The organism is Pseudomonas guineae (assembly GCF_900113745.1).
Taxonomy (GTDB): domain Bacteria; phylum Pseudomonadota; class Gammaproteobacteria; order Pseudomonadales; family Pseudomonadaceae; genus Aquipseudomonas; species Aquipseudomonas guineae.
Genome location: NZ_FOQL01000001.1, coordinates 1 through 225112, shown reverse-complemented (window position 1 = coordinate 225112; position 225112 = coordinate 1). Strand labels below are relative to the sequence as shown.

The window sequence follows — 225112 nt, the reverse complement described above, 5'->3', positions numbered from 1 at the left end:
TGAGCATGATGCGCTGGTTGAACAAGGGTGTGCCGTTGCCTTTTGGTGCTATCCACAACCGCCGCAGCCTGGTTGCTCTGGACAACTTGGTCGATCTGATCGTGACCTGCATTGATCATCCCGCCGCCGCTAATCAGACCTTTCTGGTCAGCGATGATGAGGATCTTTCGACTACCGAGTTGTTGCGCCGAATGGGCACTGCCTTGGGCAAGCCTGCCCGACTTTTGCCGTTGCCGAGTCGACTGCTGGAGGTGGGGGCGGCGTCGATCGGCAAGCAGGCGCTCTCCCAACGATTGTGTGGCTCGCTGCAGGTCGATATCAGCAAAACACGTGAACTACTCAACTGGACACCGCCGGTGAGCGTCGATGACGCGTTGCGTAAAACGGCCAAGCACTTTCTGGAACAGCACGCAAAATGAGTATCTGGTTGTTATTGCCGGTGGTGGCCGGTGTTGCTCTTTTTTTGACTGGAGCGTTGCGCCGCTATGCTCTGGCCCGCAGCCTGATGGATATTCCCAATGCGCGTAGTTCGCACTCGGTGCCGACGCCGCGTGGTGGTGGGGTTGCTATCGTGGTCAGTTTTTTGTTGGCCTTACCGTTACTGGCGTGGATGAGCTTTATCGCTTGGCCGTTGGCTTGGGCGTTGCTGGGGACGGGAGCGGGGATTGCTGTACTGGGCTTTCTCGATGATCACGGGCATATCGCTGCGCGCTGGCGCTTGCTTGGGCATTTTGCCGCGGCTATCTGGGCGCTGTTCTGGCTGGGTGGTTTGCCGCCAGTGGTGATGCTCGGCTTCACCGTTGATCTGGGTTGGTTAGGCCATGTGCTGGCGGCGGTGTATCTGGTGTGGCTGCTCAACCTCTACAACTTTATGGACGGCATTGACGGTATTGCCAGTGTCGAGGCGATTTGTGTTTGTTTGGGTGGAGCCTTGTTGGGTATCGCTGGCTCAAGCCATTCTACGGATTTCGCTGCACCTTTGCTTTTGGCCTCAGCTGTTACGGGTTTTCTTTTTTGGAACTTTCCACCGGCACGAATCTTTATGGGCGATGCGGGTAGTGGGTTTCTAGGTATCACCCTGGGCGTGCTGTCGTTACAGGCGACTTGGGTCGCGCCGCAGTTTTTATGGAGTTGGTTGATCCTGCTTGGGGTGTTTATTGTCGATGCAACCTTCACCCTGCTACGTCGTCTGTTGCGGGGCGATAAGGTGTATGAGGCTCACCGCAGCCATGCTTACCAATACGCCTCACGCCAGTTTGGTCGGCATTTACCGGTTACGCTTGTCGTAAGCGGCATCAATGTTCTGTGGTTGTTGCCCATCGCGCTGTGGGTTGGCCTTGGCGGGATAGATGGTTTGCTAGGGTTGTTGATCGCTTATGTGCCGTTGTTGGGGCTGGCGGTGAAATACCATGCCGGTGAGTTGGAGAAGCAGGCATGAGCGAGCGGGTGTTAGTCATCATCGGCGCTGGTGGGCACGGCACAGCAAGGCAGTTGCAGAGGCCGCGCTGCTGAGTGGCGAATGGCAGAGGATTGCGTTTGTTGATGACCGCTGGCCTGAGCTGTGTGAGAGCTTTGGCTGGCCGGTTGTAACCAGTGTGGCAGGTTTGGCTGCGCTGAAGGTTGATGTAGCAGGAGCCATTGCCGCGGTTGGCAATAATGCAGTGCGTGAACAGTGCGTAAAGGCCATTTATGCTGCCGGGCTGCCTTTGGTAACGGTGGTGCATCCACGGGCTTGTGTAAGTGTCTCTGTTGTTATTGGCGCAGGTACGGCGATCATGGCGCTGGCGATGGTGGGTGTTGATGCAGTGATTGGTGAGGGCGCTATCGTCAATGCCAATGCCACAATTGATCACGATGCCAGCTTGGGTGCATTCGCCCACCTTGGCGTTGGTGTTCAGTTGGCCGGTGGAGTAGAGATTGCTGCCCGAGCCTGGCTGCAGGCTGGGTGTAGTGCAGGATATTAGTGGTGGTAGACGAAGGCGTGGTGTGTGCGCCCGGCACAGTATTGCGGGCTTATGTGGTCGTTGGTGTTTAGCTCGTGGCTCAGGGTGGTTGTGTGGCTGAATGCGGTGTTAGCTGCTGCTTATGATTTGGCGAATGTTGTACGCCATTGCAACTGAATCCGCTCTTTAAGGCAGCTAATTGCTTGGGGTTTTTAGGTGGCCGTGCATTCGCTACTGAGTTCTCCAACAATAGTTGTGATTGTTTAGCCACCAGGGGCTCCATCTCGCTGTGGTCATGCTCTAAGCATTGAGGAGTCATCGTGTTAAGACTTGCTGAAAATTTGCGTAGCCGTCTGGTGAGTTTGCCACGACGCCACAAACGGCTGATTCAGGTTGCCATGGATGTGGTGCTTGTCTGGAGTGCGCTTTGGTTGGCCTTTGTGGTGCGTTTGGGCGATAGCCGGGCCATCGAACCTTTTGCTGGGCATGCCTGGTTATTTGTGTTGGCGCCGGTCATCGCTATTCCGCTGTTTGTTCGCTTCGGTATGTACCGCGCCGTGATGCGTTATTTCGGTAACGATGCACTGCTGGCCATTGGCAAGGCCGTTACGCTGTCGGCGTTAGTACTGGCGCTGGCAGTTTATTGGTATCAGGGGGCACCCAAGCTCGTGCCGCGCTCGATGGTGCTCAATTACTGGTGGTTGAGCCTTGTATTGCTTGGTGGGCTGCGCTTGTTGATGCGCCAGTATTTTATGGGCGATTGGTTTACCGCCGAGCACCCCAGCAGGCTGCAAGGACGCGAGCGCGGTATGCCGAAAGTTGCTATTTATGGCGCTGGCGCGGCGGGCAACCAACTTAATGCGGCCTTGCGTCTTGGGCGTGCTATGCGCCCGGTGGCCTTTATTGATGATGATTCAAGTATTGCCAATCGCACTATTGCCGGGCTGCGGGTTTACACCTCCAAGCATATCCAGCAGATGATTGACGAAACGGGTACCAATGAAATTCTCTTGGCCATGCCGTCGGCTTCGCGCGGGCGGCGGCGGCAGATTCTTGAGGAGTTGGAGTGCTTTCCGCTGCATGTGCGCAGCATTCCCGGCTTTATGGATTTGGCCAGTGGCCGGGTCAAGGTCGAGGATGTTCAGGAAGTTGATATCGCCGATTTGCTGGGGCGCGATTCCGTCCCGCCGCAGCAGGTGTTGTTTGAACGCTGCATTCGTGGTCAGGTGGTGGCGGTCACTGGCGCTGGCGGCTCAATTGGCGCTGAGTTATGCCGGCAGATTATGCTTAACGAGCCCGCAACGCTGCTGTTGTTCGAGCACAGCGAGTTCAACCTTTACAGCATTCACAGCGAGTTGGAGGCGCGAATCAAGCGTGAGTCGTTGCCACTTTGCTTGGTGCCGATTCTGGGCTCGATTCGCAACGCCGATAGGCTGCTGGATGTGATGCAGACCTGGAAGGTGGACACCGTCTATCACGCGGCCGCCTATAAGCATGTGCCGATGGTGGAGCACAACATTGCCGAAGGCGTGCTGAATAACCTGCTCGGTACGCTGAACACCGCGCAGGCAGCGATCAGGGCAGGGGTGAGCAATTTTGTGTTGATCTCCACTGACAAAGCGGTACGCCCTACCAATGTTATGGGTAGTACAAAGCGCCTCGCCGAGATGGTGTTGCAGGCGCTTAGCCGTGAGGCTGCCCCCGTATTGTTCGACGATGACAAGGCGCTGCGTCAGTTAAATAAAACGCGCTTTACTATGGTGCGTTTTGGCAATGTGTTGGGCTCATCCGGCTCGGTGATTCCGCTGTTTCACGAGCAAATCCGCAAGGGCGGGCCGGTGACGGTCACGCACCCCAATATCACTCGCTACTTTATGACCATCCCCGAAGCGGCGCAGTTGGTGATCCAGGCCGGGGCCATGGGGGAAGGCGGCGATGTGTTTGTGTTGGACATGGGTGAGCCGGTGAAAATTGCTGAGCTGGCGGAAAAAATGATCCACCTCAGTGGCTTGAGCGTTCGGTCAGCAAAGAGCCTACAGGGCGATATTGCCATTGAGTTTTCCGGCTTGCGCCCTGGCGAGAAGCTTTACGAAGAGTTGCTGATCGGCGACAACGTCAGCCCGACTGAGCATCCAATGATCATGCGGGCCAATGAAGAACATCTGCCTTGGGAGGCGTTCAAGGTGCGTTTGAGTGAGTTGCTCGGAGCCGTTGAGCGCGATGACTATGATCGGGTGCGCCAGCTATTGCGCGAGACGGTGAGTGGCTACAAACCAGAAGGTGAAATTGTCGACTGGATTTATCAGCAGCGCCGAATAGAGCCATAAAGAAACGCTCACAGATACCTTTTGTTCAATTTGTAGGGACGGCCGTGGCCACGATTGATGACGGGTGCATCGTTGATTTTGGCGATGGAGGCTTACCTGAATTTCTTGGGCAAGCCCGCTCCTGCATATCGAGTTATGTGCCTGCCCCTGCAGCACGTGGATGCTGCTTCAAAGCGTCATGAGTCACAAAGGGAAAATTTTTGTCAGGGTAGTTTGACAGTTGTGTAACAGCGTCTAGTTTTGAGAAAGCGTGGAGCGGGATGTCCCACGCGCCTCGATAAAACTATTGAAAGGACGCACATATGCTTAACGCTAAACTCTCTTCTCTGTTGTTTGCCTTGCTGGCTTCTTTCTCGTTGATGGTATCAGCGGCGGAAGTGCCCAGCCCCTCTGGCGCAGAAGCACAGAGTGCTGAAGTTGCTGCAGTTACCACGGTTAATCTCAATACTGCCGATGCTGCCACGCTACAGCGTGAGTTGTTAGGCATTGGTGCGGTTAAAGCGCAAGCCATTGTTGCGTATCGTGATGAGCATGGCGACTTTGCCTCGGTGGATGAGTTGCTGGAAGTTAAAGGTATAGGCGAAGCAACCTTGGAAAAGAATCGCGGTAAGTTGAATGCCAACTGATGCGCTAAGTTGTTAGGGGAAAGAAAGCCGGTTATTTACCGGCTTTTTTATGCGTGTCACTTTTTTACTTTGGTTCTTTATCTACGGCCGTGAGTTGAGCTTAGGCTGCCTTATTCAGAGAAGTGATGGTGTGCAGGTTGGATAATTCCCCCGGCTACACTGGCCCCATCAACCACAGCAGCAAAGGCAGCTTTCCTATGCAAAATCGCATGATGATCACCGGCGCAGGTTCGGGTTTAGGGCGTGAGATTGCCCTGCGTTGGGCGCGTGAGGGTTGGCAGTTGGCGCTGTCGGATGTCAATGAACCGGGCCTCACAGAAACCCTGCAGATGGTTCGCGATGCAGGCGGTGATGGTTTCACCCAGCGCTGTGATGTGCGTGATTACAGCCAGTTAACGGCATTCGCCCAGGCTTGCGAAGAAAAGCTCGGCGGCATCGATGTCATCGTCAACAATGCAGGCGTTGCCTCGGGTGGCTTCTTCAGTGAGTTGTCGTTGGAGGATTGGGATTGGCAGATCGCGATCAACCTGATGGGCGTAGTCAAAGGCTGCAAGGCCTTCCTGCCGCTGCTGGAAAAGAGCAAAGGCAAGATCGTCAACATCGCCTCGATGGCGGCGTTGATGCAGGGGCCGGCTATGAGCAACTACAACGTGGCCAAGGCTGGCGTGGTGGCGTTGTCGGAAAGCCTGTTGATTGAGCTGAAGATGCACGAAGTTGGCGTCCATGTGGTGTGCCCCTCGTTCTTCCAGACCAATCTGCTGGACTCCTTCCGCGGTCCAACGCCGGCGATGAAGGCGCAGGTTGGCAAGCTGCTGGAAAGCTCGCCGATCAGTGCAGCGGATATTGCTGATTACATTTATCAAGAGATCGATAAAGGCGAGTTCATGATTCTGCCCCATGAGCAAGGTCGTATGGCTTGGGCGTTGAAAAAGCAGAATGCACAGTTGCTGTATGACGAAATGACCAAAATGGCCGACAAGATGCGCGCGCCACGGACTAAGTGATCATGCGCTGCTGATGTAACGGTTAGCTTTATCGCCGCTCGGGCTTGTTTGCGATGGGCTTGCGCTCTAAGGTTCGCGGTCATGCCGGCATGACCGCGAAATTGATGGATGTTCTGTGAAACCTTTCCCCCAGGGCTTGCTATTGCTGGCCCTCGTTCTGGCTGCAATAAATCTGCGGCCTGGCATTACCTCTTTGGCCCCGCTGATCGAGCGGATTGCCACTGAGTTGGCCTTGAGCCGCAGCCTGATCAGCCTGACCACTGCGCTACCTGTTTTGTGCATGGGCTTGTTAGCGCCTTTTGCGCCGCGTTTGGCGCTGCGGCTGGGGCTTGAGCGCACCATCGCTCTGTGTATGGCGCTGATTGCGCTGGCTTTGCTGCTGCGTGTAATGGCCCATGTCAGTGTGATTTTGATTGGCAGTGCGGTGCTCCTGGGCGCCGCTATTGCCGTCGCCGGGCCGTTGCTTTCGGGCTTTATCAAACGCCATTTTGCCGGGCGCATGGGCAGTGTGGTCGGTTGGTATTCCTTAAGTATGGCGATTGGCGGAGCAGGCGGTGCGGTGCTGACGGCGCCAGCTACGCAGTTACTGGGCGATGACTGGAGCCATGGTCTGGCTGTTTGGGCTTTACCAGCGTTAGTCGGGCTGTTGCTGTGGCTGTGCTTGCCTAATCGTATTGAGACCGACGGTGAGACGGCTGGAGGTTTGCCCTGGCGGCAGCCGCGTGCCTGGCTGATCAGTGCATTTTTCGCTCTGCAGGCCGGGTTGTTTTACGCCCTGGCCACCTGGGCGGTGGCGCGTTATCACGAAGCGGGGTTGAGTCTGATCCACAGCAACAGCCTATTCAGCGTGTCGATGTTGATGGGCTTGCCCAGTTCGTTCCTGTTGCCCTGGTTGGCACAGCGCTTCCAGAATCGCTATGCGTTGCTGATGGGCTGCGGCTTGTTGTCGTCGATCAGCCTGATGATGATCACCTTTCAGCCCACCGTGCTGCCCGAGTTGTGGGCGGTTACTGTCGGTTTCGGCCTGGGTGGCTCCTTTGCTCTGTCATTGGTGTTACCGCTGTATGAAGCGGCATCACCCATGGCGGTCAGCCGCTGGACCGCGATGATGCTGTGCATGGGCTACAGCCTGGCCTGTCTAACCCCAGTGTTGACCGGCCTGGCGCGCGATTTGGCCGGTAACTACCAGCTGCCATTTATGGTGCTGACGGCGCTGGCACTGGTGATGACGCTGCTGGCTTGGGTGTTGGGGCGTGGGCGAGTACGGGCGGCTGCATAACGTCAGTTGAGTGTCGATCTTCGCGGCAATAACGCTTATTTAGCCGCCGTTCCTTCCTTGGCCTTGGCGGCTGTGATAGAAGGCAGCCTTGATTTGCTGGAGTGCCTGCGTGGAGTCCGAATCCATTGTTTATGGTTGTATCCGTGACTGGCCGTCGGACAGTCCGGCGGAAAGCCGTTTGCGCCGTGAAATCAATCGGCAGGTGCTTGCCGACCTGCCAGTGGGTGATGCCTGGAGCTTGCTTGGCCGTGAGATGTTTGCTTTTAGCGAGCTGCCGGGCGATGGCGTGTATCAGACCCAGGTGATCCACTTCGGGGCCAGCTACCGTACCGTAGAGTACGAGTGGAGCCTGTGGATCAAGCAGTTCGAAGCCCTGCTCAAACGCCTGTACTGGGCCAGCGCGGTGGTGCACCTGGAAACCGAACTGAACGGTACGCACACGTTTCGCTGGGAATCAGACGACGGTTTTCACAGCCCGCAGGAAGGTGAGTTGCGCGTGCGCTGCGCGTGGGAGCGCGAGGGTGGTTTGCGCGGCTAATCCAAAGGTTTAACGCGACTATTGCTCTAGCGCATCCAGCCATTCTTTTGGCACATCGCGTTTCAACGCCAGCTGACATTGCTGGCTTTCAGCATCGAAAACAATCACTGCCTGGCCTTTGCTCAACGCATGGCGTACGCGTTCGATACGCGTGTGCAGCGGTGTTTCGTCGCCGTTGTCGGTGCCGTCGCGGGTGACGAAATCTTCGATCAGGCGGGTCAGGGTGTCAGCTTCGAGCAGGTCATAAGGAATCAGCACAGTTTGGTCTCCAGAACGCAGCGGCGATGCTAACGCGCGCAGGACTGCCTGGCCATGTTTGTGCTGTGTTTATCCCACTGGCTGCAGGTAGATTTCTAGGGTGTTGTAGAGCTTGTTGCTGTCCAGTGGTTTGCCGAGGAAGTCATTCATCCCGGATTCGACCCCGCGCTGGCGGTGCTCATCAAGGATGTGTGCGGTGAGGGCGATGATCGGCACTTCTGGCAGGTTGTATTGGCGCTCCAGACGGCGGATTTGCCGGGTGGCTTCGAAGCCATCCATCTCCGGCATTTCGCAGTCCATCAGGATCAACTGAGTGGCGCTTGGGTCGCGCTGGTATTCGTTAAGAGCTGCCAAGCCGTTGGTCACTAGGCGTACGTTGTAGCCGCGTTTCTTCAGAAAGCCCTGGACCACCAGTTGATTCACTGGGTTGTCTTCGGCCACCAGAATACATGGCGCTATACCGCTGTTGCAGTGGGGTTTGGCGGGCGCTTGCAACTCGTCAATGCGCGGTTCTTCATAGAGCTCTTGTAGCGCATTGCGCAGTGCATTGAGCGCCAGCGGCTGCGGCATACTCAGTAGGCGCAGGCCGGCGGCGCGGGGCAGTACTTGGCATTGCTCTGGGGCGCAAAGTATTAGTACGCGTTGCCCTGGTTGCAGCAGCGGGCGCAGCGAGTCCAGCCAATGCTGAGTGCTACCCGGCCAGGGCGTCATCACTATCAACAACGGCGGGGCGGTGAAGTCCTGCAGATAGCCAAGCAGCTTTTCAGGGTTCTGGCAGCGTTCGGTGCGCATCCCCCAGCGTCCTAGCAGGCGACTCACAGCGTCTAGACCGAGGCCGTCGAGTGAGGCGAGCAGGGCTGTACGACCCTTAAGCAATTCGTGCAGGGGGTCGAGGAACAGCGGGTCGCCGGCCTGCGGAATATCGAAGGCGAAGCGAGTGCCTTGACCAGGCGTGCTCTGCACCTCGATGCGGCCGCCCATCATTTCCACCAACTCCTTGCTAATCGACAGGCCCAGACCGCTGCCGCCGTAACGGCGGGTGGTGCTGGAGTCACCCTGGGCGAATGACTCGAACAACTGAGTCAGTGCTTGATCAGTGATGCCGATACCGCTATCACTGACAGCGAAGACCAGGTGCGGGTTGCCTTGGGAGTCATTACGCAGGCACACATTCAGCGCTACGTGGCCTTCGGCGGTGAATTTCAGGGCATTACTGAGCAGGTTCATCAGCACTTGCTTGAGGCGTGTCGGATCGCCTTGGATGCGCCGTGGTACGCCATTTTCCAGGCTGACGTAGAGGCGCAAGCGCTTCTCCAGCGCTTGCCCGGTGAATAAGCTGAGGGTGTCGGAAATCAACTCTTCCAGGTCGAACTCGATATGTTCCAGGCTGAGTTTGCCGGACTCGATTCGCGCGTAGTCAAGAATGTCGTTGATCACGGCCATCAGTGAACTGCCGGAGCTGGAAATGGTGTCGACATAGAAGCGCTGGCTGCGGTCCAGCGCGGTTTCCTTGAGCAGTTGCAGCATGCCCAGCACGCCGTTCAGTGGGGTGCGGATCTCGTGGCTCATCTTGGCCAGGAAGCGGCTCTTGGCCTGGTTTTCGATTTCTGCCTGCTCGGCGGCGCGGCGTGACTTGAAGCCTTCTTCCTTAAGCATATTGATGCGGTCTGCCAAGCCGATGGATAGGGTGATCAGCTCAATGGTTACGCCGATTTTTACCACCGTCGCGCCATACAGGCCAAACAGTTCGATACCGAGCGAGCCCGAAGTGGCGATGATGAACGAGGCCAGCAAGATGCCCCAGGCCAGTATGTAATAAGAGCCGTAGCGCAGCCCTTGGCGCCACACATACGTACCGCTAAGCAGCAGTACCAGCGACACTGCCAGTACGGTCAGGCTGGCCAGGATATTCCAGGCCTGCATGCCGATTAACGGCACCGACACCAGGCAGCCCCCCACCAGCATCATGAACAAACGTAGGCCAAGGTCCAGGCGTGGAAAGTATTGTGCGGTGTGCAGGAAGTGGCGACTGAACTGAGTAGCCGTTAGACAGTGGATATACATCAGCATGTAGATGCTCACCGACTGCAGGCCGACGTGCTCGGGTAACAGCTTGAACAGCATGCCGTCGAAGCTGGCGGCAAACAGGCCAATATTCAGGTTGTACACCAGGTACCAGAAATAGGCCGACTCGCGCAGCGAGAGAAACAGAAACAGGTTGTAGCAGAACATCGCAAACAGCACGCCGTAGAACGCACCGTTGATGCCCATGAGGTTTTCTTGGGCTGCGGCGCTGGCTTGGTAGGTGCTGAAGAGCAGCGGAATAAATATCGTGCTGGTGGTTTCGACGCGGACCAGCAGGGTGCTTTCGCCGGGTGCCAGCTCTAGCGGAAACCAAAAGTTGCGCACCTGCACCGGGCGCTGGGAGAAGGCATAGCGGTCACCGCTTTCCTGCATCTGCCACTGACCGTCGGTTGCGGCCATAAAAACTTGCAGGTGATCGAGCAGCGGGTAGTTAACTTCTAAATAGCCAGGCAGGTTATGGGTCAGGCGGTTGTCCAGCCGAACCTTGAACCACCAGACCGAAGCATTCTTGCCGAGGTTGGCGTGCGGGCCCTGCACCGGGGTAAAGCGCTCATCGGCCAGTGCGCTCACTTGTGCGATGCTCAGTTCGCCCCGAGGGTCTTCCAGGTAAGCCATGGAAGGCCCCAATGGCAGGCGTATGTCGCGGCTATCAAGCGTTGCAGGTAGCAGCGCCCACGCCGGACCACAGAGCCAGAGCAACATCACCGCTAGCCATATCCGCGGCATTCATCGACCTCATTATTATTATCTGAGGCCTGATCCGGCCCCGCGTCATGCCGTCACTTTGCCCGGATGCGCGTGGCCCTTCAAGCGTCCTGATCGCGTGGTCGCCACAGGCTGTCGACAGTCGGCAAGCGGGTATCACTTTCCATCTGCGCATCGTGCTCCAATTGGTGGCTAAAGCGCTCTAACGAGCCTTGCGCCGGCTGGGCATCGCTGGCGAATACCGGTGGGCTGAGCAGGTAGGCGGCGAGCAGACGGCTGAGGGCCTTGAGGCTGTCGATGTGCGTGCGCTCATAGCCATGGGTCGCGTCGCAGCCGAAGGCGAGCAGAGCGGTGCGGATATCGTGGCCGGCGGTAACCGCCGATTGCGCGTCGCTGTGGTAGTAGCGGAACAAGTCGCGGCGTACTGGCACCTCGTTCTCTTCGGCTAGGCGCAACAGTTGCCGCGACAGGTGATAGTCGTACGGCCCGCCGGAATCCTGCATGGCCACGCTGACGGTGTGTTCGCTGGACTGCTGGCCCGGCGCGACCGGGGCGATATCGATGCCGACGAACTCGCTGACATCCCAAGGCAGGGCGGCGGCTGCTCCAGAGCCGACTTCCTCGGTGATGGTGAACAGCGGATGGCAGTCGATTTCCGGCTCGATGCCACTTTCTTTAATGGCCTTGAGCGCGGTGAGCAGGGCGGCGACACCGGCTTTGTCATCCAGGTGGCGGGCGCTTATGTGGCCACTTTCAGTGAACTCCGGCAGTGGGTCGAAGGCGACGAAGTCACCGACTGAAATACCCAGCGACTCGCAGTCGGCGCGGGTGCTGCAGTAGGCGTCCAGACGCAGCTCGACATGGTCCCAACTGATGGGCAGTTGATCCACAGCGGTGTTGAAGGCGTGTCCGGAGGCCATCAGCGGTAACACGCTGCCACGAATCACACCGTGATCGGTAAACACGCTGACGCGGCTGCCTTCGGCAAAACGACTGGACCAGCAGCCAACGGCGGCCAGGCCTAGGCGCCCGTTGTCCTGCAGCTCGCGGACGATCGCGCCGATCGTGTCGAGGTGCGCTGATACCGCGCGGTCGGGGCTGCTCTGCTTGCCCTTGAGGGTGCCGCGAATGGTGCCGCGACGGGTCATTTCGAAGGGGATGCCGATCTCCTCCAAGCGTTCGGCGACGTAGCGCACAATGGTGTCGGTAAAGCCGGTGGGGCTGGGAATGGCGAGCATTTCCAGCAGCACCTTTTGCAGATAATCGAGATCGGGCTCGGGGAGCTGTTGCATACAAAGTCTCCTGTGAAATGGGTTTCAAGTTCAGCCGTGCGGTCTGAAAACGCCTGCTAACGAACCCCCGGATTGCGCTGCGCTACCCGAGGTTTCTCCCAACAAGCGCCGTGTGTCGCGGCTAATTCGGCCCTTCAACCCACCTGGCTGAGGGGGAATAACAGGTCGATAAAACGCTCGGCGGTAGGCTGTGGCTGATGATTGGCCAGGCCGGCGCGCTCGTTGGCTTCTATAAACACGTAGTCGGGTTGATCCGCTGCTGGCACCAGCAGGTCGAGACCCACCACAGGGATGTCCAGGGCGCGAGCTGCTCTTACCGCCGCATCGGCCAACACCGGATGAAGGATCTTGGTGACGTCCTCCAGGCTGCCGCCAGTGTGCAGGTTGGCGGTCTTGCGCACGGCCAGGCGCTGGCCCGCTGGTAGCACGCTGTCGTAGTCGACCCCGGCGGCATGCAAGGTGCGCAGGGTTTCGGCGTCCTTGGGGATGCGGCTTTCACCCTCGGTGGCGGCTTGGCGGCGGCGGCTTTGCGCGTCAATAAGCGCGCCTATGCTGTGCTGGCCATCGCCGACCACTTCGGCCGGGCGGCGAATCGCAGCGGCCACCACGGCAAAGCCGATCACCAGAATGCGCAGGTCGCAGCCTGGGTGAAAGCTTTCCAGCAACACGCGGCTGTCGAAGGTGCTGGCACGCTCGATCGCATCCTGCACATCCAGCGGGGTGTGCAAGTCCACCGCGACGCCCTGGCCTTGTTCGCCATCGACCGGCTTGACCACCACACTGCCGTGCTCGGCGAGAAATGCGGCGTTCTCTTCGGCGTTACCAGCCAGGCGTTGGGCTGGCAGGTGCAGGCCAGCTTGAGCCAGAGCGCGATGGGTCAGGCGTTTGTCCTGGCAGAGGGTCATGCTCACGGCGCTGGTGAGGTCGGTCAGTGACTCGCGGCAGCGGATACGTCGGCCGCCGTGGTTGAGGGTGAACAAGCCGGCGTCAGCGTCGTCGACCTGCACTTCGATACCGCGGCGCAGGGCTTCATCGACGATGATCCGCGCGTAGGGGTTCATTGGCGTATGCGGGCCCGGGCCGATAAACAGCGCTTCGTTGATGCCGTTCTTGCGCTTGATGCTGAAGGTCTGCAATTCACGAAAGCCCAGCTTGGCGTACAGCCCTTTGGCTTGGTCGTTGTCGTGCAGCACCGACAGGTCGAGGCTGCTCAGGCCACGGCTCATAAAATGCTCGATCAGGTGGCGCACCAGCACCTCACCGACGCCGGGCCGGCTGCAGCGCGGGTCGACGGCCAGGCACCACAGGCTGCTGCCGTTATCCGGGTCTTTGTAGGCCTTCTGGTGATTGAGGCCCATGACGCTGCCGATTACTGCACCGCTGTCCTCATCCTCAGCCAGCCAGTAAACCGGACCACCCAAGTGGCGCGGGGTGAGTTTGCTGGGGTCGATCGGCAGCATGCCGCGTAATTGGTACAGGGTGTTGATCGCCTGCCAATCTTGAGCATTTTGCGCACGGCGTATGCGAAAGCCTCGAAAGCTACGGCGTGCCTGGCGATAGTCGCTAAACCACAAGCGCAGGGTGTCTGAGGGATCGAGAAACAACTGTTGCGGCGCCTGCGCCAACACCTGATGAGGCGCGGCGACATACAGGGCGATATCACGCTCGCCAGGCTGCTCGGTCAGCAGGTCGCCAGCCAGGGCGGCGGCGTCTGGGTAGGTGTGGCCGATCAGCAGGCGGCCCCAGCCACAATGCACAGCTTTCGGTTGGCCCATCTCGCTGTCGGGTTCTTCGGCGAAACGCGCTTGCAGACGTTCGTAAGACGGCGTCTGGCCGCGTAACAGGCGTTGGTTAAAGGCAGTGGCACGCATTGGAAGGCATCCTTTGCTGTCTGAATACCCCGGCACAGGCCGGGGTATTCAGGGAAACGGGCGAACGAGCAGCCTTACAGGCCGTGTTCGTTCAGCCAGAGATTGAGCGCCGCCATCTGCCAAAGTTTGGAGCCGCGCAGCGGTGTCAGCTGGCCATGCGGGTCTGTCAGCAGGCGGTCGAGCATGGCCGGATTAAACAGGCCGCGATCCTGGCTTGGGTCCAGCAGCAGGTCGCGCACCCAACCTAAAGTTGCACCTTCAAGATGTTTGAGGCCCGGCACCGGGAAGTAGCCTTTAGGCCGATCAATCACTTCGCTGGGGATCACCTGGCGCGCGGCTTCCTTGAGTACATGTTTGCCGCCATCGGGCAGCTTGAAGCGCCCCGGAATCCGCGCGGACAGCTCGGCCAGGCGGTAATCGAGAAACGGCGTGCGCGCTTCCAGGCCCCAGGCCATGGTCATGTTGTCGACCCGTTTGACCGGGTCATCGACCAGCATCACCGTGCTGTCGAGGCGCAGTGCCTTGTCGACAGCCGCAACGGCACCGGGCTGAGCAAAGTGCTCACGGACGAAGTCCCCGGCGGCATCACCGGTGAGCCAGGCCGGCTGTACGCAGGCCGCGTATTCGTCGTAGTCACGGTCAAAGAACGCAGCGCGGTAGGCGGAAAAGGCATCGTCGGCGGCGTCCACTTGTGGGTACCAGTGGTAGCCGGCGAACAGTTCATCGGCACCCTGGCCGCTTTGCACCACCTTGCAGTGCTTGGCCACTTCGCGCGACAGTAGGTAGAAGGCGATGCAGTCGTGGCTGACCATCGGCTCGCTCATCGCACGGAAGGCCGCAGGTAGTTGCTCAAGAATCTCGTGCTCACCGATGCGTAGTTGGTGATGCTGAGTATTGAAGCGTTCGGCGATCAGGTCGGAGTACTGGAACTCGTCGCCGCGCTCGCCGCCGGCATCCTGAAAACCGATGGAAAAGGTCGAGAGGTTTTCCACTCCGGCTTCACGCAGCAGGCCGACCAGCATGCTCGAATCGACCCCGCCGGACAGCAGCACGCCGACATCCACGGCGGCGCGCTGACGGATCGACACCGCCTCACGCATGCCATCGAGCACACGCTCGCGCCACTCATCCAGACCAAAGCTGATTTCATCACGCTGCGGGCCGAACTCCAGGCTCCACCAAGTTTGCTGCTCGCAGTTGCCTTGGGCGTCGATGCGCATCCAGGTGGCCGGTGGCAGCTTCTCAACGCCTGCCAGCAGGGTGCGCGGTGCGGGCACTACGGCATGGAAGTTGAGGTAGTGATTGAGCGCAACGGGATCGAGCGTTTTGCCAATATCACCACCGGCCATCAGCGCCGGCAGACTGGAAGCAAAACGCAGGCGCTCACCGGTACGTGACAGGTACAGCGGCTTAACGCCGAGACGGTCGCGGGCAATAAACAGCTGCTGGGTGTCGCGCTCCCAGATGGCGAAGGCGAACATGCCATTGAGCTTAGGCAGCAGATCTTTGCCCCAGGCGTGATAGCCCTTGAGCAGCACCTCGGTGTCACCACCGGAGAAAAAGCGATAACCCAGCGCTTTCAGCTCGTCACGCAGTTCCGGGTAGTTATAGATGGCGCCGTTGAACACCATGGACAGGCCCAGATCGCTGTCTATCATTGGTTGGCCTGATGCTTCGGCGAGATCCATGATCTTCAGCCGACGATGGCCAAGGGCAATCGGCCCTTGACTGTGGAAGCCGTGCGCGTCGGGACCGCGCGGGGCTAGGTGATGGGTGATCCGCTCGACTGCAGCCAGGTCGGCTGGTCGTTGATCAAAGCGTAGTTCTCCAGCTATTCCGCACATAATTTTCCTTACCGGTATTGCCGTTGGGGAGTGGTTCGGTGCTGCCGAACCTTTTACAGGGGAACAAAAAAATGCTTTGATGTCAAAGTTTAATCATGCTTATAAAGGTCTATATGCCAGTTAAAAAGGTTTCTTCTGAAATAGAATTGTCATCTGTTTCTGCTTTTGAGTTGCCGCTTTTTCAGGCATTGCGGCGCTTGCAGCAAGCGGGGGAGGTACATGCCAAACGCGTTAGTAAGTTTGGTGGGCTGACGCCTGTGCAGCTGCTGATTTTGCAGGTGCTGGCAGGGGAGAGGCGACTAACAGCCAGTGACCTCAGTGGCCGCGTCAGCCTGACGGCGGCAACCTTATCGGGCATGCTCGATCGGCTGGAGGAGCGCGGGCTGTTGCAGCGTCAACGAGATGATCAGGACCGGCGCAAACAGTGGTTGCTGCTCAGCGAGCCAGGCTTGGCGCTGGTGCAGCAGGCACCGAGCCTACTGCCGCCGGAGTTCGTCGAACGCTTTGCCGGGCTGGATGAGTGGGAGCGCCACAGCCTGACGGCCGCGCTGTTACGCGCGGCGCAGCTGTGTGGGGAGATGGAGTAGAGCCGCCGCGCGGCAATGGCAATAGAGGTGTGCGGTGCAGCGTTAAGCGCTTCAGCGTTTAGCGGTTGGCTTGGGCTGCTTGTACAAATCCAACAGCACCTGATCGAGAATCGACGAGGCGCCCCACGGCCTTGGATCGTTGAGGATCGCCACCACGGCCCAGCTGTTACCGTTGCTGTCGCGGCTGAAACCGGCAATGGCACGCACGTTATTCAGCGTCCCGGTCTTGATCCGGGCTTCGCCTACCAGCGGGGTGCGGTGCAGGCGTTTGCGCATGGTGCCGTCCATCGCTACCAGCGGTAGCGAGGCCATGAATTCGGCGGCGTAGGGGCTCTTCCAAGCGGCCTGCAATAGGGCGGCCATCTCCCGCGCGCTGACCCGCTCGGCGCGTGATAAGCCGGAACCGTTCTCCATCACCAGGTGCGGTGCGGTGAGGCCTTTGCGCGCCAGCCAGCTGCGAATCACCCGTTGCGCCGCCTTGCTGTCGTCTAGGTCGGCGGAATTTCGAAACTGCGCGCCGATACTGAGAAACAGCTGCCGGGCCATGGTGTTGTTGCTGTACTTGTTGATGTCGCGAATGATTTCAGTCAGATCCGGTGAATAAGCGCGGGCCAGCAGGCGGGCTTTCTCCGGCACTGGGGCGAGGCGATCTTGGCCCATGATGCTGCCGCCCAGCTCTTGCCAGATGGCGCGGATCGCGCCGGCAGCGTAGCTCGGGTGGTCGAGCAACGACAGGTAGGTTTGCGAGCTGCAACCTTCGGCCAGCTTGCCGCTGACAATCACCGTGGTGCCGTCAAATTCGGTCACTGGGTTGTAGCGTACGTCCGGCCAGCCTGGGCATTTGGCCGCAGGCAGTGCTTTGACCCGGTTGTCGATGCGGATATCGGCAATCGGCGGCTCGGCGGCAATGTGCACTTTGCCGTCTTCAGTGCGGGCGATAAAACGCAGCGCTTTGAGGTTGACCAGCAGTGAGTCGGGCGTCACCAGGAAAGGCTTGTTGGAATCGCCGCCGTCGTCATTAAAGCTGGGCAGTTGCGGTTGCACGAAGTGGCTGCGGTCGAGCACCAGATCACCGTTAACCTGATGCACGCCGTTGGCACGTAGGTCGCGCAGCAGTAGCCAGAGTTTTTCCATGTTGAGCTTGGGATCGCCGCCGCCCTTGAGGTACAGGTTGCCGTTAAGCACGCCATTTTTCAGTTGGCCGTCGGTGAAGAATTCGGTTTTCCACTGATGGGTCGGGCCGAGCAGTTCGAGCGCTGCATAGGTGGTTACCAGCTTCATGGTCGAGGCTGGGTTGACGGAAATATCAGCATTAAAAAAAGTGCTGCTGCCGGGGCCATTGAGCGGGATGGTCACCACCGACAGCGACTGGCTGTTGATCTTGTTAACTTTTAACGATTGTTGGACCTTGTTCGACAATCCGTAGTTGGCGGCTGCAAGTGGCAGGCAAACAGGCAGTAGCAGGCCGACAATGGCCAGGCGATGCAGGGTTTTGATCATGGGCGACTACCCTCCAGCTGAGGGAAAAGAGGACGCGAGAGATGTAAAGAGGTCCCATCGCGGGTTGGGATAATGTTGGCAATTATGCCCCAAGAGCGGGCGTGCACAGTGGCAGTAATTGCTATGGGCGGGGCTTTTCTGCTGGCAGTTTGATGACCTGTCGTCTTTGAGGCGGGCGTGCTGGCAGCGAAACTGCTAAAGTGCCGCGCGATATCACTTTTGAGGATTGTTCCATGGCTACTAACCGTTCCCGCCGTCTGCGCAAAAAACTCTGCGTGGATGAATTCCAGGAGCTGGGTTTTGAGCTGAACCTGACTTTTAAGGAAGATCTGGCTGATGAAGCCATCGATACATTCCTTGAGCAGTTTTTGCGCGACGCCATGACCGCTAACGACCTTGGCTATGTAGGTGGCGATGACTTCGGTCTGGTATGCCTGGCCAAGCGTGGCTCGGTCAGCGAAGAGCAGCGCGCTGCCGTTGAAGCCTGGCTCAAAGGCCGTGACGAGCTGGTGGAGTTCACTGCCAGCCCGCTGCTTGATGTCTGGTACCCAGACAATCAGCTGAATCAGGCCTGATGCTCCAAGCGGGGCATGCACCGCGCATGCTCCGCTGCTGTTCCCTCTCTCCCGCAAGTCCCCTTTAGCCGTAAAACCAGCCTTAGTCAGTATCTTCGTCTCATCGACCTGGTCAATTTGTTCGCGCCGCACATGCTGGCCATGATGCTCGGTTATGTAGGCTGCAATTTGCCTATCGCGTAGATCGTCTGGCCGCCGTCAAGCTTCGAAAATATCGGCAATCTCCATCATTTGGGCCGGCAGGCTCATGCCTTCGCATCAGTGTTGTTACTGGCCTTTTGCAGCAGTTGCCGGTGCTCCAGCCAGCGCTCCAGGCCATACACCAGTAAGGCCACCAGTAACGCCAGCACCACGCCGATCAGGCTGTTGAATAAACGCACCTGCGGCAGTTGCCAGTCTTGCGCCAGGCTTTCCGCCAGCAACACAAAGCACACGCTGGTCTGCAGCACAAACAGCCCGTAGTGGTTGGCTTGCAAAGCGCGGCTGAGAGCAATTAACGGCAGCAGGGTGGCAACCATCAATGCCGGACTTTGCAGGCTGTGGCCGAGCAGTATCAGCAGTCCCGCGGCGCCCAGGCTGGCCAGAATCGATTGCACAGCACGGACCAGGCTGCCCTGAAAACTCAGCTGCAAGGTGGTGACTACGGTGAGCGTCAGCCAATAGCCACGGTGCAGTTGTGCCAGGTTGACGATCAGCCCAGACAAAGCAAATGCCAGGGTGCAGCCCAGCGCATGTAGCCGCCACTTTTGTTTCGGCAAGCGTTTGGCGTGACGTTTGAGTACTTTGAAAATGCTGATAAAGCGCGGCATATACGGCCACATACGCAAGCCATGCATGCCGCGCAGACCGAAGGCCAGGAGCATCACCCAGAGGCCGCCGAGGATAAACAGCATGGCGATGGCGTAGGGGTTATTCAGCGTGCCGAGGCCCTGTTGACCTTGCCCCAGGCATAAGCAGATGGCCAGGCCGATGCCCAGCTTGCCGGCCTCACTGCCAAAGCGTTGCATCCAGGCCAAGAGAAAACCGAACAGCGCGAAGATCAGAAAGCTGGTGTAAGGATGATCGGCCGACCAAAAACCTAATCCGGCACTGGCAGCACCCAGCCCGCAGAGCATCAACATGCGCAGCATACCGAGGCGATGCAGGGGGTTAGCCTGGGCGGCCTGAAACGCGCCTACCGAGGCCCAGAGAAACCCCGGGTGCGCGCTGAACAGCCCGAGCAGCAAGGGCAGCGCGCAGCCAAAACCGGCAACCATCGCCGGACCCCAAGCTGGCGGGCCGGCATGCCAGCTAAAGGTTTGTCGTAAAAGACTATTCATGACTTATACCGGGCTTGACCGGCCCGTCATCTCACGGGCCATTTCAGTAGCGTAGCTGTCAGTCATACCCGCGATAAAATCGATCATGCGCAGGAAGGACTTGTATAACGGCCAGTGCGGATCGGGTGCGTTATTGCCTAGCAGGTCGAGAATACGACGGTTCTTGAATGACGGCGTGCGCCCGCCATGCTGCTCAAGCGCTGCGCCACAGAAAGCGTTGAGAAGAATTTCCAGGGTGGTGTAGGCACCGATTTCATGCAGCGTCTTGCGTTTATCTTGGAAGATCTTCTGTCGCGCCATGTCCTTGGCGCTCTGTACGCAGTGCTTGGCGGTGCCGTGCATGTGCTCGACCAAATCTCCGTGCAGGGTCCCGGCCAGTAGGGCGTCCTGCTGCTCGACAAAGGCTTCGGCGGCAGCGTTGGTCAGGTGTTCGATGGCTTTGCCGCGCAGAATCGCCAGCTTGCGCCGCTTGGAATCATCGGGGCCAAGCTGGCGGTAGGTTTCCGGCAGGTCATCACCCACCAGATCGAGCAGCAACGCTTCAACTTCGCTGTACTCAAGCAACTCCATTTCCAGGCCATCTTCCAAGTCGATCAAGCCGTAGCAGATGTCGTCTGCTGCCTCCATCAGATAGACCAGCGGATGGCGTGCCCAGCGTTGTTCTTCCAGCTGTGGCAGGCCCAGTTTGCTAGCGATCTGCTCAAGCAGGGGCAGCTCGCTTTGGTAGCAGCCGAACTTGTGCTTTTTGTAGCCCAAGGCTTCGGCGTGGCGTGCTGTCCAGGGGTATTTCAGGTAGGTGCCAAGTGTCGCGTAGGTCAGCCGGGTGCCGCCGTCGAACTGGTGATATTCCAACTGGGTAAGCACGCGAAAGCCCTGAGCATTGCCCTCGAAGCTGAGAAAATCACCGCGTTCGGCTGCGCTCATATCGTCCAGCCAGCCGCGTCCGGCAGCCTGCTGAAACCAATGACGAATAGCGTCTTCACCGGAATGACCAAAGGGCGGATTACCGATGTCGTGGGCCAGGCAGGCCGATTGCACAACCATGCCCAGATCACTTGGCTCGCACCAACCGGGCAGTGCGCCACGGATCATTTCACCGACGCGCATACCCAAGGAGCGGCCCACGCAGCTGACTTCCAGGGAATGGGTCAGGCGAGTGTGAATGTGGTCATTGCTGGACACCGGGTGCACCTGGGTCTTGCGCCCCAAGCGGCGGAAGGCTCCCGAGAAGATGATGCGGTCATGGTCTTTGTGGAAGGGCGTGCGGCCCAATTCATCGGCACTGTGCGTCGGTTTGCCGAGTCGTTCGCGGTTGAGCAGGGTTGGCCAATCCAAAGCTAATCCTCACCATGACATCACTGAATAAGGGGTTAGCTTCGGTGTTAGTGCGGCGGCCTGCAAGTCTTGTGCTAAAAGCCTGCCGGTGACAGGCGTGGGCTGGCGCGCGGCACAGTGCGCTGGCGGGAATGGCGTATGTCGACATGCTCCATTTTGTATCGAGTATATTTTATTAATATTTATTTAAATCAATGGATTGGTGAGCTTAATTCCGTTTATCAGGTTGTTTGACGGTTAATTGACATTCGTCGTACTTGGTACTTTAGTTACAACAGTAAGAGCTTGAAAGTTGGTGGGCTCAGTGCGTGGGGGAGCGTTCTGAGTTCGGTTTAAGCGTTACCGCTAGGGAGAATATTATGTCTACTGGTTCAATGAGACGCCGAGCATCCCTGTTGTTTCCTCTGCTTAGTGCGTCGTTGCAGTCGCATGGTCCACCCTCCCGTTGAAACTAGCGCGGCGCTCTCGCTTGGAGGCCTGGCTGAGAAGTCTGTCTCGAGCATTCGCTATTGATGTTGTGCTCAACATACGGCGCACGTTTGTTACCCATCCTTTTTCTTGAGGTGGTTGATCGCGGATGGGTGGCGAGCAGGGAGCCGGGGAGGTAGATATTTATGAAGTCTTCATTCTTGGTGACACCCGCAGAGAATCAGCCAGGGGCGTCGATCGATGGCGATGCAGCGGAGCAGCCGTCGCGGCGTAATTTTCTCAAAGGCAGCGCCGCGTTGATGGTTGCGCCGTTACTGCCGGCGTCCGCAAAATCCAGGACAAGTGATGAGGATGCGGTTGCAGTTGCGGCAGTGCCGGCCAGTCCGCCGACTGTGCCTTGGCAGGAATTTCTTCCTGACGTTATTGGCGTGCTTGACGCCAACCCCTTAGATCCGTCACCCACCGGGACCGCGAACATCGCCGGCGGTGAAGCCGGGCGTCCGTCGCACCAGCGTTGGAATGAGTTCGCCGCCAGGGCCGAGCCCTATGAGTTGCATGCCGCACAGCGTGAAAACTGGGTGTTCAGCCCATCCTACCCGGCGCAACCTGTGTGGACCTATCAGGCTAAAGAGCCGGATTTGAGCATCCTTAGCCCCGTGGTGTTTGCCCATTACGGTCATCCGGTTCTGTGCCGGATATACAACGATTTACCGGCCAACCATGTCGGATTTGGTAGCCCGGAAATTTCCACCCACCTGCATAACCTGCACTGCGGCTCGGAAAGTGACGGCTTCCCCGGCGACTATTACAGCGCCACCAAGGCGGGGCCAACCCTGACCTCGCCCGGAGGCTTTAGGGATCACCTCTACTCGAACATCTATGCCGGCTATGACGAGCTGCAAAATGGCATTGGTGATTACCGCGAGGCCTTGGGCACGCTGTTCTATCATGACCACACCACCGACTTCACCGCGCCGAATATTGTCCGTGGGCTGGTCGGCTTCTATTGCCTGTTTGATGAGCTGGATTCAGGCGATGAGCGTGATCCCAATCCCAGTGCACTGCGCTTACCCAGCCACCCGTACGATTACCCGCTGAGCTTTTCCGATCGACGTTTTGATGCCGATGGCATGCTTTATTACGACCAGGTCAACCCGGACGGTGTGCTCGGCGACAAGGTCGTAGTCAACGGCAAGATCGAGCCGGTGTTGCGTGTGGCGCGGCGCAAGTATCGTTTGCGTCTGCTCAATGCCGGCCCGAGCCGCTTCTATCAGTTTTATTTGGTGCGGCCGAACAATGTGATTCAGCCCTTCACCTACATTGCCAATGACGGCAACCTGCTGGAAAGACCACTGCTCAACCAGACCTTTGTGCGTTTAGGCGTGGCTGAGCGTGGCGACATTGTGGTGGATTTTTCCCGCTACCCGCGGGGCACCGAGTTGTATCTGGTCAACCGCCTGACTCATGTTGCCGACGACACCCGGCGGCCTGATCGGGTGGTCGCTCCAGGCGTGCGTGTGCTGAAAATCGTGGTCGATCGCGAACCGCCCGAACAGGACCTAAGCCAGGTGCCAAGCTTTCTGCGGCCGCTGCGCCCCTTGCCGTCGACGGCAGAGTTGGCCGCGCTACCGGTACGGCGTTGGGTGTTTGAGCGCCGGCAAAACATGTGGGCGATCAACGGTCAGTTCCTCGATATCAATGTGCCGCGTGCACAAATCCCTCTTGGTGGCATGGAGATCTGGGAGTTGGCGAGCGTCGATAACGGCTGGGATCACCCGATCCACATCCACTTCGAGGAGGGCCGGATTTTAAGCAAGACCACCGATGGCCGAAACGTAGTGATCCCAGCACATGAGCGCGGACGTAAGGATGTATTTGTGGTCAACGGGCGCACGACCATCCGGGTGTTGCTGCGGTTTCGTGATTACAAGGGCAAGTACGTGATGCACTGCCACAACCTCATCCATGAGGATCACTCGATGATGCTGCGCTGGGACATTGTCTGATGGCCGCTGCGCAGGCGGTTAAAGAGATGCAGGAGGGTGTTCGATGAATACGCGAAGAAAATTACTGGCCGGTATGGGTGTGGGTGTGGCCGCCTTGGGTGTGGCTGCGTTGCAGCGGGGCAGTGATGCACCACAAGCCATCGTGCGCAGTTCGGCAGGGACTAAGAATTTCCCCAATGTCACCCTGTACACCCATGAAGGCCAGCCCGTGAAGTTCTATGACGACCTCATTCGCGGCAAGCTGGTGACCTTCAACATGATGTACGCCCAGTGTGAGCGCACTTGTCCGGTGAGTACGGCCAATTTGCGTCTGGTGCAGAAAATGCTCGGCGAGCGGGTGGGGCGCGATGTGTTTATGTACTCGATTTCGCTGCAGCCGGAGATGGATACCCCACAGCGGTTACGCGAGTACGTTGCGCGTCATCATATCGAGCCGGGTTGGCTGTTTTTGACTGGCGCTCGTGCGGATATCGACCTGGTGCGCTACCGCCTGGGGTTCTACGACCCCGACCCGTTGGTGGACTTCAACGACGCCAATCACACCGGCATGCTGCGGGTGGGCAATGATGCCCTGGACCGCTGGACGATGGCGCCGACCTTGACTGCGCCCGAGCAGATACTGAGCACTATCAACCATGTGGACATGGCCATGGCGCACACGGCACATCGTGAGCCATCAGTGGTTTAAGGCAACGACTGCCTGATTAGATGTGAGTGCTCAGCTCACAAATGCGGCCTTTTCAGCGTGGTCGGATACGCTCAATGCTGAGCGTGCCATCGTGCTGAATGCGGCCGCGCACTTGCACGTAGCCATCCGGCTGCGGCGCATTGTCCAAGCGTGTGGCAGGGGTGACCTGCAGCGGCAGTCCATCCAAGCTCCAGTTCGGCCCGAGCGTGCCATGCAGGCGCACTTTGCTGCCGGCGGGCAATTCGGCAGGAATGCCCTGTGCGTCCCTGGCACCTTGTTGAACCCAGGCCACGATCAACGCGATGTCTTCGTCATCAAGAAACGGCGGGCCGTCATGCGGCATACGCGGCCGCGCTTGGCCGCGTATGCGTCGTACTAGTTCGCTGGCCTCCGGTGCACCCGGAACCACGCGGGCGCGATCGGCAGTGCTGATAACCTCGGCGTAAGACGTCAGTATGTAACCTTCGGGTGCGGAACCGAGCAGTCCATTAGTTGAATGGCACTTGGCGCAACGTAAGGTGAGCAGGGGCTCAACATGGCTGTAGTTAACGGGCTCACCTGCTCCAGGGCGAGCTGGCTGGGCGGCTGGTGAGATTGTTGGGCCTGGTTGCAGGCCCTCGTTGACCCAGCGCTCGAATAGATTGATTTGTTCATCGCTGAGGTACGGCGGGCCGGTCATGGGCATGCGCGGCAGGCTGCTGCCTTTTAGGCGTTGGATCAGTTCACTGCCCTCAGCATCACCCGGCTTAACGATAGGGCCGCGGCGGCTGCCGCTCAGCAGGTGCTCCAAACTGTCGAGGGTCAGATCCAGCGGTGGTTGTGGGGCTGCATGACAGAGCACGCAGCGGCTGTGCAAGATCGGCGCAATATTCTGATAGGTCACAGGCGTTTGCCCATGGCTCTGATTGATCGCCAGCAACATCAGCCAACACAGCAAGCTATGCGGCAACAGCGCAGTGGGCATTCGGCCTGCCTCCCATTTGGGCTTCAGCCTGTTAAGCCTAGCTGCTGTGGAAGAGCCAGTGAGCCCGCTATCAGCTCAAACACATGGCGCGGCTTTAGTGCTAAAAACCAGCGGCATCAATATCAATCAGCAGCAGCCGTTTGCCGTTGTCGATGAATTGCCCGGCGGTCAGGCAGTACTGGTTGGTGGTGGCGTCGCGGTAGGTGCTGGAGAGAATCAGCCGACGCTCATCCCAGCCTTCGGCCAGCAGCTGATAGAAATACGGTCGCCATGACCAGTTATGCCCGACATAGCGTGCGTCGCTGCGCCAGTGCGGTTCGTGCCACTCCAGGTTGGCCGTGAGCTGGGTGCCGTGGCGGTCGCACTGGAAGATGCGCAGCAGCCACGGGTAGGCGTGCGGTTGCGGCAACTGATCAGGGGATGAACCGCCTTCGATCCAACTTTTGAAACTGTTCATCAGTTCGCCCAGTTGCTGGCGAAGGCTCATCAGGCGCGCACGCTCGGCGAGTTTCTGCTGCACATAATGGTCGCGCAATTGGGCAAAGCGCTTCACGAAGGCATTGCTGCTGAAAAAAGCCTCTTCGGGTTTGGCAAACAGATAACCCTGCACATAGCGCGCTCCGCACTCTAGGGCAAAGTCCAGCTCGGCTTCGGTTTCCACACCTTCGGCAATGATCCAGCAACCGGTTTTTTCCGCCATCTGCGCCAGCGCTTTAACCACTTCGCTGCTCGGCCCGCCACGGGCAGCCTGTTGGAACAGGCGCATGTCTAATTTGAGAATGTCGGGTTGCAGGGCCAGCACACGGTCGAGTTGTGAGTAGCCGGCGCCGAAGTCGTCAATGGCTATCCGTGCGCCGGCTTGCCGGTAGCGCTCGACCACGCCGGGTAGGCGTGCGCTGGCGCCGCCTAACTCAGTAATCTCGAAGACGATGCGCGCAGGGTCGATACCGCTGCGCTCCAGTTGTTTCAGGCTGGGCAAGGCTTGTTCGGGACGCAGCCGGCTGATCCAGCGCGGCGAGATATTCAGGCTGAGGAACCAGTCCTGCGGGGCTTCGTGGAAGCGTGTGAGCGCTTGTTGGCGAACCTCACGGTCGAGGCGGCGCAGGGCGGTGGGTGGGGTTTTAGGGTCGCTGAAAAGCGGGCCGGCCGAGTGCAGGCGACCATCCTCAGTGCGCAGGCGCGCTAAGGCTTCGACACCGGCAATGCGGCCGGTAGCGGTATCGATAAAAGGTTGGAAAACAGCGAGCGGTTGACCGTTGAACACTGTGCAGTTCCTTAGCCAGGCAGGACGCCCATATGGGCGCTAAGCCAGGTGACTAAGCAAGATTGTGGCCAGATCAATCCTCTGCTTGGCTATCTTTACTCGTGTTTGCAGAACCGTCTGGGTAACGCGGAGGATTGCGCCTGAGCAGCGGGAAGGCGATCAGGGCGATGCGCAGCCAGCGACGCCAATGACCTCGGCGGATGCCAACGGTGGCCATCAGCAGCGCACTGCCTGCGACCCAAAAGGGTGCATTGCTGTTGCCCATCTCTTCGCGCCAATGCTTGCGCAAATATTGTGCTTGGCGCAGCGGTTGCAGCATCACCAGGGTTTCATGGCGCAGTTCCTGGCGGTGCATTTCCAAGCGCATGCGCAGCAAGGTTTTGCGCAGTTCGCGGCGCGAGGCCTTGGCGGGTAACTCGTGGGTAATCATGGCAGAAGTTGCTCACGGTCGCGGGTCAGTTCTTCAAGGCTGGCGCTGAAGGGGGCGGGCGCATTGCGTATACGCTGCAACAGCGCGATCAAGGCGCTCAGCAGTGCTAGCGCATAAAAACTGCACAGGCCACTGATCACTAGCAAGCGATGGCTTTCCCAGAAGACAATCAGCAGCGCAGCCGACAGGCCTATGACCAGCAACAGGCCGAACAATAGGCTCATGCTGGCTAACACCAACAAGCTCAGGGTATGGCTTTGCTGCTCTTTGAACTCTTCAGCAAACAGCGCGATGTGGCCCTGCAATAACCCCAGCAGGGCGCTGGCAAATCGTTGTGGCGAAGTGCCGCGGCTTGGCGGGGTAGGGGGTATTGCATCCATTGAACTTCTCTTTAACGTCGGGAGATCAGCATGCCTAGGAGTAAGCCGATAGCGGCAGCAACGCCGATGGTTTGCCAAGGGTGAGTCTGCACATAGCCCTCGGTGGCTTCAAGTGCGGCTTTGCCGCGAGCCTGTATGGCGTCTTCGGCGCTGTGCAGGGTGCCGCGTGCACGGCCCAGGCTGCTACGGATTTGTTCGCGCAACTCTTCAGCCTGCTCACCCGCGAGGCTGGCGGAGTGTTGCAGCAAGCTTTCGGTGTCGCGTACCAATGCCTGGAACTCTTCGAGCAACTGATCTTGGTTGGACGATACGGGTGTCTTACGGGCCATGGTTTTTCTCCTTTTACCTACGGGCAGTGTAGGACGTTCGAGTTCTCTTCGGGGGAGTGGTTCCTTTTTTCTTCGGTACACAGCAGATGCTGTTGCAACCGTGGCTGGTACAGCGCTTGCATTGCGATGGTGCGCACTCTTGCACGTATGCGCTTTTATAGCGCTGAAAGAGGCTTGGCCAGGACGCCGTGGTGCACCAATAACTTATTAATAACTATGGAATAAGTACTTCGAGGTGAGGTCTGGGTGGCGCTTCTTTGGTGCTGAATAGGCCTGGCATCGGCAGGGTGGATAGGCATAAATGCCGCTATCTGGTGCGCTTTTTTCGCATTGTGATCCTCTTTGGTGCTTTTTCCCGCTACGGAGTTTTCTTCGCAGATGGACACTATCAACAGTGCTGTAGAAACCTTGATTCACGGCTCCAATACTCTGTTTATTCTGCTCGGTGCCGTGATGGTGCTGGCGATGCACGCCGGCTTTGCTTTTCTCGAAGTGGGTACGGTTCGGCAGAAGAACCAGGTTAACGCCTTGTCGAAGATCATCTCCGACTTTGCCGTGTCGGCCCTGGCTTATTTCTTCATCGGTTACTGGATCGCTTACGGCGTGACGTTTCTTGAGCCGGCCAGCGTACTGACTGAGGGTAATGGCTACGGCCTGGTTAAATTCTTCTTTCTGCTGACCTTCGCCGCAGCTATCCCGGCAATCATTTCCGGCGGCATCGCCGAGCGTGCCAAGTTCGGCCCACAACTGTGTGCCACGGTGCTAATTGTGGCGTTTATCTACCCCTTCTTCGAAGGGATGATTTGGAATGGCAACTACGGCGTTCAGGGCTGGCTGGAGTCGCAGTTTGGTGCCGCTTTCCATGACTTCGCTGGCTCGGTGGTGGTGCATGCGATGGGTGGCTGGCTGGCTTTTGGCGCGGTGATTCTGCTGGGGCAGCGTAATGGTCGTTACCGTGAGGGCCGTTTGGTAGCGTTTGCGCCGTCGAACATTCCATTTCTTGCGCTGGGTTCGTGGATTCTGATCATTGGTTGGTTTGGCTTTAACGTGATGAGTGCGCAAACCCTCGGTAGCGTCAGTGGTCTGGTGGCAGTCAACACGCTGATGGCGATGGTGGGTGGCACAGTGGCTGCGTTGTTTGTGGGGCGTAATGACCCAGGCTTTCTGCACAATGGCCCGCTGGCCGGTTTGGTGGCAGTGTGTGCGGGTTCTGACCTAATGCACCCGGTAGGTGCCCTGGCCACTGGTGCGATTGCGGGTGCTCTGTTTGTTTGGGCATTCACCGCTACCCAAGTGAAATGGAAGATCGACGATGTGCTCGGCGTATGGCCGTTGCACGGCCTGTGCGGCGTATGGGGCGGCATTGCCTGCGGTATCTTCGGTCAACAGGCGCTGGGCGGCTTGGGCGGCGTCAGCTTGATCAGCCAATTTATCGGCACCGGGTTGGGTGTGCTAGTGGCCTTAATTGGCGGCGTGCTGGTGTACGGTGTGTTGAAAGTCAGTGTCGGTATCCGCCTGAGCCAAGAGCAGGAGTACTACGGTGCAGACCTTTCGATACATAAGATTGGCTCGACCAGCCAGGACTGATGATTAAGCAGTAATGCAAAAGGCCCGGACAAATGCCCGGGCCTTTTTATTACAACAGCAGAAGAGACGCTTAGAACAGTGGCAGGGTGTAGCTCACGATCAGGCGGTTCTCGTCATAGGAATTGCCAAAGTTGGCGCGGGTTGTGGCGTTGCGCCACTTCACCCCTAGGTTTTTAAGCGGGCCTTCCTGAAACACGTAAGCAATGTCGGTGTCGCGTTCCCACTCCTTACCTTCGGAGGCCGCTGCGCCACGGTCGATATTGTCACCGGACAGATAGCGGGTCATGAAGGTCAAGCCAGGAATGCCAACAGAGGCGAAATTGAAGTCGTAACGTGCCTGCCAGGATTGTTCGTCCTTGTTGGCAAAGTCACCGATTTGTACATAGTTGACCAGGAATGGATCGGTACCACCTATATAGGCATAGCCAGTGTCACCGCTCATTTTCTGATAGCCGATACCGAAGGAGTGGCCGCTCAAAGCGTAGGTAAACATGGCACCGAAGGCTTTGTTGTCGACGTTGCTATCGCCGTCATCAGTGGAGCGGGCGAAGCGCAGGTCAGTCTTTAGGGTCTGCTTGTCGGCAATCGGCAGGACATGCACTAGATTGACGATGTGTTGTTTATAGAGCCCATCCAGTGCGCCGTAGTTGTAACCGGTGGTCAGCTGGTCGTTCCACTTGTAGCTCAGGCCAGCGAAATTGAATTCGTCACTGTCACCATTGGCAAGCGCAAAGCCGCGGGTGCCGGGCTTTGCGGTACCGCCATTCAGCACCATGGTTTGGTTATTGGAAGAGTCGCGGTTGTTAATCCTATTGAGCTGGCCGGCGTCGAAGGTAAGGCCGCCAATTTCTTGGGAGTTCAGCCAGCCGCCCTGGAAGCTCTGTGGCAGCAGGCGCGAGTCGTTGGCTGAAATAGACGGCAATTTCGGTAGTAGGGTGCCAATCTTGAGCGTGCTCTTGGAAATTCGCGCTTTTACGGTAGCGCCAAGCTCGCTGTAATCGTCTGGAGCCTTGCCGCTGTCGCCCACGGGCAAAAGGCCGGTGCCTGCACGGTCCGGGCTGGAGTCCAGCTTCAGACCCAGTGCGCCGATGGCATCCACGCCGAAGCCGACAGTGCCTTCGGTGTAGCCAGATTCGAATCGCAGCAGAAAACCCTGGGCCCATTCCTCGGCCTTATTCTTGGTAGCGGTATCCTGACGGAAGTCGCGGTTCATATAGAAATTACGCGCTTCAATGCTTGCTTTGCTGTCCTTGATAAATTCTGCCTGAGCCAGCGATGGCAGGGTGAGGCAGGAGCCCAGTGCGGCGAGTGCCACAGCGCGGGCGAGGGGGGTTGTGCTCATTATTATTAGCTCCTCGTGTGTGCGGGTCGGCGTGCGCCCGATCTGTTCCAGCGAGGCGCAATAAAGCATGGACGTTTGTCCTTAGCCTTTAGACTTTGGTCGGTTATGCATGATCGAATAGGACTAGGGAGCAGTGTGCGGTCGTTACAGACGCTCTAGCATGAGCGCGGTGCCGTTGATCGGATTGCCCAGCGTCAGGTTAAAGTTTCATCGAGTTGGGCCGCCAACTTGTTAATACACCGCTCAGGTACTTTGCCATGAACCCTCTGGCCGCAAACTTATCCTCTGCCTCGCGCTCGTCTTCCATCACCGCTCAGCCGGCTATACGCAATGCGGCTGATGCGCAGGCAACGCTGGCCAATCGTCTGGCCGAACGCCTAGGGCTTGAACCTGGCTCGCTGGCTGGTAAGGCCAACGACTTCAGTCCGGAGAAAGTCGCCGGGCGCATTCTTGGGTTTATCGAGCAGCGTCTGCAAAGTGAACAAGCGGCTGGTGCCGATACCGCCAAATTGCAAAAATTCCTCGACCAAGCCCGTGAAGGTGTGGAAAAAGGTTTTGCCGAAGCGCGCAAGATTCTCGACGGTATGGGGGGGCTGCAAGGCAAGGTGGCGAGCGATATTGACGACACTTACCAAAAGATTCAGGACGGCTTCAGTGGTCTGAGCCAGCGCTTCAACCCCGATGCCGCATTGGTTGAGGGCTCAAGCAGCATTGCGGCCTATAGCGAGCGCTTTGCCGCCCAGGCAGATACCTTCGAGATGTCGGTGACCACCCGCGATGGTGATCGCTTGCGCATTTCCATCGCCCAGGCATCGGCCAACTGGTCGCAGACTGGCGTGGTCGCCAGCAGCAATGGCCAAGGCAGCTCAGCGGTTGCCAGCAGTCAGTCAGGCAGCCTGCAGATTGGCGCGTGGCAAATCAGTGTTGAGGGTGAGCTGGATGACGAGGAACGCGGCGCGTTGGAGAAGCTCTTTGGCCAGGTGCAGGAACTGTCCAACAAGTTTTATGCCGGCGATCTGTCCGGCGCATTCGACCGGGCCATGGCGCTGGAGATGGATGGCGAGCAGTTGGCATCGATGTCCCTGCGCCTGACCCAAACTACTGTGCGTCAGGCCACCGATACCTACAGTTCAGTGGCGCAAGAAGGCGGGCAGGCCGCCAGCGCGGTCAATAAATCACTAATCGACTACGCCCAAGGCATGCTCGACGCTCTGCGCAACGTCAATCAGTTGGTTGCAGAAGGCACAGACAAGACCAGCTTGCTGGATCTGCTAAAAGGCGGTTTCTCGTTGGATGAGCGATTCGATAGTGCTCGTCTGGATAAAGCCGAGCGGCTTAATAGCCGCTTGCTTGAGAGCCTGCAAAACCTGCGCGACCCCGCCTTAGAAAGCAGCAAGACCACGAACGCCTGAAACTAGGGCAGTGCTAAACTGCTCGTCCATTGGTCTATGGAGGTGCGCAGATGCTCCCGGAATGCCAACTCTTCGGTACGCTCGGCTGTCACCTCTGTGAGGTGGCAGAAGGGTTGCTGATGCCATTTGTCGAGCATGGTCTGCTGGTCGAATTGATCGATATTGCTGAGCATGAACACATAGTCGAGGATTACGCGCTGCGTATTCCTGTGCTGCGCCGCTGCGATACTGGCGCCGAGTTGAACTGGCCATTTGAGGCCGATCAGATTGCCGAGTTCCTGCGTAGCGCCTGATGCCCATGCGCGCGTGGGTCAACGATTTATTGAAGGATGAAGATTAATGAGCATGGTGCATGGAGACGCCTTGTCGTTGCTGCTATTCCGGTTGCACAGCGGCCGCTTACTGGGGATCAACCTGCTCAAAGTTCAGGAAATCATTCCATGTCCGCCGCTGACCAAGCTGCCCAGTCGCCATCCGCATGTGCGTGGTGTTACCACGCTACGTGGCTCGGCATTGACGGTAATCGACCTAGGCAAAGCCATCGGTGAGCAGGGCGTTCCCGGCAGTAATGACGGCTGCCTGATCGTCACTGAGCTCAGCCGCTCACGTCAGGGCCTGCATGTGCAAAGCGTAGAGCGCATTGTGCAGTGCTCCACCCGCGATGTGCGTCCACCGCCGGCGGGCTCCGGTAGCAAGGCGTTTATCACCGGGGTTACCCAGATTGACGGGAAAATTGTGCAGATTCTCGATATCGAGAAAGTACTGCATGAACTCGCGCCGGCGATTATCGAAGAGCTCGACGAGCAACTGTTGTCCGATCGTCAGCGTGCGCTGCTCAAAGGGCGCCGCGTCCTGGTCGTGGATGACTCCCATGTGGCGCTGCAGCAAACCACAATTACCCTGCGCAAGTTGCAGCTGGATTGCCAGATGGTGCGCAGTGCTGCCGCAGCGCTTGAGTTGCTGCAAGCGCAATACGCTGCCGGGCAACCAATTGAAGTGTTGGTGTCGGATATCGAAATGCCGGAAATGGATGGCTATGAGCTCGTACGTACGTTGCGTAAAAAACCGGATATTGGTCAGGTTTATGTCTTGCTGCACACCTCGCTCGACAGCACCATGAACACTGAAAAAGCCAAGGCAGTTGGTGCCAACGATGTGCTGACTAAGTTCTCTATTGTGGACCTGAGTAAGGCATTGGTGCGCGCGTTCGAAAGCCTGCAATAGCGTTCAGCAGCCACAAAAAAGCCCGCGATTAGGCGGGCTTTTTTGTGGCTGCTGTGCGAAGCAGTTCAAAACAGAATTTGCTCGGAGACAGGATTGGTGTCTGCGATGTTCTGCTGCTGAACGGGACACGCTAACGAGCAGTGCTTAATGAAAGCTTTACCGTGCAAGGGGTAAGGCTTTATCAGGCTTTAATTGTTACTAACGTCCGAGTGCTTTTGCTCAGCATGTCAGCACCTAAGTGTCGTGAAGTAGATCCCCACGACACCTAGGCCATCGGCTTACAGCTCTTTGACGGTCCGCACTTGATCCTTGTTGATCTTGGCGCGCTTGCCATCGAGCTGTTCGAACTCGTAGAAGCCTGAATCCTCATCAAAATTCGGCTCGTCGATGGTCTGGATTTCACGGCCGTCGTTGAGGGTGATCACTGTGGGCGATGCGCAACCGGTCAGCGCGGCCAGGCCCAAGGTAAGCAGTAATGCTGGAATAATCCGCTGGGTCATGGGGTTCTCCTTGATTGATAGAGGTTTTTACCCAGCGTGTGACGAAGTATTGCCAAGCAAGTTCCCTACGTGATGGTTATTCTCGCGCCGACAGTAACGCTGGCGTATTGAAGTTGGCCAGGCGCTGGTCGCCTGCAGGGCACTCCACGGTCAATGGATTCAGGCTGCGTAACCAACGCTGTGGGCTGCGTTCACCCGCGTGCCACGCGCGCTCAAGGTCGGTGCAGAGCGTGCGTGGAATCACGCAGAAGAGCGGTTCGATAAACTCGCCCTGGCGCACCACCACAGCCCGTTCGCCGGCCTGACTCAGCAGCGCCAACAGCAGTGGCGTGTCGAGTTGTGGCGCATCGCACGGCAGGATCAACAGGTGAGTGTGGCGCGCTGCACGCAGGCCAACTTTGATGCCCGCGAGGGGACCTTGGAAGTCCGCTTCATCGTCGGCAACCAAATGGTCCGCGTAAGGCGCGTAATGCCCGGCGTTACGGTTGCAGGAAATAATCAGGTCGTCAGTCAACGGTCGCACCAACTCATGCAGCCAGGCAATCAGTGGGCGTCCTTGCCAGTCGAGCAGGCCTTTGTCAGCACCGCCCATACGTTGCCCTCGACCACCTGCTAGCAGCAGCACGGAACAGGTGGGAAGAACGGTAAGCGCGGGCATGTGCAGCCTCCTAAAGCGGGCCTGTGATATAACGGCGAGCATTATCACCCATAACTGGAAGCCTGCCATGAACCACAAGGCCGACGCACATTTCGTGCCCTTGAATATCGCGGTTTTGACCGTCAGCGACACCCGTAGCCTGGAAACCGACACTTCGGGTCAACTATTTGTTGACCGTTTACAGGCTGCCGGCCACCAGCTTGCTGCGCGGGTCTTGCTCAAGGACGATCTGTACAAAATTCGCGCTCAAGTGGCCACCTGGATTGCCGAGGATCAAGTGCAGGTGGTGTTGATCACCGGTGGCACTGGCTTTACTGGTCGCGACAGTACCCCTGAAGCGGTGAGCTGTTTGCTGGACAAACAGGTTGATGGTTTCGGCGAGTTGTTCCGGCAGATTTCCATGGTCGATATTGGTACCTCCACCGTGCAATCGCGTGCCTTGGCCGGTATGGCTAATGGCACGCTGGTCTGTTGCCTACCGGGTTCGACCAATGCCTGCCGTACTGCTTGGGATGGCATCCTCGGTGAGCAACTAGATAACCGCCACCGCCCGTGCAATTTCGTCCCGCATTTAAAAGCGCTGGCTGCCTGCGAGAGCCGTGGATGAGCAGCGCTGACAAGCCAGGGTTGATGCCAGTTGAGGTGGCACTGGCGCGTTTGCTGGCGCAGGCAGAGGCCTCGGAAATTGTTGAAACTGAACGCGTCAGCTTAAACGCAGCCGATGGCCGGGTGCTGGCTGAGCCGTTACTTGCCGAACTGGATCTGCCGCCTTGGGACAACAGTGCAATGGACGGTTATGCCTTGCGCCTTGCCGACTGGACGGGTGAGCCGCTGCTGGTAAGTCAGCGTATTCAGGCCGGCAGTGCACCCACGCCGCTGCAGCCAGGTACCTGTGCGCGCATCTTCACCGGCGCGCCGCTACCAGCGGGTGCCGATACCGTAGAGATGCAAGAGAATGCCGTGCTCGCCGAGGACGGGCGAGTCGCATTCAGCGCGCCGCTAAGCGTGCGCCAGAACGTGCGCGGGCAAGGTCAGGAAACCCGTATTGGCGACAGCGTACTGCCTGCGGGTACACGTTTAGGGCCGATCGAGTTGGGCCTAGCAGCATCCCTCGGTGCGGCTGAATTGGTGGTGCGTCGTCGGCCACGGGTCGCGGTGTTGTCTACCGGCGATGAGCTGGTGGAGCCGGGGCTGCCATTGGGCCCGGGGCAGATTTACAACAGCAATAGGCGTTTGCTGATGGCCTGGCTGCAACGCTTAGGCTGCGAGGTGGTGGACGGCGGTATCTTGGCCGATGACCTCGAGCTGACTCGCGCGGCGCTGGGCGCACTGAGTGACGTTGACCTGATTCTCTCAACTGGCGGCGTATCAGTCGGTGAGGCGGATTTCCTTGGCATCGCGCTACGTGAAGAGGGTGAACTGGCGCTATGGAAGCTGGCGATCAAGCCGGGTAAGCCGCTCACCTGCGGGCAGTTTCGTGGCGTACCGGTGATCGGCTTGCCAGGTAATCCGGCATCAACGCTGGTCACTTTCGGCCTGCTGGCGCGGCCCTATCTGCTGCGCCGCCTAGGTGTGCAGCGGGTCGAGCCGCTGGGCTTCCCGCTGCCGGCGGGCTTCACTTGGAACAAACCGGGCAAGCGCCGTGAATACCTGCGTGCGCGCTTGGAAAATGGCCGGGTGGTGCCTTATCCCAATCAGAGCTCCGGAGTGCTGCGCAGTGCTGCATGGGCCGAAGGTTTTGCCGAGGTGTTGGAAGATACGACGCTGGCCGAGGGCGACAGCCTGCGGTTTATCCCGCTGAGCGAAATACTCGGCTAATGCCGCGCAGGATGGGTTACGCCGCTACTCGCCTAATCTAGGCGGCTCCACCCATCCTAGGGTTTGCGCTGGCGCTCGCGGTATTCACCCGGCGTTTGTCCGGTCCAGCTCTTGAAACTGCGATGGAATGAACGCGACTCGGTAAAGCCCAGGTAGCTGGCGATATCTTGAATCGCCAGCTCGCTGCGCAGCAGGTAGTACTCGGCCAGCTCTTGGCGCAATTCATCGAGAATCTGTTGGTAGCTGGTGCCGGCCAGTTGCAGGTGGCGCTGCAGGGTGCGCACCGTCATGTTGAATTTCTCCGCGACCCGCTCCTTGCGCGGCAGCCCATCTTTGAGCAGCAGGCGCAGGGCATTCTTCACCCGTTGCGGCAGCGGCTCGCCGTCATCTAGTCCGGCCATCAAGGTTAGCGCGTGTTCTTCCAGGGTACGCAACAGGTTGGCATCGGCCTGACGCAGCGGCACGGCGAGGTATTCCAGCGGTACGATCAAAGCATTGCAGCTTTGCTCGAAGCGAATCGGACAGCCAAAAATCGCCTGGTATTCCTCAAGTTCTGCACCTTTCGGCTGTGCATGTTCGAACCAGACCTCTTTGGGCGAGCGCTGCATGTCGGCGATCCAGCGTGCATACAACAGCCAGGATGCCAGCACGTTTTCCACCATGTGGCGGCGGATCGGTTCGGCCTGATGGCGGCAGCTCCAGATCAATTTGACCTGATCACTGCCCGCCTCAACCCGGCTTACGCCCATATCACCGACCAGTTTTTCGTAAGGCACGATGCGGCTCATCGCCTCGCCCAGCGTGGCGCAATTCATGGTGATGTAACCCAGCACACTCCACGATCCAGGCTGCACAAAACGTGCGCAATGCAGGCCGAACAGCGGGTCATCAGAGACCTTGAGCAGGTGTGCGAGCAGGCGCTCGTGGGTTTCGCTGGGAATGCGCTTGCCATTGTCAGTCAGGTCTTCAGCTTGAAGCCCGGCCGCGTTCAAGGCTTGGTCGATATTCAGGCCCAGCTGTTCGGCGTGGCGTAAATACTTAAGCAGGGCTGGGACTGAGGTGTAGCCGAGGTTGTCGGTCATCGTCTTATTCTGAATGTCTTGATTGGCGATAGCGCCTGGCCCGATTCGACAGTGACGCTCCGGCGAGGCCGGCTAGTATAGGCAGCCATTGAGAGTGACTGAAATATCCGGGAGAAACAGATGCGACGTTGGAATGGCTGGGGTGATGAAGCAACAGTGGTGGAACTACCGGCCCATGGCGAGGCTTTTCTTGCAGGCTTAGTCGGCCCGGGCCAAGTGCTTGCCGATGCTAGCTTGGAACACGTACTGGCTCAGGTACCCGCTTCACGCCTGCAGGCCCATCCGCTGATCAGCTTTTCCGCAGAAGACCGTGTCCGCCATGCCCGTGGCCAGAGCCTGCCGGACTGGCTGGCCATGCGCTCCGGTGATTTTGGCGTGTTCCCTGACGGCGTGGCCTACCCGGAAAGTGCCGCGCAGATTGCCGAGTTACTGGCCTGGGCCAGTCAGCAAAATCTGATTGTGATCCCTTACGGTGGTGGTACCTCAGTAGCCGGGCATATCAACCCGCAAGCGGGCGACAAACCCGTGCTAACCCTGTCGCTGGAACGCATGGTCAAGCTGGTTGATATCGACCACGCTAGCCTGATCGCCACCTTCGAGCCCGGTGCCAATGGCCCGCAAGTAGAAAGCCAGCTACGCGCTCAAGGTTATACCTTGGGCCACTTCCCGCAATCCTGGGAGCTGTCGACGTTGGGCGGTTGGGTCGCCAGCCGTTCCAGCGGCCAGCAGTCGCTGCGCTACGGGCGGATCGAGCAGCTGTTTGCCGGTGGTAAGGTCGAAACCTTTGCTGGCACCTTGGATATTCCGACTTTCCCTGCCTCTGCTGGCGGCCCTGATTTGCGCGAAATACTGATGGGCTCCGAAGGGCGCTTCGGCATCATCTCCGAAGTCAAAGTACGCATCACCCGCTTGGCCGAGCAGGAAAGCTTCTACGCGGTGTTTTTGCCTAACTGGCAGCAGGCGTTGGAGGCCATTCGCAACCTGGCTCAGGCGCGGGTGCCGCTGTCGATGCTGCGCCTGTCCAACGCCATCGAAACCAAAACCCAGCTGGCGTTGGCCGGTCATCCGCAGCAGATCGCCTGGCTGGAAAAGTACCTGGCCCTGCGCGGTACCCGTGATGGCAAGTGCATGTTGACCTTCGGCGTCACCGGCAGCCGCACGCAGAACGCCGCTTCGCTGAAACAAGCGAAGAAGCTGCTCAAAGGCTTTGGCGGCATCTTCACCGGCACCCTGCTCGGCAAAAAGTGGGCAGAAAACCGTTTTCGTTTCCCTTATTTGCGTCATGGTTTGTGGGCAGCCGGTTATGCGGTGGACACCCTGGAAACTGCCACCGACTGGAGCAATGTCGATAGCTTGCTGAACAAGCTCGAAAACAGCCTGCGCAATGGTCTGGCTGAAGAGGGCGAGCAGGTGCATGTGTTTACTCACCTGTCGCATGTCTACAACCAAGGATCGAGCATTTACACCACCTACGTATTCCGTCCTGGCAGCAGCTATGCCGAGGCTATGGCGCGTTGGCAGAAACTCAAACATAACGCCTGCCAAACCATCGTCGAGAACCGCGGCACCATCAGCCATCAGCATGGCGTCGGCCGTGATCATGCACCGTATTTGGCGGTTGAAAAGGGTGAGCTGGGCATGGCTGCACTCAAGAGTCTGGCGGGGCACTTTGACCCCGAGCAGCGGTTGGCGCCTGGCGTGTTGTTGCAGGATTGATCATGACTAACTGGAACGCCGCCTGGCGCACCCAAGCATTGCCTGAACTGGCTGAACGCGACTGGGACCTGATTGTCGTCGGTGGCGGCATCAGCGGTGCCGGCATTCTGCGTGAAGCGGCGCGGCGTGGTTGGAAGTGCCTGCTGTTGGAACAGCGCGATTTCGCTTGGGGCACTTCGAGTCGCTCGTCGAAGATGGTCCATGGCGGTCTGCGCTATATCGCCAAGGGCCAATTTGGCCTGACCCGTGACTCTGTGCGCGAGCGTGAGCGCCTGCTGCAGGAAGCGCCGGGGTTGGTCGACCCCTTGAGTTTTATCATGGCGCATTACCAGGGTGGCTTTCCCGGCCCGCGCGTCTTCGGTGGCCTGCTGGCGGTGTATGACGCCCTGGCCGGCAAGCGCAACCATCTCTACTACCCGCTGCAGCAGCTGCGATACCTCGCGCCTGGGCTGAAAGAGGATGGGCTGCAAGGTGGCACACGGTTTTTTGATGCCGTGACCGATGACGCGCGTCTGGTGCAGCGAGTGCTGGGCGAGGCGCGCGCTGACGGTGGCGAAGCACTGAACGGCATGCGCGTGGTCGAGTTGTTGCGTGAGGACGATCGGGTGACCGGCCTGCTCGCTGAAGATATGGAAACCGGCCAGCAGCATAGCTTCACTGCCCGCGCCGTGGCCCAGGCCACAGGTGCTTGGGCCGATCAATTGCGACAGAAAACCGGGCTGGAACATATCCGTCCACTGCGTGGCAGTCACCTGCTGCTACCGGCCTGGCGTTTGCCCGTAGCGCATGCCTTCAGCTTTATGCACAGCGCCGACAAGCGTCCGGTGTTTGTATTCCCCTGGGAGGGCGCGACCGTGATCGGCACCACCGATCTCGATCACCCGGCACCACTGAGTGAAGAGGCGCGCATTAGCGCGGATGAAGTGGACTACTTGCTAGACGCCTGCGCCCAGCAGTTTCCAGCGGCCGCGATCAAAGCAGCGGATGTGCTCTCAACTTGGGCCGGGGTGCGCCCTGTGGTCAGCGATGGCGCTGAGGGGCGCAAGCCCTCTGATGAAAAACGTGAGCATGCGCTATGGGTTGAGCCCGGTTGCGTCACCCTGGCCGGTGGCAAGCTGACCACCTTCCGGTTGTTAGCGCTGGAGGTGCTGCAAGCTTGCGCGCCGATGATCGGGCGGACGCTGGACGATCATGGTGCATGCACCTTTGCCGCTGTGGCGAAGCCACCTATGCCGCTATTAAGTCCCGCCCAACAGAAGCGTCTAGCCGGTCGCTATGGCCGCGCGCTGACGCAGCTGCTGGCGCTGATCGAGCAACTTGGCCACGAATCTGTGGTGGGTACAGACACGCTTTGGGCTGAACTGGCTTGGGCAGCCGAGCAGGAGCTGGTGCTGCACCTGGATGATCTGTTGCTGCGGCGCACTCGCCTCGGTCTGCTGCTGGCTCGCGGCGCTGCGGCTGAGCTGCCGCGTATTCGCACGTTATGCCAGGCCCGTCTGGGTTGGGATGACGCGCGCTGGCAACAGGAAGAGCAGGCATATCTGCAACTCTGGCAGCATTGTTACAGCCTGCCGGTAGAAGAATGATGAATAAGAAGGACAGTGCATTGAGTGAGCAAAGCTACCTGTTAGCCATCGACAACGGCACCCAGAGCATTCGCGCGTTGCTGTTCGATCTTCAGGGCAATCTGCTCGCTAAGGGCAAGGTCGAGCTTGAGGCTTATTACTCTAAGCAACCCGGCTGGGCCGAGCAGGACCCTGAATATTATTGGGCCAGCCTCGGCCAGGCCTGCGCGCAACTCTGGGAACAGATTGACATCGACCGCCGCCTGATCAAAGGCGTGTCGCTGACCACGCAACGCGGCACAGTGATCAATGTCGATGAACAGGGTCAGCCGCTACGTCCGGCCATGCTTTGGCTGGATCAACGTCAAGCTGAGGTGCGTGGGCCGATTAAAGGGCCGTGGGGCTGGTTGTTCAAGCTGTTGAGGCTGCAAGACACGGTGAATCATTTTCGCGCGCAGGCTGAGGTCAATTGGGTCGCCCAGAACCAGCCGGAAATTTGGGCCAACACCCATAAAGTACTGTTGCTTTCTGGCTTTCTGACTCACCGTTTATGCGGACAGTTTGTTGATTCGCTGGCCAGTTGTGTGGCCTATCTACCGTTCGACTACAAGCGTCTGCAGTGGGCCAAACCCAACGACTGGAAATGGCAGGCCATTCCTGTTCGCCGCGAACAGTTGCCGAGGCTATGTAAGCCCGGCGAACTTCTCGGCCATATCAGTGCCATGGCCAGTCAACATACCGGCATCCCCGAAGGTTTGCCGCTGATCGCAGCGGGTGCCGATAAAGCCTGTGAAGTACTCGGTGCGGGCGGCGTAGAGCCCTCCACCGCGTGCTTGTCTTACGGTACCACTGCGACCATCAACACTACCCGCAGTCGCTATCTTGAAACTGTGCCACTGATACCGCCTTACCCCTCGGCGATTCCCGACCATTTCAACACCGAGGTGATGATTTACCGCGGTTTTTGGATGGTCAGCTGGTTTAAAAAAGAGTTTGGTCTGCGCGAAATGCAGCGGGCTAAGGCCCTAGGCGTGGAGCCTGAGGCACTGTTCGATGAGCTGGTCAACAGCGTGCCGGCCGGCTCCATGGGCCTGATGCTGCAGCCTTACTGGTCGCCGGGTATTCGTGAGCCGGGCCTGGAGGCCAAGGGCTCGATTATCGGTTTTGGCGATGTGCACACCCGCGCACATATCTACCGGGCAATTCTCGAAGGTTTGGCCTATGCCCTGCGCCAGGGCAAGGAGAAGATCGAGAAACGTTCTGGTACGCCCATCACCCGGCTACGCGTTTCCGGCGGCGGTTCGCAGAGCGATGCGGCGATGCAGCTCACTGCGGATATTTTCGGCTTGCCTGCTGAGCGCCCACACCTCTATGAAACCAGCGGCCTGGGCGCGGCAATCAACTGTGCTGTCGGCCTAGGTTTGCACCCGGATTACCCAACGGCCATCGCCGCTATGACCCGCATCGGTCAGGTGTTCGTACCGAATCCAGAAGCGCAGCGCGTGTATCAGCAGCTGTACATGCAGGTTTATCAACGCATGTACAAGCAGCTTAAGCCGTTGTATCAGAGCATTCGCAAGATCACCGGCTATCCGGCGTAGGCTGGGTTGGGCGCATTGATACCCATCGGGCATATCGATGGGTTACGCCTTCGGCTAACCCATCCTGCGCCTCGCGAGCCTTTACCCAGATTTGATAGGGGCGATCAGGCCACATCCACCAGGATGACTTCACTGTCTTCAATGGCCGTTACGCGGAGCACTTCGACATCGCTTACTGCGACACCATCACGGGCCTGCGCCGCAACGCCGTTAACCTCGATGCTGCCGCTGGCGGCGACTAGGTAAGCTTTGCGTGTCGCGCCGACCGGATATTCGGCGCTTTGTCCCGCCTGCAAGGTGGCAGCGGCCAGTCGCGCATGGGCGCGAATCGGCAGCGCGTCTTGGTCTTCGGCAAAGCCGCTGGCCAGGGTGACAAAGGCGCCGGCGCGTTCACCTTTGGGGAACGGCTTGGCACCCCAAGAGGGCGGCAACCCCGCTTGGTTAGGTTGAATCCAGATTTGGAAGATCTTGCTGGTGGTGTCTTCTAGGTTGTATTCGCTGTGGGCAATGCCGGTTCCGGCGCTCATCACCTGCACATCACCAGCTTCAGTGCGGCCCTGATTACCCAAGTTATCAGTGTGGGTAATGGCGCCTTGGCGCACATAGGTGATGATTTCCATGTCACGGTGCTGATGCGTTGGGAAGCCGCTGTGCGGCGCGATCTCATCATCATTCCATACCCGTAATGGTCCCCAGTTCATACGTGCACGGTCATAGTATTCGGCAAAGGAAAAGTGATGGCGGGCATTCAGCCAGCCATGATGGGCGCCGCCGAGTTCGGCAAAGGGGCGTACTTCGATCATCTGCGTATCCTCATTAAATAGCGCTGGGCCGGTCAGTTGCAGCGTTCGTGTGTCGTGTGAGGATGATCGAATAATCTATAGCGATTAAAAATGCGTAATTTTGAAGCTTAAGTATCTATTTATTTGATATTTGTTGGCGAAGACAGCCAGGTGAGCAACCAATATGCTGCCGCTACGGTCTCTACTTTTCATGTATGGGGTCCCCCGGGTCTTGGAGAAAAGGATGCCTGAAGTCCACGAACGTAAAGCGCTGTTGATCCTGCACGGCAAGCAAGCTCTCAATATTGAGGTGAGGGCGGCCGTTGAAGCGCGCCGCAAAGAGGGTTGGCAGCTGGATGTACGCGTCACTTGGGAGGCCGGCGATGCGCAGCGCTTGGCTAATGAAGCATTGCAGGCGGGATACCCGATACTGATCGCCGGTGGCGGCGATGGCACCCTGCGGGATGTGGCCGAAGCCATGGCGTTGGCTAAAACCAATGCCAGCCTGGTGCTGTTGCCGCTGGGCACCGCCAATGATTTTGCTTGTGCTGCAGGCGTGCCGCTGGCGCCCATGGCGGCGCTGGCCTTACTCGATGAGCCGGCGCAGCCAATTGATTTAGGCGAAGTCGACGGTCAGCTCTTCCTAAATATGGCCACGGGCGGTTTTGGCTGTAGCGTCACCGCCAACACCTCGGAAGAGCTCAAGCGTGTTCTCGGCGGCGCGGCGTACTTTCTGACTGGTCTGAGCCGATTTGCCGAAGTGCAGTCGTCGTTCGGTCGCTTTGTCGGGCCGGATTTTCAGTGGGAAGGCGAGTTTCTCGCCCTCGGTATAGGCAATGGGCGTCAGGCCGGCGGCGGGCACGTGCTGTGTCCACAGGCTCGGGTCAACGATGGTTTGCTGGATGTGTGTATTGTGCCGGCGGCGGCTGATGTGGTCGGTACCCTGGGCACGCTCTTGTCGGGGGGCATCAATGGCTTGCAGAGTGTGGCCCTCAGCGCGCGGCTGGCCTGGTTAGAAGTCGACGCACCGCAAGGCCTATCGCTCAATCTGGATGGCGAGCCGATGACCAGTCGTCAATTGCGCTTTGTTGCGCTGCCGGCCGCCTTGCGGGTGCATTTGCCGAATGGTTCGCCGCTACTGGTGGCTTAAGTCGCACTAGGCGAGTTTCTGCTGCGTACTTATTGCAGCGGGCGCCGCATCATCTGCCTTTAGATGCGTGGCCTATAGCCGATACACTAGAGCATGGCCATTTGAACTAGGCCAAATCGATCAGTGAACAGGAGCGCATGATGGCCGGTATTCTCGACTCAGTGAACCAACGTACCCAGCTGGTGGGCGAGAATCGCCTGGAAATTCTGATGTTCCGCCTGGCCGGCCGACAACTGTTTGCGATTAACGTGTTTAAAGTGCAAGAAGTGCTGCAGATGCCCAAGCTGACGCTGATGCCGCAGCGCCACCGGTTTGTCTGCGGAGTGGTAAACCTGCGTGGGAAAACCCTGCCGGTTATCGATTTGTCTCAGGCCATCGGCATGCGCCCCATCGTGCCAGATGAGCGCAGCACCATTATTGTTACGGAGTACAACCGTTCAGTGCAGGCATTCTTGGTTGGCGGGGTTGAGCGTATTCTCAACCTCAACTGGGAGTCCATCCTGCCGCCACCGGGCGGTGCCGGTCGGCAGCATTACCTGACGGCGATTACCAAGGTCGAAGAGCAGATTGTCGAAGTCATAGACGTAGAAAAGGTGCTGGCGGAAATCACCCCAATGAGCACCAAGGTGTCTCCGGAAAAACTGGCTGAGCCGCTGTTGGAGTTCGCCAGAGGCCGCGAAGTGTTGCTGGTGGATGACTCCACTGTTGCCATGAGTCAGCTCAAGGGCACCATGGCGCAACTGGATATTCGGTGCCACTGTGCCAGCGATGGCCTGCGTGCCTTGAACCTGCTTAAAGGCTGGGCGGATGAAGGCATTAATGTGCCCGAAAAGTTGCTGATGGTGATTACCGATGCGGAAATGCCGGAAATGGATGGTTACCGCCTGACCACCGAAATCCGTAACGACCCGCGCCTCAAGGATTTGTACGTGGCGTTGCATACCTCGCTGTCCGGCAGCTTCAACGAAGCCATGGTGAAGAAGGTCGGCTGCGACAACTTCCTCTCCAAATTCCAGCCGGACAAACTGGTGGATGTGGTGTGCGAGCGCCTGGCGCTGCTGCATCCGCCTGAGTAAGTAGCAGTGCGCCAGGCTCGGGTTATTCGCTTAGGCGCTGGCGCAGTTGCTCAATGCGCTCGCGGTTAACGTCAAAATCCGCATAGCCCAAGCGTGACGCCGAGCGCACCTGCACTGCGTTTGTGCCGATCATAAACTCCACATCATCGGTAAAACGCATCAGCGCGCTGCTGTACTCCGCGCGAAGATAGCCCGGCGCTTCCTCTACCAGTAATGCCCGCGGCTCATCGCTTATCAACGCCTTGAGGCGCGCTTGGGTTTGCTCGGCGGAGCCTTGCAGTGCCAGCGGCTCGATAGCATGTTGCGCGTCGCTAGCCTGGCTGTTTACGCAGTTCGGTGAGTCCGGGCAGGGGGCTAGGCCGCCGCCCTGAATGCCCAAGTTATCCGGTGGGCTGCCGCTGCAAGCGCTTAGCAATAGGACTAGCGGCAAGGCGAGAGCAGGCTTGTGAGCGCGGCGGGTTACTCGTATAAGTGCGTTTTGCCAAAGGGAAGCTGGGTTCATGTTGCATCTCTCCGGGTTGTACCGTTATCCACTGAAGTCAGCAGCGGGCGAGGCCTTGCATGAAGCGACCCTGGACGCCTTGGGCGTGCAGGGTGACCGACGCTGGATGGTAGTCGATACGCAAACAGGACGCTTCCTTACTCAGCGGTTGCTGGCGCAGATGACACAGTTGCAGGCGCGCTGGCTGGGCAGCACACAGCTGCAGCTGTGTGCGCCAGGCATGGTCGATCTAAAGGTTGCAGTGCCGGATGAGCATGCGCCGCTGCGTGCTGTGACGATCTGGCGCGACAGCCTGCAGGTGCCGGATGCCGGGGATGAAGCGGCGCAGTGGCTCAGTCAATGGCTTGGTCGCGCGTGCCGGTTGGTGCAGGTATCTGAGCCGCGCGCACGGCAGGTTGATATGGTCTATGCCGAGGTAGGCGACAAGGTGGCGTTTGCCGATGGCTTCCCCTTGTTGCTAATTGGCCAGGCGTCGCTGGATGACTTGTCATCACGTGTCGGGCAGGCGTTGCCGATGCTGCGTTTCCGGCCAAATCTAGTGGTCAGTGGCAGCGAGGCTTATGCCGAAGACAGTTGGAAGCGGATTCGCATTGGCGAGCTGGAGTTTCGCGTGGTCAAGGGCTGTTCACGCTGCATCATGACCACCCTCGACCCACAAACCGGCGAGCGCAGCGCAGACCGTGAGCCGCTGACGACGCTGAAAACCTACCGTGAGCGTGAGGGTGAGGTGTATTTCGGGCAGAACCTAATCGCCTGTGGCGAAGGCCATTTGCGCCTGGATATGCCGGTTCAGGTGCTGGAGTAGGGCGGGAATGCACGCTCAATCGATGCGGTTGAGCGTGCACGGGGCTTTACTGGTCGAAGTAACGCTCGTGCCAGGCCACCAAGGGCTGCGGTGCGTTGAGTTTATCGCCATAGATGACTGAATAGGACAGCACGTTCTGCACATATTGGCGGGTTTCATCAAACGGGATGTTCTCGATCCACACGTCATACGACAGATGGTCCGCTCCGCGCAGCCACTGGCGTACGCGACCCGGGCCGGCGTTATAAGCGGCAGAGGCGAGTACGCGATTGCCGTTGAACTGGCCATAGATCTGGCTCAGGTAGGCAGCGCCCAGTTGAATATTGACATCTGGTCGGTAAGCCAGCTGTGGCGATGACAGCGGAATACCGAAGCGTTTGGCGGTTTCCTTAGCCGTAGCCGGCATCAGCTGCATCAGGCCCATGGCGCCAACGCCGGACTTGGCGTCGGTCATAAAGCCGCTTTCTTGGCGGGTGATGGCAAAGATCCAACTGGAATGAATGTCGCGGTTACGCGCCTCGCGCACTAGTTGCTCGCGGTGCGCCATGGGGAAGCGCACATCCAGATCATCCCAATACTGCGCCTGGCTGATCGTGCGTATGGCGGGGAAGTACCAGCCCATCTCGAAGGCGAGGCGGGCCTGGGCGACCATTTCATCGCGGCTGAACAGGCGAGTGACGTTGTACCATTCACGCCGCCCATCGGCGACTTGGCCGCGGGCGTGGAATTCCAAGGCACGGCGAATGGCTGCCGAGTTACGCACTTTCTTGATGGTTTGCGGGCTCAGGGCCAACGGTTGGTTTTTCAGCTGATAGGGCGCCTGCACTTGGTCGGCGGCCATAAAGCCATAAAAGTCGCGCTCCTTGGCCAGCGATTGGTACAGCGCTTTCGGCTTTTGGCTGTTGGGTTGTGCCAGTTGCAGGCTGCGTGCCTGCCAGTAACGCCAGCGATTGGTGTTGCCAAGCTCGGCGGGCATCTTGCGGGTCAGCTGATTGACTTCCTCCCAGCGGCCCAAGCGCAGCAGCAGGCGTGCGCGCCATTCGCTCACAGTGTTATCGCGCAGTTCAGGGTCGTACTTGGCCATCACCTGCAAGGCGCGTGCATCGAAACGCTTGGCCAGGGTCAGGCCGATTTCTCGGGCGATAGCAACCTGTTCAACGCTTGAGAACTTCATGCGCTGGGCATAGTGATCAAGCAAGTTGAGCGCGTTTTCCGGGTCCTGGCGCGCCAGGCGGCGCAAGCCGAGGCCGATCACATCAGCCATTGCTGTATCGGTTTGGGTGAAGCGACTGGTTTGTTTTAGCAGCTCAGGTTTCTGTGCAACGTCCAGTAGGTTTTTACCCTGGCTGCCCAGGGTCGGCAGGCTCTTGATCAGATGGGTGACCAAGCCATAGTTACGCGCCTCAGCAGCCAGTTTGGCGCGCTGCCAGCGTTTCTGTTCCGTGAGTTGGCCTTCTGCGGACCAGCGCTCGAAGAGCGGGTCGCAGGCATTGGGCTGCGATTTACCCACCAGCCAGAGTTTTTCAGCAGTGGCGTTGCCCTCGGCGCGCATGCCGTGGCTCATTTGGTATTGGCCATACAGGCAGTCGAGCTCGGTAAAATTCAGTGCTGGGTCGTAATAGTTAATAAAGGTTTGCCATTCACCCCGCTCAGCCAACCAACGCAGCCAACGCAGCTTCATCCAGCTGATTTGCGGCAGGTCGCCGTGTTCGGCGAGGAATTTTTCAATCTCGTCATTGCTTGCCCATTTCAGCCGCGCCGTCAGCTCGTCATAGGCCAGGTAAGGCTCCAGCGGGTAGTCACGTAGGGCGTTGGCGTAGCGTTGGTAAGGTTCTTTGTCACCTTTAGCCAGTGCGGCTTTGGCTTGGTCGTAATACTGACGTTGTTGCGCCAGGGTAGCGGCCTGCGCCGCAGTTAACCCCAGGGAGAACACTAATAGGCAAGACAACAGGCTGAACAGGGGACCGCGCATGACACTTCCAGGCAAATAATGCGTATGGCTCTAGCTTAGTCGTTTGCCTAACGAGGGTGAAGGATCAATAAGGCGCAGCGCGCAATTGTCGACGTTCAAAATCGCTTATTGGTCGGTTAGGTATGCTAGCTAGAGCACTTGCCGCCAGGCTGTCACATGACTGGCGCGGGATTTACCATGGCCGCCGGCGAAATTGCCTGCTCGGCCTACGCGCTTCTCGGTTAGAATGCGCGCCCTGTTTTGCGGCTGCTTTGGGCATCTGCAGATGATTTTCTGGGTGTTCCAGGTTACCGCTGTACGTTTGGTGCAACGAAGCTCGTTGCTCAGCCCCGGTTTACCGGCTTTCACCCGTCGTTTTTTGTTGAGGCGTGCCATGACCCTGCTCAAGTTCACCGATATTTCCCTGGCCTATGGCGCAATGCCGCTGTTGGACAAGGTGTCTTGGCAGATCGCCCGTGGCGAGCGGGTGTGCATCATCGGCCGTAACGGCACCGGCAAGTCGAGCATGATGAAGTTGGTCAAGGGTGATCAGAAAGCTGATGACGGCGCAGTCTGGCGCGCACCTGGGTTGAAAATCGGCGAGTTACCGCAGGAGCTGCCGCTTGCAGACGACCGCACGGTGTTCGACGTGGTCGCCCAGGGCCTGGACGGTGTCGGTGAGCTGCTCGCGCAGTATCACCACCTGGCGCAGAACTGTGTCACTGAAGACGACCTGAATAAATTGATGCACGTCCAGCAGGACCTTGAAGCCCGCGACGGCTGGCGCTTGCAGCAACTGGTCGACAGCACCCTGAGCCGCTTGCAGTTGCCGGCTGACAAAACTCTGGCCGAGCTCTCGGGCGGCTGGCGTCGCCGCGTGCTGCTGGCCCAGGCGCTGGTCTCTGAACCTGACCTGCTGCTGCTCGACGAGCCCACCAACCACCTGGACATCGGTGCGATTGCTTGGCTGGAAGAAGCCCTGACTGATTTTCAGGGCGCGGTGCTGTTTATCACCCACGACCGTTCCTTCCTGCAGAATCTGGCCACGCGCATTCTCGAGTTGGATCGCGGTGGCTTGATCGACTGGAACGGTGACTACGCCAGTTTCTTGGTGCACAAAGAAGCCACGCTGGCCGCCGAGGAAACCGCTAACGCGTTGTTCGACAAACGTTTGGCTCAGGAAGAAGTGTGGATTCGTCAGGGCATCAAGGCACGCCGCACCCGTAACGAAGGCCGTGTACGAGCCCTTAAAGCCCTGCGCGTTGAGCGTAGCGAGCGCCGCGAGCGCACCGGCAAAGCCAATATTCTGCTGGAGACGGCTGATAAATCCGGCAAGCAGGTCATGGTCCTAGAGAACGTTAGTTTCGCCCATCCGGGCGGGCCGTTCCTGATCAAGGACTTCTCCATGGTGCTGCAACGCGGTGACCGTATTGGTCTGCTTGGTGCAAACGGTACTGGCAAGACCACCCTGCTCAAGTTGATGCTCGGCGGTTTGCAGCCTACCAGTGGTTCGGTGACTGAGGGTACGCGCATCGATGTGGCCTATTTTGATCAGTTACGCCACCAGCTCGATTTAGAAAAAACTGTGATCGATAACGTCGCCGAAGGCCGCGACTTTATCGAGATCGATGGGCAGAACCGCCATGTGCTGAGCTACCTAGGCGACTTCCTGTTTAGTCCGCAGCGTGCACGTACCCCGGTGAAGGCGCTGTCCGGTGGTGAGCGGGCACGCCTGTTGTTAGCCAAACTCTTCAGTAAACCGGCCAACCTGCTGGTGCTGGACGAACCAACCAACGACCTCGATGTGGAAACGCTGGAGCTGCTTGAAGAAGTGCTACTGACCTTCCCTGGCACTGTGTTGATGGTCAGCCACGACCGGGCCTTCCTCGATAACGTAGTCACCAGCACCCTGGTCTTCGAAGGCGAAGGCAAGGTGCGCGAATACGTCGGTGGTTATCAGGATTGGCTACGCCAGGGCGGTTCACCGCGCTTGCTTGGTGTCGGCGAAAGCAAGGCGGGTAAGCCTGAACTAGCCTCAGCTGTGGTTCCTGCACCGTTGGCGGCAGAGCCTGTGGCTGCTGAAGTGAGCAAGAAAAAGCTGAGTTACAAGCTGCAACGCGAGCTCGAAGCTATTCCTGGGCAGATCGATGCGTTGGAGACTCAGGTTGCCAGCTTGCAGGAGCAGATCGGCTCGCCGATCTTCTATCAGCAGCCAGCGGAAAAGACCGCTGAGGTTCTGGCGCAATTGCAGGCAGTGCAGCATCAACTGGAACAATTGGTTGAACGTTGGGCTGAGCTGGAAGGCTAATCTAGCGGGCAATAAATAGCCCACACGCTCAAGTAGGACCTTCAGGCTTCTGGCGGAGACAGTCATGGCCATCGAGTACAGCATTACTCTCGACGACGATCACCAGTTCAGCTACAGGATTGAGCTGGACCGGGTGTATGCGGCAGAAGCTGCGCAAGGCGCTCCGGGCTGGACGCGTCTTGAATATCAGCAGTGCAGTAACTGCCCGCTGAGCAAAGATAATTTCAGCCACTGCCCGGCAGCTGTTGATCTGCATCGAGTAATTGAGGACTTCCATGGCCTGCCGGCGTTCAAGCGGGCGGCTGTTTGGGTGCGTACGCCGGAGCGTGAGTACACCAAGCAGGTTGGCCTGGACGAAGGGCTACGGGCGTTGCTTGGGGTGATCATGGCGACCAGTGCTTGCCCGTTGCTGGGCAAGCTTAAGCCCATGGCGCAGCATCATTTGCCGTTCGCCAATAATCAGGAATTCATTCTGCGGGCCGTGTCGCTGTACCTGACTCAGCAGTATTTCAACCTGCGCGAGGGGCATGCCCCTGACTGGCAATTAAAGGGTTTGGTAGAGATTTTCCAGCAATTGCAGCTGGTTAATCAGGCGTTCTGGCAGCGCATTCATGCGACGTGTGATGGCGACTCCAACCTCAAGGCGTTTTTGACCTTCTTTTCCATGGCGTCGAGCATGACCTATTCGCTGGAGACCCAGCTGCAAAAGATTCGTCCGTTGGTCATGGGGTCGCGCGGCAACGAATAACGCAAGCACAGCTGCACTTGCGTTATTCGTGTGGGCCAATCAATCAGCTTTTTTCAGGCGCACGGCCAGGACGTCACAAGGCGCGCCGTGCAGTACGTCGTTAGCGGTCGAGCCGAGCAGTAACGCAAGGCCATGGCGGCCGTGGCTGCCGACGATGATCAGGTCGCACTGCTGTTCTTCAGCGAGGCGATGAATTTCCTGACGAGGCTGACCGTAAGCCAAGTGGCGTTGGTCGGCGCCTAGCTCGGGGTACTTGCCGGCAAATTTATCTAAGCGCTCGCGGGCTTGATCGAATTGCTGCTGTTGCAGCATCGACAAATCCATCGGCACGTCACCGCCAAAGGCCATAGCCATAGGCTCGACTATATGCACCACAGATAATTTGGCGCCGCTGCTAGCAGCTAACTTCTGCGCTCGGTGCATGACCGGATCGCATTCTTCGGTAAGGTCGACAGCGACAAGAATGTGCAGGTAGGGCATGGGTAGCTCCTTGCAAGTGGATCGATGGTTTTAGTATGGCCTTCTTGTATGCATATAACAGGCTTTTGCCTGCGAGATAACGATATGAATCCTTGGTTTATAGTTTTGCTCCTGGGCGTAATGTTAAGCCCTTTGGCCTGGTTGGCGCCTTCACGACGTCAGCGCGGGCAAATGGACGTGCGTTTACAGGCTCGACGCATGGGCGTTGCGATGCAGTTGTCGCCGCAGACCTGGCCGCATTGGCTGCTGCGTCAGCCGCCAGATTCGTGCCCGCAATATCATCAGCCGCGCCGACGCGGTCAGGCCGATAGCTGGTGCTATTGGCAGTTGGAACCGGGGCAGTGGGTCAATAAATGGCGCGAACCCTGCACTGATCAGGCGTTGTTGGCTCAATTGCAGGCATTGCCGGCTGATGCGTTCAAGGTCGAGGCGACTGATCAAATGCTGTCGATTTGCTGGGGCGAACGGGGTGCTAGCGCAGCGCTGGAAGAAATTGTCGGTTTTCTTAAGGCCATAGCCTGATCTTAACCAACGCCGGTGCAATATTGGGCGGTAAAAGGCCAGGCCGGCCGGTGGGGCGAGTGCAGATGGTCGCTGTAGTGCGATCAGAGATCAGTCGCCGCGTACTGAGTGGAAATCTGTTCGATGCCTTGAATGATGGTGTTTGAATACTTGTTCACCAGAAAGGGCACGCTGTTTTCGTTGTAGTTGATCAACGATTTTTCAATATAGCGCCACTTGGTGGCGACCTCGCCCCAGGATTGCTTGAGTTGTGGGGTGTTCAGCGGCTCTTTCTCCAGTGCCGCCATCTTGCTGGCGAACTCGCTGACCATATCCTCAATTGGTCGGGCATCGCCGCCGCCCATAAAGGTGGCACCCACCGAAGCGCTGCGTGATGCGTAATCCACAGCGATGCCCTGCATCAGCAGGCTTTGCTCACGGCTGTGTTGGGTCAGTGTGGGTACGCTGTAGCTGCCCTCTTGTTGAATCTTGGTGTACAGCTCTTGGCTGAGGCTCATGAGTTGCTGGTTGCGTGCCGCGAGATCAGCAACCGGCTGCAGATCGGTATAGCCCTGACTTTTTAGTGCGTTAACCAGGTTGTTTAGATCGATCTGGTAGCCTTTCCATTGTTGGTCCAGCTGTGAGCGTAAAGCGTTCGAACCTTCACCAGGCATTTCTCTCAGCGTATTGAGTTGAGTATTCACCTCGCTCAGCGACTCATTAATCATTCGCGAGTAGCGTTGATCGCCCTCCATGCCGTTAAACATATAAAAGTCGCCAAGTGTTTTTTGCGCGGCTAAGCGCAACTGATGCAGTTTTAGTAGGCTGGTGGCGGTGTCTGCAGCTTGGCTGGCGGCGCTGAACAGGGGGAGTGTGATTGCTAGCAGAGTGCTCAAGGCAATGGCAAGCATGCGGCTCGACATAAGGAAACTCCGTGCGCCCTTGGTCGGGCTTTAATTGTTTTTGTTTTAGCTACGGGCGCTACAAACGCGGCCGTATTGAAACGACTGTACCTGTAGCTAAATCAGATTGCTAGGCATGTGCCGGGTCGCTTTTTTACGCAAAGAATTGCGGGAATAGCTCTATATCGCCGCGAATGGCTACTTTTTCGCGACAAAGCTATCAAGGTGTCAGCGTCGGGCTGAGCGTAACTTTTTGTACGCTAATGCAGCCCTAACAGGCTAATTGACAAGTCATGGCTTTTCCTTGAAGGTGTGCACACCCAAATCAAACGGGCGTATGAATTGAGCGTTTGCCTAACTTAATACAGCGCCTTACAACCCGAATATCGCGTCGGTGGGTGTGCCAGGCTGATTGGGGTTACTCTGCTACGGCCATGCCGTGGAGTAGCTTGCTGGTTGGCGCCGATGTGTACTGTTCAGCTTCCATACCGTGGAGATCAGTTGATGATTTACGAAGGTAAAGCCATCACGGTTAAGGCCCTTGAGAGCGGCATCGTCGAATTGAAATTCGACCTCAAGGGTGAATCCGTCAACAAATTCAACCGTCTTACCCTCAATGAGCTGCGTCAATCCGTTGATGCGATTAAAGCTGATGGTTCGATCAAAGGTGTGATTGTTACCAGTGGCAAGGACGTATTTATCGTCGGCGCCGACATCACCGAGTTCGTCGACAACTTCAAGTTGCCGGATGCAGAACTGGTGGCTGGCAACCTCGAAGCCAATAAGATTTTCAGTGATTTTGAAGACCTCAATGTTCCGACTGTTGTCGCGATCAATGGCATCGCTCTGGGCGGTGGTTTTGAAATGTGCCTGGCTGCGGACTACCGCGTCATGGCCGAAAGCGCCAAAGTGGGCCTGCCGGAAGTCAAGCTGGGTATTTACCCAGGCTTCGGCGGTACTGTGCGTCTGCCACGTATCATCGGTACTGATAACGCGGTTGAGTGGATTGCCAGCGGTAAAGAAAACCGAGCCGCTGATGCCCTGAAAATGGGTGCAGTGGACGCTGTTGTAGCCGCTGACAAGCTGCAAGCTGCTGCTCTGGACCTTGTTCAGCGTGCCATCTCTGGTGAGTTGGACTACAAGGCTAAGCGTCAGCCGAAGCTTGAAAAGCTCAAGCTCAACGCTATCGAGCAAATGATGTGCTTTGAAACCGCCAAAGGTTTCGTTGCAGGCCAGGCTGGCCCGAACTACCCAGCGCCGGTTGAAGCCATTAAGACCATCCAGAAAGCGGCTAACATGGGCCGCGACAAGGCTCTTGAAGTCGAAGCTGCTGGTTTCGTTAAGCTGGCTAAAACGCCGGTTGCTGCAAGCTTGATTGGTCTGTTCCTGAATGACCAAGACCTGAAGAAGAAGTCCAAGCAGTACGACGAAATCGCTAAAGACGTGAAACTGGCTGCCGTTCTCGGTGCTGGCATCATGGGCGGTGGTATTGCCTATCAGTCCGCGTCCAAGGGCACTCCGATTCTGATGAAGGATATCCGAGAAGAGGGTATCCAAATGGGGCTGGCTGAGGCGTCCAAGCTGCTTGGCGGCCGCGTTGCTAAAGGTCGTATGACCCCGGCGAAGATGGCAGAAGCCCTCACTGCCATTCGCCCGACCATGTCCTACGGTGATTTCGGTGCGGTTGATATCGTGGTCGAAGCCGTGGTTGAAAACCCTAAGGTTAAGCAGATTGTGCTGGCTGAAGTGGAAGGCATGGTGCGCGAGGATGCAATTCTGGCCTCGAACACCTCGACCATCTCCATCAACTTGCTAGCCAAGGCTCTCAAGCGCCCGGAAAACTTCGTCGGCATGCACTTCTTCAACCCGGTACACATGATGCCGTTGGTTGAAGTGATTCGTGGTGAGAAGTCCAGCGAAGTAGCAGTTGCTACTACTGTTGCCTACGCCAAGAAGATGGGTAAAACCCCGGTTGTGGTCAACGATTGCCCAGGCTTCCTGGTCAACCGTGTGCTGTTCCCTTACTTCGGCGGTTTCGCCAAGCTGGTCAGCGCAGGCGTCGATTTTGTACGTATCGACAAGGTCATGGAAAAATTCGGCTGGCCAATGGGCCCAGCGTACCTGATGGACGTGGTCGGTATCGACACCGGTCACCACGGTCGCGACGTCATGGCTGAAGGCTTCCCGGATCGTATGAAAGACGATCGTCGCTCGGCAGTCGATGCACTGTACGAAGCCGATCGCCTGGGCCAGAAGAACGGTAAGGGCTTCTACTCCTACGAGATGGATAAGCGCGGCAAGCAGAAGAAAGTCGCCGATCCAGCTGTGCTCGAAGTGCTGAAACCAATCATCTTTGAGCAGCGTGAAGTCACCGACGAAGACATCATTAATTGGATGATGATCCCGCTGTGTATGGAAACTGTTCGTTGCTTGGAAGATGGCATCGTTGATACCGCTGCTGAGGCCGATATGGGTCTTATCTACGGTATTGGCTTCCCGCCCTTCCGCGGTGGTGCACTGCGTTACATCGATTCCATCGGTGTGGCTGAGTTCGTTGCCCTGGCCGACAAATATGCCGAGCTAGGCGCGCTGTACACCCCGACTGCCAAGCTTCGCGAAATGGCTGCTAACGGCCAGAAGTTTTTCGGTTAATCGCGCAACGACTAGAGCGAGAGTAAATTTATGAGCCTGAATCCTAGAGATGCAGTCATCGTTGACTTCGGCCGTACCCCGATGGGTCGTTCCAAGGGCGGCATGCATCGCAATACCCGTGCCGAAACCATGTCAGCCAATCTGATCAGTGGCGTGCTGACACGTAACACCAAGGTCGATCCGGCTGAAGTGGAAGACGTGATTTGGGGCTGCGTTAACCAGACCCTGGAGCAAGGCTGGAACATCGCGCGCATGGCGTCGCTGATGACCCAGATCCCGCACACTGCTGCTGGCCAGACTGTGAGCCGCTTGTGCGGTTCATCCATGAGCGCGTTGCATACTGCTGTGCAGGCGATTCAGACCGGTAACGGCGATGTCTTCGTCGTTGGTGGTGTGGAGCACATGGGCCACGTTGGCATGATGCATGGCGTTGATCCAAACCCGCACCTGTCGCTTTATGCGGCCAAGGCCTCGGGCATGATGGGTCTGACTGCTGAAATGCTTGGCAAGATGCATGGCATCAGCCGCGAGCAGCAGGATGCTTTCGGTGAGCGTTCGCACCGTCTTGCACAGAAAGCTACCGTTGAAGGCAAGTTCAAGGATGAAATCATCCCGATGCAAGGCTACGACGAGAATGGCTTCCTGAAGGTCTTCGACTACGACGAAACCATTCGTCCGGAAACCACTCTGGCAAGCCTGGCTGCATTGAAGCCTGCGTTCAACCCGAAAGGCGGCACTGTGACTGCAGGTACGTCCTCGCAGATCACTGACGGCGCTTCCTGCATGATCGTGATGAGTGCTCAACGCGCTCAAGACCTCGGTATTCAGCCAATGGCAGTGGTTCGCGCCATGGCTGTCGCCGGTGTCGATCCAGCGATCATGGGTTACGGTCCAGTACCGTCGACCCATAAAGCCCTCAAGCGTGCGGGTCTGACCATCAATGACATCGACTTCTTCGAGCTCAACGAAGCCTTCGCTGCCCAGGCTCTGCCTGTGCTGAAGGACTTGAAAGTGCTCGATAAGATGGAAGAGAAGGTCAACCTGCACGGCGGCGCAATCGCTCTGGGTCACCCCTTCGGTTGTTCCGGTGCGCGTATCTCCGGTACCCTGCTTAACGTGATGAAGCAGAATGGCGGCACCTTCGGTGTGTCGACCATGTGCGTAGGTCTCGGCCAAGGCATCACCACCGTCTTCGAACGCATCTAAGTTTTACTCGATGTAGAAGATGGAAAACCGGGGCCAAGTGCCCCGGTTTTTGTTTTTAGCGAAAAATCTTCAAGGAATTCATCCATGCAGTTACAGCCTGGCCTCTACCGTCACTACAAAGGCCCTGAGTACCGAGTGTTTGGCGTGGCCCAGCATTCCGAAACGCAGGAGCAGCAGGTGGTTTATCAAGCGCTGTACGGCGATTTTGGGCTATGGGTGAGACCGTTGGAGATGTTCTGCGAGCGCGTTGAGGTGGACGGCAAGAATGTGCCACGCTTTGCTTTGATTCAGGCTGAAAGCACGCTGTTTAATCGGCCTTGAGCTGACATCGGGCTATTGCTGCGCTTGACCTCGGCCGGACCGCCACTATATATAGCGGTGCCGCGCTAGCAGGCAGTACAGCGCCTCCCGCATTTATTTATCGAATTTCAGGAATTTTCCAATCCATGGGCAAATCGCTGGTCATCGTGGAATCCCCGGCCAAGGCCAAGACCATCAACAAGTACTTGGGCAACGAGTACGTGGTGAAGTCGAGCATCGGCCACATCCGTGACCTACCCACCAGTGGCTCGGCAAGTACCGCTAAGGAGCCTGTCAAGCGTGGTAAAGCCGCTACGGGTGAAGTGCCGGCGTTGTCGCCCAAGGAGAAAGCCAAGCGTCAGCTGATCGCACGCATGGGGGTTGATCCCGAGCACGGCTGGAAAGCCAAGTACGAGATCCTTCCGGGCAAAGAGAAGGTGGTCGAGGAATTGCGCCGTTTGGCCAAGGATGCTGACACCATCTATCTCGCAACCGACTTGGATCGCGAGGGGGAAGCCATTGCCTGGCACCTGCGCGAATCCATTGGTGGTGACGACAGCCGATATAAGCGCGTGGTGTTCAACGAAATCACCAAGAAGGCGATTCAAGAGGCGTTTTCTAAGCCGGGCGAGCTGGACATCAATCGTGTAAATGCTCAGCAGGCGCGGCGTTTCCTCGATCGCGTAGTGGGTTACATGGTCTCGCCGCTGCTATGGGCCAAGATCGCCCGCGGCCTGTCTGCCGGTCGTGTGCAGTCGGTCGCAGTCAAACTGGTGGTCGAGCGTGAGAAAGAGATTCGTGCATTTGTCCCCGAAGAATACTGGGAAGTGCACGCTGATTTGGGCTCCGCAAAAGGTGCCAATGTGCGCTTTGAAGTGGCGCGTGAGAATGGCAGCGCCTTCAAACCGCTGAATGAAGCCCAGGCTATGGCTGCTCTGGCCACGCTGAAAGCGTCGAGCTACATCATCAGTAAGCGTGAAGACAAACCGACTAGCAGCAAGCCGTCGGCGCCCTTTATTACTTCCACCCTGCAGCAGGCTGCTAGTAATCGCCTGGGTTTCGGGGTGAAGAAGACCATGATGATGGCTCAGCGTCTTTATGAGGCGGGTTACATCACCTACATGCGTACGGACTCGACTAACCTGTCGATCGACGCCGTGAGCATGGTGCGTGACTTTATTGAAGGTGAGTTCGGCAAGAAATACCTGCCCGCTAACCCAATTGCCTACAGCAGCAAGGAAGGTGCGCAAGAAGCGCACGAAGCCATTCGCCCCTCCGACGTTAACCTCAAACCAACTCAGTTGTCCGGTATGGAGCGCGATGCAGAGCGCTTGTATGAGTTGATCTGGCGTCAGTTTGTGGCCTGCCAGATGCCGCCGGCCGAATATCTGTCAACTACAGTGACCGTCACGGCTGCGCAGTTTGAACTGCGCGCCAAGGGCCGCATCCTCAAGTTCGACGGTTATACCCGTGCATTACCGCAAATAAGCAAGCCGGGCGATGACGATGTGTTGCCGGAAATGGATCAGGGCGAAGTGCTGAAACTGGTCAAGCTTGACCCCAGCCAGCACTTCACCAAGCCACCGGCGCGTTACTCGGAAGCCAGCCTGGTTAAAGAGATGGAAAAGCGCGGTATTGGCCGTCCATCAACTTACGCGGCGATCATCGGTACCATCCAGGATCGTGGTTACGTAGCGTTGCACAACCGCCGCTTCTACTCCGAAAAAATGGGTGATATTGTTACTGAGCGTCTATCTGAAAGTTTCTCCAATCTAATGGATTACGGTTTTACAGCCGGCATGGAAGAAAATCTGGACGATGTGGCCCAGGGCGAGCGCGAGTGGAAAAATGTACTCGACGAGTTCTATGGCGATTTCAAGAAGAAACTTGAAGTGGCAGGCGACAGTGAAAGCGGTATGCGTGCCAACACACCTACGCTGACTGATATAGCCTGCCGCGACTGCGCCCGGCCAATGACTATTCGTACTGCTTCCACCGGTGTATTCCTCGGTTGTTCGGGGTATGCGTTGCCGCCTAAAGAGCGCTGCAAGGCCACAGTCAATCTGGTACCAGGCGATGAAATAGCCGCTGACGATGAAGGTGAGTCTGAGTCGCGTGTGTTGCTCGGCAAGCATCGTTGCCCGATCTGCTCTACGGCCATGGATGCCTATCTGCTCGATGAAACCCGCAAGCTGCACATCTGCGGTAATAACCCAGATTGCGTAGGTTATGAGGTCGAGCAGGGGCAGTACCGGATCAAGGGCTATGAAGGGCCGAGCCTGGATTGCGATAAGTGCGGCAGCCAGATGCAATTGAAGACCGGGCGTTTCGGCAAGTTCTTTGGCTGCACCAATAGCGAGTGCAAGAACACCCGCAAGCTGCTGAAGAGCGGCGAGGCTGCTCCACCGAAAATGGATCCGGTGAAGATGCCGGAACTCAAGTGCGAGAAGGTCAACGATACGTACATCTTGCGTGATGGCGCCTCGGGCTTGTTCTTAGCCGCTAGCCAGTTCCCGAAGAACCGTGAAACGCGTGCTCCGCTGGTGATGGAAATAATTCCTCATCGTGATGAGATCGATCCTAAGTATCACTTCCTTTGTGATGCCCCGAAGAAAGATCCGCAAGGCCGCGCTTCGGTTATTCGCTATAGCCGTAAGACCCAAGAGCAGTACGTGCAGACGGAAGTCGACGGTAAGCCGACGGGCTGGCGTGCGTTCTTTGATGGCGGTAAGTGGAAGGTTGAAGATAAGAACAGCTGATCCTGCTGAGCGCGCCTATCGGTGTTAGGCGCGCGTTTGCTTATTCGATCCGTTATGGAGGGGGCCGCGATGGCTAATGAGCTCTATACCCGTACCAATCAGAAAATTTTCTATGCAGGTCTCGCGCTAGAGTCTTGGCGCAAGGCTGAGCAGGGTCAGAGTATGAATGCCCTGGCTTTGATTCAGGCCGAGCGTGAAGCTGCGCTGTTTCATCTGTACGGTGCCCTGTTGGGGCTGTGCCATGAAATTGCCGGCTATTATCGCTTGCCTGACAGTGCAGCTCCGCGTGCTGAAAGCTTTCTCACGTCAGTAGTGCTAAGCGCTGCGCCGAGTCAGGAATTGGGTGAGTTGGTTGAGTTGGCGCAGTCAAAAGAGAGTTGGGTGGCTCAGCTCCTTAGCGCCTATGCTGCGCTTTTTAAGCCGCCTCAGGCTGGCAAGAAAAGCAAGGTCGATCCGACGACACCATTAATTACAGCGGTCAGCCTGGACGAGGATGTCGAGCCCCTGGCGCATCAGTCTCTGGAAATCTGGCGCCAGGAATTGAAAGCTCTAGCGCAACGCTTTCGTGAAACGTTGAGTGAATGGTAACAAGCTGATTTGACCGGTGGGCTAGGGCGAGCCCGGGTCGGCTGTTACAATGCTGATCTTTCGTGGAGAGCTAATCAATGCCTACATCCTTCCTGGAAATTGTCGAACTGCCTGATGGGCGTATCGCTCTGCGCCGTGCAGAGGATGAGGAATCGTTGGTCGTGCTGGATTTTTCTGCCGACGCCAAAGCTTTTCTGCAGGGGCAGCATGTTGAAGTGGCCAAAGCCATGCTTAACGTCGGCGTGCAAATGGCCGGTCGTTTGGCTGAAAATAATTTTCAGCATGAAGAAGGGCCGCGGGTACTGCATTGACTGCAGGGCTATTCGGCTCTGATTCAGAGTGTTCTATTCGCCTCAGATAGCTGTCGCGCCAAGGTTGTACAGGCCCAAACGCACATTCCTTGTGCGTCACATTGGCTGATCATCCCAAGCTGATATTCAGGCTCTGCGCCTTGCCCTGGTGGGCGGCTTGTTCAAGCTGTTTGCGTGCCTGGCGCTTAAGAGGGTGCAGCCAGCTAACGACGGTATGACTCCGACCTAACAGCAAGGCCTGACGCGCCAACTCCAATGCACTTTGTTCTCCGCGTGGGTGAAGCAACAAGATGCGTTCGCGGTTCAGGCCCGCCTCACGAAGCCAGATTTGTGTCAGGCTCGATGGCGGGGCTATCAGGGTCAGCCAGCGTTCATCGTTGTTCTCGCTGAGTTCGCGCAATATAGGCGCGAGTAGATTCAGGCAGTGTCCTGCTGCGCCACGCAATGACAGCTCACTGAATGCTTCGCCCTCATCATCCTGCCAAAATTGCTCGTCGCTATCGGCAAACAATGGTGGTGCGGCCGAGGCTAGAAATGTATCGAACAGCGGCAGTTGTGTACGATTCAGTGATTGCGGGAACTGCATAGATCCTCCACTAGCAGGTGTTAGCAAGCTGCCTGCGTTGTCGGTACTGCGTTAGAAAGGCCGCGCCATCGAACTAGCGGCGGATGACTCCGACGCTCAGGCCTTCAATAATCAGATCCTGTTCTTCCAAGTTCACTTCGATTGGCGCGAACTCCGGGTTTTCGGCAATCAGCCAGACCTTATTACCTTCGCGTTTGAAGCGTTTGACCGTGACTTCATCATCGAGGCGCGCCACCACTACTTGCCCATTGCGCACTTCAGTGGTGGTGTGGACGGCCAGTAGGTCGCCGTCGATGATACCGATGTCTTTCATGCTCATGCCGCGCACACGCAGCAAGTAGTCGGCCTTGGGGTGGAAAAAATCTGGATTAATACGACACGATTCCTCGATATGTTGCTGCGCTAGGATTGGCGCACCTGCGGCGACCCTACCGATTACCGGCAAACCCTGTTCTTCCTCGGCGTTAGGCTCGAAGCCCGGGATGCGAATGCCGCGGGAGGCTCCTGGGGTCATTTCGATAGCGCCTTTCCGGGCCAGTGCTTTGAGATGTTCTTCCGCAGCGTTGGGTGACTTGAAACCCAGTTTCAAGGCAATTTCGGCACGGGTGGGTGGATAGCCGTTGTCTTCAAGGCTTTGCTTGATGAAGGCGAGAATTTCAGCTTGGCGCGGCGTTAGCTTTAGCATGGTGGGCTCTGTTTTTTTGTACAGTGACTGGGATTATATACAGTGTTCAAGGCTTGGCAATCCTTGTGTTCTGACCTGTACTCAGCCCCTCTTTATGTTCTGTGTCGAATTGCTCTGTTACTCGGACTGTTCGCTCGGCGTCTAGTCAGGGCAGGTGCATCAGTTTGGAGGGGGCGTGTGTGACCAGTCGGCCACAAGATGGTCAGCCCGGCTTGACAAGGCGGGCAGCTGAAACGTATGTTTCAAACAAGTGTTTGTTCAGATGATAAAAGTCATGGCCCAGTCGGAAACCGTTGAACGCATTCTCGATGCGGCAGAGCAGCTTTTTGCGGAGAAGGGTTTCGCAGAAACCTCTCTGCGTCTAATTACCAGCAAAGCTGGGGTGAACCTAGCTGCGGTGAATTATCACTTCGGCTCGAAGAAGGCCTTGATTCAGGCAGTTTTTTCGCGCTTCCTCGGGCCTTTCTGCATCAGTTTGGAACGTGAACTGGATCGCCGTCAGGCTAAGTCCGAAACCAAGGTGGACTTGGAAGAGTTGCTTGAGTTGCTGGTTGAGCAGGCACTGACAGTTAAACCCCGCAGCGGTAACGACCTTTCAATATTCATGCGCTTACTCGGCTTGGCGTTTAGCCAAAGCCAGGGGCATTTGCGTAAGTACTTGGAAGAGGTTTACGGCAAGGTCTTCCGTCGTTACATGCAGTTGGTGCATGAGGCGGCGCCGCGCATTCCTCCGCTGGAATTGTTCTGGCGTGTACATTTTATGCTGGGTGCTGCCGCATTCAGCATGTCCGGGATCAAGGCTTTGCGGGCCATGTCGGAAACCGATTTCGGGGTTAATACGTCGATTGAACAGGTGATGCGCTTGATGGTGCCGTTCTTGGCGGCTGGGATGCGCTCTGAAACGGGTTTGACCGATGCTGCCCAAGCAAGCGCCCAGCTTAAGCCGCGCAGTAAAAGCTCCGTTAGTACCAGCAAAGTTTAAACGCCGCGGGTGGGCTTGGTGGGTCTGATCCGCTAAGCTTACTGCCTATGGTTGCTCTCGATTTTCTGCATATTTCCCTCGCCGATCAGCGCTTGTATGGCTTTGCCAGCGGGCAGTTGACGCTGCGCTATAACATTTCCACTGCGCGTAATGGCGCAGGTGAGCGCAATGGTTCCGGCTGCACACCAAGAGGCTTGCATCAGGTGCGAGCGAAGATTGGTGATGGCTTGCCCAACGCTGCCGTGTTGCGCGGTCGGCGCTGGACGGGCGAAGTCTGGTCACCTGAGTTGCATGCGCAATTCCCAAGTCGTGATTGGGTTCTCTCGCGCATTCTCTGGCTTAGCGGCTGCGAGTCTGGACGCAACCGTTTAGGCGATGTCGACACCTTTCGTCGCTATATCTACATACACGGTACGCCGGACAGCGAGCCCATGGGCGTTGCGTTGTCCCATGGCTGTGTGCGCATGCGCAACAGTGACTTGCTCGCGCTGTTTGCGCGTGTGCCTGCCCACTGCGCTGTTCAGATCGACGAGGCGGCATGCCCTGCTTGGGCGGACGCGCCTCTTACTTAAGGATGATTTGTGAGTTCACTCATGCACGGTTCATTAATGCTGGATATTGCTGGCACCTGGCTGACGGCTGAGGATCGTCAGCTTCTGCGTCAGCCGCAGGTGGCCGGATTGATTCTGTTTTCCCGCAATATTGAGGACCCGCGTCAGGTGCGCGAACTTTCTGCAGCCATTCGCGCGGTGCGTCCTGATTTGCTCCTAGCAGTGGATCAGGAGGGCGGTCGCGTGCAGCGCCTGCGTCAGGGCTTTGTACGTTTGCCGGCCATGCGTGCACTGGCCGAGAATGCCAATGCCGAGCACTTGGCCGTGCAGTGTGGCTGGGTGATGGCCATTGAAGTACTGGCCGCTGGACTGGACCTTAGCTTTGCCCCGGTGCTGGATTTGGATCATCAGCGCAGTGCAGTGGTTGGCAGCCGTGCTTTTGAAGGCGATGTGCATCGCGCAACTTTGCTGGCCGGTGCGTTTGTCCGCGGTATGAATGCTGCCGGTATGGCTGCCTGCGGTAAACATTTTCCGGGGCACGGCTGGGCTGAGGCGGATTCTCACGTGGCCATCCCGGTAGATGAGCGAAGCCTGGATGAAATACGTGCCAATGATCTGCTGCCGTTTCGTCAGTTGAGTCAGCAGTTGGCAGCGGTAATGCCTGCTCATGTTATCTATCCGCAGGTGGATGCCAGCCCCGCCGGGTTCTCGCGGCGCTGGTTGCAGGAAATCCTGCGCGGTGAGTTGGGTTTTGATGGGGTGATTTTCAGCGACGATCTTTCCATGGCGGGTGCCCATGTAGTCGGTGACGCGGCATGCCGTATCGAGGCGGCACTCTCGGCGGGCTGTGACATGGGCCTGGTGTGCAATGACCGCGCTGCTGCAGAGCTTGCCTTAGTGGCTTTGCAGCGGCTTAACGTTCAGCCACCCAAGGGCCTTGCGCGTATGCGGCGCCAGGCTTTCCCGGGTGTTGAGTATCGGCAAGACCCACGTTGGCTGGCCGCAGTTGGCAGCTTACGTGAAGCGCAATTAATCGACTGAGGAGTAATGGATGACGGTTTACGCGATTATCGGTGGCACCGGCCTGACCAAGTTGGACGGGCTGACCATCAAGGCCGCGCTGCATATTGATACGCCATATGGTGCGCCCTCTGCAGCGGTGCTGAGGGGCGACTATGCCGGGCGTGAAGTGTTGTTTCTGGCGCGTCACGGGCACCCGCATCGCATCCCACCGCATCAGGTAAATTACCGCGCCAACTTGTGGGCGTTACGTGAGGCGGGTGCTAAAGCTGTTATCGCCGTGAATGCGGTGGGCGGTATCCATTCGGCCATGGGCACCGGGCACTTTTGTTTGCCGCACCAGGTCATCGATTACAGCTACGGCCGTGAGCACACCTATTTCGAGGGTGAGCTGGAGCATGTCACCCATGTCGACTTCAGCCATCCTTATGATGCAGGGCTGCGCCACAAACTGAGCAGTGCGCTGACCGCCGAGCACTGTGCCTTCAGCAACCATGGTATTTATGGCTGCACTCAGGGTCCGCGTCTGGAAACCGTTGCCGAGATCGCGCGGATGGAGCGTGATGGCTGCGACATCGTCGGCATGACCGGGATGCCCGAAGCCGTCTTGTCCCGTGAATTGGCATTGCCTTATGCCTGCCTGGCGCTGGTGGTAAACCCGGCTGCTGGCAAGTCACGCGCCTTGATCACCATGGCGGAAATTGAGCGTGCGCTGGACGAGGGCATGGACACGGTAAAGGCTGTGTTGGCGCGGGTTCTGGCCAGCTGAGGCAGCGTGAGTGCAATAAAAAGGGTCGCTTAGAGCGACCTTTTTTGTGCCTGATATTTCTTAAAGTGGGCTGACGCGAATCAGCAGACCCACGCTGCCGCTATCGACAAAGGTCAGTTCGCCGTTTTTTAGGCGGCTGCTTTGCTTGATGCGCTCGCTATCGCTGAGGCTGCCGTTGGCATCGAACTGGTTGATCCAGACATCGCTCTCCAGTTCGATCAGGCGGCCTGCCTTGAGGCTTAGGGTGCCTTCCACAGGGTAATGGCCGAACTGTTGGTTGCCGGTGCTGATGGCGACTTGGCTGCTCGATTCGCCCAGGCGCTGTGACCAGGCTTGGTGCAGCAGTACTTGATAGCCACTGGCGGGTCTGAGCTTGCCGGCTTCGGTATTCAGCGCCGTGCTGCGGCTGTTGTTGCTGTCCACCGGCAGTGCGTTCTGTGCCCAGTTATCGGGCGGCAGCTGACCGGCAGAAATCGGTTCGCCGGCTTGACGGAACACGATCACTTCAACCTGATACAGGCTTTCAGCCACGGCCGCCGTGCTGCTGAGCAGACACAGCAGGGCCAGCGGCAGCAGAGCTAGAGTGCGGAGTGCGCGCATGAGGTCATTCCTTTAGGTGGAGGGAGCCAGGCGCTCAAACAGCGCTTCCAAGGTGTTGAATCGTTCTTCCGGGCGCTCCATTGGCACCTGAAATTTAAACAGCGTCGCGCCTTCGAACTTGTACCGGTTAGGTGCACCCTGGATCAGCTTGATCAGGGTCAGTGGGTCGACGCAGGTGTCGGCGGCGAACTCAATACGTCCGCCTTGCGGGCCGGCGTCGACCTTTTTGATCCCGAGCTTTTCTGCCTGCAATTTCAGCAGGGTGATGCGCACCAGGTTCTTACTCGGCTCAGGCAGCAGGCCGAAGCGGTCGATCATTTCCACTTGCAGGTCTTTTAGGCCTTCCTCGTCGCTGGCGTTGGCGATGCGTTTGTACATGATCAGGCGTGCGTGCACGTCTGGCAGGTAATCGTTGGGGATTAGCGCCGGCACCCGCAGGTTGATCTCCGGGCCGCCGCCGAGCGGTTGGTCGAGGTTGGGCTGCTCGCCTTTGCGGATCGACTTCACCGCGCGTTCGAGCATTTCCATGTACAGGGTGAAGCCGACTGCCTGAATCTGCCCGCTCTGGCCGTCGCCAAGCAACTCGCCGGCGCCACGGATTTCCAAGTCGTGGGTGGCGAGCAAAAAGCCAGCTCCCAAATCTTGGGCATTGGAGATGGCTTCGAGGCGCTTTTGCGCGTCGTCGGTCATTTGCTTGCGCGGCGGCGTCAGCAGGTAAGCGTAAGCCTGGTGATGGCTGCGGCCGACGCGGCCACGCAGCTGGTGCAGTTGGGCCAAGCCGAACTTGTCGGCGCGCTCGATGATGATGGTGTTGGCGCTCGGCACGTCGATGCCGGTTTCGATGATGGTCGAGGCAATTAGCACGTTGAAGCGCTTGTGATAGAAATCGCCCATCACCTGTTCCAGTTCGCGCTCGCGCATCTGCCCGTGACCAATACCAATGCGCGCTTCCGGTACCAGTTCGGCAAGGTCAGCAGCGCATTTCTCGATGGTTTTCACATCGTTGTGCAGGTAGTACACCTGGCCGCCGCGCAGCAATTCACGCAACAGCGCTTCCTTGATGGTCGGGTTGTTCTGTTCCATGACGAAGGTGCGTACCGACAGGCGGCGCGCCGGCGGTGTGGCGATGATCGACAAGTCGCGCATGCCGGCAACGGCCATATTCAGCGTGCGCGGAATCGGCGTGGCGGTTAGGGTGAGGATATCGACCTCACTGCGCAGGGTTTTCAGCTGTTCCTTCTGACGCACGCCGAAGCGGTGTTCTTCGTCGATGATCACCAAGCCCAGGTTGTTGAACTTGACGTCATCTTGTAGCAGCTTGTGGGTGCCGATGACGATGTCGACCTTACCTTCAGCCAGTTGCAGCATGGCCTCGCTGACTTCTTTGGCGCTTTTGAAGCGGCTCATCACCTCGACCTTTACCGGCCAGTCAGCGAAGCGGTCGCGGAAGCTGTTGTAGTGCTGCTGGGCGAGCAGAGTGGTAGGCACCAATACCGCCACTTGCTTACCGCCATGTACGGCAATAAAGGCAGCGCGCATCGCCACTTCGGTTTTGCCGAAACCAACATCGCCGCACACCAAACGGTCCATCGGTTTGGCCGAGAGCATGTCGCTGTAGACGGCTTCGATAGCCGTTTGTTGATCCGGGGTTTCCTCGAACGGAAAGCCGGCGCTGAAGGTGCTGTAGTCGGCCTTTGGGTCAGCAAAGGCATAGCCCTCGCGCGCGGCGCGGCGAGCATAGACGTCTAGCAGTTCGGCGGCGACATCACGCACCTGTTCGGCGGCTTTACGTTTGGCTTTTTGCCAGATTTCCGAGCCGAGTCGGTGCAGCGGAGCCAGTGCATCATCGCTGCCGGTGTAACGCGCGATCAGGTGCAGGCTGGCCACGGGTACATACAGCTTGGCTTCTTCGGCGTACATCAGGGCGAGAAACTCGGCGGCCTGGCCGTCGAACTCCATGGTCACCAGGCCTAAATAACGGCCCACACCATGATCGATGTGCACCACTGGCGCGCCTTCACGCAGCTCGGTAAGGTTCTTGATGGCGTTGTCGCCACCGTCGCGGGATTTTTCTCGGCGCCGGCGTTGCATGACGCGTTGGCCGAATAGCGGGCTTTCTGCCACCAGCGCCAGATCTTCAAGCAGCAGGCCGTCATTCAACGGTGCGATGCAGATGCCCAAGCGCTTTTTGCTGGCAGTGAAGGCCGGCCAGCTGTCGAACTCACTTGGCTTGAGCTTGAGGCGGGCGAGCAGTTCCAGCAGCACTTCACGGCGGCCGGCGGATTCTGCGCAAAACAACACGCGCCCCGGATGTTCCTCGATAAAGCGCCGCAGCGCGGCCAGGGGGTCGCCGGCCTTGGCTTGAATCGCCAAATCCGGCAGCGGTTTGGCGTCCAAGCGGGTGCGGCCGACGCCCGTGTCGATGTCGTCTTGGCTGACGACGACGCGTGGCCAGTTCTTCAGGCGGGCGAAGCAGTCCTCCACCGGCAGGAAAATATCGGCGGGCGGCAGCAGTGGGCGTTCTGGGTCGACGCGACGGTCTTCATAGCGGCTGCGCGCATCCACCCAGAACTGCTCAGCTGCTTTCTCGATGCCGGGCAGGGAAAATACCTGGGTATCAGCGGGCAGGTAGTCGAACAGTGTGGCGGTTTCTTCGAAGAACAGCGGCAGGTAGTACTCGATACCGGCGGGCGTAATACCGGTGCTGAGATCCTGATAAATCGGACAGCGGCGGAAGTCCACGTCAAAGCGCTCGCGAAAGCGTCCGCGAAAGTCAGTGACGGCTTTCTTTTCCAGCGGAAATTCGCGGGCCGGCAGCAGCTTGATCGACTCGACTTTGTCGATGGAGCGCTGGGTCTCTGGGTCGAAGGTGCGCAGGGTTTCGATTTCGTCATCGAACAGGTCGATGCGATACGGCTGGCTGCTGCCCATTGGGAACAGGTCGATCAGAGCGCCGCGCACGGCGAACTCGCCATGTTCATAGACCGTGTCAACGCAGCGATAGCCGGCGGCTTCAAAGTTGCTGCGCATCTGGTTGACGTCGAGTTGCTGGCCGACCTGCATGACCAGGCTGCTGCCAAGCAAGAAACGCTTGGGCGCCAAACGGTGTAGGGCGGTGGTAATCGGCACTACCAAGACACCGTGTTTCAGCTCAGGCAGGCGATACAGAGCGGCGATACGCTGGGAAATGATGTCCTGGTGCGGCGAAAATAGATCGTAGGGCAGGGTTTCCCAATCTGGGAAATGCAGCACCGGCAATTCCGGGGCAAAGAAACTCAGCTCCTCCTGCAGGCGCTCGGCACTCTGGCTGTCTGCGGTCAGCAACAGGGTGAAACGTTTAGCATTGCTGGCGGCTTCGGCAATCGCCAAGCTCAGCGCGGCACCGGGCAGGTTGCCCCAGTGTTGTTTTCCGGCAGTAGCCGGCAGGGACGGTAGGCGAAGTACGGACGCAGTCGGCACAGGCACAGGCGGCTCACGGTCAAATCACAAGGTTGCCGATTGTAACGGGCGTTTGTGTGCGGTGTCAGTTACGACAGTCGTGCATTGCTCATGCGCGCTTGGCTCGTCATAATGTAGCCCCTTTTTTCAGCCCCTACATGTGGAAGGTACTGCCCGTGACTCAGAAGCCCGACCAGTGTCTCGGTGAGTGGATCGATCGAGAAGCCCTTGCGGAAGCGATGATTCCGATGATTGGCCAACTCTACCGTAACAACAACGTGGTCACCTCGATCTACGGCCGTGGTTTGATCAACCGTTCGGTGATCGACATTCTCAAAGCCCACCGCTTCGCGCGTCACCGTCTGGCTGATGGTAGCGAGCTGTCGGTGCACGAGACCTTCCCGATTCTTAAGGCCATGAGCGAGCTGAAGTTGGGCGCCGCTTCTGTAGACTTGGGCAAAATGATCAGCAAGTTCAAAGCTGACGGAAAAGGTCGCAGCATCGAGCAATTCGTCAAAGATGAATTGGTTGAAGTGGTTGGCCAACAGAACGGCGAAGCCCGCGAAGGCACCGACGTGGTTCTGTACGGTTTCGGCCGTATTGGTCGTCTGCTGGCGCGCATCTTGATCGAGAAAACCGGTGGCGGTGATGGCCTGCGTCTGCGCGCCATTGTTGTGCGCAAAGGTGCGACCAATGACCTGTCCAAGCGTGCCAGCCTGCTGCGCCGCGATTCGGTGCATGGCCCGTTCGACGGCACCATCACGATCGATGAGGCCAACAGTACCATCACCGCTAATGGCAACCTGATTCAGGTTATCTACGCCAAAGACCCGAAAGAAGTCGATTACACCCAGTACGGCATCAAGAACGCACTGCTGGTGGATAACACCGGTGTATGGCGAGATGCTGAGGGCTTGGGGCAGCACCTGGCATGCCCAGGTATTGACCGCGTTGTGCTGACCGCGCCTGGTAAGGGTGCGCTGAAGAATATCGTGCACGGCGTTAACCATGGCGAGATCACTGCGGATGACCAAATCATCTCGGCGGCGTCCTGCACCACCAACGCCATCGTGCCGATTCTCAAAGCTATCAACGACCAGTACGGCATTGCCAACGGTCACGTTGAGACTGTGCATTCGTACACCAACGATCAGAATCTGATCGACAACTTCCACAAGGGCGATCGCCGTGGTCGTTCGGCGCCGCTGAACATGGTGATCAGCGAAACCGGTGCAGCAACTGCTGCGGCCAAGGCGCTGCCGGTGTTGAAAGGCAAGCTGACCGGTAACGCTATTCGCGTGCCGACGCCTAACGTGTCGATGGCTATTCTCAACCTCAACCTTGATAAAGCCACCAGCCGTGATGAAGTCAACGAGTACCTGCGCCAGATGGCCATGCACTCGGATCTGCAAAAGCAGATCGACTTCGTGCAGTCGCAGGAAGTGGTGTCCACTGACTTCGTTGGTTCGCGCCACGCCGGTGTGGTCGATGCCGAAGCCACTATCTGTAACGACAACCGAGTGATCCTGTACGTCTGGTACGACAACGAGTTCGGTTACAGCTGCCAGGTGGTGCGTGTGATGGAAGACATGGCCGGGGTTAACCCACCAGCCTTCCCGCGCTAAGCGCAGGTTAGCAATAAAAAACGGGAGCTTCGGCTCCCGTTTCTTATTCTGCAGTTCTAAAGGCTCAGAGCGCTGGTATGTCTTTGTTAATCAGCCAGTAGGTCGCTGCGCAGCTTATCTGACAGGCCGTCAGGGGCTAGCCAGATGCCCAGGTAGGCCTTGGCCACTTCTGGATCCTGGCTGGTATATGCGACCTTGCCATTCACCTCTAGGGTCAGGCCGCTGCCTGTCTTAGCGTTCAGGGCGTAGCGGTCGCCTGGGCGAATATCGCGAAAGGTGGCGTGCAGGGCATTGATCTCCGGGCGTAGGCGCGCAAGCGTGGCAGCGTCGTACTGGCGGTCGAGCGTGACCCAGGCCGCCTTGATCACGTCTTGACTGTCGATCTTGCGAAAGTAGTAAAGCTCTAGGCGCTGTGTGAGTGATTTGGCCGCCGCTTGGCTGGCGCTGATCTGGTTCGGTGCATAGAAAGCAGCGGCGTAAACATCAACCCATAAATAAGTAAGTACGCTCTGGTTTTTGCGCTCAAGGGTGTTTTGGCCAAATGCATGGGTGGGCGCGAAGTTGGCCTCTTGCAGGCGTTCGCGGCTATTGGCGAGTGACTCACCGCTTAGTAGCAGCAAGAAGATGAGAACCAGTGGCAGACGCATAGTTGGACTCCGGTTGGACGATTGTTGTTATGTCGCCTGCTGGTAATTTGCGTCAAGCCGCGATCTGTTGCCTTCTGTTACGTTAAACAGGATAAAAGCAAGCGCTTGGGTGGTCAGTGGCCGAGGGTGCGACTTATAATCGGCCAGATTTTTTCTCGCGACCGACATCTTGCACTGCGCCTACCTATTTTGGCGTGACGCCGTATTTTTCTGCGGTGATGTCGTCCGTATTCTAAAAGGCTTATAAATCAGTGGTTAGGCAAACCTATGATCAAGATTAAAAATGGGCTTGATTTGCCCATAACTGGCGTGCCGGCGCAGCGCATTGAGGCTGCAAGGCCTGTGCGTAGCGTCGCAGTCATAGGCTTCGATTATCACGGCATGAAACCTTCGATGGAGGTTCAGGTCGGTGATCGGGTCAAACTTGGCCAGGTGCTGTTCTCGGACAAGAAGTCGCCAGGCGTGCAGTACACTGCGCCAGCGGCAGGCGTGATCAGCGCCATCCATCGTGGCGAGAAGCGTGTGCTGCAGTCCGTGGTAATCGATGTTGAAGGCGACGAGCAGGTTACCTTTGATCAGGTAGCCGTAAACCAGCTGGCGACTGTCGGCGACGCGAAAGTGCGTGAGATCCTGCTGCAATCAGGCCTGTGGACCGCACTGCGGGCACGTCCGTTCAGCAAGGTGCCGGCGGCAGATGCGCAGCCGAGCTCTATTTTTGTCACCGCCATTGACACACACCCGCTGGCAGCCGATCCGGCTGTGGTGATTGTCGAATACGCTGCCGACTTTGAGAACGGTCTGCAGGTACTGAGCAATCTGGCCAAAGTGTTCCTTTGTAAGGCTGAAGGCACATCGCTGCCCGGCGAGCAGTTGAGTAAGGTGCAAACCCAAGGCTTTGCTGGCCCGCACCCGGCAGGCTTGCCGGGTACGCATATCCACTTCCTTGATCCGGTTAACGCGAGTAAGAGCGTTTGGTCGATCAACTATCAGGACGTGATTGCCATCGGCAAATTGTTCACCACCGGCCAGCTGTGGACTGAGCGCGTTGTGGCGCTGGCCGGCCCTGTGGTCGAGCAGCCGCGTCTGGTGCGCACCCGTCTGGGCGCAAGCCTCAGTGAGCTGACTGCCGGCGAGCTGCAGCCTGGTTCCAACCGGGTTATTTCGGGTTCGGTGCTGGGTGGCCGTACTGCGCAGGGCGCTTTTGCCTTCCTCGGTCGCTACCACCTGCAGGTGTCCTGCCTGGCTGAGGGTAATGACCGCGAAATGATGCATTACCTGCGTGCCGGGGTGAATAAACACTCGGTGCTGAACATCTTCGTTTCCAAGCTAATGGCAGCGAAGACGTTCGCGTTCTCTACCACCACCAATGGCAGCCCGCGTGCCATGGTGCCGGTCGGTAACTACGAAGCAGTGATGCCACTGGATATCCTGCCGACTCAACTGTTGCGCTACCTGATCGTTGGTGACACCGAGATGGCTCAAAAACTGGGCTGTCTGGAGCTCGACGAAGAAGACCTGGCGCTGTGCACCTATGTGTGTGCCGGCAAATACGAATACGGCCCGATCTTGCGCGACAATCTCGCGCGTATCGAAAAGGAGGGTTAAGTCATGGGTATCCGTGCATTCCTCGATAAAATCGAGCACAACTTTGAAAAAGGCGGCAAGTACGAGGGCTGGTATGCCTTGTATGAAGCCATCGATACCTTCTTTTACCGCCCCGGCAGCGTAACCAAGACCACCGCTCACGTGCGCGATGGCATCGACCTCAAGCGCATGATGATCACCGTCTGGGTGTGCACCTTCCCGGCGATGTTCTTTGGCATGTGGAACACCGGCTACCAGGCCAACCTGATCTTCTCTAACAGCCCAGAGTTGCTGGCTGCCCAAGAAGGTTGGCGTTTCGCCCTGATTGGCTCGCTGGCGGGTTTTGACCCCAATAGCCTGTGGGACAACTTTATCCAGGGTGCTGCCTACTTCCTCCCTGTTTACGCCGTAACCTTTATTGTCGGCGGCTTCTGGGAAGTACTGTTTGCCTCGATCCGCAAGCACGAAGTCAACGAAGGCTTCTTCGTGACCTCGGTATTGTTCGCCCTGATTCTGCCGCCAAGCATCCCGCTGTGGCAGGTTGCGCTGGGCATCAGCTTCGGCGTGGTGATCGGTAAGGAAGTATTTGGCGGTACCGGCAAGAACTTCCTCAACCCGGCACTGACCGGCCGTGCCTTTTTGTTTTTCGCCTACCCGGCGCAGTTATCCGGTGATGCGGTGTGGACGGCTGTTGATGGCTATGCCGGCGCTACGTCGCTAAGCCTGGCAGCGGCTGGTGGTGTGGAAAACATCATGAGCAACGGCATCACTTGGATGAATGCTTTTGTTGGCACTATCCAAGGTTCTATGGGCGAAACCAGCACACTGGCGATTCTAATCGGCGGCGGCGTACTGTTGATCACCAAAATCGCTTCGTGGCGCATCGTTTCTGGCGTGCTGCTGGGCATGATCGGTTTCAGTCTGCTGTTGAACGTGCTGGGCTCAGACACCAATCCGATGTTTGCCATGCCGTGGTATTGGCACTTGGTGGTCGGTGGGTTCGCTTTTGGTATGTTCTTTATGGCCACCGACCCGGTGTCCTCGTCCATGACGAATACCGGTAAGTGGATTTTCGGTGCCCTGATCGGTGTGATGGTGGTGATGATCCGCGTGGTCAACCCAGCCTTCCCAGAAGGCATGATGCTGGCGATTCTCTTCGCCAACTTGTTCGCACCGCTGATCGACCACTTTGTCGTTCAAGCCAATATCAAGCGGAGGCTGGCACGTAATGTCTAGTCAAAAAGAATCCACCGTCCGCACCTTGGTGGTGGCCCTGTTGGTATGCCTGGTGTGCTCGGTATTCGTCGCTGGTGCAGCCATTGCGCTGAAGCCAACTCAGGTAGAAAACCGTCAGCTGGACAAGCAACGCAGCATTCTTGCTATTGCCGGGTTGGGCCAGCCGAACATGACCGGTGCGCAAGTCAAAGCCATGTTCAGCGGCACCATTACCGCCAAGCTGGTTGATCTTGAAACGGGCACGTTCTCCGATGCCAAGGATCCGATGACCTTTGATCCGTTGAAGGCGGCGAAAGATCCGAAGCTGTCTAGCGCCCTTAGTAGCGACGATGATATTGCCTCGATCAAGCGTCTTGAGCGTTACACCACGGTTTATGTGGTGGAGAAAGATGGCCAGATGGACACCTTGATCATGCCGGTACGAGGCTACGGCCTGTGGTCCACCCTGTATGGTTTTATCGCTATCAAGGGTGACCTGAATACGGTTGCCGGTATGGGCTTCTATCAGCACGCCGAGACCCCGGGTTTGGGTGGGGAAGTGGATAACCCCAAGTGGAAAGACCAGTGGGTGGGTAAAACCCTGTTCGACGATAATGGCAAGCTGGCTGTCGCTGTGGTCAAGGGCGGCGTCGATCCAAAAAGTCCTAAGGCCGAGCACCAAGTTGATGCTTTGGCGGGGGCTACGTTGACCAGTAAAGGCGTCGATAACCTGCTGAATTTCTGGCTAGGTCAGAACGGTTTTGGTCCGTTTATCGCTAACCTGCGCGCAGGGGAGGCTTAATCATGTCGCAGCCGACTATTAAAGAAGTCCTGCTTAACCCTATCTTCAATAACAACCCGATTGGCTTGCAGATTCTCGGGATTTGCTCCGCCCTGGCAGTGACCTCGAACCTGAAAACAGCGCTGGTAATGTCGATCGCGCTGACGTTGGTAACCGGGTTTTCCAACCTGTTTATCTCGATGATTCGCAGCCAGATCCCGAGCTCCATCCGCATGATCGTGCAGATGGTGATCATCGCCTCACTGGTGATCGTGGTGGATCAGGTGCTCAAAGCGTATGCCTTCAGTCTGTCCAAGCAGCTGTCGGTGTTCGTCGGACTGATCATCACCAACTGTATTGTGATGGGCCGTGCCGAAGCCTTTGCCATGCAGAACCCACCGGTGCTGTCGTTCTTTGACGGTATCGGTAACGGTCTTGGCTACAGTGCGTTTCTGGTAGCGCTGGGCATCATTCGTGAGCTGTTCGGTGCCGGCAAACTGATGGGTTACGAGATCATCCCGGTGGTCAACGACGGTGGCTGGTACCAGCCTAACGGTATGCTGTTGCTGCCGCCTTCGGCGTTCTTCCTGATCGGCCTATTCATCTGGGCTATCCGCAGCTGGAAAAAAGATCAGCTTGAGAAGCCGAGCTTCAAGATGGCCTCGCAAGTGTCGAACAAGGAGGCCTACTAATGGAGCATTACCTCAGCTTGCTGGCTAAAGCGGTGTTCGTTGAGAACATGGCCTTGGCCTTCTTCCTCGGTATGTGCACCTTTATTGCCATCTCGAAGAAAGTCGAGACGGCGATTGGCCTGGGTATCGCGGTTATCGTGGTGCAGGTCATCACCGTGCCGGCGAACAACCTGATCTACACCTACCTGCTGAAAGACGGTGCGCTGGCCTGGGCTGGGCTGCCAGAAGTAGACCTGAGCTTCCTCGGCTTGCTTAGCTATATTGGTGTGATCGCGGCCATCGTGCAGATCCTCGAGATGCTTTTGGATAAGTACGTACCGAGCCTGTACAACGCCCTCGGCGTGTTCTTGCCACTGATTACGGTGAACTGCGCCATTATGGGCGGCACTCTGTTCATGGTTGAGCGGGACTACAACCTGGCGGAAAGTACCGTGTATGGCTTTGGCTCCGGCCTGTCCTGGGCGCTGGCAATTGCTGCGCTGGCAGGTATCCGCGAGAAGCTCAAGTACAGCGACGTACCAGCGGGTTTGCAGGGGCTGGGCATCACCTTTATCACCATCGGTCTGATGTCTCTGGGCTTCATGTCCTTCTCCGGCGTGCAGTTGTAAGGAAGGGGTGAATAGATGATCAATTTAGAAATTTTCATCGCCATCGGCATGTTCACCGGCATCGTGCTGGCGTTGGTGCTGGTTATTCTTGCGGCGCGCGCCAAACTGGTTTCCAGTGGTGACGTAAGCATCGAGATTAACGGCGAAAAAACCATTGTGGTGCCAGCCGGCGGCAAGTTGCTGCAGACGTTAGCTGCCAACAATATTTTCCTCTCCTCGGCCTGTGGTGGCGGCGGTACCTGCGCCCAATGCAAGTGCGTGGTCGAGCACGGCGGTGGCGAAATGCTGCCGACCGAAGAGGCGGCCTTCACCCGTCGCGAAGCCAAGGCTGGCTGGCGTTTGTCCTGCCAGACCCCGGTCAAGCAGGATATGAAGATTGAAGTGCCGGAAGAAGTCTTCGGCGTGAAGAAGTGGGAGTGCACGGTGGAGTCAAATCCCAACGTGGCCACCTTCATCAAAGAGTTGACTTTGAAACTGCCGGAAGGCGAGAACGTTGACTTCCGCGCTGGCGGTTATGTTCAGCTCGAGTGCCCGCCGCACGAAGTGCATTACAAAGACTTCGACATTCAGCCGGAATATCGCGGCGACTGGGACAAGTTCAACCAGTGGAAGTACGTATCCAAGGTCGAAGAGACCGTGATCCGTGCCTACTCCATGGCCAACTACCCGGAAGAAGTGGGTCTTGTGAAGTTCAATATCCGTATTGCTTCGCCGCCACCGGGTAAGGATGGCCTGCCGCCAGGCCAGATGAGTTCTTGGGTATTCAGCCTCAAACCGGGTGACAAGGTCACGGTATACGGTCCATTCGGTGAGTTTTTCGCCAAGGAAAGCGATGCTGAGATGGTGTTTATTGGTGGTGGTGCGGGTATGGCGCCGATGCGTTCGCACATCTTTGACCAGCTCAAGCGTTTGAAGTCGACACGCAAGATCAGCTTCTGGTACGGCGCACGCTCCATGCGTGAGGCCTTCTACAACGAAGAGTACGACCAGCTGCAGGCTGAGAACCCGAACTTCAAGTGGCACTTGGCGTTGTCTGATCCGCAACCCGAAGACAATTGGACGGGCCTCAAAGGCTTTATCCATAACGTGCTGTTTGAGAACTACCTGAAGGACCATAAGGCGCCTGAGGAATGCGAGTTTTACATGTGCGGTCCGCCCATGATGAACGCGGCAGTGATCAAGATGCTGGTTGATCTGGGTGTGGAGGAGGAGAACATCCTGCTCGACGACTTCGGCGGCTAAGCGTGAGCCCAGTGCTACTCAAGCCCGTTATTGCAGCCAGCTTGCTGGCCGCTCTAACGGGCTGTTGGTTTTCAGAGCGGGTAGAAGAGTTCGGCGGGCCGACTATGGGCAGCACGTACTCGATCAAATACGTGCGTAACCAGATCGCGCCAAGCCCGGATCTACTCAAGCGTGAGACCGACGCTATCCTGGCTGAGATCGACAAACAGATGTCGACCTACCGTGATGATTCCTTTATTGAACAGTTCAATCAGGCGCCGGCTGGTAGCTGCCTGAGCATGCCAGTTCCGGTGCTGGAATTGGTTGAGGAAGGGCGCGTGCTTAATGCGCAAAGCCAGGGCGCTTTCGACCTGACCCTTGAGCCATTGCTCAACCTGTGGGGCTTTGGTCCTAAGGCGCGAGCGGAGAAGGTCCCCACGCCCGAGCAGCTCTCAGCTGCACGTGAACGTATTGGTATGCAGCATGTACGGCGTGTCGGTGAGCAACTGTGCAAGGACGTCGATGTTCAGGTGGATTTCAACAGCATTGCCGCGGGCTATGCGGTAGATCGGGTGGTGCAGCGTCTTACGGCGTTAGGGGTCAGCAGCTATTTGGTTGAAATAACCGGAGAACTAAAGGCCGCGGGTAGAAAGCCCGATGGCCAGCACTGGCGCATTGGGCTGGAGGCGCCGCAAGAGGGCGAACGTATTGCTCAGCGCGTACTCGCCCTCGATGGTTACGGGGTTTCCACTTCCGGTGATTACCGCAATTACTTCGAAGAGAATGGTCGACGTTACTCGCATACCCTCGACCCGCTGACCGGTGCACCTATTACACACACCTTAGCGGCCGTCACAGTGGTAGATAAATCGACCTTACGCGCCGATGGCTTGTCTACTGTACTCATGGTGATGGGCACTGAGCGCGGCCTGGTATTTGCTGAGCGCATGGGCATTGCCGCGTTTTTCGTGACCCGCGAAGGCAGCGCCTTCGTCACACAGGGTACGCAGGCTTTTGAGCAGCTATTTGCTGCAGGAGACGAGCAATGACATTTTTAGTGGTGTTTCTGGTCATGGTGCTGGTAGTTGGCATGATGGCTGTAGGCGTGATCATGGGCCGTAAGCCCATCGCCGGCTCTTGCGGGGGTATCGCCAACCTGGGGATCGAGAAAGAATGTTCGATCTGTGGTGGTAGTCGCGAGAAGTGCGAAGAGATCAACAGTGATTCGCCAGCCGATGCTGACGCGCTGGCCTACGACGCGACAAAGCGCTAATCGCTCTGCGGCCGGCCAAGGGCTCGGTTCGCAGTTGATGTATTGATTGTCAGGCTGTGTGTAACACGGTGCTGGCCCTGCCGAGAGCACGGTACAAGTGCTCCGGTATGATCTGAAGGAGTAAACATGGCGGTCTACAACTACGACGTAGTGGTACTGGGTTCCGGCCCTGCGGGTGAAGGCGCGGCAATGAACGCGGCCAAGGCCGGGCGCAAGGTGGCCGTGGTTGATAGCCGCCGTGAAGTCGGCGGTAACTGCACGCACCTCGGTACTATCCCGTCTAAAGCGCTGCGCCACTCGGTGCGGCAGATCATGCAGTTCAACACCAACCCAATTTTCCGCCAGATCGGTGAGCCGCGCTGGTTCTCCTTTCCTGATGTACTGAAAAGCGCCGAGCGGGTGATCGCTAAGCAGGTGACGTCGCGCACCGGTTTTTACGCACGTAACCGCATCGACTTGTTTTTTGGCACCGGCAGCTTTGCCGATGAGCACACCATCGAAGTGGTTTGCTCAAACGGCGTGGTCGAGAAGCTGGTGGCTAAGCAGATTGTTATCGCCACTGGTTCGCGGCCTTACCGTCCGGTGGACGTAGACTTCCAGCATCCACGTGTCTACGACAGCGACACTATTCTCAGTCTGGGGCACACGCCACGGCGGATCATCATTTACGGCGCCGGGGTGATCGGCTCTGAATACGCTTCGATCTTCAGTGGCCTGGGCGTGTTGGTCGACCTGATCGACAACCGTGATCAGTTGCTGAGTTTCCTTGATGCGGAAATCTCTGATGCGCTGAGTTATCACCTGCGCAATAACAATGTACTGATCCGCCATAACGAAGAGTACGAGCGTGTCGAAGGGGTAGAAAATGGCGTAATTCTGCACCTTAAATCCGGCAAGAAGATCAAGGCCGATGCTTTTCTCTGGTGCAATGGCCGTACCGGTAACACCGATCAACTGGGCTTGGAAAATATCGGTATCAAGGTGAACAGTCGTGGTCAGGTTGAAGTCGACCAGGCCTACTGCACACCGGTGCCGAGCGTTTACGCCGCGGGTGATGTAATTGGCTGGCCAAGCTTGGCCAGTGCCGCCGCCGACCAAGGCCGCTCGGCTGCTGGCAGCATCGTCGACAATGGCAGCTGGCGCTTCGTTAATGATGTTCCAACGGGCATTTACACCATTCCGGAGATCAGCTCGATCGGTAAGACTGAGCGCGAACTGACCCAGGCCAAGATTCCTTACGAAGTCGGTAAGGCGTTCTTTAAGGGTATGGCGAGGGCGCAGATTTCTCAAGAACCGGTGGGCATGCTGAAAATTCTGTTCCATCGCGAAACCCTGGAAGTGCTGGGTGTGCACTGCTTCGGTTACCAGGCCTCGGAGATTGTGCATATCGGCCAGGCGATCATGAACCAGAAGGGCGAGGCGAACAGCATCAAGTACTTCGTCAACACCACGTTCAACTACCCGACCATGGCCGAAGCCTACCGGGTAGCCGCTTTCGACGGCCTCAATCGGCTTTTTTGAGCGGCTCCGGCCGGTGGCCTGAGCCGGTCGGGGAGAACCCGTTCAGTGACTCCTGCGACTGGCGTTGGCCCAATCGCGAAAGTTTCTGATTAGGCTTAATAAAAAACCGGCCCAAGTGGCCGGTTTTTTATACGTGATGTTGGGCTGAGGTGCTCAACCCAACGTCTGCACGGCGACCCCGGGGAAGTCGGTGATGATGCTGTCCACCCCGAAATCGGCCAGACGACGCATCAGTGCTGGCTCGTTGACTGTCCATACAGAGACATGCAGCCCGGCTTTTTGTGCTTTTAGCAAGCGCTCCGGTGTACACAGCGTCCAGTTCAAAGCCAGCAAATGGCAGCCGTAATGCTTGGCGACTTTCAGTGGGTCAAGCCAGGCGTATTCGGCGACCAGGCCACGTTGCAAATGCGGCGTCAGGCGTTGCAGGGCGCCGAGTACTTCGCGTGAGCTGGACGTCACAGTGATTTTTTCAGTCAGTTTGTAGCGTTCGGCTAACTCGGCAATGGCCTCAACCATGCGCGCAGCACGGACCTTAGAGGCGCTTTTGACTTCCAGCTGCCAGTGTTCGAAGTCGCAGTGTTGGAACAGCTCCTCTAGGCGTGGAATGGGGCAGGGCGACACGGCCTCAGGCCCGCCTTTGCGCGCGTCATAACCCACCAGTTCAGCGGCGTCATGTTCGACCACCTTGCCGCGGCGACCGGTGGTGCGCTTGAGCGTGGGGTCATGAATCACCATCAGCTCACCATCGCGCGATAGATGCAGGTCCAGCTCACAGCGGCGCACGCCATGCTTGAGGCATTGCTGGAAGCTGGCCAGGGTATTTTCTGGCACCTCGCCTTTGGCGCCGCGATGTCCGTAGATGACTGTCACTGTTACTCCTTGATGAGCTTGGCTGCGCCGGACTGATGGTGGCGCACGCTGTTGATTACATGGGTGTGCTCGAAGTAGACGCTGAACTCACGGTAATCCCAGCGGGTGATGGGTGGGTTGCCGACGCTGGGGTGTTCCTCATCTGCGAGGCCAAAGCGCTCCAGCACGGCGCGCTGTGATTCGCCGAGCTGTGGCAGCAGTAAATTACCGGAACCTTGCTGGCCCACGGGGATTTGCAGGGTTTCGGCGAATACAGTGCAAGGCATTAGCAGGGCGAGAAGCAAATACAAGCGTGACATGGGAGGCTCGCTATCAGGATTGCAGGGGCTGTTCACGGGCCTGGCGGCGCTCCAGGGCCTGGCGTTGGAGGATGTGCCGGGCAAGCAGCTGGCGCTGGGCGTCGGTTAGGGCTTCGAACTCTGCACCGATTTCGAATTGCTGTGACGGCAATGCTTGGCAATGCACCACCTTCGCTCTTAACAGTAGGCCAAGGGCCTGAGGCATCAGCACCATTTTCAGTGCCAAGTGCGAGTCGACGGCAACGGCCTGGTGATTATTGAAGCTGACGCCGCCTTCAGACAGGCTGACCCGGCGTGGTGAGCCAATGTCACGCAGCAGGCTTTGCGCCACTGCCTGGCCGAGCAGGTCAATGCGTTTGTTCATGACCTTGAGGTAATTAGCCAGCGTGCGGTCGCGTTCAGTAATGTGCCGCAGTAAATGCTGCGACTCGAAGTCCATCAGGTGCAAGTCGCTGAGCAGGTTGAACAACGGCGAGTTGTCGTGAAGTTCGTCACTGGCTAGGGCTTCTGGGCCTGAGAGCAGGGTGAATTCCAGTGCGATCGTATCGTCGATACGATAGTATTCGCGGCGATCATCTTCATCTTGAGTCGGCATAGCGAACCCATGGCAGCAGTAGTGGTCAGAGTGTAAGGCTGCTTGCCAAGCCCCGCCACAAGCACGTTTCTTTTCCCCTCGAATCAGCCCCGACATGTTCAGACCTTTATTTGTATTTATTGGTACGCGCTACACGCGGGCCAAGCGTCGTAATCACTTCGTATCTTTTATTTCATTGACCTCAATGATCGGGCTGGCACTGGGTGTGCTGGTGATGATTCTGGTGCTGTCAGTGATGAATGGCTTTGACCATGAGATGCGCACCCGTGTGCTCGGCATGGTGCCGCACGCCACCGTCGAGAGTGCCACGCCGATCAGCGATTGGCGCCGCTTGGCTGAGCAGGCGCAAAGTAATCCGCAGGTGCTGGCTGTGGCGCCGTTCAGCCAGATGCAGGGCCTGCTGACTAACGATGGCAAGGTACAGAAAGTGTTGATTAACGCGGTCGATCCGCTTGAGGAAGCCAAGGTCTCGATCATCGATAATTTTTTCCAGCAGGGCCGACTAGACGCCTTGGAGCCGGGTGAGTTCGGCATGGTGCTGGGTGATAAAGCCGCCGCTAAGCTTGGCGTCGGTATGGGTGACAAAGTTACCTTCGTCGCCCCAGAAGTGACGGTGACGCCGGCTGGCATGTTCCCGCGGCTCAAGCGCTTTACCGTGGTTGGCATCTTCCATGTAGGTGCGGGTGAGATCGATGGCCATTTAGCCCTGACCCATGTCCAGGATCTGGCGCGTTTACAGCGTTGGCAGCCTGATCAGGTGCAGGGTATTCGCCTGAAATTTGCCGATTTGTTCGAGGCCCCGCGCACTGCATGGGCGCTGGCGCAAACCCTTGGCGAGGGTGATTACTATGCCCGCGACTGGACCCGTACCCACGGCAATCTGTACCAGGCGATTCGCATGGAGAAGGCCATGATCGGTCTGCTATTGCTGCTGATCGTGGCCGTGGCTGCGTTCAACATCATTTCTACTCTGGTCATGGTGGTCACCGATAAAAAAGATGATATCGCTATTCTGCGCACCCTGGGTGCGACACCTGGGCAGATCATGGCGATCTTTATGGTCCAGGGTACGGTGATCGGCGTATTCGGCACAGCCATTGGCGCTGTGTTGGGTTGCCTTGCTGCGCTGAATATCAGCCGCGCGATTGCCGCGCTGGAGGGGCTGCTGGGGATCAAGTTCCTCAATGCCGATGTGTATTTCATCGATTACCTGCCCTCGCAGTTGATGCTGGCAGACGTGCTGCTGGTATGCGGTGCGGCGCTGGTTCTAAGTTTCTTCGCCACCCTTTATCCAGCCTGGCGCGCGGCACGTACCCAGCCCGCGGAGGCTCTGCGTTATGAGTGATCAGGTTATGCAAGATCGTGCAGTGTTGAGTTGTCGCAACCTCGGTAAAAGCTATGACGAGGGTCCACAGTCGGTGGTGGTGCTGGAAGGCTTACAGCTGGAGTTGCACCCTGGCGAGCGGGTGGCGATTGTCGGCAGTTCCGGTTCGGGCAAGAGCACCTTGCTCAATATGCTTGGCGGCCTCGATACGCCGAGCACTGGCAGTGTCTGGCTGGCCGGCGAAGAGCTGTCAGCGCTGAATGAAAAGCAGCGTGGCCTGCTGCGTAATCGCGCATTGGGTTTTGTTTATCAGTTTCACCATCTGCTGCCGGAATTCACCGCGCTAGAAAACGTCTGCATGCCACTGCTGATTGGCCGCACGCCCATCAGCGAAGCGCGTCAGCGTGCCACCGCGCTGCTGGAGCGGGTGGGCCTCGGTCATCGTTTGGCGCACAAACCGTCGGAGTTGTCTGGTGGTGAGCGTCAGCGGGTGGCAATTGCCCGTGCCCTGGTCAATCAACCAGGGCTAGTGTTGCTCGATGAGCCCACTGGCAACCTTGATCATCACACCGCGCAGGGTATTCAAGACCTGATGAAGGAGCTGAGCAGCTCGTCGCAGACCGCCTTCCTGGTGGTGACCCACGACATGGAATTGGCTCAGCAGATGGACCGCATCTTGCGTCTGGAAGACGGCAAGCTGGTGGCTGCCTGATGTTTCGTCCGCTGAGTATTTTTATCGGTATCCGCTATACCGGAGCCAAGCGGCGCAACCACTTTATTTCCTTTATCTCGATGACCTCGATGATCGGCCTTGCTCTCGGCGTGCTGGCGATGATTGTGGTGCTGTCGGTGATGAACGGTTTTCAAAAGGAAATGAGCACGCGCATCCTCGGCATGGTGCCGCACGCGAGCATTGCCGGTACTAAGCCGCTGGATGACTGGCAGGTGGTGGCGACTGCGGCTAAGCAGAACCCGCAGGTGCAAGCGGCGGTGCCGTTTGCCGAGTTGGAAGGCATGCTCTCGGTACGCGGAGCGATGCAGCCTATACAGCTACACGGCATTGATCCGGTCCTGGAGCCGCAAGTCTCGATCATCGATAAGCATATGCAACAAGGCCGCCTAACCGATCTGCGCGAGGGGGAGTTTGGTGTAGTGCTCGGCGAGATCACTGCGCGGCGCTTCCAGCTGCGCGTTGGCGATAAGCTGGCGCTGATCGTGCCGGAACTGAGCAGCGTGCCGGGCGGTATCAGCCCGCGCATGCAGCGCCTCAATGTGGTGGGTATTTTCAAAGTTGGCGCCGAACTGGACAGTTCGCTGGCGCTGATTCATGTTGCCGATGCCGCGCATATCCAGCGCATGCAGCCGGGCCAGGTGCAGAGTGTGCGTTTGAAGCTACAGGATCTGTATCAGGCGCCGCAGGTGGCTGCGCAGATTGTCAGTGGGCTGGGTACTGGTTACACCTCCAGCGATTGGACCCTGACCCAGGGCAGTCTGTTCAGCGCGATGAAAATGGAAAAAACCATGATCGGCCTGTTGCTGCTGCTGATCGTCGCAGTAGCGGCCTTCAATATTATTGCCACGTTGATCATGGTGGTGGCGGACAAGGGCGCGGACATCGCTATTCTGCGCACCCTGGGCGCAACGCCTGTGCAGATCATGGGTATCTTTATGGTTCAGGGCACGGTTATCGGTGTGATCGGTACGGTGATCGGTGCGGTGCTGGGGGTGCTCACTGCGCTGAATGTCAGCCAGTTGGTGGGCTGGGTCGAACGCTTGAGCGGCCAGCAGGTGATTAGTTCGGACGTTTACTTCATCAGTAACTTGCCATCGGAGTTGCTGCTCTCAGATGTGCTGCTGATCTGCGGGGCGGCGTTTACCCTGAGCTTCCTGGCGACTGTCTACCCATCCTGGCGGGCAGCGCAGATTCAGCCGGCCGATGCATTGCGTTACGAATAAGCTAGGCTGGCAGAAACAAAAAAGCCGTTACTCAGTAACGGCTTTTTTGTTTCAGTGTTGCGCGTCGGGTTGCTGGCGTTTTTCTTGGCGTTTGCGCCAGTTATGCTGCACCCACCAGCGCCAGTAAGCATTGGTGCCGAAATAGCCGATCAGGCCGAGCACCAAGCCAATCACCAACGAGCCCAGGTAAAGCGGCTGCCAGTGAGTTTGCAGGACATGGCCGACCCAGCTGATGGTGATGTGATCCGGCATTTGCAGGGTCGGTGTGTTCATCAGCCAAGCACCAAATTTATAGCTGCAGTAGAACACCGGAGGCATGGTGATCGGGTTGGTCAGCCAGACCAGGCCAATCGAGATCGGCAGGTTGCCCCGGGAAAGTATAGCCACGGCCGCAGCAGCCAACATTTGCATGGGCATGGGGATCATCGCCCAGAACAGACCGATGGCCATCGCGCGCGAAACAGAGTGGCGGTTGAGGTGCCAGAGGTTGGGGTCATGAATTAGGCTGCCCAGAAAGCGCAGGGATTTATTGTCCTTGATGCGGTCTGGGTGGGGCATGTAGCGCTTGAATAAACGACGCGGCATGAAGGCTCTCTGGCAGGTAAAAGCGCCGCACATTATGCACCCATTGATCACCGCCTGCTTTCACACTTTGTGACAGCAAATAAGCAAAAGTTGATCGACAGATTAAATGTTCCATCCGACTCAAGGAGCGAGTCCATGCGCACAGGAATATTAGCGTTGGTGGCCGGGCTGCTGACGCTGCGCTTTCTTCCAGCCTTGCCGCCGCTCTGGCTGCTGGCGCTTTTGCCGGTCGCGGGCTTGATGCTGTTGCCGTATCGCAGTTATCCCATCGCCTTATTTCTATTCGGTTTTACCTGGTCCTGCGTATCGGCGCAGTGGGCACTGGATGATCGCCTGGCGCCGTCTTTGGACGGGCGCACGCTATGGTTGCAAGGGCGTGTGGTCGGCCTGCCTGAGGTCGGTGAAGGGGTGGTGCGCTTCGAGTTGCAGCGGGCGGTTTCACGTCGCGGGGTATTGCCCGATCGTTTGCGCCTGTCGTGGTATGACGGACCTGCGCTTCAGGCGGGTGAAACCTGGCGCTTAGCGGTTCGCCTCAAACGCCCGCATGGCTTGGTCAACCCGCAAGCGTTTGATTATGAGGCTTGGCTGTTGGCGCAGCACATAGGCGCCACAGGTACGGTGAAGACCGGTGAGCTGGTTTATCCCTCCAGTGGCTCCGGTGCCTGGCGTGATCGCTTGCGTCAGCATCTGTTGGCAACCCCTGCACATGGCCGCGCAGGTGCTTTGACTGCTTTGGTGCTGGGTGATGGCTCTGGGCTTTCGACGGCAGACTGGCAGGTGTTGCAGGCGACCGGTACGGTGCATCTGATGGTGATCTCTGGTCAGCATATCGGCCTGCTGGCGACGCTGTTGTATGGCCTCGTTGCGGGGTTGGCGCGCCTGGGGTTGTGGCCGCGTCGCTGGCCCTGGCTGCCCTGCGCTTGTGTGTCGGCTTTTAGCGGTGCGCTGGCTTACGGCCTGTTAGCAGGGTTTGAGGTGCCGGTACAGCGCGCCTGTGTGATGGTCGGACTGGTGCTGTTATGGCGCTGGCGCTTTCGTCACCTGGGGGTGGGTTTGCCTGTGTTGCTGGCATTGCTTGCGGTGTTGCTGTTAGAGCCGCTGGCCAGCTTGCAGCCTGGGTTCTGGTTGTCCTTTGGCGCAGTGCTGTTGTTAATCCTGATCTTTAGCGGCCGCCTGGGTGTCTGGCCTTGGTGGGGCACGCTGCTGCGTGCGCAGTGGGCCATGGCCATTGGTTTACTGCCGTTATTGCTGGCGCTGGGTTTGCCGGTGAGCGCCAGCGGGCCGTTGGCTAACTTGGTCGCCGTGCCTGTAGTAGGCCTTCTGGTCGTGCCGCTGGCTTTGCTCGGAACGCTATTGTTGCCCTTGCCTGGGGTGGGTGCCGTGCTGCTCGGGGTCGCGGGGTGGCTGCTGAATTTGTTGTTTGTATTACTCACACAGCTGGCTTTGTGGCTGCCTGCCTGGTTGCCCAGTGCATTGCCTTTTTCGACTTGGCTGTTGGTGGCGTTGGGTGCGTTAGTACTGTTATTACCGGCCGCTCTGCCAGTGCGCAGCCTAGGCGTGTTAATGCTGTTGCCGTTGCTGTTCACTGCGCAGCCGCGGCCTGAATATGGCCGGGCCGAGGTATGGATGCTGGATGTCGGCCAGGGGTTGGCAGTGCTGGTACGTACCGAGGGCCGCGACCTGTTGTATGACGCTGGTCCGCGTTTTGGCGAGTTCGACACGGGTGAGCGGGTGGTGTTGCCCTCTTTACGCGCGTTGGATGTACGTGGGATTGATCTGTTATTGCTCAGCCATGCCGATAACGATCATGCCGGCGGCGCTGGAGCAATTACGCGCGGCCTGCCGGTCGGGCGCGTGCTCAGCGGTGAGCCCGATAAACTGGCGCGCTCACTGTCAGCTGAAGTGTGCAGTCGTAAGGATTGGCAGTGGGATGGCGTGCACTTCAGCACTTGGCAATGGGCGGGCGCAACCGATGGCAATCAGGCGTCCTGCGTGCTGCGCATCGAGGCCAATGGCGAACGCTTATGGCTGACCGGCGATATTGACAGCGAGGCCGAACGTGCCCTCTTAGACAGTGATCTGGCGATGCCGGCACAGTGGCTGCTGGCCCCTCACCATGGCAGCCGCAGCTCTTCGTCTGCAGCATTGCTGGCGGAGGTTAAACCGGCCGCAGTGTTGATCTCCCGCGGCGCACACAACGCCTTTGGTCATCCCCATGCTGAGGTGCTCGCCCGCTACCGGGCGCTGGATGCACGTGTGCACGACACAGTTTTGCACGGGGCGGTGCGGATTCGACTGGGTGCATTTGAGCCCGCGCAGGGTTTGCGAGAGCACGCACGTTTTTGGCGGGAAAAATGAGAACGGCGACGGTCGGCGAGGCCGCGGCCCTATGCTAGAGTGGCGCCACTTTTGAGAAGGGGATCTGCCACCGTGTGGGAACTGGTTAAAGCTGGCGGCTGGATGATGCTGCCGATCATTCTTTGTTCTATCGCTGCGGCCGGCATTATTGCCGAGCGCCTGTGGACGCTGCGTCCGAGCCGCATCACCCCACCCAATCTACTTGGGCAGGTGTGGAAGTGGATCAAAGAGAAAAAACTCAACAACCAGAAGCTCAAAGAGCTGCGGGCTAATTCCCCGCTGGGGCAGATCCTCGCTGCTGGGCTGGCCAACTCCAAGCATGGTCGCGAGATCATGAAAGAGTGCATTCAAGAAGCCGCTGCTCGGGTGATTCACGACCTGGAGCGCTACCTCAATGCCCTAGGCACCATCGCCGGTATCGCGCCGCTACTGGGCTTGCTCGGCACTGTGCTGGGCATGATTGAGATCTTCAGCTCGTTTATGGGCTCGGGTATGGCCAATGCAGCATTGCTTGCTGGCGGTATTTCCACGGCGCTGATTACCACGGCCGCGGGTCTTATGGTGGCGATTCCGGCCCTGTTCTTCCACCGCTACCTGCAGCGCCGGATCGATGAGCTGGTGGTTGGCATGGAGCAGGAAGCGATTCGTCTGGTGGAAGTGGTACAGGGCGACCGCGATGTTGATATGGGCGAGGGCAAGGCGTGAAGTTCCGGCGTAAACCGCGGGAAAACGTTGAGATCAACCTGGCCTCCTTGATCGACGTGGTATTTATCCTGCTGCTGTTCTTTGTGGTGACCACGACTTTTACTCGGGAAACCCAGCTCAAGGTCGATCTACCAGAAGCCGTCACTGGTACGCCGCCAGAACAGACCGAGCTGAAGCAGCTGGAAATCCTGATTGCCGCCGATGGTAGCTATTCGCTGAATGCCAAGCAGTTGCTGAAAAGCGACTTGCCAAGCTTGATGGCGGCGCTGCAGAAAGAATCGGAGGGTGATAACAGCTTGCCGCTGATCATCAGCGCCGATGCTACGACCCAGCATCAGGCGGTTATTACTGCCATGGATGCCGCCGGCAAGCTAGGTTTTGCCCATCTGCGTATGACCACTATTGAGGCGCAAGCCGCGCCCTGAGGCTTGCCTGCTCATGAGCCTGTCCGACAGCATCACGGCTGCTTGGTACGCCGGTCATCCGGCGTTGCGCCTGCTACGCCCTTTGGAGTGGTTGTATCGGGCTGTGGTGCAGCGCAAGCGTGCGCGCTTTCTCGCGGGTGAGGGCGAGATCTACCGCGCACCGGTACCGGTTGTGGTGGTGGGTAATATCACCGTCGGCGGCACCGGCAAGACCCCGATGATTCTCTGGTTGATCGAGCACTGCCGTAGCCAAGGGCTGCGAGTCGGTGTGGTCAGCCGCGGCTACGGTGCGCAGCCGCCACAGTTACCTTGGCGGGTACAGGCTGATCAGGCTGCCAGCGTGGCCGGCGATGAGCCTCTATTGATCGTGCAGCGCAGTGGCGTGCCACTGATGATCGACCCGGACCGCAGTCGAGCCGTGGCGGCCTTGCTGGCTGAGCAGCCGCTTGACCTGATTCTCAGTGACGACGGTTTGCAACACTACCGTTTGGCCCGTGACTTGGAATTGGTGCTGATCGATGCGGCGCGCGGCCTGGGTAATCGTCATTGCCTGCCTGCCGGTCCGCTGCGTGAGCCGGTCGAGCGCCTACAGAGCGTCGATGCATTGCTCTATAACGGCGCATCAAGCGATCCGCAGGACGGCTATGGGTTTACGTTGCGGCCGCACACTCTGGTTAGCCTGCGCAGCGGTGAACAGCGCCCGTTGAGCCATTTCCCACCTGGCCAGGCCTTGCACGCGGTCGCCGGTATTGGCAACCCGCAGCGTTTCTTCAACACCCTTGAAGGGCTACACTGGCGGCCTGTTACGCACGCCTTTGCCGACCATGCGCCGTACAGCGCCGAGCTACTGAATTTCAGCCCGGTGCTGCCGCTGGTGATGACGGAAAAGGATGCGGTTAAGTGTCGTGCCTTTGCGGCTGACGATTGGTGGTACCTGGCGGTGGATGCCGAGCCTTCGGCTGCGTTTATCGCTTGGTTTGATCAGCAATTGCAGCGCCTTGTGCCGCGCCTGGCTGCCTGATCATTCGGTGAGCCCGGCTCACCCCTTGCAGTTGCTCATTCTTAAGGATCGCCCATGGACCCGAAACTACTCGATATTCTCGCCTGCCCACTGTGTAAGGGGCCGTTGAAGCTCGTGGCTGATAAAAGCGAGCTGATCTGCAAGGCCGACGCGCTGGCCTTTCCCGTGCGCGATGGCATTCCAGTGATGCTGGAAACCGAAGCGCGCACCCTCAACGTCGACGAGCGTCTGGACAAGTAAATGAGCACTGCCTTTACCGTTGTGATTCCGGCGCGTTTCGCTTCCAGTCGCCTGCCGGGTAAGCCGCTGCAGGATATTGCTGGCAAGCCGATGATTCAGCATGTCTGGGAGCAGGCCTGCCGGAGTGGTGCTCAGCAGGTGGTGGTGGCCACTGATGACGTGCGAATTGTTGAAGCGTGCCGTAGTTTTGGTGCGCAGGTGCTGTTGACCCGCGTCGACCACAATTCGGGCACCGACCGCCTGGCTGAAGTGGCGACGGCCCTAGGCCTGGCAGCGGATGCCATCGTGGTTAATGTGCAGGGCGACGAGCCGCTGATTCCGCCGGCGATCATTGATCAAGTGGCGGCCAATCTGGCAGCCAATCCGCAGGCGGCCATCGCCACCCTGGCCGAGCCGATTGAGGATGTGCAGGCGCTGTTCAATCCCAACGTGGTCAAAGTGGTCAGCGACAAAACCGGCCTGGCCCTGACCTTTAGCCGTGCACCGCTGGCCTGGGCGCGGGATGCCTTTGCCAAGAGTCGTGATGAACTGCCTGCCGGTGTGCCATACCGCCGGCATATCGGCATTTACGCCTACCGTGCGCAGTTTCTGCATGATTTTGTCAGCTGGGGGCCGTGCTGGCTGGAAGACACCGAGTGCCTGGAACAGCTCCGCGCACTCTGGCATGGCGTGCGTATTCATGTCGCCGACGCGCTGCAAGCGCCACCTGCAGGCGTTGATACGCCGGAAGATCTGGAGCGGGTTCGTCGCCTGCTGGGGGCCTGATGCGCGTTCTGTTTGTGTGCTTGGGCAATATCTGTCGCTCACCCACAGCGGAAGGCGTATTGCGCCACAAGCTGCGCGAGGCAGGGCTGGCAGCGCGCATTGAGGTTGATTCGGCAGGCACTGGCGATTGGCATGTTGGCAAGGCTGCCGACGTGCGCACCCGTCAAGCCGCGCAGCAGCGCGGCTATGATTTGTCGGCGCTACGCGGACGGCAGGCCACAGCTGAGGATTTTCACGCGTTTGACCTGATTCTGGCGATGGACAATAGCAACCTGCGCAACCTTCAGCAATTGCGGCCGGGCAATGCGCCGGCCGAGCTGGATTTGTTTCTTCGGCGTTATCAGCTTGAGCTGGATGAGGTGCCTGATCCTTATTACGGTGGCGAAGCCGGGTTCACCCAGGTGCTGGATTTGATCGAGCAGGCCTGTGATGCGCTAGTACTTGAGCTCAAGGGGCGTCTATGAGCCTGCAAGTGCGTACTCAGGTATCGCTCAAACCGTATAACAGTTTTGCCGTCGAGGCCTGCGCCAGCCATTTTGCTGAGGCTGAAAATGATCAGCAGGTGCGTGATGCGCTGAGCTATGCGCAAGCGCAGCAGTTGCCGCTGCTGTTGCTGGGCGGCGGCAGCAACCTGCTACTCACGGCGGATGTCGAGGCACTGGTGCTGCGCATGGCCAGTCGTGGCATTCGTCTGCTTGAGGATGACGGCGAGAATGTGCTGATTGAGGTGGAGGCGGGTGAGCCTTGGCATTCTTTTGTGCAATGGACGCTGGCCCAGGGCTTTGTTGGGCTGGAAAACCTCAGCCTGATTCCTGGCACCGTGGGTGCGGCTCCGGTGCAGAACATTGGCGCTTACGGCGTCGAGCTGAAAGATTGTTTTGTTGGTTTGACGGCGCTAGATCGTTCTAGCGGCGAACTGCGCGAGTTTCCTCTGCAGGCGTGCGGCTTTGCCTATCGCGACAGTTTGTTCAAGCGTGAAAGCGGGCGCTGGGTGATTTTGCGTGTACGGTTTGCCTTGAGTCGCTCGGCGGCGCTGCACTTGGGCTACGGCCCGGTGAGTCAGCGCTTGGTGGAGCAGGGTATTGCCATGCCGACAGCGCAGGATGTAAGTCGGGCCATCTGCGCCATCCGCAGTGAAAAACTGCCGGATCCGGCTGAGTTGGGTAATGCCGGCAGCTTCTTCAAGAACCCGCTGGTATCCGCTGAGTTGGCACAGCGCTTACGTGCTGAGCATGCTGATTTGGTGGCTTATCCGCAGGCAGATGGGCAGGTCAAGCTAGCCGCTGGCTGGTTGATCGAGCGTGCAGGCTGGAAGGGCTTTCGCGAGGGTGATGCAGGTGTACATCGCTTGCAGGCGCTGGTACTGGTCAACTACGGCGCGGCCACCGGAGCGCAGCTGTTGAACCTGGCTCAGCGTATTCAGGCAGATATTGCCCAGCGTTTTGTGGTTGATCTGGAGATCGAACCTAACGTGCTGTAAGCCTGGTTGAGCAGGGGGATGCCGTTACCATTTGGTCGCGCCACAACGCAAAAGGGGATGCCGAAGCATCCCCTTTTTTATTGCGTGAAGCGGATTAGATTTACGGCTTTAGCGCCTCTTTATCCTGCTTGTCAGCGTCTACTTCAGTCGGTAGCAAGTTTTCTGGCTGTTGGTTTATTGCCGTTTCTGCATGCGTTTCGGCCGGCACTTCAACAGCAGTGTCAACGACGGGCTCGGCAGCCGCTTCGACTACAGGCTCTACGGCAGGCTCAGTCTGGACCGTCGCTGGAGCTTCAGCTGCTGCACGGGCCAGGCGCTCGGCTTCGCGCTGGCGGCGACGCACTTCACGGGGATCGTTAGGTGCACGACCCCCACTGTTGACGACTACTGTAGGTGCGGCTTCAACGACTGCCACTTCGGCAACCGGCTCAGGCGTGGCTACAACGGCAGGCTCTTCAGCAACTGGCGCAGGCGCCTCAATAACAGCAGGTGTTGCTGCAGGTTCACTTGCTTCAACGGTTTGAGTAGGCGCTTCAACGGCCTCTACGGGGCTGCTTACTGCTTTCACAGTCGTAGTTTCAACAGTTGCTTCAGTAACAACCTGAGGCGCTTCAACTGCGGCGACTTCACGTGGCTGCTCCTGCTCGGCAACAACCGGTGCGGTTTCTGTAGTCGCTGGGGTTGCTTCGTCCGCGACAGCGGTAACGACACTGGAGACTGCCGCTGCAGCGATTATCGCGTTGTCGGCACTGCTTGTGGTTTCTGTCGATTCAGGTGCTTCTTCGCTGCTTTCGATCGGGTTGCCGTTGGCATCGCTCTGGCGTTCACGACGATTGCTGCGACGGCGCTGACCACGGGAGCGACGACGTGGGCGATCACCACCTTCGCTACCGTCCTGCTCATCATCTTGTTGGGCTTCTTCAGCACTCAGCGCTTCTTCATCGGCAGTCGCAACAAGGGCCTGTTCGGCGCGCGGCTGACGCTCTTCACGCGGCTGGCGCGGTTGGCGCGGCTCGCGTTGCGTGCGTTCGGCCTGGGCTTCTTCAGTCGTGGTGGCGCTGTCGCTTGGAGCGGTATCCAGTGGCTCACGCAGTTCACGTGTCTGGCGCTCTTCACGTGGCTTGCGGTCACGCGGTTGACGCTCTTCGCGCGGTGGGCGCGACTGGCGGACTTCCTGCGGCTCGCGCACTTCTACGGCGTCTCGTGTGCTGCGTTCTTCGCGCGGTGCACGCTCTTCGCGCGGTGCGCGTTCTTCACGGACAGCGCGGGGCTGGCGTTCTTCGCGGGGGGCGCGCTCTTCACGTGGCGCACGGTCTTCGCGCGGCTTGCGGTCTTCGTTGTTACGACCGCCACGGTTGCGGTTCTGCTGGCGACCGTTACGGCGCTCGTCACTACGCTGTGGGCGATCGCCGGCTTTTTTCTCGACGACTACAGGCTTTTCTTCTTCCTTGCCGGCGAACAGACTAACCAGCGATTTAACCAGACCCTTGAACAGGCTCGGCTCGGCAGCAGCTACAGGCTGCGCGGCAACCGCTTCAACTGGGGTTGGTGCGGTGCGTTGTGGAGCGGTCTTGATCGCTGCTTCCTGGCGAACCAGGGTGCGAGTGGCAGCGGCCTGCTTCTCTTCCTCCACTTCAATCGTCGCCATTTCATAGCTGGATTGAGTGATTTGCGCTTCTGGACTGTCATCACGGATACGCGTGACTTCGAAGTGCGGCGTTTCCAGGTGATCGTTCGGCACGATCACAATGCGTGCGCGGGTACGCAGTTCGGTCTTGGTGATTGAGTTGCGCTTCTCGTTAAGCAGGAAGGCGGCAACGGTAATCGGCACCTGAGCACGCACTTCGGCGGTGCGGTCTTTTAGGGCTTCTTCTTCGATCAGGCGCAGAATCGCCAGCGACAGCGACTCGACGTCACGGATGATGCCTTGGCCGTTGCAACGCGGGCAGACGATGCCGCTGCTTTCGCCGAGCGATGGGCGCAGACGCTGACGTGACATTTCAAGCAGGCCGAAGCGCGAGATGCGACCGACTTGCACGCGGGCACGGTCAGCTTCGAGGCTTTCGCGAACCTTCTCTTCCACGGCGCGTTGGTTCTTCGCCGGGGTCATGTCGATAAAATCGATCACGATCAGGCCGCCGATATCACGCAGACGCAGCTGGCGGGCGATTTCTTCAGCCGCCTCCAAGTTGGTTTGCAGGGCGGTTTCTTCGATGTCGCTGCCTTTGGTTGCACGCGCCGAGTTGATGTCAATGGACACCAGGGCTTCGGTCGGGTCGATAACCAAAGAGCCACCGGACGGCAGTTTCACTTCGCGCTGGAAGGCAGTTTCAATCTGGCTTTCGATCTGGAAGCGGTTGAACAACGGCACGCTGTCTTCGTAGAGCTTGATCTTGCTGGCGTACTGCGGCATCACCTGATTGATGAAGCTCAGGGCTTCTTGCTGCGCTTCGATGCTGTCGATCAGTACTTCGCCGATGTCCTGGCGCAGGTAATCGCGGATGGCGCGGATGATCACATTGCTTTCTTGATAGATCAGGAAAGGTGCGGCGCGATCAAGCGAGGCTTCTTTGATCGCGGTCCAGAGTTGCAGCAGGTAATCGAGGTCCCACTGCATTTCTTCGCTTGAGCGGCCCAGCCCGGCCGTGCGCACGATCAGGCCCATGTCGCTTGGGGCAACCAGACCGTTGAGCGCTTCACGCAGTTCGTTACGCTCTTCGCCTTCGATGCGGCGGGAGATGCCACCGGCGCGCGGGTTGTTCGGCATCAGTACCAAATAGCGGCCAGCGAGGCTGATAAAGGTAGTCAGGGCCGCGCCTTTGTTGCCACGCTCTTCTTTCTCGACCTGAACAATGACTTCCTGGCCTTCCTTGAGCACGTCTTTAATGTTGACGCGGCCTTCTGGGGCCTTGCTGAAGTACTCGCGGGAGATTTCTTTGAGTGGAAGGAAGCCGTGACGATCAGAGCCAAAGTCAACGAAAGCGGCTTCGAGGCTTGGTTCTACGCGGGTAATTTTGCCTTTGTAGATGTTAGATTTTTTCTGCTCGCGGGCGCCAGACTCGATGTCCAGGTCGTAGAGTTTTTGCCCATCTACTAGGGCGACACGCAGCTCTTCAGGTTGAGTTGCGTTAATCAGCATTCTTTTCATGTAATACCGTCGGTTTCCGGTGCTGGCGGAAGCGGCGTTCGGCACACACGACTTCAGGGGTCGGTGTTAGGTGCGTCAGGAACGGTCGTAAAGCGTTCCAGTGTCTAGCGACTATCAGCCTGTTGTGCTGGGCCGCGACAGACGTCTCCTGCTCGCTGTAAATAACAGAAAGCACTAAGTCAGGAGGAGGAATCAGCTGTTGGTAGCGGACGAGATGAAGCGTCTTGGTAAAGCGAGCTGCTACGCGGACCAACAGTTGTACGTCTCCACCCTACACGTATCGCTGAAATTCGGGTGCCGCTCGCGAAAATCCGCAGCGGGTTAACTATTATCGCAACCGTCCAAAGGGGCAGGCTGCGTATCATGGCTTAAAGGCTTTATTTCCGAGTTATTCAAAGCCTAAGTGGCTTTCTTTCAATCGAATAAACCGTTGGACGGCCTTGCGTCCCAAATGAGTTGCGTTGGCTGGAGATGGCAGTTTTGACGAGCATCCACAAACCAGGCCGCTTTTGGCGGCGTTCCCGACTATAGCAGCAATGATTAAGTGCTTCAATTCCATAAAAATTGTTATGATTGCGCGATGACAAATCCTTCCCCTCCAACCTCCGGCGTCCAGCTGCTCGAGGTTGCGCCGGAAATTGCCGGCCAACGCATTGACAACTTTCTCCGCACCCAGTTGAAAGGTGTGCCCAAGACTTTGATTTACCGAATTTTGCGTAAAGGCGAAGTGCGCGTAAATAAAGGTCGCATCAAGCCTGAGTATAAACTGCAAGCCGGCGATATCATTCGTGTGCCGCCGCTGCGTTTGGCTGAGCGTGATGAGCCTGAGCCGCTTGCGCAAGGGCTTTTGCAGCGGCTTGAAGCGGCGATTGTCTATGAAGATAAGGCGCTTATTGTGCTCAACAAGCCGGCGGGTATTGCCGTGCATGGTGGCAGTGGTCTGAATTACGGGGTGATCGAAGCCTTTCGGCAGTTGCGCCCGGATGCCAAGGATATTGAGTTAGTGCATCGCTTGGATCGCGACACGTCGGGTCTATTAATGATTGCCAAGAAGCGCAGCATGTTGCGCCATCTGCACGAGGCTCTGCGTGGTGATGGCGTGGACAAGCGCTATATGGCGTTGGTGCGTGGTAATTGGGCCGCGGCGAAGAAGCAGGTTAACGCGCCGCTGCTCAAGAGCAATCTGCGCTCAGGTGAGCGCATGGTTGAAGTTAATTCTGAAGGTAAGGAAGCGTTGACTATCTTCCGTGTGCTGCGTCGCTTTGGCGAGTTCGCCACGCTGGTTGAGGCTAAGCCGGTGACCGGTCGTACTCACCAGATTCGTGTGCACGCGCAGCATGCTGGGCACTGCATTGCCGGTGACAGCAAGTACGGTGATGACGATTTCTCCAAAGAAATTCGCAGTTTGGGTGGTAAACGCCTGTTCCTGCATGCGTATGAGTTGACGGTGCCGCTGCCTGAGGGTGGCAAGCTCAAGCTGGAGGCGCCAGTTGATGAGATGTGGTCGCGCACCTTGGAGCGTCTCAGTGCGTGACTATCAGCTGCTGATCTTTGATTGGGATGGCACGCTGGTCGATTCTATCGGGCGGATTGTCGCAGCCATGCACCTGGCCGCAGATGCTAGTGAGTTACCTCGCTGCACAGATGAGCAGGTGCGCGGCATTATTGGCTTGGGCTTGCCTGAGGCGATTCGGTGTCTTTATCCCGAGATGCATGATCCGGCTCGTGCACAGCACTTGCGTCAGCGCTACGGCGAGCACTACCTAACGCTTGAGTCTGAACCGTCACCGCTATTTTATGGAGTGGCTGAGGGTTTGCAGGCATTTCGAGCTGAGGGTTATGGTTTGGCAGTGGCAACTGGAAAGGGGCGTAATGGTTTGCAGCGTGTGCTGGCTGACCGTGGCTGGCTGGATTATTTCGACTACAGCCGTTGCGCCGATGAAACGGCAAGCAAGCCTGATCCACTGATGCTGCATGAGATTCTTGCGCAAAGTGGTGTTGCGGCCAGTCAGGCGTTAATGGTGGGGGACTCGTCCTTCGATCTGTTGATGGCTCAGCGTGCTGGTATGGATTGTGTGGCGGTTGGTTATGGTGCGCAGCCATTACAGGTCTTGCGTGATTGTCAGCCAACGCTGGCGATAGAGTGTTTTACCGAGTTGCGTGCCTGGCTAGGTCGGCGTGCGTCTAATCAGTCAGTTGAGGTGGTAGTGCATGGCAGATGAATGGAAAGCGTCGGCAGCGGCTGATGGTGATGAGAAAAGCTGGAAGCTGCTGGAGAAAACCCTGCTGGCCGGGGTGCAGGAGCAGCGGCGGTCGCGGCGCTGGGGGATATTCTTCAAGCTGCTGACTTTCATCTATATCTTTGGCGCGCTGGCGCTCTTCTCGCCGTTGCTAGCGATGAAAACGGGCGCCACTACAGGTAGTCACACCGCTGTGATTGAAGTGCGTGGGATGATCGCCGATAAAGAGTCGGCCAGTGCTGACAATATCGTCAGCAGCCTGCGGGCGGCGTTTGAAGACACCAACACCAAGGGTGTGGTTCTGCGTATCAACAGCCCGGGTGGTAGCCCTGTGCAGTCGGGTTATATCTATGACGAGATTCGCCGTCTGCGTGCCGAGTATCCGGCGATTAAGCTGTATGCGGTGATTACCGATCTTGGGGCCTCAGGCGCCTATTACATCGCCAGTGCGGCCGATCAAATTTATGCCGATAAAGCCAGCCTGGTGGGCTCTATTGGTGTAACGGCGGCAACTTTTGGTTTTGTTGGTGTGATGGAGAAACTGGGTGTTGACCGCCGGGTATATACCTCGGGTGAGCATAAGGCCTTTCTCGATCCGTTCCAGCCGCAAAAAGTCGAAGAAACCAAATTTTGGCAGGGCGTGCTGGAAACGACGCATCGTCAGTTCATCGCCAGTGTTAAGCAAGGGCGTGGTGAGCGCCTGAAAGATGCCGAGCATCCAGAGCTGTTTTCCGGTCTGATTTGGTCGGGCGAGCAGGCTTTGCAGTTGGGTTTGATCGATGCCTTCGGTAACACCAGCTATGTGGCGCGTGAGGTGATTGGTGAGAAGGAAATGGTCGACTTCACTGTGCAGGAGTCGCCTTTCGATAAGTTTGCCAAGACCCTAGGTGCCAGCGTGGCTGAGCATATTGCGTTGTGGATGGGCTTTCAGGGGCCGGCATTGCGTTAATGGTTGAGTCTGCTGCTAGCGAGCCCGGTCATTGATCGGGCTCGCTGCTTTATGGGATATCGACGCTGAATGCGTGCAGCATGTCGACCAGGCGAATCAGGGGGAGGCCGATCAGGCTGGTGCTGTCGTTGCCTTCTGTGCTGCGAAACAGGCTGATGCCCAGGCCCTCTGCCTTAAAGCTGCCGGCGCAGTCGAAGGGTTGTTCGGCTGTCAGATAGCGCATGATTTGCGCTTCACCGAGTGGGCGAAAATGCACAGTGAACGGGATGCAGTCGGTTTGTTGTTGGCCGGTCGCGCTGTCGAGCAGTGTGAGTCCGGTCAGGAATGTCACGCTCTTGCCGCTGGCGCTCAGGAGTTGCTCGCGGGCGCGCTCCAGTGAGTGTGGCTTGCCGAGAATCTGCGTGCCAAGCACTGCTACCTGGTCCGAGCCGATGATCAGATGCTGCGGGTGAGTGGTGCTCAATGCTTGTGCTTTTTCCTGCGAAAGTCGGCGTACGAGAGCTTCTGCGCCTTCATCGGCGTACCTTGATTCGTCGATGTTGGGTGCACTCCAGATAAACGGTAAGTGCAGGCGGTTGAGGAGCTCACGTCGATAAGGTGAGCTTGAGGCGAGCACCAAAGGCAGCACGGCGATTTCCTTTATATAAGAGTGTGTGGAGGGTGATGGATTCTATCCGTCGCCTCAAATACTAGACAGGCCGAATTTCCTTTGACAGGGCAGGGTTGCATCCCTAAAATGCGCCGCCTATGTCAAATAGCCCGATGCCACCTCACGTTGATCCGCGCAAATTAGCCGATCGCAGCGCCACCCTCGAAGGTGAGCTGCAACTCGCAGATTTGCAGCGTCTCTGCGGCCCGCTTGCCGATAACCAAGGCATGGTGCGTGCGAAGTTCTCCTTCGAGCGCGACGAGCGTAATGCTGTGGTTTTCCATAGCGAGCTTGGGGTTGACGTCAAGATGGTTTGCCAGCGTTGTCTGGAGCTAGTTACTTTGCCGATTTACAGCGAGTGTGATTACGCTGTGGTGAAAGTGGGTGGTAATACCCAGTCAGTGCCGCAAGGCTATGACGTTATTGAGTTAGATGAAGACCCATTGGATCTGCTGGCGCTGGTTGAAGAGGAGCTCCTGCTCGCTTTGCCCATTGTCCCGGCTCATGACCCTAAAGATTGCCAGCAGCCGGCCGGGCTCGAAGAGTCTGAGTCGAGCGAGGACGAGGTAACGCGGTCCAACCCGTTCAGTGTATTGGCGCAGTTAAAGCGTGACCCAAACGTTTAGGAGTTAATTAGTTATGGCTGTTCAGCAGAACAAAAAATCCCGTTCCGCCCGTGACATGCGTCGCTCGCACGATGCTCTCACTGCAAGCACCTTGTCGGTTGAGAAAACCACCGGCGAAATGCACCTGCGCCACCACGTATCGCCAGAAGGCGTTTACCGTGGTCGTAAAGTGATCGACAAGGGCGCTGACGAGTAAATCTTGTCCGCTCCGATCATCGCGATTGATGCAATGGGTGGGGACTTCGGTCCCCACTGCATTGTTCCAGCCTGCATATCTTGTCTGGTTGAACACCCTTCGTTACACCTGGTCCTTGTCGGCCAATCCGAACTTGTTGAATCTCTGATTGCCCGTCATCCCGGTGTCGATCGTGCGCGCCTGCGTGTTGAGCATGCCGATGAGATCATCGGTATGAATGATCAGCCTGCTTTGGCATTGCGCAGCAAACCGGATTCATCGATGCGCGTCGGTCTTGAGTTAGTGCGTGATGGCGCGGTGCAGGCTTGTGTCAGTGCCGGCAACAGCGGGGCGCTAATGGCCTTGTCGCGCTATGTGCTGAAAACCTTGCCGGGTATTGATCGGCCAGCCATGGTTGCGGCCGTTCCAACGCAGTCAGGCTTCTGTCATTTGCTCGATCTGGGGGCGAATGTCGATTGCAGTGCCGAGCATCTCTACCAGTTTGCGGTGATGGGCTCGGTAACGGCTGAAGTGCTAGGTACTGCGCGCCCGCGAGTGGCGTTGTTGAATGTCGGTACTGAGGATATTAAAGGTAGTCAGCAGGTTAAGTTGGCAGCTGGCTTGCTACAGCAGGCGAATGGCTTGAATTATATCGGCTTTGTTGAAGGTGATGGGCTTTATCGGGGTGAGGCCGATGTGGTGGTGTGTGATGGCTTTGTCGGTAATGTCCTGCTCAAGTCCAGTGAGGGCCTGGCGGTGATGATTGCTGGGCGGATTGAAGCGTTGTTCAGGTCCAGCCTGGCGGCGCGTATGGTTGGCGTCTTGGCGCTACCACTGTTGCGGCGTTTACGCGGTGAATTGTCTCCGGCGCAGCATAATGGTGCGAGCTTGGTTGGGCTGCAGGGTATTGTGGTGAAAAGCCATGGTGGTGCAGGCCCTGAGGGCTTTAAAAGCGCCATTCGCAGAGCTTTGCTGGAGATTGAAGAAGATTTACCTCGGCGGTTACAGAGCCGGCTTGCTGAGCACCTGCTTTAGAATGTGACCGCAGCGGGCGGCCTGTCATCCAACTGTCAGTTTCTTGCGCTTGGCTAGGCTGAGTGCGTATTACCGACGATCACGATCATTAGGAACAGGTTCCCATGTCTGCATCTCTCGCATTCGTCTTTCCGGGTCAGGGTTCCCAGTCTTTAAGCATGCTCGCTGAGCATGGCGTACAGCGACCGCTCATCATTGATACGTTCGCTGAGGCTTCCGAAGCCCTTGGTTATGATCTTTGGGCGCTGACCCAGCAAGGCCCTGAAGAGCAACTCAATCAAACCGATAAAACCCAGCCGGCTATTCTTACCGCCTCAGTGGCGTTGTGGCGTGCGTGGCTGGCTGAGAGCGCAGCGCGCCCGGCTTTTGTCGTCGGTCATAGTTTGGGTGAATATTCGGCGCTGGTGGCTTCGGGTAGCCTGTTCTTGGCCGCTGCAGTCAAGTTGGTCGAGCACCGTGGTCAGCTGATGCAACAAGCAGTGCCGGCCGGGCAGGGCGGTATGGCAGCCATTCTCGGTCTGGATGATGCTGATGTGTTGGCCGCCTGCGCTGAAGCTGCGCAGGGTGAAGTGGTCAGTGCAGTGAATTTCAATGCGCCGGGTCAAGTAGTTATCGCAGGCGGTGCAGCTGCCGTTGAGCGGGCCATTGAGGCGTGTAAGGCCCGTGGCGCCAAACGCGCATTGCCATTACCGGTAAGCGTGCCATCGCACTGCGCGTTGATGCGTCCAGCAGCTGAGCGCTTTGCTGATGCGGTAGCAGCGATTGACTGGCAAGCCCCAAAAATTGCTTTGGTGCAGAACGTCAGCGCTGCAGCCGTAACTGATCTGGAGGGGCTCAAGCGTGATTTGCTGGCCCAGCTCTACAGTCCGGTGCGTTGGGTGGAGTCGATTGTTTACCTGTCGGCACAAGGTGTGACTGATTTGGTTGAGTGTGGTCCGGGCAAGGTGTTGTCTGGTTTGAACAAGCGTTGCGTCAAAGGTATCAATACCCACAACTTGGACACCCCAGATGCCTTCGCTTTGGCGAACGCGGCGCTGGCCTGATTTAGGAGAAACGTTATGAGCCTGCAAGGTAAAGTTGCACTGGTCACTGGCGCGAGCCGCGGCATTGGTCAGGCGATTGCCCTGGAGCTGGGTCGTCAGGGTGCGGTAGTGATTGGTACTGCCACGTCCGCGTCGGGTGCCGAGCGTATTGCGGAAACCCTAAAAGCCAATGGCATCGAAGGCGCTGGCCTGGTACTTGATGTCAGTGACAGTGAGTCGGTTGCCAGCACCCTCGAACATATCCAGCAACGCCATGGTCAGCCGTTGATCCTGGTCAATAATGCCGGCATTACCCGCGATAATCTGATGTTGCGAATGAAAGACGACGAATGGTTCGATGTCATCAACACTAACTTGAGCAGCCTGTATCGGATGACCAAGGCAGTGCTGCGCGGGATGACCAAGGCACGTTACGGGCGCATCATTAACATCGGTTCGGTGGTGGGTGCCATGGGCAACGCCGGGCAGGTTAACTATGCGGCTTCCAAGGCTGGCCTTGAGGGTTTTGGTCGAGCGTTGGCACGTGAAGTGGGTTCGCGAGCCATTACCGTGAATGCGGTGGCACCTGGGTTTATCGATACCGATATGACCCGCGAATTGCCTGATGCGCAGCGTGATGCGCTGCTAACTCAGATTCCGTTGGGCCGTTTGGGGCAGGCTGAAGAGGTCGCAAAAGTGGTCGCTTTCCTCGCTTCTGATGGCGCAGCTTACGTCACAGGCGCTACTATCCCTGTGAATGGCGGAATGTATATGAGCTGAATGTGACGGATGGCTTCAGAAAACTGTCATAGATGCTGTCTAAAATCCGTTATAAAGCTGCAACAGGTTTATAGACAGATCGTTGAAGTGTTCGTGGAGCACCCGGCATTCAGCTTGAAATGCTAAAAACCCTTTCTATACACTTGGCCGCAGATACAGTGGCCAAGATTTGTCCCATTAGGAGTGAGAACAAGGTATGAGCACCATCGAAGAACGCGTCAAGAAAATCGTTGCCGAGCAGCTGGGCGTTAAAGAAGAAGAAGTAACCAACAGCGCTTCTTTTGTTGAAGACCTGGGTGCCGACTCTCTTGACACCGTTGAGCTGGTGATGGCTCTCGAGGAAGAATTCGAGACCGAGATCCCGGATGAGCAAGCCGAGAAAATCACCACCGTTCAGGAAGCGATCGACTACGTTACCGCTCACGCGTAAAACGTAATCGTCGGTTCCCGACTCGGAAAAGCCGCACGCCCTTGATCAGGCGTGCGGCTTTTCTTTAAGCGCATTCCAAGCGTTGAAAACTAGAAAAGGAGATTGCTGTGTCGCGTAGACGCGTCGTGGTTACCGGTATGGGCATGCTGTCGCCATTGGGTAACGATGTGCCGAGTAGCTGGCAGGGCATTTTGGCCGGGCGCAGTGGCATCGGTCTGCTTGAGCATATGGACCTTTCCGCTTACTCCACACGTTTTGGTGGGGCGGTTAAGAATTTTAATGTTGAGGAGTATTTGTCCGCCAAAGAGGCGCGCAAGCTCGATTTGTTTATCCAGTACGGCCTTGGTGCCAGTTTCCAGGCGATGCGTAACAGCGGTCTGGAAGTCACCGATGCCAACCGTGAGCGCATTGGTGTGGCCATGGGTTCCGGTATCGGTGGCCTGACTAATATCGAGAACAATTGTAAATCGTTACACGAACAGGGGCCGCGGCGCATTTCACCGTTCTTTGTGCCCGGTTCAATCATCAATATGATTTCCGGCTTCCTGTCGATCCATTGGGGCTTGCAGGGGCCGAACTACGCCATCGCCACGGCCTGTACCACGGGTACCCACTGCATCGGCATGGCGGCGCGCAATATTGTCTATGGCGAAGCCGATGTAATGGTTGCCGGCGGTGCGGAGATGGCAGCCTGTGGTCTGGGTATGGGTGGCTTTGGTGCCGCGCGTGCGTTGTCTACCCGTAATGACGACCCGACCAAGGCCAGTCGTCCGTGGGATAAGGAGCGCGATGGGTTTGTGCTGTCTGATGGCGCCGGCGCCTTGGTTCTGGAAGAGTTGGAGCACGCCAAGGCGCGTGGCGCGACCATTCACGCTGAATTGATCGGTTTTGGCATGAGCGGCGATGCTTACCACATGACCTCGCCACCGGAAGACGGTGCAGGCGCGGCGCGCTGCATGACTAACGCGCTGCGCGATGCGGGTGTGAACCCTGAGCAGGTGCAATACATCAACGCCCACGGCACCTCAACTTCGGCGGGGGATAAGGCTGAAGTGGCGGCCGTAAAGTCGGTGTTTGGTGAGCATGCCTACAAGCTAGCGGTCAGTTCGACAAAGTCCATGACAGGTCACTTGCTTGGTGCTGCCGGTGCGGTGGAGGCGATCTTCAGCATTCTCGCACTGCGTGATCAGGTGGCCCCGCCCACCATCAATCTGGAAAACCCAGACGACGGTTGCGACCTCGACTTTGTCGCGCATCAAGCCAAGGCCATGGCACTGGATGTGGTGTTGTCCAACTCCTTTGGCTTTGGCGGCACCAATGGTTCGCTGGTGTTCCGTCGGTTCGCCGGTTAATGCTGAGCTGGGTGGACGGTCAGCCGGCCGAGTTGCTGTCCGTCAAGGACCGTGGCTTGGCCTACGGTGATGGGCTGTTTGAAACCATTGCCGTCAGTGCCGGGCAACCGACCTTGCTGGAGCGGCATTTGGCGCGTTTGGCTCAAGGCTGTGTGCAGCTGAAAATTCCTGTCGAACTTCCCGTTGTTCGCGCCCAGGTGTTGGCGTTTAGCCAGCAGCTGGGTGAAGGTGTGGTCAAGCTGATACTTACGCGGGGCGAGGGGCTGCGCGGCTATGCAGTGACGCAGCCTGCAAAGCCTCGGTTGATTTTGCAGGCGAGCGCTAAGCCCGCTTACCCAGCTGCCTATGCCGAACAGGGCGTGCGTCTTTTCCCCTGCGTCACGCGACTGGCCGAGCAGCCTTTGCTGGCGGGTTTGAAGCATCTCAATCGACTTGAGCAAGTGCTGGCGCGTAGCGAGTGGCATGACGCGGATCATGCGGAAGGGGTGATGCTCGATACCAGTGGCCGGGTGATTGAGGGCGTATACAGCAATCTGTTTATGGTCCGCGCGGGCGTACTGATTACTGCCGATCTAGCGCGCTGCGGCGTTGCTGGCGTGATGCGTGGGGAGTTGTTAGCTCAGGCGGCGGCATTGGGTATTGCATGTCAGGTGCGTGATATCAGCCAGGCCGAGTTGTTAGCCGCAGACGAGGTGATGCTGTGCAACAGTGTCTATGGTGTCTGGCCCGCGCGCGCTTTACTTGCGCACAACTGGCCGGTCGGCCCGCTCACCCGTAAACTGCAGGCCATTGCCCGCAATCTACTGGACTGCTGATTCGTGATACGTAAATTTTTGCTGCTGCTGGAAGGCAGCGTGTTGTTAGCTGGCTTGCTGGTTGCTTTTGCTGCCTGGCAGCAGCACACCGCGTTGCAGCAGCCCTTGAAGCTTACTGATGAGTACCTCGTTGACGTGCCTAATGGCGCGACTCCTGGTGGTGTTCTCAATCGTCTTGAGGCGGATGGCGTCCTTGATCAGGCCTTCTGGTTGCGCCTCTACTGGCGCTTTAACCTGCGCAATCAACCCTTGCACAGTGGCGAATACCGCCTAGTCCCTGGTGCTACGGCTAGCGATATGCTCGATCTATGGCGTCGCGGTGAGGTGTTGCAGTACAGCTTGACGCTGGTTGAGGGCTGGAATTTCCGTCAGGTGCGTGCGGCACTGGCACGCGAGAAACGTCTTGAGTTAACCCTGGGTGAGCTGAGCGATGCCGAGTTGATGAAGAAGCTTGGCCTGCCGGGTCTTAATCCAGAAGGCCGTTTCTTTCCTGACACCTACAGTTTTGTGCGCGGCATGAGTGACCTTGAGTTGCTTAAACAGGCGCATGTGCGGCTGGAGCAAGTGCTAGCTGAAGAGTGGGCGCAGCGCGCCAAGGATTTGCCCTATAAAGAACCTTACGACGCGCTGATCATGGCCTCGATGATCGAGAAGGAAACCGGTGTCCCGCAAGAGCGCGGCGAAATTGCCGGGGTGTTTGTCCGGCGTTTGCGTATCGGTATGCGCCTGCAGACTGATCCGACCGTCATCTATGGTATGGGTGAGCGTTACAATGGCCGCATCACCCGTAACGATCTTCGTCAGCCCACGGCCTACAACACCTACACCATCGACGGCATGCCGCCGACGCCGATCGCACTGGTCGGGCGTGAGGCGATTCATGCCGCGCTGAATCCTGTTGCGGGCAGTAGTCTGTATTTTGTTGCGCGGGGCGATGGCAGTCATGTGTTTTCCAATAGCCTTGAGCAACACAACCGAGCCGTGCGTGCGTATCAACTCAAGCGCCGTGCGGACTATCGTTCGAGCCCAGCCCCAGCAACATCTAATAATCAGTAAGGACAGCCTGTGAGCGGTTTGTTTATCACCCTTGAAGGCCCAGAGGGTGCCGGTAAAAGCACCAATCGTGACTACCTCGCTGAGCGTTTACGTGAGCAGGGTATTGATGTGCTGCTGACCCGTGAGCCGGGTGGTACTCCGTTGGCCGAGCGCGTGCGCGAGCTGCTGCTGGCGCCCAGTGAAGAGCCGATGGCTGCTGATACCGAGTTGCTATTGGTATTTGCGGCGCGTGCCCAGCACCTGGCGCAGGTCATTCGTCCAGCCTTGGCGCGTGGTTGTGTGGTGCTCTGTGATCGCTTTACTGATGCGACCTATGCCTACCAAGGCGGCGGCCGCGGCCTGTCTGAAACGCGTATCGCTTTATTGGAAGAGTTTGTACAGGGTTCGTTACGCCCCGACTTGACCCTGATATTTGATTTACCGATTGAAGTGGGCCTGGCCCGCGCAGCAGCACGTGGCAGGTTGGATCGTTTCGAACAGGAAGGCCGGCAGTTTTTTGATGCTGTGCGTCATACCTACCTGCGTCGCGCTGCAGAGCAACCGCAACGCTATCGCATTCTCGATGCTGCGCAATCCTTGGGTGACGTACAGCTCGCGCTGGACAAGCTATTGCCGCAGTTGCTGGAGCTGCAGCGTGGCTGATGCCTACCCCTGGCAAGACGCACTTTGGCAGCAATTGGCTGGGCGAAGCCAGCATGCCCATGCGTATCTGTTGCATGGTCCGGCGGGTATCGGTAAGCGCGCACTGGCTGAGCGCTTGATGGCGCGTTTGCTGTGCCAGCAACCCCGAGGGCTGAATGCCTGTGGTCAGTGCAAGTCTTGCCACCTGCTGGCGGCCGGCACCCATCCGGATAACTATATTTTGGAGCCGGAAGAGGCGGACAAAGCGATCAAGGTTGATCAGGTACGTGAGCTGGTCAGCTTTGTCGTGCAGACCGCACAGTTGGCGGGACGCAAGGTGGTGTTGGTCGAGCCGGCTGAGTCGATGAACATTAATGCGGCTAACGCGTTGCTAAAAAGCCTCGAAGAACCCTCCGGCAACACCGTGCTGCTGTTGATCAGCCATCAACCCAGTCGTCTTCTGCCTACGGTGAAAAGCCGCTGCGTACAGCAGGCCTGTCCACTGCCGAGTGAAGCGATGAGTTTGGCGTGGTTGCAACAGGCCTTGCCCGATTGCAGTGCAGAGGAGCATCACGAGTTGATGTTCCTCGCAGCTGGCTCGCCGCTAGTGGCGGTCAAGATGCATGGGCAGGGCGTGATCGCTCAGCGTGCTCAGGTGGTGGATGGCGTCAAGAAGCTACTCAAACAGCAGATATCACCCAGCCAGCTGGCCGAAAGCTGGAATGCAGTATCCCTGCAGTTGTTGTTCGATTGGTTCTGTCAGTGGTCACAGTTGATGCTGCGCTACCAACTCACTCGTGATGAAAGCGGTCTGGGGCAGGCCGATATGCGTAAGGTGGTGCAGTACCTGGCAGAGAAAGCTGCGCAGCCGAAAGTACTGAACATGCAGGATTGGGTGCTGGCGCAGCGTCAAAAAGTTATCGGCAAGGCTAACCTTAACCGTGTCTTGCTTCTCGAAGCCTTACTGGTGCAGTGGGCAAGCCTGCCCGGACCGGGCTAGAATCGGCCATTAAGTGAATAAAATCAGGAATGCCGCATGAGTCTGCCTCCTAACTTGGGCCCGCGTAACGGAATTTTGTCGTTAACAATCAAAGACAAATCCGTGCTTTATGCTGCTTATATGCCCTTTATCAAGAACGGCGGCCTGTTTATTCCGACGAATAAGAGCTACAAGCTCGGCGATGAAGTGTTCATGTTGCTCAATCTGATGGATGAGCCAGAAAAAATTCCGGTCGCCGGCAAGGTGGTTTGGATCACCCCTAAAGGTGCCCAGGGCAACCGTGCCGCAGGTGTCGGCGTGCAGTTCAATGACGGCGACAACACCGCGCGCAACAAGATTGAAACCTACCTGGCCGGCGCGCTGACTTCGGATCGTCCGACGCACACCATGTAAGTGTTCTCTCCTCCGTACCACCCCCGTGCCGTATTTAGCGGCACCGATTCTCAAGTGATTGTTCCCCATGCTAGTTGATTCCCACTGCCACCTTGATCGCCTCGATTTAGCCGCCCATAACGGTTCACTGGATGCGGCGCTGGATGCTGCACGTGCGCGCGGCGTGGGTCATTTTCTCTGTATCGGCGTCAGTGCTGACAATGCTGCAGCGGTCAAGGGCCTGGCTGAGCGTTACAGCGATGTTGATTGCTCGGTCGGTGTGCACCCATTGGATCTTGAGCCCGGTGCGGCTCCGGCGCTGGACTGGCTGCTTGGTGAGTTGAACCACCCGCTGGTCGTGGCCATTGGCGAGACCGGGCTGGATTATCACTATGAGCCGGAGTCCGCTGCGCAGCAGCAGGCGTCATTCCGCCTGCATCTAGATGCGGCGCGTATTACTGGTAAACCAGTGATTGTGCATACCCGTGAGGCGCGAGCGGATACTCTAACGTTGCTGCGTGAAGCCGCGCTGCCGCAAGCCGGTGTGCTGCATTGCTTTACCGAAGACTGGGAGATGGCCAAGACGGCCTTGGATCTCGGCTTCTACATCTCGCTGTCGGGTATCGTCACCTTCCGCAATGCTGAGGCGTTGCGTGAAGTCGCACGGCAAGTGCCTGCCGATCGGTTGTTGGTGGAAACCGATGCGCCTTATCTGGCGCCGATCCCGCACCGTGGCAAACCGAACCTGCCCGAGTATGTGCGTGATGTCGCTGAATACTTGGCGGTGCTACGCGGCGTCAGCTGCGAACAGCTGGCCGAGCAGACCACGGCAAACTTCAAGCGCCTGTTCCCTCTGGCGCGTGTGCGCTGAGAGCGCCAGTGTCTGAAGCGAAACTGCTTTGCGCAATCTTCCCTCCCGTAACGCCAAGCTTAAAGCGGACCCATCTATATGACAGGCAAAAAAAACCCGGACTCTGGGGGGGAGCCGGGTTAAGACCATTAGGAGTAAATCAAGGCACGCGGTCCACGGTACCTTGCCTGGCGGGACGCTTGGGGGGTACGTCACACACCAGTACACATGAGTATTGATGAAGATCGCTGATCGTCCAGGCCGTTTGCCGTCATTCTTAAACGTATTTGGAATACAGGCCGTGCTGTTGAGCGCTCAACCAATGGCCAGCTGCTGCAGCAGTTGCAGCGTTTCCTCGATTACGTACGGTTTAGTGTAGAAGTGTGGTGACAAGCGGACACCAGCACCGCGTTGTGCGCAGATCACCTGCTGCTGTTTCAAGCGCTCGAATAAGGCCGGCTGCGCCCAACCATCAAGACTGAAGTTCAGAATGCCGGCGCGCTGCAAGCGCGCCAAGGGGCTGTGAAGCCTAATGCCTGAGCACTTTTGCAGGCCATCGATCAACCATTGCATGCGTTCCTGCAAGGCTTGCTCGACCTGCGGCATGCCCACGTCTTCCAGTAGCGACAGACTGGCTTCAAGTGCCATGGTGCCGAGCATGTTTGGGCTGCCGCATTCAAAGCGTCGAGCGCTGTGCGCCGGCTCCCAGTCGCGGCGCTGGTAGTCGCCGGCATGTTCGAGCATATGCCAGCCGTATTCATGCAGTTTCAGCTGTGCGCGCAGGTCGCTACGGCAATAGAACACCCCGAGGCCCTCTGGGCCGAGCAGCCACTTATGGCCATCGGCCATGGCAAAGGCGCACTGGCTGGCTTGTACGTCGAAGGGCAGGGCGCCGAGTTGCTGGATGGCATCGACACACAACAGCACGCCACGCGCTTGGCAGCCGTGGCCTAGGTGTGGCAGATCCAGGCGCAGGCCGCTGGCGTACTGCACGGCACTAATCGCCATCAGTCGCGTGCGTGGCCTGCAGGCCGCGAGTAAGGCCGCTTCTGCATCGCCGCTATGGAGGTTGACTTGCACCACCTCGACGCCTTTGGGGGCTAGCGCCTCCCAGACAATCCGGTTGGAGGGGAACTCCTCGTCGCTGATGATTACCTGGTCGCCGGCTCGCCAATCCAAGCCGAAGGCGACAAATGACAGCGCCTCTGAGGTGTTTTTTACCAGGGCGATATCCGCGCAGGTCGGCGCGTTAAGCAGGCGCTGTAAACGCTCACGTAGACGTTGCTCAACCTGCAGCCACGTCGAGTAGTCGCGGGCGCCGGTTCTGGCGTTCTCGATGGCGAAACGGTTGACCGCATCGACGGCCCGCTGTGGCCACGGGGAGACGGCGGCGTGGTTCAAATAGCGAAGGCCGAGAAGTTGTGGGAACTCGTCATGAACTGCGTACATGGTCGGATGATCCGTGCAATTTGCCGTTAGTTAGGCATAATACGCGCCTTCGTTTTTTTGACCCTCTAGTCCTTTTATGCATAAAGAACCCCGCAAGGTCCGTGAGTTTCGCCGCCGCGAACAGGAAATTCTCGACACAGCACTGAAGCTTTTCCTTGAGCAGGGTGAAGACAGCGTGACTGTGGAGATGATTGCCGACACGGTTGGTATCGGTAAAGGCACCATCTATAAGCACTTCAAGTCCAAGGCCGAGATCTACCTGCGCCTGATGCTCGATTACGAGCGGGACTTGAATGAATTGCTGCATTCGGCTGACGTCGACCGCGATAAGGAAGCCTTGTCGCGTGCCTACTTTGAGTTCCGGATGCGTGACCCGCAGCGCTATCGCCTGTTCGATCGCCTGGAAGAAAAAGTGGTCAAGGGCAATCAGGTTCCGGAGATGGTCGAGCAGTTGCACAAGATCCGTGCCTCCAATTTCGAGCGCCTGACACTGCTGATCAAGGGCCGTATCTCCGAGGGCAAGCTGGAAGATGTGCCGCCGTATTTCCACTACTGTGCTGCTTGGGCGTTGGTTCACGGTGCTGTGGCGCTTTATCACTCGCCGTTCTGGAGCAATGTGCTGGAAGATCAGGAAGGCTTCTTCCAGTTCCTCATGGATATCGGCGTACGCATGGGCAACAAGCGCAAGCGTGAAGGCGATACGCCGAATAGCTGAGGCATTCAGCGCGTAGATAAGCGCTCAGCTGCGCTGGCAGCGACTCTATACTCGGTGCCTACCTTTATTGGAGTCGTACATGATCGTTGACCGTCAGGGCCGGCGCTTTCGTAACTTGCGTGTCAGTCTTACCGCCGCCTGTAACTATGCCTGCACCTACTGCGTGCCTAACGGCAAGCGCTTGGTGGCCGCGCAAGATGAACTCTCGGCAGATGCCATGCTGCGTGGCGTGGCTTATCTGATCGAAGCCGCAGGTATTGAGCGCGTACGCATTACCGGTGGAGAGCCGCTGGTTAGCCCCAAGTTGGAAGCCTTTCTGCGCGGTGTCAGCCAATTAGGCTTAGCTGATATCAGCCTGACCAGTAATGCTCAGTTGCTGACGCGTAAGCTGCCGTTGCTGCTTGAGTGCGGCATCCGCCGCTTGAATATTTCCTTAGATACTCTGAATGCTGAGGCATTCCGCAGTATTGCTCGTGGCGGTGATTTGGCCACTGTGCTCGAAGGTTTGCAGCAGGCTAGGGCTGCGGGGCTGCATATCAAGGTCAATATGGTGCCGTTACGCGACCAGAACCTCGACCAAGTCGTGCCAATGCTTGAGTACTGCCTGGCCAATGGCTTTGAGCTGCGTTTTATCGAGTTGATGCGCATGGGCCATCTGGCGCGCGACGGCAACGGCTTTCAGCGTCAGTTTGTTGGGATGCCCGAGTTGCTGGCGATGATAGCCGAGCGCTATGCCTTTACTCAGGCGGCTGCCCCTGTGGATGCCACGGCGCTGCGCTATGAGATTCCAGGGTTGGGTTTTTTTGGCGTGATCGCCAATGAGAGCGTGCCGTTCTGCCGCACCTGCTCGCGGCTGCGCTTGTCTTCGACGGGATGGCTGCATGGGTGTCTGTCGTCGAGTAATCGCCACTATGTCGGCGATCTGCTCGATAAGCCTCGGCATCAGGCGTTGCCTGCCTTACAGGGCCTGTTAGTCAAAGCCTTGGGTGACAAACAAGATGTGGCGTTTTCCGGCGGTGCCACTGTGATGAAGATTATTGGCGGCTGAGACTGCCGTCTGCGGTGAGTGAAGAGCATGCAAGATTTCCCCATCAGCTACATCGAACCGGTATTCCGGCCGCCCAGCGAAGCCCATTCACTTATCCTGCCCGTGACCAATGGCTGCTCTTGGAACAACTGTACGTTCTGTGAAATGTATACCCAGGAGCAGAAGAAATTCCGTGCCCGCGATGAGGCGCAGGTGCTTGAAGAGATTCGCCTGACTGGCGAGCGGATGATCGTGCAGCGGGTATTCCTGGCTGACGGTGATGCGCTGGTGATGCCGACGCGACGCTTGCTGACCATCCTTACCGCTATTCGTGAGCACATGCCCAGCGTCACCCGGGTGTCTAGCTATTGCTTACCGCGCAACCTGCGCAAGAAATCGGTCGACGAGCTCAAAGAGCTGTCCGATGCGGGGTTGGGTATGGCGTATGTCGGCTGTGAGTCGGGCGATGACGAGGTACTGGCGCTTGTGAACAAAGGCGAGACCTATGCGTCCAGCCTAAGTGCATTGGATAAGCTCGGCCAGGCTGGCATCGCTCGTTCAGTGATGATCCTCAACGGTTTAGGCGGTACGGTGTTGAGTGAGCAGCATGCTGATAATTCGGCGCGCTTGATGAGCGAGACTCAACCAGAGTTTCTCTCGACCCTGGTGGTGAGTTTTCCCCAGGGCGAGGCACGTTTTCGCCGAGGCTTCGCTGATTTCCAGGCGCTCAACCAACAGCAGTTGTTTGTCGAGGTAGAGCGCTTGTTGCAAGGCCTTGAGTTGCGCGATACGGTCTTTCGCAGTGATCACGCGTCCAATTACCTGGTGCTCAAGGGCACGTTGGGTGCCGATAAGCAGCGCTTGTTGGCGCAGGTGCGCCAAGCCATTGAGGCGCCGCAACAGGCGCATCTGCGCCAGGAGTGGCAGCGCGGACTGTAAGCAATGTGGCTGGCGTGAAACCTGCATCTAGGCTCCATCTGCCGGTTTTCCGTCGCTGGTTGCAGGAGAAATACGATGCGTAGCCTGTTGTTAATAGTTGGGGTGTTGCTGCTGGGCGGTTGCATGAAGGTCAGTGATCTGGCCGATAGCGCGATTTATCAGCTGCGTGATGTCGGAGTGCTCGACCACAGCCAGACCCGTCGTGCCAGCTCTTGGCGCTTGCAGGCAGACTCGTTTATCTATATTGCCCAGGGCCATTTCGTACCGCCAGGTGGCGCTTATCCACGGCCCAACGTGGTAGCCGAGGAAGCTTACAAAGGCTTCATTGAGTACTTCCCCATGGTGCGCCGCGCTAAGGCCCCGCTCGGCCTTGAAGAGTCACTTGCCGAGGCGCGTGAAGCCGGCGCGCACTATCTGCTCTATAGCCGCTTTGCCTATGCCGACGACCGCATCGGTACCATTGAAGAATGGGAAGACCAAGAAGCAGTGGATCGGTTGGGCACCGATCGCGGTGTGATTCAGTTGATGCTGATCGAAACCAATACGCGTTATTTGGTCGATACTGCACGTATTCGCGGCCGTGGAGGCTTGCTGACGCTTTATGATGCCAAGCCTGAGGATCTTATCGGTCCAGCGCTGCAGGATTATGCGCGGCGTTTGTTGGGTTTGGGGCGTTGAGGAGGGGCTGATGACTGACACAGATAAGGCCGGCAATCTGCTGGCGCAAATACCTAAAGGTGAGGGCAAAGCGCCACCGCCAGTGCATCTGTGGAACCCGGATTTCTGTGGCGATATCGACATGCGCATCGCCCGTGATGGCACCTGGTATTACATGGGCACACCGATTGGTCGTAAGCCGATGGTGAAGCTGTTCTCCACCATTATTCGTCGCGACGGCGATAAGTATGTGCTGGTAACGCCGGTGGAAATGGTCGGCATTCAGGTTGATGACGCGCCTTTTGTGGCAGTCAGCCTGCAGGTTGAAGGTGCGGGTGAGGCGCAGGTGCTGCGCTTTATCACCAATGTCGAAGATGAGGTGGTGGCAGGTAGCGAGCACCCGTTGCGGGTCGAGTTGGACGCGCTGACTGAGGAGCCTGCGCCTTACCTGCTTGTGCGAACCAATCTGGAGGCGCTGGTGCACCGCAATGTGTTCTACCAATTGGTCGAGCTGGCGGTTGTGCGGGAAATTGACGGTAAAGCGTGGCTGGGTGTGTGGAGCAGTGGTGAATTTTTCCCGATTGGTCCGCAGCCAGACTGACTGTTCGTGTGCTTTTAAGTCCACATAAAAAAGGCTCCCGAGGGAGCCTTTTTAGTGCCTTACATGTTGGGGTAGTTAGGCCCGCCTGTGCCTTCAGGGGCCACCCAGTTGATGTTCTGGGCGGGGTCCTTGATGTCACAGGTTTTGCAGTGCACGCAGTTCTGCGCGTTGATCTGGAACTTCTTCTCGCCGTCTTCCTGCGTGACGATTTCATAAACGCCAGCTGGGCAGTAGCGCTGCGCCGGCTCGTCATACATCGGCAGGTTTTTGCTCAGCGGAATGCTCGGGTCAGTAAGCATCAGGTGGCAGGGTTGTTCCTCTTCATGGTTAGTGTTGGAGAGGAATACTGAGCTGAGTTTGTCGAAGCTGAGCTTGCCATCTGGTTTCGGGTAGCTGATCTTCGGCGCGTCTGCAGCAAGCTTTAAGCAGGCATAGTCCGGCTTGGTGTCATGCAAGGTGAAGGGGATCTTGCCGCTAAAAATGTTTTGATCCACCCAGTTGAAACCACCACCAAGCAGCGGGCCGAACTTGTGAATTGCCGGGCCGAAATTGCGGCTGCTGAACAGTTCGTCATACAACCAGCTGGCCTTAAAGCCATCAACGTAGCCGGTCAGCTGGTCGCCACCTTCACTGCCAGCAAACAGCGCATCGGCCACGGCGTCAGCGGCGAGCATGCCTGACTTCATCGCGGTGTGGCTGCCTTTGATCTTGGCGAAGTTAAGGGTGCCGAGATCGCAACCAATCAGTGCGCCGCCGTTGAAGACCATTTTTGGCAGCGAGTTGAGGCCGCCCTTAGCGATGGCGCGGGCGCCGTAAGCAACGCGCTTACCGCCTTCCAGGTACTGAGCAACTACTGGGTGATGCTTGTAGCGCTGAAACTCATCGAACGGTGACAGGTGTGGATTGCTGTAAGACAGATCAACGATCAGGCCCACGACCACTTGATTGTTTTCCAAGTGATAGAGGAATGAACCGCCGGTGTTTTCGCTAGCAGTAATATCCAGCGGCCAGCCGGCCGTGTGAACGACCAGACCCTGCTCGTGTTTGGCTGGATCGATGTCCCAGATTTCTTTGAGGCCGATGCCGTAATGCTGAGCATCAGCTTCAGAATCGAGGTTGAATTTTTTGATTAGCTGCTTGCCGATATGGCCACGGCAGCCTTCAGCAAACAAGGTGTACTTGGCGCGCAGTTCCATGCCCGGGGTGTAGTAACCCTCTTTGGGGTTGCCTTCGCGGTCAACGCCAAGGTCACCGGTCAAGATGCCGTAGACCGAACCGTTTTCGTCGATCAGCGCTTCTTGGGCGGCAAAGCCTGGATAGATTTCAACGCCGAGGTTTTCCGCCTGTTGAGCCAGCCAGCGGCAGAAGTTACCAAGAGAAATAATGTAGTTGCCATGGTTGTGCATGGTCTTGGGTACAAACAAGTCAGGCACGCGAGTGGACTTGTCTGCGCTGGTCAGCACGTAGATATCATCACGCTTGACCGGGGTGTTCAGCGGGGCGCCCAGCTCTTTCCAGTCTGGGAATAACTCATTCAATGCGCGGGGCTCAAATACGGCACCGGAAAGAATGTGCGCGCCGACTTCGGAGCCTTTTTCGACCACGCAGACGCTAATTTCTTTGCCGGCTTCGGCTGCTTTCTGCTTCAGTCGGCAGGCGGCGGACAAACCAGCAGGGCCGGCGCCGACGATGACGACGTCGAATTCCATAAATTCGCGTTCCACAGGCTTTCTCCTACTCAAGGCTCTCTAATTTTATTTGGCGATCGAGCTCGTTCCATGAGCGATGCTGGCGCATTATATCCGCAGCCTCCCGATGCTCCAATACAAACGTTTGTTTGAATTTCCTGTAGGGCTGTTAGAATCTTACTACATCGCTTGCGATTGGCTGCTTCGTTGTATTGACCCGCCTAAGTCGTGCGTTCAAGATACGAACGGTTTTGTGTCTGCCGTTATTGGTTGACTCCCGGTTCCGGCCGGTCTGCAGTTCCCGCCATGTTCGCTTCTGGCGACATTCTTATTCACCGGAGAGTAACGAGGAATCCATGAAGGTTCTTGTAGCTGTCAAACGAGTGGTCGACTACAACGTCAAAGTTCGCGTCAAAGCGGACAACAGCGGCGTTGATCTTGCGAACGTCAAGATGTCGATGAACCCTTTCTGCGAAATCGCCGTGGAAGAAGCTGTACGCCTGAAAGAGAAGGGTGTTGCGAGCGAAATCGTTGTTGTAACCATCGGCCCGACAACTGCTCAAGAGCAGCTGCGTACCGCACTGGCGCTGGGTGCTGACCGTGCCATTCTGGTTGAATCGGCCGATGAGCTGAATTCCCTGGCGGTTGCCAAACTGCTGAAAGCGGTTGTTGATAAAGAGCAGCCGCAGCTGGTGATCCTCGGCAAGCAGGCCATCGACAGCGATAACAACCAGACCGGCCAAATGCTGGGCGCGCTGACTGGTTTCGCTCAAGGCACCTTCGCTTCCAAAGTGGAAGTGGCGGGCGACAAGGTCAATGTAACCCGTGAAATCGACGGCGGTCTGCAGACCGTTGCGTTGAGCCTACCGGCTATCGTGACCACTGACCTGCGACTGAACGAGCCGCGCTATGCGTCGCTGCCGAACATCATGAAGGCCAAGAAGAAGCCGTTGGAAACTGTAACCCCGGCTGACTTGGGCGTTTCTACCGTTTCCACCGTGAAGACCCTGAAAGTCGAAGCGCCTGCTACCCGCAGCGCCGGCATCAAGGTCAAGTCTGTGGCTGAACTGGTCGAGAAACTGAAGAACGAGGCGAAGGTAATCTAAATGACTATCCTGGTTATCGCTGAACACACCAATGCCGCCTTGGCTCCTGCCACGCTGAACACAGTTGCAGCCGCAGTGAAGATCGGTGGTGACATCCACGTGCTGGTTGCGGGTGCCGCTTGCGGCGCCGCTGCCGAAGCCGCCGCAAAAATTGCTGGCGTGGCCAAGGTGCTGGTTGCTGACGACGCTGCTTTCGCGCATCAGTTGCCGGAAAACGTTGCGCCGCTGGTTGCCGAGCTGGGCAAGGGTTACAGCCACATCCTGGCTGCTGCTACCAGCAATGGTAAGAACATTCTGCCGCGCGTTGCCGCTGCACTGGACGTTGATCAGATCTCGGAAATCATCGCGGTTGAAAGCGCTGATACCTTCAAGCGTCCGATCTATGCCGGTAACGCCATCGCCACTGTGCAATCGTCCGCCGCCGTTAAAGTCATCACCGTTCGCGCCACCGGTTTCGATCCGGTTGCCGCTGAAGGCGGTAGTGCTGCTGTTGAAGCCGTTAGCGGTGCAGCGGATGCAGGCAAATCGTCTTTCGTCGGTGAAGAGCTGGCCAAATCCGACCGTCCTGAACTGACTGCTGCCAAGATCGTCGTTTCCGGCGGCCGCGGCATGCAGAACGGTGACAACTTCAAGCACCTTTACGCGCTGGCTGACAAGCTGGGCGCTGCTGTAGGTGCTTCCCGCGCCGCAGTTGACGCAGGTTTCGTACCGAACGATATGCAGGTCGGTCAGACTGGCAAGATCGTCGCGCCGCAGCTGTACATCGCCGTCGGTATTTCCGGCGCGATTCAGCATTTGGCAGGTATGAAAGACTCCAAAGTGATCGTTGCGATCAACAAGGACGAAGAAGCACCGATTTTCTCGGTAGCTGACTATGGCCTGGTTGCTGATCTGTTTGATGCTGTACCTGAGTTGGAAAAACTGGTTTAAACCCGCTTTCCCAGCTAACAAAAAACCCGCTCACTGAGCGGGTTTTTAAGTTTATAGGTTCTTGTATTTATTAGCTTTTATTTTTCCATAGCGCCTTATCCCCACACCTATCCCCACATAACCAGTCCGCGTTAAACAACTTATTTTCAAAACACGAATTTTGGGGACGTAAGAAAAAGGTTCCCCCCGTCGTTCGGGCATACCTTGAGCGCCTAGTTTTTACCTCCCCCCCCCTCCCTCTCACGCCAGATCAGCGTCAGACTTGATTGATTGTCTAATTCGTCAGCCTCGCGCGCGCGGAACGTTCTGTTGCGGCGATAGATGAACAATGCTTCCTCGCTCAACTGGTCACTGTAAAAGTTTACAACAGTGAACTTTTTGAGTAGCACGCGCATTATTCAAAGCACTTCCGTGCATATTCCAACAAGGATTGTTCGCCCATGTCGCTACGTCACTCGCTGGTTGCCCTGGCAATCACAGCCTACCTGAGTAATGCCTATGCTGGTTTCGCTGAAGGTTTTGCGGCTTATGATAAGGGCGATTTCAAAACCGCTTTGTCTGAATGGCAGCCACTTGCAGAGCAGGGCAATGCCCTCGCGCAGTCCAATCTCGGGTACATGTACGGCAACGGCCAAGGCGTGCCTCAGGACTACAAGGAAGCGGTTAAGTGGTACCGCCTCGCCGCAGAGCAGGGCGAGACTTCGGCGCAATACGATCTTGGATATGCTTACAGCAACGGCTATGGAGTGGCGCAGGATTATAAGGAAGCGGTTAAGTGGTACCACCTCGCCGCAGAGCAGGGCAATGCCGGCGCGCAATTCAATCTTGGGATTATGTACAGCAACGGCGAAGGCGTAACGCAGGACTACAAGGAAGCGGTTAAGTGGTACCACCTCGCCGCAGAGCAGGGCGATGCCAGCGCGCAGTCCAATCTCGGGTACATGTACGGCAACGGCCAAGGCGTGCCTCAGGACTACAAGGAAGCGGTTAAGTGGTACCGCCTCGCCGCAGAGCAGGGCAATGCCAGCGCGCAGGTGAATCTCGGGCTGAGGTACTACGACGGCCAAGGCGTGCCTCAGGACTACAAGGAAGCGGTTAAGTGGTACCGCCTCGCCGCAGAGCAGGGCAATGCCGGCGCGCAGTCGAATCTTGGGATTATGTACGGCAATGGCCAAGGCGTGCCTCAGGACAACAAGGAAGCCTATGCGTGGTTTTCAGTTGCTGCCGCGAATGGTTATGCGGACGCAGTCAAAGGCCGAGATATTGCTGCCAATAAGCTAACTCCTGACCAACTCGCAAAAGGTCAGGCGTTAGCCAAGGTGTACTTCAATACATACCAGCCGAAATAGTGAGCGACGTGCTTGAGTGCCTAGCAGACTCAGCGCCTCGCGCACGCGCGCGTACTGGTCCCGAAACTCAGCGTTAGCGGGCTGAATGTAAGGTTTTGTTAGGTAGCAATCGCGCAGAGCGACCAGGCTGGATGTTAGTTATTGTCAGCTTTATTTAGGCCCGTAGTCGCCTCGCTCAGCCAGAGACCGGACGCGGTAGGCCAATCCCAAAACACGAATTTTGCGGACGTAAGAAAAAGGTTCCCCCCGTCGTTCCGTTCCGGGTGCCGTCCTGACTTTTTACCCACCCCCTGCCGATGTACCAAAACTCTACGGTTTAATGAAAGATCGGCACCCTCATTCGTTCGAGTACTGGGCCGCTGTCCCTTTCAACCCACCCCTCCCGGTGTACCAAAAATTGTTGCGGTTAATGTGTGGAAGGTTCCCCCATTCGTTCGAGTGCTGGGCCGCTGTCGCTTTCGATCCACCCCTCCCCCCATGCGCTAGGTTCTCCACGGCGTACCCCTGTTGCGGGTAATTGGTGCCCCGGCCTTTCGCGTCATGTGAGCTTTTTGCGGCGGTTGGTTGTTGTTTAGTTATCAGCCTGCAAGGCACAGAACGCGTACTGTTGCTGGCTTCAATACAGCAACCGCTTCCGGCTTGCATTGCTGGCCGGGCTTTGCAGTGGTGGGCTTGCAGGCAGAATAGGAACCGTAAGCGCACGGCGCAGGATTGCGCCCGTACATAGTTCGGCTGTGAGACTGCAATTACACTCAATGGGAAGGGGGGGTCGGAGTACCTTTATTGATACTGCGGATAAACCAGCTAGATTTGTGAGCCAATAGACTCCAAATCTTTCGCTACGCAAGGAAGCGTTACATGGGATATCTCGTAAAGAACTTCTCGTCAGGCCAGTCCGTCAGCATCACCCTTGCTGAGGATGCAGACTGCCTTGAATTGGCTAAGCGAATGGCCGGCACTGGAATACGCATCAACACCATAAAAGCTAAAGCTAGCAACGCACGTATCGGCTTTCATGCCCCAGCAGGACTGACGCCGAAGAAACATTATGACGATCATCTGCGCGAGGGGTTTCTCGCTCTCACCCGAAAAGTCGATGAAGCGATATGTATAACGATACAGCCATGGGCTGATCCGCAAGCAGCACTATTGAGCCTGAAGCGTGAGGGCATTTGGGTTGTATTTTTTGGCCCGCACAACGGTGGAATAAAACTGCTTATTCAGGCCCCGCAGGAATTGCTGGTTTTGCGTGAAGAATTAGTGAGGTAGCAGACAGTAATCGGCCAAAAGCCCAGCTATTAGGCAGGGCTTAAGTGTTCAACAGATTGCGGTCTATCGCTTGCTGCTGTTACTCCAGCGACACTAATTCAATGCGGGTGATTGTCTGGATTGATCCGGCAAGTGCCCGCTCTGATTTCTCGACGTGGACGCCAGCCGCCTTGCCGCGTGCAATCTCAGCACTGATAGCGGCGCTGTATAGCCCGGCGTCGGCGGCCTTGTCTCTTAGGTCGGCCAAGTCGCTTAGATGACCGGCAAGCGTCACCTGTGCGGCCTCTATGGCGGGCGCACGCAATGCCGTTAGTGTTGTGGTGATGGTGGGGTTATCCAGCAGCCTTGCAGCCTCTCGCCTCACCGTAGCCGCACCCATTGATTTGCAGTCATAGGCGCGGCGGTATGCCTCGCAAGCGTTGCCGGTTTCGATGTACGCCAGACAGAAGGTTTCCTGTTTTGGTGTGCAAGCGCGCTCTGGCTTCATTGTTATGGCTCCCCAGTTTTGGGTGGTCATTGCGTGATTGGCGAGGCTGGGTGAACGGCGGCCAAGTCGCGCACCATGATTATTGGGCTGCGTTCAACGTCGGCCAATATCTCACCAGCATAATCAAAGATTTCTCGCAGCTCGTTAGCGCGGGCTTTGTCCGGCTCCCGGTCGATATAAGCAGCCACGGCGCGGACCATTTGAATAATCTCCTCTAGCCCCTCTTTGTCGATAGCGAATAGGTTATTCATTGCGCGCGCTCCTTGGTCTCTGGTTTTAATAAGGTGGGTTCAATTTCTGTCGCGTCATACCGCTGGCGCAGCTCAGCACCAGCAGGGCAATACCGCCCAACAGGCGCATGGCAGTCACGGCAAGGCATTAAGTGGTTGTAGAAAGCGTTACGGGCGGCCAGCCATTCAGGTGATGCCGTGACGGCGGTTTGAATGAAGTGCTGCGGCTGATCGTGGTCTTCCACCATTGGCGGCTTATTGCGATCAGGTGTCAGGGCTGGTTTCAGGTGCCAGCCTGGGTGCGGGGTGCAATTTCTCGGCTGTACCGGTTGTTCCACAGGAATGGTGGAAACAGAAAGTCGCGTGAGCGCCTTTTCAGATAGGCCGGCTTTTAGCGCCTGTTCCTCGACTTTGTGTTTTGTGGGTGGAACACATGGAACAGGTGGAACAGTCAGCAATGGCGCGGGCTGTAGCTGTTCCATGTGGTTTTGGGTACATGGAACACATGGAACAGGTGCGCCGGTTATCCGGTTGGCCAGCTCTAAAAGCCTACCCATCTCACACCTCCGTCGGCGCGAGGTGATACAGGCGCGGGGTGAACCCGTCCACCCTGACCCGCTTAGAGTAAAGGCCGGTATTGCGCTCAGTGATCCACCCGGCGGCGTCTAGTGCTGTCGTGATGCGTACCAGGTCGAAGCCCGGCACGGCACGGCGCAAGCCTTCGGCGGTAAACATCCACACACGGCGGTTATCTTCGTCGCGCCACCACCCGGCACGGTCGCGCACCACTGCGGCGGCGCTCAGTCCAGAGAACAGCGCGTCACCATGGCGCGTAATGAACTCGCACAGGCTGGCGCAGATCGTCGCGTCTTCGCCTTGGCCTTGGCCTCGGTTGCCGCTCCAAACACTGAACAGCTCCAGCATAGCGGCGTGAGCGGCACCAGCAGGAACCGGTAACAGTCCCCACTCAATAGCCAGCTCGCCGGCCATGCCCAATAAGGCGAAGCGTTCAGCGGCACGGCTTTCTTGGCCGCTCCCGCTTGGGTATTTGGCGCACAGCGAGGCGAGCACCGCGGGCAAGTCGTCAACTTCACCAGACGCCAGCAGCGCACGGATAAACGCCGGCCCGGCCTGGCCGTAGTGGGTGACGCTGGTGCGCTGGATAGCATCGGAAAACTCACGCCCACCGGGTAAGCCGTGCAAGTGATCCCAAGCGCCATGGGTGCGCCGTGCGGGAATGTCCATTAAGCGGATTTCTTGACCGGCCCGGCTGCGTTTGCCACCTTCGGCCATGTGCGCAGATAGACCCAGCTCCCCCGACGAAAACAGCACAACGCGCCAACGCTTTGTTGGTCGTGCGCCACCGTTACGGCTTGCCCTAGCCTTGCCGGTGCCGTTGGCCATGGCATACACCACAGCGCCAATCTCGCGCGGGTCAGCCTCACCTATTTCATCCAGCGCCAGCAGGGTGTCATTACGTTGCGCGGCGATACCTTCCAGCCCGTTACCGGTCGCGCGCCATGTGCGTTTGAACTGCTCGCCGTGACCCCATACCGATGCGGCTGCCTGTATGGCGCTGCTCTTACCGGTGGAACTGTCGCCAACAATGTGGAAGCCACCCCCCTGGCGTTGCAGGTGGTACAACAGCGGCCCGGCCAGTGATGCGCAAACGGCCAGCATCAGCAGCGGGTTGCCTTCACAGCGCGCGCCTATTTCGGTCTGCCACCCTTCAAGGGTGCCCGCTTGGCGGAAGTCGTCCAGGTTGGCGGCTTCGCTCTGGTAAATGGCGTCACCGTTGCCGATGTTCTCCCGCGGCATGATGAACAAGGTTGGCGAGTGCCAGCCGGTAGCCGTAGCAGCGATTACATGGCGCTTGGGGTGCTGGCCTTGAATAAAGCGGTTTAGCAGCTTGAAGGCGTCGGGGTCGATTTCAACGCCCATGTTCAGCAACTCGCCGCGCAAATCCTCACCGCTGCCTTTGAGCAAATGCATAGGCATGGCCCACTCGCGCCAATCGCCCAAGGTATTGCGGAAGCGCAGCAGGCGGCCAAAGTCGGCACCCTCGCACGCCGTTACTGCCTCGACATGCAAAGGCGAGCATATGCGCTTGTCATAGTTAACCGCCTTGCCCTTTTCTTCCTTGACCCCGTGCCACCACACACCCGGCGCATAAGTACCGGCCAGCGTTTTGGCTGGGTGGTCATAGGTGCGGAAGGTGGGGCGTTCAATCTCTGGGTGATGTGCGGCGGGAACGGTATTTGTTCCATGTGTTCCATGTGCCATTTCTTCGGTGGAACAGCTAGAAGCCCCGGCGTTACTGGCTGTTCCATGTGTTCCATGTGTTCCATCGGAAAACAGCAAACCTTGGTTTAATTCTTCGGCGGCGTTCATTGCTTAGCCCTCCAGTTGGCGAGGTCGTTAAAGTCGGTCAACTCCAGTGGTTCAGCACCCGACCATGGGGGCAGCACCAGCCCACAGCCAAGAACAGCGGCGGCTTTGATTGCAGCCGTCTTGCCGGGGTTGCCGTCGGTCATGCGGTCGTCGTCACCGGCCACGATCAATACGGCGTCGGGGTGCTGGCGCTGTAGTCGCTGGCCAGCGGGTAGCAGGTTCCCGGCATTCATGGCGCAGGCCACAGCGGCCCCGGTTTCGGCGTGGATGGTTGCCCCGGTTGCATACCCTTCACAGACGTAAAGAGGTTGGCCGGCGGTGATGATCCCAAGCGGCGAATAGCAGCCCTTGACCATGCCACCAAACAGAAAGCGCTTGCTGCCGTCCGGCTTGATGCGTTGCAGGTTCACCCGTTGGCCGTCACGCACCAGCGGTATCAGCAGCACGCCGTCGTGCTCGCGCAGGGCGTATGGGCGCACCCCTTTTGCGATCAGGTACGGGTGCGCAGGATCGGCGCGGCGGGCGTCACGCCAAATACGGTTGCCGTATTCTGCGGCGGCTTGCTGGCGCTGGTGCTGCTCGGCCTCCCGTTGCCGACGTGCCTGCTCGGTACGCTGGCGCAGGTGCTCAGCTTCTACCGTGTTGGCCGGTTCGCGGCTGCTCCATGTGTGCGAGGTGCCCGCCTTCCAGCTACCAAAACAGCCAGACGGTATCGCGTCGGCAAACGCCAAATACCAGCCGTTGTGGGTGCCGGGCTTATCGCCGGGGACGTGGAAGCGCCTGATAGTGCCGTCGGCAATGGGCAGCCAATCGAGTTGCCCTAACTCGGCTTGCATGGCGTCACGGAAGGCGATTACGCAATCCATAGCAGCACCTCCAGAGTGAACAGCAGCACTAGATCAGCGCCAGCCGGTGCAAGGGTGAACAGGTAGCGGCGCGCGGAATTTGGGCAAGCCTTCGGCGTACCCGCTGTTTTGCAGGTTTGGTTTCCCATGGGGTTATGCCCTCAGTTGTTCGAGGCGCTGGCGCGCTTTGGCGTGGTCAGTGGTCAGCATCCGGCGCTTGTTACCGGCAAAGCCCGCGTGCTCGATATGAAACGCGGTAGCCGGGAACGTGGCCGCTATGCGATCCATGGCGGCGGTGGCTTGCGCTTGCGTGGCGAACGGGCCGCAGACGCCGTAGGGGTAGCGCGGGGCGTCGGGGTGTTGGACGTAGTGGTATTGGGTGAAGCCGCCAAGCTGGATAAAGGTATTCATGCGGCCACCTTCTTGCCCTTGCGGTTCAGCATATCCAGCACCAGCAGGGCGCGGCGGCGTTCGCTAGCTGGCAGGCCGTAGCGGATCACGTCGCAGGGTTGCCCCCAGTGGTTCGGCACCTTTTCCGGGGTGCGGGTGAAGGTCAGGCCGTAGCTGTGCGCCAAGCTGCTAATGGTGCTGTGTAAGCAATGGTCGCCAATGCGTTCAGCCTCAAAGCGGTTAAGCGGACCATGGTGTAAAAGGTGCGCCAGTACCCGGCTAATCTTGCTCTGTGCCTTGGTGCGGGTGCTGCTAATATTGCCCTGTGAGTGGCTGGCTTCTGCATGTATTGGGGGGCTGGCTTTTTGCATTTAAGCCACCTCCCCAAGTTGCTCGGCTACCCACGCTTCAACCTCCAGCGAGTCCCAGCCAACAGCATGCGCGCCGGCAATGCGGCGGGCCTTGGGAAAGCGCCCCTCTTTCATCAGGTCATAGATTTTCGTGCGGCCAAGGCCGGACGCGGCCTTTACATGCGGCAAGCGCAGAATGCGGCGGGGTTGCTGTACGGTTGCGGCCATCGTCGTTGCTCCTAGGCTGGCCCCGTGGTGGGGCGGACGATGGCTATTCAATACATCAGTGAGAATCGGCACCATGCCGAGAGTCGAAGTCTCAATTATTCCGGAAAAACGCAACTGTCGAGTTTTTCCGGCTTGTCCGGAGTTGCGGACTCAATTACCCCGAGACACTCCAGCTCATTCAAACTGTGCATAAGCTTGGCGGCCAAACTGGGAACAGTTTTACGAAAACTATCGCCACCACGGAAATAGCCGACCGCTTGCGCCATGATGTTGAGCGTTAATTTGTTTCCGGTTTCTCCTTCCCAAAGCGTCAAGTCTAAGTAGGGCAGAAGCCCAAAGCCTGCCCAATCGTTATAGGCGGGTAGCTCGCGTTTGCTAGAAGTGCTTGCAGGCTGTTTTGCGCGCTCATTCTTGAGCCATCTAGAAAAGGCAGTTATCAACACGGAGTCAGTGGCCCGCAAATCCACCATTAAAGGAAACCCAGGACTCATACGCGCCTTCATAAGTCCAACGGAGGCGGCCAGTCCCTCTCGCACTGGTTCATCACAAGCGGCCATAAATTGCCAATACTCAACATCATCAGCGCTATATTCGTCTTGGCAGGCTGCGTGATCTTCAAAGTACCGTTGCCCAGCGAGGTCTCCGAATGCCATATCCCTCACTGGTGGGTGTAGAACATCGCTCAGACCCTCCTCAACTCTTAGAGGGTCTGAGCGAAATCTCTCTAAATTCCCGGGTAGCCAGTGGTCACTCCCGGGGAAGCTCTCGACGGTAATCCCTTGCTTTTTCAGCTCATCGAAACTGTCAAATAGGTGCCATCTATTCCTTAGGTGGTAAATCCACTCAGTAACCCCGAACGATTCAGCGCCTTTGTACTTCTCTAAGTCGAACCATTCAGGCAAGTCTTCAACGCGGTCTATCTTGGCCATCGTCACGCCTCCCGAGGCGTTGCCCATGCTGAATAGATCGGCTGGTCAGGCGGGTGGGTGCCCGCTTTTCTCCCCGTCGGGATAGGCCAGCCAAAACGGTTAGGCGCGCTTAAAGTCGCCTTGAATGACGTTTGCAGCGGGCGGCGTGGTGATGAATTGCGCCCATGCGTTCATCAGCTCCCGGCGCTTTTCAAAGAAGTCAGATCGGGAATATGCACTCTCTGTCTTACTGCGTTCATCATGCGCCAATGCCAGTTCACATACTTCACGGGCGTAGTGGGTGCGCTCGCTTGCCCATGTTCGAAAGGAACTGCGAAAGCCGTGATTGGTTATGTCGGCGTGGCCAATGCCATGCAATAGCAGACGCATTGCGCCCTTGTGTATAACGCCGGTTTTGCCTTGCCCGGGGAACAGATAAGGGCTGCCCTCGGTACGAGGCATGGTTTGCAACAGCGCAACGGCGGCAGGCGGTAGGGGTATGTCGAAGGCGACGCCCGTTTTCATCCTGTCGGCCGGTAGTGACCAGACGGCGTTAGTTAAATCGAACTCTGCCCAAGGTGCGAAACGCACCATGCCGGCACGCGCACCCGTTAGCAGTAATAGGCGCAGCGCAAAGGCGTCGCGGCTGTCGCTACCCTTTAGCTTAAGCATTAGTTCTGGCACGTCTTGCCACTTCATCGCGGCAAAGCGCTGCCCTTTCCTTGCGGCCTTCTTGTCGGACTTACTCAGTAGTTCGTCTAGATGCCCACTCCAGCGCGCCGGGTTATCACCATCGCGCAAGCCGTGCGCCTTGGCGGCGTCTAGCACACGCTCAATCTGACGGCGTACTTCGTCGGCAGTGCGTGTCTTGGTGCTCCAGATCGGGCGCAGCACCTTTAGCACTTGCTCGGTGCCGATGTCGCTGGCTGGCAGATTGCCGATATGGTTTAGGACGTACAGCCTTAGCTTGCGGCTCCAATCCTTGCGCCAGCCATCAGACCACTTGGCCCCATGCGCTTCTAGGTACTCATTTGCCAGCACCTCAAAGGTTATGCCGCGTGCCGCTTTAGCTCGGAGTGCCTCACGCTTGGCGAGGCGTTCAGCGTCACGGGCGGCTAGGGGGTCGTCGCCAGCTAGAAGCTGCTTACGCTTGGTGCCAGCCTCAGCCCTTGCCGCCTTTAGGCTTACGTCGGGATAGCCGCCCAAACCCATGTCGCGGCGCTTGCCGTTTAGCTGGAAGCGCAATACCCAAGACTTGCGCCCGGTGGCCTTCACCATGAGGCACAGGCCGTCACCATCTTGATAGGTGCCCGGTTCTGTCAGGTTTTCGACTTGTATAGCGCTCAGATTGCCCACGGTCACACCTTCGTCAGCGGTGTGGGAACAGAATCTATCCCCACACTTGTTCCCACACTTTTTCCCGGAAAGAGACACACCGGGGCGGATGCTTGCGGACTGATAATAGGCCGTAAGCCCCGTAATATCTAGGGCTTGAGGATGACAGCGAAAAACAGCGGACATAAAAAAACCCGCTCACTGAGCGGGTTTTTTGTATCCGGTAATTATCGGCTTCAGGCTTGATCTTGCTGTCAGCCAGCCGAACACTAGTGTCCCGCTCTACCTAATGCTCAAGTGCCTGGAGAAAGGTTCGATAGTGCTGAGCGGTCAACTCCGGTTGTTCAATCATCGGCGCATGGCCGGTATTGGGCATGATGATTACGCTGGGTTTATGCAGAAGTGGCCGCATGACTTCAACGCTGGACACGTCTAATACTCGGTCTTCGGCTCCCCAGATGATTAACGTGGGTGCCTGGATCTTGTTCAGCTCAGGTTCCAACGGGACATAGCGCTCGACCAAGTGGGCAAAGACTTGATCGTAATGTGCACTGTTACGTGCGGCCTGTTCGGCGAAATAGCCTTTAAGTGATTCAGGCAGATAGGGCGGCTTTACGAAGATGAATGCCAGTAAGCGTTGAAAGTCCTCTGGGCTTTTTACAACCAGTGGATTAGCTTCGCCGCGCTTTAGGCGCAGGCGAAGTTCACTGGGTTGCGGCGAGTTGATGCCTGCGTTGTCGAGTAGCGCCAGTGAGGTTATTCGCTTTGGGTAGCGTGCGGCGTAAAGCGCGCTGATGTGGCCACCCATGGAGTTGCCGATTAGGTGCAACTGATTCAACTCCAACGCGTCAATGATGTCAGCCAGGCGTTCAGTCTGCGTGCCGATATCGTAACTGCCAGCGGGCTTGCTGCTCGCACCAAAGCCGGGCAAGTCGAGGGCAATGACACGGTAATCCTGAGTAAGGTGGCGGGCGATGCGTAGCCAATTGTCTTTATTGGCGGCAAAACCATGCACCATCAGGATGGTTTGTGCGCCGCTTGGACCGCCTTCGTAGTAATGAATGTTAAGATCGTTCACGCTGATTTGCTTGAGGCTTAGCCCTGCGCGTTGTCTCTCTATGAGTTGCATGCTGGCCAGCAAAGTGGCCGGCGACAGATAGAGCAGTACGGCGCTGCCCATGAGCAAGAGAATCAAGCCAAAGATAAGTTTTTTCATGACAGGTCTTTATCGCGAATTAGTATGAGTGCGTATTAAGCTAGCATGAAGAAGCCACCGTCCAGTCTGCATCTGACAACACCTATACAAGATTAAGTCGAGAATTCGCTAATGCTTGAGCGCGGTTTATATAAATCGATTTTGCTGCTACTCGGTATGCTACTGGTGCCCATGGCTGCCGTAGCTGCAGGTAAATGCGAGCGCTTGGTCGCTACGGGTAATCCGGAGTACCCACCTTATTTGTGGCGCGACCCACAGAATCCGCAGAAGCTGATCGGCGCTAATGCCGACTTGCTACAACACCTAGCCAAGGAGCTGGGCGTAGTCGTAGACATCATTTATACCGGGCCTTGGTCGCGAGCGCAGGATGAGGTTCGTACCGGCCGTGTCGACTTGCTTGCGGGTGCTTTTCTCACCCTGCCGCGCTTGGAGGTGATGGACTATGTCCATCCGGCGTTTTACTTAACGTCCAGTGTGGTATGGGTGCACCGTGGCGCAGAGTTCCCTTACGCTGGCTGGGAAGACCTGCGTGAGCGCACGGGCGATACCTTAGTCAATAACAGTTTTGGTCAGCAGTTCGATGCTTATGCTAAGAGCAACCTTTCACTTGAAGGTGTATCCAGTCTGACTCAGGCCTTCCGCAAGCTTTTGCTGGGCCGCACTGATTATGTCTTGTATGAGCGTTATCCCGGTCAGGCAATGGCTGACAGCCTGGGGATGCAGAATGATTTGCTGGTGCTTGATCCGCCAATCTCCAGTGAAGGCCTGTACCTGACCTTGTCGCATAATTCGTCCTGTAATGACCCTTGGCTTCGCGGCATGCTGGCGAAGAAAATGACTGAAGCAGTGGCCAGCGATTTGCCACAAGCCCTGTTGCAACGCAACCTGCAACGCTGGGCCGATCAACAGCCCGTCCCCGCCGGTGTGACAAAACAGTAGGAAATTTCGTGATTAATCGATTTGTCTGTGCGGTCTTGCTACCGCTTATGCTCAGCGCCTGTGTAACTGACCCGGCCCCTCACGAGCAGTTGCGTTTAACTGAGCAAGCGCTCAGTCAAGCCGCTGCGCTGGGTCTATCTGCCGAGCAATCGCCTGCGCTGCATCTTGCCGAAGACAAGCTCGCCTCAGCGCAAGCTGCAATGCAGGACGAAGATTACAAACAGGCGCGGGTGTATGCCGAGCAGGCAGAGTTGGACGCCCGTCTTGCTGAAGCGCAATACCTAAATGCAAAGAGCGTGCAACAGCTGGCAGAGTTGAATAACGCCATTAATCGCCTGCGTAAACAGCTGGGGGCCATGCAATGAAACGCTTTCAAGCTGTTTTGAGTGCCGCATTAAGCGCGCTGCTGTTGAGCGGTTGCGCCTCATCAATGCACTCCAGTGACCAGGCTTTGGCGGCCGCACACGAGGCTTACCAGCAGGTTAGGGAAGACGCAGATGTGCTTCGCAGCGCGCCCAAAGATCTTATTCGTGCCGGTGAGTCGCTGGCCAAAGCAGATCGTTTGTCGAGCTATTGGGGTAGCTCGGATGATGTCGTGCACTATGCCTACTTGAGCCAGCAGTACTCTGCGATTGCTGGGCAGAAGAGCACCCTCAATCTGAATCAGGAGCGCGCGGTCAAGCTAGAGCTGGAGCGTCAGCGCCTGCAGCTAGTCCTGCGCGAAGCCAAGCTGCTGAGTATTCAGGATCAGAGCAGCTGGCTTGAGGAACAGATGATCAGCTTGGCGACCACCCAGAGCGAGCGTGGCTTGGTGATGACCTTGGGTGATGTGTTATTTGATGCTGGACACAGTGATCTAAACGTTTCGGCTAACCGTACCGTACTGAAGCTGGTGCAGTTTCTGCAGTTAAACCCCCGCCGTATCGTCCGTATTGAGGGCTATACCGACAGCCGTGGTGATGCTCAGGAAAACCTCGAACTCTCCCGTACGCGTGCGCAAGCGGTTGCTGACGCACTGGTTGATTTGGGCGTCGATGCCAAGCGTATCGAGGTGCAGGGCCATGGTGAGAGCTTCCCGGTGACTGAGAATGCATCGGCCAAAGGCCGTGCACAGAATCGTCGGGTCGAGATTGTCTTTTCAGATGAGCAAGGTCATCTCGGCTCATCACGCTGAGTTTCGGCGATTTTTAAAAACCTGGTGCGCCAGGTTTTTTATTGCCGCTTATTAGTTAGGCACAGTCTGAGTAAATGCTAAGTGAACCGTAACAGTCGCTGGCGCAGGCGCACTGTAACGCTCACAATTGAGTGAGTTGTACCGGCGTACTTTCGATAAGCCGGTTTACTGTTACGGTTCAGTCAAGCAGGAACGTGGTTATGACCAGTCTGTTGCTATATCAGCGCATTGCCCAGCAACTGGCGGAAGACATTCGCCGTGGCGTTTATCAGCCCGGTGAACGTGTGCCGTCGGTGCGCAAGATGAGCGCGCAGCTCAGTGTTAGCCATGCCACGGTGCTGCAGGCCTACGCCAACCTGGAAGATCAGGGCTTGATCCGCGCAAGGCCGCAATCGGGTTTCTATGTCCACCAGACCCCAGCCTTGACTGCGCCGACTCCAGACATCGCGCGGGTCGAGCGTCCGGGCTTAGTTACGCGCAGCAGTATTATTAACCAAGTGCTAACCGAGTCACGCCGCGAGGGGGTTTTCCCATTGGGCGCCGCCGTGCCACACGTGGATTACCTGCCGGTGCGCGCGTTGCACCAGCAGTTGGCCAAGGTCACTCGTTTTCATAGTGCGCGAGCCTTCAGCTATATGTTCAGCCCCGGTTTCGAGCCGTTGCGCCGCCAAGTGGCGATCCGCATGCGCGACGCAGGCGTAGTGGTCGATCCGACCGAAGTGGTGATCACCCACGGCTGTGTCGATGCTTTGCAGATGAGCCTGCGCGTGCTGACTAAGCCGGGAGACCTGATCGCCACCGAATCGCCCACTTACTATGGCTTGTTGCAGTTGGCTGACCTGCTTGGCTTGAAAGTCATCGAGATACCCAGCGACCCGACTACCGGCATCAGCCTGGAAGCCCTGCAATTGGCGGCTAATCAGTGGCCGATCAAAGCACTGGTGTTGACCGCGCGCCTGAGCAACCCGCTGGGTGGCACCATTCCTGAGCAGCGTCAGCGTCAGTTGCTGCGTCTGGCCAGTGATTACGATATTCAGATCATCGAGGATGATATCTACGGTGAATTGATGTTCGAGCAAGGGCCGACTAAGGCCCTCAAGTCCCATGACCGTGAAGGACGGGTGGTGTACTGCTCAAGCTTTTCCAAGACCCTCTCACCCGGTGTGCGCATCGGCTGGATTGTGGCCGGTAAGTATCAGGATGAAATCCAGCGTCTGCAGACCTTCAGTACTCACTCGGCGTGCAGCGTGACGCAGATGGCGGTGGCGGCTTATCTGGAGAACGGGGGGTATGACCGTCATTTACGCTTTATCCGTCAGGAATACCGTAAGAACCTCAGCGCCTTCCAGTTGGCAGTGCAGCAGTATTTCCCCGAAGGCACGCAAATGACTCGACCCAAGGGTGGCTTTATTCTCTGGGTCAGCCTGCCGGCGCGGGTCAACACCAAGGACCTGCACGTCAGCGCTTTGCAGCAGGGCATCAGTATCGCGCCGGGGTTGATTTTCAGTAATACCGAGCAGTTCAACCATTGCATTCGTTTGAACTGTGGCATCCCGTGGAATCGCGAAGCCGAGCGCGCATTGATGACTCTGGGCATGCTCGCCGGGCAGTTGTGTCAGGACGGAGCAGCCAGTTTTAACCTGGCTTAACCCGATTTAGGCAAAAGTGGCGTCTACCTGAGCGAAGGTTTTATTTGATCGCTCAGGAGCTGTGTCCATGTCTGCTACCCACGTACTGCTTACCCGTCCTCTGCTGGCGGGTTTTGCCGCCGGCGTACTGTTCAGCCTCGGTGCGTGCAGCGCCGCCAATCCCGAAGCGCCGGCCAAGTCAGTTAGTAACCCGGTATTGGCTGATCAACTTCGCACCAGCGTACCCGGCGAGCTGCACGAGGCGCTGGCCGCTTCGGCTGAGTTAGAGCGCAAGCGTGAAGTGGCCGGCAAGTCCGTAATGCCCAGCGTGGCTTATGCGCCGCTGCAGATGCCCATATCCAACATGCAAGCTGACGCTACGCTGCCTGGTTATCGCGATGAGAGCCGTGAGCAGTATCAGGCGCTGGCCGATAACCCCGTGCATGCCGTCACTGAGGCGCCCGTATCGACCTTCAGCATTGATGTCGATACGGGTAGCTACGCCAATGTGCGGCGGTTTCTCAATCATGGGCAGTTGCCGCCTCGGGATGCAGTGCGCCTGGAGGAGTTGGTCAACTATTTCCCCTATGCCTATCCGCTGCCGGCCGGTGATGTACCTTTCGGTATTCATACCGAACTGGCCGCCACGCCGTGGAACCCAGAAAGTCGTCTGCTGCGTATCGCTATCAAGGCCTCCGACCTGCGGGTAGACGAACTGCCACCGGCCAACTTGGTATTTCTGGTGGATGTCTCCGGCTCGATGGATCGCCGCGATGGGCTGCCGCTGGTGCAAAGCACCTTAAAGCTGCTGGTTGAGCAGCTGCGCGCTCAGGACAAGGTGTCACTGGTGGTCTATGCCGGCTCTTCCAGTGTGGTGCTGGAGCCAACTGCGGGCAGCGATAAAGCCAAGATTCGTGCCGCGATTGATCAGCTGACTGCCGGCGGCTCTACCGCCGGTGAGTCGGGTATTCAGCTGGCCTATCAGCAAGCGCAGCAGGGTTTTATCAAGGATGGGATCAACCGTATTCTGCTGGCCACCGATGGCGACTTTAACGTCGGTATCAGTGATTTTGCGGCGCTTAAGCAACTGGCCGCCGACAAGCGCCAGACCGGCGTATCGCTGACCACCCTCGGTTTTGGCACTGACAACTACAACGAGCAACTGATGGAGCAATTGGCTGATGCCGGCGACGGCAATTATGCCTATATCGACAACCTGCGTGAGGCGCGCAAAGTGCTGGTCGATCAGCTCAGCTCGACCCTGGCTACGGTGGCCAGCGATGTGAAAATCCAGGTCGAGTTCAACCCGGCGCAGGTCAGCGAATATCGCCTGCTGGGTTACGAAAACCGTGCACTAAAGCGCGAGGATTTCAGCAACGACAAGGTCGACGCCGGTGAGATTGGTGCAGGCCATACAGTAACTGCGCTTTATGAGGTGATGCCCGTGGGTGGCAACGGCTGGTTGGAGCCGCTGCGCTATCAGGCGGCTGTAAAAGCCGATAGCAAGGCTGGTGAACTGGCCTGGTTGCGTATTCGCTACAAAGCGCCGGGGCAGGCCGCCAGTAAGCTGCTTGAGCAAGCCATTAAGGTGGCCGATGTACCGGCTATTAGCCGCGCCAGTGAAGACCTGCGCTTTGCCGCCGCAGTGGCTGCGTTTGCCCAACAGCTCAAGGACGATCAATACACCGGGGGCTTCAGTTTGGCAGACAGCGCCGAACTGGCACGCCACGCCAAGGGTGAAGATCGCTTCGGCTTTCGTGCCGAATTTGTGCAGCTGGTGGAACTGGCGCAGAGCCTGCAAACTGCGACATCACCTACCACGACCTCACGAGTGCAGCAGTGAATCGACCCCTCACGGATGACGACGTCGCCTTGTTGCGGCGTTACCGCCGCGGCGATGCGGCGGCTTTCGCCGAGTTGTATCAACGCCATCGGCTTGGCTTGTTCCGCTTTCTACTCGGCTTGTGTGGCGACCACGCCTTGGCCGAGGAAGTGTTTCAGGACACCTGGATGAGCTTGATCCGCAGCCAGAGCGAGCAGCGTGAAGCTGTTCAGTTCAAGACTTGGCTGTATCAGATCGGTCGCAACCGGCTGATCGATCATTGGCGCAAGCATGGTCGGCATCAGGCGGGGCATGCTGAGTACGATGAACAGCAGCATGCCCCGCACGACCCGCAACCGAACCCCGAGCAGCTGCTGAGCCTCAGTCGTGATCAGCAGCGCTTGCAGGCTGCACTGAAAGATTTGCCAGATGAGCAGCGCGAAGTGTTTTTGCTGCGCGCTCATGGTGATCTGGAGCTGGCCGAGATTGCCGAGTTGACCCAGATACCCGCCGAGACAGTGAAAAGCCGATTGCGCTATGCCCTGCAGAAGTTACGTCGGCTGTTGGCTGACCCGGCCGCCGAGGAGTTGCCCGTATGAACCACGATCAACACATATCCGATGAGCAGGAACGGCAAATGCTTGAGCATTTCCGCCAGCACAGCGGCGGCGAGCCCAGTGCCCAGCTTGATGCACAGATTCTCGCCGCGGCCAGCGCCGCAGTGCGCAATAAAACGGCTGTAGACGCCAAGCCTAGCGTGAGCGAGCGCCTGCACTGCTGGTTATTCGGTGTTGGCGGCCGGCAACGCTGGTCGCTGGCCTTGGCTGGAGTCGCGTGCCTGGGCATCGGTGTGAGCCTGACCTGGCGCACCCTTGAGCAAATACCCGATTCATTTGATGGCGTACCCGGCGGCGCACTGATGACGCCTAATACTGCCAAAATGGCAGCGCACTCGGCGCCTCAGATAGAGTCTACTGCGGTTGCTGATGAGGCGCAGCACTCACGCTCGGCTCAGTCTGCCCCGGTAATCCAGGGCTACAGTGCCGATAAGGCCAAGGTCGAGAAAAAGCTGGCGACTGGCGCGGCCAGCCAATCGCAGGGTAACGTGCAAGCGGTCGAGGCGTTAAATGAGCTACTGCCGCAAGCTGCTCGTGCACCCGCTCAGCGAGCCTTAGGTAACGCGGCTGAGCCGGCAGTCAGTCAAGCCGAGCAGCACCTGCACAATGAGCTGCAGCGGTTGCTTAGCCTACGCCGTGATGGCTGGGCTGACGAAGCAGATGCCTTACTGCTGCAACTGATGCGTAAGCACCCTGAGCTTGATATCGACGCGCAGTTGCAGCAACTTCAGCCGCCAGACTGAGACTGTTTGGCGTGTCTGCTGAGCAGTGCCTTGCACTGAGTTATGTCCACTGCAATGTGCTGCGCTGTTACCTACCGTAGAGATTGTTGGCTTGCTATAAGCCATAGGCTGGGGCGAGCATAGCGGCCTGTATCTCTTTACTAGTATTAATTATGACCTCTATTCGACGCCTCGTGCTGTTGCTGCCACTGCTGGCCTTGGCGGCCTGTGAGCAGCCTGCCAAGCCGCCCGCGCCGGAAAAGCCCAAGGCCTTCCAAGAACAACCGGCTAAAGCATCCACTGAAAAAGTGCAGTCACCGTCTAAGCACATCGCGGCCAAGCCTGCACCAGTGCTGAGTCCGCCTGAGCAGCACCAATCCCTGCAGAGCAAACCCGCTGCGGCTGTGCTGGTCAAGCCAAGGCCTATCGCCGTAGTGCGCGAGCCTGATCCTGAGGCTCCATTGGACCTAAGTTTAAACCCCAATGTGTTTGACCCATTGCAGCCGCTTGAACCACTTAATGATCGGTCGACCCCGTTATTGCCGCCGCTGTTTGGCGATAAAGTCGCCCCTGAAAGCGCCTTCCAACTCAATGGTAAATTGATCAGCAATGAGCGCGATGATGACTACTGGCAATCGGTTGAAGGCGCGCAGTTACAGTTTGAGTTCAAGCAGTAACCGGCGCATTGATAAGGCGCTGAATTTAACGGGCTTTACTCAATCGACAAACAGGTCAGTCATCAGTTTGCCGTCGGGATCATAGCGATAGTGCTCGAAGTCACTCTGGCCTTGCTCGCGCAGCAGCGCTTCGTCGATCAGCAACCGGCCGCTGATGCTGCGCGCACGGCTTGAGAGAATCGCATACGCCGCATCAGCCATGATCGCGGGCAGGCGCGCTGCTTTCATCACGGCTATGCCGCCAGCTTCGAACTCAATGGCGGCGGTGGCAATCACGGTTTTCGGCCACAGCGAGTTGACGCTAATGCCGTATTTTTTGAATTCTTCATGCATGCCCAACGTGAGCATGCTCATGCCGTATTTAGTGGTGGTGTAGGGGCCGTAGTTGGCGAACCACTTGGGATCGAGGTTGAGTGGTGGGGACAGACTGAGGATGTGGCCCTGGCTTTTTTTCAGGTAGGGCAGTGCCGCTTGGCTGCAGACCATCACTGCACGAGTGTTGATCTGAAACATCAGGTCGAAGCGCTTAGGCGGCAAATGCTCCACGCCCATCAACTTGATTGCGCCGGCGTTGTTGATCAGTGCGTCGATGCCACCAAAGTGTTCAGCGGCTTGAGCCATGGCGGCCTTCACGGCCTCTTCGTCACGCACATCCAGTTGCACGGCCAGGGCTTGTCCGCCTGCTGCTTCAACCTCAGCTGCCACCGAGTGGATGGTGCCGGGCAGCTTGGCATGGGCCTCGGCACTTTTTGCCGCGATGATGATATTGGCGCCATCGCGTGCGGCGCGCAGGGCGATTTCACGGCCAATGCCACGGCTGGCACCGGTGATAAATAGGGTTTTGCCGTGCAGTGACATAGGGACTCTCCAGTTTTATTTTTATGTAGTCATGTAGGGTGGATGATGCTCTTCTCATCCACCGTGACAGCCTGATGGTGGATGGATAAAGCGCCATCCACCCTACGCAATCTGCCAGGTGGATTGGGGAGTACGGTCAGGCATCGCTGGCTTCGATATCCACTAACAGCTGGCGGTTCTTCACCTGATCGCCACGGCTTACGCCAATTCTGCGCACCACACCGTCGATGCTGGCCTTGAGTGGGTGCTCCATCTTCATCGCTTCCAGTACCACCAGCAGTTGACCCTTGCTGACGCTGGCGCCTTCTTCGACCAGCACCTCGACTATCGCGCCATCCATCGGCGCCTTGACGCTGCCCGAGCCGGCGCCAGCGGCGCTGCTGACCGGTTGGTGGGTGATGTCGCTCAGGTGCAGGTTACCGTTGTGGCCATACAGCCAGAGGTTGTCGCCCTCCAGGTGGTAAGCCAAGCGCTGACGAATACCGTCCACTTCCAACGTGGCCCAACGACTATCGCTGGCCAGCAGGGTGAGGCTGATCTGCTGTTCGCCGAGCGTGGCCAGCAGCTTGGGCTGCGTGCCGTCACTCAGTACGTCCAGTGCTACGTTGAACGACTGCTCGCCGTGTTTCAGCACAAAGCGCCAAGGCGCACTGCCGGCGTTGCGCCAGCCAGCAAGGCCGCCTTGATGCGCGCGAGCATTGGCCGATTGCTGAAACAGCAGGGCTGCAGCGGCCGCCAGTTCGCCAGCGGCAGGTGCTTGCGGGCTAAGGCTTGGGTCATCGGCAAAATGCTCGGCGATAAACGCGGTGGTGGCGTTGCCAGCAGCAAACTCCGGGTGGCTCAGCAGGTTGGCGAGAAAACGCTGGTTGCCGTTCACACCCAGTAACACGCAATCCTCGACAGCCCGCACCAGCTTGCGCCGCGCTTCTTCGCGGGTGGCGCCGTAGGCGATGACCTTGGCCAGCATCGGGTCGTAGAATGGGCTGATAACCTGGCCTTCAATCAGACCGTGGTCGATACGGATGCCGTCACGCAGCGCCGGCTCCCAACGCAGCGCGGTACCAGTCTGCGGCAGGAAGTTCTGCGTGGCATCTTCGGCGTAAAGGCGCACTTCCATCGCATGGCCGGTCAGGCGAATGTCGTCCTGTTTGAGCGGCAGCGGTTGGCCTTCGGCCACGCGAATCTGCCAGGCGACCAGGTCTTGCCCGGTGATCAGTTCGGTGACCGGATGCTCGACTTGCAGGCGGGTGTTCATCTCCAGGAAGAAGAACTCGCCGCTCTGATCGAGCAGGAACTCCACGGTGCCGGCACCGACGTAGCTCACCGACGCAGCGGCCTTGACCGCCGCTTCGCCCATGGCCTGGCGCAGCTGCGGTGTCATCACCGGGCAGGGCGCTTCTTCTACCACTTTCTGGTGGCGGCGCTGCACCGAGCAGTCGCGTTCGCCCAGATACACGATGTTGCCCTGGCTATCGCCGAATACTTGGATTTCCACATGACGCGGTTGGATTACCGCGCGTTCGAGAATCAGCTCGCCAGAACCGAAGGCATTCTGCGCCTCCGAGCGGGCGGTGCGAATTTTCTCTGCCAGTTCACTGGCTTGGTGGACCAGGCGCATGCCACGGCCACCGCCGCCTGCGCTGGCTTTGATCATCAGTGGGTAGCCAATACGCCCAGCTTCGCGGATCAGGGTTTCTTCATCCTGGTCCGCCCCTTCATAGCCGGGGATGCATGGCACGCCGGCTTCGAGCATGGCGATCTTCGACAGGCGTTTGCTGCCCATCAGGTGGATGGCTTCTACGGTGGGGCCGATAAATACGATGCCGGCGGCTTGGCAGGCACGGGCAAAATCGGCGTTTTCCGAGAGAAATCCGTAGCCGGGGTGAATCGCATCGGCCCCGGTTTTCTGCGCGGCTGCGATGATGTTGTCGATCACCAGATACGACTGATTGACCTGCGCTGGGCCGATGCACACTGCCTCATCGGCTTGCTGGACATGGCGCGCGTCGGCGTCTGCCTCGGAATACACGGCCACGGTGCGGTAACCCAAATCTTGCGCGGTGCGCATCACTCGGCAGGCGATCTCGCCACGGTTGGCGATCAAAATCTTGTTAAAGGCGGGCATCTGGATGCTCCTGCTGGGCGCTCCGGATGGTGTCCGGCTGCGCTTGGTTCGGTGTTGGCGTAGGGTGGATCACGCTTTATCGATCCACCGTGCAGTGTTTCGGTGGATGTAAAAAGCGACATCCACCCTACGTTCTATGCGGCTACTGCGCCCACTTGGGCGCACGTTTTTGTACAAATGCCATGGTGCCCTCGATACCTTCGGCGCCTGTAACGGCCGCTGCGAACTGTTCGGCAGCGCGGTCCAGCAGAGGGCCGAGCGCTTCGCTTTCGGCGGCGAGCAGCAGGGCCTTGGTCTGTGCGTTGGCCTGCGGCGCACAGCTACGGACCTGGCTCAGCACCTGTTGCAGGCGTGCCTCGATGGCTTCGCTGCTGGTTTCACTAAAGTGCACCAGGCCCAGACGCTCTGCCTCACTGCCATTGAAACGCGCGGCTGTCAGGGCCAGGCGGCGCGTCTGGGTCAGGCCGATGCGCTTCACCACGAAGGGTGCGATCTGCGCTGGCAGAATGCCCAGGGTGGTTTCCGGCAAGCCGAACTTGGCATCCTGATGGCTGATGGCAATGTCCGAAACGCAGGCCAAACCAAAGCCACCGCCGAGCACGGCGCCTTCTAGTACGGCAATCAGCACTTGTGGTGTGGCCTGGGCTTCTTCCAGCAGGCTGCCGAAGGCGCGGTTTAGGCTGCGGTAGGCGTCGCCCCCCTTGGCTCGTGCGCCGGCTATGTCCTTGATATCGCCGCCGGCGCAGAAATGCCCGCCGGCACCACGCAGCACGATGGCGCGCACGCTGATGTCATTACGCAGACTTTCCAGCACCGCGCGCAACTCGCTGACCATGGTCAGGCTCATGGCGTTGCGGCTGTCCGGGCGGTTAAGGGTGACGTGCAGCACGCCACCCTCAAGGTTTAGTAGCAGGGTGTCGCAATCGGGTAGAGCAAGCATCCGGTAATCCTCGAGCAGGGCGCAGGTACGTAGGATGGGTCGGGCCGCGCAGGATGAGCGCAGCGATATCCATCATGTCGGTGGCAATGGGTATCGGTGCTGCGCGTCTCAACCCTTCCTACGGCTGTACAGCGTTAGCCCTTCTTTATGGCCTGCCACGCATGGCGGCCAACCTTCGGGCCGTCGCTGCGCGACGTTAAAAATAGCTCGTAGGGTGGATCACGCGTTATCGATCCACCATGACGGTGGACGTGAAAAGCGACGTCCACCCTACTTGTGGTTGCTCTTAGCCTTTCTTCTTCCCGGGTAAAATGCCCATTAGCTTGCAGATAATGCCGAGCATGATTTCATCGGCGCCGCCGCCAATCGATACCAGGCGCACATCGCGGTAAGCCCGCGATACCGGGTTCTCCCACATGTAGCCCATGCCACCCCAGTACTGCAGGCAGCTGTCGGTGACTTCACGGCCCAGGCGGCCGGCTTTGAGCTTGGCCATAGAGGCCAGGTTAGTTACATCCTTACCGCGCACGTACTGCTCGGTAGCCTGATAGACCAGCGCGCGCAGGCATTCGATTTCGGTCTGCAGCTCGGCCATGCGGAAGTGGATGACCTGGTTGTCGATCAGCGCATTACCGAAGGTCTTACGCTCTTTGCAGTAATCAATGGTGGCGTTGATGCAGTGCTCCAGGCCCTTGATCATGTTGGCTGCACCGAACAGGCGCTCTTCTTGGAACTGCAGCATCTGCATCATAAAGCCCGCGCCTTCGTGGCCAATGCGGTTGCGCTGCGGCACGCGCACGTTGTCGAGAAACACCTGAGCGGTTTCCGAGCTGCGCATGCCGAGTTTGTCCAGGTGCGGGCTGACAGTGATGCCAGGGGTGTTCATCGGCACCACGATCAGTGACTTGTTGATGTGCGGCTTGTCGTCGCTGGTATTGGCCAGTAGGCACATAAAGTCGGCCGACGGCGAGTTGGTGATCCACATCTTGCTGCCGTTGATCACGTAGTCGTCGCCGTCTTTCTTGGCGTGTGTTTTCAGCCCTGCGACGTCAGAGCCGGCACCGACTTCAGAGACGCCAATGCAGCCGACCATTTCACCGGTGATGGAGGGGCGCAGGAACTCTTCACGCAGCTCGTCAGAGCCGAAGCGGGCCAGGGCCGGGGTGCACATATCAGTCTGCACGCCGATCGACATAGGGATGCCGCCGCAGGTGATGGTGCCGAACTCTTCCGCCGCGACGATCGAATAGCTGTAATCCAAGCCCATGCCGCCGAATTTTTCTGGCTTGGAGATGCCGAGCAAACCGAGGTCGCCAGCTTTCTTAAAGATTTCGTGGATCGGGAAGCGACCGTCTTTTTCCCACTGGTCGACGTGTGGGTTGATTTCCTTGTCGACGAAATTACGGACTGTGCGGCGTAGCTCTTCGTGTTCTTGGGTAAAGATCATTTTTCTCTCCGAATGATTACAGGCGGGCTACGCCGAATGAGTTGGATTTAAGCGGACGTACAGCGGCTTCGGCGCAGATATCCAATAGGTAACCGAGCAAATTGCGTGTGTCGCGCGGGTCGATCAGGCCGTCGTCCCACAGGCTGGCGGTGCCGTAGAGTGCGGTGGACTGGCTGTCGAGCTTCTGTGCGGTGACGGTTTCCAGCATGTCGAGCATCTTCGGGTCGGCCTCTTTGCCTTCCTTACGGTGCTTGTCTTCGGTGACGATTCGCAGCACCTTGCCGGCTTGTGCGCCGCCCATGACCGCGGTTTTGCTGTTGGGCCAGGCGAAGATAAAGCGCGGGTCCAGGCCGCGGCCGCACATGGCGTAGTTGCCGGCGCCGTAGGAGCCACCGACGACGATGGTTAGTTTCGGCACGCTGCAATTGGCCACGGCCTGGATCATTTTCGAGCCGTGCTTGATCACGCCCTGTTGCTCCGATTCGGTACCGACCATAAACCCGGTGGTGTTATGGAAGAACAGAATCGGCGTGTTGCTCTGCTCGCACAGCTGGATAAATTGCGCCGCCTTGGCTGCGCCCTGCGGGGTGATCGGGCCGTTATTGCCGATAAAGCCGCAGGGCTGACCTTCGATCTGTAAGTGACCGCAGACGGTTTGGTTGTCGAACTCATTTTTGAAGTCGAGAAACGCCGAGCCGTCGGCGATGCGGGCGATGATCTCGCGTACGTCATAAGGTTTTTTTGCATCCGCCGGGACTAAGCCGAGTAACTCTTCGACCGGGTACAGCGGCTCGCGGTAGGTCTTGGCCGGGCGCGTGGGCAGCTGGGCATTCCACGGCAGCATGGCAACAATGTCTCGCGCGGTGCGCACCGCGTCGGCGTCGTTCTCGGCCAGGTATTCGGCGGTGCCGGCGATCTGCGCATGCATTTCGGCGCCGCCCAATTGCTCATCGGTGGCGATTTCGCCGGTGGCGGCTTTCAGCAGCGGAGGGCCGGCGAGGAACATTTTGGCCTTGCCGCGCACCACCACCACGTAATCCGACAGCCCCGGCTGATAAGCTCCTCCGGCGGTGCTGGAACCGTGCACCACGGTGATCTGTGGCAGGCCCATGGCGGACATGCGTGCTTGATTGGCAAAGCCGCGCGCGCCTTCGACGAAAATGTCGGCGGCGTAATTGAGGTTGGCGCCGCCACTTTCGGCCAGGGTCACCACCGGCAGTTTGTTCTCGGCGGCGATCTGCTGCAGGCGCAGGGTTTTCTTCAGCCCGGTAGGGGAGATGGTGCCGCCTTTGATCGCGCTGTTGCTGGCGGTGATCAGGCAGCGCACCCCAGCAATATAACCAATGCCGGAAATGATCCCACCGCCGGCTTGGGTGCCGTCCTTGTCATCGTGCAGCTTGTAGCCGGCCAGCGACGACAGTTCGAGAAATGGCGCCCCTGGATCGAGCAACAAATTGAGGCGCTCGCGTGGCAACAGTTGCCCGCGTTTGTCGAATTTTTCCTTGGCTGCGGCGGCCTTGTTCAGGCAGTTCTGCTCGATTTCGCGAAAGCTGGTGACTGCCGCAAGCATGGCTTCGCGGTTCTTAGCGAACTCCTCGCCATGCACGTCGATCTCGGATTGGATAACCGGCATAACGTTACTCCTCGCCCTTGAGCACGTCAGGCATGTAGGCCCGATGAAAACCGTTATAGGTTTCGCTGTTTTTCGCTTTGCCCAGCGTCCAGGCACGTGTGCCTTGGCTGGCGGCGCCGTCGATGCGGATGGTGTTGCCGCTGATAAAATTCGCCCCTGGCGTAAGTAGGAAAACGATGGCCGCCGCCACCTCGGATTCGCTGCCGATGCGTTGCAACGGCACGTGGTCCTTGAGTGAGCGGATCATGGTTTTCATCGACTCGGGGTAGGTGTCCATGCCGCTTGAGGCGATCCAGCCCGGTGCCACGGCATTCACTCGTACGCCGGCGTGGCCCCATTCGTAGGCGGCGGTTTTGGTGAAGTTCTCCATGCCAGCGCGCGCTGCGCCCGAGTGGCCCATGCCCGGCATGCCGCCCCACATGTCGGCGAGCATGTTGACGATGCTGCCACCGTGTTTGCTCATGCTCTGCAGGAAGACTTCCTTGGCAATCAGAAAGCCGCCGACCAGGTTGGTGCGTACCACGGTCTCGAAGCCTTTCTGGTTGATGCCTACCAGCGGCGCTGGGAACTGGCCGCCGGCGTTATTGACCAGGTGATGAATCTGCCCGCGCTCGGCGATCACGGCTTTAACCATGGCCTTGACAGCCTCTTCATCGCGGATATCGCAGACCTGAAGGCTGGCGCTGCCGCCGTCTTCAATAATTTCGCCGCAGGCGGTTTCAAGTTTTTCCAGCTTGCGTCCAACCAGCACCACGTGGGCACCTAGATTCGCCAGTTCATGGGCGGTACAACGGCCGATTCCGCTGCCGCCACCGGTGACCATGATGGTCTGGCCGCTAAACAGGCCGGGTTTAAAGACTGAGTCGTATGTCATTGTTTTTATCGTCCTAGTCGTAGTCAGGTTGGCCTGCCCGTGGACAACCGCGCAGCGTTGTCCACCAGGAGCTGGTGGATGGATGAAGCGTCAGCTACGCGCCCCGATCCACCCTACAAATTCTCGGCCAATGCGCTGGGTACCGGCACCGGAAACTCCAGCAACTGTTGGGCAAAGGCCTTGCCTTGCGGATCGATGCGTAAGGAGGCAATGCCTCCGCCGCCCAGGGCGTTTTCCAGCAAGAAGTTCAGGCTATGGCTGGCGGGCAGGTGCCAGCGTGTGACTTTGCCGCTTTGCGGATCCAGGGCGTGCTGCATCCATTCGGCCACAGCCGCCTCGCTCAATGCAGCCGCGATCCAGGCCAAGTACTCGGGCTTTCTGGCCATGACGCCGATATTGCTGTGGTTGCCTTTGTCGCCGGAGCGCGCCACGGCCAGTTTGATCAGCGGCACTGTGGTGTCGGCCTCACCGCTCGGCAGTGGCGCGGCGACATCAGCTGCGATCTGCGCGCTATCCAATACGGCGAGCTGCGGCAGGGTCACGGGCGTGCGTTCACCGTTCAGTTCTACTTCTAGAGCGCAGTCGTTCTTGTCAGTGAGGAAGCTGAACAGGCGGATCACTGGGTAAACAGTAGGGCGGCCACCAACAATGCCGGTCAATCCCGGTGCCATACCCGTGGCAGCCTGGGCGATCTCGCGGGAGAACAGCACCAGAGCTTCTTTTTTGGCATGGCGCACGGCGATCTTGATCACGATTTCGCGGCTGTCGTTACGCTGGCCGCGTGAACCGTAGGTGGCTTCGGAACCCAGCAGCTCGATGCTCACTTCTTTGTACGGCCCCCAGCCGCGCTCGGCGAACAGCTCTTCGGTTTTATTGATGATTGCATGACTGACCCGTTCAGCTTTTTTCACCGCATCGATGCCGGCCATCAGGCAGCTGGCGGTACAACGGAAGCCATCGGGATGGGTCGCGCTGACTTTGTATTGAGCGGTCGGCGGCAGGCCGCGCGCGCCTTTTAGCTCAACCTGGTTCGGGCCCGCCTGGTTCAGCTCGACCTGGGTGAAATCACAGACCACATCGGGCAGGTAATAGGCCCGTGGATCACCGATTTCGTAGAGCATTTGCTCGCCCACGGTAAACGTCGTGATCAGGCCGCCGCTGCCTTCTGGTTTGCTGACGACAAAGCTGCCATCGGCCGCCACTTCCACCACCGGGAAACCGATGTGCTCGTAGTCCGGCACGCTCTGCCAGTCGGTAAAATTTCCGCCCGTGCACTGCGCCCCACATTCGATGATATGCCCGGCCAGCGCGGCCTGAGCGAGCTGGTCGTAGTCGCTCCAGGCCCAGTTGAATTCATGTACCAAGGCGGCGCTGACCACCGCGCTGTCGACCACGCGCCCGGTAATCACAATGTCCGCACCGAGTTTCAAGGCTTCGACGATGCCGGGTGCACCTAGGTAAGCGTTGACCGACACACAGAATGGCGGCAGCGCCGCGCCGCTGAACATCTCTAGCGTGCCGGCTTTGGCCAGCTCACCGAGTTTGGGTTGCAGGTTGTCGCCATGCAGCACGGCAATCTTCAGGTCGACCCCGGCCTGCTCGCAGGCTGCAGCCAGAGCCGCCGCGCAGGCGCTGGGGTTAACTCCACCGGCGTTGCTGATTACGCGAATGTTCTTCTGCGCAATCTCGGCCAGCAGCGGCGCGAGGGTTTCGACGAAATCGGTGGCGTAACCGGCGTCCGGCTTCTTCATTCGCGCGCCGGCCATGATCGACATGGTCACTTCGGCTAGGTAGTCGAATACCAAATAATCCAGCTCGGTACCCTTCACCAGCTGGGCGGCGGCGGTGCTGGTGTCGCCCCAAAAGGCGGAAGCGCAGCCGATGCGTACGGTTTTAGTCATTTGAATAGGCCCGCATCACAGGAATAAGATGGCCTGAAGGCTACCAAGCAAGCGCTTGGTTTAAAAGCCCCTTGGCGAATCTTTCTACCGCGAAATATGCCCAAGCGCTTGCTTGGGTTCCCGGCTCAGCATAAATTTCACCAATAATGACAAGCACTTGGGCACAAACGCACGGGGCGTTGGGTTCAAGGCAATAAAGCGGGAGTGTATTTAGCGTGGATGATCAACAAGCGCAGGCCGTGATGCAGGGCCTGGTGGCCAGTGGACAGGTCACTGACCCGGATAGCGCACGTGGCAAGCTGCTGCAAACCGCCGCCCACCTGTTTCGCAGTAAGGGCTACGAGCGCACTACGGTGCGTGATTTGGCCAGTGCCGTAGGCATTCAGTCCGGGAGCATTTTCCATCACTTCAAAAGTAAGGATGAAATCCTGCGCTCGGTGATGGAGGAGACCATTCGCTACAACACCGCCCTGATGCAGGCATCGTTAGCGGATGCGAGCGATTTGCGCGGCCGCGTGCTGGCGCTGATCCGCTGTGAGCTGCAGTCAATCATGGGCGGTACCGGTGAGGCCATGGCGGTACTGGTCTATGAATGGCGTTCGCTGTCTGCGCCCGGCCAGGCGTTTATCCTCGAATTGCGTGATAACTACGAGCAGCTCTGGCTTGAGGTGCTGGGGGAAGCCAAGGCGGCCGGTTACTTCAAGGCAGATCCCTTCATCATGCGTCGCTTGCTCACGGGGGCGCTGAGTTGGACTAATACCTGGTTCCGTCCAGAGGGGGCCATATCCCTCGATCAGCTGGCCGAAGAGGCATTGTCACTGGTCATCAAAGAGGGTTAAGCAGATTGAGCTACGCCTAGGTGGCATTTTGATAGTATTTTGGCGCCAATGGATCGCGAGTGCTTCACTCCACGCCTAAGTTGCCATATATCGTCTGCTCAGAGGTTTCTGTTTGGTCACGCTGTTGAGAGGTTTGCTACTGGGCTTGGTACTTTCTGTGGCTTGCGTTGCGCAAGCCACAGAAGAGGTGCGAGTCGGCGCCTATCATTTTCCACCCTATATTATTAAACCGGAAAGTGAGCGTCCAAGCGGCCTGCTGCCAGAATTACTGCAGGCGCTTAATCAACGGCAGAGCGATTATCACTTTACCCTCGTGGCCACCTCGACCATGCGCCGTTATCGCGACTTGCAAAGTGGTCGCTTTGATTTGATGCTTTTCGAATCGCCAGCCTGGGGTTGGCAGGACATCGCGTATGAGACCTTGGGCATGCAGATTGAGGATGCCGAGGTCTATGTTGCGCGTCATCAGGCGGGGCGTGACGAGCATTATTTCGATGAGCTCAAGGGCAAGCGCATGGCCCTGTACAGCGGCTACCACTATGGTTTTGCCGGGTTTAACGCGGACAAGCAGTTTCTCGCCGATCAATTCAACGCGGTACTGACTTACTCCCACGACAGCAACTTGATCATGCTGCTGCGCGGGCGAGCGGATGTAGCGGTGGTGACGCGGTCTTATCTATACGCTTACCAGCAGCACTACCCCGAACAAAGCAGCGCACTGCTGATTTCCCAACGGGTTGATCAGGTCTATCAGCATCAAGCCTTGTTTGGCCCGCAGTCGACCATCTCACCCCCCGTATTTGCCGACCTGCTCAAACAACTCCACCGCAATCAGCAGTTGGACAAATTGCTCAGTCGCTACCATTTACGTGACCTTTACGGCCAATAAATGACTAAAAGCGCGCTGTTCGGTCAGGTTTTCCTGGAGTAGTCTGCGTAAATTGATAAATAGGGATGTGCGCTGCTATGGGCTTTATCAGGCACTGGTTAAGTCGAGTTGGCAGTGTATGCATAGCACTGCCGTTAGCCGGGCCGCTGCTAGCTGCGCAGGATGTGCGGGTTGCAGCGGTGTATTTTCCGCCATATGTATTCAAAGCCGAGCAAGTCGGAGCAGAGTCACCTGGCTTACTCAGTGAGCTGCTGACAGTGCTTAATCAGGCTCAGGGTGACTATCGTTTTGTCATGGTGCCAACGGCCATAAAACGCCGTTTTGCTGACTTTGAGCAAGGGCGCCTCGATCTGGCGATTTTCGAAAATCCGAACTGGGGCTGGCAGCATATTCGGCACGTTGCGCTGGATATGCATCTGGAGGACTCGGAGATATTCGTTGCCCGCGCTGAGCGGGGGCGTGATCAAGGCTATTTCGACACGTTAAACGGTAAGCGTTTGGCGCTTTATCATGGCTACAACTACGCATTTGCCGGCTTCAACCCCGAGCCTGAATACCTGAGCAAAACCTTCAACGCCACCTTGAATCATTCCCATGACAGCAGCCTGCTGATGGTCTTGCGCCAGCGTGCCGACATTGCGTTGGTCACGCGTTCTTATTTAGGCGACTTCCTTGAGCGTAACCGGCAATACGCCGAGCAGTTGCTGATTTCCGAGCGCATTGATCAGCGCTATCGCCATCATGTGCTGTTACGTCCGGGCGCACCCATCGACCCTGAGCAGTTTATGGCGATCTTTGAGTCGTTGCGTGACAACGGCCAGCTGCTAAAGATTTTCAGCCGTTATCAGATCGGCGTCTTACCGCGTGATGGCCAGGTTAAGCTGGCTGCAGAGCGCTAGCCATCAGCCGTAGGCCTCAGCTTAGGTTGCGATTAGAGGCGCTGGCGTGGCACTTAGCCTTAGTTTTCGCCGGCGTCCTTGGCTTCCTGCTCACGTTCGCGTTGATGGATCTTGGTCAGTTGCTCGTCGCTCAACGGCAGTGGTTTAGCGGTACGCAGCAGCACCATTAGGCCGCCGACGATGGAGCCCAGCACCAGAATAATAAACAGCCAGATATACCAAGTCATGAGGGATTCCTCCTTTGGTGATTCTTCACCATACCTGCCGGCGGCGGATCTGTCCGATCAGCCGCCGGCAAGGGCCTAGCGGCGTACCTGCTTGAGGGTTTCAGCGATCAGGAAGGCCAGCTCCAGCGACTGGTCGGCGTTCATCCGCGGATCGCAGTGGGTGTGGTAGCGATCCGACAGGCCCGCCTCGGTGATCGGCCGTGCGCCGCCGATGCATTCGGTGACGTTCTGCCCGGTCATCTCAATGTGAATCCCGCCGGCGTAGCTGCCTTCGGCCTGATGCACGGCGAAGAACTGCTTCACCTCATTGAGAATCTGCGCAAAATCACGGGTTTTGTAGCCGCTGCTGGCCTTGATGGTGTTGCCGTGCATCGGGTCGGAGCTCCACAGCACCTGGCGACCTTCGCGTTGCACAGTTTGGATCAAGCGTGGCAAGCCGGCTTCGACCTTGTCTGCACCCATGCGCACGATCAGGTTGAGGCGACCGGGGTCGTTGTCCGGGTTGAGGATGTCGATCAGGCGGATCAGCTCTTCGCTGTTCATGCTCGGACCGACCTTTACCCCAATCGGGTTACCGACGCCACGGAGGAACTCGACATGCGCGCCGTCTAGCTGACGGGTGCGGTCGCCGATCCAGAGCATATGCGCCGAGCAGTCGTAGAAGTCGCCGGTGAGGCTGTCCTTGCGCACAAAGGCTTGCTCGTAATTCAGCAGCAGCGCTTCGTGGGCGGTGAAGAAGCTGGTTTCACGTACTTGAGTGGCGCCATCCATGCCGCAAGCGCGCATAAAGGCCAGGGTTTCGTCGATGCGGCCAGCCAATTGGCTGTACTTCTCGCCCAGATCCGAGTTGGCGATAAAGTCGAGGTTCCACTGGTGCACCTGGTGCAGGTCGGCGAAGCCACCCTGGGCAAAGGCGCGCAGCAGGTTCAGCGACGCGGTGGACTGGTGGTAGGCCTGCAGCAGACGCTCCGGGTCCGGCACGCGGCTGGCAGAGTCGAAACCGATACCGTTGACGATGTCGCCACGGTAGGCCGGCAGGGTTACGCCGTCGATGGTTTCATCGTTGGCCGAGCGCGGTTTAGCGAATTGACCGGCCATGCGCCCGACTTTGACCACCGGGCAACCAGCTGCAAAGGTCATCACAATCGCCATCTGCAGCAGCACTTTGAAGGTGTCGCGGATTTTCGCTGCGGAAAACTCGGCAAAGCTCTCAGCGCAATCACCGCCCTGCAGCAAAAACGCGCGGCCCTGGGTCACCTCGGCAAACTGGCGGCGCAGTTCGCGGGCTTCACCGGCAAATACCAGCGGCGGATAACTGGCGAGCTTTTGCTCAACCTCCAGCAGATGCGCAGCGTTGGGGTATTGCGGTTGTTGCTGGATGGGTTTACTTCTCCAGCTTTCAGGGCTCCAGACTTGCGACATGTCAGCTCTCGGCTTATGGCGATTTAGGCAGGTGGCCATGGTAACCGATAAGCCATTCGCTTCAAGCCGATAGGCTTAATAGAGCCATTGTATCGATCTATCTAGCGCGGCAGCACATGACGCCCTGGCAGGAAGCAGGCAAATCCCTAGTGCTGGCCAAGCGCATCGGCGAATTAATTAATTCGGCGGTAGGCGATGCAGCCGTTGATCAGCGTCGCCTCCACCGCTGCATCGTTGCGTTTAACCACCCGTTCTAGGCCGAGCACTTCGATGGGCGCTTCATGGCTGTCGCCCAGTTCCTCCGTCAATCCGTCCGGGTTGATGATGGTCAGGTCAGCGCGGTCGCCAACACGGATATAGCCAGCATCCACGCCGATAAAGTCAGCCAACTCGCCACTCTGGCGATGTACGGCGCGGCCGGTGTCCAAAAAGGACGTAACGGCCAGTTCGGCGTCGCGAACATACTTAAGGCGGCGCAGTGGAAGTTGTACTGCGTGATGGAGCACAGGTGCACGGAGTCGTACAGGATGCTGTGCGGATTATCGATGTCCCACAAACCGCCGACATCCTCGCGCCGCTCGAAACGACAAAGTCGATGCCGTGTTTGTGCCGTTGACGTGCTGTGCAGAGGTCCATTGGGCCGGCACCAATAGTCGCGTATATGTCAAACCTCGATATTTTTTATAGTTGTAATGGCTCGGTGTTTAGACCACTGAACTGCACGGTGACTAATTATTGCGTGACCCAGGTGGGGGGCCTCAATGACAATTGCATCCTTTCCTCAGCCTGAAGTGGTCGGGGATGTCACGGTGGAGAGTAAGGGATGCCAGGTTTACCTCCGGTGGATCAAATGCCAGAACCAGTATTGATTGCCGAAGTTCACGATGCCCATGGTGTGATTCAAGTGGTTGAGATGGGTGCCTATCGCTTTCTCGAATTTGGCGAGGCCATCGAGCAAAGCTGCGTCTACATGCCTGACCCAAGCTGGCTGGAGTACGACTACACCCGCGCCATGCTGCTCGGCGCGTTGTGTCACGAGCATCCAGAAACTGCACTGTTTCTTGGCTTAGGTGCCGGTAACCTGACCCAGGCGTGCCTGAAGTTTCTGCCGCTGGACGATGTTGAGGTGATCGAGCTGCGCGCCGATGTGCCGCGCTTGGCCATGGAGCACATGGGCCTAGCCGATGACCCACGGCTGACTATTCGCATTGGCGATGCCTTGGAGCTGCTGGAAAGCGCAGAAAAGACCGATTTGCTGTTTGTCGACCTGTATACCGACCATGGTCCGGCGATGGGACATCTGGCCTGGCGCTTTCTGGAAAACTGCCAGAAGCAGCTCAACCCCGGCGGTTGGCTGATCATCAACCAGTGGGCCGGCAATGACGGCAAGCCGCTTGGCGCACCGTTATTGCGCGGCCTCTTCCACCGGCATTACTGGGAGTGCCCGGTGAAGGAGGGTAACGTGGTGTTATTGGTGCCAGCGGATATTGATCAGGAGCTTGATCTCGACGAATTGCACCGTCGTAATGCTGCACTAGCGCCGCAGTTTGGTTATTCGCTGGAGTCACTAATTAAAGCAGTGCGCCCGGCGTCTTGATTAGAGCGCCGGACTGTTCGGCTTAACGACCTTTAAAATCGCCTGGGCGACGCTCCAGCATGGCCCTCACGCCTTCCTGAGCATCTTCGCTGGCCATCAGTCGGGTTACAGCCGGGTGCAAGCTGGCCGCCGCCGCTACCGGACCTTCGATCACGGCCTGGCGAGCCGAAGCGAGGGTGGCTTGCACGCCCAGCGGTGCCTGCGCAGCAATGCGTTCTGCCAGCCATAGGGCTTTGGGCAGCAACTCTTCGCTGGCCACAACTTCTTGCACCAGGCCCAGGCGATAAGCCTCGTGGGCGTCGAACTCGTCGCCGGTGAGTAACCAGCGCATGGCGTTGCCCCAGCCTGCCGTTTGGTGCATGCGCAGGGTCGCACCGCCAAAGGGAAAGATGCCGCGCTGCACTTCCATCTGGGCAAAACGGGTATTGCTCGCACAGAGGTTGATGTCCGAGGCCAGCATCAGCTCGATACCGATGGTAAAGCAGTAACCGTGCGCGGCAACGATCACTGGTTTGCTCACCCGTGGCCCGCCGAAGACACCCCAGGGATCACAGCCGCCTTGGGGGATTTGCCAGCCGGCGGCGAACTGTGCCGCCACATTGGCCAGGTCTAGGCCAGCGGTGAAGTGCTCCCCATGGGCAAATACCAGCGCCACTCGCGCCTCGCTGTCGCGTTCAAACTCACCGTAGGCCAGGCATATATCGTCGAGCATAGACATGTCGAAGGCGTTGCGTTTGTTCGCTCGGTCCAGGCCGATCAACATGATATGGCCACGTTTTTCACGGCTGACACGGCCGCTGGTGCTTTGGGTCATGGCATGAGTCCTTGTGCGCAGGTTAAGTAAGTTGGCGCTGCAACTATTACAGTTTGGCAGTTTGAGGCTATCAGAGGATGGCCATATGGCACGCCGCAGGCTTTATTTATGGTCTTTAAGTGGAAATTCCGGCACATCAGCCTGGTTTTCCGGTATAGTGCGCGCCGGTCAATTCTTGGCCACGTTCAGGTAGTACAGCTCGCCCGAAGGTTAACTTTGGCAGTTAGTCCCTTTTTGCGGACTATCCTTGACGATTCATTTATTACACGTTTTCGCAAATCCCCGCCGACATGGCTGCCAGGGTGACTCTCGGGTCTTACACGGCATGCGTAGCTTTGGAATATGGGTCTTTGCGGATGCACTTGAGGCAGACCCATGACCCAGGAAATCGGCGGCTTCGCCGCTCTCGATCTACACCCCAATGTTCTCGCTGCAGTAATTGCCACTGGCTATGAAGAGCCTTCGGCTATTCAGATTCAAGCAATTCCAGTCATCCTTGCCGGCCACGACATGATCGGCCAGGCGCAGACCGGTACCGGTAAAACCGCGGCCTTTGCTCTGCCAATCCTCAGCCGCATCGACCCGGCCAAGCGTCAGCCACAAGCGCTTATCCTCGCGCCGACCCGTGAACTGGCGTTGCAGGTTGCCACCGCGTTTGAAACCTACGCCAAGCAAATGCCGGGCGTTAATGTTATCGCCGTATACGGCGGTGCACCGATGGGCCCGCAGCTCAAGGCCATCCGTAATGGTGCACAGATTGTTGTGGCCACGCCGGGTCGTCTGGTTGACCACCTGCGTCGTGATGAGAAAGTGCTGTCGACCATTCAGCACTTGGTCCTCGACGAAGCCGACGAAATGCTCAAGCTGGGCTTTATGGATGACCTCGAAGTGATCTTCAAGGCCATGCCGGAAAGCCGTCAGACGGTGTTGTTCTCCGCCACGCTGCCGCACTCGATCCGTGCCATCGCTGAAAAGCACCTGCGTGACCCTAAGCACGTCAAGATCGAAACTAAAACTCAGACCGTAACTGCCATTGAGCAGGTGCACCTGATGGTTCACGCCGACCAGAAGCACGCTGCTGTCCTGCGTCTACTGGAAGTCGAAGAGTTCGATGCACTGATCGGTTTCGTGCGCACCAAGCAAGCTACCCTGGATCTGGCCGCTGCGCTGGAAGCCAAGGGTTACAAGGCTGCCGCGCTGAACGGCGACATCGCGCAGAACCAGCGTGAGCGCGTAATCGAGTCGCTGAAAGATGGTCGCCTAGACATCGTGATTGCCACCGACGTTGCCGCTCGTGGCCTCGACGTACCGCGCATCACCCACGTGATGAACGTGGACATGCCGTACGACCCAGAATCTTACGTGCACCGTATTGGCCGTACTGGCCGTGCTGGTCGTACCGGTCGCGCACTGCTGCTGGTCACTCCGCGTGAGCGTCGCATGCTGCAAGTGATTGAGCGTGTTACCGGTCAAAAAGTCGGTGAGGTAAAGCTGCCAGACGCCAAGCAGGTGCTGGATGCGCGCATCAAGAAACTTACCAATAGCTTGGCGCCGCTGGTAGCTGATGCTGAAGCCAGCCACGGTGAGTTGCTTGATCGTCTGACTGCTGACATCGGTTGCAGCCCGCGTGCGCTGGCCGCAGCCCTGCTGCGCAAGGCCACCAATGGCCAAGCGCTGACGTTGACTGAAGTTGAGCGTGATCAGCCACTAGTACCAGGAAGCAGCGGCGGTCCGCGTGAGCGTAGCGAGCGCACTGAGCGTCCTGATCGTGAAGGCAGCCGTGAGCGTCGTGCTCCAGTGCCGTTGAGTGAAGGCAAAGCGCGTTGCCGCACTGCGCTGGGTGCGCGCGACGGTATCGCCGCGAAGAACCTGCTCGGTGCCATCCTTAATGAAGGCGACTTGGCCCGTGAAGACATCGGTCGCATTCAAGTGCGCGAGAGCTTCAGTCTGGTCGAGTTGCCGGAAGAAGGTCTTGATCGTCTGCTGGGCAAGCTGAAAGATACCCGCGTGGGCGGTAAGCCGCTCAAGCTGCGTCGCTATCGCGAAGATTAATCGTCGCTGATTAAAAAAGCCCCGCCTAGTGCGGGGCTTTTTTTTGCTGTTTGTCTTAGGCAGATTCTTACTTAAAGCTATAAATATCCATCCCCAGTACGCCAAGGGTGAAGCCGCTGTGTTCGACCTTGAACTGCTCGCCGGCAGCGGCGGCGAAAAACAGCGGCAATAAGTGTTCATCACTGGGATGGTTGCGCGTGGCATGGGGCGCTTGCCGGCGGTAATCATCCAGAGCGGCGTGATCCTGTTGGGTGAGTTTGTCGACGATCCAATCGCGAAAGGCTTGAGCCCAGGGTTCAATGCGGTCTGGGCTCGCTTGCCAGTCCAGTTCCCCAAGGTTGTGGGTGATGCTACCGGAGCCAATCAGCAGCACATCTTGTGCGCGTAAGCAGGCCAGAGCCTGGCCCATCTGACGCTGCAGGGCTGGGCCATGCTGGCTAGGCAGCGATATTTGCACCACGGGAATATTCGCTTGTGGGTACATCAGTGTCAGCGGCACCCAGGCGCCGTGATCAAACGGTCGCTTGGTATCGAGTTGCGTAGCCAGGCCGGCTCGCGCCAGCAGCGTCACGATTTCGCCGGCCAGTTGTGGTTCGCCGGGCGCTGGGTATTGCACCTGATAAAGCTCAGCTGGAAAACCGCGAAAGTCATGCCACGTGTCCGGTTTGGCGGCGCTGCCAACCCACAGTTCGCGGCTTTCCCAGTGCGCTGACACCACCACAATGGCGCGTGGTTTGCGCAGCTGCTCAGCCAGGCAAGCGAGGGCGGGGCCACTGGCACCGGGTTGCAGGGCGAGCATGGGTGAGCCGTGGGAAATAAACAGACTGGGTAAGGACATGGCGGGCTCCTGATCGATGGTCTATATCATCCATCGGTCAGTTTGGGTGTGAAAGTGTAATTATCCGGCTTAATTAATCGGTTTTATCGATTGTTAATGCATGGCGTTAATTGTTGGTCTTCGCTGCTGCTTTGCGGCAGGATCGTCGGAGAGTATTTACAGGAGTTGTTATGCACGCAGAGTTTTGGCAAACACGCTGGTCGCGTAGTGAAATTGGCTTTCACCTAGCCGAGGTCAATCCGTATCTACAGCGTTACTGGCCGGCGCTGGGGTTGGCCGAGGGCGCGCGCGTCTTAGTGCCGTTGTGTGGCAAAAGTTTGGATTTGGCTTGGCTGGCCGCGCAGGGTTATCAGGTGATCGGGGTTGAGTTGGCGCAGCGTGCAGTCGAGGACTTCTTCACTGAGCATGAGTTGCAGCCAGTGGTTAGCGAGGTCGGGGCTTTCAGGTGTTATCAGGCTGGTAACGTAGAGATCTACTGTGGCGATTTCTTCGCCTTGAGTGCGCAGCAGTTGGTCGGCTGCGTTGGCCTTTACGACCGTGCTGCGTTGATTGCATTGCCTGCGCCTATGCGCGAGCGCTATGTGGCGCACCTGACGCAAGTTTTGCCAGCGGGCTGTCAGGGGCTACTGGTAACGCTGGATTATGACCAAGGGCAAATGGAGGGGCCACCCTTTGCCGTTGCGGATGATGAGGTGCAGCGGCTGTTTGCCGCTCATTGGCAGTTGCAGCACTTGGCCAGTGCCAATGTGTTGGGCGATAACTGGCGATTTCTCAAGCGCGGCCTTGAGCGTCTGGATGAGCGGGTGTATCGCTTGGATAAAAACTAAATCTGCGGCGGAAAAGTCCTGGTGAGGCATTTCTAGCGTTACTTGGCGATGGCCGTAGGGTGGCCTGCAAGGATGGCAGACGAAAAAAAGGGCGACTCTGAAGTCGCCCTTTTTCTTGATGGTGTACTCAGCCGCGCTGACGCAGGGCTTCGATACGGTCTTCCAGCGGAGGATGGGTCATCAGCAGGCCAGCGAGACCATGCTTGAGGCCACCGTTGATGCCGAAGGCCATCATGCTGTTGGGCATGTTCACGGGCACTTCCTGCTCAGCGCGCAAGCGCTGCAGGGCGGCGATCATGGCGCCAGTACCGGCCAGGCGGGCACCGGCGTCGTCGGCCTTGAATTCGCGCTTACGTGAGAACCACATGACGATGATGCTGGCCAGGATGCCGAGTACCAGTTCAGCGAAGATGGTGGCGACGAAGTAACCAATACCGGGGCCGTCTTCGTTTTTAAGGATCACTTTATCGACAAAGTTGCCGAAGATCCGTGCAAAAAACATCACAAAGGTGTTCACCACACCCTGGATCAACGCCAGGGTGACCATGTCGCCATTGGCCACATGACCGATTTCGTGGGCCAGTACGGCTTTAACTTCATCGGGCGAGAAGCGCTCCAGCAGACCTTGGCTGACCGCAACCAGGGCATCGTTCTTGTTCCAACCGGTGGCGAAGGCGTTCGATTCGTAGGCCGGGAAGATGCCGACCTCCGGCATCTTAATTCCGGCTTCGCGGGACAGCTCTTCCACGGTCTGCAGTAACCATTGTTCGTGACGGGTGCGCGGTTGGGTGATGATTTCGGTTTTGGTGCTCATCTTCGCCATCCACTTAGACAGGAATAGCGAAATCAGAGAGCCGGCAAAGCCGAACACGGCGCAGAAGACCAGTAGGCTGCCGTAGTTCTGGCCGGTAAAGCGGTCAACCCCGAGCAGTTTCAGGGTGATGCTGGCGATGATCAACACTGCAATGTTGGTGGCCAGGAACAACATAATGCGCATCATGGTGTATTGAGACTCCTCACGGGAAATATCTGTCAAGCCGCTGATAAATCTGTTCTGGCAGCTTCGCCGGGTTTATCAACCGCCTGCTATTTGATTCTGTCGGCTATATAAGGGCGCACCCCCCAGCAGTTCAACCTGGCGACTATTTCAAACTATGTCGCTTGTGCCGCTGAGGCTGCTTTCGAACAGTAAGCGGGTGAGGCGGGCGACGCGCTCGCCGTGGCGTTGCCCCAGCGCTTCACGTAGCTGAAAGGCCAAAGTAGCGTGTACACGGCGTACGCTAGGCGGCAGAGCGTCGCCTTCGCGCAAGGCGTGGGGCACGCCACGGGTCAGGCGCAGAAAGCCCTTTTCGGAAAGTACCGCCTGATCCAAAGCGTCATAGCCAATGGTGGTGTCGAAGCGTATATAGCCTTCTTCGGCCAGCCACAACAACGCGCCCAGGCAGCTTTGATGGCGTGGCGTGGGCAGTCCAAACTCGTCGGGCTCTTCGCGGCCGATTAAGTCTTCGACATACAGTGCAGCCTTGCTGGGGAACGCCTGATAAAGGGTCAGCATGCCGGCGGCGGCATCCTTGTAGAAGTCGTCGATCTGCAGGTCCATCAGAATTTGCTAATTATTGAGGTGGGAAGGTAAGGCAGCACACGCCCCAGCAGCGCCCAGGGCCAACCCGGCACATATGCACTGGTGCTGCGTTTGTCGATGTGACGCGCAATCAGCGCCGCGCCGCGCTCCACATCAATTAGAAAAGGTCGGCTGGGCATGTCGCTGTTCAGCGGGGTGTCGATAAAGCCCGGCAGCAGTAAGGTAGTGTCGATGTTTTTACCCAGCAGTTCGGCGCGGGTCGCTTCCATGTAGCTGATCAAACCGGCCTTGCTGGCCGAATAGGCTGCCGTATGTGGCAGGCCGCGCTTACCTGCCACGGAGGCAACTGCTACCAGGTGACCGTGGCCCTGTTGGCGAAACAGCGCGCAGGCGGCGTCCAGACAAGCGATAGCACCGATCAGGTTGGTTTCCACTGTGCGCTTGGCGCGGTCGAAGTAACCACCGCCGGCTTTGCCGGTGAGCGCAATGCCGGCGTTGGCGATAATCCCGTCTAATCCGCCTAAGGCAGTGGCGGCCAGGGCTACGGCATCCTGGCAGGCGGCGTAGTCGGTTACATCCAGCGGCAACACCAGCACCTTGCAGTTAAAGCGTGCCTGCAGTTCCGCGGCCAACAAGTGCAGGCTGTCCTCACGGCGAGCAGCCAGAGCCAGGGCATAGCCTTTGCCCGCCAATTCACGGGCCAGGGCGGCACCAATGCCAGAACTGGCTCCGGTCAGCAGGTAGCGTTTGTTCTGGCGCATGCGGCTCTCCGTTACTGTTGATAGGTTTTGAGGAAGCTACCTATGCGGCCGATGGCCATTTCCAGCTCATCTACACGCGGCAGGGTTACCACGCGAAAGTGATCCGGCCACGGCCAGTTAAAAGCGGTGCCCTGCACGATCAGCAGTTTTTCCGAGAGCAGCAGGTCAAGGACGAACTTCTCATCGTTGTGGATGGGGCAGACTTTTGGGTCGATCTTGGGGAAGGCATACAGAGCGCCCATGGGTTTGACGCAGCTGACGCCGGGGATGTCGTTGAGCAGCTCCCAGGTGCGGTTACGTTGCTCCAGCAAGCGGCCTTGTGGCAACACCAGGTCATTGATGCTCTGGTAGCCACCGAGGGCTGTCTGGATTGCATGCTGGCTCGGCACGTTGGCACACAGGCGCATGTTGGCGAGGATATCGATGCCTTCGATATAGCTCTGAGCGCGGTGCTTGGGCCCGGAAATTGCCACCCAGCCGGAGCGAAAGCCAGCGACGCGGTAGGACTTCGACAAACCGTTAAAGGTCAGGCACAACACGTCCGGGGCAAGCGCTGCGGTACAGATATGCACCGCATCGTCGTAGAGGATTTTGTCGTAGATTTCGTCGGAGAACAGCACTAGGTTGTGCTGGCGCGCCAGTTCGACAATGTCCAGCAGCACTTCCTTGGAATACACCGCGCCGGTGGGGTTGTTCGGGTTGATCAACACTAAGGCTTTGGTGTTAGGGGTGATTTTAGCCTTCATGTCGGCGATGTCGGGGAACCAGCCCGCTTGTTCGTCGCATAGATAGTGCACCGGTTTACCGCCAGCCAGCGCTACGGAAGCCGTCCACAGCGGGTAGTCGGGCGCCGGGATCAGCACTTCATCACCGTTGTTGAGGAGCGCCTGCATGGCCATTACGATCAGCTCGGAAACACCGTTGCCGAGGTAAATGTCCTCAATGCCAACGCCTTCGACCTGCTTTTGCTGGTAGTACTGCATCACCGCTTTACGCGCGCTGAACAGGCCCTTGGAGTCGCTATAGCCCTGCGCCGTCGGCAAATTACGGATGACGTCCTGGAGGATTTCCTCAGGTGCTTCGAAACCGAACGGCGCCGGGTTGCCGATATTCAGCTTGAGGATGCGATGACCTTCCTCTTCCAGGCGTTTGGCGTGCTTGAGCACGGGCCCGCGGATGTCATAACAGACGTTGGCGAGCTTGTTCGATTTGCTGAACTGCATGTAAGTAATCCCGAATGGTGAAGCGCCGCTGAATTACCCTGCAAAAAGCTGCGCTATAACGCGCCTTGGCAGGTTGTAACGCCGGTGACAGACTGGGGGCGAATGATACGTGGCAGCCCGACCTTGGCAAAGGTACTGGTCGGGCTTTTTTATGGTGTGCCATCCATGGTTGCCATCCTTCTGGCCGTCGCTACGCGACGTTTAAAATCGCTTCCGGCGATTTTTCTATTGAGGAGACTTGCCTGTGAATAAGTTAGATAAACCCTTAGAAAGTTGGCGTGAAGAGCTTTCCGAGGAGCAGTTTCATGTCTGCCGTCTGGGCGGTACAGAACGCGCATTTAGTGGCGAGTACCATGACAGCAAAGTGCCGGGTATTTACCACTGCGCCTGCTGCCAGACCGAGCTGTTCGACTCCGATGCCAAGTTTGACTCCGGCAGCGGCTGGCCCAGTTACTTTCAGCCAGTCAGCAACGAAGCCATCACCAGCCTGGATGACTTCAATCACGGTATGCACCGTATTGAGGTCAAATGTGCTAAATGCGAAGCCCACTTGGGGCATGTTTTCCCCGATGGACCAGCGCCGACAGGGCTGCGTTACTGCATCAATTCGGCATCGCTCAAGCTGGTCGCTAAAACTGACGGCTGATTTTTTGCGACTAAACAATGATGCTGTGGCCCGCTATCAGCGGGCCTTATTTTCACAAATTAAATTGCATGCAATTTAATTGCACGCTAGTTTTTGCCCATACCCACTTTTAGGATGACCCGCATGAGCAACGCACTCTTCGATATTCCCGTCACCACCATCAAGGGCGAGCAAAAGACCTTGGCTGATTTCGGCGGTAAGGCCGTACTGGTGGTCAATACCGCCAGCAAGTGCGGTTTCACTCCGCAATACAAGGGCCTGGAAAACGTTTGGCAGCAGTACAAAGATCAGGGGCTGGTGGTGTTGGGCTTCCCCTGCAATCAGTTCGGCAAGCAGGAACCTGGCAATGATGGGGCGATTTCTGAATTCTGCGAGCTGAACTTCGGCGTGAGCTTTCCGCTGTTTAAAAAGGTCGACGTCAATGGCAGCGATGCCCATCCGTTATTCGTCAATCTGAAGAAAAGTGCGCCGGGCCTACTCGGCAGTCAGGGCATCAAATGGAACTTCACTAAGTTTCTGCTGAGTGCCGACGGCCAGGTGATCAAGCGTTTCGCTCCGACCACTAAGCCTGAAGACCTAACTGCCGAGATTGAAGCGCTGCTGAAATGACCGTACTCGGCTTGCGCGCGGATGAGGGGCTGCAACTGGACAACCAGCTGTGCTTCAAACTCTACGCGGCCTCACGGGCGGTGATCCGTGCGTATAAGCCGATGCTCGACAAGTTGGGGCTGACCTACCCGCAGTATCTGGCCATGCTGGTGCTGTGGGAGTGGCAGCAGCAGCCGCCAGCGCTACCGACGATTAAGGCGCTGGGCGAACGCTTGCTGCTGGATTCCGGCACATTGACGCCGCTGCTCAAGCGCCTGGAGCTGCAGGGCTTGTTGCAACGCAAGCGTTCGGCCAGTGATGAGCGAGAGGTGCATTTGGCGTTAACGTCGAGCGGCTGTGCGCTGCGTGAACAGGTGTTGCCGCTGAAAAATCAGCTGCTCTGTGAACGCACGGTTGATCTGGATGCCGTCACCGCATTGCGTAACCAGGTGGGTGTGCTGCTGGATCAACTGACCGAGCTCAGCCACTGATCGAGCAGGGCCGCTAGTTCGTCCTTACGGAAGGGCTTGGCCAGGTAATCGGTCATCCCTGCCGCGCGGCACCGCTCGCGTTCATCAGACAGCGCATTGGCCGTCAGAGCAACGATGGGTAACGCGGTGAACTCGGCTTTCTGGCGAATCCTGCGGCTGGTTTCATAGCCATCCATGACCGGCATATTGCAGTCCATCAAGATCAAATCGACTGTCTGGGTTTCCAGTAGCTTCAGGGCTTCTGCGCCATGATTAGCCAGCAGCACTTCGCAGCCTAGTTTGCCCAGCAAGCCTTTGGCTACAAGCTGATTAACTGGGTTGTCCTCCACCAGCAGCACGCGGGCTTGGCGGTTGCGTTGTGGCTCACTGGACTGTTCGGGGGCATGCACTTCGGCTTGGCCGAGGGTGCGCCGCAGGGCCTGCAGCAGCGCCTGGCGTGATAGCGGCCGCGCCAGTTGCTCAATGGGCGAGAGTGCTTGTACCTGTTCCTCGCTGAGGAAGTCGCCATAGGCGCTGACCAGCATAATTGGCAGATCGGAGAGTGCGCGCAGTTCACTCAAGCGCTGTGGGCAATCGCTGATCAGCAGATCGGCCTCGATCTTATCCAGACCGGTATCGGCATCTAGCTGTTGATATTGCAGCCCCCAGCTGGGCAGCAGGTTGGCCAGTTGTTCGCTGAGCCCGGAGTTGGCTGGGCTGAGCCCGAGAATGCGCCCGCGCAGTTGCGGGGCTTGAACAATAGTGCCTTTGCTGGGCAGCGGCAGATCAATGCTAAAGGTACTGCCAAAACCTTCACGTGTTTCTAGGCTGAGCCGACCATGCATGGCTTCACAGAGGCGTCGGGTCAAGGCCAGGCCCAGGCCGGTACCGCCAAATTGTCGGGTAATGCCAACGCCAGCTTGGGCAAACGGGTGGAATATCCGTGTTTGGGCGTCTTCGGCGATGCCGATGCCGGTGTCGCGCACAATCAGCCTAACGCCACCTGCCTGAGCGTTAACGCGGATGTCGACGCGGCCATGGCGGGTGAATTTCAGAGCGTTGGACAGTAGGTTGCTGGCGATCTGCCTAATCCGGGTCGGGTCGCCGAGTAGCTGGTTGGGCAGCAGTGGGTCGATCAGGCAAGTCAGTTCGACGCCGGGTGCGGCGTTCTGTGAAAGCAGATTGGCGGTTTCTTCGATCATGCTCCCGAGATCGAAGGCGATGTGTTCCAGTTCAAGCTGTCCGGCCTCGAATTTTGATAGGTCGAGAATGTCGTTGAGTAGCTCGACCAGTACTTCGCCTGAGTCGTGGGCAATCGACAATTGCTGACGCTGTTGGTTATTCAAAGGTCCGTCCAGGGACAGCGCGAGCATGCCCAATAGACCGTTGAGTGGGGTGCGAATCTCATGGCTCATATTGGCTAGGAAGGCCGAGCGTGCCTGGGCCATGTCCAATGCTATGCGTCTGGCGGCTTCGAGCTCGCTATTGGAGTCGAGCAGGCGGCTGTTGGCGGCTTCCAGCTGCTCGGTGCGCGCCGAGACCATGTCCTCCAGCTCAGCCAGGTAGCGGGTCAGGCGTTCTTCAGCGTCTTGGCGTTGTGCGATTTCGCTGGCGATGCTGGCCAGCTGACGATTGGTAACGTTGACTAATACGCCGATTTCATCGCGCTCATGGCCGTGAGGGTAGGGCAGTTTGTTGTGGTTGGGGCTGCGCAGGTCACGTTCGCTGAGGGCGCGGATAAAGCCGGTCAGCGGCTTGGTCAGCATAAAATAGAACATCACCAGCAGGATGAGTGACAACAACAGGCTGCGGGCGAACCCAGTAAGCAGGGTCAGCAGCGAACGGCGCAGGAAGTGGCTGCCAAATGCATAGGTGTCCACTTCAAGGCTCAGTTTGCCTAGGGCTTCAGTGGGGGAGTGGCTAACGAATAGAGCGGTCTCGAAGTGTCGGCGTGAGCCAAACATGAAATCACTGAGCACCCGGTAGCGATTTTGCATGGCGGGTCGGCTGACGCTAGCCAGGCTCAGCTGGTTGTTGTCGATGATTTGTGCGCTGATCACGGCGGGTGAGCGCAGCAGGCCCAGCACTAGCTCTTGGGCCAGCTCGGCGTCGATGTTGTAGGCGATGCGCGCCGCAGGGTTATGGCTGATTTCCATCAGCGCATTAATCTCGCGATCGATGGAGGCATCTTCGCTGGCATAATCGATGCCCACTTGGACCAAACTGAGCGCCGTGCCGAGGATAAAGGCTACCAAGACGGTTAAGCCGGCCTGTTTAAATGACAGGCGTTGGGTTAGCGCTATATCCATATGGGCTAATTACTCTCGTATTGAATTGCCAGCCAAGCATAGCCCATCTGCCTCACTGGGCGGCAGTGGCCAAGCGGTTCGAAGACCTTGGAGTGTGTTGTGGATTCACGGTTAAGTGCTTTTTTATTGCAGGCTGAGTCTGTACTAGCGCGGTTGGAACCCTTATTGCCGGCGCAGCGGCCTGTTATCGACTGGCAGCAGTGTTTAGCGGCACGTTGGCAGCATGACGGACGTAGCGGGTTTCTCGCGCCGCTCAAGGTCAATCTAGATGTCGGTCTGGCCGATTTGATTGGCGTGGATCGTCAGCGTGACCAGCTGGCGCGCAATACCCAGCAGTTTATGCAGGGCTTACCGGCCAACCATGCTCTGCTCTGGGGTGCACGCGGTACCGGTAAATCATCACTGGTGCGTGCGCTATTAGCTGAGCATGCGTCGGCTGGGCTGCGCCTGATCGAGATCGAGCGTGATCATCTGACTGATCTGCCGCGTATCGTCGAGCAGCTGAGCGAGTTGCCGCAGCGGTTTGTGCTGTTCTGCGATGACCTGTCATTCGAGGCCGGTGAAGGTGACTATCGCATGCTGAAAACCGTGCTCGACGGTTCTCTGGAGCGTGCGCCGGACAATGTGCTTCTGTATGCCACTTCCAACCGTCGTCATCTGGTGTCGGAAAAACAGAGTGACAACGAACACTGGCAGCGTGTTGATGGCGAGTTGCATCCCAGTGAGGCGGTTGAGGATAAAATCGCGCTGTCTGACCGCTTCGGTCTATGGCTGTCGTTCTACCCCTTCACGCAGGAGCACTTCATTGACGTCGTGCGTCACTGGGTTGAGGTGCATGCTGAGCAGGCTGGTTTGACCTGGCAGTGGGATGAAACGCTAGAGAAGGCGGCGATCCGCTGGGCCTTGGCTCGCGGTAACCGTAACGGCCGCTGTGCCTATCAATTTGCCCGTGACTGGGTAGGGCTGCAATTACTGAGTAAAACTAATGATTGATCTACAACCAAGCGAGCAGGGGCTCGAGGACTATCCGTTTCTGGCCACGCAACTGCAGGCACTGCTGGCGGATGAGCGGGACTTTATTGCTAACGCGGCGCAGTTTTCTGCGTTTTTATTTCAACAAATCGGCAACTTGAACTGGGCGGGCTTTTATCTGGCGCGGGGTGAGGAGTTGGTGCTGGGGCCTTTCCAGGGCAATGTCGCGTGTGTGCGGATTCCCTTCGGTCGGGGTGTTTGCGGTGCTGCAGCAGCTACCGGACAAACCCAGCGGGTCGAGGATGTGCATGCTTTTACCGGGCATATTGCCTGCGACAGCGCCTCCAATAGCGAACTGGTGGTGCCGCTGTTTAAGGGCGGGCGTTTGCTTGGCGTGTTAGACCTTGATAGCCCGTCGCTGGCGCGCTTTAGCGTGGCAGATCAAGCAGGTATCGAGCGCCTGGCAGCGGTGTTTGTCGAACTCACTGATTGTTAAGCCAGCCCAAACAGCAAAAAGCCCGGACTAGCCGGGCTTTTTGCTGTTTGGGCTGACGTTTAGGCGTTTGCTCTCATCTTGGCGAGCATCTTCTGCTCGCTCGGCAATACACCCTGCACCGAAGTGCGCGCCTTGATTCGCGCGTAATGCGCGCTCAGGTTAGGCCAGCGCTGGGCGTCGATCTGCTCATCACCATGTTGCATATTGACCAGCTGGCAGGTGAGGGCTAGGTCAGCCAGGGTCAGGCTGTCGCCGACCAAGTATTCGGTAGCCCCAAGGGTTTTTTCCAGGTAGTCGAAATGAGGCGGAAGCTGCTCATGCAGGGCTTTGTGCACGGCGGCCTCATCGCTACTCTTGCCCATGCTTGGCTTCAATACTCGATTGCGGAATACAGTGAAGGTGCATAGCGGCGCCAGCTCGTAATCGGCGTATTTTTCTAGCCAGCGTACCTGCGCGCGTTGTTCGGCATTTTGCCCGAGTAGGCTGGCGCGCTCTGGATGCTTGTCGTCGAGGTATTGGCAAATCACGCTGGAGTCAGCGAGGACAAGTTCGCCGTCTTTGAGAGCCGGAATGCGCGCCAGTGGGTTCAGGTCTTTAAACCAGTCGGGCTGAGCGAATGGCAGAACGATCTCAAGTTGATAGTCCAGGGCCTTTTCAGCTAGCACCAGGCGAACTTTACGGACGTAGGGCGACAATGGGGCACCGTAAACAGTCAGGCTCATGTGTGACTCTCGTTAGCAGGTCATTAGCGCACACACTGCGCGCCGGGGAGGATTAATCGTAGATATTGTTCTTCTTCCATTCGTCATCGCCATCCAGCGATTCAAGGCCTGCATCCAGTTCGCTGGTCTGTTCGGCGTCGGTATTGCTGGTTTCCAGCACCAGGGCATTGGCGCGGGCGAGTTGTTCTTGGAATTTCTTCAGGGTGGTCTGATAGGGGGCTGGATCAGGCTGTTTGCGCAGGTACTGTACGCCGCGCTCAAATGCTAGGCGTGCCTGACCGGGCTGGTTCTTTTGCAAGGCTTGCTGGCCGAGGTTGCCAAAAAATTCGATATGCACCTGGGTCAGCATATGCCGCACTTCTTGCAACCAGTGTTTGGCATCGCTGCTTGGGATAATGCCTTCTTTGGCGCAGCGGGTGAGTTGGCCGTGCAGGTTCTCCAGCTGATAGCGAACGTCCTTGGCCTTGGCTTCATTGAGGATGGGTTGTGGTGGGTTGTTTACGACAATGGATTCGCCCTGTGCGATCAATTTGCGTAACTCTTCAATGCGCGCTTTGAGGGTGTTGTTACCTTTTTCCAACAGCAGCATGCGTTCACTGAAGTGCAGCTGCAGGCGACTCAGTAGCAGCTTCAGGGCTGGAGTCATCAGTTGGCCGGGGAGAGTTTCTGCGAGGTCGGTGCTGCGGCGCAGGCGATCGTTGAGGTCGGCTTTGATGCGCGCCTTCTCCAGTTTGTTGTTCTCGACCATATGATTGATGTAGGCAATGATGATCAACAGACCGATGCCAGAAACAATCAATATGGTAATCACGAGTGGTGACATGGGTGCAGTCTCTCGATTACCGGTTTCGCCCGAGTGTAGTGCCTTAGCGCTGAGGCTCATAGAGTAGCTGCGGTTTTGCAGCTGAAGTCTTTGATTTATAAAATTTTTTACATTGAGGTTGACGGGCCTGCAAAGGCTCAATAGAATGCGCGCCACTTCGAAGCGCAATGCCTCACGGCAAAACGCGTAGAAGCCGGATAGAAGTTTTAGCTTCCGGGCTGCGTCCCCTTCGTCTAGTGGCCTAGGACACCGCCCTTTCACGGCGGTAACAGGGGTTCGAGTCCCCTAGGGGACGCCATTTTTTGTTGTTGCTACATGTTGTAACCGCGGGAATAGCTCAGTTGGTAGAGCACGACCTTGCCAAGGTCGGGGTCGCGAGTTCGAGTCTCGTTTCCCGCTCCAAATAAACAAAAAAGCCGCTCAGTGAGCGGCTTTTTTGTGGCTGCAGGTTTGACTACTGAAAAAAGCCCGCCGGTGATGCTGTGCGGGCTTTTTTCTTCTGTGCTTTGACGTCAGTTTAGTGCGTGCCGCCTTGGGTGGGCATAGTCAGCAACTGCTTTTCTTGATTCCAGTCGAACGGCTCATCGTGTTCTGCGGCGTAGAAGCGGCGCTCTTCAAGGGCCTGATACATCTCGATTTCATCATCTGGCATAAAGTGCAGGCAATCACCGCCGAAGAACCACAGCAGGTCGCGTGGTACCAGGTGGGCGATTTGCGGGTAGCGCTGAAAGATCTGGCTGATCAAGTCCTGCCCCAGGTAGAGGCTGGCTTCGGGATCGCTCGGCAGGTCGCTGAGCAATTCGTCGTAGCGCTCCAGGTACATGGCGTGGCTGTCATCGAGGATCTGCTCGGCTTCGCCCAAAGCCACCAATATGGTGCGCAGGTGCTGGAGCAGGGCGAGGTGGTGGTCGATGTGAACGTTGGCCATGGGGCAATCCTGTAGGTAAAACGGGCGGCGCAGTATAAAGCCGACGCCGCCCGCTGTCCTGATTGAGGTGTATCCCGGCTTCGTTGCAGTCGTCATATCGCGAAGCCGGATTTGGCCCTAGCGCACCTTGCCAGAGCTTAGGGTCAGTTCCTCTTTGGCAAAGTCATCGACATCGATCACCACGCGGCGTGCGGCTTCAGCCTGTTGCAGGCTATGCGCCTCGTCGCTGCTGAGGACGCCGGCAGCCAGCGCGGCATCAATCAGGCTTTGCCCAGGCATTTCCTCAACGTCACCTGATTTGACGGCTTTGTGCAGCTTCTTCTGTAACGGTTGTGCGTCTTGCAGCAGGTTCATCGCATATTGTAACGCACCCACCGGATCCTGTTCGCCTTGCGGGCGGTAGCAGCCTTCGAGCAGCTCCTCCAGCGCCGGGTCGCCACTGTTGCGACCGATAATGGCGGCCAATTGCGCATCCAGTTCATCGCTCGGCCCTTTATGCCTGCGGCCTAGTGGCAACACCAGCACGCGCAGGGCGCAACCCAACAGCTTGTTGGGGAAGTTTGCCAGCAGTTCTTCCAAGGCTTGTTCGGCCTTGCTCAGGCTCTCTTCCATGGCCCAGCGCAACATGGGTTGGGAGTGTTCTGGGTAGCCCAGATCGTGGTAGCGCTTGAGGGCTGCTGAAGCCAGGTACAGATAGCTGAGTACATCACCCAGGCGTGCCGACAAGCGCTCGCGGCGTTTCAGCTCGCCACCCAGGATCATCATGCTGGTGTCGGCGAGTAGGGCAAAAGAGGCTGCCAGGCGATTGAGCGCGCGGAAGTATGGCCGGCTGATGTCATCACCGGGTTCCTGGCTGAAGCTACCGAAGCCCAGGCTGAGCAACAGGCTGCTGGCGGCGTTGCTTACGGCAAAGCCGACATGTTGCAGCAGCAGCTCATCGAACTCCCGCAAGGCCTGATCTTGATCCTCATGGCTGGCCAGGGCCATTTCCTTGAGTACATAGGGGTGGCAGCGAATCGCGCCCTGGCCAAAGATCATCAGGTTGCGTGAAAGGATATTGGCCCCTTCCACAGTGATGAAAATAGGTGCGCCCTGCCATGAGCGGGCGAGGTAGTTGTTCGGGCCCATGATGATGCCCTTACCGCCGTGCACATCCATGGCGTGACTGATGCACTCACGGCCACGTTCGGTCAGGTGGTACTTGAGGATGGCCGACAGCACCGAGGGCTTCTCTCCGAGGTCCACGGCGTTGGCCGTGAGGATGCGCGCGCTGTCCATCAGCCAGGCGTTGCCGCCAATCCGGGCCATGGCTTCTTGTACGCCTTCAAAGGCAGACAGGGGCACGTTGAATTGCTCGCGGATCTGGCTGTACTGGCCGGTAGTCAGGCTGGTGAACTTGGCGGCACCGGTGCCCACTGCCGGCAGAGAGATGGAACGCCCGACAGACAGGCAGTTCATCAGCATCATCCAGCCTTTGCCGAGCATCTCCTGGCCGCCGATCAGGTAATCCAGTGGGATGAATACATCCTTGCCGGAGTTGGGGCCGTTCATAAAGGCGGCACCGAGAGGCAGGTGACGGCGGCCGATTTCTACCCCAGCGGTTTCGGTCGGTACCAGCGCCAGGCTGATGCCCAGGTCTTCCTTCTCGCCCAGTAAGTGCTCGGGGTCGTAGGCCTTGAAGGCCAGGCCGAGTAGGGTCGCCACTGGACTGAGGGTGATGTAGCGCTTTTCCCAATTCAGGCGCAGGCCGATAACTTCCTTACCTTGCCATTGGCCTTTGCAGATGATCCCGGTATCGGGCATGGCACCGGCGTCAGAGCCTGCCAGCGGCCCGGTGAGGGCAAAGCAGGGAATATCTTCACCGCTGGCCAGGCGCGGCAGGTAGTGGTTGCGTTGTTCGTCGGTGCCGTAATGCAGCAGCAATTCAGCAGGGCCGAGTGAGTTGGGCACCATCACGGTAGAGGCCAGGTCGCCGGAGCGGGTGGCCAGCTTCATCGCCACTTGCGAGTGGGCGTAGGCTGAGAAGCCTTTGCCGCCATATTCTTTGGGGATGATCAGGGCAAAAAAGCCGTGTTCCTTGATGTGCGCCCAGGCTTCAGCAGGCAGGTCCATCTCTTGGCCAATTTGCCAGTCACTGACCATGGCGCAGAGTGCTTCGGTCGGGCCATCAATAAAGGCCTGTTCTTCCTCGGTCAGTTGCGCCTTGGGGTAGGCGAGCAGGGTGTCCCAGTTGGGGCGGCCGCTAAACAGCTCGCCATCCCACCACACCGTACCGGCTTCGATGGCGTCGCGTTCGGTGGCAGACATGGGTGGCAATGTTTGCTTAAACCACTTGAATAACGGGGCGCTGAGCAGGCTTCGGCGTTGTTGCGGCAGGAGCAGGGGCAGTGCTACGGCCAGCAGTAACAGCCAGAAAATGCCCATCAGCCAGGTGGGGGCGTGGCTGAAGATGCCCATCAGAAGCAAGAAACCACCGACTATGGCGATTGCGGGCAGCGGCGCGCAACGACGATGGGCGAGGTAGGCCGTGCCGAACAGCAGGACGAGTAACCAGAGAGCGAGCATGCAGAATCCTCCGTGATGACGATGTGTTTGATGCACCATCATGAGCGTAGTCGCCACAGATGGCGACAAGAGCGGTGAGCTTGGCTGAATCGTCGTTACATTGGCCGGGCTCGCTTCGCTAGACTGGTTTCTCAGTCACGGAGAAACCCTGATGCTCGAATACCTCAAGCCCGGCCGCTTCATCGATAGTGACCACCCTGCGCTGGTGGAGTTCGCAGAAAAATTTCGTGGTACCAGTCGCGACCCGCGTGAGCAGGCCATTAGTCTGTACTGCGCGGTGCGTGATGAAATTCGCTACAACCCCTATGTATTCAGCCTCGATGCAGAAACCCTGAAGGCCAGTTATGCGCTGCAGGCCGCGGAGAGTTATTGCGTGCCAAAAGCTGCCTTGCTCGCCGCCTGCGCCCGCCATTGTGGTATTCCCGCACGTATTGGCCTTGCTGATGTACGCAATCACTTGGCCACCCCGCGTCTGCTAGAGATGCTGCGCAGCGACGTATTCGCCATGCATGGTTACACCGAGCTGTATCTGAACGAGCGCTGGGTTAAGGCCACTCCGGCGTTTAACTTGGCCTTGTGTGAGCTGCTCAAGGTCACTGCACTGGAGTTCGATGGTATTCACGACAGCGTATTTCAGCCTTACAACGAACACGGCCAGCAGCATATGGAATACCTGCGCAGCCACGGTCACTTTGCTGATGTGCCAGTGCCGCTCTTTTTCGGTCATTTACAGCAGTGTTATCCGCATTTATTTAACGATGATGCGCCGCCGGTAGTGGGGGATATGCACCGCGAGGCCGAGGGCTAAATTAAGCCGCTCGATAGCCAACATCAATTTCCGTGTCTGTTTTCTTCGGGGTGGGATAGTAGGATGGCAGTCAAAGAATGTTGATTAACCCAGCCGAAGGAACTCAGGCGATGCTGAAAATTTGGGGCCGTAAAAACTCCAATAATGTGCGCAAGGTGTTGTGGTGCGCAGAGGAGGCCGGCGTACCGTATGAAGCAATCGATGCGGGAGGGGCGTTTGGTTTGGTTAATGACCCGGGCTATCTCGCAATGAACCCCAATGGTCTGGTGCCGGTAATTGAAGATGATGGCCTGGTGCTGTGGGAGTCCAATGCCATAGTCCGCTACCTAGCAGCGCAATACGCTGACGGCGTTTTGTATGCCAAAGATCCTATACAACGTGCCCAGGCGGATAAGTGGATGGACTGGACTACATCCACACTTGCTGCTCCATTTCGCGATCTGTTTTTGGGTACCCTGCGTACTCCGCCTGAGCAACGCAATTATGACGTTATTGCGGCCGCGCTCACGCGCTGTGGTGAGTTGCTGGAGGCGGCAGACCAAGCGCTGGCCTCGCAGCCCTACCTCTCGGGCGCTAACTTTGGGATGGGCGATATTCCTTTAGGCTGCTTCATCTACGCGTGGTTTGAGATGCCCATTGAGCGGCCACAGCTGCCTCATCTGCAGGCTTGGTACACACGCTTGCAGGAGCGCCCGGCATACCGGACGTCAGTGATGACAGCATTGACCTAAGCTGCTCAACGCAGGGCGGCGACTGAGAAAACCTCTAGCCAGCTGGCGTGCTGGCGCTAGACTTGGCGACTGTTCCTGCCGCGTGAGTCAGGCATTCAATTCTTTCATTTTTTGGTGTGTGTATTTCTTATGAGTACTGCTCTGTCCATTCGCCAGTTGACCAAGACGTATGGCAACGGCTTCCAGGCGTTGCATGGCATCGACCTAGACGTAGCTGAAGGTGACTTTTACGCGTTGCTAGGCCCTAACGGTGCCGGTAAATCCACCACCATTGGTATCCTCTCGACGCTGGTGACTAAAAGCAGCGGCAGCGTCAATGTGTTCGGCCATGATCTGGATAAACAGCCCTCGGCGCTTAAGCGCTGCCTGGGTGTGGTGCCGCAAGAATTCAACTTTAACCAGTTCGAGAAAGCCTTCGACATTGTCGTGACCCAGGCCGGTTATTACGGCATTCCTGCAAAAATCGCCAAGGCGCGTGCCGAGCAATACCTCACCCAGCTCGGTTTGTGGGACAAGCACAATGTGCCGTCACGCGAGCTTTCCGGCGGTATGAAGCGCCGCTTAATGATTGCCCGCGCACTGGTGCATGAGCCGCGTTTGTTGATCCTTGATGAGCCGACCGCGGGTGTCGATATCGAACTGCGCCGCTCGATGTGGAGTTTTCTTACCGAACTCAACCAGCAGGGCATCACCATTATTCTCACCACGCACTACCTAGAGGAGGCCGAACAGCTGTGCCGCAACATCGGCATCATCGACCATGGTCGGATAGTGCAAAACACCAGCATGAAGGACCTGCTCAAGACCCTGCACGTGGAAACCTTCCTGCTTGATCTGAAGGAATCGCTGCTGGTGCCGCCGCAGTTGCTTGGCTACGCGGCGCAGCTGCTGGATCACCACACCCTTGAGGTGCAGGTGGACAAAAACCAGGGCATTACCGAACTGTTCCGTCAGTTGGCGCTGCAGAACATCGAAGTGCTCAGTTTGCGTAATAAAACCAATCGCCTGGAGGAGCTGTTCGTCTCTCTGGTTGAGAAGAACTTGGCAGGGGCGGTCGTATGAGCAGCAATTATCTGAATTCCGAGCTGGCCGCCAATATGGTGGCGCTGCGCACCATCGTTTACCGCGAGATTCGTCGTTTCACCCGTATCTGGCCGCAAACGCTGCTGCCGCCAGCGATCACTATGGTTCTGTACTTCGTGATCTTCGGCAACCTGATCGGCCGGCAGATTGGTGACATGGGTGGCTTCACTTATATGGAGTACATCGTGCCTGGGCTGATCATGATGTCGGTGATCACCAACTCCTACGGCAACGTGGTGTCGAGCTTCTTTGGCAGCAAATTCCAGCGCTCGATTGAGGAGCTGATGGTCTCGCCGGTGTCGCCGCACATCATCCTCACCGGCTATGTGACCGGCGGTGTGCTACGCGGCCTGGCAGTCGGCTTTATCGTTACCATGCTGTCGATGTTTTTCACCAAGCTGCAGGTGCATCACTTGGGTGTGACCGTGCTGGTGGTGCTGTTGACCGCGACTATCTTCGCCCTCGGTGGCTTTATCAACGCGGTGTTTGCGCGCAACTTTGACGATATTTCAATTATCCCGACCTTTGTACTGACGCCGCTGACCTACCTGGGCGGGGTGTTTTACTCGATCAACCTGCTGCCGCCGTTCTGGCAGACGGTATCGCTGGTTAACCCGGTGCTGCACATGGTCAATGCCTTCCGTTACGGCATTCTCGGTGTTTCGGATATCCGCATCGGTGTGGCCATCAGTTTTATGCTGGTGGCCACTGCGGTGCTCTACGGCGTATGTATCCGCCTGTTGGTCAGCGGCCGTGGTATGCGTCAGTAGCCAGAATAGATCCAAATATTGGGAAACAGTTTTAACGGCTGATCAGCGCGGCTCGGCCGTTAGACTCAGCCTCTACAATTACTAGGGGTTGTATATGTTTGCCCGCGCACCTGCTCTTCTCGTTGCTGTTGCTCTGTTGTATTCCCTCACCCCTGTGCAGGCGCATGCCAACGAAGGGCCAATGGTGGAAGTGGTCAAGGTCGAAAGTGGTCTGGTGCGCGACGAGTTGGTGACATTTGGTTCGCTCAGCCCAGATGAGTCAGTGATGATCCGCCCGGAAATCGCTGGTCGCATCGCCCAGTTGCATTTTCGTGAAGGTCAGCACACTGAGGCGGGTGCCTTGCTGGTCAGTCTGGATGATTCAATCAGCCGCGCCGAGTTTGCCCAAGCGCGAGCCAACTTGAACTTGGCAGAAAAGAACTTCCAGCGCGCGCAGATGCTCTTCAAGCGTGGTGCCAGCAATGCGCAGGCACTGGATGAAGCCAATGCTGAACAGCAAGCCTCGCGGGCCAGCCTGGCACTCTCGCAGGCACGCCTGGACAAGACGCGCATCCTCGCACCCTATGAGGGCGTGCTGGGTTTGCGTCAGGTCAGTCCTGGCGATTACCTCAGCGAAGGTCAGAACATCGTCAACCTAGAAGTGCTCGACCCGCTCAAGGTCGATTTCCGTATTCCACAGAAAGCCGTAAGCCAGATTCGTCTAGAACAGACCATCGAAATCAGCCTGGATGCTTATCCGGGCGAGCGCTTCAGCGGCGAGGTCTTCGCCATCAACCCGCGCCTGGACGAAGCCGGGCGCAGCCAGGCCATTCGTGCGCACATCAGCAACCATGAAGGTCGCTTGAGCCCTGGGCAGTTTGTCCGCGTGTCGGTGATCTTGGCCGAGCGGCCGAACGCGTTGGTGATTCCAGAAGAGGCGGTGATGCCGGTGGGTGAGCAGCGGCTGGTCAACCTAGTGGTCGAGGGCAAGGTTGAACTGCGTGAAGTGATTCTAGGCAAGCGTCAGGCTGGCAAGGTCGAAGTGGTCGAGGGCCTGCAAGGCGGCGAGATGTTGATCAGCGCTGGTTGGCAGAAGGTTCGAGCCGGCTCGCCGGTACGCACCAAGGTGGTGGAGCCTGCACCATGACCCTGTCGGATATTTGCATCCGCCGGCCGGTGTTTGCCACCGTACTGTCGCTAATCGTGGTGCTGCTCGGACTGATGGCCTACGACCGTTTGGCGGTGCGCGAGTACCCGAATATCGACGTGCCGATTGTCACGGTTAACGTCAGTTACCCCGGTGCCAGCCCGGAGATCATGGAGTCGCAGGTCGCGCAGCCAATCGAGGATGTGCTGTCGGGTATCGAGGGGCTGGATTTTGTCAGCTCCATCAGCCGCTCGGAAAACACCCAGGTCACCGCGCAGTTCCGCCTTGGCAGTAACTCTGATGAGGCTGCCAACGATGTGCGTGATCGCCTGGGCCGGGTGCGTGGCTTGCTCCCGGATGAAATCGCCGAGCCGATCGTGCAGAAAGTTGAGGCCGATGCGCAACCGGTGATCTGGCTGGCGTTCTACAGCGACCGTTACAGCGCGATGGAGATCACCGACGTGCTGGAGCGGGTGATCAAGGATCGCCTGCAGACCATCCCTGGCGTTTCCGAAGTGCAGATCCGCGGCGCGCGCACCTTCGCCATGCGCATCTGGCTCGACCCGGAGAAGCTCGCGGCGCACAACCTCACCGTACAGGACGTGGAAGACGCCCTACGGCGGCAGAATGTGGAAATCCCGGCCGGGCGTATCGAGTCGCAGCAGCGCGAATTCACTGTGCTGTCGGAAACCGACCTGAATACCCCGGAGCAGTTCAACCAGCTGATTCTTGATGATTCGCGCGGTTACCTGCTGCGCCTGGCCGATGTCGGCTATGCCGAAATCGGCGCGGCGGACGAGCGCAGTATTGTCCGTTTCAACGGCCAAGCTGCTGTGTCGATGGGCATGATCAAGCAGGCCACTGCTAACCCGCTGGATATATCTGATGGCTTAACTGCCGCGATGCCGGATGTACGAGCGCTGCTGCCCGAAGGCATGGAAATGGCGGTGGCCAACGACAACTCGCTGTTTATCCGCGAGTCGATCGACAACGTATTTATCACCATCTGGGAAGCGGTGGGGCTGGTCATCCTGATCATCTTTATTTTCCTGCGCTCGCTGCGTGCCACCTTGATTCCGCTGGTGACCATTCCGGTGTCACTGATCGGTGCGTTTGCGCTGATGTCGCTGATGGGTTTTACCATCAACACCTTAACGCTGTTGGCGATGGTATTGGCCATCGGTCTGGTGGTGGACGATGCGATCGTTATGCTGGAGAACATTCACCGGCACATCGAAGAAGGCATGCAGCCTATGCAGGCGGCGTTTAAGGGCAGCCGCGAGATTGCCTTTGCGGTGATCGCCATGACCCTGACTTTGGCCGCGGTATTCGCCCCCATCGGCTTTATGCAGGGCACCACCGGCAAGTTGTTTACCGAATTCGCTTGGACCCTGGCGGGTGCAGTGCTGGTGTCGGGCTTCGTTGCCCTGACCCTGACGCCGATGATGTGTGCGCTGCTGCTCAAGCCGCATCAGACCGGTGAGCGGCATAACCGCGTGTACAACTTGATCGAGAAATTCCTCAACGGCCTGACCTACAGCTATAAACATTTGCTGGCTAAGGCGCTCAGTGCCTGGGTGCTGGTAGTGGGCGTGCTGCTGCTGACCGTGGTGGCGTGTGTGCTGCTGTTCTCTGGGCTCAAGTCCGAGCTAGCGCCGACCGAGGACACGGGTACCATTATCGGCGTGTTCAGTGGCCCGGACGGTGCCACCATCAATTACACCGGGCGTTATGCCAAAGAGATCGAGGACGCCTACGCCAGCATCGCTGAAACCAACCGCTACTTAGTGGTGGCCGGCTTCCCCACGGTGGCCCAAGGTATTTCCTTTATGAAGCTGGAGGACTGGGCAGATCGCTTGCGCAGCCAGTTCGAGATCCGTAACGAGCTGTTCCCCAAACTGCAGGAAATTGCCGGTGTACGCGCCTTCCCGGTCAATCGCCCGCCACTGGGGCAGAGTGCGCGTAATCAGCCGGTCAACTTCGTGATTCGCTCATCCATGGAATACCGCGAGTTGCAGGGCTATGTCGATGAGTTGCTCAACGCGCTGCGCGATTATCCGGGACTGGAAAGCCTGGACAGCGACCTCAAGCTCAATGCTCCGCAGCTCAAAGTGGCGGTTAATCGCGAACAGGCCGTCTCGGTGGGCACCGATGTGGCCACCATTGGCCGCAGCCTGGAAAGCCTGTTTGGCAGTCGCCAGGTAACCCGTTTCAAGCAGAACGGCGAGCAGTACGATGTGCTGGTGCAGTTGCAGGACGTCGATCGCAGCAACCCGCAGGATCTCGACCGTGTGTATGTGCGTGGCCGTGATGACAGCATGGTGCAGTTGTCCAACCTGATTGAGGTACGCGAAACCGTAGCGCCACGTGAGCTCAACCACTTCAACCAGCTGCGCGCGGTGACGGTGAGTGCTAACGTCGGCGCCGGCTTCACTTTAGGCGAAGCCCTGACGCATCTGGAAAGCACCGCGCGCACGGTGTTCCCGGCTGAGACCCAGTACGACTACACCGGTACTTCTCGGGACTTCAAGGAATCCAGCGCGGGCATCGCGCTGATCTTCGCCCTGGCTCTGGCCTTCATCTTTTTGGTGCTGGCGGCGCAGTTTGAGAGCTTTACCGATCCGCTGATCATCCTCTTCAGCGTACCGTTGTCGATGGCCGGGGCCTTGCTGGCGCTGACCCTGTTTGGCGGCACCTTGAACATCTACTCGCAGATCGGATTGGTCACGTTGATTGGCTTGATTACCAAGCACGGCATCCTGATCGTTGAGTTTGCCAACGTCTTGTTGCGCCAGGGGCATGAGGTCCGCGCGGCGGTGATTGAGGCCTCAGTACAGCGGCTACGACCGATTCTGATGACCACCGGCGCCATGGTGCTGGGCTCGGTGCCGCTGGCCATTGCCACGGGGGCGGGCGCAGAAAGTCGTCAGCAGATCGGCCTGGTGATTGTCGGCGGCCTACTGGTCGGCACCTTCTTCACGTTGTTTGTGATTCCGACGTTGTACATGTTGCTGCGCCGCTGGCGGCCGATTAAGCCGCAAGATGAGGGCATGGCAGCGGTCTAGGCTGGGGTGGCCGGCGCGTTGCGTTAAGCAACGCGCTATCATCGTGTGCTTTGCACGGCTAACCCATCCTATGTAAGCGTATTAATCGGGATTTGTTATGTATCAACTTAACGATCTGCTGCACCTGATGGCCCGTCTGCGCGACCCGCAGCACGGTTGCCCGTGGGACCTTAAACAGAGCTACGCGACTATCGTGCCGTACACCATCGAGGAAGCCTACGAGGTGGCTGATGCCATTGAGCGCGGCGACTTCGACCATTTGCCGGGTGAGTTGGGTGACCTGCTGTTTCAGGTGGTGTATTACAGCCAGCTGGCGCGTGAAGAAGGGCGCTTCGAGTTTGCCGATGTGATCGACGGCATCACCCGCAAGCTGCTGCGTCGGCATCCGCATGTGTTCCCCGATGGTGAGCTGTATGGCGCGCCGGGTATGGCTAAGCTCGATGAAGCTGCGGTCAAGCAACGCTGGGAAGCGCTGAAAGCCGAAGAGCGCGCCGAGAAAGCCAGCGCTCCTGAGCAGCTGTCATTGCTCGATGATGTGCCGGTGGTGTTGCCAGCACTGAGCCGGGCAATCAAATTGCAAAAGCGTGCCGCTCAAGTCGGTTTTGACTGGCCAGACGCTCTACCGGTGGTCGACAAGGTGCGTGAAGAGCTGGATGAAGTGCTGGAGGCCATGAGCGAAAACGACTCCGAAGCGATTAGCGAGGAGATTGGCGATCTGCTGTTTGTGGTCAGCAACTTGGCGCGCCACCTGAAAGTCGACCCGGAAACAGCCCTGCGTGCGGCCAACGGCAAGTTCGAACGACGCTTCCGTTTTATCGAGCAGACCTTGCGCGAAGCGGGTCGGGCTATGCAAGATTGCGCCCTGGATGAGTTAGATGCGCTGTGGGGCGAAGCTAAAAAGCTGGAAAAGCTCACCCCGAGTGGCTGAATACATAGGTGCCAGTGCGCCAACATACGACAGGTTACGGGTGGGCATGCCCACTCAATATTGATGGTTGGAAAGGTAGGTTATGGCTCTCTCACTACGCGATCAGATGCTTAAAGCGGGGCTGGTCAACGAAAAGCAGGCCAAGCAGGTCGGCAAGGAAAAACAGAAGAAGCAGCGTCTGGAGCAGAAAGGCCACATCGAGAAGGATGAGTCGCAAAAGCTCGCCGCTCAACAGGCCATGGCTGAGAAGGCCGCGCGTGATCAGGAGCTCAACCGTCAGCAGCAGCAGAAGGTCGAGCAAAAGGCCCGCACCGCGCAGGTCAAGCAACTGATCGAGGTGTCGCGTCTGCCCAAGCTGACCACCGAGGATTACTACAATTTTGTTGACGACAAGAAGGTCAAGCGTCTGTCGGTCAACGCGTTGATGCGCAACAAACTCAGCAGCGGTTCGCTGGCGATCGTGCGCCACGGTGGCGGCTATGAAGTGATCCCGCGCGAGGCCGCGCTGAAGATTCAGGAGCGCGATGCACAGCGTGTAGTCCTGCTCAATACTCCAACCGAAGCGCCGGATGCCGATGATCCGTACGCGGCTTATCAGGTACCGGATGACCTGATGTGGTGATTCAGTAAGCGAGGGCCGAGTGTGACTCGGCCCTGCTTGCAACAATCCGCGCAATAAAAAGCCGAGCGGCTGAGCTCGGCTTTTTATTGCGCTCTGTCTCAGTCCTGGCGGCCTTCAACAGCTCTGCCGTCAACGCTGCCTTGCTTGAGCATGATCTGGTATTCCTTACCGTCCTTCTCGACCTGATGCAGGCGTACCAGCAGGAAGTCCCAATTCTTGGCGAACCAGAGGATGGTCTTACGGCTGCTTTGAGTCGGGTCACGCACGCGCTCGACCTTGATCGCATCGACCAGGCCCGCCTTGGTACGCACGACTTCCTCACCGAGCACGCGGAAATCATAGGTTTCCACTTCGTCGCCATCGACCACCTGATAGCTCATGCTCTGCTTGCCGGCGGCCACATCGTATTGCAAGGCCAGTTGGTAGGTCGACTTGTCCAGTAGGCCGCGGTTCAGGGGCAGGCGCACCGGGGTATCGCGGTCGCTGCCGATGACTTGCTTGGCTTCCCAGTCAAAGTCCTGCTCGATTTTCTTACTTTTGCCCAGGCCGCCGCGCTCATACAAATACGTCTGGGGTAGGAAGGTGGTGTTATCCACGCGCAAGGTGCTTTCTTCGGTCAGGCTGGCAACTAGCATAGAAGCTTCAAAATTAAGTTTCCACACACCATTGTCCAGCGCTTGCAGGCTGCGCTCGGCGCTGCCGCTGACGGGCAGTTGCTTCCAGTCGGCGGTGTAGCTGGCGGAAAAGGGTTTTAGCTCAACGGCGAATGCCGGCAGGCTCAGTAGTGTCAGTGCGAACAGTAAGGCGCGACCCATGGTGTCTCCTGTTTACGTTCGAATAAGGTATCCGGTACTCGGTAACAGCTGCTCGTCTAACATCGCCCCTTGCGCCGTTAGGTGCAAGCGGCCTTCGGCAAACCAGCGAACTGCCATCGGGTAAATCACATGTTCTTGCTGGTGTACGCGCTGCGCCAGACTGCTTTGCGTGTCATCTGGCTTCACCGCGACCACAGCCTGTACGACCAGTGGTCCGCCATCGAGTTCCTCGCTGACGAAGTGCACGCTGCAACCGTGCTCGCTGTCACCAGCGTCCAATGCCCGTTGATGGGTATGCAAACCTTTGTATTTAGGCAGCAGGGACGGGTGGATATTGAGCAAGCGCCCTGCGTAATGGCGGACAAAAGTCGGGGTGAGAATACGCATAAAACCAGCCAGCACCACCAGTTGCGGATCATAGCCGTCGATAGTCGCGACCAGTGCAGCGTCGAACGCCTCGCGGCCCTCGAACTGTTTGTGGTCGAGTACCACGGTGGCGATGCCGGCGGCCTGCGCGCGTTGCAAGCCTAGGGCATCGGCGCGGTTACAAACCACCGCGCTGATCAGCGCCGGGCTGCTCTCGGAGGCGTCAGCGCCGGCCTGAATGCTATCAATCAGTGCCTGCAGGTTGCTGCCGGAGCCCGATATCAGCACCACAACATTGCACGGTGCCGGCATTAGTGCTGTTTCAGGTTGTTCAGGACGACCTGGGCAGCGCCTTCAGCCGCGTGGTTGATCTGGCCGATCACCCACGGCTGTTCGCCGGCGGCGGTCAGGGTTTGTAGAGTGATATCGACTTGATCCTGGGCCACGCAGATCACCATGCCAACGCCACAGTTAAGGACGCGGTGCATCTCGTGCTCGTCAACGTTGCCTTTTTCCTGCAGCCAGTCGAACACCGCTGGACGGGTCCAGCTGGCGACGTCGACCACTGCTTGTGCGCCCTTTGGCAGCACGCGCGGGATGTTGTCGAGTAAGCCACCGCCGGTGATGTGAGCCATGGCTTTAACGGCACCAGTGTCTTTGATCAGCTTGAGCAGGGGTTTGACGTAGATGCGCGTTGGGGTCATCAGCAGGTCAGCCAGCGGCTTGCCATCAACCTCAGTGGCTTCGATCTCAGTGCCTGAAACTTCGATGATCTTGCGGATCAGCGAGTAGCCGTTGGAGTGCGGGCCGGAAGACGGTAGGGCGATCAGCGCATCACCAGCGGCGACTTTCGAGCCGTCGATGATCTCAGCTTTTTCCACTACGCCAACGCAGAAGCCGGCCAGATCGTAGTCTTCGCCTTCATACATGCCCGGCATCTCAGCGGTTTCACCACCGACCAGCGAGCAGCCTGCCAGTTCACAACCAGCGCCGATACCGGTAACCACGGTGGCGGCCACGTCAACGTTGAGCTTGCCGGTGGCGTAGTAATCGAGGAAGAACAGCGGCTCGGCACCACAGACCACCAGGTCGTTGACACACATGGCAACCAGGTCCTGGCCGATGCTGTCGTGTTTGTTCAGGTTCAGCGCTAGGCGCAGTTTGGTGCCGACGCCGTCAGTGCCGGAGACCAGCACCGGTTGCTTGTAGCCAGCAGGGATCTCGCACAGCGCGCCGAAGCCGCCCAGCCCACCCATGACTTCCGGACGTGCGGTGCGCTTGGCCACGCTTTTGATGCGTTCGACCAGGGCTTCGCCCGCGTCGATATCTACACCTGCGTCCTTGTAGCTGATGGAGGGTTGCTTGCTCATAGATCCAGGCCTTTAGGGAAAATTCGGATAGGCATCGCCGCGCGTAGCGGCGGTCTGCGAAGGCGCGCGATTTTATCAGGCTTACCCGGCAGCGGCCAGCCGCCAAGGTTGCGGCCATTGGGACGGCTGTTTAAGGTGGCAACCGGCTCACAATCGAGCCGCTGCAGGTGATACGTGGCTGAAAAGGGCTTTGGTATGCACCTTCACAGCCCCTAAACTCGTAATCCTGAGCTGTTGCCGGTTGCCTTGCGTGATGTGGGCAGGCAGCACTGTTATTAAATAGGGCCTGTGTGTCCTTTTCCGTCCGTCGAGAACCTATTCATGCGTTTGACCGCTCGCCTGCTTGTTATCTGTTTATCGCTGGGCGGCCTGCCAGCTTTGGCCGCGCCCGTGAGTAATCTGTATCAAGTCCGCGAAGCGGTTAGCAGCCAGCAGCCGGAAGAGCGTGCGGCCGCCCTAAGTCGTGCGCTGGATACTTTGGTGTTGCGCTTAACCGGTAAGGCTGATGCGGCGCAGAACCCGGCACTGGCGGCGCTGCACAAAGACCCGCAACAGATTGTTAGCCAATATGTTTACGAAGGTGACACGTTGCTGGTCGACTTTGACCCGTACAGCACTGAGCGCGGCTTGCGTCAGGCGGGCCTGGCGCTGTGGGGCGTAAATCGTCCCCGCATCCTGCTCTGGTGGTTGAGTGATGCCAGCGATGGCAGCCGCTTGCTTGGCGATGGACAAGCCGCTGCTGCGCCGTTCAATCAGGCTGCGCAGCACCGTGGTCTGCCGCTGCGCCTGCCATTGGCCGACCTGTCCGAACAGCTGATGGGCGTGCCGGAAAACTTCACTGCGAATGATCCCGCCGTATTGCGTGAAGCTTCTGAGCGTTACGCCGCCGACGCCTTGCTGGCCGTTATGGCGCGTGAAGCAAATGGCCAGTGGCAGGCTGAGTGGCGTCTATGGCTGGGCGATGAGCGTGAGCAAGGTAAGGTTAAGGGTGCCGATCAGGCCGCGCTGGCAGATGCCGTCCTGCTAGCGGTCAATCAGCGTTTGGCGCCACGGTTTATTGTGGCCGCCGGTGCCACCAGTCGCTTGACCGTGCAAGTGCAGGGTGTTGACCTTGCGCGCTACGCTGAATTGCAGCGCATTCTTGAACCTTTCTCCGCGCAGTTGCGCAAGGTTGAAGGCGACACCCTCACGTTTGCTGTAAATGCCAATGCCGAGCAGCTGCGTGCGCAATTAGGGTTGGCGCAGTTGCAGGAGGTGCCGGCCGAGGCTCTGCCGGTTGATGGTAGCCAGGCGGTTACGCCACCTGCCACCGAGGTAGGGCTCACGCCACCGGTCGAGCCGCACGACAAGGTGTTGAAGTTTCGCTGGTAGGTGGCTATTGCGCTCGCCCTGATTTAAAAGCCGCCGCTTAATCGAGGCGGTTTTCTTATGTCATGGTCCTCGCAGGCTTAGGTATTTTTGGATAAAGCATTGGTATATGGAGCGCAGAGCATGATCGACTCGCATCGTTGGATATGGATAGTCGCAGCGTTGCTGCTGGGCGGCCTGCTGTACCTGCTGGCACCGATTCTTTCACCGTTCCTAATCGGCGTGTTGCTGGCCTACATGGGCGACCCGCTGGTAGACCGCCTGGAGCGCTGGAAACTCTCGCGGACTTGGGGTGTGGTGGTGGTCTTTGCGCTGATCACCCTGGTCATGGCCATTCTGTTGCTGGTCCTGGTGCCTATGTTGGGTAAGCAGCTTGTGCGCCTGTATGAGCTGGTTCCAGAAATACTTGACTGGCTACAACACCAAGCGTTGCCGTGGGTTCAGCTCAAGCTGGGGCTAAGTGACGGCTTCTGGCGGTTTGATCAGTTAAAGGAAGCGATGTCCGGACAATTGGGTAACACCACCGATATCGTCGGTATGCTGCTGTCCAAAGCCACTGCTTCGGGGCTGGCGTTTTTAGCGTGGTTGGCCAATCTGCTGCTGATTCCGGTGGTCAGCTTCTACCTGATGCGCGATTGGGACCTGATGGTCGCTAAACTGCGTAGCTTGCTGCCAAGAGGTCGTGAAGGCCTTGTTGTGCAGCTGTTTAGTGAGTGCCACGAAGTGCTCGGCGCTTTCCTGCGCGGTCAACTGCTGGTGATGCTGGCGCTCGGCGTGATGTATGCCACTGGGCTGATGATGATTGGCCTGGAGCTTGGGCTGCTAATCGGTGTGTTGGCCGGCCTGGCCAGCATCGTGCCTTACTTGGGCGTAGTGGTCGGGATTGGCGCTGCCCTGACGGCCGGGTTGTTCCAGTTTGGCGTGGATTTTTACCCATTACTGGCCATCGCCGCGGTATTTGTCGTCGGGCAAATGCTCGAAGGTATGCTGCTGACGCCGCTGCTGGTGGGTGATCGTATTGGCTTGCACCCGGTTGCGGTGATCTTCGCGATCATGGCCGGCGGCCAACTGTTTGGCTTCACCGGCATCCTAATGGCGCTGCCGGTGGCAGCGGTGATTATGGTTTTAGTGCGTCATCTGTATGAATTCTATAAACTTTCCAATCTTTACGGTGAGCCAGCCCGTGGTTCAGACGAGCCGCCCAACCCAGCATGACACCCATACAACTGCCTTTAGGTGTGCGTCTGCGCGATGACGCCACTTTCGCCAATTACTACCCCGGAGCCAACGCTGCGGCGTTGGGCTATGTCGAGCGTCTGTGCGAAGCCGATGCCGGCTGGACGGAAAGTCTTATCTATTTATGGGGTGCGCAAGGCGTCGGCTGTAGTCATTTGCTGCAAGCCGCTTGCTTGCGCTTTGAGCAGCGCGGCGAGCCGGCGGTGTACTTGCCGCTGGCTGAATTAGTCCAGTACGGCCCGGCATTGTTGGATAATCTTGAGCGCTATGAGCTGGTCTGTCTGGATGACCTGGATGCGGTGGCCGGTCACAGTGAGTGGGAAGAGGCGTTGTTTCACCTGTTCAACCGTTTGCGTGATAGTGGCCGGCGTCTGTTGTTGGCTGCCAGCGCTTCGCCGCGCGAGTTGCCGGTCAAACTGGCTGATCTGCAATCCCGCCTGACCCTGGCGTTGGTGTTTCAGTTGCGTTCACTGTCCGATGAAGACAAGTTGCGCGCCTTGCAGCTTCGCGCCTCGCGGCGCGGTCTGCACCTGAGCGATGAGGTCGGGCGTTTTATCCTGACTCGCGGTGAGCGCAGCATGAATGCCTTGTTCGACTTGCTCGAGCGCCTTGATCAGGCTTCGCTGCAGGCTCAGCGCAAGCTGACGATTCCCTTCCTCAAAGAAACCCTCGGCTGGTAAGCATGAATAAGCGTGCAGTAACGCTTATTCATGCTTACCAAGCCTAGTTTTCCCCTGCCAGCTTACGTTCGTACTGAAAACGCCAGCGGGTAAACATCAAGGCCGCGCAAAACAGGCTAAAACTCAGCCCTGTTAGTAGCCAGCCGTATGTGGCCTTGCTGGGGTCGAAGGCCGCAAGTACGCCTTGGATAAAGTACAGATTCACCACAAAGCAGGCCCAGGCATGGGCGCGTGCATGACCGAGAATTAGGCCCGGCGCCAGTATTAGCAAGGGCAACAGCTGAGCGCCAAGAATCACCCAGAGCAGTTTGCCGGGGATATTGGCGAACCACAGGTTCCACACCACAACCAATGCACCCAGGCCTAAAAAACTCAGCAGGCTGACTGCGCGGCTGATGCGCAGGCGCGGTTGCAACCATTCCAGCGCCGGCAACGGTTTTGCGGTTTTAGCCACGGTGACTCTCCAATTTTGCTGCGGTTTGCGCCAGGCGTTGGCCGAGTGCGCGGCATAGGGCGGTTTCATGTTCATCAAGAGCGCGCTTACCGTCTGCTCCGGCGTGGTGGCTGGCGCCATAGGGCGTGCCGCCGCCTCGGGTTTCCAGCAGGGCGGCCTCGCTGTAGGGCAGGCCGGTGATCAGCATGCCATGATGCAGCAGTGGCAGCAGCATCGACAGCAGGGTGGTTTCCTGACCGCCATGCAGGCTGGCAGTCGAGGTGAATACGCCGGCCGGTTTACCGACCAGGCCACCTGTCAGCCACAGGCCACTGGTGCCGTCTATGAAGTACTTGAGCGGCGCGGCCATATTGCCGAAACGGGTCGGGCTGCCAAGTGCCAAGCCAGCGCAGTTCTTCAGATCATCCAGGCTGGCGTAGAGCGCACCTTCTGCCGGGATATCTGCGGCAACCGCTTCGCATTCGGCTGATACCGCCGGCACAGTGCGCAGGCGTGCTTCCAAGCCGCCTATCTCGACACCGCGAGCAATTTGTCGGGCCATTTCCGCGGTTGCGCCATGGCGGCTGTAATAAAGCACCAAAATATAGGGCGCGTTCACGGCAGAATCTCCAGGACGGTTTCCGGAGGGCGGCCGATAACCGCTTTATCACCGACGACCAGAATCGGCCGCTCAATCAATTTTGGCTGGCTGGCCATGGCATCGATCAGCTGCGCTTCAGTCAACTGCGGATTGTTCAGGGCTAGGTTTTTGTATTCATCTTCGCCGGTGCGCAACAGCTGCCGGGCGCTGATGCCGAGCTTACCCAGTAACTCCTGTAACTCGTTGCTACTCAGGGGAGTGTCCAGGTAGCGCACGATGGTTGGGCTGAGCCCGCGTTCTTCCAGAAGCTGCAGTGCGCTGCGCGATTTTGAACAGCGCGGGTTATGGTAGAGCGTCATATCGGTCATGTTCGGGTCGCCTGTTACCTTCGATGGCGGCTATTCTAACCGCTAACGACGTTCACGCCTGCGCCCTAGCAGGTCGCTGGCGTGTAAATGGCTAAGGAGAAGGCATGTGGCAGCGCGTTAATAGTTGGGTGGATTTTTGGCGGTTTTTACTGCAACGGTTTATTGCCGACAGAGGTACCAGTAATGCGGCGGCGCTGACCTACACCACCTTGTTTGCGGTGGTGCCGATGATGACGGTGACGTTCTCCATGCTTTCGGCCATTCCTGCGTTTCAGGGCAGCGGCGAGCAAATTCAAAGCTTTATCTTCCGTAACTTCGTGCCCTCTGCCGGTGAAACGCTGCAGCAGTACTTGCGTGGCTTCACCACCCAGGCGCGTCAGTTAACTTGGATCGGCGTAGCGGTGCTGGCGGTAACGGCTTTTTGGATGTTGGTAACGATAGAAAAAACCTTCAACACCATCTGGCGGGTGCGCCAGCCAAGGCGTGGCGTGTCGAGCTTTCTGCTGTACTGGGCAATTCTCAGCCTGGGGCCGCTGTTGCTTGGCGGTGGCTTTGCGATCAGTACCTACTTTACGTCGCTGTCGCTGATTTCCGGGCCGGATGCCCTGCTAGGTGCGCAGGAGCTCCTAAAGTTTATGCCACTGCTGACTAGCGTGGCAGCCTTTACCCTGCTGTATGCCACGGTGCCGAATGCCACGGTACCGATTCGCCATGCACTGTTAGGCGGGGTGTTTGCGGCGATCTTATTCGAAGTGGCGAAGATGCTGTTCGGGCTTTATGTGCGGGTGTTTCCCGGCTATCAGCTGATCTATGGTGCGTTTGCCACAGTGCCGTTGTTCCTTTTGTGGATCTATCTGTCCTGGCTGATCGTACTGTTCGGTGCTGAGCTGGTCTGCAACCTGGGGTTTTCCCAGCAATGGCGCAACCGTGCGGTACCACGGCTGCTGATGGCGCTTGGTGTATTGCGGGTGTTTTATGAGCGCCAGCAGTTGGGTTTGAAGGTGCGCTTGCGTGATGTTCAGCGCCAAGGTTGGATGCTGGCAGAGCATGAGTGGGAAGAGATTCTGGTGTTTCTCGAACAGCAAAAACTGATCGCCTCGACCGGCTCAGGTACCTGGGTGCTCAGCCGTGACCTTGGTCACTACTCGCTGCATCAACTGCTCAGCCACAGCCCTTGGCCGCTGCCAAGGGCAGAGAATCTGCCCGAGCAGCTCGATGAGGTTTGGTACCCGGCATTGCGCAGCGGGCTGACGAAGTTGCAGGACGAGCAGGCGGCGTTATTCGGTGAAGACCTTGCGCAGTGGCTGCAGCCGCAGGCCCAAGTGCCAAAGTGACGTAAAACGTCAGTTTGCGGCGTTGTGCTGGCGGCTGGCGTTGGCACTGGTGACCACGGAGGTCGCTAAGCATGGTTTTTACTAAGCTGGCACGCTTCTGGCTATCTGCTTAAACAAAGCAATCAGCTGCCAGCACGGCAAGGATTGGCGGAGTGAGAAGGCGTTATGACAGCCACTAAAGGTCAAGTGATTTATCTGCACCAGCGAGACCCTCAAGCGGCCCTTGAGCGCCTCAATCGCATCACTGGTTTGCGGTTTAGCGACTGGCCGCAATCCCTGGCAGTTACCAGCATGCCTGTGGAGCAAGCTAAAGCCTCGCAAATCGCTATGCAGCCTGATTCAGCGGGCCTTTGCGAGCCGGCGGGGATGCTCTCGAGCTAAACGCAAAACCCCGCATGGGCGGGGCTTCTGTTGCCGCGATACGCTATCAGGCGAGTGCTTGGCGACTATCGGCTTGCGGTAGTTCGGCCGCTTGCACAAATAACTCTTCAACAACCAGGCTGGTCGCCGGAACGGCAGAGCGTAAGCGCACCTGCATCTCTTCGATTTTCAGCTTGACCGGTAGGCGGGCCACGCTGGAAAGCAGAATCTTGCTGTGCTGATTGACCTTGCCATGGTCGATTAGCACTTCACGCTGAGTGCCACCGTCACGGTAGCTGACCAGCAGAGACACCGGCAGGTTTGCCAGCCCAGGCAGGTGCAGCCATGCAGCTACGTTAAACTCGGCGACGCGCCCTTCGTACGGTGTGACCTGTAAGCGGGCGAGATTGACGATGGCAGATGGCACCGGGCCGACCAATTTGTCGAGGGCTTGGGTCATGGTTGTGTTCCAGGCTGATAACAGATCGCATCACGCGTGAGTGCGATGAATTATAAGCTCGGCCCTCTCGATCAAACTGTGCACTCGGCCGACGTTCGGCGTGACCCTTCTCGCAGTTTCAGCGTGTGCTCTGAGCGTCTAGGCTAACTGCATCGGATAGCGTGTGACGGATGCAGTGAGTAAATTGGCGGGCGGCAGCGGCAGAATGGCCTGTTTGTGTGCGCTAGCCATTTGCAACCAGACGTTTTCGCCTTCCACGAACTGCCCATTAGGTAGCCACAAACCGTGATGCCAGCCATTACCCGGTGTCGGAGTACTTTGCAGCACGCCTGGGTGGGTTTGCGCACTGGGCGCGCGACGGAGCCACACCGGGCGCGGCAAGCCTTTCAGGTAGCGCAGGCCTAGGTGCAGGCCTTCATTGTTGAGGTGACGCCAACGTACCAGGGCCAGAGTGGGGGTCTCGCTGCCAGTCAGCAGTAGAACCAGTTGCCCGATCGACAGTTGCGCAGCCTGATCTGCATTACACAGCAAGCGTGCGCCGCCTGCGCTGGTATCCAGCATCTGCGCGCTGGTGGGCCGCGGTCGCTGCTCCAGCAGCTGAGCGTGAATGCCGCCAAGCCCCACGATCAGGTTACATTCAGAGCGTTGGTCAGCGCGGGTATGACGACGCTGCTGGCGAACCAGCCAATGCGCCTGCACACGTTCCAGTATCTGGCTCTCAGCCTTACTTTGCAGTGGTGCCGGGTCATGTAAGGCCACCAGTAGGGCGCCTAATTCGAATCGACGTAAATACTCAGCGCTGCCTGTTGGGTGCTGGGCATAGCTCAGGCAGGGTTGGGCCTCGGTAAGATCGATGATTGGCCCTTCAATCTCATCGTCTTCTTCCCAAGGCAGCAACCGCGCCAGCTCGGCCAGTTGTGAGAGGGCGCCGAACAACAGCGCACATTCGCCATCGGCCAGATGGAACGGATTGCTCAGTGCCAGCAGCAGCATTTGCTGGTAGATGCCGCGAAGCGTGCTCGCCGGTTGCGGGATAAACGCTGCAGCCACCGGCTCGTCCAGGCAATCCTGATGCTCACCAATCCAATACAGCAGGTGACTGTCTCGCCACAGGCTGGGTGGCGGTTCTTGATAGAGCTGGTAGTGGCGTAGCAGGCTCTGCGCAAGAAAATGCTGAGCCATGTACAAACACCAGGCCAAGTGTGGGCGGGATGGCTGGCGGCCCTGCAGAATTTGCAGCAGCAAGCGTTTGAAACCGATGGCCAGCTCATTGCAAAGGTGCACGAACAATGCGCTGGGTGGTTGCTCGCCCTGGTAGGCCTTGCTGTAATGCCGGTAGTGGTCGCTGAAGCTTTGCAGTGCGCGTTGCCTTTCGAGTAAGGTCATGGCGCTGCGGTTAAGCCCAAAGAGTAGGCCGAGCACGTGTTGCAACGCTAACTCGACTGACTGCAGGCGTGCCTGGGCCAGTTGCTCATTGAGGTCGGCCAGTGACACGACGTCTGTCTCGAGGATGTCTGGCACTTCCAGGCGCAAGGCATCTAATGTCATATCAACCTTACAGAATCAGAGGGCGAGTGCATGGCAATGCGTTTCCAAGCGGTCATTCGTGCTGTCGCGGGCTTAGGCATCGGTCTGATGCTGGCCGGTTGTGCTGAAGACATAGGCGTCGATCAATATGGACGAAAGGTAGCGGTTGAGCGGTTGGAAGGCCAGTGGTTAGTGATTAATTACTGGGCACAGTGGTGCGCACCCTGCCGCACCGAGATCCCCGAGCTAAACGCCCTAGAGAAGCAGCTCAAGGCGCAATCCGTACAGGTGCTTGGGGTGAACTTTGATGTGCTGCAGGGCGATAAGCTCAGTCAAGCGGCGCAAGATATGGGCATCACCTTCACTGTGCTTGCGCAGGATCCAGCAGAGCGCTACCAATTACCGCGCGCCGAGGTACTGCCGGTGACCTATATCGTTGATCCGCAGGGCCGTATGCGTGAGCGCTTGTTGGGTGAACAGACTGCTGCTGGCTTGACTGCTCGCCTGGTTGTACTCAAGGCAGAGGGCTAGATCCATGGCGCGTATGTGCATGCATGGCTATATGAGCGGACGGGTTCAGGGCGTGTATTTCCGTCAAGCGACTGTGGCGCAGGCTGAACGTCTTGACCTCGATGGCTGGGTGCGCAACCTAGTAGACGGGCGTGTTGAGGTGCTGTTCGAGGGCGAAGAAACTGCTGTGAACGAGTTGGCAGGCTGGTTACGACAGGGGCCCGAGGCTGCCGAAGTGACCGCACTGGAGTTGCAAGAGCAAGCTCTGCAAGGGATTAGCGGATTTATCGTGCGGTGCTGAGAGCCTGTATGCGATCCGTGGCGCTTAAAACAGGTCTCCAGTTGACGAGGTTGTACTACAGGTTCTGTGCGTCGATTCAGGGATTGACGTACCATAAATCGTGCCAGAAGCCGACCACCTTAGCCGAGTAAGTGTGCTTGCCAAGGCTGCCGTTATAGCGTGCCAGCGCGCGATTCAGGTCACCGTTTTCCTTGCGCAGGTAGAAGCTCAAGATGGTGCAGCCGTAGCGCAGATTAGTGGCGTTGTCGGTGAGGTTGTCCTGTGGGCGGCCTAGTTCCGCTTTCCAGAAGGGCATCACCTGCATCATACCTTGGGCACCGACCGATGAAATGGCAAAGCGATCAAAATGGCTTTCGGCGTGAATCAACGCAATCACCAAATCCGGGCGCAAGCCTGCCTTGCTGGCCTCGCGATGCACCAACCTGAGCAAGCTCAGGCGCTCCTCGGCATTCGGAATATAGCGGCGCATGCGTGTGGACATATCCAGCAGCCACACCTCTGCATCGAAACGATCCTGAAAGCTATCCGCCTTGGTCACTGTCTGTTGCAGCAATGTGCGCAACTCGGGCTCTGGCGACTGGCGCATGCCTGCCAGCCCTGCGCTGCAGAACATTATTCCTAGAAGGGCGCATATTAGGCGCTGCAGCATGCGGTTGTTAGTCGTTGCCTGGATCGGCGACAAGGCGGCCGGCGTCCCTCGTCAAGGACAAAAGGAAGATTTTTTGTAGCTCTGGGTCGTTGCGCGTCAGTTCAATCAGGCTCTGCTCCAACTCGCTGGCTTCTTCTTCGAGGCCTAGCTCTGACAGGCGCTTGACCCGATGCACCCACTGGGCAACGTCGTCGTCTTCGAGGTCGTTGTAAATTAGCTCATGAGCTTCTAGCAGCTTGCCACGCAAGGTGCGGCTGACCAACAGCGAGGCATCGGCCCGCGCCGAGCTCTGATCATCGGTAACGGTCAGCACTAGAGTGCTTATACGCGTGACATCTTGTTCGGAAAACGGGCTGTCGAGCAGGTTCAGGCGCAGGATGCCGTTACGGTCGGTGAGCAATTCGTGCGTTTGCTCTCCGGCTTTAACTAACACTGGGCGCTCGGCCCACGGCAGGCTGGAGTACTCCGTTCGGGCGTCTTGGCGTCGCTCCTCAAGGCTGGCCAGATTCTGCTGTGAGCGACCATTGGACTCGACGTTGATCGCCGGGTTAAGCCCGGCAAAGCCGTAACTGATCCAGTCCTTGGTGACGCTGTCAGGCAAGCTGCCAAGCAGTACTACGTTCAGTACATTGGCACCGATACCGCCGACCACTGCCAATGCCCCAAGCGGCACTTCATACAACTCGCGCCAGGGCTGGTAAGGCGTGTAGCGATCATAGCGTCGCGTCACATCAAACGCTGTGACCTCAAAGGTCTTCTGTTCGTGCACACGAACGCGGCGCTGCGGTAATTCCAGTACGCGTGGTTCGCCGACATCGATTTGTAGGCTGTGATCGAGCAGTTTGCGCTCGATGCGCTCCTCATGCTCGCTACGCTGCGGTAACTGGTTGGCGCAACCGCTAAGTAGCAGAGTGCCACCCAGAAGGGTGGCGATGAGGCTGAGGGCGTTTCGCTTGAACATGACGGCTCTGGCTAAAAGGGCTGAAATCAGTGGCTGATGCGGGCCTGGATAAAGCTCAGGATGTCGGCGACAGGAACGGCCTGTGCTTCGGTTTCGCTGCGGCTTTTGTATTCCAAGTTGCCTTCGGCCAGGCCACGGTCGCTGACGACGATGCGGTGTGGGATGCCGATCAGTTCCATGTCTGCGAATTTGATGCCTGGGCTGGTTTTCTTGTCGCGGTCATCAAGCAGTACTTCATAACCGGCTGCGGTAAGCTCGGCATAAAGTTTGTCGGTCGCCTCACGCACGGCGTCGGTCTCGTAGCGCAGCGGTACCAAGGCTATTTGAAAGGGCGCTAGGGCGTCATTCCAGAGAATGCCGCGCTCATCATTGTTCTGCTCGATGGCTGCCGCAACAACCCGGGAAACACCAATGCCGTAACAGCCCATGGCCAGCGTTACCGGCTTGCCGTTCTCGCCAAGAACCTGGCAGTTCAGCGCTTCACTGTATTTAGTGCCGAGCTGGAAAATATGCCCGACTTCGATGCCGCGCTTGATTTCCAGGGTGCCTTTGCCATCCGGGCTTGGGTCGCCGGCCAGTACGTTACGCAGGTCGGCAACTTCTGGCAGTGGCAGATCACGCTCCCAGTTGACGCCAAAGTAGTGCTTGTCGTCGATATTGGCGCCCGAGGCGAAATCGCTCATCAAGGCAACCGAGCGGTCGATGATGCAAGGGATTGGCAGGTTGACCGGGCCCAGTGAGCCTGGGCCGGCGCCGATGGCGGCGCGAATTTCAGCTTCGCTGGCCATTACCAGTGGGCTGGCCACCAGCTCTAAGTTAGCGGCCTTGATCTCATTGAGCGCATGGTCGCCGCGTACGATCAGTGCTACCAAGGTGCCTTTTTTAGCACCGTGCACCATCAGGGTTTTGATGGTTTTCTCGATCGCTAGATCGAAGCCCTGTACCAGCGCGTCAATGGTCTTGGTGTTGGGCGTTTCAACCAAACGCATGGTTTCACGGGCTTCTGCTCGTGTGGTTTCACGGGGCAGTGCTTCGGCTTTTTCGATATTGGCGGCGTAGTCCGAGGCGTTGCTAAAGGCGATGTCGTCTTCACCTGATTCAGCCAGCACATGAAACTCGTGAGAGCCGGTGCCACCGATGGAGCCCGTATCCGCCTGTACCGGGCGGAAGTTCAGACCCAGGCGAGTGAAGACATTGCAGTAGGCTTGGTGCATGCGGTCGTAGGTTTGTTGCAGTGAAGCCTGATCGACGTGGAACGAGTAAGCATCCTTCATGATGAACTCGCGGCCGCGCATCACACCGAAGCGCGGGCGCGTTTCGTCACGAAATTTGGTTTGGATCTGGTACAGGTTGATCGGCAGCTGCTTGTAACTATTCAGTTCGTTGCGCGCCAGGTCAGTGATTACTTCTTCGTGGGTTGGACCTGCGCAGAAGTCGCGACCATGGCGGTCCTTCATACGCAGCAGCTCCGGGCCGTACTGCTCCCACCGGCCGGACTCCTGCCACAGTTCGGCGGGCTGGATGCCAGGCATCAGCACTTCCAGCGCACCAGCGGCATTCATTTCCTCGCGCACAACTTTCTCAACCTTACGCAGTACGCGTAGGCCCATGGGCAGCCAGGTGTACAGGCCAGAAGCCAGTTTGCGGATCATGCCGGCACGCAGCATCAACTGATGGCTGATAACCACGGCATCGGAAGGGTTTTCTTTAAGAGTCGAGAGCAGGAATTGGCTGGTACGCATATTTGGCTGTTCTGTCAGTTGCAAGAGGTTTTCAATGGCCGGCATTGTACGGTGCCTGTACAGATGCGTACAGGATGCTGGCGCTTACTATAAAAGGAGAGATGTGTGTCGATACTGACAGCAGAGCAGGTGCAGGCGCTGATTCGCGCAGGGTTACCAATGGCGGAAGACATCAACCTGTGTATCGATCGGCTAGATACCGACGGTGCATTAGCGCGCGTACCGTTTCACAGCAAGCTAGTGCGGCCGGGTGGCACCTTGTCAGGGCCGACCATTATGGCGCTGGCTGATGCAGCGATGTATGCCGTGGTGCTCGGCAGTCTCGGGCGGGTGGAAATGGCCGTGACGTCGAATTTAAATATCAACTTTCTGGTCAAGCCAAAACCTGTTGATTTATTAGCTCATGCGCGGATTTTGCGTTTGAGTCGCAGGCAAGCTGTTTGCGAGGTTTCGGTGTATTCGCTTGGGCATAAGGATGAGCTGGTCGCGCATGTAACGGGGACCTATGCCTTGCCGCTTTGACTTTTTTGCAGGCAAGAAAAAGCCCAACCTAAGCCGGGCTTTTTTTTATCAACTAAGCAATCAGAATTACAGAATGCTCAGTGGATATTCAACGATCAGACGGAAGTCATTCACGTCGCCACCGTATGAATTATCGGCACGGTAGAAGGCGTTACGGATGCGGAACGAAAGATCCTTAGCTGCACCTTCTTGGATAACGTATTTAGCTTCGATATCCAGTTCGCGCTCTTCTGCGTCGCTATCAACGCCAGCTACATCGATGTTGTCGCCGACGATGTAACGAGTCATGAAGCTCAAGCCAGGAACGCCAAACTCAGCCATGTCTAGATCGTAGCGAGCCTGCCAAGAAGTTTCATCTTTAGCGTTGAAGTCCGAGTACTGTACAGAGTTGGACAGCCAAATGGTTCCGCCGCCGTCAATGTCGCCGTAGCGATAGCTTGTGTCACCGGTGGAGCGCTGGTGAGCTACTGTAAATTTGTGTGCGCCCACGGAGTAGGCTGTGGCCAGGCTCCAAATGGTGTTGTCCATTTCGCCTTGCAGTTCTTTGCCGTCACCGCTAGTTTTGTAGGCGTTGAGGTCGAAGTTTAGGGCTTGGGACTCGGCCAGCGGCAGGTTGTAGTTCAAGTTGACATAAGTCTTCTTGAAGTTGTCCTCTGCGTCGGAATGGTGGATAGCACCATAAAGATTGTCAGTGAAGCTGTAGCCAGCACCAACGATGTTGATTTCTTTAAGGCCAAAAGTGTCGCGATCAGTGCTGGCCTGGCTGCTCATAGCAGTAAAGCGGCCAGCAGTTAGTTCCAGGCCTTCGATTTCGTTGCTGGTCAGCAAGGTGCCGGTAGCGACTTCAGGCAGGATGCGGCTGTCGTCTGTGGAAAATACCGGGCTACCAGTCATCATGTTGCCGTGCTTTAGCACGGTGTCAGAGATGCGGAATTTGATAGCGCCGCCGACTTCAGTTTGGGTGTCATCGTTATGACCGTTGCTGGTGGTGTCGAACAGACCATTACCTTTGTGGCCGCGACCGCCATCCAGCTTGATGCTGCTCAGGCTGTGTGCGTCGACGCCAACACCCACTGTGCCTTGAGTGAAGCCGGACTCGGCAAGTACGCGAATGCCAAGACCTGTTTCTTCGCGGTAGCTCTGAGCGTTACGCTGAGGGCCGCCCGAACGAAAATCACGGTTCATATAAAGAACGCGATTGAAAAGGTTGAGGGTGCTGTCCTCAAGGAAACCCTTAGATTCGGACTGGCTCGAGGCCATGGCCATTTGGGTGCTGCCCGCTGCTACTGCGAGGGCGATTACGCTCCACTTCATCACTTGCATCGTGATTGCTCCTTGGTTTAGAAAAATTGTGCCGTCTGGATATTTTTATTGAGACGACTCTTTCTTTTTGTGTCGGCGGTAACTTATAGCACGGTGCCTATGATGGCGATAGTTGCAGTCTATTCACTACGGCTTCTTCATGCTCATGTCGCGAAAGCATATGAAACATGTCGCAATTTTGTAGATGCCACTGACGTGCTTCAAGTCATTGCTGACGGATTTTAGCGCGTGCTCGCCGGTTTCTATGGTCTACAAAGCGCGCTATGCGTTTCGTCAGATATTGCCAAGCAAGAGTCGTGCACAAAATATATAAGGCCTGATTTTTAGTCTTGATATGGTCTACATAGCTAAAATTTTCGGGGCTTATATAGGTTTTATGGTGATTTTTCAGGCGGGTTTTCTATTTTTTTAACCTTGAGTAGGTTTTTTGATGATTGATTTCCTTCAGGGGTTCAGTGAGTTGCAGTCGCATTGCTGCGACGCAGTAGCTGCCTGCTATGTTGGGATTACCGAAGGGAACAGTTTTGGTGCGTGGGTGCGGGGTGGTTTTGCTGAGTGCTGTTTCTTGGTGCAAGGTTTATGGCGTGTGCAGCACGGATGCTGAAAGCGTTGCTTGGGCGTATCCTGCATCAGGTGTATTTCGGGCTGTAGTTTCGTCGGTGATCCACTGGCTGGCTGCTTAGTCTTTGTCTTAAGGGTAATCGTTATGTTTGTTCTGGATTCGCGTTTGCAGCAGGACACGGTTGTGTTGGGTGACTACCCGTTGTGCCGCCTACTGCTTATGAAGGATGCACAGTACCCTTGGTTTATCTTGGTGCCGCGCCGTGAAGTTGTGAGTGAGTTGTTTCAGCTCGATGCAGCGGATCAGTTGCAGCTCTGGCAGGAAACTAATGGCTTGGCTGAAGTGCTAAAAGACTGCTTTGCGGCAGATAAGATGAATATCGCAACGCTGGGCAATGTGGTCAGTCAGCTGCACATGCATGTCATCGTGCGTCGCCGTGATGATGTGGCTTGGCCGGCGCCTGTATGGGGGCGGCATCCGGCGCAGGCTTATACGGCGGAGCAGCTGGCGGTATTGAAGGCGCGTTTGCGTCTGATTTTGACTGAGGATTTTTGTTTTGCTGAGGGCTGATTGGTGGAAGTAGAAGAACGCATCATCGATCTACAAAGCCGCCTGGCTTTCCAAGACGACACTATTCAAGCGCTTAATGATGCATTGGTAGCGCAGCAACGATTGATGGAGCGTTTGCAGTTGCAGGTTGCCGCATTGATCAAGCGACAAGATGAGGTGGGTTCGCAATTTGGCTTGGCCGAAGACGAGGCGCCACCGCCGCATTATTGAAACGCTAGAACGCAAAAGGCCCGCGATATGCGGGCCTTTTGCGTTTGTGCGATTAGCGTCTTGCAGGCAGTGCGGCGATTACGTCCTCAGCTTGCAGGCCTTTGTCGCGGTGCATGACGGCGAATTCGACCCGCTGGCCTTCTACGAGTACGCGGTGGCCTTCACCGCGAATGGCGCGAAAGTGCACGAAAATATCGTCACCGGAGTCGCGGGATATAAAGCCGAAACCCTTCGAGGTGTTGAACCATTTCACAGTGCCTGTTTCGCGGTCGCCCAGGTCGTGTGCGCTTGAGGTGTTGCGCGACTTTAGGCGCAGGTTGGTCGCCAGGTGCAGCGCTACGGCTGCAGCGATGATGATCAGGCTAAACAGGCTGGCAGGTTGGCTGGCAATTTCTGCTAGAGGAGCCAGCAGAATCAAGGCTTGTAGCAGGGTGCCAATGACCAATAGGGCGGACACTAGGCTTTGCGCTTGATGGCGCAGGCCGGCGTGCCAGATCGGTAGCTGCGGAGCGAGTAGGAGGTTAAGTAGACCGAATAGTGCGAGGCACAGAGCGTCGGGTTGTTCCAGAAGTGCTTGTGGTGTGTCGCTGAAGGCTGGAACAAAAGAAAGTAGCAGGGCGATAGCGCCCGTCAGGAGATGGACAATTTTTAACATGTTCGATTAGCTCGCTTAATTTAAAGAGTCAACGGAGGGCTGGCTGCGCGTATTTGGCGTTGCAAGGGAGGAGTAGAAGCGCGTGGTACCAGCCTGTGTGCCGAACCTTGGTGAAGGTTCAGCGACACGGGGCGTATTTAACAGTAAAGAGGTTGGGTTCTCAATCAGGCTCTGAGTGCCGTATCGCCTGAATTAGGGTTTACCTGATTGCGGCCATCGCGCTTGGCTTGATAAAGCGCATCATCGGCGCGGGTGAGCAGGGTTTCTAGGGTGTCGCCTTGTCTGGCAAGGGCGAAGCCGAATGAGGCTGTGATGCTGTCAAGCACTTCGTCGGTACGCCGTACCTTAATACGCAATGACTGGATTTTCAGTCGCAGCTGCTCGGCAAAAGCGTGCGCGGCAGTGCTGTCAAAGCAGTCCCGTAGGATGATGCAAAATTCTTCGCCGCCATAGCGGGCGGCAATAGCGCGGGCGGGAAGAGCTTCGCGCAGTAGCTGGCCAACATGCTGCAAGACACGATCACCCAAGGGATGCCCGTACTGGTCGTTGAACTGTTTGAAGTGGTCAATATCCAACATCACCAGCGCAACACCGTCATGCTCCGCACTCAGGGTTTGCTCAAGCAGTCGGCTGAAGGCGTTACGGTTAAATACTTGTGTCAGGTTATCCAGTGTCGCGGCAACGTGGGCGCGTTCGAGTTGGCCGCGTAGAGTCTTAATCTCTCGCTGGGCAGCATTTAGGCGATACAGAAACTGGGTCTGCTGATCCTGCATCAGTTGCGTGCTTTCTTGCAGTTCGCTCAGAACGCTGGGCAGGTCGTCGATGATCGGTTCCTGCAGTGCAGCCAGGCCGAGCTCAAGGCTGGCTTGATAGTGACTGCTGCCAGTGATGCTGCGTGAAACATTGCCTTCGATATCGTCAACTAGCTCGATGACCTGTTGCTGGCCGGCTCGTGCTTCCTCGAGTTCGCCATGGATGATGTAGTCGCGAAAGAGCTTCGCTGCTGTTTCCGGGGGAAAGCTGTCAAAGTCTGCGACTGTCTTGTCCAGGCGGCGATTAAGCTCGGGCTCAAGCCCTTTGCTGTAGGTGTACCACAGAGCGTAGTGCACAGGGTTGGGTGGGATGTCATGACGCATCATCAGCGGTACTGCTTTTTTCAAAAGCGCCGCAGCGTCGCGGGTTGCTTCAGGATAGAGCTCTAGAATACCGGGTGCTTTTTTGGGGGCGTTCATGCACGTCACTGTGTCGGGGGTCCAATTGGCCAAAGCATAGAACAGCTGTTGTTCATTCGCCTAGCAAAAGGGGTGTGGATACCAGGCCACTCGCTTGAGGTGTTAATGGTGGGCGGCTAAATCTCTCTAACTCGCTACCTAGAAAGAAATAAACCCCGGGAAACGCTCTCGAGGTTTATTTCTTTCAGGCCCCTCGCCAGATAAGCCTTTAGACTTAATCAGGCGGTGCCTAAGCGAGTACTTCTTTTAGGGTCGGGGCTTTTGCGTGATTTATTTAGGCTGCCAACAGGCTGCGCAGCATCCAGGCAGTTTTTTCATGAACTTGCATGCGCTGTGTCAGTAGGTCTGCGGTGGGTTCATCACTGACCTTGTCTAGCAAAGGAAAGATCCCGCGGGCTGTGCGTACGACTGCTTCTTGGCCTTGAACCAATAGCTTGATCATGTCTTGCGCATCTGGGACGCCTTCTTCTTCCTTTATAGAGGAGAGGCGGGCGTAGGCCGCATAGGTGCCGGGCGCGGGAAAGCCCAAGGTGCGAATACGTTCCGCAATATCGTCCACGGCCAGCGCCAGTTCTGTGTATTGGCCTTCAAACATCAAATGCAGGGTGTTGAACATCGGGCCTGTGACGTTCCAGTGGAAGTTATGGGTTTTCAGATACAGCGTGTAAGTGTCAGCGAGTAAGCGCGACAAGCCCTCAGCGATGGCGGCGCGATCCTGCTCAGCAATTCCAATATTGATTTCCATACCACTTCTCCTTTTGGGTGGGCGGGGTTTAGCTGCCCGTTGATGGGGCAAAGCCTAGCATGATGGTTACAAGGCTTTATCCTGGTTTATATCAATAGAAGTTGTGTTTGGATGATATTGCCGAGCGGGGGTTCAATTTTCTAGTGAATGGTGAGTGCTAAGTGAGTGGTGCGATTGAGTCGTCTGGTTTTTTGGGCACAGCGGTGTGTTAGGTACGGCTGCTGCTAAGTTGTGGTTCAGGGCCGCAGGCTGCGTGATCGATAAGCGCGTTGAGGTGGTCGGCGGTCAGTAGGCGAATATCGTTCAGCAGGCTGTCAAAAATCAGCTGAACTTGTTGCAAGCAAGGCAGTAGTACATCTTCCATCGCTAGCGGTACGCGGTTCATCGGGGCGCTGCTCAATTCCAATGAGCAGTTGCTCGTGGTTTTGGAGTTGTTCGTTTGGCTCCAAGCGGAAGCCGTCCAGTAAGTCACTGGGAAATTCAGCCAGGTTCGGCCTGCTCATAGGTATGTCTACTCATCGATAGTCAGCTAGCTGCAGTGAGAGTATGGAGAGGCCTAGCAATACCGCGCAGGGCGGCGGCTGCAAGTGACGGCTTAACCATATATAATCCCGCCCTTTGCCGCGTTTTGTGGGGTTCGCGGGCGATTACTTATGCGCCGCCGGTCGTTTACAACCCATGAAAATCAGCGCAATTGCGGGAAAAGGCGCATGCGCCAGCCGGCCAACGAGCGTCGCATTTATTGCGGCCCAACGAATTCAAGACTCAAGAGAAGCGATTACCACCATGATGCGCAGCCATTATTGCGGCCAACTGAACGAGAGCCTGGACGGCCAGGAAATCACCCTTTGCGGTTGGGTTCACCGCCGCCGTGACCATGGCGGGGTGATTTTCCTCGACATTCGCGACCGTGAAGGTCTGGCTCAGGTGGTATTCGACCCGGATCGTGCCGAGACCTTCGCTGTAGCCGACAAAGTTCGCAGTGAATATGTGGTGAAAATCACCGGTAAGGTACGCTTACGTCCGGCTGGTGCGGGTAATGCCAACATGGCGTCCGGCGCTATTGAAGTACTGGGTTATGAGTTGGAAGTGTTGAACGAGGCGGAAACTCCGCCATTCCCGCTCAACGAATACACCGATGTAGGTGAAGAAACCCGCCTGCGCTACCGCTTTATCGACCTGCGTCGCCCAGAAATGGCCGCCAAGTTGAAGCTGCGTTCGAGCATCACCAGCAGCATTCGTCGCTACCTGGATGACAACGGCTTTCTTGATGTGGAAACGCCGATTCTTACCCGTGCCACCCCCGAGGGCGCGCGTGACTATCTGGTGCCGAGCCGCACCCACGCTGGCAGCTTCTTCGCGCTGCCGCAGTCGCCACAGCTGTTCAAGCAGCTATTGATGGTGGCCGGTTTCGATCGCTACTACCAGATCGCCAAGTGTTTCCGTGACGAAGACCTGCGTGCTGACCGTCAACCAGAATTCACTCAGATCGACATCGAAACCAGCTTCATGGATGAGGCCGATATCATGGCCATCACCGAAAAGATGATTCGTCAGTTGTTCAAAGAAGTGCTGGATGTTGAGTTCGGCGAACTGCCGCATATGACCCTTGCCGAGGCCATGCGTCGCTTTGGCTCCGACAAGCCAGACCTGCGTAACCCGCTGGAACTGGTGGACGTTGCCGACCAGCTCAAGGATGTCGACTTCAAAGTGTTCGCGGGCCCGGCCAATGACCCTAAATGCCGTGTTACCGCGCTGCGCGTGCCGGGCGGTGCGAGTATGCCGCGCAAGCAGATCGACGATTACACCAAGTTCGTTGGCATCTACGGTGCCAAAGGCTTGGCCTACATCAAGGTCAACGAGCGCGCCAACGGTGTTGAGGGTCTGCAGTCACCTATCGTCAAGAACATCCCGCTGGACAACATCAATGTGATCCTTGATCGCGTCGGTGCGGTCGATGGCGATTTGGTGTTCTTCGGTGCCGACAAGGCCAAGATTGTCTCCGAAGCCTTGGGCGCGCTGCGCATCAAGCTCGGCCATGATCTGAGTCTGTTGACTTGCGAGTGGGCGCCTTTGTGGGTGGTCGACTTCCCGATGTTCGAAGAGAGTGACGACGGCAGCCTGACCGCCATGCATCACCCGTTTACTGCGCCGAGCTGCAGTCCAGCTGAGCTGGAGGCTAATCCAGCGGCTGCTCTGTCGCGCGCCTACGACATGGTGCTCAACGGCACTGAGCTGGGTGGCGGTTCGATCCGTATTCACGATAAGTCGATGCAGCAGACGGTATTCCGCGTACTTGGCATCAGCGAGGCAGAGCAGCAGGAGAAGTTTGGCTTCCTCCTCGATGCGCTTAAGTTCGGTGCGCCGCCTCATGGTGGTTTGGCCTTCGGTCTGGATCGCCTGGTGATGCTGATGACCGGTGCGCAGTCGATCCGCGAAGTGATTGCCTTCCCGAAAACCCAGAGCGCTGCCTGCGTCATGACTCAGGCGCCGGGTGAGGTGGATAACAAGTCGCTGCGCGAATTGCATATTCGCCTGCGCGAGCAACCCAAGGCTGAATAAGCTGAGTCAAGAAGCCTGGTTTTCCAGGCTTCTTGCTTATGGGGTGACGCAGAGTCGCGAACTCTCACACCCTACAATTTCACTGCAATGAAATGGAGTGAGTTATGGCTGGTCATTCCAAATGGGCCAACATCAAACACCGCAAAGGGCGTCAGGATGCCAAACGCGGCAAGATTTTCACCAAAATCATTCGTGAACTGACCGTTGCTGCCAAGCATGGCGGACCAGTGCCAGCGGATAACCCGCGTTTGCGCCTGGCGGTGGATAAAGCGCTCACCGCCAACATGTCGCGTGATGTAATTGATCGGGCGATTGCCCGTGGTGCCGGTAACAACGACGCTGATAACGTTGCCGAGTTGAGCTACGAAGGTTACGCCGTCGGTGGTGTGGCAATTATCGTTGAGGCCATGACCGATAACCGTAACCGTACAGCGGCGGAGGTGCGACACGCCTTTACCAAGTGCGGGGGCAACCTGGGTACCGATGGTTCGGTGGTCTATATGTTCGACCGCAAGGGGCAGCTCAGCTTCGCGTCAGGTGTCGACGAGGACGCGCTAATGGAGGCCGCGCTGGAAGCGGGTGCCGATGATGTAGAAATCGGCGAAGACGGCTCGGCACTGGTCTTCACCAGCTTTGCTGATTTTCATGCCGTTAACGAGGCGCTCAATGCTGCTGGCTTTAAGTCTGAGGAAGCGGAAATCGCTATGATTCCCTCGATCAGCTCGCCGATTACCGATCTGGACACCGCGCAGAAAGTCATCAAGTTGATCGACATGCTAGAAGACCTCGATGATGTGCAGGAGGTCTACCACAACGCTGAAATTCCTGACGAGATCATGGGCCAGCTTGGCTGATTCTCCATAGCTTTAGCGAAACCGGAAGCGGTTGGGTCGATAATCCAACGCTTCCGGTTTTTTTATGGGCGCTGGCTGGGTGACGCAAGCCTGGCCTGGCTCTATACTCGCGGACTGGATAAATAGACAGTGTGCCGGCTGATTTGGCTGGCGCTTTGAGTGGGCGTAGGCATGACCTTGATTCTCGGCATCGACCCTGGTTCGCGCATTACGGGTTACGGCGTGGTGCGCGATAACGGCCGTAATTGCGAGTATGTCGCTTCAGGCTGTATTCGTACGGGCAATGGCTCCATGCCGGAACGTCTGCAAGTGGTGTTTCGCGGTGTGCGTGAAGTGATCGACACCTACGGGCCAGTGACCATGGGCATCGAGCAGGTGTTTATGGCGCGTAATCCCGACTCTGCGCTCAAGCTCGGTCAGGCGCGTGGTGTGGCCATAGTCGCAGGGATGGAAGCGGGGCTGGATATCGCCGAATACACCGCAACTCAGGTCAAACAGGCCATTGCCGGCAGCGGTGGGGCCGATAAGGAGCAGGTGCAGATGATGGTGATGCACTTGCTTAAGCTGGTACAGAAGCCGCAGATCGATGCGTCGGATGCGCTGGCGATTGCTTTGTGTCATGCCCATCATCGGCAAAGTCTTATCCCTCACGGTCTGGTTGGCGCAAAACGGCGTGCGGGTCGTCTTCGTTTGTAATGTAATTTTTAAGGAAAGCAGCGGTGATCGGACGTTTGCGCGGCACCCTGGCGGAAAAACAGCCGCCCCATGTGATTGTTGACATAAACGGTTTGGGTTATGAGTTGGAAGTACCCATGACCACCCTGTACCGTTTGCCTTCGGTGGGTGAGCCGCTGACCCTGCACACCCATCTGGTGGTGCGTGAGGATGCGCACTTGCTCTATGGCTTTTTTGAAAAGCGTGAGCGCGAACTGTTTCGCGAGCTCATCCGCCTTAATGGCGTAGGGCCGAAGCTGGCGCTGGCATTGATGTCGGGGCTTGAGGTCGATGAGTTGGTGCGTTGTGTGCAGGCGCAAGACACTTCAGTACTGGTGAAAATCCCGGGGGTCGGTAAGAAAACCGCCGAACGCCTGCTGGTTGAGTTAAAAGACCGCTTTAAGGCCTGGGAAGTTGTGCCGGGTATGTCGCCGCTGGTGGCGGAACCTCGTGCCGGTAGCGCAGTCTCAAGCGCGGAGAATGATGCCGTGAGTGCACTTATTTCGCTCGGTTACAAACCCCAGGAAGCCAGTCGCGCCGTCTCAGCTATTAAGGAAGAAGGTTTGAGCAGTGAAGATATGATTCGTCGAGCCCTTAAGGGAATGGTCTAGTGCTAGAAGCTGATCGTCTGATTACTGCTGCCCCTCGCGACCGTGATGAGCAGGTCGACCGTGCTATTCGTCCGCTGAAGCTGGCCGAGTATATCGGTCAGCCAAACGTGCGTGAGCAAATGGAGCTGTTTATCCAGGCTGCTCGGGGTCGCAGTGAAGCGCTCGATCACACGCTGATTTTTGGTCCGCCAGGTCTGGGTAAAACGACTCTGGCCAATATCATCGCCCAAGAAATGAATGTGTCGATCAAGAGCACCTCCGGCCCCGTGCTGGAGCGTCCGGGCGATCTGGCAGCCCTGCTGACCAATCTTGAGCCGGGCGATGTGCTGTTTATCGATGAGATTCACCGTTTGTCACCGATTGTCGAGGAAGTGCTATACCCAGCTATGGAGGACTTCCAGCTCGATATCATGATCGGCGAAGGCCCGGCCGCGCGTTCGATCAAGCTCGATCTGCCACCTTTTACTTTGGTTGGCGCCACCACCCGCGCTGGCATGCTGACTAATCCGTTGCGTGACCGTTTTGGTATTGTCCAGCGTTTGGAGTTCTACAACACCGAAGACCTGACCACCATTGTCATGCGCTCGGCGGGGATTCTCGGTTTATCGACTGAGCCGCAGGGGGCATTTGAGATCGCACGCCGGGCTCGCGGTACACCGCGTATCGCTAACCGCCTGCTGCGCCGGGTGCGTGATTTTGCCGAAGTGCGCGGGCAGGGAGACATCACCCGTGAAATTGCCGACCTGGCGCTGAACTTACTGGATGTTGATGAACGTGGTTTAGACCACCAGGATCGTCGCCTGCTGTTGACCATGATTGAGAAGTTTGATGGTGGTCCTGTGGGCGTCGATAACCTCGCGGCAGCGATCAGTGAGGAGCGGCACACCATTGAGGATGTGTTGGAGCCTTATCTAATCCAACAGGGTTACATCATGCGCACCCCTCGTGGCCGCGTAGTTACCCGGCATGCCTACCTGCATTTTGGTCTGAATGTACCGAAACGCATGGGCGAGTTACCGGTAATGGAGCAGGTTGGTGGTGTGACAGACTAAGAAAAAATACTTGCTCTACCCAATTGGCAAGACCGGGAGCTAAGACTAGAGTATGCGCGCGCAAAACGGAGTTCAGCCGTTCACCTTTCGTTGTCGGGTTTATTTCGAAGACACCGATGCGGGCGGCATCGTCTACTACGTCAATTACCTCAAATTTATGGAACGGGCTCGTACCGAACGCCTGCGCGAACTGGGGTTTCTCCAGTCGACGCTTGCCGAGGAGGGCCTGTTGTTTGTTGTGCACTCGGCTGAAGCGCGCTATCACGCGCCAGCCAGGCTTGATGATGAGCTGGTGGTAAGCGCTGAAGTAATTGAATTAAACCGTGCCAGCCTGCGTTTTCGTCAGCAAGTCAGGCGGGCTGCGGATGATGTGTTGCTCTGTGAAGGGCAGTTTATGGTGGCCTGTGTGCGCGCCGACAATTTGAAACCCCGGGCTATTCCCCAAACTCTGCATGCGGCCTTTGCCGGGCAGGGTGGCGCGGGTACATCTAGAACAGGAGAGTAAGCGTGGAAGCCAATGCCGTTGACCACATGTCGATGTGGAGTCTGATCAGCAACGCCAGCCTGGTGGTGCAACTGGTAATGCTGACGCTGGTGGCCGCATCGGTCACTTCGTGGGTCATGATCTTCCAGCGCACAGCCTTGCTGCGCGCGGCCAAGCGGGCTTTGGATAATTTCGAGGAGCGCTTTTGGTCGGGTATCGACCTGTCCAAGCTTTATCGTCAGGCCGGTAGCAATCCCGATCCGGACTCTGGTCTTGAGCAGATTTTCCGTGCCGGTTTCAAAGATTTCTCACGCCTGCGTCAGCAGCCTGGCGTTGACCCGGATGCTGTTATGGACGCGGTAGCGCGGGCCATGCGCGTCGCGATTTCCCGTGAAGAAGAAAAGCTGGATCAAAGCCTGCCTTTTCTCGCCACTGTCGGCTCAACCAGCCCGTATATTGGCTTGTTCGGCACTGTGTGGGGCATCATGAATTCCTTCCGCGGTCTGGCCCAAGTGCAACAGGCCACGCTGGCCACGGTAGCGCCAGGCATTGCCGAGGCGCTTATCGCTACTGCCATTGGTTTGTTTGCGGCGATCCCTGCAGTCATTGCTTATAACCGCTTTGCTGCTCGTGGCGAAATGTTGATCGGTCGTTACTACACCTTCGCCGACGAGTTCCAGGCGATTCTACACCGCAAAGTACACACCAGCGACGACTAAGCCTTAGGCACTCTCAATACAGGTTTTTCAAGCCATGGCCAGAATTCGCAACAGACGCAAGCCCGTCGCCGAGATGAACGTGGTGCCCTACATCGATGTGATGTTGGTGCTGCTGGTGATCTTTATGGTGACCGCGCCGATGCTTAACCAGGGGGTTAAGGTTGACCTACCAAAAGTCAGCAGCGAGGCCTTGCCGCAGGACAACAACGCCCAGGTGTTGACTATCTCGATCAAGGCCGACAAGTCTTACTACTGGAATATGGGTACCGAGGTCGATGTCGATACCGTGCAAGACAAAGCACTGACGCTGGAAGAGATGACTCGCGCAGTGACTGCGATCATCAACCAGAGTCGTGCTACAGGTAAGCAGGTGCAAGTGTTCGTGCGTGGTGACAAAACGGTTGATTACGGTACGGTGATGGCGGCTATGGGCGGGCTGCAGGAAGCTGACGTGGGTAACGTCGGGCTGATTACTGAGGCCCCCTGATGCAATACCAGCGCGAGCGTTCATCTTCGGAAAGTTTGTTTTGGCCTGTTGTCTGGGCTGTGGCGTTGCACGTCATCATGTTTGCCATGCTGTTTGTCAGCTTCGCCTTTGCCCCTGACCTTCCGCCGGCTAAGCCTGTGGTACAGGCAACTTTGTACAAGTTGCAGTCCCAGAGTCAGGCCACCACCCAGACCAATCAGAAAATCGCTGGAGAGACCAAAAAAACCACGGCGCCTATCTATGAAACTGAGCAACTAGAGCAGAAAAAGGCCGAGCAGGAAAAAGTAGCCGCAAAAGCGGCGGAACAAAAGAAGGCGCAAGAGGCTCAGAAAGCGCAAGAGGCTAAAAAAGCCGACGCTGAGAAACAAGCTGCAGAGACGAATAAGGCGGCGGAACAGAAGAAGCTGGCTGACGTAGCCAAGAAAAAAGCAGCCGACGAAGCGGCAAAGAAAAAGGCTGCTGAAGACGCTAAGAAAAAAGCAGCGGAGAGCGCTAAGAATAAGGCGGCTGAAGACGCGAAGAAAAAAGCTGCTGCTGAAGCTGCAAAGAAAAAAACGGCTGACGATGCTAAGAAGAAAGCGGCGGAAGCCTCTCAACGCAAGGCCGTAGAAGATAAGAAGGCTGCTGCACTGGCCGAGTTACTGTCTGACGATGTCGGTCGTCAGCAGGCCATGGCCGATACCGTCGGTGATGAAGTGGCCGGCAGTTTGGATGATTTAATTGTCATGCTCGTTAGCCAGCAGTGGCGGCGTCCGCCTTCTGCGCGTAACGGCATGAGTGTAGAAGTACTGATCGAAATGCTGCCAGATGGCACCATCACCAATGCTAGCGTGACGCGCTCGAGTGGCGATTCACCTTTTGATAGCTCGGCCGTGCAAGCGGTGCGTAACGTCGGCCGTATTGCTGAAATGCAACAGCTGGACCGCGCCACTTTTGATCGCCTTTACCGGCAGCGTCGCGCTGTCTTCAAACCGGAGGATTTAGGCCTGTGAATACCCTGATGCGCATTGTTCTGCTCGGTCTGGCCCTAGTGGTCGGCACCGTTCAGGCCGCTGATCCGTTGGTGATCAGCAGTGGCACTGACCGTGCTACGCCCATCGCCGTGGTGCCTTTTGGCTGGCAGGGCGGCAGCGTTTTACCTGAGGACATGGCTGAAATCATCGGCAAGGACCTGCGCAACTCTGGCGTTTTCGAGCCGATCCCGCGGCAGAATATGATCAGCTTGCCGACGCAGGCAGCTGAAGTGATCTACCGCGATTGGCAGGCGCTCGGTGCGCAGTACGTGCTGGTCGGCAGCATCGTGCCAAACGCCGGTCGCCTGCAGATCCAGTTCGCCCTGTTTAACGTCACCACCCAGCAGCAAGTAATGACCGGCAGTGTCGGCGGTGGTATTGATCAGTTACGTGATATGGCGCACCACATCGCCGATCAGTCTTACGAGAAGCTGACGGGCGTTAAAGGCGCGTTTTCCACGCGTATGCTTTACGTGACTGCAGAGCGTTTTTCGGTCAACAACACCCGTTACACCTTGCAGCGCTCCGATTATGATGGCGCGCGCGCGGTGACCTTGCTGCAATCGCGTGAGCCGATTCTATCCCCGTCGTTTGCCCCGGACGGTCGTCGTATTGCCTACGTGTCGTTTGAGCAGAAGCGTCCGCGCATCTTTGTTCAGCATATCGATACCGGTCGCCGTGAGCAGGTCACAAACTTTGAAGGTTTGAACGGCGCACCTGCCTGGTCACCGGATGGCAATCGCCTGGCATTTGTCCTGTCTAAAGACGGCAACCCGGAAATCTATGTCATGGACATGGGCAGCCGTCAGCTGCGCCGGGTGACCAATCAGCAGTCGATTGATACCGAGCCGTTCTGGGGTAAGGATGGTCAGACGCTGTACTTCACGTCGGATCGTTCCGGTAAGCCACAAATCTATAAAACCAACATCAACAGCGGTGCGGCTGAGCGAGTGACCTTTATTGGTAACTACAACGCTAACCCTAAGCTGTCTGCTGATGAGAAGACCCTGGTGATGATTCACCGCCAGGATGGTTACACCGTGTTCAAGGTGGCTGCACAAGACCTGCAGCGCGGCAATTTGCGCATTCTTTCAGATACCAGTCTGGATGAGTCGCCTACTGTTGCGCCCAACGGCACCATGGTAGTCTACGCCACCCGCCAGCAGGGCCGGGGAGTCTTGGTATTAGCGTCCACCAATGGACGTGTGAGGCTCCCTCTTCCTACCGCTCAAGGCGAAGTTCGAGAGCCTTCTTGGTCCCCTTACCTGAACTGATGCGGCGCTATACCGTTGTTGTTTGAAATACTGCTTAACACACTGGGGTTCATTAGGAGCTATATGATGGAAATGCTGAAATTTGGTAAGTTTGCTGCACTGGGTTTGGCTCTCGCCGTGGCTGTAGGTTGTTCCTCCAAAGGCGGCGACGCTGCTGGTGAAGGCGCGATCGATCCTAACGCTGGTTACGGTGCTAACACTGGCGCTGTTGATGGTAGCCTGAGCGAAGAAGCTGCTCTGCGCGCTATCACCACCTTCTACTTCGAATACGACAGCTCCGACCTGAAGCCAGAGGCCATGCGCGCTCTGGACGTTCACGCCAAAGACCTGCAAGGCAATGGCGCTCGCGTAGTTCTGGAAGGCCACGCTGACGAGCGCGGTACTCGTGAATACAACATGGCTCTGGGCGAGCGTCGCGCCAAGGCTGTGCAGCGTTACCTGGTACTGCAGGGCGTTTCCCCGGCTCAACTGGAACTGGTTTCCTACGGTGAAGAGCGCGCAATCGCCACTGGTAACGACGAGTCCTCGTGGGCTCAAAACCGTCGCGTCGAACTGCGTAAGTAATTCGATATGCGAACGTGCCGACGTGCTTTAACCGTTTTGGTGCTCAGCCTGCCGCTTGCGGCCTGGGCTGAGGTTCCCGTGGTGGATAACAATGCCGGTTACGGCAGCAGTTATCCGCCTGCTGGTTACGGCGCGTCCGGCACCTACGCGGAGGCAGGGGCTGCGGCTCCTGTCTCGGCGCAGGGCATGCTGTTCAACCAGTTGCAGCAGATGCAGCAAGAGATCGCGCAGTTGCGCGGTACGCTGGAAGAACAACAGAATGAAATACAGCGTCTTAAGCAAGAAAGCCTGGAGCGTTATCAGGACCTTGATAAGCGTCTGAGTGGTGGCGCAGCAGGTGCTGCAGTCAGCCAGAATTCTTCAACCGCGGGTGCAATCAATGCCAGCGGTACGCCGACCTCGCCAGCAGCGGGGCAGGCCCCGGCCAGTAATGAGCCGGCCGACCCGGCAAAGGAAAAACTGTTCTACGAAGCGGCCTTTGACCTGATTAAGGCCAAGGATTTTGATAAGGCCAGTCAGGCGTTTGCCGCCTTTCTACGTAAGTACCCGAACAGTCAGTACGCCGGGAACGCGCAGTACTGGCTGGGTGAAGTGAACCTGGCGAAGGGTGATCTGCAGGGGGCCGGTCAGGCCTTTGCGCGGGTCAGTCAGGTTTACCCGAGCCATGGCAAGGTGCCGGACTCACTGTTCAAGCTGGCTGATGTCGAACAGCGCCTGGGTAATAGCGACAAGGCCAAGGGTATTCTCCAGCAGGTTGTTGCACAGTACCCAGGCAGCTCTGCCGCCCAGCTGGCGCAGCGTGATTTACAGCGCTTGCCGTAGAGCGGGATGAGTCATAACTAAGCCCGCGCCCTGCGCGGGTTTTTTTATGGCCTGCCATTCTTGGCGGATACCCTTCGGGCCATCGCTGTGCGTCGTTAAGAATTTCTCCTGGAAATTTTTTCATATACAATCCGCGCCCCTTTCCCGCAACGGAGGCGGACAGCCTGTTTAGCTGTTACGCCCGTGGCTGATATGCAAGATACCCTGCGCATTACCGAGATTTTCTACTCGCTGCAGGGCGAGACGCGCACCGCCGGCTTGCCGACTGTGTTCGTTCGCCTGACCGGCTGTCCTTTACGTTGCCAATACTGCGACACCGCTTATGCTTTTAGTGGTGGCGAAATGATGTCGCTGGATGCCATTGTCGAGCAGGTTGCCGGCTATAAGCCGCGTTATATCTGTGTGACGGGTGGCGAGCCATTGGCGCAACCTAACTGCATTGCGCTGCTCAAGCGTCTGTGTGATGCCGGCTATGAAGTGTCTCTGGAAACCAGTGGCGCGCTGGATGTGTCAGCGGTTGATCCGCGGGTGAGTAAGGTCCTTGACCTGAAAACCCCCGGCTCAGCAGAAGTTGCACGTAATCGCTATGAGAACATTGCCATGCTGACGCCCAATGACCAGGTCAAATTTGTCATTTGCTCCCGTGAAGACTACGACTGGGCGGTAAGCAAGCTTATCCAGTACGGCTTGGACGCTCGCGTCAATGAGGTGCTGATGTCGCCGAGTCACCATGAGCTGGAGGCGCGCGCGCTGGCTGAGTGGATTGTTGCCGACAACTTGCCTGTGCGCCTGCAGATGCAGCTACATAAGATTCTCTGGAATGATGAGCCAGGACACTGATATGAGCGATAAAAAAGCGGTAATCCTGCTGTCTGGCGGCCTGGACTCGGCCACTGTAGTGGCCATGGCCAAGGCCGACGGCTACAGCTGTTACACCATGAGTTTCGATTACGGTCAGCGTCATCGCTCCGAACTGCAGGCCGCCGAACAAGTGGCCCAGCAGTTGGGAGTGGTTGAGCACAAGGTGATTGGCCTGAACCTTGATGGTATGGGCGGTTCGGCGTTAACCGATGTCAGCATTGATGTGCCGGAAGTTCCGAGCGAAGGGATTCCGGTGACCTACGTACCCGCGCGCAATACCGTGTTCTTGTCCCTAGCCCTGGGCTGGGCTGAGGTGCTTGGTGCGCGGGATATTTTCATTGGTGTGAATGCGGTGGATTACTCTGGTTATCCGGATTGTCGCCCGGAATTCATCGAGTCCTTTGAGCGCATGGCCAATCTGGCCACCAAGGCGGGCGTGGAGGGGCAGGGTTTTCGCATTCAGGCTCCGCTGCAGAGTATGAGTAAAGCTGAAATCGCTCAGGCGGGTGTTCGGCTCGGTGTTGACTACGCGCTGACAGTTTCCTGCTACCAGGCTGACGACCAAGGGCAGGCGTGTGGAAAGTGCGACAGCTGCCGTCTGCGTGCTGCCGGCTTTGTCGCGGCAGGAATCGTTGATCCCACGCGTTATTTCTAAAATATTTTCTGCTGGGTGTTGAAATCCTGAATTAAATCAGTATTATACGCCTCGCGTCGGGTCGTTAGCTCAGTTGGTAGAGCAGTTGGCTTTTAACCAATTGGTCGTAGGTTCGAATCCCACACGACCCACCATATTTCCTTCTTCGGAAGGGCAAGAAGCCTGAAAGTTCTGATTAAAGGAATTTTCAGGCTTTTTTTTATCTGTAATTTTTATCTCGACTACCCCACCTGCGCTGCCAGCAAACTGACGGGTATACTCGAGTTCCGCGCTGATAGACCTTCACAGGGCCTGATGACATGACGCAGATTTCCGAACGCCTATTGGTGCAAGCTCACCTCGACGCTAAGCAGCCCAAGCCGCTGACGCCCGAGCAGGAAGCTTTTTACTGCGCCGAAATCGCAGCTGAGCTAAAAAAGCAGAACGCCGTACTGGTGGCGCACTATTACTGTGATCCGGTGCTGCAGGCCCTGGCAGAGGAAACCGGTGGCTGTGTTTCTGACTCGCTAGAAATGGCCCGTTTCGGCAACCAACATGCGGCGCAGACGGTGCTCGTGGCGGGCGTCAAATTCATGGGCGAGACGGCGAAAATCCTTAACCCAGAAAAGCGCGTGCTGATGCCGACGCTTGAAGCGACGTGCTCGCTTGATCTGGGTTGTCCGGTTGAAGAGTTCTCGGCGTTTTGCGATCAGCACCCGCAGCGTACCGTGGTGGTGTATGCCAATACCTCTGCGGCAGTGAAGGCGCGTGCCGACTGGGTGGTGACATCTAGTTGCGCGGTGGAAATCGTCGAGCACTTGATGGATAACGGCGAGAGCATCATCTGGGCACCCGATAAGCATTTGGGCCGCTATATCCAGAATAAGACCGGCGCTGACATGCTGTTGTGGGACGGAGCCTGTATCGTCCACGAAGAGTTCAAGTCCAAGCAGCTGGAAGATATGAAGGCGTTGTATCCGGGCGCCGCTGTACTGGTTCACCCTGAATCGCCAACGGCAGTGATTGATTTGGCCGATGCGGTGGGTTCCACCAGCCAGCTAATTGCCGCCGCCCAGACGCTGCCGAACAAGACCTTTATCGTCGCCACTGATAGCGGCATCTTCTACAAGATGCAGCAGCTGTGTCCGGATAAAGAATTTATTGCCGCGCCGACTGCCGGTAACGGCGCAGCCTGTCGCAGTTGTGCGCACTGCCCATGGATGGCAATGAACACCCTGCAGCGCACCTTGGCGTGTTTGCGTGAGGGCAGTAACGAAATATTCGTTGACCCAGCGTTGATCCCTAAGGCGATCAAGCCGCTCAAGCGCATGCTCGACTTCACCCAGGCGGCGCGGCTCAAACTAAGCGGTAACGCTTAAGCGGCCAGTTTAAGAAAAGCCCGGTGTTTACCGGGCTTTTTGCTGTCTAGCGCAGCATCTGTTCGATGATGCGCTGCTCTTCTATCAGCTCACGTTGCCTGGCATCGATGCGTGATGCCAGTTGGAAGTTGTTACTAGCGCGGCGCTTGGCGAAGTCCAGCTGTTCCAGTGCCTGCTTGTAGTCTCCGATCAAGGCGAAGAACTCACCACGGGCTTGGTGCAGGCCGATGGTGTTGCCACTTAGACCACGCACTTCTGCGACTTGGTACCAGACGTCCGGGTCATTACTGCGACTTTTTAGCATCTCATCGAGGGCCTGTTCAGCCTCTTGTGTGCGTACCTGCTTCATCAGCAAGTCTATATGTGCCTGATTAACCGGGTAGTTGTTCGGATAGAGAGTTAGCAGCCGGGTAATTCGCTTTTGTGCGTCAGCAAGGCGGTTAGCCGCCATGTCCAGCTCAACCTGTGCCAGGTTGTAGCTTATATCGTTGGGTGTATGTTCAAGCAGCGGTTGCAGGGATTCGCGTGCGTGCTTGTGTTGGCCGCTTTTTAACTGCGCAAGCGCCAGGCCGTAACGTGGTGCCTCCATGTTCGGGTTTTCGTCGAGCATGCTGCGGAAGCGCTTAGCGGCTATTCCCGGTGTCTCTTCATAGATCAACTGTACGCGCGCGCGCATCAGTTGGTAGCGCACGCTGTCGGTGACGCCTGAAGCGGTGTATTGCTCGGCGCGGTTACGGGTGTCGGCAATGCGCGACTCCGACACCGGGTGGGTCAGGAGGAACTCAGGCGGCCTGCGGTCGTAGCGATACTGGCGCATCAAACGCTCGAACATGCTGGGCATGGCGCGAGGGTCAAAGCCGGCTTTTTCTAGGTTGACCAGGCCAATGCGGTCGGCCTCCTGCTCATTCTGGCGGGAGAAGCGCCTTTGCTCTTGCATTGCCGCGGCCTGGGTCGTGGCGATTGCCGCAATACCCAAGTCGCCGGCACCGGCGGCGGCAGCGACAATACCGGCCAGCAGCCCGGCCATCACCGGGATCTGCATGCGTTGCTGAGCCTCAAGGCCGCGCGCGAAGTGGCGTTGTGACAAGTGCGCCAGTTCATGGGCCATGACCGAGGCGTACTCGGCTTCGGTCTGGGCATATAAGAACAAGCCGCCATTGACTCCGACAATCCCGCCGGGTGCTGCAAAGGCATTGATCTGTGGGCTGTTGAGCAGGACGAACTCCAGGCGGCGATCTTGTAGCTGGCTGGTTTCGCTAAGCCGATACACGCTGGTCTCGATGAAGTCCTTGAGTTGCGGGTCATCCAGTTGGCTGACTTGGCCACGGACCAGGCTCAGCCAGGCGCGGCCGAGCTGATGTTCTTGCTGAGGGGAAACGATGGCAGAACTGGCATCGCCAAGGGAAGGCAGTTCACTGGCCATGCCGGGAGTTGCCAGCAGGCAGGCGAGCGTCAACAGGGTAGGGCGCAGAAGGCTCATGCACAAAGCTCGTGTCGAACAAAGGCGTTACTGTAGCTGCCTGGTAGCGGTGCTGGCCAGGGCTGTGCAGCCTTGGGTATCCTTGCCGCCTTCTTGGAGTAGATAAATGACTGATATGCAATGGCGTGCTGAAGACTTCGACGCCCAACTGGATGCGTGTGATCTCAATTGTCCGCTGCCTTTACTTAAGGCCAAGCTGGAGCTCAATCGCTTGGCAAGTGGTGAGGTGCTTATGGTGGCGGCCACTGATGCCGGCTCGCAGCGCGACTTCCGTGCCTTCGCCAGCTTAGCTGGGCATGGATTGTTGCGTGAAGAGGTTGAGGGCGGCGTTTACCGCTATTGGTTGCGCAAGGCTTAGGGCTGTTGCAGTAAGTACTGATTATGAGGCGGCCTGCGTAGGGTGTTGCCCGGTAAGGAGTCACAATGCTCAAGGTGTTTCAGGATTGGTTGCATCGCTATTTCTCCGATGAGCAGGCCGTGGTGTTGGCATTACTGCTGATCGTCGGCTTTGCCGCCATTCTGACTTTGGGCGGCATGTTGGCGCCGGTGTTAACAGGCATGGTGCTGGCGTTTTTAATGCAGGGATTGGTGAATACCTTTGAGCGTCTGCGCCTGCCACATGTAGTGGCGGTATGGCTGGTGTTCACCTTGTTTATGAGCATGCTGGCTCTGTTTCTATTAGTGCTGATGCCGCTACTCTGGCAGCAGCTCAGTACGCTGTTCAATGAGCTGCCACGCATGCTTGGTGAATGGCAGTCGCTGTTTCTGTTATTACCGGAGCGCTATCCGACACTGATCACTGATGCCCAGGTGTTGCAGCTGATCGAGGTGGTGCGCGGCGAGGTTGGCAAGTTCGGTCAGTGGGCGTTGTCGTTTTCCCTGTCCAGCTTACCGATGCTGGTCAGCATCATGATCTATTTAGTGTTGGTGCCGATTCTGGTGTTCTTTTTCCTCAAGGATCGCGAGTTGATTGGTGCGTGGTTTCGCAGCTACCTACCGCGCGAGCGGTCGCTGATTACTCGGGTGGCGCAGGAGATGAACAAGCAGATTGCCAACTACATCCGTGGCAAGGTCATCGAGATCATTATCTGTGGCGTGGTCACCTATGTGGCTTTCGCTTACTTAGGGCTTAACTATGCGGCGCTGCTGGCATTGTTTGTTGGCTTGTCAGTGGTGGTGCCGTATATCGGCGCGGTTGTAGTGACCGTGCCGGTGGCGCTGATCGGGTTGTTCCAGTGGGGGTTAGGTGACCAGTTCATCTACCTGATGGTGGTCTACGGCATTATTCAGGCGCTGGATGGCAACGTGCTGGTACCGCTGCTGTTCTCCGAGGCGGTCAACTTGCATCCGGTGGCCATTATCTGCGCGGTCTTGTTGTTTGGCGGGTTGTGGGGCTTCTGGGGGGTGTTCTTTGCTATTCCGCTGGCCACGCTGTTTAAAGCCGTAATCGACGCTTGGCCGCGCAGTGAGCAGGCAGCACTACAATAGTTGGTAGGCAGTAAAAAGCCGGTCAGTAACCGGCTTTTTTGTGGCTTAGGTCTTTAGGGTTTATGTAAGGCCTGGGCTGCTGCAAGCACGGCATCGACATGCCCCGGCACTTTGACGCCACGCCATTCCTGGCGCAGTACGCCGTCTTTGTCGATCAGAAAGGTGCTGCGGTCTACGCCTAGGTATTCCTTTCCGTAGAGTTTTTTCAGCTTGATTACATCGAACAGCTGGCAAATAGCTTCATCCTTGTCGGAGATCAACTCGAAAGGGAATTGCTGTTTGCTCTTAAAGTTTTCATGGGACTTCATCCCGTCCCGGGATACGCCAAATACTACGGTGTTGGCTGCCTGAAACGCCGGGTAGTGATCACGAAAGCCCTGACCTTCGGTAGTACAGCCTGGCGTACTGTCTTTCGGGTAGAAATAAATCACCACCTGCTGGCCCTTGAGTGCGGACAGCTCGATGGTCTGGCCACTGGTGGCCTGCGCTTGGAAGTCGGTAACCGGTGTATCAAGTGCTACTGCCATAACGTACTCCTTACGGGGTCTGTGGACGCCAAGGTTCTATCAGTGCATCCAGATTCAAAGCGTCGGCGAAATCGAGAAACTGGTCGCGCAGCCAGCTAATTTGCGTGCCGGCAGGCAGGGTTACGGTCAGGGTGGCGTTGAGCATGGTGCCGCCGGTCTGTGGGGCCTGATAGGTATCGCAGGTGAGATTCTCTAGCTCAACCTGATGGTCGATAAAAAACTGGCACAGCTCATTGAGAATGTCTGGACGGTAGGCCGAGCTGACATACGCTACATAAGGCAGCGCCTGTGGACGGTTTTCCGAGGCGGCGCTGCGAATCACGTTAACCGTGAAGCTATGCTTCTTCGCCAGTGCAGGTAGGCTCGACTCGAGGCGAGCCAGGGCATCCCAGCTGCCGGATATCTGCAGCACCAGTGCGCTGTAATCGCCATGCCGACTAAGACGAGTGCTGACCACCGCGCAACGGTTCTCGTGACTGGTGCGGCAGAGCACATTGGTCAGCTCCATGGCGTTGGGGCCGAGGGCGCTGATAAGCAGAAATTGTTCGCGAACTGGGGGGGTGGACATGCAGCCTTCCTAAACAGTAAACGACCAGTCTGCGTTTGCCGGACCGATCAAAGCCCGAAGGGTAGCGAAAAGCACCGCTTAAAGGAATGCCAGTAGGCTAGGCGGCTGAGGATTGTGCCGCGGGTGACCAATATAAATTGTATATGCGCCGCCGCGGTACTTCGCCTTGTGCAAGGCAGGTGGCCCCAGTACCATTACGGCTCACTTTTTCCGGCAGGAGCGGTTGCATGATTGCGGGCAGTATGGTGGCACTGGTAACGCCCATGGATGCACAAGGTGGTCTTGATTGGGACAGCCTGAGCAAGCTGGTGGATTTCCACCTACAGGAGGGCACCAACGCCATCGTCGCGGTCGGCACTACGGGCGAGTCCTGTACGCTTGATGTGGGTGAGCACATTGAAGTGATCCGTCGCGTTGTCGATCAGGTCGCTGGGCGTATCCCTGTGATTGCCGGCACCGGTGGCAACTCCACCCGTGAGTCGGTCGAGCTGACACGCGCGGCCAAAGATGTCGGTGCTGATGCCTGCCTGTTGGTAACGCCCTACTACAACAAGCCGACTCAAGAAGGGCTGTACCTTCACTTCCGCCACATTGCCGAGTCGGTAGCCATTCCGCAGATTCTTTACAACGTGCCGGGCCGTACGGTCTGCGACATGCTGCCGGAGACGGTCGATCGTTTGGCTAAGATCGACAATATCATCGGCATTAAAGAAGCTACAGGTGACTTGCAGCGTGCGCAGGAAGTACTGGACCGCGTCAGCAAAGACTTCCTCGTGTATTCGGGGGACGACGCCACTGCTGTGGAGTTAATGCTGATGGGCGGTAAAGGCAATATTTCCGTCACCGCTAACGTCGCGCCACGGGCCATGAGTGATATGTGCGCTGCTGCTATGCGCGGTGAAGCGGCTATCGCTCGCGCTATCAATGACCGCTTAATGCCGCTACATAAGTCGCTGTTTATCGAGTCCAACCCGATTCCGGTGAAATGGGCTCTGCATGAAATGGGTTTGATGCCGGACGGCATTCGTCTGCCACTGACCTGGCTCAGCCCGCGTTGTCATGAACCGCTGCGTCAGGCCCTGCGCCAGTCCGGCGTATTGGTTTAATTGAGGAATTACGACGCATGAAGCGACTCACCGGACTCTCTGCACTGGCCCTGATTATTGCGGGCACCAGCGGTTGTGGCTGGATCTATGGCGAAAACGGTTATTTCCGTGATCGCGGCAGTGATTACCTCGAAGCCCGTCAAACGGCCACCATGCAACTCCCGGCCAATGTTGACGCTAAGCGTATTGATCCACTGCTACCCGTACCGCAGCAAGTAGCGGCTAGTACGGATAAGGGTGAGTTCACCGTACCGCGCCCGCAGTCATTGGCGTTAGGGGGGGATACCAGCGAGTTCAGCTTGCAAAAGAGCGGCGAGTCGCGCTGGGTCGTGGCGCAGCGCGTTCCTGCCGAAGTTTGGCCGGTAGCGCGTCAGTTCTTTACCGATAACGGCTTTCAGATTGCTGAAGAGCGTCCGCAAACTGGTGAGTTCAGCACCACTTGGCAGCATTTCGATGCGTTGCCAGCGCCTCTGGCGCGTCGCTTGACTGGTGGCGTTTCCGGCGCGCCTGCTGATACCGAAACCCGGGTGCGGGTGCGTATCGAGCCAGGTGTGCAGCGCAATACCAGCGAAATCTTCGTGGTCAGCGCTGAGCGTCCTGCCGGCAGTTCGGCTGACGTCGCCTTCACAAATCGCAGCAGCAATCAGAGCCTAGATGCTGCGCTGCTGGATGAAATGCTTATCAGCCTTGCGCGCAGTGCTGAGCAGGGTGGCTCGGTCTCCCTATTGGCCGCCCGTGATTACGATGCACCGAATCGCGTCAGCCTGTCACAAGACGGCAACGGCAACCCGGTATTGAGCCTGGGGGCTGACTTCGATCGCGCGTGGTCGGGTGTGGGGCGCTCTTTGGAAATGGCTGATGTGCGTATTGACGACATCAACCGCAGCCTGGGTGTGTATTACATCAATCTGGCCGAACGTGCGCAGAAGCCGGATGAACAGCCTGGCTTCTTCGGTAAAGTGTTTGGCGGCGGGCCAAGCAAAGAAGAAATTGACGCTCGTGCCGAGCGCTTTCAGGTTCGCCTGACCGCTGTGGGCGACAGCGTCCAGGTCACCGTGGAAAAGGACCTCAATACCAATGCGCCGGCTGACGTAGCGCGTAAGGTGCTTGATCTAATCCAGGAAAACCTTGGTTGACAGCAAGCAACTGCTGCACCTGCACTATTAATAGGCGAAACCCAGTGGGTTTCGCCTGTTTTGTTTACTAAAGGCGGAAATATCAACATGAGTACAGTCACCACCTTGAGCCTGAAGAAAATCTATTCGGGCAAAGTTCGCGACCTCTACGAGATCGACGACAAGCGCATGTTGATGGTCGCCACCGACCGCCTATCAGCGTTCGACGTGATTCTTGCCGAGCCTATTCCGGAGAAGGGCAAGATCCTCACGTCTATCTCCAACTTTTGGTTCGACAAGCTGGCGCACTTAGTGCCCAACCACTTCACCGGCGATAAAGTCGAAGACGTGGTGTCGGCCGCTGAGCTGCCATTAGTAGAAGGGCGTGCTGTGGTGGCCAAGCGTCTCAAGCCGGTCGCTGTAGAAGCGATTGTGCGTGGCTATATCGTTGGCTCCGGCTGGAAGGAATACCAGAAGAGCGGCACCGTCTGCGGTATTCAATTGCCAGCTGGCCTTAATGAAGCTGCCAAGCTGCCGCAGCCAATTTTTACGCCCTCGACAAAGGCCTCTGTGGGCGATCACGACGAGAACATCTCCTTCGCTCAGTGTGAGGCGATCATTGGTGCCGAATTGGCTGCCAAGGTACGTGACACTTCTATTGCTCTATACAGCGCAGCAGTTGAATACGCCGCTACGCGCGGAATCATCATCGCCGATACCAAGTTTGAGTTTGGGTTAGACGAAGAGGGTACGCTGACTCTGATGGATGAAGCCCTGACTCCTGACTCCAGTCGTTTCTGGCCGGCTGACAGCTATGAAGAAGGTAGGAATCCACCGAGCTTCGATAAGCAGTTTGTGCGTGACTGGCTGGAATCCACAGGCTGGAATAAAGAGCCGCCAGCCCCAGCCGTACCTGTCGATGTCGCGCAGAAGACTGCCGATAAATACCGCGAAGCACTGACGCGACTGACCGTATAAGTAGCTCGGTAATTGAGGGCGTGGGTATCTATAACAAGTTAGCCTGCGCCCTGACTATTATCTGTGCTCCCATAGATTCGCCTCGCAAGCTACATCAAGACTGAATATCTGGTCAGGCAGTTGGGTGTGCTGACGCCACTGTGGGTAGGAATGCTATAAATCGCTATAGCTAGCGTATAGCTCGCCATGCCTTAAAACAGCTTGTGCTTTGAGCTTAAGTAATTGATCGCGGACCGGGTCGGCCTAATTCATCTATCCAAATACCTTGAGCAAGCCCTACCTTTTAAGCAGACAATAAAAAACCCCACAACTCATTGAGTTGTGGGGTTTTTTGTATGGCGGGAAGATAGGGATTCGAACCCTAGGTGCTATCGCTAACACAACGGATTTCGAATCCGTCCCGTTCGGCCACTCCGGCATCTTCCCGTGGCGGCGCGAATAATAGCAGCTGAAATGCATTTGGCGAACCCTCTATTTGATTTTTTTCACATGCTTTCAGATGCTTGCGATCAAGCGTTAAGTATTAGGAGGTATACGGTCTAGGTGATTGTTGGTGATGGGCGCGTAGGGTGTTTCTGATTAACCGGCACAAGAAATATGGATAGAGATATCGCCTGTATAACTTGGGTGTCATTTGGCCGGCTCATGCCGAGCTGATTACATGATGGTGTACAGCAACGTGTGCGCGATGCTTGTTTAGTGCGTTGCGGTGGGTCAGTCTGGGTTGAGGCTCAAAAGTTATTGGTGGCGATGGTCGTCATGACGGTGAGTACTTTTTCACTCGTGCTTATATGGGGGTGTGCTGGGTGCTTGCCAATGTCCTGCACACAGTTAAGGTGCTTAGGTATCCAGCTCAGCCAGAAAGAGCACTCAGATCAGGTGCTGAGTAACAAAATTCTCACAAAGGATTGACCTTCTATAGTTAATCCCTATAATTCGCGGCTCTTCAGGCGTATGCGGCTCCTTAAACCTCTTATAAAACAAGGGGTTAGATTTAAAGGGGGGGTTGCAAAGCAGCGAAATCTGCGTAAAATGCGCCGGGCTGGCAGGGTAGCAGTTTGATCCTGTTAGTGGTTCGGTCGAGGTGGCCGGAAGCGGTAAAAGAGGCAGTTGACAGCGGTTTGAAACGCTGTAGAATTCGCCTCCCGCTGACGAGAAGCTAGAAGTTGATCGAAAGCGCAAGTGG

The 225112-nt window shown here is 57.5% G+C and carries 226 protein-coding genes, 4 tRNA genes and 2 pseudogenes (1 of these 232 cut by a window edge); 143 read left to right on the top strand and 89 right to left on the bottom strand.

All coding sequences use genetic code 11. The features are described 5' to 3' along the window. From BMZ32_RS01150 to BMZ32_RS01115, 8 genes are all read left to right on the top strand, one after another. Positions 1-419 carry the 3' portion of a UDP-glucose 4-epimerase family protein gene (locus tag BMZ32_RS01150; protein WP_090238400.1) on the top strand. Its footprint begins 544 nt before the window's first position, so 419 of the gene's 963 nt are visible here — the last part of the coding sequence; its start codon lies off the left edge, out of view; the stop codon is at positions 417-419. Next, positions 416-1438 carry an MraY family glycosyltransferase gene (locus tag BMZ32_RS01145; protein ID WP_090238397.1) on the top strand — a complete coding sequence of 341 codons (1023 nt, stop codon included), beginning with the start codon at positions 416-418 and terminating at the stop codon, positions 1436-1438. The genes BMZ32_RS01150 and BMZ32_RS01145 overlap by 4 nt, the downstream gene beginning before the upstream one ends. Further along, the gene (locus tag BMZ32_RS19535) at positions 1410-1964 is read left to right on the top strand and encodes an acetyltransferase (protein ID WP_244153905.1); all 555 of its coding nucleotides are present in this window, start codon (positions 1410-1412) and stop codon (positions 1962-1964) included. Before BMZ32_RS01145 ends, BMZ32_RS19535 begins: the two co-directional genes overlap by 29 nt. Positions 1965-2263: 299 nt before the next feature. Further along, positions 2264-4270: a polysaccharide biosynthesis protein gene (locus BMZ32_RS01135; RefSeq protein ID WP_090238395.1), complete on the top strand. Its 2007-nt coding sequence runs from the start codon at positions 2264-2266 to the stop codon at positions 4268-4270. A 302-nt stretch (positions 4271-4572) separates the two neighbouring features. Then, entirely contained in the window at positions 4573-4896 is a 324-nt protein-coding gene (locus BMZ32_RS01130) for a ComEA family DNA-binding protein (protein WP_090238392.1), read from the top strand. Between the two features lie 197 nt (positions 4897-5093). Then, positions 5094-5900, top strand: coding sequence for an SDR family oxidoreductase (locus tag BMZ32_RS01125; protein ID WP_090241475.1), 807 nt, complete (start codon positions 5094-5096; stop codon positions 5898-5900). A 115-nt stretch (positions 5901-6015) separates the two neighbouring features. Next, positions 6016-7179: an MFS transporter gene (locus BMZ32_RS01120; protein ID WP_090238389.1), complete on the top strand. Its 1164-nt coding sequence runs from the start codon at positions 6016-6018 to the stop codon at positions 7177-7179. Between the two features lie 109 nt (positions 7180-7288). Continuing rightward, positions 7289-7717, top strand: coding sequence for a hypothetical protein (locus tag BMZ32_RS01115; protein WP_090238386.1), 429 nt, complete (start codon positions 7289-7291; stop codon positions 7715-7717). An 18-nt stretch (positions 7718-7735) separates the two neighbouring features. Here BMZ32_RS01115 and BMZ32_RS01110 read toward each other — a convergent pair whose 3' ends face one another. The 5 genes from BMZ32_RS01110 to BMZ32_RS01090 all read right to left on the bottom strand — a co-directional run bounded on the left by BMZ32_RS01110 (position 7736) and on the right by BMZ32_RS01090 (position 15772). After that, complete coding sequence (locus BMZ32_RS01110) at positions 7736-7975, bottom strand: YheU family protein (protein WP_090238383.1); 240 nt, start codon at positions 7973-7975, stop codon at positions 7736-7738. A 69-nt stretch (positions 7976-8044) separates the two neighbouring features. Next, complete coding sequence (locus tag BMZ32_RS01105) at positions 8045-10786, bottom strand: hybrid sensor histidine kinase/response regulator (RefSeq protein WP_090238379.1); 2742 nt, start codon at positions 10784-10786, stop codon at positions 8045-8047. A gap of 80 nt (positions 10787-10866) precedes the next feature. Then, a complete protein-coding gene (locus tag BMZ32_RS01100; RefSeq protein WP_090238376.1) occupies positions 10867-12057 on the bottom strand; it encodes an osmoprotectant NAGGN system M42 family peptidase in 1191 nt (396 codons plus the stop codon). A gap of 134 nt (positions 12058-12191) precedes the next feature. Further along, positions 12192-13928, bottom strand: coding sequence for an N-acetylglutaminylglutamine synthetase (gene ngg, locus BMZ32_RS01095; protein ID WP_090238373.1), 1737 nt, complete (start codon positions 13926-13928; stop codon positions 12192-12194). Between the two features lie 74 nt (positions 13929-14002). Then, on the bottom strand, positions 14003-15772 hold the full coding sequence (locus BMZ32_RS01090) for an N-acetylglutaminylglutamine amidotransferase (protein WP_090238370.1): 1770 nt from the start codon (positions 15770-15772) through the stop codon (positions 14003-14005). A gap of 113 nt (positions 15773-15885) precedes the next feature. On the opposite strand from BMZ32_RS01090, the gene BMZ32_RS01085 reads away from it, so the two are divergent. After that, positions 15886-16359 carry a MarR family winged helix-turn-helix transcriptional regulator gene (locus BMZ32_RS01085; protein ID WP_090238367.1) on the top strand — a complete coding sequence of 158 codons (474 nt, stop codon included), beginning with the start codon at positions 15886-15888 and terminating at the stop codon, positions 16357-16359. Between the two features lie 51 nt (positions 16360-16410). On the opposite strand, the gene dacB is transcribed toward BMZ32_RS01085, so the two are convergent. Beyond that, the gene (gene dacB / locus BMZ32_RS01080) at positions 16411-17859 is read right to left on the bottom strand and encodes a D-alanyl-D-alanine carboxypeptidase/D-alanyl-D-alanine endopeptidase (RefSeq protein ID WP_090238365.1); all 1449 of its coding nucleotides are present in this window, start codon (positions 17857-17859) and stop codon (positions 16411-16413) included. Between the two features lie 233 nt (positions 17860-18092). On the opposite strand from dacB, the gene BMZ32_RS01075 reads away from it, so the two are divergent. Beyond that, complete coding sequence (locus tag BMZ32_RS01075) at positions 18093-18434, top strand: YggL family protein (RefSeq protein WP_090238362.1); 342 nt, start codon at positions 18093-18095, stop codon at positions 18432-18434. 245 nt (positions 18435-18679) lie between these two features. On the opposite strand, the gene BMZ32_RS01070 is transcribed toward BMZ32_RS01075, so the two are convergent. Both BMZ32_RS01070 and BMZ32_RS01065 read right to left on the bottom strand, forming a co-directional pair. Next, a complete protein-coding gene (locus tag BMZ32_RS01070; RefSeq protein ID WP_090238359.1) occupies positions 18680-19753 on the bottom strand; it encodes an FUSC family protein in 1074 nt (357 codons plus the stop codon). 3 nt (positions 19754-19756) lie between these two features. Continuing rightward, a complete protein-coding gene (locus BMZ32_RS01065; protein ID WP_090238356.1) occupies positions 19757-21088 on the bottom strand; it encodes a deoxyguanosinetriphosphate triphosphohydrolase in 1332 nt (443 codons plus the stop codon). A 614-nt stretch (positions 21089-21702) separates the two neighbouring features. Here BMZ32_RS01065 and BMZ32_RS01060 point away from each other — a divergent pair. Further along, complete coding sequence (locus BMZ32_RS01060) at positions 21703-23523, top strand: multicopper oxidase domain-containing protein (RefSeq protein ID WP_090238353.1); 1821 nt, start codon at positions 21703-21705, stop codon at positions 23521-23523. 43 nt (positions 23524-23566) lie between these two features. Further along, entirely contained in the window at positions 23567-24211 is a 645-nt protein-coding gene (locus BMZ32_RS01055) for an SCO family protein (protein WP_090238349.1), read from the top strand. Between the two features lie 52 nt (positions 24212-24263). Here the strand turns inward: BMZ32_RS01055 and BMZ32_RS01050 are convergent, their stop codons facing one another. The 5 genes from BMZ32_RS01050 to BMZ32_RS01030 all read right to left on the bottom strand — a co-directional run bounded on the left by BMZ32_RS01050 (position 24264) and on the right by BMZ32_RS01030 (position 27578). Next, a complete protein-coding gene (locus BMZ32_RS01050) occupies positions 24264-25175 on the bottom strand; it encodes a c-type cytochrome domain-containing protein (protein ID WP_090238346.1) in 912 nt (303 codons plus the stop codon). A gap of 100 nt (positions 25176-25275) precedes the next feature. Continuing rightward, a complete protein-coding gene (locus tag BMZ32_RS01045) occupies positions 25276-26439 on the bottom strand; it encodes an EAL domain-containing protein (protein WP_090238343.1) in 1164 nt (387 codons plus the stop codon). Positions 26440-26512: 73 nt separating this feature from the next. Further along, complete coding sequence (locus BMZ32_RS01040; protein ID WP_090238340.1) at positions 26513-26869, bottom strand: hypothetical protein; 357 nt, start codon at positions 26867-26869, stop codon at positions 26513-26515. Next, positions 26866-27249, bottom strand: coding sequence for a phage holin family protein (locus BMZ32_RS01035; RefSeq protein ID WP_090238336.1), 384 nt, complete (start codon positions 27247-27249; stop codon positions 26866-26868). The genes BMZ32_RS01040 and BMZ32_RS01035 overlap by 4 nt, the downstream gene beginning before the upstream one ends. Before the next feature lie 11 nt (positions 27250-27260). Then, positions 27261-27578 (bottom strand): ElaB/YgaM/YqjD family protein, encoded by a 318-nt coding sequence (locus BMZ32_RS01030; protein WP_090238333.1) that lies wholly within the window; start codon positions 27576-27578, stop codon positions 27261-27263. Positions 27579-27956: 378 nt separating this feature from the next. On the opposite strand from BMZ32_RS01030, the gene BMZ32_RS01025 reads away from it, so the two are divergent. Beyond that, entirely contained in the window at positions 27957-29165 is a 1209-nt protein-coding gene (locus BMZ32_RS01025) for an ammonium transporter (protein WP_090238330.1), read from the top strand. Between the two features lie 70 nt (positions 29166-29235). Here BMZ32_RS01025 and BMZ32_RS01020 read toward each other — a convergent pair whose 3' ends face one another. Next, positions 29236-30507 (bottom strand): OprD family porin, encoded by a 1272-nt coding sequence (locus BMZ32_RS01020; RefSeq protein WP_090238327.1) that lies wholly within the window; start codon positions 30505-30507, stop codon positions 29236-29238. A gap of 257 nt (positions 30508-30764) precedes the next feature. On the opposite strand from BMZ32_RS01020, the gene BMZ32_RS01015 reads away from it, so the two are divergent. Genes BMZ32_RS01015 through BMZ32_RS01005 form a run of 3 tightly spaced genes read left to right on the top strand, consistent with a single transcriptional unit; the run spans position 30765 to position 33143 of the window. After that, positions 30765-31919: a DUF5610 domain-containing protein gene (locus tag BMZ32_RS01015; RefSeq protein ID WP_090238324.1), complete on the top strand. Its 1155-nt coding sequence runs from the start codon at positions 30765-30767 to the stop codon at positions 31917-31919. A gap of 50 nt (positions 31920-31969) precedes the next feature. Continuing rightward, a complete protein-coding gene (locus tag BMZ32_RS01010) occupies positions 31970-32212 on the top strand; it encodes a glutaredoxin family protein (protein ID WP_090238321.1) in 243 nt (80 codons plus the stop codon). 46 nt (positions 32213-32258) lie between these two features. Then, on the top strand, positions 32259-33143 hold the full coding sequence (locus BMZ32_RS01005) for a chemotaxis protein CheV (protein ID WP_090238318.1): 885 nt from the start codon (positions 32259-32261) through the stop codon (positions 33141-33143). A 278-nt stretch (positions 33144-33421) separates the two neighbouring features. Here the strand turns inward: BMZ32_RS01005 and BMZ32_RS01000 are convergent, their stop codons facing one another. Further along, on the bottom strand, positions 33422-33643 hold the full coding sequence (locus tag BMZ32_RS01000) for a YgdI/YgdR family lipoprotein (protein WP_090238315.1): 222 nt from the start codon (positions 33641-33643) through the stop codon (positions 33422-33424). Positions 33644-33719: 76 nt separating this feature from the next. Then, the gene (gene mobA / locus BMZ32_RS00995) at positions 33720-34301 is read right to left on the bottom strand and encodes a molybdenum cofactor guanylyltransferase MobA (RefSeq protein ID WP_090238312.1); all 582 of its coding nucleotides are present in this window, start codon (positions 34299-34301) and stop codon (positions 33720-33722) included. 67 nt (positions 34302-34368) lie between these two features. Between mobA and moaB the strand changes: the two genes are divergently transcribed. Beyond that, on the top strand, positions 34369-34908 hold the full coding sequence (gene moaB, locus BMZ32_RS00990; RefSeq protein WP_090238309.1) for a molybdenum cofactor biosynthesis protein B: 540 nt from the start codon (positions 34369-34371) through the stop codon (positions 34906-34908). Further along, a complete protein-coding gene (locus BMZ32_RS00985; protein ID WP_090238306.1) occupies positions 34905-36119 on the top strand; it encodes a molybdopterin molybdotransferase MoeA in 1215 nt (404 codons plus the stop codon). The genes moaB and BMZ32_RS00985 overlap by 4 nt, the downstream gene beginning before the upstream one ends. A gap of 56 nt (positions 36120-36175) precedes the next feature. Here BMZ32_RS00985 and gliR read toward each other — a convergent pair whose 3' ends face one another. Then, the gene (gene gliR / locus BMZ32_RS00980; protein WP_090238302.1) at positions 36176-37201 is read right to left on the bottom strand and encodes an AraC family transcriptional regulator GliR; all 1026 of its coding nucleotides are present in this window, start codon (positions 37199-37201) and stop codon (positions 36176-36178) included. Positions 37202-37321: 120 nt separating this feature from the next. Here gliR and BMZ32_RS00975 point away from each other — a divergent pair, with 120 nt between their 5' ends. From BMZ32_RS00975 to BMZ32_RS00965, 3 genes are read left to right on the top strand one after another with little or no spacing between them, the layout of a single operon-like run. Further along, complete coding sequence (locus BMZ32_RS00975) at positions 37322-38917, top strand: FAD-binding oxidoreductase (RefSeq protein WP_090238299.1); 1596 nt, start codon at positions 37322-37324, stop codon at positions 38915-38917. Between the two features lie 2 nt (positions 38918-38919). Continuing rightward, on the top strand, positions 38920-40503 hold the full coding sequence (locus BMZ32_RS00970; protein WP_090238295.1) for a glycerol-3-phosphate dehydrogenase/oxidase: 1584 nt from the start codon (positions 38920-38922) through the stop codon (positions 40501-40503). Continuing rightward, a complete protein-coding gene (locus BMZ32_RS00965; RefSeq protein WP_425272849.1) occupies positions 40503-42083 on the top strand; it encodes an FGGY-family carbohydrate kinase in 1581 nt (526 codons plus the stop codon). Before BMZ32_RS00970 ends, BMZ32_RS00965 begins: the two co-directional genes overlap by 1 nt. Positions 42084-42187: 104 nt before the next feature. Here the strand turns inward: BMZ32_RS00965 and BMZ32_RS00960 are convergent, their stop codons facing one another. Beyond that, the gene (locus BMZ32_RS00960) at positions 42188-42886 is read right to left on the bottom strand and encodes a pirin family protein (protein WP_090238292.1); all 699 of its coding nucleotides are present in this window, start codon (positions 42884-42886) and stop codon (positions 42188-42190) included. A gap of 223 nt (positions 42887-43109) precedes the next feature. Between BMZ32_RS00960 and yegS the strand changes: the two genes are divergently transcribed. After that, positions 43110-44015, top strand: a complete 906-nt coding sequence (gene yegS / locus BMZ32_RS00955) for a lipid kinase YegS (protein ID WP_090238289.1) — start codon at positions 43110-43112, stop codon at positions 44013-44015. A 140-nt stretch (positions 44016-44155) separates the two neighbouring features. Further along, positions 44156-45091 carry a chemotaxis protein CheV gene (locus BMZ32_RS00950; protein WP_090238287.1) on the top strand — a complete coding sequence of 312 codons (936 nt, stop codon included), beginning with the start codon at positions 44156-44158 and terminating at the stop codon, positions 45089-45091. A gap of 22 nt (positions 45092-45113) precedes the next feature. Here BMZ32_RS00950 and BMZ32_RS00945 read toward each other — a convergent pair whose 3' ends face one another. Continuing rightward, the gene (locus BMZ32_RS00945) at positions 45114-45593 is read right to left on the bottom strand and encodes a DUF1499 domain-containing protein (protein WP_090238284.1); all 480 of its coding nucleotides are present in this window, start codon (positions 45591-45593) and stop codon (positions 45114-45116) included. Here BMZ32_RS00945 and BMZ32_RS00940 point away from each other — a divergent pair. Next, complete coding sequence (locus BMZ32_RS00940; protein WP_090238281.1) at positions 45592-46398, top strand: MOSC domain-containing protein; 807 nt, start codon at positions 45592-45594, stop codon at positions 46396-46398. The genes BMZ32_RS00945 and BMZ32_RS00940 overlap by 2 nt on opposite strands. Positions 46399-46444: 46 nt before the next feature. Here BMZ32_RS00940 and BMZ32_RS00935 read toward each other — a convergent pair whose 3' ends face one another. Further along, positions 46445-48370 (bottom strand): transglycosylase SLT domain-containing protein, encoded by a 1926-nt coding sequence (locus tag BMZ32_RS00935; RefSeq protein ID WP_090238278.1) that lies wholly within the window; start codon positions 48368-48370, stop codon positions 46445-46447. 373 nt (positions 48371-48743) lie between these two features. Here BMZ32_RS00935 and BMZ32_RS00930 point away from each other — a divergent pair, with 373 nt between their 5' ends. Together BMZ32_RS00930 and BMZ32_RS00925 are read left to right on the top strand one after the other, a co-directional pair. Next, a complete protein-coding gene (locus tag BMZ32_RS00930; RefSeq protein ID WP_090241472.1) occupies positions 48744-50657 on the top strand; it encodes an ATP-binding cassette domain-containing protein in 1914 nt (637 codons plus the stop codon). A gap of 64 nt (positions 50658-50721) precedes the next feature. Next, complete coding sequence (locus tag BMZ32_RS00925) at positions 50722-51405, top strand: DUF6901 family protein (protein ID WP_090238275.1); 684 nt, start codon at positions 50722-50724, stop codon at positions 51403-51405. A gap of 39 nt (positions 51406-51444) precedes the next feature. Here BMZ32_RS00925 and BMZ32_RS00920 read toward each other — a convergent pair whose 3' ends face one another. Then, entirely contained in the window at positions 51445-51885 is a 441-nt protein-coding gene (locus BMZ32_RS00920) for a universal stress protein (RefSeq protein WP_090238272.1), read from the bottom strand. A gap of 84 nt (positions 51886-51969) precedes the next feature. Here BMZ32_RS00920 and BMZ32_RS00915 point away from each other — a divergent pair, with 84 nt between their 5' ends. Next, positions 51970-52407, top strand: a complete 438-nt coding sequence (locus BMZ32_RS00915; RefSeq protein ID WP_090238268.1) for a hypothetical protein — start codon at positions 51970-51972, stop codon at positions 52405-52407. A gap of 83 nt (positions 52408-52490) precedes the next feature. On the opposite strand, the gene BMZ32_RS00910 is transcribed toward BMZ32_RS00915, so the two are convergent. Then, positions 52491-53309, bottom strand: a complete 819-nt coding sequence (locus tag BMZ32_RS00910; protein ID WP_090238265.1) for a hypothetical protein — start codon at positions 53307-53309, stop codon at positions 52491-52493. Between the two features lie 483 nt (positions 53310-53792). Between BMZ32_RS00910 and fadB the strand changes: the two genes are divergently transcribed. The 6 genes from fadB (at position 53793) to BMZ32_RS00880 (ending at position 61104) form a co-directional block, all read left to right on the top strand. Continuing rightward, entirely contained in the window at positions 53793-55940 is a 2148-nt protein-coding gene (gene fadB, locus BMZ32_RS00905) for a fatty acid oxidation complex subunit alpha FadB (protein WP_090238262.1), read from the top strand. Positions 55941-55970: 30 nt separating this feature from the next. Then, positions 55971-57146 carry an acetyl-CoA C-acyltransferase FadA gene (gene fadA, locus BMZ32_RS00900; protein ID WP_090238259.1) on the top strand — a complete coding sequence of 392 codons (1176 nt, stop codon included), beginning with the start codon at positions 55971-55973 and terminating at the stop codon, positions 57144-57146. An 84-nt stretch (positions 57147-57230) separates the two neighbouring features. Continuing rightward, positions 57231-57467 carry a DUF1653 domain-containing protein gene (locus tag BMZ32_RS00895; protein WP_090238256.1) on the top strand — a complete coding sequence of 79 codons (237 nt, stop codon included), beginning with the start codon at positions 57231-57233 and terminating at the stop codon, positions 57465-57467. A gap of 125 nt (positions 57468-57592) precedes the next feature. Further along, on the top strand, positions 57593-60205 hold the full coding sequence (gene topA / locus BMZ32_RS00890) for a type I DNA topoisomerase (RefSeq protein WP_090238253.1): 2613 nt from the start codon (positions 57593-57595) through the stop codon (positions 60203-60205). A gap of 69 nt (positions 60206-60274) precedes the next feature. Beyond that, entirely contained in the window at positions 60275-60793 is a 519-nt protein-coding gene (locus BMZ32_RS00885; protein WP_090238250.1) for a DUF6586 family protein, read from the top strand. Between the two features lie 77 nt (positions 60794-60870). After that, positions 60871-61104: a hypothetical protein gene (locus tag BMZ32_RS00880; RefSeq protein ID WP_090238248.1), complete on the top strand. Its 234-nt coding sequence runs from the start codon at positions 60871-60873 to the stop codon at positions 61102-61104. 109 nt (positions 61105-61213) lie between these two features. Here BMZ32_RS00880 and sulA read toward each other — a convergent pair whose 3' ends face one another. Together sulA and lexA are read right to left on the bottom strand one after the other, a co-directional pair. Continuing rightward, positions 61214-61690, bottom strand: coding sequence for an SOS-induced cell division inhibitor SulA (sulA, locus tag BMZ32_RS00875; protein ID WP_090238244.1), 477 nt, complete (start codon positions 61688-61690; stop codon positions 61214-61216). 73 nt (positions 61691-61763) lie between these two features. Next, a complete protein-coding gene (gene lexA, locus BMZ32_RS00870; protein WP_090238241.1) occupies positions 61764-62375 on the bottom strand; it encodes a transcriptional repressor LexA in 612 nt (203 codons plus the stop codon). Between the two features lie 274 nt (positions 62376-62649). Here lexA and BMZ32_RS00865 point away from each other — a divergent pair, with 274 nt between their 5' ends. The 4 genes from BMZ32_RS00865 to BMZ32_RS00850 are packed head-to-tail and all read left to right on the top strand — an operon-like array spanning position 62650 to position 65697. After that, a complete protein-coding gene (locus BMZ32_RS00865; RefSeq protein ID WP_090238237.1) occupies positions 62650-63357 on the top strand; it encodes a TetR/AcrR family transcriptional regulator in 708 nt (235 codons plus the stop codon). Between the two features lie 47 nt (positions 63358-63404). Further along, positions 63405-63929 (top strand): L,D-transpeptidase, encoded by a 525-nt coding sequence (locus tag BMZ32_RS00860; protein ID WP_090238234.1) that lies wholly within the window; start codon positions 63405-63407, stop codon positions 63927-63929. 21 nt (positions 63930-63950) lie between these two features. Then, a complete protein-coding gene (gene nagZ / locus BMZ32_RS00855; protein WP_167376730.1) occupies positions 63951-64949 on the top strand; it encodes a beta-N-acetylhexosaminidase in 999 nt (332 codons plus the stop codon). A gap of 10 nt (positions 64950-64959) precedes the next feature. After that, a complete protein-coding gene (locus BMZ32_RS00850; RefSeq protein ID WP_090238228.1) occupies positions 64960-65697 on the top strand; it encodes an S-methyl-5'-thioinosine phosphorylase in 738 nt (245 codons plus the stop codon). A gap of 60 nt (positions 65698-65757) precedes the next feature. Here BMZ32_RS00850 and BMZ32_RS00845 read toward each other — a convergent pair whose 3' ends face one another. After that, positions 65758-66297 carry a CsiV family protein gene (locus BMZ32_RS00845; RefSeq protein WP_090238225.1) on the bottom strand — a complete coding sequence of 180 codons (540 nt, stop codon included), beginning with the start codon at positions 66295-66297 and terminating at the stop codon, positions 65758-65760. Positions 66298-66309: 12 nt separating this feature from the next. Further along, positions 66310-69756, bottom strand: a complete 3447-nt coding sequence (mfd, locus tag BMZ32_RS00840) for a transcription-repair coupling factor (RefSeq protein WP_090241470.1) — start codon at positions 69754-69756, stop codon at positions 66310-66312. Positions 69757-69893: 137 nt separating this feature from the next. On the opposite strand from mfd, the gene BMZ32_RS00835 reads away from it, so the two are divergent. Then, positions 69894-71360, top strand: a complete 1467-nt coding sequence (locus BMZ32_RS00835; RefSeq protein WP_090238222.1) for a glyceraldehyde-3-phosphate dehydrogenase — start codon at positions 69894-69896, stop codon at positions 71358-71360. A gap of 86 nt (positions 71361-71446) precedes the next feature. Here the strand turns inward: BMZ32_RS00835 and BMZ32_RS00830 are convergent, their stop codons facing one another. Continuing rightward, positions 71447-72007 carry a chalcone isomerase family protein gene (locus BMZ32_RS00830; RefSeq protein WP_090238218.1) on the bottom strand — a complete coding sequence of 187 codons (561 nt, stop codon included), beginning with the start codon at positions 72005-72007 and terminating at the stop codon, positions 71447-71449. A gap of 267 nt (positions 72008-72274) precedes the next feature. On the opposite strand from BMZ32_RS00830, the gene BMZ32_RS00825 reads away from it, so the two are divergent. From BMZ32_RS00825 to sthA, 9 genes are all read left to right on the top strand, one after another. Continuing rightward, positions 72275-73612 (top strand): Na(+)-translocating NADH-quinone reductase subunit A, encoded by a 1338-nt coding sequence (locus BMZ32_RS00825; RefSeq protein WP_090238214.1) that lies wholly within the window; start codon positions 72275-72277, stop codon positions 73610-73612. 3 nt (positions 73613-73615) lie between these two features. Beyond that, on the top strand, positions 73616-74827 hold the full coding sequence (locus BMZ32_RS00820; protein WP_090238211.1) for an NADH:ubiquinone reductase (Na(+)-transporting) subunit B: 1212 nt from the start codon (positions 73616-73618) through the stop codon (positions 74825-74827). Beyond that, complete coding sequence (locus BMZ32_RS00815) at positions 74820-75608, top strand: Na(+)-translocating NADH-quinone reductase subunit C (RefSeq protein ID WP_090238204.1); 789 nt, start codon at positions 74820-74822, stop codon at positions 75606-75608. The genes BMZ32_RS00820 and BMZ32_RS00815 overlap by 8 nt, the downstream gene beginning before the upstream one ends. A 2-nt stretch (positions 75609-75610) precedes the next feature. Further along, positions 75611-76279 carry an NADH:ubiquinone reductase (Na(+)-transporting) subunit D gene (locus tag BMZ32_RS00810; RefSeq protein WP_090238201.1) on the top strand — a complete coding sequence of 223 codons (669 nt, stop codon included), beginning with the start codon at positions 75611-75613 and terminating at the stop codon, positions 76277-76279. Then, positions 76279-76887, top strand: coding sequence for an NADH:ubiquinone reductase (Na(+)-transporting) subunit E (nqrE, locus tag BMZ32_RS00805; RefSeq protein ID WP_090238197.1), 609 nt, complete (start codon positions 76279-76281; stop codon positions 76885-76887). Before BMZ32_RS00810 ends, nqrE begins: the two co-directional genes overlap by 1 nt. Before the next feature lie 15 nt (positions 76888-76902). Then, positions 76903-78129, top strand: coding sequence for an NADH:ubiquinone reductase (Na(+)-transporting) subunit F (gene nqrF, locus BMZ32_RS00800; protein ID WP_090238194.1), 1227 nt, complete (start codon positions 76903-76905; stop codon positions 78127-78129). Between the two features lie 104 nt (positions 78130-78233). Beyond that, complete coding sequence (locus tag BMZ32_RS00795; RefSeq protein ID WP_090241468.1) at positions 78234-79157, top strand: FAD:protein FMN transferase; 924 nt, start codon at positions 78234-78236, stop codon at positions 79155-79157. Next, positions 79154-79381 carry a (Na+)-NQR maturation NqrM gene (nqrM, locus tag BMZ32_RS00790; protein ID WP_090238192.1) on the top strand — a complete coding sequence of 76 codons (228 nt, stop codon included), beginning with the start codon at positions 79154-79156 and terminating at the stop codon, positions 79379-79381. The genes BMZ32_RS00795 and nqrM overlap by 4 nt, the downstream gene beginning before the upstream one ends. A gap of 126 nt (positions 79382-79507) precedes the next feature. Further along, positions 79508-80902: a Si-specific NAD(P)(+) transhydrogenase gene (gene sthA, locus BMZ32_RS00785; RefSeq protein WP_090238189.1), complete on the top strand. Its 1395-nt coding sequence runs from the start codon at positions 79508-79510 to the stop codon at positions 80900-80902. Positions 80903-81055: 153 nt separating this feature from the next. On the opposite strand, the gene BMZ32_RS00780 is transcribed toward sthA, so the two are convergent. The 3 genes from BMZ32_RS00780 to BMZ32_RS00770 are packed head-to-tail and all read right to left on the bottom strand — an operon-like array spanning position 81056 to position 82666. Next, positions 81056-81772 (bottom strand): glycerophosphodiester phosphodiesterase, encoded by a 717-nt coding sequence (locus tag BMZ32_RS00780; protein ID WP_090238186.1) that lies wholly within the window; start codon positions 81770-81772, stop codon positions 81056-81058. A 2-nt stretch (positions 81773-81774) separates the two neighbouring features. Further along, a complete protein-coding gene (locus BMZ32_RS00775; RefSeq protein ID WP_090238183.1) occupies positions 81775-82071 on the bottom strand; it encodes a phosphodiesterase in 297 nt (98 codons plus the stop codon). 13 nt (positions 82072-82084) lie between these two features. After that, a complete protein-coding gene (locus BMZ32_RS00770; RefSeq protein ID WP_090238179.1) occupies positions 82085-82666 on the bottom strand; it encodes a PilZ domain-containing protein in 582 nt (193 codons plus the stop codon). Positions 82667-82760: 94 nt separating this feature from the next. Between BMZ32_RS00770 and BMZ32_RS00765 the strand changes: the two genes are divergently transcribed. From BMZ32_RS00765 to BMZ32_RS00755, 3 genes are read left to right on the top strand one after another with little or no spacing between them, the layout of a single operon-like run. After that, complete coding sequence (locus BMZ32_RS00765; RefSeq protein ID WP_090238176.1) at positions 82761-84011, top strand: lipoprotein-releasing ABC transporter permease subunit; 1251 nt, start codon at positions 82761-82763, stop codon at positions 84009-84011. Between the two features lie 7 nt (positions 84012-84018). Beyond that, on the top strand, positions 84019-84702 hold the full coding sequence (gene lolD, locus BMZ32_RS00760) for a lipoprotein-releasing ABC transporter ATP-binding protein LolD (RefSeq protein WP_167376729.1): 684 nt from the start codon (positions 84019-84021) through the stop codon (positions 84700-84702). Continuing rightward, positions 84702-85946 carry a lipoprotein-releasing ABC transporter permease subunit gene (locus BMZ32_RS00755; protein WP_090238170.1) on the top strand — a complete coding sequence of 415 codons (1245 nt, stop codon included), beginning with the start codon at positions 84702-84704 and terminating at the stop codon, positions 85944-85946. The genes lolD and BMZ32_RS00755 overlap by 1 nt, the downstream gene beginning before the upstream one ends. A gap of 51 nt (positions 85947-85997) precedes the next feature. Here BMZ32_RS00755 and BMZ32_RS00750 read toward each other — a convergent pair whose 3' ends face one another. Further along, entirely contained in the window at positions 85998-86531 is a 534-nt protein-coding gene (locus BMZ32_RS00750) for a DUF2062 domain-containing protein (RefSeq protein WP_090238166.1), read from the bottom strand. 135 nt (positions 86532-86666) lie between these two features. On the opposite strand from BMZ32_RS00750, the gene BMZ32_RS00745 reads away from it, so the two are divergent. The 8 genes from BMZ32_RS00745 (at position 86667) to murB (ending at position 93525) form a co-directional block, all read left to right on the top strand. After that, on the top strand, positions 86667-88889 hold the full coding sequence (locus BMZ32_RS00745; RefSeq protein WP_208598668.1) for a DNA internalization-related competence protein ComEC/Rec2: 2223 nt from the start codon (positions 86667-86669) through the stop codon (positions 88887-88889). A gap of 72 nt (positions 88890-88961) precedes the next feature. After that, complete coding sequence (locus BMZ32_RS00740) at positions 88962-89594, top strand: MotA/TolQ/ExbB proton channel family protein (protein ID WP_090238163.1); 633 nt, start codon at positions 88962-88964, stop codon at positions 89592-89594. Beyond that, positions 89591-90019 (top strand): ExbD/TolR family protein, encoded by a 429-nt coding sequence (locus BMZ32_RS00735; RefSeq protein WP_090238160.1) that lies wholly within the window; start codon positions 89591-89593, stop codon positions 90017-90019. Before BMZ32_RS00740 ends, BMZ32_RS00735 begins: the two co-directional genes overlap by 4 nt. Positions 90020-90032: 13 nt before the next feature. After that, complete coding sequence (lpxK, locus tag BMZ32_RS00730) at positions 90033-91040, top strand: tetraacyldisaccharide 4'-kinase (protein ID WP_090238157.1); 1008 nt, start codon at positions 90033-90035, stop codon at positions 91038-91040. A 54-nt stretch (positions 91041-91094) separates the two neighbouring features. Further along, positions 91095-91280 carry a Trm112 family protein gene (locus BMZ32_RS00725; RefSeq protein WP_090238153.1) on the top strand — a complete coding sequence of 62 codons (186 nt, stop codon included), beginning with the start codon at positions 91095-91097 and terminating at the stop codon, positions 91278-91280. Further along, entirely contained in the window at positions 91281-92045 is a 765-nt protein-coding gene (kdsB, locus tag BMZ32_RS00720) for a 3-deoxy-manno-octulosonate cytidylyltransferase (protein WP_090238149.1), read from the top strand. Beyond that, the gene (locus BMZ32_RS00715; protein ID WP_090238146.1) at positions 92045-92509 is read left to right on the top strand and encodes a low molecular weight protein-tyrosine-phosphatase; all 465 of its coding nucleotides are present in this window, start codon (positions 92045-92047) and stop codon (positions 92507-92509) included. Before kdsB ends, BMZ32_RS00715 begins: the two co-directional genes overlap by 1 nt. Beyond that, a complete protein-coding gene (murB, locus tag BMZ32_RS00710; protein ID WP_090238144.1) occupies positions 92506-93525 on the top strand; it encodes a UDP-N-acetylmuramate dehydrogenase in 1020 nt (339 codons plus the stop codon). The genes BMZ32_RS00715 and murB overlap by 4 nt, the downstream gene beginning before the upstream one ends. Before the next feature lie 100 nt (positions 93526-93625). On the opposite strand, the gene rne is transcribed toward murB, so the two are convergent. Beyond that, positions 93626-96673 (bottom strand): ribonuclease E, encoded by a 3048-nt coding sequence (gene rne / locus BMZ32_RS00705; protein WP_090238141.1) that lies wholly within the window; start codon positions 96671-96673, stop codon positions 93626-93628. Positions 96674-97253: 580 nt separating this feature from the next. On the opposite strand from rne, the gene rluC reads away from it, so the two are divergent. Genes rluC through BMZ32_RS00690 form a run of 3 tightly spaced genes read left to right on the top strand, consistent with a single transcriptional unit; the run spans position 97254 to position 99862 of the window. Continuing rightward, positions 97254-98207, top strand: coding sequence for a 23S rRNA pseudouridine(955/2504/2580) synthase RluC (gene rluC, locus BMZ32_RS00700; protein WP_090238138.1), 954 nt, complete (start codon positions 97254-97256; stop codon positions 98205-98207). Further along, positions 98200-98895, top strand: coding sequence for an HAD-IA family hydrolase (locus BMZ32_RS00695; RefSeq protein ID WP_090238135.1), 696 nt, complete (start codon positions 98200-98202; stop codon positions 98893-98895). The genes rluC and BMZ32_RS00695 overlap by 8 nt, the downstream gene beginning before the upstream one ends. Then, positions 98885-99862 (top strand): S49 family peptidase, encoded by a 978-nt coding sequence (locus BMZ32_RS00690; protein WP_090238132.1) that lies wholly within the window; start codon positions 98885-98887, stop codon positions 99860-99862. The genes BMZ32_RS00695 and BMZ32_RS00690 overlap by 11 nt, the downstream gene beginning before the upstream one ends. Before the next feature lie 49 nt (positions 99863-99911). Here the strand turns inward: BMZ32_RS00690 and BMZ32_RS00685 are convergent, their stop codons facing one another. Then, on the bottom strand, positions 99912-100490 hold the full coding sequence (locus BMZ32_RS00685) for a Maf family protein (protein WP_279626720.1): 579 nt from the start codon (positions 100488-100490) through the stop codon (positions 99912-99914). A gap of 119 nt (positions 100491-100609) precedes the next feature. On the opposite strand from BMZ32_RS00685, the gene BMZ32_RS00680 reads away from it, so the two are divergent. From BMZ32_RS00680 to BMZ32_RS00620, 13 genes are all read left to right on the top strand, one after another. Then, positions 100610-101137 carry a YceD family protein gene (locus BMZ32_RS00680; protein ID WP_090238130.1) on the top strand — a complete coding sequence of 176 codons (528 nt, stop codon included), beginning with the start codon at positions 100610-100612 and terminating at the stop codon, positions 101135-101137. A gap of 13 nt (positions 101138-101150) precedes the next feature. Further along, positions 101151-101333: a 50S ribosomal protein L32 gene (gene rpmF / locus BMZ32_RS00675; RefSeq protein WP_090238127.1), complete on the top strand. Its 183-nt coding sequence runs from the start codon at positions 101151-101153 to the stop codon at positions 101331-101333. 3 nt (positions 101334-101336) lie between these two features. Next, on the top strand, positions 101337-102347 hold the full coding sequence (plsX, locus tag BMZ32_RS00670) for a phosphate acyltransferase PlsX (RefSeq protein ID WP_208598667.1): 1011 nt from the start codon (positions 101337-101339) through the stop codon (positions 102345-102347). A gap of 104 nt (positions 102348-102451) precedes the next feature. Further along, on the top strand, positions 102452-103390 hold the full coding sequence (gene fabD / locus BMZ32_RS00665; protein WP_090238121.1) for an ACP S-malonyltransferase: 939 nt from the start codon (positions 102452-102454) through the stop codon (positions 103388-103390). Between the two features lie 15 nt (positions 103391-103405). Continuing rightward, positions 103406-104149: a 3-oxoacyl-ACP reductase FabG gene (gene fabG, locus BMZ32_RS00660; protein ID WP_090238118.1), complete on the top strand. Its 744-nt coding sequence runs from the start codon at positions 103406-103408 to the stop codon at positions 104147-104149. A gap of 196 nt (positions 104150-104345) precedes the next feature. Next, positions 104346-104579 (top strand): acyl carrier protein, encoded by a 234-nt coding sequence (gene acpP, locus BMZ32_RS00655; RefSeq protein WP_058066290.1) that lies wholly within the window; start codon positions 104346-104348, stop codon positions 104577-104579. A 107-nt stretch (positions 104580-104686) separates the two neighbouring features. Continuing rightward, positions 104687-105931, top strand: coding sequence for a beta-ketoacyl-ACP synthase II (fabF, locus tag BMZ32_RS00650; protein WP_090238115.1), 1245 nt, complete (start codon positions 104687-104689; stop codon positions 105929-105931). Further along, entirely contained in the window at positions 105931-106746 is an 816-nt protein-coding gene (gene pabC / locus BMZ32_RS00645; RefSeq protein ID WP_090238112.1) for an aminodeoxychorismate lyase, read from the top strand. Before fabF ends, pabC begins: the two co-directional genes overlap by 1 nt. Before the next feature lie 3 nt (positions 106747-106749). Then, a complete protein-coding gene (mltG, locus tag BMZ32_RS00640) occupies positions 106750-107802 on the top strand; it encodes an endolytic transglycosylase MltG (protein ID WP_090238109.1) in 1053 nt (350 codons plus the stop codon). 9 nt (positions 107803-107811) lie between these two features. Beyond that, entirely contained in the window at positions 107812-108444 is a 633-nt protein-coding gene (gene tmk / locus BMZ32_RS00635) for a dTMP kinase (RefSeq protein ID WP_090238106.1), read from the top strand. Next, positions 108437-109423: a DNA polymerase III subunit delta' gene (locus BMZ32_RS00630; RefSeq protein WP_090238103.1), complete on the top strand. Its 987-nt coding sequence runs from the start codon at positions 108437-108439 to the stop codon at positions 109421-109423. Before tmk ends, BMZ32_RS00630 begins: the two co-directional genes overlap by 8 nt. 36 nt (positions 109424-109459) lie before the next feature. After that, complete coding sequence (locus BMZ32_RS00625) at positions 109460-109816, top strand: PilZ domain-containing protein (protein ID WP_090238100.1); 357 nt, start codon at positions 109460-109462, stop codon at positions 109814-109816. 67 nt (positions 109817-109883) lie between these two features. Continuing rightward, positions 109884-110666, top strand: coding sequence for a TatD family hydrolase (locus BMZ32_RS00620; RefSeq protein WP_090238091.1), 783 nt, complete (start codon positions 109884-109886; stop codon positions 110664-110666). 294 nt (positions 110667-110960) lie between these two features. On the opposite strand, the gene BMZ32_RS00615 is transcribed toward BMZ32_RS00620, so the two are convergent. After that, entirely contained in the window at positions 110961-112094 is a 1134-nt protein-coding gene (locus BMZ32_RS00615) for an aminotransferase class V-fold PLP-dependent enzyme (RefSeq protein ID WP_090238088.1), read from the bottom strand. A gap of 76 nt (positions 112095-112170) precedes the next feature. Between BMZ32_RS00615 and BMZ32_RS00610 the strand changes: the two genes are divergently transcribed. The 5 genes from BMZ32_RS00610 (at position 112171) to BMZ32_RS00590 (ending at position 116033) form a co-directional block, all read left to right on the top strand. Continuing rightward, entirely contained in the window at positions 112171-112809 is a 639-nt protein-coding gene (locus BMZ32_RS00610; RefSeq protein WP_090238085.1) for a TetR/AcrR family transcriptional regulator, read from the top strand. A gap of 79 nt (positions 112810-112888) precedes the next feature. Next, a complete protein-coding gene (locus tag BMZ32_RS00605; protein ID WP_090238083.1) occupies positions 112889-113857 on the top strand; it encodes a GTP 3',8-cyclase MoaA in 969 nt (322 codons plus the stop codon). Positions 113858-113884: 27 nt separating this feature from the next. Then, positions 113885-114775, top strand: a complete 891-nt coding sequence (locus BMZ32_RS00600; RefSeq protein ID WP_090238080.1) for a radical SAM protein — start codon at positions 113885-113887, stop codon at positions 114773-114775. A 75-nt stretch (positions 114776-114850) separates the two neighbouring features. Then, positions 114851-115453, top strand: a complete 603-nt coding sequence (locus BMZ32_RS00595; protein ID WP_090238077.1) for a DUF4823 domain-containing protein — start codon at positions 114851-114853, stop codon at positions 115451-115453. Positions 115454-115463: 10 nt separating this feature from the next. Continuing rightward, positions 115464-116033: a DUF1285 domain-containing protein gene (locus tag BMZ32_RS00590; RefSeq protein ID WP_090238074.1), complete on the top strand. Its 570-nt coding sequence runs from the start codon at positions 115464-115466 to the stop codon at positions 116031-116033. A 59-nt stretch (positions 116034-116092) separates the two neighbouring features. On the opposite strand, the gene BMZ32_RS00585 is transcribed toward BMZ32_RS00590, so the two are convergent. After that, positions 116093-117757 carry an electron transfer flavoprotein-ubiquinone oxidoreductase gene (locus BMZ32_RS00585; protein ID WP_090238071.1) on the bottom strand — a complete coding sequence of 555 codons (1665 nt, stop codon included), beginning with the start codon at positions 117755-117757 and terminating at the stop codon, positions 116093-116095. Between the two features lie 320 nt (positions 117758-118077). On the opposite strand from BMZ32_RS00585, the gene BMZ32_RS00580 reads away from it, so the two are divergent. The 4 genes from BMZ32_RS00580 (at position 118078) to BMZ32_RS00560 (ending at position 122375) form a co-directional block, all read left to right on the top strand. Beyond that, positions 118078-118827, top strand: a complete 750-nt coding sequence (locus tag BMZ32_RS00580; RefSeq protein ID WP_090238068.1) for an electron transfer flavoprotein subunit beta/FixA family protein — start codon at positions 118078-118080, stop codon at positions 118825-118827. Beyond that, the gene (locus BMZ32_RS00575; RefSeq protein WP_090238065.1) at positions 118828-119757 is read left to right on the top strand and encodes an electron transfer flavoprotein subunit alpha/FixB family protein; all 930 of its coding nucleotides are present in this window, start codon (positions 118828-118830) and stop codon (positions 119755-119757) included. It begins immediately after the preceding gene. 440 nt (positions 119758-120197) lie between these two features. Further along, a complete protein-coding gene (locus BMZ32_RS00565; RefSeq protein WP_090238059.1) occupies positions 120198-121106 on the top strand; it encodes a tetratricopeptide repeat protein in 909 nt (302 codons plus the stop codon). 858 nt (positions 121107-121964) lie between these two features. Next, a complete protein-coding gene (locus BMZ32_RS00560) occupies positions 121965-122375 on the top strand; it encodes a carbon storage regulator (protein ID WP_090238056.1) in 411 nt (136 codons plus the stop codon). 79 nt (positions 122376-122454) lie between these two features. Here BMZ32_RS00560 and BMZ32_RS00555 read toward each other — a convergent pair whose 3' ends face one another. The 11 genes from BMZ32_RS00555 to BMZ32_RS00505 all read right to left on the bottom strand — a co-directional run bounded on the left by BMZ32_RS00555 (position 122455) and on the right by BMZ32_RS00505 (position 130755). After that, positions 122455-122862, bottom strand: a complete 408-nt coding sequence (locus tag BMZ32_RS00555) for a terminase small subunit (RefSeq protein ID WP_167376703.1) — start codon at positions 122860-122862, stop codon at positions 122455-122457. 26 nt (positions 122863-122888) lie between these two features. Next, on the bottom strand, positions 122889-123113 hold the full coding sequence (locus tag BMZ32_RS00550) for a hypothetical protein (RefSeq protein WP_090238050.1): 225 nt from the start codon (positions 123111-123113) through the stop codon (positions 122889-122891). Then, positions 123110-123574 carry a hypothetical protein gene (locus BMZ32_RS19275; RefSeq protein ID WP_139213932.1) on the bottom strand — a complete coding sequence of 155 codons (465 nt, stop codon included), beginning with the start codon at positions 123572-123574 and terminating at the stop codon, positions 123110-123112. The genes BMZ32_RS00550 and BMZ32_RS19275 overlap by 4 nt, the downstream gene beginning before the upstream one ends. Before the next feature lie 76 nt (positions 123575-123650). After that, positions 123651-125483 (bottom strand): DUF927 domain-containing protein, encoded by a 1833-nt coding sequence (locus tag BMZ32_RS00540; RefSeq protein ID WP_090238045.1) that lies wholly within the window; start codon positions 125481-125483, stop codon positions 123651-123653. Continuing rightward, positions 125480-126349, bottom strand: coding sequence for a toprim domain-containing protein (locus BMZ32_RS00535; RefSeq protein WP_090238040.1), 870 nt, complete (start codon positions 126347-126349; stop codon positions 125480-125482). Before BMZ32_RS00535 ends, BMZ32_RS00540 begins: the two co-directional genes overlap by 4 nt. A gap of 132 nt (positions 126350-126481) precedes the next feature. Beyond that, positions 126482-126739 carry a hypothetical protein gene (locus tag BMZ32_RS00530; protein ID WP_090238037.1) on the bottom strand — a complete coding sequence of 86 codons (258 nt, stop codon included), beginning with the start codon at positions 126737-126739 and terminating at the stop codon, positions 126482-126484. Continuing rightward, positions 126736-127089, bottom strand: coding sequence for a hypothetical protein (locus tag BMZ32_RS00525; RefSeq protein WP_090238034.1), 354 nt, complete (start codon positions 127087-127089; stop codon positions 126736-126738). The genes BMZ32_RS00530 and BMZ32_RS00525 overlap by 4 nt, the downstream gene beginning before the upstream one ends. Then, positions 127090-127296: an AlpA family phage regulatory protein gene (locus BMZ32_RS00520; protein WP_090238031.1), complete on the bottom strand. Its 207-nt coding sequence runs from the start codon at positions 127294-127296 to the stop codon at positions 127090-127092. 95 nt (positions 127297-127391) lie between these two features. Beyond that, positions 127392-128225, bottom strand: coding sequence for a DUF6387 family protein (locus tag BMZ32_RS00515; protein ID WP_090238028.1), 834 nt, complete (start codon positions 128223-128225; stop codon positions 127392-127394). A gap of 99 nt (positions 128226-128324) precedes the next feature. Next, the gene (locus BMZ32_RS00510) at positions 128325-129560 is read right to left on the bottom strand and encodes a tyrosine-type recombinase/integrase (RefSeq protein ID WP_090238025.1); all 1236 of its coding nucleotides are present in this window, start codon (positions 129558-129560) and stop codon (positions 128325-128327) included. 265 nt (positions 129561-129825) lie between these two features. Next, a complete protein-coding gene (locus BMZ32_RS00505; protein ID WP_090238022.1) occupies positions 129826-130755 on the bottom strand; it encodes an alpha/beta fold hydrolase in 930 nt (309 codons plus the stop codon). A gap of 111 nt (positions 130756-130866) precedes the next feature. On the opposite strand from BMZ32_RS00505, the gene BMZ32_RS00500 reads away from it, so the two are divergent. From BMZ32_RS00500 to BMZ32_RS00465, 8 genes are all read left to right on the top strand, one after another. Next, entirely contained in the window at positions 130867-131694 is an 828-nt protein-coding gene (locus BMZ32_RS00500) for a substrate-binding periplasmic protein (protein WP_090238019.1), read from the top strand. A gap of 8 nt (positions 131695-131702) precedes the next feature. Then, positions 131703-132059: a DUF4398 domain-containing protein gene (locus BMZ32_RS00495; protein ID WP_090238015.1), complete on the top strand. Its 357-nt coding sequence runs from the start codon at positions 131703-131705 to the stop codon at positions 132057-132059. Continuing rightward, positions 132056-132868: an OmpA family protein gene (locus BMZ32_RS00490; protein ID WP_090238012.1), complete on the top strand. Its 813-nt coding sequence runs from the start codon at positions 132056-132058 to the stop codon at positions 132866-132868. The genes BMZ32_RS00495 and BMZ32_RS00490 overlap by 4 nt, the downstream gene beginning before the upstream one ends. 200 nt (positions 132869-133068) lie before the next feature. Continuing rightward, on the top strand, positions 133069-134517 hold the full coding sequence (locus BMZ32_RS00485; RefSeq protein WP_090238009.1) for an aminotransferase-like domain-containing protein: 1449 nt from the start codon (positions 133069-133071) through the stop codon (positions 134515-134517). A 67-nt stretch (positions 134518-134584) separates the two neighbouring features. Next, positions 134585-136339, top strand: a complete 1755-nt coding sequence (locus BMZ32_RS00480) for a vWA domain-containing protein (protein ID WP_090238006.1) — start codon at positions 134585-134587, stop codon at positions 136337-136339. After that, positions 136336-136917, top strand: coding sequence for an RNA polymerase sigma factor (locus BMZ32_RS00475; RefSeq protein WP_090238003.1), 582 nt, complete (start codon positions 136336-136338; stop codon positions 136915-136917). Before BMZ32_RS00480 ends, BMZ32_RS00475 begins: the two co-directional genes overlap by 4 nt. Beyond that, positions 136914-137678 (top strand): hypothetical protein, encoded by a 765-nt coding sequence (locus tag BMZ32_RS00470; protein WP_090237999.1) that lies wholly within the window; start codon positions 136914-136916, stop codon positions 137676-137678. The genes BMZ32_RS00475 and BMZ32_RS00470 overlap by 4 nt, the downstream gene beginning before the upstream one ends. Before the next feature lie 152 nt (positions 137679-137830). Further along, a complete protein-coding gene (locus BMZ32_RS00465; RefSeq protein ID WP_090237996.1) occupies positions 137831-138334 on the top strand; it encodes a hypothetical protein in 504 nt (167 codons plus the stop codon). Positions 138335-138373: 39 nt separating this feature from the next. Here the strand turns inward: BMZ32_RS00465 and BMZ32_RS00460 are convergent, their stop codons facing one another. From BMZ32_RS00460 to BMZ32_RS00430, 7 genes are all read right to left on the bottom strand, one after another. Next, complete coding sequence (locus tag BMZ32_RS00460) at positions 138374-139192, bottom strand: SDR family oxidoreductase (protein ID WP_090237991.1); 819 nt, start codon at positions 139190-139192, stop codon at positions 138374-138376. Between the two features lie 136 nt (positions 139193-139328). Continuing rightward, positions 139329-141317: an acetyl/propionyl/methylcrotonyl-CoA carboxylase subunit alpha gene (locus tag BMZ32_RS00455; protein ID WP_090237988.1), complete on the bottom strand. Its 1989-nt coding sequence runs from the start codon at positions 141315-141317 to the stop codon at positions 139329-139331. 142 nt (positions 141318-141459) lie between these two features. After that, positions 141460-142257, bottom strand: coding sequence for an enoyl-CoA hydratase/isomerase family protein (locus BMZ32_RS00450; RefSeq protein ID WP_090237985.1), 798 nt, complete (start codon positions 142255-142257; stop codon positions 141460-141462). 286 nt (positions 142258-142543) lie between these two features. Further along, complete coding sequence (atuD, locus tag BMZ32_RS00445; protein WP_090237982.1) at positions 142544-143704, bottom strand: citronellyl-CoA dehydrogenase; 1161 nt, start codon at positions 143702-143704, stop codon at positions 142544-142546. A 16-nt stretch (positions 143705-143720) separates the two neighbouring features. Then, the gene (gene atuC, locus BMZ32_RS00440; protein ID WP_090237979.1) at positions 143721-145337 is read right to left on the bottom strand and encodes a geranyl-CoA carboxylase subunit beta; all 1617 of its coding nucleotides are present in this window, start codon (positions 145335-145337) and stop codon (positions 143721-143723) included. A 4-nt stretch (positions 145338-145341) separates the two neighbouring features. Next, positions 145342-146211, bottom strand: coding sequence for an SDR family oxidoreductase (locus BMZ32_RS00435; RefSeq protein ID WP_090237976.1), 870 nt, complete (start codon positions 146209-146211; stop codon positions 145342-145344). A gap of 113 nt (positions 146212-146324) precedes the next feature. Next, entirely contained in the window at positions 146325-148112 is a 1788-nt protein-coding gene (locus BMZ32_RS00430) for an acyclic terpene utilization AtuA family protein (protein ID WP_090237973.1), read from the bottom strand. 215 nt (positions 148113-148327) lie between these two features. On the opposite strand from BMZ32_RS00430, the gene BMZ32_RS00425 reads away from it, so the two are divergent. From BMZ32_RS00425 to BMZ32_RS00415, 3 genes are all read left to right on the top strand, one after another. Further along, positions 148328-148951: a TetR/AcrR family transcriptional regulator gene (locus tag BMZ32_RS00425; RefSeq protein ID WP_208598666.1), complete on the top strand. Its 624-nt coding sequence runs from the start codon at positions 148328-148330 to the stop codon at positions 148949-148951. Between the two features lie 157 nt (positions 148952-149108). Beyond that, complete coding sequence (locus tag BMZ32_RS00420; RefSeq protein ID WP_244153904.1) at positions 149109-149840, top strand: substrate-binding periplasmic protein; 732 nt, start codon at positions 149109-149111, stop codon at positions 149838-149840. Between the two features lie 77 nt (positions 149841-149917). Continuing rightward, complete coding sequence (locus BMZ32_RS00415) at positions 149918-150739, top strand: substrate-binding periplasmic protein (RefSeq protein ID WP_090241462.1); 822 nt, start codon at positions 149918-149920, stop codon at positions 150737-150739. Between the two features lie 59 nt (positions 150740-150798). On the opposite strand, the gene BMZ32_RS00410 is transcribed toward BMZ32_RS00415, so the two are convergent. The 4 genes and pseudogenes from BMZ32_RS00410 to BMZ32_RS19530 all read right to left on the bottom strand — a co-directional run. Then, positions 150799-150966 (bottom strand): DUF2897 family protein, encoded by a 168-nt coding sequence (locus BMZ32_RS00410; RefSeq protein ID WP_090237967.1) that lies wholly within the window; start codon positions 150964-150966, stop codon positions 150799-150801. 75 nt (positions 150967-151041) lie between these two features. Then, the gene (locus BMZ32_RS00405; RefSeq protein WP_090237964.1) at positions 151042-152388 is read right to left on the bottom strand and encodes a class II 3-deoxy-7-phosphoheptulonate synthase; all 1347 of its coding nucleotides are present in this window, start codon (positions 152386-152388) and stop codon (positions 151042-151044) included. A gap of 173 nt (positions 152389-152561) precedes the next feature. After that, positions 152562-152894 carry a hypothetical protein gene (locus BMZ32_RS00400; RefSeq protein WP_167376700.1) on the bottom strand — a complete coding sequence of 111 codons (333 nt, stop codon included), beginning with the start codon at positions 152892-152894 and terminating at the stop codon, positions 152562-152564. Further along, positions 152888-153051 (bottom strand): annotated as a pseudogene (locus BMZ32_RS19530) (NAD(P)-binding protein); the annotation flags it as partial. The pseudogene BMZ32_RS19530 and the gene BMZ32_RS00400, both read right to left, overlap by 7 nt. 160 nt (positions 153052-153211) lie before the next feature. Here BMZ32_RS19530 and BMZ32_RS00395 point away from each other — a divergent pair. Continuing rightward, on the top strand, positions 153212-153985 hold the full coding sequence (locus BMZ32_RS00395; protein WP_090237958.1) for a spermidine synthase: 774 nt from the start codon (positions 153212-153214) through the stop codon (positions 153983-153985). 22 nt (positions 153986-154007) lie between these two features. Here BMZ32_RS00395 and BMZ32_RS00390 read toward each other — a convergent pair whose 3' ends face one another. Continuing rightward, positions 154008-154799 carry a crotonase/enoyl-CoA hydratase family protein gene (locus BMZ32_RS00390; RefSeq protein WP_090237955.1) on the bottom strand — a complete coding sequence of 264 codons (792 nt, stop codon included), beginning with the start codon at positions 154797-154799 and terminating at the stop codon, positions 154008-154010. 375 nt (positions 154800-155174) lie between these two features. On the opposite strand from BMZ32_RS00390, the gene BMZ32_RS00385 reads away from it, so the two are divergent. Continuing rightward, positions 155175-156851 (top strand): DEAD/DEAH box helicase, encoded by a 1677-nt coding sequence (locus BMZ32_RS00385; protein WP_090237953.1) that lies wholly within the window; start codon positions 155175-155177, stop codon positions 156849-156851. A 67-nt stretch (positions 156852-156918) separates the two neighbouring features. Here BMZ32_RS00385 and BMZ32_RS00380 read toward each other — a convergent pair whose 3' ends face one another. Then, entirely contained in the window at positions 156919-157689 is a 771-nt protein-coding gene (locus BMZ32_RS00380) for a DODA-type extradiol aromatic ring-opening family dioxygenase (protein ID WP_090237951.1), read from the bottom strand. Positions 157690-157859: 170 nt separating this feature from the next. Between BMZ32_RS00380 and BMZ32_RS00375 the strand changes: the two genes are divergently transcribed. Next, entirely contained in the window at positions 157860-158516 is a 657-nt protein-coding gene (locus BMZ32_RS00375; RefSeq protein ID WP_090237948.1) for a thiopurine S-methyltransferase, read from the top strand. Between the two features lie 127 nt (positions 158517-158643). Here BMZ32_RS00375 and htpX read toward each other — a convergent pair whose 3' ends face one another. The 4 genes from htpX to BMZ32_RS00355 all read right to left on the bottom strand — a co-directional run bounded on the left by htpX (position 158644) and on the right by BMZ32_RS00355 (position 162082). Continuing rightward, a complete protein-coding gene (gene htpX / locus BMZ32_RS00370) occupies positions 158644-159516 on the bottom strand; it encodes a protease HtpX (RefSeq protein WP_090237945.1) in 873 nt (290 codons plus the stop codon). A 147-nt stretch (positions 159517-159663) separates the two neighbouring features. Next, the gene (locus BMZ32_RS00365; RefSeq protein ID WP_090237942.1) at positions 159664-160116 is read right to left on the bottom strand and encodes a hypothetical protein; all 453 of its coding nucleotides are present in this window, start codon (positions 160114-160116) and stop codon (positions 159664-159666) included. Continuing rightward, positions 160116-160859 carry an SDR family NAD(P)-dependent oxidoreductase gene (locus BMZ32_RS00360; protein WP_090237939.1) on the bottom strand — a complete coding sequence of 248 codons (744 nt, stop codon included), beginning with the start codon at positions 160857-160859 and terminating at the stop codon, positions 160116-160118. The genes BMZ32_RS00365 and BMZ32_RS00360 overlap by 1 nt, the downstream gene beginning before the upstream one ends. 11 nt (positions 160860-160870) lie before the next feature. Beyond that, entirely contained in the window at positions 160871-162082 is a 1212-nt protein-coding gene (locus BMZ32_RS00355) for a pyridoxal phosphate-dependent aminotransferase (RefSeq protein ID WP_090237936.1), read from the bottom strand. 244 nt (positions 162083-162326) lie between these two features. On the opposite strand from BMZ32_RS00355, the gene msrB reads away from it, so the two are divergent. The 3 genes from msrB (at position 162327) to BMZ32_RS00340 (ending at position 163807) form a co-directional block, all read left to right on the top strand. Then, the gene (gene msrB / locus BMZ32_RS00350; RefSeq protein WP_090237933.1) at positions 162327-162728 is read left to right on the top strand and encodes a peptide-methionine (R)-S-oxide reductase MsrB; all 402 of its coding nucleotides are present in this window, start codon (positions 162327-162329) and stop codon (positions 162726-162728) included. A gap of 123 nt (positions 162729-162851) precedes the next feature. Further along, positions 162852-163337 (top strand): glutathione peroxidase, encoded by a 486-nt coding sequence (locus BMZ32_RS00345; protein WP_090237930.1) that lies wholly within the window; start codon positions 162852-162854, stop codon positions 163335-163337. After that, complete coding sequence (locus tag BMZ32_RS00340) at positions 163334-163807, top strand: MarR family winged helix-turn-helix transcriptional regulator (protein WP_090237927.1); 474 nt, start codon at positions 163334-163336, stop codon at positions 163805-163807. The genes BMZ32_RS00345 and BMZ32_RS00340 overlap by 4 nt, the downstream gene beginning before the upstream one ends. Here BMZ32_RS00340 and BMZ32_RS00335 read toward each other — a convergent pair. Beyond that, positions 163783-166095: a response regulator gene (locus tag BMZ32_RS00335; RefSeq protein WP_090237924.1), complete on the bottom strand. Its 2313-nt coding sequence runs from the start codon at positions 166093-166095 to the stop codon at positions 163783-163785. The genes BMZ32_RS00340 and BMZ32_RS00335 overlap by 25 nt on opposite strands. Before the next feature lie 99 nt (positions 166096-166194). Between BMZ32_RS00335 and BMZ32_RS00330 the strand changes: the two genes are divergently transcribed. Continuing rightward, a complete protein-coding gene (locus BMZ32_RS00330; RefSeq protein WP_090237921.1) occupies positions 166195-167088 on the top strand; it encodes an ATP-binding protein in 894 nt (297 codons plus the stop codon). After that, positions 167081-167563 (top strand): GAF domain-containing protein, encoded by a 483-nt coding sequence (locus BMZ32_RS00325; protein ID WP_090237915.1) that lies wholly within the window; start codon positions 167081-167083, stop codon positions 167561-167563. Before BMZ32_RS00330 ends, BMZ32_RS00325 begins: the two co-directional genes overlap by 8 nt. 59 nt (positions 167564-167622) lie before the next feature. On the opposite strand, the gene BMZ32_RS00320 is transcribed toward BMZ32_RS00325, so the two are convergent. Further along, complete coding sequence (locus BMZ32_RS00320) at positions 167623-168285, bottom strand: glutathione S-transferase family protein (RefSeq protein ID WP_090237911.1); 663 nt, start codon at positions 168283-168285, stop codon at positions 167623-167625. 52 nt (positions 168286-168337) lie between these two features. Beyond that, positions 168338-169108, bottom strand: a complete 771-nt coding sequence (locus BMZ32_RS00315; RefSeq protein ID WP_167376702.1) for a hypothetical protein — start codon at positions 169106-169108, stop codon at positions 168338-168340. A 222-nt stretch (positions 169109-169330) separates the two neighbouring features. Between BMZ32_RS00315 and BMZ32_RS00310 the strand changes: the two genes are divergently transcribed. Continuing rightward, positions 169331-169406: transfer RNA gene (locus BMZ32_RS00310), tRNA-Glu, on the top strand. 28 nt (positions 169407-169434) lie between these two features. Next, positions 169435-169510: transfer RNA gene (locus BMZ32_RS00305), tRNA-Gly, on the top strand. Positions 169511-169625: 115 nt separating this feature from the next. Here the strand turns inward: BMZ32_RS00305 and BMZ32_RS00300 are convergent. Both BMZ32_RS00300 and BMZ32_RS00295 read right to left on the bottom strand, forming a co-directional pair. Then, a complete protein-coding gene (locus tag BMZ32_RS00300; RefSeq protein WP_090237908.1) occupies positions 169626-170036 on the bottom strand; it encodes a PA2817 family protein in 411 nt (136 codons plus the stop codon). Between the two features lie 117 nt (positions 170037-170153). After that, entirely contained in the window at positions 170154-172601 is a 2448-nt protein-coding gene (locus tag BMZ32_RS00295) for an acyl-CoA dehydrogenase (RefSeq protein ID WP_090237904.1), read from the bottom strand. Between the two features lie 151 nt (positions 172602-172752). Between BMZ32_RS00295 and BMZ32_RS00290 the strand changes: the two genes are divergently transcribed. The 8 genes from BMZ32_RS00290 to BMZ32_RS00255 all read left to right on the top strand — a co-directional run bounded on the left by BMZ32_RS00290 (position 172753) and on the right by BMZ32_RS00255 (position 181734). Next, positions 172753-173409 carry a transglutaminase-like domain-containing protein gene (locus BMZ32_RS00290; protein WP_090237901.1) on the top strand — a complete coding sequence of 219 codons (657 nt, stop codon included), beginning with the start codon at positions 172753-172755 and terminating at the stop codon, positions 173407-173409. A 110-nt stretch (positions 173410-173519) separates the two neighbouring features. After that, positions 173520-174140, top strand: a complete 621-nt coding sequence (locus tag BMZ32_RS00285) for a glutathione S-transferase family protein (protein WP_090237898.1) — start codon at positions 173520-173522, stop codon at positions 174138-174140. 129 nt (positions 174141-174269) lie between these two features. Beyond that, positions 174270-175202 carry an ABC transporter ATP-binding protein gene (locus tag BMZ32_RS00280; protein ID WP_090237894.1) on the top strand — a complete coding sequence of 311 codons (933 nt, stop codon included), beginning with the start codon at positions 174270-174272 and terminating at the stop codon, positions 175200-175202. 11 nt (positions 175203-175213) lie between these two features. Then, the gene (locus BMZ32_RS00275) at positions 175214-175993 is read left to right on the top strand and encodes an ABC transporter permease (RefSeq protein ID WP_090241459.1); all 780 of its coding nucleotides are present in this window, start codon (positions 175214-175216) and stop codon (positions 175991-175993) included. Positions 175994-176087: 94 nt separating this feature from the next. Further along, positions 176088-177119 carry an efflux RND transporter periplasmic adaptor subunit gene (locus BMZ32_RS00270; protein ID WP_090237891.1) on the top strand — a complete coding sequence of 344 codons (1032 nt, stop codon included), beginning with the start codon at positions 176088-176090 and terminating at the stop codon, positions 177117-177119. Further along, positions 177116-180184 (top strand): efflux RND transporter permease subunit, encoded by a 3069-nt coding sequence (locus tag BMZ32_RS00265; protein WP_090237888.1) that lies wholly within the window; start codon positions 177116-177118, stop codon positions 180182-180184. Before BMZ32_RS00270 ends, BMZ32_RS00265 begins: the two co-directional genes overlap by 4 nt. 97 nt (positions 180185-180281) lie before the next feature. Continuing rightward, positions 180282-181112 carry a nucleoside triphosphate pyrophosphohydrolase gene (gene mazG / locus BMZ32_RS00260; protein ID WP_090237885.1) on the top strand — a complete coding sequence of 277 codons (831 nt, stop codon included), beginning with the start codon at positions 180282-180284 and terminating at the stop codon, positions 181110-181112. A gap of 82 nt (positions 181113-181194) precedes the next feature. Beyond that, a complete protein-coding gene (locus tag BMZ32_RS00255) occupies positions 181195-181734 on the top strand; it encodes a DUF2058 domain-containing protein (protein ID WP_090237882.1) in 540 nt (179 codons plus the stop codon). 98 nt (positions 181735-181832) lie between these two features. Here BMZ32_RS00255 and BMZ32_RS00250 read toward each other — a convergent pair whose 3' ends face one another. The 3 genes from BMZ32_RS00250 to purM are packed head-to-tail and all read right to left on the bottom strand — an operon-like array spanning position 181833 to position 184285. Beyond that, positions 181833-182549, bottom strand: a complete 717-nt coding sequence (locus BMZ32_RS00250) for a DUF3108 domain-containing protein (protein ID WP_090237879.1) — start codon at positions 182547-182549, stop codon at positions 181833-181835. A gap of 12 nt (positions 182550-182561) precedes the next feature. Further along, positions 182562-183227: a phosphoribosylglycinamide formyltransferase gene (gene purN / locus BMZ32_RS00245; RefSeq protein ID WP_090237876.1), complete on the bottom strand. Its 666-nt coding sequence runs from the start codon at positions 183225-183227 to the stop codon at positions 182562-182564. Then, positions 183227-184285 carry a phosphoribosylformylglycinamidine cyclo-ligase gene (gene purM / locus BMZ32_RS00240; protein ID WP_090237873.1) on the bottom strand — a complete coding sequence of 353 codons (1059 nt, stop codon included), beginning with the start codon at positions 184283-184285 and terminating at the stop codon, positions 183227-183229. Before purM ends, purN begins: the two co-directional genes overlap by 1 nt. Before the next feature lie 321 nt (positions 184286-184606). Between purM and BMZ32_RS00235 the strand changes: the two genes are divergently transcribed. From BMZ32_RS00235 to hda, 3 genes are all read left to right on the top strand, one after another. Beyond that, the gene (locus tag BMZ32_RS00235) at positions 184607-185656 is read left to right on the top strand and encodes a DUF2066 domain-containing protein (RefSeq protein ID WP_090237871.1); all 1050 of its coding nucleotides are present in this window, start codon (positions 184607-184609) and stop codon (positions 185654-185656) included. Positions 185657-185776: 120 nt separating this feature from the next. Further along, positions 185777-186868 carry an AI-2E family transporter gene (locus BMZ32_RS00230; RefSeq protein ID WP_090237866.1) on the top strand — a complete coding sequence of 364 codons (1092 nt, stop codon included), beginning with the start codon at positions 185777-185779 and terminating at the stop codon, positions 186866-186868. Continuing rightward, the gene (gene hda / locus BMZ32_RS00225; RefSeq protein WP_090237863.1) at positions 186865-187569 is read left to right on the top strand and encodes a DnaA regulatory inactivator Hda; all 705 of its coding nucleotides are present in this window, start codon (positions 186865-186867) and stop codon (positions 187567-187569) included. Before BMZ32_RS00230 ends, hda begins: the two co-directional genes overlap by 4 nt. Before the next feature lie 43 nt (positions 187570-187612). Here the strand turns inward: hda and BMZ32_RS00220 are convergent, their stop codons facing one another. The 3 genes from BMZ32_RS00220 to arsC are packed head-to-tail and all read right to left on the bottom strand — an operon-like array spanning position 187613 to position 188971. Beyond that, positions 187613-188023 (bottom strand): DUF2069 domain-containing protein, encoded by a 411-nt coding sequence (locus tag BMZ32_RS00220; protein WP_090237860.1) that lies wholly within the window; start codon positions 188021-188023, stop codon positions 187613-187615. Then, positions 188016-188621, bottom strand: a complete 606-nt coding sequence (gene wrbA, locus BMZ32_RS00215; protein WP_090237857.1) for an NAD(P)H:quinone oxidoreductase — start codon at positions 188619-188621, stop codon at positions 188016-188018. Before wrbA ends, BMZ32_RS00220 begins: the two co-directional genes overlap by 8 nt. Beyond that, positions 188618-188971, bottom strand: coding sequence for an arsenate reductase (glutaredoxin) (arsC, locus tag BMZ32_RS00210; protein WP_090237854.1), 354 nt, complete (start codon positions 188969-188971; stop codon positions 188618-188620). Before arsC ends, wrbA begins: the two co-directional genes overlap by 4 nt. Positions 188972-189075: 104 nt before the next feature. Here arsC and BMZ32_RS00205 point away from each other — a divergent pair, with 104 nt between their 5' ends. Next, positions 189076-190305, top strand: coding sequence for a YihY family inner membrane protein (locus BMZ32_RS00205; RefSeq protein WP_090237851.1), 1230 nt, complete (start codon positions 189076-189078; stop codon positions 190303-190305). Positions 190306-190470: 165 nt separating this feature from the next. Then, complete coding sequence (locus BMZ32_RS19525) at positions 190471-190686, top strand: hypothetical protein (RefSeq protein ID WP_090237848.1); 216 nt, start codon at positions 190471-190473, stop codon at positions 190684-190686. A 46-nt stretch (positions 190687-190732) separates the two neighbouring features. Here the strand turns inward: BMZ32_RS19525 and BMZ32_RS00195 are convergent, their stop codons facing one another. Beyond that, entirely contained in the window at positions 190733-191125 is a 393-nt protein-coding gene (locus BMZ32_RS00195; protein ID WP_090237845.1) for a hypothetical protein, read from the bottom strand. A 138-nt stretch (positions 191126-191263) separates the two neighbouring features. Then, positions 191264-192673 carry a PilZ domain-containing protein gene (locus tag BMZ32_RS00190; protein ID WP_090237842.1) on the bottom strand — a complete coding sequence of 470 codons (1410 nt, stop codon included), beginning with the start codon at positions 192671-192673 and terminating at the stop codon, positions 191264-191266. 30 nt (positions 192674-192703) lie between these two features. On the opposite strand from BMZ32_RS00190, the gene BMZ32_RS00185 reads away from it, so the two are divergent. Both BMZ32_RS00185 and BMZ32_RS00180 read left to right on the top strand, forming a co-directional pair. Next, on the top strand, positions 192704-193183 hold the full coding sequence (locus tag BMZ32_RS00185) for a TlpA disulfide reductase family protein (protein WP_090237839.1): 480 nt from the start codon (positions 192704-192706) through the stop codon (positions 193181-193183). Positions 193184-193187: 4 nt separating this feature from the next. Next, entirely contained in the window at positions 193188-193463 is a 276-nt protein-coding gene (locus tag BMZ32_RS00180; protein WP_090237836.1) for an acylphosphatase, read from the top strand. Between the two features lie 76 nt (positions 193464-193539). On the opposite strand, the gene BMZ32_RS00175 is transcribed toward BMZ32_RS00180, so the two are convergent. Genes BMZ32_RS00175 through BMZ32_RS00165 form a run of 3 tightly spaced genes read right to left on the bottom strand, consistent with a single transcriptional unit; the run spans position 193540 to position 196815 of the window. Beyond that, positions 193540-194112 carry a transglycosylase SLT domain-containing protein gene (locus BMZ32_RS00175; RefSeq protein ID WP_090237833.1) on the bottom strand — a complete coding sequence of 191 codons (573 nt, stop codon included), beginning with the start codon at positions 194110-194112 and terminating at the stop codon, positions 193540-193542. A gap of 7 nt (positions 194113-194119) precedes the next feature. Next, the gene (locus BMZ32_RS00170; RefSeq protein ID WP_090237830.1) at positions 194120-195073 is read right to left on the bottom strand and encodes a hypothetical protein; all 954 of its coding nucleotides are present in this window, start codon (positions 195071-195073) and stop codon (positions 194120-194122) included. 26 nt (positions 195074-195099) lie between these two features. Then, the gene (locus BMZ32_RS00165; protein WP_090241457.1) at positions 195100-196815 is read right to left on the bottom strand and encodes a proline--tRNA ligase; all 1716 of its coding nucleotides are present in this window, start codon (positions 196813-196815) and stop codon (positions 195100-195102) included. Between the two features lie 114 nt (positions 196816-196929). Here BMZ32_RS00165 and BMZ32_RS00160 point away from each other — a divergent pair, with 114 nt between their 5' ends. Then, positions 196930-197337: a PaaI family thioesterase gene (locus BMZ32_RS00160; RefSeq protein ID WP_090241455.1), complete on the top strand. Its 408-nt coding sequence runs from the start codon at positions 196930-196932 to the stop codon at positions 197335-197337. A gap of 66 nt (positions 197338-197403) precedes the next feature. Here BMZ32_RS00160 and BMZ32_RS00155 read toward each other — a convergent pair whose 3' ends face one another. Continuing rightward, positions 197404-198660 carry an OprD family porin gene (locus tag BMZ32_RS00155; protein WP_090237827.1) on the bottom strand — a complete coding sequence of 419 codons (1257 nt, stop codon included), beginning with the start codon at positions 198658-198660 and terminating at the stop codon, positions 197404-197406. 706 nt (positions 198661-199366) lie between these two features. Between BMZ32_RS00155 and BMZ32_RS00150 the strand changes: the two genes are divergently transcribed. Both BMZ32_RS00150 and BMZ32_RS00145 read left to right on the top strand, forming a co-directional pair. Continuing rightward, positions 199367-199792, top strand: coding sequence for an HIT family protein (locus BMZ32_RS00150; RefSeq protein WP_090237825.1), 426 nt, complete (start codon positions 199367-199369; stop codon positions 199790-199792). A gap of 3 nt (positions 199793-199795) precedes the next feature. Further along, on the top strand, positions 199796-200002 hold the full coding sequence (locus tag BMZ32_RS00145; protein WP_090241453.1) for a SlyX family protein: 207 nt from the start codon (positions 199796-199798) through the stop codon (positions 200000-200002). A 52-nt stretch (positions 200003-200054) separates the two neighbouring features. Here BMZ32_RS00145 and BMZ32_RS19690 read toward each other — a convergent pair whose 3' ends face one another. From BMZ32_RS19690 to BMZ32_RS19390, 5 genes and pseudogenes are all read right to left on the bottom strand, one after another. Beyond that, positions 200055-200279, bottom strand: coding sequence for a cold shock domain-containing protein (locus BMZ32_RS19690; RefSeq protein ID WP_244153932.1), 225 nt, complete (start codon positions 200277-200279; stop codon positions 200055-200057). Positions 200280-200336: 57 nt separating this feature from the next. Further along, positions 200337-200657 (bottom strand): annotated as a pseudogene (locus BMZ32_RS19685) (cold shock domain-containing protein membrane protein); the annotation flags it as partial. A gap of 164 nt (positions 200658-200821) precedes the next feature. Next, entirely contained in the window at positions 200822-201889 is a 1068-nt protein-coding gene (locus tag BMZ32_RS00135; RefSeq protein WP_090237819.1) for a GGDEF domain-containing protein, read from the bottom strand. A gap of 274 nt (positions 201890-202163) precedes the next feature. Continuing rightward, on the bottom strand, positions 202164-202634 hold the full coding sequence (locus BMZ32_RS00130; RefSeq protein WP_090237816.1) for a Dps family protein: 471 nt from the start codon (positions 202632-202634) through the stop codon (positions 202164-202166). A 208-nt stretch (positions 202635-202842) separates the two neighbouring features. Continuing rightward, positions 202843-203019 (bottom strand): hypothetical protein, encoded by a 177-nt coding sequence (locus BMZ32_RS19390; protein WP_167376701.1) that lies wholly within the window; start codon positions 203017-203019, stop codon positions 202843-202845. 401 nt (positions 203020-203420) lie between these two features. Here BMZ32_RS19390 and aspS point away from each other — a divergent pair, with 401 nt between their 5' ends. The 16 genes from aspS (at position 203421) to nadA (ending at position 216664) form a co-directional block, all read left to right on the top strand. Beyond that, complete coding sequence (aspS, locus tag BMZ32_RS00125; RefSeq protein WP_090237813.1) at positions 203421-205196, top strand: aspartate--tRNA ligase; 1776 nt, start codon at positions 203421-203423, stop codon at positions 205194-205196. A gap of 104 nt (positions 205197-205300) precedes the next feature. Continuing rightward, complete coding sequence (locus tag BMZ32_RS00120; RefSeq protein ID WP_090237810.1) at positions 205301-206050, top strand: YebC/PmpR family DNA-binding transcriptional regulator; 750 nt, start codon at positions 205301-205303, stop codon at positions 206048-206050. Positions 206051-206221: 171 nt separating this feature from the next. Then, entirely contained in the window at positions 206222-206746 is a 525-nt protein-coding gene (gene ruvC, locus BMZ32_RS00115; RefSeq protein ID WP_090237807.1) for a crossover junction endodeoxyribonuclease RuvC, read from the top strand. Positions 206747-206769: 23 nt separating this feature from the next. Next, positions 206770-207375: a Holliday junction branch migration protein RuvA gene (gene ruvA, locus BMZ32_RS00110; protein ID WP_090237804.1), complete on the top strand. Its 606-nt coding sequence runs from the start codon at positions 206770-206772 to the stop codon at positions 207373-207375. Further along, entirely contained in the window at positions 207375-208427 is a 1053-nt protein-coding gene (gene ruvB, locus BMZ32_RS00105) for a Holliday junction branch migration DNA helicase RuvB (protein WP_090237801.1), read from the top strand. Before ruvA ends, ruvB begins: the two co-directional genes overlap by 1 nt. 52 nt (positions 208428-208479) lie before the next feature. Then, positions 208480-208932, top strand: coding sequence for a tol-pal system-associated acyl-CoA thioesterase (gene ybgC, locus BMZ32_RS00100; RefSeq protein WP_090237798.1), 453 nt, complete (start codon positions 208480-208482; stop codon positions 208930-208932). Between the two features lie 2 nt (positions 208933-208934). Continuing rightward, positions 208935-209630, top strand: coding sequence for a protein TolQ (gene tolQ / locus BMZ32_RS00095; protein WP_090237795.1), 696 nt, complete (start codon positions 208935-208937; stop codon positions 209628-209630). 34 nt (positions 209631-209664) lie between these two features. Next, positions 209665-210117, top strand: a complete 453-nt coding sequence (tolR, locus tag BMZ32_RS00090) for a protein TolR (protein WP_090237792.1) — start codon at positions 209665-209667, stop codon at positions 210115-210117. Further along, positions 210117-211109, top strand: a complete 993-nt coding sequence (gene tolA, locus BMZ32_RS00085) for a cell envelope integrity protein TolA (RefSeq protein ID WP_090237789.1) — start codon at positions 210117-210119, stop codon at positions 211107-211109. The genes tolR and tolA overlap by 1 nt, the downstream gene beginning before the upstream one ends. After that, the gene (gene tolB, locus BMZ32_RS00080) at positions 211106-212404 is read left to right on the top strand and encodes a Tol-Pal system beta propeller repeat protein TolB (RefSeq protein WP_090237786.1); all 1299 of its coding nucleotides are present in this window, start codon (positions 211106-211108) and stop codon (positions 212402-212404) included. Before tolA ends, tolB begins: the two co-directional genes overlap by 4 nt. A 66-nt stretch (positions 212405-212470) precedes the next feature. Next, a complete protein-coding gene (gene pal, locus BMZ32_RS00075; protein WP_090237783.1) occupies positions 212471-212968 on the top strand; it encodes a peptidoglycan-associated lipoprotein Pal in 498 nt (165 codons plus the stop codon). Between the two features lie 6 nt (positions 212969-212974). After that, positions 212975-213790: a tol-pal system protein YbgF gene (gene ybgF / locus BMZ32_RS00070; RefSeq protein WP_090237780.1), complete on the top strand. Its 816-nt coding sequence runs from the start codon at positions 212975-212977 to the stop codon at positions 213788-213790. Positions 213791-213982: 192 nt separating this feature from the next. Continuing rightward, the gene (queE, locus tag BMZ32_RS00065; protein WP_090241452.1) at positions 213983-214630 is read left to right on the top strand and encodes a 7-carboxy-7-deazaguanine synthase QueE; all 648 of its coding nucleotides are present in this window, start codon (positions 213983-213985) and stop codon (positions 214628-214630) included. Between the two features lies 1 nt (position 214631). After that, positions 214632-215306 carry a 7-cyano-7-deazaguanine synthase QueC gene (queC, locus tag BMZ32_RS00060; protein ID WP_090237777.1) on the top strand — a complete coding sequence of 225 codons (675 nt, stop codon included), beginning with the start codon at positions 214632-214634 and terminating at the stop codon, positions 215304-215306. A 58-nt stretch (positions 215307-215364) separates the two neighbouring features. Beyond that, a tRNA-Lys gene (locus BMZ32_RS00055) sits at positions 215365-215440 on the top strand. 165 nt (positions 215441-215605) lie between these two features. Next, entirely contained in the window at positions 215606-216664 is a 1059-nt protein-coding gene (gene nadA / locus BMZ32_RS00050) for a quinolinate synthase NadA (RefSeq protein WP_090237774.1), read from the top strand. Positions 216665-216710: 46 nt separating this feature from the next. On the opposite strand, the gene BMZ32_RS00045 is transcribed toward nadA, so the two are convergent. Next, positions 216711-218144, bottom strand: a complete 1434-nt coding sequence (locus BMZ32_RS00045) for a M48 family metalloprotease (RefSeq protein ID WP_090237771.1) — start codon at positions 218142-218144, stop codon at positions 216711-216713. 106 nt (positions 218145-218250) lie between these two features. Here BMZ32_RS00045 and BMZ32_RS00040 point away from each other — a divergent pair, with 106 nt between their 5' ends. Both BMZ32_RS00040 and BMZ32_RS00035 read left to right on the top strand, forming a co-directional pair. Next, positions 218251-218502, top strand: coding sequence for a sulfurtransferase TusA family protein (locus BMZ32_RS00040; RefSeq protein WP_090237768.1), 252 nt, complete (start codon positions 218251-218253; stop codon positions 218500-218502). Between the two features lie 65 nt (positions 218503-218567). After that, positions 218568-219632 (top strand): AI-2E family transporter, encoded by a 1065-nt coding sequence (locus tag BMZ32_RS00035; RefSeq protein WP_090237764.1) that lies wholly within the window; start codon positions 218568-218570, stop codon positions 219630-219632. 53 nt (positions 219633-219685) lie between these two features. Here the strand turns inward: BMZ32_RS00035 and BMZ32_RS00030 are convergent, their stop codons facing one another. Then, positions 219686-220159 (bottom strand): peroxiredoxin, encoded by a 474-nt coding sequence (locus BMZ32_RS00030; RefSeq protein ID WP_090237761.1) that lies wholly within the window; start codon positions 220157-220159, stop codon positions 219686-219688. 10 nt (positions 220160-220169) lie between these two features. Then, on the bottom strand, positions 220170-220727 hold the full coding sequence (locus BMZ32_RS00025; RefSeq protein ID WP_090237758.1) for a glycine cleavage system transcriptional repressor: 558 nt from the start codon (positions 220725-220727) through the stop codon (positions 220170-220172). 227 nt (positions 220728-220954) lie between these two features. On the opposite strand from BMZ32_RS00025, the gene dapA reads away from it, so the two are divergent. From dapA to BMZ32_RS00010, 3 genes are all read left to right on the top strand, one after another. Beyond that, positions 220955-221833, top strand: a complete 879-nt coding sequence (gene dapA, locus BMZ32_RS00020; protein WP_090237755.1) for a 4-hydroxy-tetrahydrodipicolinate synthase — start codon at positions 220955-220957, stop codon at positions 221831-221833. Positions 221834-221850: 17 nt separating this feature from the next. Next, a complete protein-coding gene (gene bamC / locus BMZ32_RS00015) occupies positions 221851-222969 on the top strand; it encodes an outer membrane protein assembly factor BamC (protein WP_090237752.1) in 1119 nt (372 codons plus the stop codon). 87 nt (positions 222970-223056) lie between these two features. After that, positions 223057-223926, top strand: coding sequence for a phosphoribosylaminoimidazolesuccinocarboxamide synthase (locus BMZ32_RS00010; protein ID WP_090237749.1), 870 nt, complete (start codon positions 223057-223059; stop codon positions 223924-223926). A gap of 336 nt (positions 223927-224262) precedes the next feature. Here the strand turns inward: BMZ32_RS00010 and BMZ32_RS00005 are convergent. Next, a tRNA-Ser gene (locus tag BMZ32_RS00005) sits at positions 224263-224352 on the bottom strand. Positions 224353-225112: the final 760 nt, after the last annotated feature.

Excerpts from the sequence above, each read along its gene's own strand:
- BMZ32_RS01145 (WP_090238397.1), top strand. The coding sequence starts at position 416 with ATGAGTATCTGGTTGTTATTGCCGGTGGTGGCCGGTGTTGCTCTTTTT.
- BMZ32_RS19535 (WP_244153905.1), top strand. The coding sequence starts at position 1,410 with ATGCCGGTGAGTTGGAGAAGCAGGCATGAGCGAGCGGGTGTTAGTCAT.
- BMZ32_RS01130 (WP_090238392.1), top strand. The coding sequence starts at position 4,573 with ATGCTTAACGCTAAACTCTCTTCTCTGTTGTTTGCCTTGCTGGCTTCT.
- BMZ32_RS01125 (WP_090241475.1), top strand. The coding sequence starts at position 5,094 with ATGCAAAATCGCATGATGATCACCGGCGCAGGTTCGGGTTTAGGGCGT.
- BMZ32_RS01105 (WP_090238379.1), bottom strand. The coding sequence starts at position 10,786 with ATGCCGCGGATATGGCTAGCGGTGATGTTGCTCTGGCTCTGTGGTCCG.
- BMZ32_RS01100 (WP_090238376.1), bottom strand. The coding sequence starts at position 12,057 with ATGCAACAGCTCCCCGAGCCCGATCTCGATTATCTGCAAAAGGTGCTG.
- ngg (WP_090238373.1), bottom strand. The coding sequence starts at position 13,928 with ATGCGTGCCACTGCCTTTAACCAACGCCTGTTACGCGGCCAGACGCCG.
- BMZ32_RS01090 (WP_090238370.1), bottom strand. The coding sequence starts at position 15,772 with ATGTGCGGAATAGCTGGAGAACTACGCTTTGATCAACGACCAGCCGAC.
- BMZ32_RS01085 (WP_090238367.1), top strand. The coding sequence starts at position 15,886 with ATGCCAGTTAAAAAGGTTTCTTCTGAAATAGAATTGTCATCTGTTTCT.
- dacB (WP_090238365.1), bottom strand. The coding sequence starts at position 17,859 with ATGATCAAAACCCTGCATCGCCTGGCCATTGTCGGCCTGCTACTGCCT.
- BMZ32_RS01075 (WP_090238362.1), top strand. The coding sequence starts at position 18,093 with ATGGCTACTAACCGTTCCCGCCGTCTGCGCAAAAAACTCTGCGTGGAT.
- BMZ32_RS01070 (WP_090238359.1), bottom strand. The coding sequence starts at position 19,753 with ATGAATAGTCTTTTACGACAAACCTTTAGCTGGCATGCCGGCCCGCCA.
- BMZ32_RS01060 (WP_090238353.1), top strand. The coding sequence starts at position 21,703 with ATGAAGTCTTCATTCTTGGTGACACCCGCAGAGAATCAGCCAGGGGCG.
- BMZ32_RS01055 (WP_090238349.1), top strand. The coding sequence starts at position 23,567 with ATGAATACGCGAAGAAAATTACTGGCCGGTATGGGTGTGGGTGTGGCC.
- BMZ32_RS01050 (WP_090238346.1), bottom strand. The coding sequence starts at position 25,175 with ATGCCCACTGCGCTGTTGCCGCATAGCTTGCTGTGTTGGCTGATGTTG.
- BMZ32_RS01040 (WP_090238340.1), bottom strand. The coding sequence starts at position 26,869 with ATGATTACCCACGAGTTACCCGCCAAGGCCTCGCGCCGCGAACTGCGC.
- BMZ32_RS01035 (WP_090238336.1), bottom strand. The coding sequence starts at position 27,249 with ATGGATGCAATACCCCCTACCCCGCCAAGCCGCGGCACTTCGCCACAA.
- BMZ32_RS01030 (WP_090238333.1), bottom strand. The coding sequence starts at position 27,578 with ATGGCCCGTAAGACACCCGTATCGTCCAACCAAGATCAGTTGCTCGAA.
- BMZ32_RS01025 (WP_090238330.1), top strand. The coding sequence starts at position 27,957 with ATGGACACTATCAACAGTGCTGTAGAAACCTTGATTCACGGCTCCAAT.
- BMZ32_RS01020 (WP_090238327.1), bottom strand. The coding sequence starts at position 30,507 with ATGAGCACAACCCCCCTCGCCCGCGCTGTGGCACTCGCCGCACTGGGC.
- BMZ32_RS01015 (WP_090238324.1), top strand. The coding sequence starts at position 30,765 with ATGAACCCTCTGGCCGCAAACTTATCCTCTGCCTCGCGCTCGTCTTCC.
- BMZ32_RS01010 (WP_090238321.1), top strand. The coding sequence starts at position 31,970 with ATGCTCCCGGAATGCCAACTCTTCGGTACGCTCGGCTGTCACCTCTGT.
- BMZ32_RS01005 (WP_090238318.1), top strand. The coding sequence starts at position 32,259 with ATGAGCATGGTGCATGGAGACGCCTTGTCGTTGCTGCTATTCCGGTTG.
- BMZ32_RS01000 (WP_090238315.1), bottom strand. The coding sequence starts at position 33,643 with ATGACCCAGCGGATTATTCCAGCATTACTGCTTACCTTGGGCCTGGCC.
- mobA (WP_090238312.1), bottom strand. The coding sequence starts at position 34,301 with ATGCCCGCGCTTACCGTTCTTCCCACCTGTTCCGTGCTGCTGCTAGCA.
- moaB (WP_090238309.1), top strand. The coding sequence starts at position 34,369 with ATGAACCACAAGGCCGACGCACATTTCGTGCCCTTGAATATCGCGGTT.
- BMZ32_RS00985 (WP_090238306.1), top strand. The coding sequence starts at position 34,905 with ATGAGCAGCGCTGACAAGCCAGGGTTGATGCCAGTTGAGGTGGCACTG.
- gliR (WP_090238302.1), bottom strand. The coding sequence starts at position 37,201 with ATGACCGACAACCTCGGCTACACCTCAGTCCCAGCCCTGCTTAAGTAT.
- BMZ32_RS00975 (WP_090238299.1), top strand. The coding sequence starts at position 37,322 with ATGCGACGTTGGAATGGCTGGGGTGATGAAGCAACAGTGGTGGAACTA.
- BMZ32_RS00970 (WP_090238295.1), top strand. The coding sequence starts at position 38,920 with ATGACTAACTGGAACGCCGCCTGGCGCACCCAAGCATTGCCTGAACTG.
- BMZ32_RS00965 (WP_425272849.1), top strand. The coding sequence starts at position 40,503 with ATGAATAAGAAGGACAGTGCATTGAGTGAGCAAAGCTACCTGTTAGCC.
- BMZ32_RS00960 (WP_090238292.1), bottom strand. The coding sequence starts at position 42,886 with ATGATCGAAGTACGCCCCTTTGCCGAACTCGGCGGCGCCCATCATGGC.
- yegS (WP_090238289.1), top strand. The coding sequence starts at position 43,110 with ATGCCTGAAGTCCACGAACGTAAAGCGCTGTTGATCCTGCACGGCAAG.
- BMZ32_RS00950 (WP_090238287.1), top strand. The coding sequence starts at position 44,156 with ATGGCCGGTATTCTCGACTCAGTGAACCAACGTACCCAGCTGGTGGGC.
- BMZ32_RS00940 (WP_090238281.1), top strand. The coding sequence starts at position 45,592 with ATGTTGCATCTCTCCGGGTTGTACCGTTATCCACTGAAGTCAGCAGCG.
- BMZ32_RS00945 (WP_090238284.1), bottom strand. The coding sequence starts at position 45,593 with ATGAACCCAGCTTCCCTTTGGCAAAACGCACTTATACGAGTAACCCGC.
- BMZ32_RS00935 (WP_090238278.1), bottom strand. The coding sequence starts at position 48,370 with ATGCGCGGTCCCCTGTTCAGCCTGTTGTCTTGCCTATTAGTGTTCTCC.
- BMZ32_RS00930 (WP_090241472.1), top strand. The coding sequence starts at position 48,744 with ATGACCCTGCTCAAGTTCACCGATATTTCCCTGGCCTATGGCGCAATG.
- BMZ32_RS00925 (WP_090238275.1), top strand. The coding sequence starts at position 50,722 with ATGGCCATCGAGTACAGCATTACTCTCGACGACGATCACCAGTTCAGC.
- BMZ32_RS00920 (WP_090238272.1), bottom strand. The coding sequence starts at position 51,885 with ATGCCCTACCTGCACATTCTTGTCGCTGTCGACCTTACCGAAGAATGC.
- BMZ32_RS00915 (WP_090238268.1), top strand. The coding sequence starts at position 51,970 with ATGAATCCTTGGTTTATAGTTTTGCTCCTGGGCGTAATGTTAAGCCCT.
- BMZ32_RS00910 (WP_090238265.1), bottom strand. The coding sequence starts at position 53,309 with ATGTCGAGCCGCATGCTTGCCATTGCCTTGAGCACTCTGCTAGCAATC.
- fadB (WP_090238262.1), top strand. The coding sequence starts at position 53,793 with ATGATTTACGAAGGTAAAGCCATCACGGTTAAGGCCCTTGAGAGCGGC.
- fadA (WP_090238259.1), top strand. The coding sequence starts at position 55,971 with ATGAGCCTGAATCCTAGAGATGCAGTCATCGTTGACTTCGGCCGTACC.
- BMZ32_RS00895 (WP_090238256.1), top strand. The coding sequence starts at position 57,231 with ATGCAGTTACAGCCTGGCCTCTACCGTCACTACAAAGGCCCTGAGTAC.
- topA (WP_090238253.1), top strand. The coding sequence starts at position 57,593 with ATGGGCAAATCGCTGGTCATCGTGGAATCCCCGGCCAAGGCCAAGACC.
- BMZ32_RS00885 (WP_090238250.1), top strand. The coding sequence starts at position 60,275 with ATGGCTAATGAGCTCTATACCCGTACCAATCAGAAAATTTTCTATGCA.
- BMZ32_RS00880 (WP_090238248.1), top strand. The coding sequence starts at position 60,871 with ATGCCTACATCCTTCCTGGAAATTGTCGAACTGCCTGATGGGCGTATC.
- sulA (WP_090238244.1), bottom strand. The coding sequence starts at position 61,690 with ATGCAGTTCCCGCAATCACTGAATCGTACACAACTGCCGCTGTTCGAT.
- lexA (WP_090238241.1), bottom strand. The coding sequence starts at position 62,375 with ATGCTAAAGCTAACGCCGCGCCAAGCTGAAATTCTCGCCTTCATCAAG.
- BMZ32_RS00865 (WP_090238237.1), top strand. The coding sequence starts at position 62,650 with ATGGCCCAGTCGGAAACCGTTGAACGCATTCTCGATGCGGCAGAGCAG.
- BMZ32_RS00860 (WP_090238234.1), top strand. The coding sequence starts at position 63,405 with ATGGTTGCTCTCGATTTTCTGCATATTTCCCTCGCCGATCAGCGCTTG.
- nagZ (WP_167376730.1), top strand. The coding sequence starts at position 63,951 with ATGCACGGTTCATTAATGCTGGATATTGCTGGCACCTGGCTGACGGCT.
- BMZ32_RS00850 (WP_090238228.1), top strand. The coding sequence starts at position 64,960 with ATGACGGTTTACGCGATTATCGGTGGCACCGGCCTGACCAAGTTGGAC.
- BMZ32_RS00845 (WP_090238225.1), bottom strand. The coding sequence starts at position 66,297 with ATGCGCGCACTCCGCACTCTAGCTCTGCTGCCGCTGGCCCTGCTGTGT.
- BMZ32_RS00835 (WP_090238222.1), top strand. The coding sequence starts at position 69,894 with ATGTGGAAGGTACTGCCCGTGACTCAGAAGCCCGACCAGTGTCTCGGT.
- BMZ32_RS00830 (WP_090238218.1), bottom strand. The coding sequence starts at position 72,007 with ATGCGTCTGCCACTGGTTCTCATCTTCTTGCTGCTACTAAGCGGTGAG.
- BMZ32_RS00825 (WP_090238214.1), top strand. The coding sequence starts at position 72,275 with ATGATCAAGATTAAAAATGGGCTTGATTTGCCCATAACTGGCGTGCCG.
- BMZ32_RS00820 (WP_090238211.1), top strand. The coding sequence starts at position 73,616 with ATGGGTATCCGTGCATTCCTCGATAAAATCGAGCACAACTTTGAAAAA.
- BMZ32_RS00815 (WP_090238204.1), top strand. The coding sequence starts at position 74,820 with ATGTCTAGTCAAAAAGAATCCACCGTCCGCACCTTGGTGGTGGCCCTG.
- BMZ32_RS00810 (WP_090238201.1), top strand. The coding sequence starts at position 75,611 with ATGTCGCAGCCGACTATTAAAGAAGTCCTGCTTAACCCTATCTTCAAT.
- nqrE (WP_090238197.1), top strand. The coding sequence starts at position 76,279 with ATGGAGCATTACCTCAGCTTGCTGGCTAAAGCGGTGTTCGTTGAGAAC.
- nqrF (WP_090238194.1), top strand. The coding sequence starts at position 76,903 with ATGATCAATTTAGAAATTTTCATCGCCATCGGCATGTTCACCGGCATC.
- BMZ32_RS00795 (WP_090241468.1), top strand. The coding sequence starts at position 78,234 with ATGGGCAGCACGTACTCGATCAAATACGTGCGTAACCAGATCGCGCCA.
- nqrM (WP_090238192.1), top strand. The coding sequence starts at position 79,154 with ATGACATTTTTAGTGGTGTTTCTGGTCATGGTGCTGGTAGTTGGCATG.
- sthA (WP_090238189.1), top strand. The coding sequence starts at position 79,508 with ATGGCGGTCTACAACTACGACGTAGTGGTACTGGGTTCCGGCCCTGCG.
- BMZ32_RS00775 (WP_090238183.1), bottom strand. The coding sequence starts at position 82,071 with ATGTCACGCTTGTATTTGCTTCTCGCCCTGCTAATGCCTTGCACTGTA.
- BMZ32_RS00770 (WP_090238179.1), bottom strand. The coding sequence starts at position 82,666 with ATGCCGACTCAAGATGAAGATGATCGCCGCGAATACTATCGTATCGAC.
- BMZ32_RS00765 (WP_090238176.1), top strand. The coding sequence starts at position 82,761 with ATGTTCAGACCTTTATTTGTATTTATTGGTACGCGCTACACGCGGGCC.
- lolD (WP_167376729.1), top strand. The coding sequence starts at position 84,019 with ATGCAAGATCGTGCAGTGTTGAGTTGTCGCAACCTCGGTAAAAGCTAT.
- BMZ32_RS00755 (WP_090238170.1), top strand. The coding sequence starts at position 84,702 with ATGTTTCGTCCGCTGAGTATTTTTATCGGTATCCGCTATACCGGAGCC.
- BMZ32_RS00750 (WP_090238166.1), bottom strand. The coding sequence starts at position 86,531 with ATGCCGCGTCGTTTATTCAAGCGCTACATGCCCCACCCAGACCGCATC.
- BMZ32_RS00745 (WP_208598668.1), top strand. The coding sequence starts at position 86,667 with ATGCGCACAGGAATATTAGCGTTGGTGGCCGGGCTGCTGACGCTGCGC.
- lpxK (WP_090238157.1), top strand. The coding sequence starts at position 90,033 with ATGAGCCTGTCCGACAGCATCACGGCTGCTTGGTACGCCGGTCATCCG.
- BMZ32_RS00725 (WP_090238153.1), top strand. The coding sequence starts at position 91,095 with ATGGACCCGAAACTACTCGATATTCTCGCCTGCCCACTGTGTAAGGGG.
- kdsB (WP_090238149.1), top strand. The coding sequence starts at position 91,281 with ATGAGCACTGCCTTTACCGTTGTGATTCCGGCGCGTTTCGCTTCCAGT.
- BMZ32_RS00715 (WP_090238146.1), top strand. The coding sequence starts at position 92,045 with ATGCGCGTTCTGTTTGTGTGCTTGGGCAATATCTGTCGCTCACCCACA.
- murB (WP_090238144.1), top strand. The coding sequence starts at position 92,506 with ATGAGCCTGCAAGTGCGTACTCAGGTATCGCTCAAACCGTATAACAGT.
- rne (WP_090238141.1), bottom strand. The coding sequence starts at position 96,673 with ATGAAAAGAATGCTGATTAACGCAACTCAACCTGAAGAGCTGCGTGTC.
- rluC (WP_090238138.1), top strand. The coding sequence starts at position 97,254 with ATGACAAATCCTTCCCCTCCAACCTCCGGCGTCCAGCTGCTCGAGGTT.
- BMZ32_RS00690 (WP_090238132.1), top strand. The coding sequence starts at position 98,885 with ATGGCAGATGAATGGAAAGCGTCGGCAGCGGCTGATGGTGATGAGAAA.
- BMZ32_RS00680 (WP_090238130.1), top strand. The coding sequence starts at position 100,610 with ATGTCAAATAGCCCGATGCCACCTCACGTTGATCCGCGCAAATTAGCC.
- rpmF (WP_090238127.1), top strand. The coding sequence starts at position 101,151 with ATGGCTGTTCAGCAGAACAAAAAATCCCGTTCCGCCCGTGACATGCGT.
- fabD (WP_090238121.1), top strand. The coding sequence starts at position 102,452 with ATGTCTGCATCTCTCGCATTCGTCTTTCCGGGTCAGGGTTCCCAGTCT.
- fabG (WP_090238118.1), top strand. The coding sequence starts at position 103,406 with ATGAGCCTGCAAGGTAAAGTTGCACTGGTCACTGGCGCGAGCCGCGGC.
- acpP (WP_058066290.1), top strand. The coding sequence starts at position 104,346 with ATGAGCACCATCGAAGAACGCGTCAAGAAAATCGTTGCCGAGCAGCTG.
- pabC (WP_090238112.1), top strand. The coding sequence starts at position 105,931 with ATGCTGAGCTGGGTGGACGGTCAGCCGGCCGAGTTGCTGTCCGTCAAG.
- BMZ32_RS00625 (WP_090238100.1), top strand. The coding sequence starts at position 109,460 with ATGAGTCTGCCTCCTAACTTGGGCCCGCGTAACGGAATTTTGTCGTTA.
- BMZ32_RS00620 (WP_090238091.1), top strand. The coding sequence starts at position 109,884 with ATGCTAGTTGATTCCCACTGCCACCTTGATCGCCTCGATTTAGCCGCC.
- BMZ32_RS00615 (WP_090238088.1), bottom strand. The coding sequence starts at position 112,094 with ATGTACGCAGTTCATGACGAGTTCCCACAACTTCTCGGCCTTCGCTAT.
- BMZ32_RS00610 (WP_090238085.1), top strand. The coding sequence starts at position 112,171 with ATGCATAAAGAACCCCGCAAGGTCCGTGAGTTTCGCCGCCGCGAACAG.
- BMZ32_RS00605 (WP_090238083.1), top strand. The coding sequence starts at position 112,889 with ATGATCGTTGACCGTCAGGGCCGGCGCTTTCGTAACTTGCGTGTCAGT.
- BMZ32_RS00600 (WP_090238080.1), top strand. The coding sequence starts at position 113,885 with ATGCAAGATTTCCCCATCAGCTACATCGAACCGGTATTCCGGCCGCCC.
- BMZ32_RS00595 (WP_090238077.1), top strand. The coding sequence starts at position 114,851 with ATGCGTAGCCTGTTGTTAATAGTTGGGGTGTTGCTGCTGGGCGGTTGC.
- BMZ32_RS00590 (WP_090238074.1), top strand. The coding sequence starts at position 115,464 with ATGACTGACACAGATAAGGCCGGCAATCTGCTGGCGCAAATACCTAAA.
- BMZ32_RS00580 (WP_090238068.1), top strand. The coding sequence starts at position 118,078 with ATGAAGGTTCTTGTAGCTGTCAAACGAGTGGTCGACTACAACGTCAAA.
- BMZ32_RS00575 (WP_090238065.1), top strand. The coding sequence starts at position 118,828 with ATGACTATCCTGGTTATCGCTGAACACACCAATGCCGCCTTGGCTCCT.
- BMZ32_RS00565 (WP_090238059.1), top strand. The coding sequence starts at position 120,198 with ATGTCGCTACGTCACTCGCTGGTTGCCCTGGCAATCACAGCCTACCTG.
- BMZ32_RS00560 (WP_090238056.1), top strand. The coding sequence starts at position 121,965 with ATGGGATATCTCGTAAAGAACTTCTCGTCAGGCCAGTCCGTCAGCATC.
- BMZ32_RS00555 (WP_167376703.1), bottom strand. The coding sequence starts at position 122,862 with ATGAAGCCAGAGCGCGCTTGCACACCAAAACAGGAAACCTTCTGTCTG.
- BMZ32_RS00550 (WP_090238050.1), bottom strand. The coding sequence starts at position 123,113 with ATGAATAACCTATTCGCTATCGACAAAGAGGGGCTAGAGGAGATTATT.
- BMZ32_RS19275 (WP_139213932.1), bottom strand. The coding sequence starts at position 123,574 with ATGGAACAGCTACAGCCCGCGCCATTGCTGACTGTTCCACCTGTTCCA.
- BMZ32_RS00540 (WP_090238045.1), bottom strand. The coding sequence starts at position 125,483 with ATGAACGCCGCCGAAGAATTAAACCAAGGTTTGCTGTTTTCCGATGGA.
- BMZ32_RS00535 (WP_090238040.1), bottom strand. The coding sequence starts at position 126,349 with ATGGATTGCGTAATCGCCTTCCGTGACGCCATGCAAGCCGAGTTAGGG.
- BMZ32_RS00530 (WP_090238037.1), bottom strand. The coding sequence starts at position 126,739 with ATGAATACCTTTATCCAGCTTGGCGGCTTCACCCAATACCACTACGTC.
- BMZ32_RS00525 (WP_090238034.1), bottom strand. The coding sequence starts at position 127,089 with ATGCAAAAAGCCAGCCCCCCAATACATGCAGAAGCCAGCCACTCACAG.
- BMZ32_RS00520 (WP_090238031.1), bottom strand. The coding sequence starts at position 127,296 with ATGGCCGCAACCGTACAGCAACCCCGCCGCATTCTGCGCTTGCCGCAT.
- BMZ32_RS00515 (WP_090238028.1), bottom strand. The coding sequence starts at position 128,225 with ATGGCCAAGATAGACCGCGTTGAAGACTTGCCTGAATGGTTCGACTTA.
- BMZ32_RS00505 (WP_090238022.1), bottom strand. The coding sequence starts at position 130,755 with ATGAAAAAACTTATCTTTGGCTTGATTCTCTTGCTCATGGGCAGCGCC.
- BMZ32_RS00500 (WP_090238019.1), top strand. The coding sequence starts at position 130,867 with ATGCTTGAGCGCGGTTTATATAAATCGATTTTGCTGCTACTCGGTATG.
- BMZ32_RS00490 (WP_090238012.1), top strand. The coding sequence starts at position 132,056 with ATGAAACGCTTTCAAGCTGTTTTGAGTGCCGCATTAAGCGCGCTGCTG.
- BMZ32_RS00485 (WP_090238009.1), top strand. The coding sequence starts at position 133,069 with ATGACCAGTCTGTTGCTATATCAGCGCATTGCCCAGCAACTGGCGGAA.
- BMZ32_RS00480 (WP_090238006.1), top strand. The coding sequence starts at position 134,585 with ATGTCTGCTACCCACGTACTGCTTACCCGTCCTCTGCTGGCGGGTTTT.
- BMZ32_RS00470 (WP_090237999.1), top strand. The coding sequence starts at position 136,914 with ATGAACCACGATCAACACATATCCGATGAGCAGGAACGGCAAATGCTT.
- BMZ32_RS00465 (WP_090237996.1), top strand. The coding sequence starts at position 137,831 with ATGACCTCTATTCGACGCCTCGTGCTGTTGCTGCCACTGCTGGCCTTG.
- BMZ32_RS00460 (WP_090237991.1), bottom strand. The coding sequence starts at position 139,192 with ATGTCACTGCACGGCAAAACCCTATTTATCACCGGTGCCAGCCGTGGC.
- BMZ32_RS00455 (WP_090237988.1), bottom strand. The coding sequence starts at position 141,317 with ATGCCCGCCTTTAACAAGATTTTGATCGCCAACCGTGGCGAGATCGCC.
- BMZ32_RS00450 (WP_090237985.1), bottom strand. The coding sequence starts at position 142,257 with ATGCTTGCTCTACCCGATTGCGACACCCTGCTACTAAACCTTGAGGGT.
- atuD (WP_090237982.1), bottom strand. The coding sequence starts at position 143,704 with ATGATCTTTACCCAAGAACACGAAGAGCTACGCCGCACAGTCCGTAAT.
- atuC (WP_090237979.1), bottom strand. The coding sequence starts at position 145,337 with ATGCCGGTTATCCAATCCGAGATCGACGTGCATGGCGAGGAGTTCGCT.
- BMZ32_RS00435 (WP_090237976.1), bottom strand. The coding sequence starts at position 146,211 with ATGACATACGACTCAGTCTTTAAACCCGGCCTGTTTAGCGGCCAGACC.
- BMZ32_RS00430 (WP_090237973.1), bottom strand. The coding sequence starts at position 148,112 with ATGACTAAAACCGTACGCATCGGCTGCGCTTCCGCCTTTTGGGGCGAC.
- BMZ32_RS00415 (WP_090241462.1), top strand. The coding sequence starts at position 149,918 with ATGGGCTTTATCAGGCACTGGTTAAGTCGAGTTGGCAGTGTATGCATA.
- BMZ32_RS00410 (WP_090237967.1), bottom strand. The coding sequence starts at position 150,966 with ATGACTTGGTATATCTGGCTGTTTATTATTCTGGTGCTGGGCTCCATC.
- BMZ32_RS00405 (WP_090237964.1), bottom strand. The coding sequence starts at position 152,388 with ATGTCGCAAGTCTGGAGCCCTGAAAGCTGGAGAAGTAAACCCATCCAG.
- BMZ32_RS00395 (WP_090237958.1), top strand. The coding sequence starts at position 153,212 with ATGCCAGGTTTACCTCCGGTGGATCAAATGCCAGAACCAGTATTGATT.
- BMZ32_RS00390 (WP_090237955.1), bottom strand. The coding sequence starts at position 154,799 with ATGACCCAAAGCACCAGCGGCCGTGTCAGCCGTGAAAAACGTGGCCAT.
- BMZ32_RS00385 (WP_090237953.1), top strand. The coding sequence starts at position 155,175 with ATGACCCAGGAAATCGGCGGCTTCGCCGCTCTCGATCTACACCCCAAT.
- BMZ32_RS00380 (WP_090237951.1), bottom strand. The coding sequence starts at position 157,689 with ATGTCCTTACCCAGTCTGTTTATTTCCCACGGCTCACCCATGCTCGCC.
- BMZ32_RS00375 (WP_090237948.1), top strand. The coding sequence starts at position 157,860 with ATGCACGCAGAGTTTTGGCAAACACGCTGGTCGCGTAGTGAAATTGGC.
- htpX (WP_090237945.1), bottom strand. The coding sequence starts at position 159,516 with ATGATGCGCATTATGTTGTTCCTGGCCACCAACATTGCAGTGTTGATC.
- BMZ32_RS00365 (WP_090237942.1), bottom strand. The coding sequence starts at position 160,116 with ATGGACCTGCAGATCGACGACTTCTACAAGGATGCCGCCGCCGGCATG.
- BMZ32_RS00360 (WP_090237939.1), bottom strand. The coding sequence starts at position 160,859 with ATGCGCCAGAACAAACGCTACCTGCTGACCGGAGCCAGTTCTGGCATT.
- BMZ32_RS00355 (WP_090237936.1), bottom strand. The coding sequence starts at position 162,082 with ATGCAGTTCAGCAAATCGAACAAGCTCGCCAACGTCTGTTATGACATC.
- BMZ32_RS00345 (WP_090237930.1), top strand. The coding sequence starts at position 162,852 with ATGAGCAACGCACTCTTCGATATTCCCGTCACCACCATCAAGGGCGAG.
- BMZ32_RS00340 (WP_090237927.1), top strand. The coding sequence starts at position 163,334 with ATGACCGTACTCGGCTTGCGCGCGGATGAGGGGCTGCAACTGGACAAC.
- BMZ32_RS00335 (WP_090237924.1), bottom strand. The coding sequence starts at position 166,095 with ATGGATATAGCGCTAACCCAACGCCTGTCATTTAAACAGGCCGGCTTA.
- BMZ32_RS00325 (WP_090237915.1), top strand. The coding sequence starts at position 167,081 with ATGATTGATCTACAACCAAGCGAGCAGGGGCTCGAGGACTATCCGTTT.
- BMZ32_RS00320 (WP_090237911.1), bottom strand. The coding sequence starts at position 168,285 with ATGAGCCTGACTGTTTACGGTGCCCCATTGTCGCCCTACGTCCGTAAA.
- BMZ32_RS00315 (WP_167376702.1), bottom strand. The coding sequence starts at position 169,108 with ATGTCACCACTCGTGATTACCATATTGATTGTTTCTGGCATCGGTCTG.
- BMZ32_RS00300 (WP_090237908.1), bottom strand. The coding sequence starts at position 170,036 with ATGGCCAACGTTCACATCGACCACCACCTCGCCCTGCTCCAGCACCTG.
- BMZ32_RS00295 (WP_090237904.1), bottom strand. The coding sequence starts at position 172,601 with ATGCTCGCTCTCTGGTTACTCGTCCTGCTGTTCGGCACGGCCTACCTC.
- BMZ32_RS00290 (WP_090237901.1), top strand. The coding sequence starts at position 172,753 with ATGCTCGAATACCTCAAGCCCGGCCGCTTCATCGATAGTGACCACCCT.
- BMZ32_RS00285 (WP_090237898.1), top strand. The coding sequence starts at position 173,520 with ATGCTGAAAATTTGGGGCCGTAAAAACTCCAATAATGTGCGCAAGGTG.
- BMZ32_RS00280 (WP_090237894.1), top strand. The coding sequence starts at position 174,270 with ATGAGTACTGCTCTGTCCATTCGCCAGTTGACCAAGACGTATGGCAAC.
- BMZ32_RS00270 (WP_090237891.1), top strand. The coding sequence starts at position 176,088 with ATGTTTGCCCGCGCACCTGCTCTTCTCGTTGCTGTTGCTCTGTTGTAT.
- BMZ32_RS00265 (WP_090237888.1), top strand. The coding sequence starts at position 177,116 with ATGACCCTGTCGGATATTTGCATCCGCCGGCCGGTGTTTGCCACCGTA.
- mazG (WP_090237885.1), top strand. The coding sequence starts at position 180,282 with ATGTATCAACTTAACGATCTGCTGCACCTGATGGCCCGTCTGCGCGAC.
- BMZ32_RS00255 (WP_090237882.1), top strand. The coding sequence starts at position 181,195 with ATGGCTCTCTCACTACGCGATCAGATGCTTAAAGCGGGGCTGGTCAAC.
- BMZ32_RS00250 (WP_090237879.1), bottom strand. The coding sequence starts at position 182,549 with ATGGGTCGCGCCTTACTGTTCGCACTGACACTACTGAGCCTGCCGGCA.
- purN (WP_090237876.1), bottom strand. The coding sequence starts at position 183,227 with ATGCCGGCACCGTGCAATGTTGTGGTGCTGATATCGGGCTCCGGCAGC.
- purM (WP_090237873.1), bottom strand. The coding sequence starts at position 184,285 with ATGAGCAAGCAACCCTCCATCAGCTACAAGGACGCAGGTGTAGATATC.
- BMZ32_RS00235 (WP_090237871.1), top strand. The coding sequence starts at position 184,607 with ATGCGTTTGACCGCTCGCCTGCTTGTTATCTGTTTATCGCTGGGCGGC.
- BMZ32_RS00230 (WP_090237866.1), top strand. The coding sequence starts at position 185,777 with ATGATCGACTCGCATCGTTGGATATGGATAGTCGCAGCGTTGCTGCTG.
- hda (WP_090237863.1), top strand. The coding sequence starts at position 186,865 with ATGACACCCATACAACTGCCTTTAGGTGTGCGTCTGCGCGATGACGCC.
- arsC (WP_090237854.1), bottom strand. The coding sequence starts at position 188,971 with ATGACCGATATGACGCTCTACCATAACCCGCGCTGTTCAAAATCGCGC.
- BMZ32_RS00205 (WP_090237851.1), top strand. The coding sequence starts at position 189,076 with ATGTGGCAGCGCGTTAATAGTTGGGTGGATTTTTGGCGGTTTTTACTG.
- BMZ32_RS19525 (WP_090237848.1), top strand. The coding sequence starts at position 190,471 with ATGACAGCCACTAAAGGTCAAGTGATTTATCTGCACCAGCGAGACCCT.
- BMZ32_RS00195 (WP_090237845.1), bottom strand. The coding sequence starts at position 191,125 with ATGACCCAAGCCCTCGACAAATTGGTCGGCCCGGTGCCATCTGCCATC.
- BMZ32_RS00190 (WP_090237842.1), bottom strand. The coding sequence starts at position 192,673 with ATGACATTAGATGCCTTGCGCCTGGAAGTGCCAGACATCCTCGAGACA.
- BMZ32_RS00185 (WP_090237839.1), top strand. The coding sequence starts at position 192,704 with ATGGCAATGCGTTTCCAAGCGGTCATTCGTGCTGTCGCGGGCTTAGGC.
- BMZ32_RS00180 (WP_090237836.1), top strand. The coding sequence starts at position 193,188 with ATGGCGCGTATGTGCATGCATGGCTATATGAGCGGACGGGTTCAGGGC.
- BMZ32_RS00175 (WP_090237833.1), bottom strand. The coding sequence starts at position 194,112 with ATGCTGCAGCGCCTAATATGCGCCCTTCTAGGAATAATGTTCTGCAGC.
- BMZ32_RS00170 (WP_090237830.1), bottom strand. The coding sequence starts at position 195,073 with ATGTTCAAGCGAAACGCCCTCAGCCTCATCGCCACCCTTCTGGGTGGC.
- BMZ32_RS00165 (WP_090241457.1), bottom strand. The coding sequence starts at position 196,815 with ATGCGTACCAGCCAATTCCTGCTCTCGACTCTTAAAGAAAACCCTTCC.
- BMZ32_RS00155 (WP_090237827.1), bottom strand. The coding sequence starts at position 198,660 with ATGCAAGTGATGAAGTGGAGCGTAATCGCCCTCGCAGTAGCAGCGGGC.
- BMZ32_RS00150 (WP_090237825.1), top strand. The coding sequence starts at position 199,367 with ATGTTTGTTCTGGATTCGCGTTTGCAGCAGGACACGGTTGTGTTGGGT.
- BMZ32_RS00135 (WP_090237819.1), bottom strand. The coding sequence starts at position 201,889 with ATGAACGCCCCCAAAAAAGCACCCGGTATTCTAGAGCTCTATCCTGAA.
- BMZ32_RS00130 (WP_090237816.1), bottom strand. The coding sequence starts at position 202,634 with ATGGAAATCAATATTGGAATTGCTGAGCAGGATCGCGCCGCCATCGCT.
- BMZ32_RS19390 (WP_167376701.1), bottom strand. The coding sequence starts at position 203,019 with ATGAACCGCGTACCGCTAGCGATGGAAGATGTACTACTGCCTTGCTTG.
- aspS (WP_090237813.1), top strand. The coding sequence starts at position 203,421 with ATGATGCGCAGCCATTATTGCGGCCAACTGAACGAGAGCCTGGACGGC.
- BMZ32_RS00120 (WP_090237810.1), top strand. The coding sequence starts at position 205,301 with ATGGCTGGTCATTCCAAATGGGCCAACATCAAACACCGCAAAGGGCGT.
- ruvC (WP_090237807.1), top strand. The coding sequence starts at position 206,222 with ATGACCTTGATTCTCGGCATCGACCCTGGTTCGCGCATTACGGGTTAC.
- ybgC (WP_090237798.1), top strand. The coding sequence starts at position 208,480 with ATGCGCGCGCAAAACGGAGTTCAGCCGTTCACCTTTCGTTGTCGGGTT.
- tolR (WP_090237792.1), top strand. The coding sequence starts at position 209,665 with ATGGCCAGAATTCGCAACAGACGCAAGCCCGTCGCCGAGATGAACGTG.
- tolA (WP_090237789.1), top strand. The coding sequence starts at position 210,117 with ATGCAATACCAGCGCGAGCGTTCATCTTCGGAAAGTTTGTTTTGGCCT.
- pal (WP_090237783.1), top strand. The coding sequence starts at position 212,471 with ATGGAAATGCTGAAATTTGGTAAGTTTGCTGCACTGGGTTTGGCTCTC.
- ybgF (WP_090237780.1), top strand. The coding sequence starts at position 212,975 with ATGCGAACGTGCCGACGTGCTTTAACCGTTTTGGTGCTCAGCCTGCCG.
- queE (WP_090241452.1), top strand. The coding sequence starts at position 213,983 with ATGCAAGATACCCTGCGCATTACCGAGATTTTCTACTCGCTGCAGGGC.
- queC (WP_090237777.1), top strand. The coding sequence starts at position 214,632 with ATGAGCGATAAAAAAGCGGTAATCCTGCTGTCTGGCGGCCTGGACTCG.
- nadA (WP_090237774.1), top strand. The coding sequence starts at position 215,606 with ATGACGCAGATTTCCGAACGCCTATTGGTGCAAGCTCACCTCGACGCT.
- BMZ32_RS00045 (WP_090237771.1), bottom strand. The coding sequence starts at position 218,144 with ATGAGCCTTCTGCGCCCTACCCTGTTGACGCTCGCCTGCCTGCTGGCA.
- BMZ32_RS00040 (WP_090237768.1), top strand. The coding sequence starts at position 218,251 with ATGACTGATATGCAATGGCGTGCTGAAGACTTCGACGCCCAACTGGAT.
- BMZ32_RS00035 (WP_090237764.1), top strand. The coding sequence starts at position 218,568 with ATGCTCAAGGTGTTTCAGGATTGGTTGCATCGCTATTTCTCCGATGAG.
- BMZ32_RS00030 (WP_090237761.1), bottom strand. The coding sequence starts at position 220,159 with ATGGCAGTAGCACTTGATACACCGGTTACCGACTTCCAAGCGCAGGCC.
- BMZ32_RS00025 (WP_090237758.1), bottom strand. The coding sequence starts at position 220,727 with ATGTCCACCCCCCCAGTTCGCGAACAATTTCTGCTTATCAGCGCCCTC.
- dapA (WP_090237755.1), top strand. The coding sequence starts at position 220,955 with ATGATTGCGGGCAGTATGGTGGCACTGGTAACGCCCATGGATGCACAA.
- bamC (WP_090237752.1), top strand. The coding sequence starts at position 221,851 with ATGAAGCGACTCACCGGACTCTCTGCACTGGCCCTGATTATTGCGGGC.
- BMZ32_RS00010 (WP_090237749.1), top strand. The coding sequence starts at position 223,057 with ATGAGTACAGTCACCACCTTGAGCCTGAAGAAAATCTATTCGGGCAAA.